The sequence below is a fragment of the Bacillus sp. TH22 genome (assembly GCF_016651015.1).
Taxonomy (GTDB): domain Bacteria; phylum Bacillota; class Bacilli; order Bacillales; family Bacillaceae_G; genus Bacillus_A; species Bacillus_A mycoides.
Genome location: NZ_JAEKER010000001.1, coordinates 288,357 through 519,042, shown reverse-complemented (window position 1 = coordinate 519,042; position 230,686 = coordinate 288,357). Strand labels below are relative to the sequence as shown.

The following is a 230,686-nucleotide window of genomic DNA, read 5'->3' as shown; positions in this document are numbered from 1 at the left end:
AGTTGATATACAATCCCGGAAATAATTAATAATCCCAAAGCCAAAAGGGATTTTGAATCAATTTTCTTCTCTGTTTCTATAATCTTTGTTTCCACAACAGCCCCTTCTTTCTTATTATTTCATTGATTACGAATATATAATAGCACATTGTTCTCCAAAATAATGGTAATTGAGACGATCATAATAATTTTATTTTTCCAAATCAGTAAGTCCAAGATTAGGAGATTCCTTGCAAGAATTATTTAGACCAAAACTTATTATTAATGTCGTGATTGAAATAAAGCATATTGCAAATGGTGTGAAATAAAGCAATTATTAAACAAAAATAATAATCGCCCATCAAATTTATGAGTAGGCGATTAATGTATTTCTAAGAACAAAATTAAACAACTTTATTATCTTTACACATATATCGCATAAAACATTTTTTAACTTCATTAAATATATAGGGAATCATTACCAAAAAAATGATATCCTTAAAAGTATAGTCTATATTTTGTATAGGAGGGTGATGGAGTCTATGGCGGTACGTATAGTCGATGATTTACAACAATTCTCTTTATTACTTATGTTTTTGAGTACATTAATATTTTACAGATACTTAAAGAAGATTAAACGAGAGAGAAAACTGACTTCTTTCGAATGGACAATGTATTTTGTCACTCAATTCGCGACTTCCATTTGGGCAATTACTTATTTTATTAAATTCTTGTCTGAATCGTAAGTTACATTAAACCATTTTAGTTTACTGGGTTATTGTTATCTATTAGGGATATAAATATAGTCCGTATCTAAGTCAATGACGACATCGCTCTTAATGTCCTCTTGTAATGACTTTGGAATGTTTTCAAAATGATAACGTACACAAAATAAATTTATAAGCTCCTCATTAGATAACTCTTCATTTTTTACGTTAAAATACATTTTTTTAACTTACTGATAGAACAGTTATGACCAATAACATACTCATTAATTCCATATCCATCAAATTCAATTATCATGTTATCACTATTGGTTGCTAGCCAACATTATAGCTTTAATTTTGGATGAATCTTTCATATTGATTATTATACATAGCTTATATATGTCTCGTCTCAATTATGATATTCAAAATAAGAAGAAACACATTTGGAAATTTTTTTAGCAGGTGCAACAGCACGTTCTTTAATACCAATGCCAATAAAAGAAGGTCATACTGTGTACGCAATGATTCGTAACGAATCACAAGTAGAAGCAATGAAGAAAGTTGATGCTTTACCAGTACTAGCTGGGAGAGAGGTGCTTCAAAGAATAAGGCACGTAAAGAGAATGGATACTTTAAAATGTAATAAAAATCCTTTAATGGGAATACTAGTAACATTCACTATTAAAGGATTGGGCTGTAATGAATATACTTTTTGAAAGCATTATTTTAATCCTCACTGGAATTATTGTTTTAAAATTGACAGGTAGTAAATCTGTTAGCCAAATGACGAGAGCTGAAATTATTATTGTGGTTTCTATAGGACGTATTATTGTAGAACCTATATTAAGTAGGAAAGTAGGCCCATCTATTTTTGCTGCGTTTATTTTTGCGGGTGTTTTACTTATTATTCATTTTTTTGAATTGAAATCACGAAAAGTAGAAAAGTTTCTAAATGGAAATAGCATTATTGTTATAGAAAACGGAGAAATCTTAAAAAAGAATTTATTACGCGCGAAAATGTCAGAACAACAATTATTTATGCATCTGAGAGAAAAAGGTATACATGAAATCAAGAATTTACAACAAGCAACTGTAGAAACGAATGGACGGATTGGGTATCAACTAACTACCAAGGCACAACCAGTTACTTTGGAAATGCTAGAAAAGCTTCTAGAGCAATGTAATCTGAAAAAATAGTTTTAGACTGAAAAGCGCTTCTTGTACATAAAGGCACTTTTCGCAAACGTGTAAGAGTCCCTTCAGTAATCCTGAAGGGACTCTAATTTACCGAGGGTGATAACAATCAATATTACGATTAACAACAACATTAAAGTTCATAAAAATAAACAGAATGAATAATTGACAAAAAATGAGAATAGTAGTAATCTAACGTAAAACATACGCTACCGTATTTTATTGGGGAGATAATATGCAATTAACGAGAGAAGACTGGATAAAAGTAGGATTACAACAATTAGCTAATGAAGGTATACATAAAGTTCGCATTGAAGCACTTGCTCGATTGCTAAAAATAAGCAAAGGAAGCTTCTATCACTATTTTCGTGACCATCAAGAGCTTTTAGATTCTATGCTCGACTTTTGGGAAGTACATGCAACAAAGCTGATTGTTCAAAATATGGAGCAACAGGACGCCTCTTTAGAACAGCTATTACAGATTAGTTTTAATCGAGATAAAAAAATTGAGAATGGTATTTATGCTTGGGCTAAATATGATCCTGTTGTGGCAACACGTTTAGTAGATATAGAAGAACAAAGAATTTCTTGTGTTGCAAAATTGTATCAAAAAATGGGCGTAGACGAAACTGAATCAATTGATCGAGCGAGACTTGCCTATTTAACGTATGTAGGATGGATGACAAGGTTTGAAGCAAATCCTAATTTTGATATTGATAAAATGGTTGAGCTTTTAACTTCTTTCAGCGGGTGTCCAAACATCCACTGAAAAAAGTAAAGCCTCCGGACGCAATTATGCTGAGGCATAATTGATTATTCGATAATAAATGTCCCTAATATGGTTATAAAACCTGAAGGGACAAAATTTTCACTATAACATACGGTAGTGTATGTTATCTTTGAAGTTACGAAATTGGGGGCGAATAAATGAAATTACTATTAATAGTAGTAGCTGTGGGGCTTCTGTGGTTTATCAGTTTTTTGCATATTTATTGGGCTTTTGGAGGTCGATGGGGTTCTGCTGCTGTTATCCCAGTAAAAGAGGGAGAACATAAGCCTGCTTTTACTCCGAGAATATGGGGAACATTATTCGTAGCCATTCTTATTCTATTAGCTAGTGTCATTATTGTTGTTCAATTAGGTTATTTGCAGGGGTTCGAAGCAAATAGTTTATCTAAAATCGGAAGTATTGTCTGTGCTTTAGTTTTCATTGTTAGGGCAATTGGTGATTTTAAGTTTGTTGGATTTTTCAAAAAAATTAAACATTCTCAGTTTGCTAGATATGACACTTGGTTCTATAGTCCATTATGTTTATTCTTTGGTTTTGTCTATATCATGTTGTTGTTTTAATAAGTATAATGAATTCCCTATAAAATAAATTTCATGCAGGAAGAAAACACCTCTTATTGAACAAGTAGCAATAAAAAGAAGTTTGAGCATAGCAATAGAGCAATACAGGTTCTGTTGACAGCGAAGTCCACTATGATTAGTCATTTGTGTTTAAAAAGAGGATAGATAGGGCGAATTTATTCAAGCTCTTCTATCCTTTTAATTTTTATACATATAATGTATGACATTAGATAAGAATTCACTATTAATAATAGGTTCAGCTTATATCTTGACTTTTAATAAAATTTTAAAGTGTTGGTTTTTTATTGTGTGAATAGGAGGTTAGTTGTTGTTTTGGAGTTTACATGAATGATTTAAACTTGGCAATTGTATCATGTAATCTTTCTAATCCAATCAACATATCTTTTTCATTTAACATTGAATAACTAATTCGCAAATGATTATATTGAGTTTCATGGCTTAACAGACAAGCTGTGCCGGGTAAAAAAGAAACATCAACTTCATTCGCTTTTTGTAATAATGTAAAAGGATCGATTGACTGAGGGAGTGTAACCCATAAGTTAAATCCTCCATTAGGTATTTCAAATTCTAATTCTTTTAATGGAGATAATATATCAATTGTTAAATCGCGTCTAATTTGTAAAGCAGTCCGTAATTTTTCTAAATGATTTTTCATTCGTTCCGCTCGTAAAAAAGGAAGTAGTGCTTTTTGTGTCAATAAGGGACTACCAATATCCATCGAAGCCTTCACGGCGTATAACCATTCAAAGATATGTCCTTCAGCTGCAAGTGCCGCGATGCGAAGACCTGGTGCCAACGTTTTACTAAATCCTTTTAAATATATAACATGACCATTTGTATCAAAGCTTTTTATTGGAGGAGGAATTTTAAAATCCTCAAAATATATCTCTCCGAAAGAATCATCCTCTAAAATGAAAAATTGATAAAGCTCTGCTAGTTCTACAAGTTCCATTCTCCTTTCTTTACTCATTACTGTGCCCGTTGGATTCTGAAAAGTAGGATTCACATATAACAAAACAGGATTCTTTCTTTGACAAATATCATCGATTAAATCTGAGCGAATGCCGTTGTTATCAAGACTAACAGGGATAATTTGAACTCCTTTATTAACAAATACATCAAGCGCCGCTCCATAACACGGACTTTCTACTAACACTATGTCTCCAGGCTTTAATAATGTTTGGGCGATTAAATCGATTCCTTGCTGGGCACCACTTGTAATTAATAATTGAGATGGATCTGTAACTAATTGTTGGTGTTCTTTTAAGTAGTTTGTTATTTCCACTCTAAGTTCTTTATCGCCTTGAACAGGTCCGTAAGTTGCTAGTATCATTTGATCTTTATTAAGTAATTTGTGCATTTCATCTGAAAGAAACGGATTTGGTAATAAACGCGGATAAAGGACCGCCTGTGAAAAATCGAAATATTTACGGTGTTGGTTCATCACATATTGAGAACGCATAACATTAATGGATTTCGTTTGTTGCCATTGATATGGAATTGGTTTGAAATCTTTATTCACACGTTTATGTATATAGGCACCTTTTCCTTGTTCAATTCGTATATAACCTTTCGTTTCTAACTGTTTATAAGCTTTACGAACAGTTAATAAACTAATTTGCAAATCATCGGCCATAGAACGTAAAGAAGGGAGGTAATCGCCATGTGAAAGCATCCCGCTTTGAATTCTCTCAACAATTTGCATATATATTTGTTGGTAATATGGTATGTTGGATTCTTTACGTAGTACTATCTTCATAGAATCACCTGTTTTTCTTTTTAATTTAATTAAAGCGAAAAACATCCTGACAATCAACTATATTTTTATTCAACTGTTATATGCGTGGATACACTGTTATACACCATATCCTCTATACTCATTTCAAGAGTAAAAAGGAGGAAGGAAAATGGTCATTTTAAATTATATTTTAGTATGTATTATTTTTGGAACGACATTTTTAACGATAAAAATTGGAATAGAAGCGGGGGCACCACCATTATTTTCAGCTGGAATTCGTTTCTTTTTGGCGGGCCTTATTCTCATTGTTATTTTTAAATTAAAGCGAAAGGATATTATGCCTTACTTATTATCGAAACGTATTATATATGCTGGTTTTTGTTTAACATTTATGACATTCGCGACCCTTTACTGGGCTGAACAATATATTTCTTCTGGATTAGCTGCAGTTCTATCTGCTACGGGTCCAATGATGATCTTGCTATTACAATCAAAGAGAAATAAAACAAAATTGCAAAAAGAACAACTTGTCGCTTTAGTTATAGCACTCCTTGGTGTTTTTTGCATTTCTGTACCTGGAATGCATCAAGAACTTACATTCATATGGAGTATCGCTTGCCTTGTTATATTAGTAGGAGAGTTGTTTTATGGAATAGGTTCTATTCGTTCTAAAGAGATACTTTCAGATTTACCTAACGTATCACCATTTCTCATTAACGGCATTCAAATGTTTTATGGAGGAGTTTTGTTGTTAATTGTATCTATCGTAATGGAACAGCCTAATCTAATAATCTTAACATCTTGGAATGTACAATGGCCAATTTTATATCTCATATTTGTAGGATCTATCGGTGGACACGGTTTATATTACTGGCTTTTATCAAAAACAAATCCTGTATTTCCATCAACGTGGTTATATGTATCTCCGTTAATTGCTGTTATTGTAGGTTATTTTGTATTAGGAGAACCATTAAATCCTGCAATGGGAATTGGAGCTTGTTTAATCTTGATTGGTGTATTTTTAGCGAATCGTTCTACACTTGGAGTTTATTTTAAGCAAGGAAGGTTGTTAAAAAAAGAGATGTAGTTAAAGTTTAATGATGTGGAAAACTGAGGGAAACGTATTCGAAATTTAGAAGGAAAAATAGTTAATTTGAAGAAAATGATTAACAGATTAGAGATAGTAAAATCAAAAACACAGTTGGAGAAATAACCAACTGTGTTTTTATATAGGGTGTATTTTATTTTACACTTAACTAAATCGGTCGCATATTGTTTGGTGGATGAGTGTTATTTTTTTATTACGGTATTGCCCATCGCGATAGAAATTCGATTCCAACTGTTTATTTGATTAATGATTAACACAAGGTCAACATATTGTTTTTCGTCAAAGTGCTCACGTACTCGGCTGTATAGATTTTCAGGAACTCCTTTAGTAGGAATGAGAGTAATATGCTCCGATAGTTCCAAAACAACTTTTTCTTCAGGAGTATAAAAATCACAATCATCCCAAGCATTTAAGCAATAAATTCTTTGCTCGGTTTCACCCAATTTTCGGGCGTCAGAAGTATGCATATCGATACAATAAGCACAGCCGTTAATTTGAGAGACTCTAATTTTTATAAGCTCTCTAACAGCTCGATTAATTGAAGATTTCTTCGTGTATTTCTCCATATCCATCATAATTTTCATACCATCAGGCGAAATATCATAATAAGACATTCTTTGACTCATAAGACAAAACCTCCGTTATTATAAGTTTTTATAATAAAAACACACTAGGTCGCTATTGTGACTTCTAGTGTGTTTTTGTAATTAATTCACTTTTTTTATAAAACCTTTATAATGACGCTTCACAAGTTGACTTTCTAACGTCTTCATCGTTTCTAATGCAACACCTACGATGATTAGTAAACTTGTACCACCGATTTGAGCAGATGGTGGTAATGTAGCGATTTTTGTAAATACAAGTGGTAATATTGAAATTGCTCCTAAGAAAATCGCACCGATAAATGTTAAACGGTATAAAATTTTTGTTACATACTGTTCTGTAGATTTACCTGGGCGAATACCCGGGACATATCCGTTTTGCTTTTTCAAATTCTCAGCCATTTGTTCAGGATTTACTTGAATAAACGCGTAGAAATATGTGAAGGCAACGATAAGACCCACATAAAGCGCCATTCCAAACGGATGTGCAAAATCAAGATTCGCAATTATCCATTTAGATACGCTTGAATCAGGGAAGAGCTGCGCAATTGTACGCGGCGTCATTAAAAAGGCTGAAGCAAAGATAACAGGAATTACACCTGCACTATTTACTTTAAGAGGTAAATGAGTATTTTTTGCTCCTTGATATTGATTGTTTCCTGAAACAGCTTTTGCATATTGAATCGGTATTTTTCGAACAGCTTGTTGAATGTAAATAACACCAACAACTATCGCTAAAATTACGAGTCCAATTAAAACCATTTTTATTATGTGCATAAATAACTGATCGCCTGCGTTTTGGAATTGTTGCAAATAAATTTGATTAGCGACATTTGGAATCGCCGCAACAAGTCCTGCGAAGATAATCATTGAGATTCCATTACCAACGCCATTAGCGGTAATTTGTTCACCTAACCAAAGTAAAAATGCAGTACCAGCAGTTAAAACTGTCGCAATAAATAAGTATGTAGTCCAGCTTTGATCTGTAATTAATTGTCCACCTGCTATATTATTAAAACCATAAGACATCCCAATGGATTGTATAAATGCGAGAATGATTGTAAAGTATCGAGTAAATTGAGCTGATTTCTTACGGCCCATTTCTCCTTGCTTTGCCCATTCTGTAAATTTAGGTACAACGTCCATTTGTAGTAATTGTACAATGATAGAAGCTGTAATATATGGTGTGATACCTACAGCAAAGATTGAGAAGTGTTGCAGTGCTCCTCCGCCAAATACGTTTAGCATACCTAAAACGTTTGCTTGATCTTGTACTTTTAAAACCTCTGCGTTAGTATGAGGAACTGGAATAAACGTGCCAATGCGAAAAACAATTAGCATCGCTAGTGTAAAAAGAATTTTGTTTCTTATCTCAGCTACTCTCATGAAATTTGAAATTGTACGAAACATTATGTCGCCTCCTATATTTTTATCAGTTCAAAACTGATTATTATATCCCGATGAAGTAACCACAAACCTCCTTCCGCATTAAATTCATTTGACAAATGGAATTTTATACATTTTGTAGTTTTCACGGATATAAAAATATAAGGTGTTATACAAGCGATTTATTGACTTTTCGTAATCATTCAATACCCATAATATAACTAATAAATTAACAAATGTACATACATAAGCATTAAAAATGAATGAATAGAGTGATTTTTTACATATATTTAATGCTAGATTGATAATTAGGAACGTTTTATGTGGTTATGTTGAAGGGATTCTGTGGAAAGTATTATGATGTAGCTGTAGCGCATAATAACCTCAAGGAAATCTTCAAGGATGTTGAGAGAACTCGTACGTTTCAGCATGAATTAGAGAACCTACTAAAGAAAGAAAAGATTGGATTGGAATAATAGTGAAGGAAAATCTTTTTTCCATAGAGAATATTTCTAGCGTAGGAATCTAAGTATGTAGGTTCTAATGAAAGGAGAATTCACATGAATACATTTGTAAATGACAAGTTTTATGAAACTAGAAATCAATTATTTGAGGAAATTACTTTGTTAAGTGATGCTCAATTTAATAGGAAACCAGATAAGGATAAATGGAGTATAGCACAAGTTTGTCATCACTTAGTTTTATTAGATGAGAGAGTTATAACAGTTATTTCATCGGGATTAAAAAAGGTGGATAGTATCTTAAATGAGCGTAAAGAAATTCACACTATTTTGTTAGATAGATCGATAAAATTTATAGCACCAGAAATGATTGAACCAAGTATAGAACCATTTGAAGTGCTGCAAATGGTTGATTTGTTAAACGACTCTAGAAAAGAATTGATGCGTTTTCTGAGTACAATAGAAGATGAATCTAAATTGGTAAAAAAATCAGTGATGCATCCAGCTCTTGGAGAATTATTTCTTGATCAGTGGATAGAATTAATCTATTTGCATGAACAGCGTCATATAGAACAAATCAAAGAGGTCAAATTGCTTTGTGAAGTTGAAAAGTAAAAATTATTATCTATTTATTGAGCGATTTAGGATAGCATCAAGGGTTTGAGTGATAAAATACAAGTCTTGATTAAAATTATGATGAATTTAGTTGAAAGCAACCAATAAGCAGAAGAAAATACGAAACTAGCAGATCTTTCTCTTGAATAGGAAACGAACATTCAAAAAAACTGAATCCGATTTGCTGTATAAGTGTAACCCCGTCTTAAATGAAGAGCGGGGTTATTATTTTTGGAAGTGATCTCAGCGTTTTCATTTAGAAGGAAATAAATTGGCAATGAAATCCGAAAATGAGTTATATGTCCAAAATTTTGAAAGTACATATACATCTACCGTTGGTTTAGTGCTCTTCACACGTTGGAGGAAGAAGTATTTTATTAGAAAACGATAAAATACTATTCTGTTAGGGGATATATGCATTTTATTCTCTATATTTTCACAGCAAAACCACCTCCAAAATTATCTTTTGTAGTTGAATTTCTCTGAATAATAAGTTACATTTTTAAAGTTCAAGCAACTTTATGACAGTACAAAAAGGGGAGAAATATTGTTATTATGCAAAAAATGAAATGGAAGAACTATGTATGCAATTTTATTATTCTTATGCTTCTTGTAACAGCAGTAACAGTCAAACCAGCTATTTCTAAGGCTGAGGAATCTAATGTTAATATTACATTGTTAGGTACTGCAGATATTCATGGTAGATTTATGCCTTGGGATTATGCGCTTGATGGAGCAAATATGAGTGGAAGTTTGACGCAGCTTTATACGGTTATAAAGAAGGTACGTCAAGAAAATCCAAATACCATATTAGTAGATGCCGGGGATACAATTCAAGGAAACTCAGTAGAATTATTCAACGATAAGCCACAATCGCCAATGATGGTAGCAATGAATACAATGGGATATGACGCCTGGGCATTTGGAAATCATGAATTCAACTTTGGATTAGATACATTGAAAAAAGTTAGTGAGCAATACAAGGGAAAGACGTTAGCAGGAAATATTTATAAGGAAAATGGAGAGCGTTTTCTTCCTGCATATACGATTGTTGAAAAAGGTGGAATTAAAGTCGGGATTATTGGTATGAATACACCAATGATTAGTGATTTTGAAAAAGGGACAGATCATTTGGATGGTTTAGTAGTGAAAAATCCAGTAGAAGAGACAAAAAAGGCTATTAAAGAATTAGAAGATAAAGTAGATGTAATGGTAGGGGTTATGCATATGGGACTAGAAAATGAGAATGGAATCCCAGGTTCTGGTGTTCAAGATATTGCGAATGCTTGTCCGGAACTAAGCGCTATTTTTGCGGCTCATATGCATAAACTTGTAAAAAAAGAAGTTGTAAATGGCGTAATTATTACAGAACCAGATAAATACGGAACGCATATTTCACGTATTGACCTTACTTTTACAAAGCAAGATGGGAAGCTTGTTTTAAAAGATAAAACAGCTACCGCTATACCTGTAAAAAATGCTGATGGAACTACAGTATTATCTGATTCTACACTTGAAGAAACACTAACACCTTTTCATGAGTATGCGAGAGGAGATGCAAATGTTGTAGTCGCCCAATTAAAGGGTAGAAACCTTGTTCCTGAAAATGAAATAAAGGGTATTCCAAGTGTGCAGATTCAAGAGACACCTTTATCAGATTTCTTTCATGAAGTCATGCTCCATTACAGTAAAGCGGATGTAGTAGCCCATCAAATTGATAATGATTATGCCCGCTTGGATATAGGGCCTATAAAGAAGAAAGATATTGCTTATAATTATCAATATGCTTTGGGAGAAATTACAGTATATAAGATAACTGGAAGAGATTTAAAAGACTATATGGAATGGGCAGCAGGATATTTTAACTCATCTCGTGCCGGAGATGTAACAGTTAGCTTTGATAAAAACCGTCGTGCGTCTAAATACAGTACGAACGATTTCTTCGGAGGCGTAAAATACGAAATTGACTTAACAAAACCATATGGTAGTAGAATTACAAATTTACGCTCTATTCGTACAAATAAACCAATCAAAATGAGCGATGTTATGACGCTAGGAATGAATGCGTATAGAATGGAGGCTCTTCAGGCAAAAGGGGGAGCTTTAGAGGGACGTAAATTTGAACAAACTTGGTCATCTAAACAAGAGAATGCATTCGGAGAAACAGGTGGAACCATTCGTAACCTTGCTATTACATATTTAAAAGAGGTAAAGAACGGTGTATACACGCCAAAAGTTATGCATAATTGGAAAATTACTGGTGTAGATACACATTCTTCAGAGCATAAGGCTGTAGTTGATCTTGTAAATAAAGGGATTTTAGAAATCCCAAAAACAGAAGATGGAAAATATACAAATATAGCATCTATAAATACTAAAGATTCAATTACAAAAGAAGAGATTGTAGCACTCTCACAAAAAGCTAATATTAATCCAAATCAGTTTAATCATGTAAAAAGAAAAGGTGAATTTTACAAAAAACTTAGTAGGATAATTAAATAAATATAAAAAAGATGGCTCTCGTGCAAAAAACCATTAAACTTGGACATACCATTATCCTAAAAAAGTTTGTGATCGGTATGGAAATATAGAGAATCATCGGTAAAAAATCCCCTGAATCGCTTTAAAAATTTAGGGGATTTTTCATTTGAATAATTATTGTTTCATTTCTCACTATGTATATTTATAATATGCTTTAAAAGAACATACCTTAAGTTAATAACATGCAATAGATATGTCCTTTTCTATATTTAAATGGGGAGACAAATTTATCTTTGAAAGATATTTTTGACAAGATAAAAAAGCCTGAAACTCATATAAGACTTCAGCAGTCTCAAAACGTTACAATCCATGCAGCTATAGAAATAAATAACAAAATTATATTGAAAAATCTAACTTGTATATGCGTTGCCTCACTAAAGTATTTATCTACTATTCTTAAAATAGTAAAGAGTGGTTTTTTATGTTGTTAATAAGATATAAGTGTACTTTGATTAGAATGAATATAGATAATTAACGACTAACCAATTGGATGAGCACCTAAAAGGGCTCATTTTTTATTTTATCGACCACATATATGTAATTTTGCATAATATTACATGAATTTTGTATTTTCTCTTTTTTTCGACATAAATAGACAGTATACTTTGTACAAGCTTTCTATTTCAAAAATTATACGAGGTGAAAAAATGAAAAACACAAAGACATTAACTAAAGTAGCATTAACAACAGGATTAGCTTTAACAGCTGTGGCACCATACGGAATAGGTCATGCAGAGGAAACAGATCAACTTCAAGTTCAAATTCAGGAGGACTCATTCCGTTCAGGTGAACTTACACAACCGTCACAAAAAACACCAGAGAATGTAGTAAAAGATGCTCTTAAGGAGAAAGCTGAACAAGCTCTTTCTCCAAATCAAGTCAATGGAGAAACAGGAGTAGATTATAAAGTTCTTCAAAAACGTGATTCATATGATGGGACTACACTCGTACGTATACAGCAAACATACGAAGGAAAAGAAGTATATGGCCATCAATTAACTGCACACGTAGATAATAAGGGTGTTATTAAAAGTGTTTCAGGCGATAGCGCGCAAAATTTAAAACAAGAAGAATTGAAAAAGCCTATTAATCTATCAAAAGATGAAGCGAAACAATATATTTATACGAAATACGGGAACGATATCAAGTTTATTTCTGAGCCAGAAGTTAAGGAAGTTATTTTTGTTGATGAAAATAATGGACAAGCTTCAAATGCATATCAAGTTACATTTGAAGCGGCAACACCAAACTATATTTCTGGAACTTATTTAGTAAATGCACAAAATGGTGATATGTTAAAAAATATGGTACAAGAATCTAACTTAAAAGCAAGTGAAAAACTAGTTGGAGCTTTAAAGGAAAGTAAAAAAAGTAGTCTTACATCATTAACTGGAACAGGAAAAGATGATTTAGGTATATCTCGTTCATTTGGTATTTCTAAACAAAGTAATGGCAAATATGCACTTGCTGATTATACAAGAGGGCAAGGAATTGAAACATATGATGTGAATTACAGAGATATTACTAAAGAAGAAAGCTATTATCCTGGTACACTAGCAACCAGCACTTCAACAACATTTAACGATCCAAAAGCAGTAAGTGCTCATTACTTAGCAACAAAGGTATTTGATTTTTATAAAGATAAATACAAGCGTAATAGTTTTGATAATAAGGGACAAAAGGTAGTTTCAGTTGTACATGCTTGGGATTCTGAAGATACGAACGATCCGAAAAATTGGCAAAATGCATTAAGTGCTAATAATGGAAGTATGCTTGTATATGGTGATCCTATTGTCAAGGCATATGACGTAGCTGGACATGAATTTACACATGCTGTTACTTCTAGCGAATCTAATCTTGAATATTACGGTGAATCTGGTGCAATTAATGAGGCGCTATCTGATATTATGGGAACATCTATTGAGAAATACGTAAATAATGGAAGCTTTAACTGGACAATGGGCGAACAAACTGGATCTGTTTTCCGTGATATGGAAAACCCAGCTTCTGTTCCATCTTCACTTGGAGTACCGTATCCAGATGATTACAGTGAATTTAACGATTTTAATGGATGGGATCAAGGTGGCGTTCATTTTAATTCAAGTATTATTAATAAAGTTGCGTATCTCATTGCAAAAGGCGGAACTCATAACGGAGTAACTGTTAAAGGAATTGGTGAAGATAAAATGTTTGATATTTTCTATTATGCAAATACAGATGAGTTAAACATGACATCTAATTTCAAAGAATTGAAATCAGCATGTATTCGAGTGGCAACTAATAAATATGGGGCGAATACAGCTGAAGTTCAAGCAGTGCAAAAAGCATTTGATGCAGCAAAAATTAAGTAAGTTAGAAATATAGTTTTCATTCATATATTAATACATTATGAAAATCAGCTAATGTCATTTTAAGGATATTAGCTGATTTTTTACGTAGCAATGTATTAGTGAAAATAAAATTACTAAGCAATAATCAGGCATCTATCTTCAATAAGTTACGACAAATATATAAGATTTCAAGGATATAAAAACAGAAAATTAATAATATATTGACCTTTTAATAGTAAGTGCTATAAAATGAAAGCGATAACAAACGATTGCTTTAAAATGATTTCCCTGATCTTTTAGTATTTACAGCTATATGAAGGAAAAAAATCTATTTTTTTAAGCATTAATGCAAACGTTTTCGTATTAAAAGATCATTGAAATACATACGTGAAAATAGTCAATATGGGGGTGAAGTAAAAGAGATTTCTACATTAATTTAAGCAGTGTAATTTAGTATGAGCATAATAAATAGCTCGTACTATTTAAAGAAAGGGTGTATGTGGTGCAAATGACAAAAATATTAATTAACAAATCATTTTTATTACTTGCCATAATCGTTATGTTATCATCTGTTTTCTCTTTTCAGAGTGTGAAGGCAGTTTCAAATTCGAAAACAACTGAAGTTATCATTCATTACAAAGAGAAATCTGGAAATACAAAAGACTGGAATCTTTGGGGATGGGGAGAAAATGCAAACGGTAAATCTTATGAATTTACTGGTGAAGATGAATTTGGAAAATACGCTAAGATAAAAATAGATGGTGACTATAATCGTGTAGGATTTATAGTTCGTACCAATGAATGGGAAAAAGATGGAGGTGATCACTGGGTTGAAAATATAAGGGATGGTCGTGCTGAAGTATGGATCCTTTCGGGTGATGAAAAAGTATATAACTCTAAGCCTTCTTCGGATCTCTCAATTCAAAAAGCTACTATTGATAGTTTTAATGAAATTACTGTAACGACTAATGTTCCGTTTAATAGTAAGGAGCAGAAAATTGAAATTGAAGGCGTTAAAATTAAGGGAATTAGTCCTTATGATAAAAATAGTGGAGATATTACTAATAAGGTTAAAATAATTACGGAACAGAAAATTGATTTAAAACAGACATACAAAGTTAAAATAGAAAACTTAGCTGATGCGAATACTGAAATCGGTAAAGTCATTCGTAGCGAGGAATTTGATAATTTATTTTATTATGGTGGTAATGATTTAGGGAATATATATACTCCGCAACATACAAAGTTCCGTTTATGGGCTCCTACTGCGAGTGAAGCGAAGTTAGTTACATATAAAAAATGGAGCGATAAAATAGGTACTGAAATAAACATGCAACAAGGTGAAAAGGGAACTTGGAAAACAGAACTTAAAGGGAACCAAAAAGGTCTTTTTTATACGTATAAGGTGAAAATTGGGGATAAGTGGACTGAAGCGGTTGATCCGTATGTGCGTGCTGCTTCTGTAAATGGAGATAAAGGTGCAGTTGTTGATTTAGAAGAAACAAATCCGAAAAAATGGAAAGCAAACAAAAAGCCAAAATTTAAAAATCCGGAAGATGCTATTATTTATGAATTGCATGTACGCGATCTTTCCATTCAACCTGAAAGTGGTATTAAGCAAAAAGGAAAATATTTAGGTGTAACAGAAAAAGGAACAAAAGGGCCTGAAGGTGTAAAAACAGGACTTGATCATATGAAAGATCTTGGTGTTACTCACGTTCAGTTTTTACCGATATTTGATTATGCTTCAGTAAATGAAGAGGCTTTAAATGAACCACAATATAACTGGGGATATGACCCGAAAAATTTCAACGTCCCAGAGGGCTCCTATTCTACAAATCCTTATGAGCCAACTGTTCGAATAACTGAATTAAAGCAAATGATTCAAACATTGCATGATAATAATCTTCGTGTTGTGATGGATGTAGTATATAACCATATGTATAATGCCGCTGAATCTAATTTTCATAAGTTAGTTCCTGGTTATTATTATCGTTACAATGAAGATGGAACATTTGCAAATGGAACTGGAGTAGGGAATGATACCGCTTCAGAACGAAAGATGATGAGAAAATTTATGGTAGATTCCGTCACATACTGGGCAAAAGAATACAATTTAGATGGGTTCCGTTTTGATTTAATGGGTATTCATGATTATGAAACGATGAATGAGATACGTAAAGCTGTTAATCAAATTGATCCTTCTATTATTCTGCATGGAGAAGGCTGGGATTTAAATACACCTCTTGCAGCTGAATTGAAAGCAAATCAAAAAAATGCGGAGAAAATGAAAGGGATTGCTCATTTTAACGATAATATTCGTGATGGATTGAAAGGTAGTGTATTTGAGGAGAAAGAAAATGGTTTTGTAAACGGAAAGCAAAACATGGAAGACCGTATTAAAAAAGGCATTATGGCAGGTATTGACTATGATACAAATTCGTCTACTTATCAAGATCCAGAGCAGGTGCTAACTTATGTGGAAGCACATGACAATCATACATTATGGGATAAACTTGAGTTGAGTAATCCAGGTGAAAGCGAAGAAGTGCGAAAACAAATGCACAAATTGTCTTCTTCGATTTTATTAACATCACAAGGTATTCCATTCTTACATGCAGGACAAGAGTTTATGCGCACAAAATATGGTGATCATAATAGTTACAAATCTCCTGATTCTATTAACCAGATGGATTGGTTACGCCGTGCAGCATTTAATAATGAAGTAGAGTATATGAAGGGCTTAATAGATTTACGCAAAAAATACCCAGCTTTTCGTATGACTTCTGCAGAGCAAATTAAAAAGTATGTAGCTTTTATCGATGTTCCCAAAAATGTTGTAGCTTATACAATAGATGGAAAGGGAAGTGGGAATAAAAGAGAATACTTTATGGTGGCTCACAATGCAAATAGGGAAGCCGTTGACATAACACTTCCATCGAAAGGTCCATGGAAAGTGCTAGTAAACGAGAATCAGGCGGGAAGTAAAACACTTTACGTTGTCCATGACAATAAAATTAAAGTTCCTGCATTAAGTTCACTAGTTTTAAAAACAGAGAAACCGATTAAATAAAAGCAAATAATGTGAAAGTATATACTGAATTAAGCAAATTGAATAGGGATTGCAAATGAAAAAAGCGAAGTGAAGGTTGCTTTCACTTCGCTTTTAAAGTTAAAGTAATATAATTTCACATACTGTAATTATATTACAATTTAATAACGAAAATAGACAAGAGATTATTGCTATTGTAACAGTAGGAGGAGAAGATATCTTTGTATTTATTTATAAAATTATCTGAAGCACATTCTTAATTTATATAATTTTTATTATATATTCGAACATCTAACGGGCTAGATGTTCGAGTTGTATTAATTCCTACAAATCGTTTAAAAAATAGCAAAGATGCAAAAGTATATGGAATTAAAATAGAGAAAAGACACCTTAAATGGTGTCTTTTCTCTATTTTAAATACGATATGTTAGTAACTCACTTGTATGTAATAGTATGTGCATTTTCACACTAACTTCTAAAGAAAAATTTCAAATTCTTTTCTTAATCTATTTGTAATAAATCTCATTAGAAAATTTTATCGCTATAACAAATAAAACTTTCTCAATATTATTTTGTTTAATAACTATTTCCATCTGCTTTCCAATCCATTACAATAATTTCACATTGGAAATACATGAAAATTCTCAATGTTCTAAATGGTTTATACCTTATAGGATTACTATGGGAAAGGATCTGAAATGTCTAATAAAAAATCATTTTTTATGATGAAATAAAAAAATTTAATGAAGAAAAAGTTATTTTATTATTCTCAAGCTTCGTTGAAGTACATGTATTTATAATCACTATGAGGCAAGGGGCAGAATCTAAAGATTATTTTTGTAGATTAGAAAATTGTATTTTGAAAATAAGTAAAACATTTATGGAGGGTTATATGAGCGAGCAAATTTATTACTGGTCTCCTATTAAGCATTGGGAGAAGTTGCATAATGAAATTTTGATAGGAGAAACAAGATTTGCAGGCGTTCTGTCTGAATGGTTTCCTGAGTTTTATTTTTTGACTCAAAAAGGTGTGAAAATTAGTGAACTAGTGGAGCACTTTTCGTTAGGAAATGTAGAAGAGACACAAAAAACAGTAGAGCTTATGATAAAAAATCGTGTGTTAGTAAGTAACATATTACCCCCAAGAGAAGTATTTTCCACACAAGAAAAGATTTTTCCGAATCCATATAGCAACCAGATTCGCTTTTCTAAAGAAGATTTAGATAAGTATATGAGTGAACAATTGAATCGAACACACCATGCTGTGCGGTCAACCGAAATTCAACTTGAAACAACAAATGAGTTACCAACTATAATCAAGGAACGTAGGTCTTGTCGCCAATTTGATATGAAAAAACATATTAGTTTTTTAGAATTTTCCCAATTCATATCAACTCTAAAACAGGTTAGGAAAGAAAATATATACTATCATTACGCAAGTGCAGGCGGACTCTACCCTATTGATATCTTTATTTATATAAAACCAAAACGTATAGAAGGTATGAAAGTCTGGGTTTTATTATTATAACCCATCAAAAAACTGTCTTGTTATTGTAAATAATATTGATCAAGTAATCAAAAGTGATCATGAGTCAATTAACCAAGATTTATTTACTCAGTCTGCCTTTTCAGTTTATTTGGTTTATAATGCGAACGCTTCCATCCCGAAATACGGTTCAGATGGATATTTATTTGCTTGTATTGAGTCTGGTATTATCACTGCTACCTTAAATATGGTGGCTGAGACATTGAATTTAGGTGTTTGTTCAGTTGGTCATATGAAATTTGAAGAAATTCAGCAATTTTTATGTTTGGATAACCATCAAGTATTTCTCCATGGGCTTGAAGTTGGCTTGAAAATCAACGAATAGATGAAATGAATATTAGGGGGATAAAGATAAAAATGCACATTAAAGATCGAAGTTCGATTCATGAAAATAAAGGGGTAGAGGCGTTTTGGAAAGAGCAGTTATCTTCCGAGGTTCTCGATTTTTCTGTATTTAATAGCGGTTACCAACTAAATAAAGAAAATCCTTGCGAGCACGTTCAAGTCATAATGAATGTAGAGTTTAGTAAAAGTATACAAAAAGTAATTAAGTCTCAAGATTTATTATTATTTAGCCGGTTACAGGCCGCGTTAAGGATTTGTTTGGCACACTATACAGATCAAGAAAGGATTACTATTGGTATTCCTGTAATTGAAAAGAATATTGAACAAAGCGAGAATCTTAATAAGTTGATTCCTTTAGGAAGTGAAATCCATCCGCATCACAGCTTTAAACAAGTAGTAAATCAGATTGAACAAACGACTTTATTCGGGTATGACAATCAGAGTTATCCACTCTCTGAATTATTAGCGAAACACCATTTAACTCCTTTTCAAATTGTTATTGGGATGGAAGGATTACATAATAAAAATTTGATAGAAGAATATGCAGAGAATAATTTAGCCATCTGGATACAAAGAAAATGGAATGAAATACATAATGAATTTGAAATTCAAATTTCTTTCAAGTCTCATTCATTCTCTTCTTTGCAACAGTTTGCAAATTCATATCTTTATGTTTTAAAGCAAGTGTCAACAAATTCGAATTTGGCTGTGAAAGATATTTGTATCATTTCAGAAGAAGAGAAAGAGTTGCTAGAAGAATTGAATCAAGGTCAGGCGGACATAGAATTGTCTCAATCATTTCAAGATTTGTTTGAGGAACAAGTGTTAAAAACCCCAGATCAAATTGCTGTTGTTTGTAATGATCAATCTTTGACATATAGAGAATTGAATAAGAAAGCAAATCAATTGGCCTCTATTCTTCAAAGTAAAGGTGTTTCGAAAGAAAGTATTATTGGGGTTATGGTAGATCGGTCATTGGAAATGATCATTGGCATGGTGGGGATTTTAAAAGCAGGAGCAGCGTATTTACCAATCGATCCTAACTATCCAAATGAACGAATTGAATATATGTTACAAGATAGTCAAGCAAAATGTTTACTGAGCAAGCGAACAGAGGTAGAATTACCGCAATTTGCTGGTGAAGTGTTGTATCTTGATGAGGGACATCTCTTCCAAGGTGAAGAAAGTAATTTAGTTCGAGAAAGTGATCCTAATGATTTGGCTTATGTTATTTACACATCAGGATCGACAGGAAATCCAAAAGGGGTAATGGTGGAACAGAAATCTCTTGTCCATTTTTTAAGTGTAATGAGAGAAAAAGTAAAAGATAATCAGTCATTCTTGTTTCTTGCTAGTGTATCTTTTGATATTTCCTTGTTAGAAATATGTCTTCCTTTAACGCAAGGTTCGAAAGTAGTCATTGCTACAGAGGACCAGTTTGCAACAAAAGAATTGGCTCATTTGGTCAAAGAACATAAGGTGGATTTATGGGAATCAACGCCATCGCGAATGGAAGTGATTTTGAGTGATCCAGAAGGGGCAAATTTTCTAAAAGATTTGAAATCTATTTTGTTAGCAGGAGAAGCATTTTCCATTGATTTGGTTGAAAAAATTCGATGCATCAGTGAAGCGACAATTTTAAATATTTATGGTCCTACAGAAACAACCATTTGTGCAACAGTAAAGGATTTGAGCTCTGCCAAAGAAGTTACGATTGGAAGTCCCAACCCGAATTATCATTCCTATATATTGAATAAGTATGGTCAATTAAAACCATTTGGAATTCCGGGTGAACTCTGCATTGGTGGCGTGGCGGTAGCACGAGGGTATCTTGGGAAATCTAAACTGACAGATGAAAAGTTTGTACCGAGTCCTTTTACGGCAGGAGAAATGATGTATCATACGGGTGATCTCGTTCGTTGGTTGCCTAATGGAGAACTTGAATATCTAGGTCGAATGGATCATCAAGTAAAAATTCGGGGATATCGGATTGAATTAAGAGAAATCGAAAGCCAGTTAAGGGAATATCCAGAAATAAACCAAGCTATCGTTGTTGATCAAGTATATGGAAATAGGAAATTATTAGCTGCCTACTATGTATCGGATAATAAGGTCTCTTTTGATGAAATCAGAAAATATTTAAGTGATAAATTACCTGAGTTTATGATTCCTGAAAAAATGATTCAGGTGGAAGAGATTCCGTTGAATCCAAATGGGAAAGTAGATAGGAAAAGGTTATTAGATATAACACAAACAGATTATGTATCAATTCCATACGTTGCCCCGCGCAATGAAATTGAACAAAAATTGGTGCATGCATGGGAAAAAGTTATGGAGATTGAGGGAATCGGTATTCATGATAATTTTTTTGCTTTAAAAGGAGAATCGATTAAAGCACTTCAGGTAATTAATTTATTAAGAAAAGACTGCTTAAAAATAAGTACAACAGATTTTTTTAAGCATCCCACGATTGCTCAACTTAGTACTTGTGTAAAGTTAGAGCATAAAACGGAAAACTTTGAAAATAGACCAACCCATGTTAAAGATTTGTCTAAGCCATTTCCCTTAACAGAGGTTCAGACAGCGTACATGTTAGGACGGAATTCACAGTTTGAATTAAGTGGTATTTCACCTCAAACTTATTTTGAATATGAAACAGAATTGAATATCAATCGTCTTTCAAAAAGTTTTCAAAAGGTAATTCAACGTCATCCGATGTTACGAGCTGTAATTTTACCAGAGGGAGAACAGCAAATATTACAAAGCGTTCCTGATTACGAGATTGAAATAGAGAGTCTTATAGATTTAGATGATGGGAAACAAAATGCTCGCTTGCAAGAAGAACGTTCTCGAATGACTAATCATGTGTTTCCTTTGGGGCAATGGCCTTTGTTTGAATTAAAAGCCTTTCTTTTAAAAGAAGATACGTATTTATTATGTTTTCGATACGATGCTTTATTAATGGACGGAGCAAGCATGAACATCGTTGGACATGATTTGTTTCATTATTATTATAAACCAGAGCAAAGATTAGAACCTCTATCTTTTGATTTTCAAGATTACATGTTTATCTATGATGAAATGGAACAAAGCTCCGAATATAAAACAGCAAAAGATTATTGGACAAGTAAGCTTCCTGACTTTCCGTTTGCGCCTTCTTTGCTGTTAAAAAAGGATCCGGTAGAGATTGCTACTCCTAAATTCCAATCACTTACTAAGATCCTGGACAATGAAAAATGGACAAAGCTACGAAAGTTAGCACAAGAGAAAGAAGTAACTCCTTCGGCTCTACTTTGTACAATATATGGTGATGTGTTGGCATATTGGAGTAATCAGCGTCGATTGGCAATTAATTTGACTGTATTTAACCGTAATCCTGTTCATGAAGAAGTAGAGCAAATTGTAGGAGATTTCACTTCACTCATCTTGTTGGATGTTGATGTGAATCCAGATCAATCTTTCTTTACTAGAGTAAAAGAAACGCAATCTACTTTATTAGATGGCCTTGAACATCGTCATTACGATGGAGTTAATTTTATTCGAGATTTTACTCGATATCATCAAATGACGCCAAAAGCAGTTATGCCAATTGTTTTCACCTCGATGCTAGCAGGTGCGGGGGCTTTTGCTTGGGAACAGCTTGGTTCACTTCGCCATATTCATGCTCGGACGCCACAAGTGTATTTGGATAATGTGGTAATTGAAAAAAATGGAGAGTTATTAATTAGCTGGAACTATGTTGAAGAATTGTTTGATGTTGATGTGATAGAAGCAATGTTTTCCCAATTTGTTGACTTATTGGAACAACTGGTGAAAAAAAGCGACGTAACCTCTTTGCAGATGAAAGAATCGGATCAAACTTTAATTGAGCTATACAATGAGACAACAGAAAAAATACTTTCAACTACTCTGTATCAATTATTTACAGACCAAGTAAAACGTACACGGGATGAAGTAGCAGTGGTTTTTGAAAAAGATTGGTTAACATACTCAGAGCTTCATAAACGCTCCAATCAAGTTGCGCACTTCTTAAAAGAACAAGGAATCGGTCTAGGTGACAAAGTTGGCCTTTTAGCACAAAGACGAGTTGAGACCATTGCTAATATGATAGGTATTTTAAAAGCAGGTGCCGCATATGTTCCGATTGATCCCGATCATCCTTTAGATCGCCAAACATATATTTTAAAAAATAGCTCATGCAAACTTTTATTAGAACCTAGTCTTTATGAAGAAAACCATTTGTCATTATATACAACAGAAGATATGCCTGCTATTGCTGGTCCGGAAGATCTTGCCTATATTATCTACACTTCAGGAAGTACAGGAAAACCGAAAGGAGTAATTATTACTCACCAAGCGGTTACAAATACTATTCAAGATATTAATCAAAAATATCAGGTAAATGAAGATGATCGTATTATTGGTATTTCTTCCATGTGTTTTGACTTATCTGTATACGATATTTTCGGAACGTTAAGCACAGGTGCAATGTTGGTAATGATTCGTGACCCAAGAGACATGCAAGAATTAATCCGTACCGTCGAACGTAGAGGAATTACAATTTGGAATACAGTGCCTGCAATCATGGATTTGGCATTGGAGCAAGTAGGTTCTCATTTTGAACATTCTTCCTTGCGTTTAGTTTTACATAGTGGAGATTGGATTCCACTTTCTTTACCAGAAAAAATAAAACGACATTTCCCGATGGCAGAAGTAGTTTCACTAGGAGGAGCAACAGAAGCATCGATTTGGTCAATTTATTATCCGGTCAAACAGGTGGAATCACATTGGAAGAGTATTCCATACGGGATACCTTTGGCAAACCAAACGTATTATGTGTTGAACTATGAAAAGAAAATGTGCCCTGTTGGTGTAATTGGAGATTTATATATCGGGGGAGTGGGCCTTGCTAAAGGATATTTAAATGATGAACAGAAAACGAATGAAGCGTTTGTGTCACATCCGGACTTTGGCCTTATTTACAAGACAGGAGACTGTGGCAAAATGCATCCTGAGGGATATATTGAATTTTTAGGCCGCCAAGATTATCAAGTCAAAATTCAAGGATATCGAGTAGAGTTAGAAGAAATCTCCCATTGTCTTCTCACTTACAAACAAGTCGAACACGCTGTTGTGATTGATCAGACAGATGAGAATGGTATAAGATTTTTAGTCGCATATGTGGTAACTGAGCAAAATATTAGTACAACAGAACTACGAAAGCATTTGCGAGACCACTTGCCAGATTACATGATTCCTTCTTATTTTGTTTATTTGGAACAATTGCCTTTGACTCCAAACGGGAAATTAGATAGAAAAGCGCTCCCTGCTCCAGAGAAACAAAAAAATGAAATATTTATTGCTCCAAAAACTGAAATGGAAAAAATATTAACTAGTGTTTGGCAAGAAGTACTCAAAGTAGATCGGGTTGGAGTAAATGATCATTTCTTTGCCTTAGGTGGAGATTCGATAAAAGCGATTCAAGTTTCCGTCAGACTGTATAGACAAGGATTTGAGCTAGAGCCAAAAAATCTATTTTCATTTCCTATATTAGGAGACATGGTTCAATTTGTTAAAAAGCTACACCATTTTTCAAATTCGCAAACAAGTGATGTAAACAAAATGAACGATAATAAAGTTACAGTACTAAATGTTAAAGATAAACAACTTAATCAACATACACTTACCAAAATACAAGAAAAAATGCCGGATATAAAAATAGAACGTATTTACCCATTGGCACCTTTCCAGGAAGTTATTTATGAACATGCTGCGACTGAACCTGATACAAATGCATATTTTGAACAAATAATTTGGGCACTTGAGGGGGAGCTGGATATTAATCTCTTTATTCAGTGTTTCCAACAATTAGTTGATCGCCATGATTCTTTAAGAACGATAATAGTGCAAGATGAACAAGCAAAACCTTGGCAAGCTGTTATACATGATGTTCAAATGATTTCAGAGATAAAAAACTTGATTGAGATGACGAAACAAGAACAGCAAAAATTCCTAGACCAATGGATGAATGAAAATTTAAGTCAAGGATTCAAAAATGATGAACTTATGAACCGCCTCTGTATATTCCAACTAGGTAATAATGAGCATAAGGTGGTTTGGAGTTCCCATCATCTATTATGTGATGGTTGGAGCGTCAGCATTTTGATAGACGAATTATTCCAGCTCTATGAAACAATAAATGCGGGAACTACGGCAGAGTTACCTATGGTGAAACCTTTTGAGACATTCATAGATTGGACTGTAGCACGAGATCATGAGAAAGCACGTCATTTTTGGCGGGATTATTTATCAGGATACAATCGGAAAATTAGTATTCCTAAAAAGAAAGTACCAACTCAAAGTGAAGGGTTAAATTTCACATTTATGGATTTAACATTAGATAAGGATTTGACTAATCAGTTACAGACATTTGTAACTAAAAACAATATAACTATGAATTCGGCATTACTAGCTGTATGGGGAATATTGCTTGGCAAATACAACGGAATAAGAGAAGTAGTATTACCTAATCTAGTATCAGTCAGACCTCCCGAAGTAGAAGGGATTGAAAATATGTTCGGTCTGTTCACAAATGTTTTGCCTATCCGACTAGCATGGACAGAAACGCAATCTTTTGTGGACTTCCTGCAAAAAGTACAACTAGAAACATTGAAATGTAATGAGTATGCATACTATTCATTTGTTGATATACAAAAACAAAGTGAATTAAAAACTGAGTTGACTGACCATCTTTGGGTTTTTGAAAACTATCCGACTAACTCAGCTATCTTTTCTTCAAATGAAAACAGAACTTTTGCCATCACAGATTACGAAGTTGTGGATGAGCCTCATGTAAAGTATGGAATTATGTGCTTCCCTGAAGAGAAACTTACAATAAAGTTTGGATATGATCAAACCGTATATGAAGCGGAGAAAATACAGGAAATATTGAGTCACATCCATCAGTTAATCAACATGATTCTTCAAAATCCAATACAGGCAATCGGTGATTACAAATTATAAAAAATGAAAAGGCGAGCAAGAACTCGCCTTTTTAAATAGAATAGGAGTAAACCAAATGACAAAAAACTTGCAGTTATCAGCCGAAGAGATGCGTCAGTTAGGATATCAAGCGGTGGACTTGATTGTTGATCATATGAATCATTTAAAAAGTAAACCAGTTTCGGAAACGATTGATAGTAATATTTTTAGAGACAAGCTAATTGAAACGATTCCAGAAAACGGATCTAATCCAAAAGAGTTACTTCATTTTCTTAATAACAATGTGTTTAATCAAATTACTCATGTGGATCATCCTCATTTTATGGCTTTTGTGCCAGGTCCTAATAATTATGTTGGTGTAATAGCAGATTTTTTAGCAAGTGGGTTTAATGTATTTCCTACAGCTTGGATAGTAGGTGCAGGTGCTGAACAAATTGAATTAACGACAATCAACTGGTTAAAATCAATGCTAGGATTCCCTGATTCAGCTGAAGGGCTATTTGTCAGTGGCGGTTCCATGGCTAATTTGACTGCACTTACTGTAGCGAGACAGGTCAAGCTGAATAATGACATAGAAAATGCGGTTGTGTATTTTTCTAACCAAACTCATTTTTCTGTAGATCGAGCACTTAAAGTATTAGGTTTTAAACATCATCAAATTTGCCGAATTGAAACAGATGAAGATTTAAGAATTTCAGTTAGTACTTTAAGAAAGCAAATAAAAGAAGATCGATTAAAAGGGAAAAAACCATTTTGTGTTATTGCTAATGCAGGGACAACGAATTGCGGAGCGGTGGACTCCCTCGATGAATTGGCTGATCTATGTGGTGATGAAGATGTATGGCTACACGCGGATGGTGCTTATGGGGCTGCAGCAATTCTCAGTGAAAAAGGAAGGGAGGTGTTAAGAGGAATTCATCGTGCTGATTCTTTGACGTTAGACCCGCATAAATGGCTTTTTCAGCCTTATGATGTTGGTTGTGTACTCATTCGCAATAGCCAATATTTAAGTAAAACGTTCCGTATGATCCCAGAGTATATTAAGGATACGGAAACTAATATAGAAGAAAAAGTGAATTTTGGGGAGCGTGGAATTGAACTTTCTCGTAGATTTAGGGCATTAAAGGTATGGCTTTCTTTTAAAGCATTTGGAGTCACAGCTTTTCGTGAGGCAATAGATCATGGCATTATGTTGGCTGAACAAGTTGAAGAGTTTTTAAGGAAAGAAAAAGATTGGGAAGTAGTAACACCTGCCCAATTAGGAATTGTTACTTTTCGTTATATTCCTTGTAAGCGAACGTCTACAGAAACAATTCATGAAATAAATAAAAAACTGGTGGAAGAAATTAATCAAAGAGGATTTGCTATGCTAAGTACGACTAAATTAAAAGAAAAAGTAGTAATTCGACTTTGCTCTATCAACCCGAGGACAACATTAGAAGAAATACTTCAAATCATGATGAGCATTAAGGTGTTGGCAGAGGAAATAAACACATCGCCTAAACATCTTATATCTGTTTCTCAACCTTGATATATTAGGTGAATTTTACATGTTAATAGCCGATTCTAAATGAGAATCGGCTATTATACTATTTACGAGTGTTTTTCTGGTAAAGGGATTAAGCCTCAACCTTAGAGACTCTTTTGAAACCAGTCTTTACTGCTTGTACCATTTCGTTTACAGCGTAAATAGATACATCGGCATTTGGATTTAACCCTTCAAACCAGTGATAGGCATTTGGATATAAATGAAACTCAACATCCACACCAGCTTGCGCTAGTTTGCTTACATAGGTTAATGTTTCACTGCGGAATGGATCTAATTGACCAACAAATGTGTAAGTATATGGTAAATCACTATAATCCTCTGCTCGAGAAGGCGCTGCATAGACAGGGATTTGATCTGTTCCATACATTTCTCCTAAATACATTTTCCAACCAGCTTCATTTGCCTTTTGATTCCAAACAAATCCTTCTTTAATTTCATTCGCTGAAGGTGTATTATTTCGGTCATCAATCATTGGATAGAGTGGCATCTGTAAACAAATTGAAGGATATTTTCGATCTCGGGCTAATAATGATAATGCTGCTGTTAGTCCACCTCCAGCGCTTACTCCTGCAACCCCAATTCGATTCGAATCAATGTTTAATGACTTCGCATTATCAGCAATCCATTTTAAAGCTGAATAACAATCCTCAATTGGCGCTGGGTAAGGGTGTTCAGGTGCTAAGCGGTAGTCTACAGATACGACCACACAGCCAGCTTCTTTTGCGAATCTCATACAAGTATCATCGTTATCATCTATAGACCCTAAAATATAACCACCACCATGTATCCATAATAAGACAGGTAAAGCTTCATTATTTGATTTTGGACGATAAATTCTTAATGGTAACGGATTAGCATCTGGTCCAACAATGACTTCATCTGTTAACGAAAGGGATTCATCAACAACTGTAGGTGGTCTCATTTGAGCTATTCCTTCTCTGATTGCTTGCAAGTTTTCCGGGCGTAAATCGAGATCTGGAAACATCTCTAACCCTTGTAATAACTCTGGATTTACTCTTGTTTTCATTTTAGCACCTCTATTTGTAATTGTTTTCGAATAAATGAAGTGTATTCTAAGTAGTTTAATTGTGAAAAAACATCACAATTAAATTGTAAATTGGATATGTCTTAGTAGTCAACAGAATATTCGGAAATTAAAACCTTTCTCAAGAAGGAGTTTTTTGCAACTAGTAATACAAGTACGTAATTTAGGAGAAAAGTGTATTCATATCATTGGGGAAGTGTGAGGAGTTCAATCGATTCTGAATAAAATTGATAGTATCAGTTGCAATTTTTTTACGTTTAAGAACAATCCCGGCATGTCCACATGTATAAATATATCTTGTAGGTCTTTCCCAGGATTCCCACAAATAGTCCGTATCCTCAGAGTGCACATATAGATCGTGCTTACCTGAAATTAATAAAATATTTTCTTTTTTTACTTTTGGTAACGCTTGACTCGGTTCAGTGATTTTCCAATAAGCTATTAAATCATCATACGTAACACCATGATGTTCCAAGTCTTCTCTAATAAATTTACCTGGATTTGTCTTCCAAATTGAATAAGAGAGTCGATTCGCGTAGAAAATGGATGCTAACACATCAATTTCTGGTTCAACAAGAGATGTTAAGTTAGTGATAACTCCACCTAAACTGATTCCTATTAAAATCAAGGGACCATTTTTATTTTCTTTAATCCATTTGATCAAAGTTCGTAAATCAGCTACCGCTTGTCTAGTTGCTTCTACAGTTCGTTCAACATTGGCACTTACCATGTACTCTCCACTGTATAGGGATTGGTTCGGTTTTCTGTCAAAATGATATGGTAAAGTGAAATAATACATATTCCACTTCAAGTTGGTCATATGGTCGTGGAATATTTTTTTTACACGTTCGTTAGAATCCATTCTCCAACCGTGAACAAAGATGACATGAGGTGCATCTTCATTTTTATGTAAAAATAATTCCCCAGTGACAGAATCGTTGCGTGAATCACCAGATTGAACCGAGCTTTTATATTTGAATTGTCCAACCATGTATTCCTTTTCTTGTTTTAAATGCTTAATGTTAAAATGAATATGAGATGGTTTTACTTTATAAAAAAATTCTATGTCCTTTATATATAGTGAGGTGTTAGAAAGAGAAGTATACTGAAACTTTACACTTCTTTTTTTGTGCAAATCATACAAGGCGTATCGATCAATGAGTTTTGAAAAAATCAAATTAACCCCTCCAAAATCCATATCGTCTAAAATATGGACAAAATTTATGCTGTAAATTAATTGTAAAATATTCTCTTTTCCTAATAGTAGATGCTTGAATTATAAAACAGGTGGGGAATTTGTATATTATATTATAAAGCTATCAATAAAATAAAACTATAAATATCTTTTACAAAAACCTAAAAAGCAAGTTAATGTTCTCATTCATAAAAGAGAACATTAACTTGCTTATTTTCGTATCAAAAGGTGCACCTTTTGAAGTGACGTAATTTATATGAAAGACAATGTGTATATTTAATACAGTGATAGTTACCATAATTTTCGAAGCCTATAGTTAATTAACCTTACAATATACGTCTTTTTGGTATATAAATAGCTATATTCATTAGAGAAAGAGTTTTAATCCTTCATGAGAATCTTTAAAACCTAATTTCTTATAAAATTGTAAAGCCTCTTGTCGTTCTTTATCTGTTGTTAACTGTACTAAATGACATCCCCGTAATTTAGCACGTTGAATAGCCCATTTAATAAGTTTACTTCCTATACCTTTACCACGTTTTGATGAGGCTGTCCGTACACCCTCAATTGTAGCTCTCCAACCCCCTTGACGTACAATGTAAGGCGTAAATGTAATTTGTTGAATACCGACAATCTCCGTCCCATCACACGCTACAATCAACTCGTTATTTGGATCACAATCAATAGCATGAAATGCTCTTATATAACTATCAGGGAGTGGTGTTTCATAGCGCTCTCTTTTATTTCCTAAAACATCATCAGCAAGCATTTTTACAATTACATCTAAATCATCTGCCGTTGCAATCCTAAATGTTATAGTTTCTGTCACTATCAAAAAACCTCCTTAATGTATGCACTTGTTACTTTTATTTTACTTGTTTAAATACAAAAGGTTAAATTATAAAATATTATGAGTCTCTATAACTTTTTCTTATAGATAGCATAAAAGCCTAACTTATAAAATTATACTTTAGGCTTTTTAACACAATATTATTATTAGAAAATCCGACCAACTTCAAAAAACCTCCATATTCTTTAATGAATTTCATATTTAACAAGCACACATATAACCATCCAAATAGGGTGGTTTTTATTTTTTGTATAGAAATTACGTAATAAGCATGGATTTGTATGCTCTCATTCAATACTATCTAAAGCCATATACCTCTTTGCACATATTCAAAAACGATTACGTTTTTGAATATGTGTTCCGGTCTTTCTTGACCAGGTCAATGAATAACTACACATAAACTCCTTATATCTCTAGATAAACTACCGATTAGCTCCATATAGACTCTAGATAACCTATATAGAATACAAGTTATCAAGGAGGTAAGAAAAAATGAACTTTATGAAACGAGCAATTCTCAGTATGAAAAAAAGAGTAGGAACATCATTAATTTTGATGGCAGTTTTCCTAATTGTTACAAATTTAGTGTTGGCAGGATTCACAATCCAAAATGCATCAAAAAAAGCTGCTGATGCAGCAAGAAAAAAACTCGGTGCAGATGTTACTTTAAGTCTTGATTTTGACAAATTAGGTCAACAAGCTAGGGAAACTGGAGAGATGCCTAATCCACCGAAGCTTAATACAAAAGAAGCAGATCAATTAGCGAAGTCAAAGTATGTAAAAGACTATAATTACATAACTAGCACTCTCGGAATTTCTGACGGACTTAAACTAGTAGGAGCTTCAGAAGGAGAAGAAGAAGGAAAAGGTAAGGTGGGAATGGCGGCTGTACGAGGCGGTTCAGGCTCCGGTACAAAAATAGATATGAATTCTTCTTTTATGATTGAGGGAGTTCGCAAAACTGCATTACAAGAAAGCTTTAAGAATGGAAAAAGTAAAATCATTGATGGGAAACCAATTACAGAACAGATGAAAGATCAGAATGTAGCTTTAATGGAAAAACGATTAGCGGAATTAAACAACTTGAAAGTAGGAGACAAAGTTAAAGTGCAATCAGGGGATAAGAAGGAAACCCTCGAGGTTGAAATTATCGGCATTTACGAAACGAATGAGCAAGCAATGGGTCAACAGGCCCCTCCTATAATGGATCCAGCTAATAAACTTTATATGCCGCATTCAACTATGAAAAAATTAGAAATAGATCAAGGTATAAGTAGCATTCAAGTCGTGTATTTCTTGAAAGATCCACAAAACATTGAAGCATTTAAAGAAGAAGCAAAAAAATCTGATATTGATTTTAATTATTATAAATTAGATGCACATGATTCGTTGTACAAACAAATGATTGGGCCTATCGAAAATATCTCATCAACTTCTCAAATGATTATTTATATTGTATCAATTGCAGGTGCGATTATTTTAGGGTTAATCATTATGTTATCGATTAAAGCACGTCGTAAGGAAATGGGGATTCTATTGTCCATTGGAGAGAAAAAGTGGAAACTGATGGCGCAGTTCGTAGTAGAAGTAGTATGTATCGCTCTTTTAGCATTTGGATTATCCATAACAACAGGAGCAAAAATTTCTCAATTCATAGGGAATAATTTACTTTCGAGTGAAATTGCTACAGCAGGAGAAGAAACAAACACCCCACAAAATGGAACTGTAATGGTAGCTGGACCTGGTGGAACTGTACAAAATCAAAAAGAGGATCCAATTGATAAAATTAATGTAAGTGTAACAGGAGAAGATGTAGGGAAAATGGGAGGGATTGGACTAGCTATTGCTATATTAGCAACGCTTCTTCCAGAGCATTATCTATTCTACGCCTGAATCCAAAACAAATTCTTTTAAAAGATGAATAAGGAGGCTCGATATGGAGACGATTTTACAATTTAAAAACTTAGATTATTATTATGAAAGTAACGGAAAAAAAGTAGCGATACTAGAAAATGTTAACTTTTCTTTTCAAAAAGGACATTTCTACACGATTCTAGGACCATCCGGATCTGGTAAAACCACTACGCTTAGCTTAGGTTGTGGGCTAGATATACCTAAAAATGGTTATGTACTATTTAATGGAAAGGATATTCGGAAAATTGGTTTGGATCGGTACCGTAATCAAAATGTATCGGTAATTTTCCAATCTTATAATTTGATTACCTATATGACTGCTCTTCAAAATGTCTTAACAGCAATGGAAATTACAGGTGTTAAAGTGCAAAATAAAACGGCAAGGGCGTTAGAATTATTAGAGAAAGTAGGACTTACAGAAGTAGAAGCGAAACGAAATGTTCTGCAACTAAGTGGCGGGCAACAGCAGCGTGTAGCAATCGCTCGAGCGTTATCTTGTAATGTTGATTTACTGATTGCGGATGAGCCGACAGGAAACCTCGACGAAGAAACGGCAATGGATATAATAGAACTATTTCAAGAACTTGCACATAAAGAAAATAAATGTATTATTGTTGTGACGCACTCACAGGAAGTTGCTAAAAAATCAGATCGTGCAGTCTATTTAAGTAAGAAGAAGTTGGTAGTAAACGAAATTTAATATAAACACCCTAGTTTTTTAATTCACATAATTTTCGAAATTAGTTTCTTCAAATATTTATATTTGATATACAATATAACCAAGCCATAATCAAAATGGTCTCCCTGTATTGAATGTTAAGATAGTTTGTTATTCCCTTTTTAACAATTTTTGAAAAAGAACTTGTAGTATATTCTACAGGTTCTTTTTTGTACTCTTTCAATATCAACGGTCTTCAAATGAAATATGAATTTTAACTAAGTCATTCTTTGGAGTAATTATTTATTCGTTACTTTTAAATCGTCTAACACTATTTTAGTTGCATCTGCAATAAGTTTATCATCGTATTTCGCATCTTCTTTCGCATGATTAGAAAGTATCGCAAGCATAATTGGCTTTTTATTTGGTGGCCAAATGATTGCAATATCATTCCTTGTTCCATAAGACCCAGAGCCGGTCTTATCGGCTACTTCCCATTCTCCTGGAACTCCAGCACGAATTAAGTTGTCCCCCGTAGTATTTCTTTTCATCAAATCTATTAAAAAGTTCCGTTTCTCAACTGAAAGTATATCGCCTAGCGCGTATGCTTGAAGACTAGTAGCTAATGCCTTTGGGGTACTAGTATCACGAGTGTCTCCTGGCTGCACTTCGTTTAATTCTGGTTCAAAACGTTCAGGATTTGTGACAGTATCTCCTATTTCTCTCAGTGATTTTTTGAATTCACTTGGCCCACCTAATTGCTTAAGAATAAGATTTTGTGCAGTATTATCGCTATATCGAAGGGAAGCATCCGCAAGCTCTTTCAGAGTCATACCTGTATCTACATATTTTTCAGTAATTGGATTGTAATTCACAAGATCTTTGCTAGTATACTTAATTCTTTGATCTAAATCTTCTATTGATTTCTTTTGTAACAGTGCTCCAACAGCAAGGGCTTTGTGGGTAGATGCGTATGCAAACCGTTCATCTGAACGATAAGTAACGGTTTGATTCGTACCTGTGTCTAATGCATAAATACCAAGTTTAGCATCATATTCTTTTTCCAGCTTTACAAAAGAATGATTACTTGTATTTTCTTGTTTGGTTTGTTTCGGTGGTGCGGATTGAATATTACTATTGGAACAGCCTATAAGCGTTGCACATGAAAGTAATACTACAGGGAGCATCTTTTTATAATGTGCAATGTGAAAAAACTTCTTTGAAACTATCATACATTTTCAACCTCTTTCAAGAATATATGGATTTTGTATAGGTATTTTAAATACCTATACAATTAACAAATGCACAGGATAGCACTCATCTTGTGTTTCTTGCATTACAAAATGAGAGAACTACCAAAAGCACCTTTTTTATACGTAATAGACAATCTAAGTAACACATTTGTTCCATTTATGATTAAGGTTTTGAATATATCCATTAATTTTATTTATAAGAATCACAAAATCCACCTTTTTTGCACGCCACTTAATTTGATGTGGATTTAGATTGAGTTTACCTCGTAATGGGAATTTCAATTGGATTGCGCATATATAACAACCTCGTTCCGGACAGAATAAGTAATAACAACTACTGATTTCATTTTAAGTGAGGTGTTATACGATACATACGACAAAGCAAAAAAGACTTGTGGTGCAAAGTATAACTACATTTAGTCTACTAATAACGACTATCTTTACACCCATGCTTATTTACATTGTTTATGGATTACAAATTTCGAAAGGCTTTGAGGGATACTGGCCATCAATCCTGTTTTATACAACTTATATGACGGGTGTGTTTATCTGGATACCTATTGTGAATAAGGCTGGGATTCACCGCTCCTTATATTGGACTGTTTCTATTCTGATAGTATCATTACTTAGTGTTACTTTCTTTGGATGGAGTTCAAGATGGCTAGAAATAAGTGCGTTAGTTTCTGGTTTTGCAGTTAGTACAATTTCTACCATGACGAGTACTTTATTGTTTCTACATGTGGAAGGCGGGGGAAAGGTTTATAATAAAAATCAACAAGCGATTATTATTGGTATCGTTTTTCTTTTACTAATAATCGTTTTGTTAGCGATTAGTTTTTTATCGCCGCCGCTGATAACATGCATATATGGGATTTGTTTAATCAGTATCCTTTTTGCTATAAAAAAAATGCCGAGAACAGAGTTAGCCAAAGGGCTTTTACCTATCTCCATCGTATCGGTTGTAGGAAAGTTTCTTTTTGTCTCAATGCTTATTCTTTTGATTCGAACAAGTCGTAACATAAATAATGAACAATATATTTTTTGTTTTTTTCTACTTTCTATAGCGCTTATTTGTTTCATGTATTTGAGTTTGTTGAAAGGAAAGTTCTTTCATAAACTTTCATCTTCTTTACCAATTCGCTTAAAGGCAGAATCATTTTTACTTGGATTAGGAAATGGATATTTATTTTTGATGGGTATTTTTTATAGTTTTACTTTCTATAACATGTTAACCTGTATTTTCATTGTAGTTGGACCATACCTATTAGGGATTTTGATGTCCATATTTTTAGATATCAAAGCTGCTAAGAAAGTTAATCCAATCCATTTGTTTTTAGTAAGTACTTTAATCATGATATTCGGGTTTTATTCTCCAATATTTATAGTCCTTAGCGTTACATTTGGGAGCTATGCCATTAATAGTATTTCTTCTCAAAATAATATGAAAGTATATATGGTGAATGCTACACATAGAGAGCTTTCTTTACTCATTTACACAACATGGAGAAATATGGGGAATATATTTTTACAATTTTTTATATTGATTGTGATTGTGGGAGTAGGGGTGTTTTACGATGTCGAATGGTCGCAACTTTTCCAAACAATTGTTGGGAAGGGTCAAATGCAGATTGAAGGGTTATCCGTACAACGATTGATGTTTATGTTAGCAATTTGCTGTTGGCTTGGCATGGTGGGCTTAGGTATGTGGATTGGTAAAAAAGCTAATCCCAATATTGCTTAAAAAGTAACTCGAAAAATATCAATACTAAAACTACAAAAAACAAACAAACTCGTCCTACTAAGAGGGGAGTTTGTTTGTTTTTTGTTTAGATAATGGAATGTTCATGCTAAATTGTACACTACGTTCCATATTCTTTATAGAATACTTTATATCTAACGTTTCAAGAATTTGTTTAACAATATATAACCCCAAACCACTTCCTCCAGTATTTCGATTCCTTGATTTTTCAATTCGATAAAATGGTTTGAAAATTTGTTGTATATTCTCTTCTTTAATATTGACACCTGTATTCATAATTTGCATTTTGATTTGACCTTGTTTAGAATCCTCACTTAACTTTATATAGACTTTTTCATTATGTGGTGAATACATAACTGCATTATGGATAATATTTTTACATGCTTTTTCAAAAAGAACACGATCTGTATAAACAGAAAGATCAGAATCAATTTCTTTTATTATTTGGATGCTTTTTTGAGAAGCAAAAAATTCGAGATCTTTTGTGATTGTATCTATTAACTTCGAAAGATTAACTTCTTCTACTTTTAGTTTAAAGGTGTGTTGTTCTAATTTCGACATGCTTAAAATTTCACGAACTAATTGTTCCATACTTTCAATAATTTGATGATTTTTCTTTAAATATTGATCACGATTTTGATAAGGGCCAATATTGTATATCATCCCTTCTAAGTATCCTTTCATTACAGTAAGAGGGGTCTTTAATTCATGTGCTACAATCGCAAAAAACTCTCTGCGTTTTGTTTCTATTTCTCGTTCTTTTTCAATATCATTTTTTAATTGTTGATTTGCTTTTTTTAAATCAAACATAGCTTGTTGTAAGTTAATAGACATGTCATTCAAACTATTAGATAATTCTCCTAACTCATCTGTAGAGCGAACCTCAATTTTTTCGGAGAAATCTAAATTTGCCATCTTTTGTGCACCCTCATTAATATAAATAAGTGGTTTTGTAATAAACCTGGAATAGAAATAAGCACTCCCTACACCAATTATGAGTACAATGATACTAATATAGGGGAGAAAGCGTACTAAAACCTGTGAAGCTTCATCAATTGGTTGAAATGTAGCAAAGACTATAAGCGTTAAACTACCATCTTGGAATTGAATTGGTTTCGTAACGTTATATGAATTGCTAAGGGTACCTGCATTCTCGAACCGTGTGGCTCTAGTAACTACTGTTGTTTGCGAACCATTTTGAGTAAAAGAAAATGAAGGAGAGTATTTAATTATTCCCTCATTATTTTGAAGATAAAGCATCGCATTATTTTTTTTTGCATATTCATCAAAAAGTGGTATCGCATCTTGAAACGTAAGATCTTTAGATTTATCAATGATTTCTTTTATCCCTGTTTGAAGTTGATCTGTTTTGTATTGCTCATAAAACGTAGGGAGAAAGAAGTATAAAGTTAAATAAATCAATACTGCAAAGGATAACAAGATGAGAGAGGTAGTCATAAAGAGTTTATAAGTAATTTGCTTCATCTTCATGATTTTCACAATACTATTCATCAATTTTATAACCAATACCCTTTATTGTTTTAATATAAGGGATAGCTAACTTTTTACGTAGGTTTTTAATATGTGTATCAATTATTCGTGTTTCTCCAAAATAATCGTACCCCCAAACTTTTTCTACGATATTTTCTCTTGTGAGTACTTTTCTCTCATTTTGAAATAGTAGTTGTAGAATTTCAAACTCTTTTGTCGTTAATAAAATTTCAACGTCATTTACATATACTCTATATGCATCAACATCGATACGCACTTCTTTAAACACCAAATGATTATTTACATTTTTATCATAACTTCTTCTAAGTACAGCTTCGACTCGTCTAATCAAAACATGAAACGAAAAGGGTTTTGTTATATAATCATCGATTCCAAGATCGAACCCTTTCATTTGATCTTCCTCTTCTTCCAATGCAGTTAGCATAATAATTGGTACGTTTGACTGACTTCGAATCATCTTGGATACTTCAAATCCATTAAGATTGGGCATCATTACATCTAGAAGAATTAAATCAAAGGATTGCTTATTAAATTGTGTCATACCCTCTAATCCATCTGATGCAACTACAACTGTATACTGTTGTGTCATTAAAAATTGTTTAATTAATTCTTGAATTTCTTGATCGTCTTCTACCACGAGAATATGATAGTTTTTCATAATATCACCTCTGGTAGTCATTATAGCCGTACTATCTGGAGTTTATGTGGAGATACAGTAGGAAACTTCATAGGACGTTTAACGTATTAACTCCATTTTCAAGATTGTGTATTCTCCGTAAAAAAGGATTATTACCCATATTCCTTTTTTATGGAGAAATATTTGTGTGCTTGAAAAAACTTATCATATAAAAAGCTGAACGATTAATATTTACAAAAAACTAATGTATAATAATGTAAATTGTATGTAGTTTTTTTAACTGTTTGAAAATATACTTTCGATACTTTACTAGAAGGGGAAAGGGAGATGAATTTAAATATAAAAGAAGCCGGCGAAATGATATGATCCCCTTATAGTAGACAGGAAAAAGAAAGCACATTAACCTGTTTACTATGGAGGGGATTTTTTTATGGGAAAAATTAGAGTCACTTACGATGTAGAATTTAAGAAAAAAGCTATAGATTTATACTTAAAAGAAGGCATGAGCTATAAAACCATTGCGAAAGAATTGGGTATTCATCACTCGGTTGTAAGTCGTTGGGTGAAATACTTTGAAGCTGAAGGAATCAAAGGACTAGAAGAAAAACGCGGTAAAGCGAAAGGACCAGGTTTAGGTAGACCAAGGGTTAGACCCGAAGATCCTGAAGCTAAGATCCGACGATTAGAAGCGGAAAATGAAATGTTAAAAAAGCTCTTAGGAATGTAAAAGGAGGAATGAAAGTCGTATCCAAAACGAAAAAATTCGAAGTCATCCATGAAATGACAAAAACAGGTTATACAGTGACCATTCTATGCGATATTGCTGGTGTAACCAGAAGTGGGTACTACAAATGGATAAAACGGCATACGACGCCTTCAAAAAAACAATCAGAGGATATCGAAATTAAGAAAAAGATATTGGAGTGTCATAAAAAATTAAGAGGAATTTATGGATATAGAAGAATACAAGTGTGGCTGAAAGCCACATATAACCTTCATTTGAATCATAAACGCATCCAAAGATTGATGAGTGAACTAGGTATCAAAGCCGTAATTAGGAAAAAACGACCTTATTACGGAAAAAAAGAAGCTTATGTGATTTCAGAGAACCATCTAAATAGGGAGTTTCAAGCTTCAAAACCGAATGAGAAATGGGTAACCGATATTACCTATTTGATTTTCAATGGACAGCGCTTGTACTTATCCGCTATTAAGGATTTATACAATAATGAGATTGTTGCCTATGAAACCAGTCGTAGAAACGACTTAAAACTTGTGTTAGATACACTTAAAAGGGCAAAGAAAAAACGAAATATGAAGGGAATCCTCTTACATAGTGATCAAGGGTCCCAGTATACATCTCGTCAATATAATCAATTACTTAAAAAATATCAGATGAAGGCAAGTATGTCTCGAAGAGGCAACTGTTGGGATAATGCTTGTATGGAAAACTTCTTCAGTCACTTTAAGGCAGAGTGTTTTCATTTACACTCCTTCCATAAAGCGAATGAGGTCAAACTTGCCGTGCGTAAATATATGCACTTTTATAATCATCAAAGATTTCAAAAGAAATTAAATAACCTGAGTCCATATAAATATAGAACTCAGGTTGCTTAGTTGCGCTTTTTTAATACTGTCTACTTGACAGGGGTCACTGCAAAATTCTAGAGCGTACGCCACAAACTTTGTAGTTTTTTTGCTAATTTAGTAAAGGCCTAAGGTGCGAACAAGGGGTTATTTAAATCATGTGAGAAAGGTTGTGAAATTATTTGAGGAGTTATAAAGCTATGCTGTTTGATTTAGATGATACGTTACTCGATAGGGATAAGGCAGTAGATAACTTGTTTTTATTAGTTTTAGAGAAGTGCTATGAGGATGTTAGTGATACAGTCAAAAACAATATGTTACAGAAATTCAAAGAATATGATAAAAGAGAATATGGCATTAGTGATAAAACAATAGTTTTAGAATCATTATTTGATGAATTCGCGCCGAAATATAGATTGCCACGCAATTATATCCAAGATTTTTGGAATGAAAACTTTCCTAAATGTTTTTCAATTGACCAAAATACTATTCTTTTCTTAAATCATATAAAGAGGCACTTTAAAGTTGGAATTATTACAAATGGCTCAACTCAGAGGCAAAAAGCTAAAATAATGAATACGGGTTTAAATGAGTATTTTGATACGATTATTATTTCTGAAGAAGTGGGATTTAGTAAACCTGATAAACGTATATTCGAACTAGCATTAAATAAGCTAAATGTACAATCAGAAGATGTACTATTTGTTGGAGATGACTTAGAAAAGGATATTGCTGGTTGTCAAAATGCAAATATAAAGGGCATATGGTTCAATCCTAATATGATTAAGAATAATACCGACACTAAACCATATGCCGAGATTACTTCTTTTGATAATTTATTAAGTTATTGTGGAGAGATAAATTTTCAAAAATAGTAAAAAGATAGATTACCCTTAATTTCATTGACCGTATGAGAAGTTTTAAAACAATATTTATTTACGATGAAATAGAGGTTATTGAGCCAGGGGCAAATCATTTATGTGTGTTAATGAAGATCTACACAGCGTGTTTAATATATACTTTATAAATTATAGAGGGGTGAGACTATGGAAATAAAGAAAGTAGTAATTGGCGGAATAAATATTGCCGTCGTCAGAAACGATACAGTATTAATATCCGACGTTCAATCTGCATTAGATCTCATGGCAACAGTTCAATATGAAGTGGATTCAAAGCGGATTGCTATCAATAAATCATTAATAAGTGAAAGCTTCTTTGACTTAAAAACACGGCTTGCGGGTGATATTCTTCAAAAGTTTATAAACTACAGAGTAAAGATTGCTATTATTGGAGATTTCTCTATGTATACGAGTAAAAGCTTAAAGGATTTTATTTATGAATGTAATAAAGGTAAGGATATTTTTTTATTAGCAACTGAGCAACAAGCAATTGAAAAATTAAGCTCATTGAAATAAAGATATAAAATGTAATTCGAAAGAGGCATCCGTGAAGGTGCCTCTTATTTGTATTATTATATAAATATGTTTTTCAAATTTAAATTTTGTATCGGTACAGTAACTGCAAATGTACATTGTTACTATATCCCTTCAAATTTACAATCAGCATATATTATTTTAATTTATAACTTATTAAGGGGTGCTGAATATGACAAAGTTACAAGATCAACTTTTCACAAGATTAAACCTTGAAAAACGTACTGAAATAAAATTTGAAGAATTAAGTACAATACTCTTTGCATTTGCCCACACAATCCCGTTTGAGAATTTAAATGTAATAGCAAGTAATGCGAATACAATTTCTATGAAAAACTTACAAGAGAAAATTTTAACTAGTTCTCGAGGTGGGCTTTGTTATGAATTAAATACTCTTTTTTACTATTTTTTAAAAGATAGTGGTTATGATGTACAACTCGCACTAGGTACCGTATATAAAAATGATATAAACGCTTGGGCACTTGAAGATGGGCATATAACAATTATTTTAAATTACGAAAACGTAAGGTACTTAATTGATGTAGGTATTGCTTCATTAGTACCTCTTGTGCCAGTACCGTTTACTGGCGAACTTGTTTCTTCTAAAAACGGTTCGTATCGAGTAAGACAAAAAGATACGAGTAAAGGAAACTATGTTCTAGAAAGAATAGATGTTGATGGAGAATGGAAAGTTAGTCATGCTTTTTATAAACATATTATTGATGAGACAGTAGTAAACGATGTTCAAAGAAGAGTGATAGAAGATGAGAAATCTATTTTCAATAAAGGACCCATTGCAGTAAAATTGACGAACTTTGGCCATGTCTCATTAACGAATACTATTTTAACTGAAATTATTTATGGAGAAAAAACGAAGCGTGAAATTACAGAAAATCAATATAAAGAGCTTTTATATACTTTATTTGCTATTGAGTTGTGAATATAAAAATAGCCGGTTCTTATTCAGAATCGGCTATTTTTATTATTTTTGGTTTAAATGGTTTTCGTCTAATATGTTTCGGAAACTGCGGTATAGTTAACGTTTTTAACGTTTCCTCAGCTTCTTCATATGTATGAAAGACTGGATCTTTTCCATTATCTCCTTGCAAAACTAGCCCTTCATCTCGGATTACATACGGCTTTAATTTTCTTAATAGATATAATACACTAGAACAGTATAAAGAAGTATATAAAATGAATATTGGATGCAAAGGAAGATTATAATGTCAGTTATTGATAAATTGAAACTAAATAAGTATACAAATATGGTCGTAATTAACGAACCAAGTGATTATGACATTTTCACAGGTAAAGAAACCTCATTTTCAAAAGAACATGATGCTATTTTTATTTTTGTTGAAACACTTGATGAAATGGTGAAACAAACGAATTTTATTATTAGTAATGAAGAATTACTAATTGAAAAAGGTTACGTGTTTTTCGCATATCCGAAAAAAGATAATGCTCGTTACAGTACGTTTATTCACCGTGATGAGATGTTTCCGGCATTAAACGTTGGAGATGATGGATATGTGGGGGAAAGCGAAATTAAATTTGCGCGAATGGTAAGTATGGATGATGTCTTTACAGTTGTAGGTTTAAAACATGAAAAGAAAAAAGCGAAGAAAACACCTGCAGCGAGTCAATGTGTTGCTGATTATGCAGACCGTATTCAAGATGTTGAAGCATTATTGGCTAATCATCCAGCTGAACTTAAGTTTTATCAAAGTTTAACTCCTGGTTATCAAAAAGATTGGGCACGTAATTTATTTTCTGTGAAACAAGAAAAAACACGCGATAAACGTCTTGAGAAAATGATTGAAATCCTTTCACAAGGCTATAAAACAATTGAATTATTCCGTAAGAAGAAAAAATAATGATTAGGAACGTCACAATGATGCAACAATTAATTACGTTGAGCACATTGAAAAAAGGATTCCTTTCAGTATACTAAAGTATGTTCTTATATTTAAATAATTAGCAAAAGAGAAAAGGAGTTTGAAATGAAATCGTATATTGTAGTTGGATCTGGAATTTTAGGGGCATCTACTGCCTATCATCTTGCTAAGGCTGGTGCGAAGGTTACTATTGTAGATCGTCAAGATTTAGGTCAAGCCACTGACGCAGCAGCAGGTATTGTCTGTCCGTGGCTGTCGCAACGTCGTAATAAAGCATGGTATAAAATCGTTAAAGGCGGTGCACGTTACTATTCTTCGTTAATTCAGCAATTAGAAGAAGACGGTGAAACGGATACAGGTTACAACCGTGTAGGTGCAATTAGTTTACATACTGATGAGAAAAAACTAGATCAAATGGAAGAGCGAGCGTATAAACGCCGTGAAGATGCACCGGAGATTGGTGAAATCACTCGCTTATCAGCTGAAGAAACGAAAAAATTATTCCCAGCATTATCGGAAGAATATAGTTCTGTTCATATTAGTGGCGCTGCACGAGTAAATGGAAGATTATTACGAAACGCATTAATAAGCGCTGCGAAAAAACATGGTGCAACTTTCATAAAAGGTGATGCAGTATTAGTCCGTGAAGGGAATCATATTACGGGAGTTAAAGTAAATGACGAAACAATTGTAGCGGAAAAGGTAATGGTAACTGCAGGCGCATGGGCGAACGAAATCTTGAATCCATTAGGAATTAATTTCTTAGTTACGTTCCAAAAAGGACAAATTGTTCATTTGCAAATGGAAAATACAGCAACAGAAAATATGCCAGTTGTTATGCCGCCGAACGATCAATATATTTTAACATTTGACAATGGCCATGTCGTAATTGGTGCAACGCATGAGAATGATACTGGTTTCGATTACCGTGTAACAGCTGGTGGTTTACATGAAGTATTCCATAAAGCGTTAACAGTAGCGCCTGGTTTAGAAGATGGTACAATGCTTGAAACTAGAGTTGGCTTCAGACCATTTACGCCAGGATTCTTACCTGTTATTGGCCCACTCCCTAATTTTGAAGGCATACTCATTGCAAACGGATTAGGTGCTTCAGGATTAACAGCAGGTCCATACTTAGGATCAGAACTTGCGAAACTTGCGTTAGGGCAACCGATTGAATTAGATTTAAATGATTATGATGTTGCTGGGGCAATGGAATAGTAATAAACAAAAAGATTAGGAGTGATTTCCTAATCTTTTTGTTATGTTATTTGGGCGTAACTAAGTATTTTGAGAGGTAGGAGTTCTTTTAAACAAGTGGGATCACCACATCGCTATCAAGCTAAAAAAATAAATAATATCCACAAAACGAAAATTCTTTGCCCTTTATAGCAACGAAGTCCATTTTTATCGTTTGAGGTATTAGAGAAGAAAGATTGATTCGTTCAACATAGAGGCGAAAATACATATCAGAAATATAAACAATAGCCTCAAAAACTGGAGGCTATTCAATTTCACAATCTATTATGATTAATTACAATAGATAAGCTCTTTAAAGTCTGTCCCATCGCTGCATTCGTAAAATGATGAATAACATCAAAACCCTCAACTTGATGGATATTAGCGAACCGTTTCACAAATGAAATTAAAGCGATAGACGGGATCCCAATTAAAGTTTTTTAAACCTAATTGGACTTACCATTAAGAGAGCGAGGATTAATGTAATCCATGCATTGCTATATGAAAACAATCCCATACCGGCCAATGGTAATCCAGCAGCTGGAATAGGTAATCCCTTAAAATATCCAATGGTTGGTTTTACACTAAATTTAGCTAATCTTAAAGCACCCATCGTTGGGAAAAGGATAAATGCCAAAGAAGTTAAAATAGAAGGTGTTGCTATCGAATGAAATAAAAGTGCAGGAGCAACTCCGAAACTAACAATATCAGCTAAGGAATCCAATTGTACACCAAACTCACTGTTCACTTTTAATTTTCTCGCAATTCTTCCATCAAGGAGATCTAAAACAGCTGAAAAGAAAATGAAAATGGAGGCTACTTCCAAATAGTCACTCATATTCATGGTAATTGAAAAAACACCGCACAATAAATTTCCAATCGTAAATAAATTGGGTACAGCTTTTACTATTTGATTGAACAAGGTTGTCCCCCCTAAGTTGATCAAACTTCACGTTTATGTAGCATTTTCTATATATTCTTCCGTTATTCTTGAAAAAATATGACCACTGTATGCTAAGTAAATTTCGGCAAGAGAAAAGCCGATTTCCTGTACGTTATGTTGGTTTATAAACATGTTTGATCAAAGGTAAGTCTATTACTGCTAATTTACCGAATATAAAAAACGTTTTTGAAAAAAAGAGCCTATTTTCGGTGCATCATATCTTCATATAGTCATAAAATTAATTTGTAGTCGAAAATACGTAAAGAGCTGCTAGAATGAATTACTTAGAATACGAAGAATAAAGGAGAGAAGCGGAGTAAAAACTAAAAAAATTAGACAAAGAAAATGGAGAGATGAACTAAATGTTAAAGATCATCAAACATTTAAAACCATTTATTGCTTCCATCATTGCAGTTGTATGTCTTTTAACTGTACAGGCAGTATGCGATCTATCACTGCCAGACTACATGTCTAACATTGTCAATGTAGGGATTCAACAAAAAGGTGTAGAAAATGCAGTACCTGAGGTTATTCGTAAAAGTGAAATGGATAAACTTACGCTCTTTATGAATGAAAATGAGAAGAAAAAAGTTGCTGATAACTATGTGCTTTTAGATAAGAACAACCTCTCTCAAAGTGAACTGAAAAATGACTTAAAAGATTATCAGCAGCTTGATAAAGAGCCACTTTATAAGTTACATACAGAAGATAAAAAAATAATTAACGAACTTAACGATATCTTTGGGAAACCAATGTTAATTACACAAGGAATTGAAAAAGGTGGCTCATCTGCTTTCTCTCCTGCTGCGACAGGTGACAACAACACACCAGCGAAACTTCCGCCAAATACAGATCCTTTTGCAGTCATTGCGAAACTTCCTCAAGATCAAATCAATGCAATGAAAGAAAAGGCAGATGAAAAGTTTAAGAATATGCCAGGCAGCATGGTAACACAATCAGCTGTTTCATACATTGAGAATGAGTATAAGAAAATCGGTATCAATACTGATAAACTTCAATCTAATTTTATCCTTACTTCCGGCGGGAAAATGCTGCTTTTATCCTTAGTAAGTATGGCAGCTACCGTTATCGTGAGTTTACTTGCTGCAAAAGTAGCTGCAGGACTCGGCAGAGACCTTAGAAAGAAAGTATTCCGGAAAGTTACAAACTTCTCGAATGCGGAGTTTGATAAGTTTTCCACTGCATCTCTAATCACAAGAAGTACAAATGATATCCAACAAGTTCAAACACTTATGGTTATGATGCTTCGCATTGTATTCTATGCACCAATTTTAGGTATCGGCGGCATTATTAAAGTACTTACTACAGACCTTTCAATGGGATGGATTATCGCAGTTGCGGTAATTGCGATTTTAAGCCTAGTCATTGGTTTATTTAGCATCGCGATTCCTAAGTTTAAGCGTATCCAAAAGTTAGTAGATAAAATTAACTTAATCACTCGTGAATCTTTAACCGGTATGCTCGTTATTCGTGCTTTTAATACTCAAAAACATGAAGAAAAGAAATTTGAAAAAGGAAATCAAGATTTAACAAAAACAAATTTATTTGTAAGCCGTTTAATGTCATTTATGATGCCAATGATGATGTTTATCATGAATGCCGTTACTGTACTTATTATTTGGGTTGGATCACACCAAGTGGATATGGGACATATGCAAGTTGGTGATTTGATGGCATTTATGCAATATACAATGCAAATCATCATGGCCTTCTTAATGATTTCAATGGTATCTATTATGGTTCCACGTGCTTCAGTTTCCGCACAACGTATCGCAGAAGTTTTAGATACTGACATTACCATTAGTGATGTAAAAGAGCCGAAAACATTTGCTTCAGACAAGAAAGGTTACGTTGAATTTAAAAATGTTGGCTTTAGATACCCAGGTGCAGAAGAAGATGTGCTTTCCAATATCACCTTTACTGCAAAACCTGGTGAAACGACAGCTTTCATCGGAAGTACAGGTAGTGGTAAATCAACATTAATCAACTTAATTCCACGCTTTTACGATGTCACAAGCGGCCAAATATTAATAGATGGCACGGATATTAGAGAAGTATCTCAGAAGGAATTAAGAGAGAAAATTGGTTATGTACCGCAAAAAGGAGTTCTCTTCTCAGGTACAATCGAGAGTAATTTGAAATACGGTAAAAAAGAAGCAACTGAAGAAGAACTCGAAAAAGCGGCGGAAATCGCGCAAGCTATGGAGTTTATTAACGCGAAGCCTGAAAGCTTCCGCACAGAAATATCACAAGGTGGTACGAACGTTTCCGGTGGTCAAAAACAAAGACTTTCTATTGCGCGTGCTCTTACGAAAAAATCGGAAATCTTCATATTCGATGATAGTTTCTCAGCTCTTGACTTTAAGACAGACGCAGCATTGCGCAGAGCTTTAAACAATGAGATTACAGGAAGTACTATTTTACTTATTGCCCAAAGAATCAGTACAATCATGAATGCCGATAAGATTATTGTACTTGACGAAGGAAAAATAATTGGAACTGGTACTCATGAAGAGCTTATGGAAAACTGTGAAGTTTATAAGCAAATTGCTTTATCACAACTTTCAAGAGAGGAGTTGTCATCATGAGTGATAGAAAACAAAGCGGCCCTGGTCCTGGCGGTGGCGGTCCTATGGGCGGCGGCATGAGAAAGATTGAGAAAGCAAAAAACTTCAAAGGAACGATGAATAAACTCCTTCAATACTTGAAGCCCTATAAATTATCAATCTTAATCGTTATCCTTTTCGCAATCGGCAGTGCAGCCTTTACAATCGTTGGTCCAAAAATTTTAGGAAACGCGACAACAAAACTTTTCGAAGGACTCGTAAGCAAAGTATCAGGAGCACCCGGTGCGGCCATTGACTTTACCTATATCGGAAACATTGTCATTTTACTCCTTGGATTATATATACTGAGCACTGTGTTTGGTATTATCCAGGGGTACATTATTTCTGGAGTAGCTCAAAAAGTATCTTATAACTTCAGAAAAGAAATCGATGAAAAAATTAACCGTATGCCGCTGAAATACTTTGATAAAACAACGCACGGCGAAGTATTATCGAGAATTACAAATGACGTAGATACGGTGAGCCAAACTTTAAACCAAAGTATGTCGCAAATCATCACATCCGTTATTACAATCATCGGTGTACTTATCATGATGTTATCAATCAGCTGGCAAATGACATTAGTGGCGCTTTTAATATTGCCAGTATCCATGATTCTCATCATGGCAGTCGTAAAACGATCACAAAAATACTTCAAATCCCAGCAAGAATATTTAGGACACGTAAACGGTCAGGTCGAAGAAATTTATAGTGGTCACAATATCGTAAAAGCCTTCAACAAAGAAGAAGAAGAAGTGAAAAAATTCGAAAAGGTAAATGATACCCTTTACCATTCCGCATGGAAATCTCAATTTTTATCTGGAATGATGATGCCGATTATGACATTTATCGGTAATATCGGTTACGTCGCTGTATCTATTTTAGGTGGATGGCTTGCGGTAAAGAGAACCATCGCAGTTGGAGACATTTTAGCCTTTGTGCAATATGTTAGAAGCTTTACGCAACCAATCGCTCAAGTAGCACAAATCGCGAACGTACTTCAATCTACTGCAGCTGCTGCAGAAAGAGTCTTCGAATTTTTAGAAGAAGAAGAGGAAGTGCCAGAAGCAGAAAATCCAGTGAAGCTGCAAAAAGTTCAAGGAGAAGTTACCTTCCAAGATGTTCAATTTGGATACAATCCAGATAAGATCATCATCAATAATTTCTCATCTAACATTAAACCTGGACAAAAGGTAGCAATCGTCGGACCAACCGGAGCTGGTAAAACAACGATTGTAAAACTGTTAATGCGTTTCTATGACATAAACAGCGGTGCAATATGTATCGATGGTCACGATATAAAAGACTTCACGCGAGAAGACCTGCGCAACATGTTTGGTATGGTACTTCAAGACACTTGGCTATTTAACGGCTCCATCATGGAAAATATACGTTACGGTAGACTCGATGCTACAGACGAAGAAGTAATTGAAGCAGCGAAAGCAGCTCACGTTCACAACTTCGTAAAAACATTACCAAATAAATATCAAATGGAACTAAACGAAGAAGCAAGCAACGTATCCCAAGGACAAAAGCAACTACTAACAATTGCACGTGCCCTTATAGCGGATCCGAAAATATTAATACTCGATGAAGCAACAAGCTCCATTGACACTCGTACAGAAGTATTGATTCAAAAAGCGATGGAAAACCTTATGGAAGGTAGAACAAGCTTCATTATCGCTCATAGATTATCAACAATACGTGATGCAGATTTAATCCTTGTCATGAAAGACGGAGATATTGTAGAACAAGGTAATCATGAAGAGTTATTGAAAGCTGATGGTTTCTATGCTTCGCTTTATAATAGTCAGTTTGAAGGTGCGGATGCTTCTTGAGTTAGGTGAAAGTCCATTTAAATAACTAAACCCACGAAGAAAATGCATTTTCTTCGTGGGTTTTTATTATTTTTAAGGTTCTGTTACAAAATTTTTAAAAGTAGGCTAGACTTTTGCAAAACAGAGTGAGGAGCATGATAAATGGGATGTTTTAAAGGGAAACAATTTAAAAAGAACATTAGAAGATTAATTAATACATTCTTGTAATGTTTTAGTGTTTCTCCTCCTTCTCTTGTTTTATGAATATCTCCAAAGATAAGGAGCATTTCTTCCCGATTAATTGTTGCACAACGGATAACCGGTTTAATTAAAGGGAATTATCAAAAAGGGTACTATAAAATAGAACAAGCCAAAGAAATAGATAAGGAGCGAGCAAGCGATGGATAAAATGATTAATTCGGGCAACTTTGGTTTACAAAGGGGACCTGCTCAAAAAACGGTTGTCCAGTATTTGTTCGATTGCCTGAAACTCGAGGGCATTACCGAAATTTTTGGTGTCGCAGGGGACTATAATTTTACACTTCTTGATACTTTGGAGTGTTATAACGGCATCCGTTTTATAGAAGGACGAAATGAACTAAACTCGGGCTACGCTGCAGATGGCTATGCAAGAATCAAAGGAATATCGGCTCTTATTACGACATTTGGGGTCGGGGAGCTCAGCGCATGCAATGCGATAGCGGGAGCCAACAGCGAGTATGTGCCAATAATACACATTGTGGGTGCCCCTCCTGAGAAGGATCAAAAAGAGCATAAGCTGATGCACCACACCTTAATGGATGGGAATTTTGACGTTTTTCGCAAGGTGTATGAGCAGATAACGGCTTATACTGCCGTGCTTACACCAGAAAATGCCAAGATTGAGATTCAGACTGCGATTCGCATTGCTAAGGAAAAGAAAAAGCCGGTATACCTGGTTGTGGCTAATGATTTAGTGACCAAGCCGATTAAAGTCTGGACAGAACCGGCACCACCACGTCCAACATCCAACCCGAATACCCTTCAGGCTGCAGTGAATCATGTCCGTCTGCTTTTGGAACGTTCCCACCGACCAGTTATCTTGGTGGATGTGAAAACGATGCGATTCGACCTTCAGACAGCGACTCGGCAGCTAGCCGATGCAATGAATGTGCCTGTTGTAACGATGATTTACGGGAAGGGCGGATTCGACGAGAACCATCCAAATTATATCGGAATGTATCAAGGCTCTTTCGGGAGGACTGAAGTCCAAAGTACAGTGGAGAATGCAGATTGTATCATTGCGATTGGTATGGTATGGGCGGATACAAACACCGCAAGTTTTACCGCAAAGCTGAACCCACTGATAACTGTCAATATTCAACCAGATATAGTTAAAATCGCTGAGGCGGAATATCCGAATATTCTTGCAGCCGACATGCTACTTGCCGTTCAAAAGATGGGTTATACGGGTAAAGGTTTGACAAAAAAATTGTCATTCCCTTATGAACAATTCACAACTATTGCCAACGGACCTCTAATGGCGGACGGCTATTATCCGCGTTTTCAGCGCATGCTGAAAGAGGGGGATATTGTAATCGCCGAGACCGGAACGTTCTATTATGGAATGGGAGAGGTAAGACTGCCGGGCAATGTAACATATATTGGACAAGGTGGATGGCAGTCCATCGGTTACGCAATCCCTTCGGCGTTTGGTGCTATTATGGCCGCGCCGGAACGCCGAGTATTGGTGTTTACAGGTGACGGTGCCTTGCAGCTAACGGCACAGGAAATCAGTTCTATGCTCTATTACGGCTGCAAGCCTATAATCTTTGTATTGAACAACGATGGTTATACAATCGAGAGATATTTAAATGTCAAAACAGAGGATCAAAAGTACAACGAAATCCCTCAATGGTCTTACACCAAGCTGGCCGAAGCTTTTGGAGGTAACGCGTTTACCGTTACGGTCCGGACCTATGGAGAGCTTGATCAGGCTATAACCCATGCTGAAAAGGAAAGCGCCAAAAGGCTCTGTATTATTGAAATGATCGCAGGGAATCGAATGGACGCACCTGAATATATGCGACGGATGCGTAGTTATATGGAGAAGCAGGAAAAGCAGCGCAGCCAGAAATAATATCCAATTCCCTAGTCCCTAATTGAATACTAATCGAACAGTTTTAATCATACTCTTTTAATAAAACGCAATTAAAGGGGTGTAAAGTGAGTTGACAAAAGTTAAGGTTAGTTTACGGCCCATTGCAAGTAAGTTTAATTTACCTACTGTTTTGAAAACAACTATACTACCAGGTGACTCAATTGAAAGGTTATTTATTGCAACCCAGATAGGAGAAATCTTTTACATAGGAGACGGAGTTATAAGGACTTTTTTAGATATTCGCCCGCGAATTATCAAATTAGGCACGTTTGAAGAAGGTGTCTCTAGTAGCGGTTATGATGAACGCGGATTACTAGGACTAGCGTTTCATCCACAATTTTATCAAAACGGTTTATTTTACCTTCATTATTCAGTAGCTGGCACTCAAGGTCCGGGTGCCCTGTCTGAACCTTTTAAACCTAATCCGTGTGATCCGAAAACTTTAAACTTAAAGTGGGTAAATAGAGATACTCAATATGATCATATTGATACGGTTGAGGAATGGATTTTACAATCACATAGTCAACCTCAAAAACGACGGACATTACTTAACATAAGAAGGCCCTTTTTTAATCATAACGGAGTCAATAGTTTAAACTTTTCACCTGAGAGTGGAAAACTTGTTTTTACAAATGGAGATGGTGGATCGGGTTATGATCCATTTAATTTAAGCCAGGATGATTTAGAAATAGCGGGTAAAATAATTGAAATTGATGTAAGTAAAAATACATTCATAAATAACCCTCCAGTAGTTACACGCTTTAATGAGTTTCCTTTATCTATACAAGAAACACTTACAGTAATTGCGAAAGGAGTTCGGAATATAACAGGTATTTCATTTCAAAGGTTTTATAATCAGTATATCAAATATGCTGGAAATGTCGGGCAGGATATTGTAGAGTCTGTTTTTTCGTTTGTTCATTATAAACCCATACCGGTTACCGAACTTGTTCAAACGCATTTAATGAGATCCACTCCCAATCAAGATGGATTTATTAATTTTGGTTGGCGAGGATGGGAAGGAGAATTTCCTACTTCTTTTATAAGGCACTGTTCTGAGAACCCTACTTTGGATGAGAGAACAATGGCTTATTATAATGAAACAATAGAAACATCAGTGAGGCGCATACAGCCCCTAATTAGTTATTTTCATAAAGATTCCAGAGTAGATAAGTTTGGAGGAACCTCACTTACAGGAGTACAACCATATATGGGAACTACAATTCCTAGTTTAACTGGTAGTATCGTGTTTACTGATCTTGCTAAGAAAGAAGAATTTCAATCTCCAGTAAAGGGAGTGTTAGCTTTTACTAGAGCAGCTCTAGACGGGAAACGTAATGATTTTCATGTTATTGAAACCACTTATGATTTTGGTGCTCAAGCAGCTTATTATATGAGCTTGGGAACAAACGGAGATCAAACTAGATTATATTTAGGGGTTTATGGATCTATGAAAGTAACGGATTTTAACAAAGGTACTATTTTTGAAATTGTTCCATGATACGGTATAAACTCTTAGTCTAAAAATATATGGAATTCATACTTTTTCAAACGCACGACTTAGTGCCTCTTAAAAAACCTTCTATGGATAAACATCTATTGTATAGTGATTCCTAACAAGCAGAAAGTAAAACATAACCAATAAGTATTTGAATAAAAATAGAAAGTGGTGAATTAGGTCTCTTTAGGGGGGAATTTGATGAATCGCTTTAGAAGCTATTGGTATCAATGGATGATAGAGCAGGATGCGAATTTTGTTCATAAAAGAAAGGTGACGCCTGCAAGTAGGTTAGTCATTACAGCATTACTCGGTTCATTTGCTGCTATTTTTCAATCTGCGGGGAACTTAATCCCTGGAATTGGGTTATTTATTAGTCCTTTCGCGACGCTACCGATTTTTCTAGCTATTTGTTATTCTATTCGTGAGGGAGTACTTTCTTATATTCTTACTATTTTCCTATTATTCATTATTGAGCCAAGTGAACTAATTGTCTTTCCCTTTACTACAGGCTTATTAGGTATAGCGTTAGGAGTATCCTTTTTACAATTCAAGAGGAGGATTTGGGTAATTTCCTTTTCAGCGATATGTCTACTTATAGGAATTATGATCATTCTCGATATCTTCCGTTTTCCTGTACTTGGTCCTACTATTCATACGACTATGGATATAAAAGTTATTACATTAATATTTATACTGAGTTTTTTATACTCTTTGGATCTATGCAGAGTTGTGTAGAATAATAATGAATAGAGTATATAAAGTATGGTCTTAATAATTGCATAAAATCTTTTTGAACAAATACACTTTCTCATATATTTTCAAAGGTTGGAGATGTAAGCCATGTATAACATTGAAATTAGAAGGCCGAATTCGAATGATTTAGATGAATTACATTTGTTTTTTCGTCTTGTTATTACTAATACATTTAAAAACGAAGGGTTATCACATCTATTAGATGACATAGAAAATGAAATTAACTCGAAAAAGAAATATTTAAAAAATGATTTTGATAGTAATGGAGAAAATCGTTACTTTTTATTAGCGATAGATACAAGTAACGATAAAATCATTGGAACGATTGAAATCGGTCCGAGCAAGTGCATTGATTAATAGTTGTACAGACGGTGTACTTAAGGATTTGTATGAAATAGGAACTGTATTTATACTTCCGGAGTATCAAAGAAAAGGTATAGGGAGTTTACTACTAAATACAATGTATCTTACATTACTTAGCAGAGGAATAACCGAATGCTGTTTAGATAGTGGATACAAAAAAGCACAAAGTATATGGACAAAAAAGTTTGGAAAACCTAGTTATGTGCTGAAGGATTATTGGGGCGAATCAAATGATCATATGATTTGGAAAAAAAGTTTACATGATATACCTATAATATTTGAATTATAAAATGAAATATCTCTCTTAACATAGCTTTTCTTACATACTTATGCTATTATTTATCTTTATAATAAAAGAGGACGTGAATGAACTTGATTAAAATTAATATTCCTGAAGCTGATGTTTCCATTACTGAACGTAACCAAGTTATTAAAGGAGACGAGCCATTAATTACTCCAATTAACGGTTTTATCGATTTCCACTTGTTCCCTAGAGATAAAGGCGGCATTTTTATGTTTTACAATATTAATGACGAACTTCTTTTCGTAGGTAAAGCTCGTAAAATTAGACAACGTATTAAAAAGCATTTTGAAGATAATGTTTCACCAATCAAAAATAATCGTGATGAAGTATACCGTATCGATGCATGTATCGTAGAAGATCCAACTGAAAGAGAAATTTACGAAACATACATCATTAATAAGTACAAAGCGAAATATAACGTTGATAAAGTGTTTTATAAATAAACAACATTAGCGAAATGAAACAATCCTAGTACATACACTAGGATTGTTTTTATTTATATAGCTTTGTAATTTTTGTCCGTAATGATTTTCCTCGCATTTGTTCCTCCTTATAAGGGAATAGATTATTTAATCGGCAGAATTTTTTCGTATTTTAAAGTAATGAGCGGCAATTAAACAAAGTACCCCTATAAATAACATAATAATTCCAAAAGTTTTATGCTTTCCTTCGAAGAAAGGTATGTCTGTAATTACATTTGTCATACATAAGCCTAAGAACACAAGAATTGGTCCAATCCAAAGTAATATGTTGCCTAATTTTGTGTGTTTCGCCATGTAAACCCTCCTTTTTTACATATATATCTATCTTTGTCGCAATCCATAACTTCTAAATAAAGGTTAAAGTAAATCCCCAAGAGAAATATATTTTCTTTCATAACAAAAATTAAAGAATCATATATTGGTACAAGCAAATGAGAAAGGAGATCATCATGAATTGGCTAGAAGCTTTTATTTTAGGAATTATTCAAGGGCTGACAGAGTTTTTACCTATAAGCAGTACAGGTCACCTATATTTAGGGCGACATATTTTTCAGTTAGATGAGGCAGGTTTGTTTTTAGATACGATGCTGCATATAGGGACGTTACTTGCGGTGTTTATTTATTATAGAAAAGAATTTATTTATTTAATAAAAAATCCATTTTCAAAGCTTATGCTATTACTTATTGTCGGGACGATACCTGCGGTTGTAATCGGCTTATTATTTAAAGACTTTTTTGAAGATATTTCAAAAACAGGTATAACAATAGGTTGGGAGTTTTTAGTGACGGGTTTATTTCTTTATATGGCCGATAAACAAAAGAACGGTCGTAAAAAAATGAATGATATTACATATAAAGATGCATTCATAATTGGTTCATTTCAAGCAGTAGCTATATTTCCAGCAATTTCCCGTTCTGGAATGACAATTGTCGCTGCATTATGGAGAAAGTTAGACCGCGAAACAGCGGCGTACTTTTCCTTTTTATTATCAACACCAGCTATTGTCGGAGCTATCATCTTGCAATTTGCAGATGTTTTTCAAGGGAAAGCTGAATCTATTTCTAGTACATCACTAATTGTCGGAACATTATCAGCAGCGTTCTTTGGTTACATAGCAGTTTCATGGATGATTCAATATTTAAAACGTCATTCTTTAAAAGTATTCGCGTATTACGTATGGGGATTAGGTATTTTAATTTTAATGTTGCAATTCACACAGGTGTTTTAAATATAATTATCAAGGAATTATTAGTTAAGATCCTGTTCCATTCATACACGACAGGATCTCTTTTCATTAAGGGGGAAAAAATGTTTACTAAGGCTATTGTTATTGGTGGAAGTATCGCAGGAAAACTCGCCGCAAAGGCTTTATCAAATACGTTTGAAGAAGTAATCATTGTAGAAGCTGGTGAAGAATGGGATGGAAATGGTCCGCGAAAAAGAGTTCCGCAAAGTAATCATCCGCATGTGTTATTAAAAGGCGGCGAAGAAGCACTTGAGGAGTTGTTTCCTAACATTACTAATGAATTAATTGAAGTAGGTAGCATCGTAAATAACTTTACTCGCGATTTAAAATGGCATCAGTTCGGCCTATGGAAGCAGCCTTTCAAAGGCGAAATAAATATGATTCAACAAAGTCGTCTTCTGTTAGAATCGCATATTCAAAAACGAATTGAACAAGTTTCAAATGTTACTTCGAAGTATGAAATGTTGGTTGAAGGATTACTAGTAGATAACAAACTTAATAAAGTCTATGGAATAACAGCTAAATGTTTGAAAACAGGAATGAAAGAAGAATTTCATGCAGATCTTGTTGTTGATGCAAGTGGATTTGGTTCGAAAAGTATAGATTGGTTACAAGAATACAATTTCGAAGTACAAGAAGAGAAAGTAAGAATTGATTTGTTTTACGCAACTAGAATGTTTAGGCTCAAAGAAAAAGAGAAATTAGACTGCTGTGATATGCTTATGTCTCCAAGTTTTCCTGAGAATCCTTATGGTGTTCTAATTCAAACGATTGAAGATGATCGTTATTTTGTTACTTTTAGTGGATATGCAAATGAAAAAGCACCGCAAACAGATGATGAATTTTATGATTTTGCTGAAAACCTATCAATCACTAATGTTACAGAGTTTCTAAACAAATCTGAGGCGATTACCGATATAAAAACGTACAAAATTCCATATCAAGTACGCAGGCGATTTGATCTAGTTAATAATTTGCCTGAAGGATTGTTAGTAGTTGGAGATGCGCATTGTCGTTTTGATCCAGTTTTCGGACAAGGTGTTTCAGTTGCAGCTATGGAAGCTCACCAATTGCAACTAATTCTTCAAGGGAGAAAAAGGCTTGATAAAACATTAACTCGAGAGTTTTATAGGAAGACTGCTATGATTATCAAAACACCTTGGGAAATGACCACAACGGAGATAGCACGTCATCCTAAGTTACAGAAAGAATTAACTACGAAACAAAAATTTCAGCAATGGTATACGAAACAAATATATCAACTTTCTGCAAGTGATTCTGATATTTATATTCGGTTAGTCAGAGTTATGAACTTAATTCGTAGTCCATTTCATCTTTTTCATCCTAGAGTATTACTTACTGTATTACTCAGACGAAAGAAATAGCAGGAAAATTATCGTTTAAAAAAGAATGTATAACAGTTAGTAAATCAAGAAGGGGTAAACGGGATGGAAATATACATAGAACAATTAAAGAATCAAGACGCTGAAGATTTATTTAATTTTGAACTCACGAACAAATCATTTTTTGAAACAATGGTACCAAGTCGTGGCTCTAATTATTACGTGTATGAATACTTTCAAAAGCAACTTGCCGAACTATTAAAAGAACAAACTGAGGGGATTTCTTATTTTCATCTCATACGTAATACAGAAAAAGAAATTGTAGGACGTATCAATTTAGTTGATGTAGATAAGGAAAAACGAATTGGGTCGTTAGGCTACCGAGTTGGAGAGGATTTTACAAAAAAAGGAGTTGCAGCAGCATCTGTAAAATTGATTTTGGCTCAAGCAAGAGTCTATGAAATTAATGAAATACATGCTATGACAACAACAAATAACATAGCTTCACAAATTGTATTAGAAAAGAGCGGATTTTCTCGTGAAAAGGAAGCGGAGACAACTACTGTAGATTTAAACGGGGAAAACGTAAATTTCGTACATTATATTTGGAGGGCTATTAAGGATTAAAAATAATAGGGGGGACATGTACATGAAGGATTTACGTTATCCAATAGGTCAATTTACTTATGTAGGCACTATTACAGAAGAAATAATTGATAAATGGATTCAAGAAATTGAGGATTTACCTAATGAACTAGCAAGAGCGATAAAAGATTTAGATCAGAAGCAGTTAGATACACCGTATCGCGTCGGTGGATGGACTGTTCGCCAAGTTGTTCATCATGTTGTTGATAGTCATATGAATAGCTACATACGCTTTAAATTAGCACTGACAGAAAAGAATCCAACTATTAAACCGTACAAAGAAGAAAAATGGGCAGAGCTACCTGACTCGAAATTACCAGTAGATGTTTCACTTGTAATGCTAGATTCATTACATAAAAGATGGGTTAATTTATTATATTCTTTAGAACCAGCAGATTTAGAAAAGACATTTAATCATCCTGAATCAGGAGAATCACAACTTGCTGCTGCAATTGGACTATATGCATGGCACGGTCGTCATCATACAGCTCACATTACTTCTTTAAGAGAGCGTTTAAATTGGTAACATTAGAGAAGGCGACAGAAATTGATGCAGCAGTTTTATTTCAAATGCAAATAGACTCATTTAGTCCTTTATTAAATAAATATAAAGACTATGAAACAAATCCAACAAATGAATCTATTGAAAAAACTATTTTAAGAATAAATAATCCGAGCAACAACTTTTATAAGATGATAATAGATTCGAACCTTGTTGGAGCGATATGTATATCCCAAAAAGAAAGACCTTATAAATTTTGGATCAGTCCAATGTTCATTCATCCAATCTATCAAGGGAAAGGAATCGCTAAGAAGGTACTTATTTTAATTGAAGAGATGTTTCCAGAAGCACGGAGTTTTGAACTTGCTACGATTTTAGAAGAAGAAAGAAATTGTTTTCTATACGAAAAAATGGGGTATAAAAGAACAGAAGTAATAAAGAAATTAAATGATAAAACTACACTTATTTATTACAAAAAAGAAAGGTAAAGCATTTGAAATACGCTTTACCTTTTTATGTTTTTTTAGATTAAATATACAAAAATAACGCATATTCTTCCAAAATACTCGGGTTAGTAATTCCGATAATGAATAAATATACGGAAAGGCGTTATTTCGTCGTATATGTTACTAACGCTTTTTGAATGCTTAAAATACTATCGTCACCTTTAAATTCTTTCGTAATTGGATCATCCATACTAGATACCCATATTTTAAGTTCTGCATCTAAATCAAAATGCCCAACTGTTTCAATGCTAAATTGTGTAATGCTTTTATAAGGAATAGAATGATACTCTGTTTTTTTACCTGATATCCCTTGTTTATCAACTAAAATAAGACGACGATTTGTAAATACGATTAAATCACGAATTAATTTATAAGCATGCTCAACTTTTTCATCATCTAGCATAATCTTTTCTAAATCACGTTCAACGCTTTCTGTACTCGCACTTGATGCATTTCCTAAAATACCACTAAATAAACCCATATGAAATTCCTCCTTTATAATATGTGGAATGAGTTTCTTATATTGTACCATGCGAATGGCTAATAGATTATGACATTGCTTCAATAGTTTTTTGTTATTATTGCAACTAATTTATATAACCTCATCCTAAAATCTTGTGCTAACATATAATTAAGAAAACAGAAGTAGAGGGATATAGCATGAAAAATATCGGTTTAGTATTAGAAGGCGGCGGAATGAAAGGATTATATACTGCAGGAGTACTCGAATATTTTATGGAAAGGGACTTATTCTTTCCGTATGTAGTCGGTGTATCCACCGGAGCGTGTATGGGCGCAACATATTTGTCACGTCAAAAAGGAAGAAATAAGAAAGTGAATACAGAGCTAGTAGCAGATCACAGGTATATATCTTATCGAAACTTAATTCAAAAACGTGAATTATTTGGAATGGATTTTTTATTTGATGAAGTACCAAACAAAATTGTACCGTTTGATTTTCAAACATTCCTAAATTCAAATGAACAGTTTGTAATCGGAACGACTGATTGTGAATCAGGACAGGCAGTTTATTTTAATAAAACAGAACATGGAAATGATATTTTAAAAATTATTCGTGCATCAAGCTCTGTGCCGTTTATAGCACCTGCTGTAGAATATGATAATCGAAAATTGTTAGATGGAGGGATTATAGATCCTATTCCAGTATTAAAAGCGCAAAATGATGGTTATTTAAAAAACGTTGTTATAATGACAAAGCCAGAAGGATACGAGAAGCAGCGTAATAAATTTTCTGGACTAGCTAAAATTTTATATAGAAGATATCCAAAAATCGCAGAGCATTTAGTAGAACATTATCGTTTTTATAATGAAACTGTATCTTATATGAATCACAACGAACAAAAAGATAATTTTTATGTAATTCAGCCAAGCGCACAGCTTCCTATAAGCGGAATAGAAAGAAATAAAGAGAAACTTGTTAACCTATATAATCTCGGCTATACAGATGCTCAACATCATTATGAAAAATTATTAAGTTGGGTAAGGAAATAAAGGGGTGGAAAATTCCTATTAGGTAAAAAGGTTATTTTTAATGAATTGCAGAAAATGCATAGTCCGCTGCTTAAACCGTTTCCGAATTGTGACCTTCGAAAAATACGAAAAGATTTTAATAATATGTTTACAGAAGATGATTGCATAAGCGCTGATTTAAATTATTATTGGATGCATACAGCAGGTACTTTAAGTTACATACTTAATAACAATGAAAAGGAGATTGTGTTTGATCAAATAAAGTGGCTAAAGAAATCGTTTTTTGAATGGTTTCCGCAATATCGTTTTATAGAAACAGAAATTGTGAAGTATCCCATTTTGTATAGAGATTTCATGAATTATGAGAAGGCCCGGAAACTATTACTGTATTATCTTACTGAATAAAAATAAAAACGTACAAGTTATGCTGCTTGTGCGTTTTTTTGTTCATAAAAAATACAATTTTAATACCTTGTTTATATAGGGATTCTAATACGAAGAAAGAAGTACATATAGAATGATGTAAAGGAGGGAGAGGCGTTTAGATACCATTTTCCTTTAATCCATTATCCAATTCGAATATAGTTAGTTATTTATGATAAAATATTTCGAGTGAAATCAAGTACTTATTATATTCAGTATTAAATAAGTTAAGCCAGGAGGAACAATAGTAACATGGAAAACGTGTCAAATATAGATAAATTGGAATCAATAAAATCTTTACAATCGACAATTCGTAAACTTGAAAATGCTTTTTCACAGATGACTCAAAAGGGAGCAAATACTACCTTAGTGAAAAAAAGGCTTAAAGCCGTTTGTATAGGGCTAGCAGTGTTAGAGAACGTGTGGAATCAAGAAAGTCATCGGTATAGCCAAGAAGAGTTAGCAGAAGCTCGTAATATCCTTGCTGGTTTGCTTCCATCAATTGAGAGAGCCTATGATAAGTCTAAGGCTGGTAGTCCTCAAAGAACACTTTTAGAAAGAAGAATAAAAGCGTTGGAACTTTCTATTCAGGCAATTGATAAACCTTCTAAATAAATAACTCATCTAAATATATAACATACTAATCCTAAATTTTATAAAAGCAATCTAGTGAAAAGAAAGAAATACAAAGGAGGCAGATAGGTGACTTCAATAATTAGTCCTAAGTTAGAGGAGCTTAATAATCAATAAAAAAAAGGAAACGAGAAAGCAATTTATACTTTTTTGCATGAAATAAAGTCAAATAATACGCCACTAATAGAACAATGTCCTGTAGAAAATCAGTATAAGCTTATAACGTATATATGGTTAGGGGATCAAAAAACTGAAAACGTTTATGTATTCGGTAGTTTTCCTGGTTGGGATCTGTCTGTAAATCAACTACAACGGTTGTTACAGACAGATATTTGGTATGTAACGTTTAGGACGGATGAGAGTTTTATTTCAACGTACTATTTTTCAGTAAACGATTTTTTCGAAAATGATTGGATAAAGCGCAGTGAAAAGTACCAACTAGATCGATTTAATAAAAATACATTTGGAGAAGATGCCAATAAAGCGTCTGTGTTAAACATAGGAATGGAAGTACAGTATAGCAGTCGTTTTCCTTCAGATCATTATCCATCTGGAAAAATTGAAACATATTCTTTTCATAGTACGATTTTAAATGACGCACGTAAAATTTATATTTATACGCCTCATGAATATTCTCACACTTCACATCTTCAAGAACTTCTCATTGTGTTTGATGGGAATTCATTCATTAATAACCTTTCAATCGCAAGAACACTCAATTATTTAATATACGAAAAAGAAATCCCATCTTGTATTGCTGTTGCAATAGAACCCGTTGATCGACTAGAAGAGCTAACTTATAACGATAAAATGAATACATTTTTAACGGAGGAACTACTTCCATGGATTCAAGCTAGGTATCACGTATATCAAGAAAAGAATCATACAACAATTGCTGGTTTCAGTCTTGGTGGCTTAGCAGCTTTTTATGCAGCGCTTCAAAATCCACATGTTTTCGGAAACGTGTTGTCAATGTCTGGATCGGTGCATTGGAAAAAGGATGGTTATGAAAATCAAATTCCTTGGATTGAAAATCAAATTTCATCTATAGATTCCAATACGAGTCAACCTCATTTTTATATAGCAGCAGGAGAACTTGAAAACAAACCTCTTTTAACGGCTAATAGACGCCTGTATAAAGTTTTAAAAGAAAAAGGATACCAAATTACTTATGAAGAGTTTCAAGGCGGTCATGACGGTGTTTGGTGGCGAGAAAAGTTATTTGATGGGTTGAAAGCATTAAAACATACAAAAACCACACTATAAAATAAAAAGGAGAGAGAATCTATGAATCAAGATGAGCTAGATAAAAAACTGAAAAAACAAGAAATTTTAGTTAAAGATGAAAAAGTTTGGTCGTTCACGTATGAGGATCATATTAGCTCTATCGTTAAACAGGCAGAAAAGACAGGAGCGTTTAATGATTTACCTGGGAAAGGGAAACCTCTTAATCTTGATAAAGATCTTTCGTATAATCCTGACAAGCAACTTTATAGAACTTTGAAAAATAATCATGTTTTGCCTAGGTGGATTGAACTTTCAAAGGAAATAGATCATCTAAAAGAAAATTTAAAAGAACTAACGGATAATGTAGAAGCAGCTATGTTAATTACAACTATTAATAAAAAGGTCTCAGAACATAATTTACTTTGTCCGCCAAGTGCGCAAAAAATGAGGGTTAAAACGGATATTTAACGATTTTCAATGAAGTTATCTGTTGCTATATAATTAAGTAGGGCATTTTCAATTCATTATTAAGGGGAGGCAAATGTAATGAAGAATACGTATCAACTTCAAATTCCGAAAGAACTAGAGCAGTATCGTAGTATTTTAGAAGAAAGTGTGAAACCTTATATTAAAGCGTCTGGAACATTAGCAGAGACAACGCTTTTTGAGAGTAAATTTGGTGGTTATCCGTATTTACCTATAGATCAAGAGCATCCTAAAGATTCAAATGGACAACCTATGATGTTACTTGCGCAGTTAAACTTTGAAGAAATGCCGCATGTTGAATATATGCCTCAAAAGGGTATGCTACAGTTTTTCGTAAGTGCTGAAGATGAGCTTTATGGAGCAGATTTTGATCATCCAACAATCCAAAAAGACTTTCGAATTATTTATCATTCTACAATTATAGAAGATTTAAATAAGGTTATTACTGATTTTAGTTATTTAAACACTTCAGAATTAGAGGACTTTATCATACCTGAAGCAGCGAAATTAAAGTTTGAATTGGGTTATCAGCCCGTAACATCAAGGGATTATCGATTTGAAAAGATGTTTAGTGAGGAAATTGATTGGGAAGAAATTGTTGATGAAGAAAATAATACAGAATTAGGCGAACTGTATGATGATTTATGTAAAGATCAAGGGCATAAAATTGGTGGTTATCCATTTTTCACACAGACAGATCCAAGGGAATGGGAAGAAAAATACCAACGAATATGATATATTATTGCTGCAAATCGATACAGATGATTCATTAAATATTATGTGGGGAGATTCTGGTGTTGCTAATTTCTTTATAAAGAAAGACGATTTATTAAATCTAGATTTTTCCAATGTTATTTACAATTGGGATTGTTACTAAAAATAGATAAATGGATTACTAGCTAGCAAAAGAAATCTTCCTGAAGGTGAGGAGGATTTTTTTACGTTAAAAATAAACGTTATGTTAACTAAAATGAAGAATACAATGAAAGTCAAGCGTAAATAAAAGAAATAACAACAAAAATATAAAATAATAAAACATATGTAATTAGCAATAAATCTATAAAGCAAAACATAAAATGAAATTTATCATTTGTATAGAAAAATTTATTTCGCATAAAAAAATTCCGTGCGAATCAAAATTTTTTTGATTCGTTAAACGATAATTAATCGATTAAGATTTGCTGTGATTAATTTATAGCAAAATAAACGATAAAAACTGTAGAAATTCATTTAGATAAGATTTTATGTGAATCTCATTAAAAATCCCCGTTTCGTCTCATTAAGTATAGTTTACTTGGTTTTTGATACAGATAAACACTTACTCTATACAACTTCGTATAATATATATTATGTTAACTAGTAAAAAGTAATAAACTTAATATATGTTAGCTGAGGTTGTTACACTTCCCTTTTCTTTGGATTAATTCTGTGTGATGGATTGTGTGGTTATTTGTTTTTGTTGTTGCTTTATAAGTTGTTGATGATAATGTCTCCAGATATAAATTATATTTAAGACAATAAAAAATACAATTCGTTTTAAATGAACGCATTAAACGAATTGTATGGATATGATTAATAACAAGTTTTTTAAAATTAGTTTGCTACAGCAATTGCTTCGATTTCAATTAATAAGTTATCGTTAATTAACTTTCTAACTTCTACAGCTGAACTTGTTGGTGGATTCTTAGTATCAATGTATTGATCTCGAACACCTCTAACAATGGCCATTTGAGAAATATCTGTTAAGAAAAATGTTAATTTTACTACATCATTAAAATTTAATTCTGAAGCTTCTAATGCTACTTTAATATTTTCAAATACTTGGCGCGTTTGTGTACCTAAATCTCCATGCCCAACTATATGACCATCAACATTAATCGCTACTTGTCCTGATATGTAAATTGTCCGTGTAGCGTTACTAACCTCAACAATATGTGAGTATCCAAAAGTTGCTGGCATAGTTTCCGGGTTGATAAATTTATTTTGCAAGGTGCATCTCCCCTATTTATATCGTATTTTCTTCATGTTTGATTTTAGATGAATATCTATTTTACAAATGATTTTTCACATATCCTTCTGCTACATATGTGGAGTTATAATACGCTGCTTATATTTATAAAATTAGGTATTTAATAGATTATATATTTTGATTTTCTTGAGTGCTGATACTAATTATGCCTTGTTTTATTAATTCTTCAGTTATTTTTGTATAGAAAAAGTGATACCACCAAATAAAAAATTCTTCGTAAGTTATTTCTTTTGAGTATCTGCTGCTTGCAAAGTATTCTTTTAAAGGCTTTTCATTTTCTTTACATAATAAAATCAAATCTTCACTGATCGTGTTCGCGATTTCGTTAAGTATAGATAAATCTACGGCTGTAAATACTGGGATTTGATTAGAATATTTTTCAATTATGTTAAGTGTAGGTTTAATTAGAGGCTCACATAGGTTATACAGCTTTTCTCCTTCATTAGCTGTTATAACCATACATGTTGGATAGTAACTCCCTTCTGTCTTATTCAATAAACCTTCTAGTTCTAATGCGTGCATTTGTTTTTCGAATTCCTCGCTAGTCCAATTTAGCTTCGTTTTTATAGCATTTGATTCTATGCCCAGATGGAGCATTACAAGTAAATATTGAAGGTTTGTTCCGCTTATTTTTAGAGTTGGATAATTATCACCTGATGAAATCATTTTTGTCTCATAAGTTGTTTTAAGTATTTTCTCCGGAGAATAATTAGCAAGCATTTTAAAATCCCTTCTTTTTTAGTAATTTAATTGTAAAATCTATGTATTTACTATGTTCTATAAATAAAAATAAGTCTCCTTTAATGATTTCAAATAAAAAACCTTAGTATAGCTATGTTAATACCTATACTAAGGTTATCTAGAATTCTACATTTAGTTATTGCTATTTGATAGTTTACATTTTGACTTCTTTTTTCTCTCTTCCGAGCATTTATAGACTCTCCTTCCTGTGGATAATTAGTTACCTATCTGCTTCTATAACATATAAAGAAACATACGGTCTTTGTTGTTTATAAGAAAGAATGTACTTAAACAAAACAATTCACAAATACATAATATTAGTTTTAGCTGCTGCTAAATGAATTCTATTTTATATATCCAAATAATAAATTTGAAGAATTTATGAAATGTACTGCATTTAAGATGAAAGGTAAAATGATATATTTTAAACTACAATTAGCTACAATAACAACATACGTATATTGTTAAACGTAAAAAGGAGAACTAATGAAAAAGAAATATATGAATCAAATTCCGACTGATGTAAGTTTTAATCCGAAAGATATTATCGGTTTAATGACTGATTACTTTAAAATGAAAACAAAGCTACGTCCTGTAAAGAATTTACCTATTGTTTTATCGAATAAAAATAATGAATCTTTAGAGAGTGTGACATGGTTTGGGCACTCTGCTTCTCTTTTGAAAATAGAAGGTAAAAAATTGTTATTAGACCCTATGTTTGGAGATGCCTCTTCCCCATTTCCTGTGTTAAATAGTAAGCGGTATAGTGGTGCTTTTTCTTTAGAACATGATGAACTTCAAGAAATTGATGCGATTATCATTTCTCATAATCACTATGATCATTTAAATTACAAAAGTATTATGCGGTTAAAAGATCATGCGAAGCATTTTTATGTCCCGATTGGAGTTGCGCGTTATCTTATTAAATGGGGTGTTTCACCTAATAAAATTAGTGAACATAATTGGTGGGATGAAATTACGTTTGATAATATTAAGTTAGTTTGCGCTCCTGCAAGGCATTTCTCTGGACGAAGTATGACAGATAAAGATCGTTCGTTATGGTGTTCATGGCTTATTCTTGGTCAAGAAACTAAAGTCTTCTTTAGTGGTGATAGTGGTTATGCTCCTCACTTTAAGGAAATTGGTGAGAATTATGGTCCATTCGATCTTACTTTAATGGAATGCGGGCAGTACGATACGAGATGGTCTGCTATTCATATGTTGCCAGAAGAAACAGTACAAGCTCATATTGACGTTAAAGGAGAATTGCTCGTTCCTATTCATTGGGGTGCTTTTACGTTAGCATTACATGAATGGAGTGATCCTATTGAACGTGTTACGAAAGAAGCAAATCGTTTAGGGGTTAATATTGCAACGCCACAAATCGGTGAAGCTATTGCGTTACAATCTAAAGATTATCCTACGGCTGCTTGGTGGCGAAAAGTGTAAGTATAATAAAAAGCGAACCAATTTAATATTGATGGTTCGCTTTTTATTCATTTATGACTCATCTATTAAAATACTAGTTATATATATCCAAAATAATTGATTTCCTTTTTTCATGAGCTCCTCCTTCTATTACATACTAATCTCCCCTAATTACTACTTTACTATATTTGCTTTCCTGCTATTTAAAATACTCTCCCTCACGTTAAATTTTATCTTTAGTTTCACTTCGACTACATTAGCTATTTCCTGTTACTGCTTACACTAATTTCTATTGGGTTGGTCTGCTTAGCTAATTCTTTATTCTTATACTCTACTAATTTATGATTTGATAAAACGCAAGAGTGCTCTAATATTAATTCATTATAAAGTACTTCAGTTAAAAATTTAGGTATCATCTCTCCTACGCCGTAATTATAGTCACTTAGAATCCAAGATACCTCTTTCCAATCTAGAATTCCTTCTGAGACTTTTTTTGGAGTGTGATATGTAAATTCATTAAGTAGCTTTACTAAATAGACATACATGCCACCAGAATATGAGGAATCCTCCCATTTAATAATGCCTTTAAATTGAATTTGATTTTGTTCAACATCTATATTTGTTTCTTCTTTTATTTCACGAAGTGCATTTTCTAACGGTGTTTCTCCTTTTTCTATCTTCCCTCCTACACCATTCCATAATCCTTTTACAGGATCATATTCTCTATTTAGCATAAGTATTTCTTCATTTCTTTTTATAAAACATAAAGTGTGCTTGTACATAATTTAATTCCTTCCTTTGTTCTCAATAAGTTCTAACAGGTGATATTAAATATACTGCTGCAGATTGTTCACCTGCTTCAATTAATATCGGTCTCATGGAACCGCCAAAACTTAAAGTAACTCTATCTTCTTTTATTGCTTTTAAAGTATCGACCATATATCGTCCGTCGAAAGATATATTTAATTGCTTTTCACCGTGAATCGCATCTATTTGTTGTGTCTCGGATATTTTACCAATCTGAGAAGCGTTAGAAGAGATTTGTATTGTGCATTCGTCGATGATTTCTAAGTTAACGTTGTTGTTTGCCCATTCACTAGCCAATAAACTTGACCGATCTACACCTTGTAAAATCTTTTTTCTATCTATATTAATAACCGTTTGGGATTCATTTGGAATTAGGCCGGATATATTAGGATATTTTCCTTCAATAAGCCTTGAATACAACGTAATTGTACCGAATTTAAAAATAATGTGACTCTCTGAAAGATATATGTATACTAAATTTGAATTATTGTTCATTAATTTTAGTAGTTCACTAATAGTGGAACTTGGTACAATGCAATTTGCTTTCGCATGAGATGAAATTAATATTTCACGTAAAGCCAGTCTATGTGAATCAGTCGCAGCGCAAATTAATTTATTATGCTCAAAAACGATATGTACGCCAGTAAGAACTGGTCTAGATTCATTTTTAGCAGCTGCAAAGACAGTTTGTTTGAATACTTCAATCAACTGTTCCGTTTCTACTTGTATTTCTGCATGTTCGTCTATAAATGGTACATTTGGAAAGTCGTTCGCCGAGAATCCATTTAAGTTTAAAGTAATTTCATCAGATTGAATTGTAATCAACTGCTCATTCATGCTTTTTATTAAAATATCACTTGGCATTTTCTTAATAATTTCAATGAAATACTTTGCTGGTACAACAATACTCCCTGCTTTTAAAATAGTTGTAATTTGTTCGTCTTCAATTGAAATGGGTATAAATTTTTCAATGAAAATATTCGAATTACTTGCGATTAAAGTAATTCCAGATTGATCTGCTGTTATCTTTATTCCGGATAATATAGGAATTAAAGTTTTTGTTGAGATAGCTTTACTTACTTCTGAAAGAGCTTGTGTAAATTGTTTGTGATTAACGATAAACTCCATTTTTCCCCCGCCTTAAATGAAATACTATCTTTATGAAGATTGATGAATAATAGTTCCATTAAAAATATAAGGAACTGTTTCTTTCTTTTGTAAAAGGCTTTTTAAGTGTTCTGGTATACGTAAATAAGGTTCTGCTGAATCTAATTCCATCCAGGTAATCTCCTCAATCTCTTTTGGCCGTGATATACAGATTTCCCCTCCGGTTATTTCTCCTAAAAAATTAAAGAAGATTGCATGATGTCCTCTCTCCTCAAAAAAGGCTTCACTAATGGAACAAACCCCTTTTACGGATATGTCTAGCCCTGTTTCTTCTTTCACTTCACGAATTGCTGCCTCTTCTAACGTTTCCCCGAATTTAACTGCTCCACCTGGTAAAGTGTAATAAGAACCATTTTTCCCTTTGTTTTTAACCATTAATAGCTTTTCATGAGTTTCATCATATAGAAGTGCGTATGTAACATTTACTTTTTTCATATGTAACCCCCCCTTGAATGGTAAAAATTTTCTGTCTTTATTTCATTCTATCATTAAATTGTTTGGATTCATAAAAGGTAATTTGAGTAAATAACTAATACGAAACGAATTAGATTTTTTGAATGTCATCCATTGTTTATACATTTTTTTGTAAAGCAAAAGAGCCCTATTATAAGGACTCTTTCTTAGCATTAAGCTATTTTTCGATTTAAAGATTTGATTTCCTTCTTCTTTTCTGCATTTGGAGGGCGGATTACTATAGAGATAACGAAAGATATAACACATAGAACACCGATTGTAATGAAGGTTGGCTGAAATCCGCCAAGTAGTGCTCCAATGAATGATCCTGCAAGTGCACCGAATCCGAAACCTTGGTAAACAATCCCGTAGTTTGTACTATGGTTTTTTAATCCGAAGAAATCCCCGACAATGGCTGGGAATATGGTGATATTACCACCAAAGCAAAAGGCGACACTTGCTACACAAGCAAAATAAATTCCGTAATTTAGTGGAATAAAACTTAAAGTGAAGACGGATAATCCAATAATAATAAATGTAGCCGAGACGATTTTTAATCGGCCTATTTTATCTGATAACGTTCCAAGAATAATTCTACCTATTGTATTAAAGATTGCGATCATTGCGACGGCATTTGCGGCAGTCGCTGCACTAAGACCAACGAGCTGCACACCGATGTCTTTTACCATACCGATTAAATACAGTCCGCCCATACATGATGTGAATAACATGAAAAATAAGAGATATACTTGTTTCGTTTTCATCATTTCACGCGGCGTATAATCATTGTGTAATGTTTCAGTTGTAGTGTTACTTACAATTGCTTCACGTAAGAAGAATGATCCTATCAACACTAATAGTAAGACGATAATACCCCAGTATAAAAATGCTTGTGATACTCCAAGACTGTTGATAAGATTTCCGTTTATATATCTAAAGATTAAGCTTCCCATTCCATATGCCGAAACAGATATACCAGAAATAAGTCCTTTACGGTTTGGAAACCATTTAATTAAATTAGATAGTGATGTAATATATGCTGTTCCATCAGCGTATCCAACGACAACACCGGCTAATAAATAAAGTAATGGTAATGAGGAAACTTGTGAACTAAGTATTAAACCGAGTCCTAAAACAATTCCTGCAGTAGCGATAAGTTTACGAAGTCCAAATTTTTGTTGTAGCTTTCCTGCAAATAGAGTTGAGAATGATAAAGAAAAACTCGTAATTGAGAACGTGATCGCGACTGAATTGAGGTTCCATCCAAACTTACTTACAAGGGGTTGATTAAATAAACTCCATGTGTAAATTGTTCCTAGGCCAATTTGAACAATGATTGTACCTAGAACAATTAGCAATGGATTTATAGATGTTTGTTTCATGCTAACTGTCCCCTTCTTTTATCATGACATGAATTTTCACAGTTAGTATATCCATGATAAGTTGCAAGATACTGTACGGAAAATGGAAATTGAGTTAGCTTACACAAAAAGACACTTCATCAAGAAGTGCCTTTTTGTAGGTTATATACAGCATTTAAAGAAAGCTTTGTTAAGATAAGACATTTTCGAATGCTTATGTATATATGTTATCAAATAATTTGCTGAAAGTGATGAGACTTAAGACGTATTTTTCTTTCATAAATAAGTCGGAGAGAAAATTAATATTCAATTTCCTCAAAGTCTTTCGGCTGCGGTACAGTTTGCATATTAGCTGCATCTTTCGGATCGCTATAAATCGCGTTTTGTTCTGTGTTTACATCCTTTATATTTTGCTTTTTATTTTTATTCACTTCATTTTTCATTAAAGTTCACTCCTTTTTATTATAGGAGTAGTTATACCCTAACCATAGTATTTTTACTGCTACTAAATGTATCAGCGACTAAATTGCTAAATTCACGTAAATAATATAAATAATTATCCCCACCATAGTTGTATCTTTTATTGTACATTTTAGCAACGACGACATTATATTCTGGAATGACTAATATCGTTGGTCCTGTAATTCCTAATATTTGATAGGAACCTTTAGGAACTCGCTCACCAAGTTCGCTAAATAAAGCAGGTTCATTTTGAACGAACCAAAACAACCCGTTTTGAGGTAGTTCTTTATTTGTGTACTCTGGACTTTGTAAGCTCGTAGCAAGTGCTATAACTTCTTTTGGCACAATTTGTTTACCATTTAAAAACCCTTTATTTAAATGAAGGTTACCCCAGTATGCAAATTCTCTCGCAGAGACAAAAAGATTTTTTTCGGAGCCGTCATCTACTGCACCAACACTACTTATTGCATCTTCATCTGGGTTTACAACAACCTTAACTAAATTATCATCTTGTTTTATTCTCCATCCAGTTTCTTTGAAATCAGCAGGTATGAATACACGCTCCTTTAAGAGTTCAGGAAAACTCTTATTATACAGCTGATAAATAAGCTGCGTCACCATTCTTACATTAATATCTCTGTACGCCCAGGCTTGTCCCGGTTCAAATTCACGAAAAACTGTCCCCTCATCGGTTTCATTTAAACCGTGTGAATGAGTTACTAAATGTCTTATCGTTGTCTTACCGAGTAATGAAGGATCATGTTTTTCAAAATAATTTACTGCCTCGTCATCAAGTGATTTTATTATCCCCTCATAAACTGCATAAGCTACCATTAATCCTAAATAGCTTTTTCTTGCGGAAGCGACATTGAACTGTGAAGATATGGTTACCTTTTTACTAGTAGGAGTATTTGAATGCGTTCCACTATAATGCTCTAGTACAATCTTATTATCTTTAATAATACAAAGTGCTGCCGCAGAACTTTGATTGGTCTCTTTAATGCTTTCTACCCATGAAATTAATTTTTCATATTTGTACAAATAAATATCCCCCTAAAACATATAAAAATGACAGCATGAAAGAAAAGTTTCAATACATTATAACTTTGCATCTGCACTTTTCTTTCATGTGAAATATTATAGATCTATAATACTTAAATAAACCACCAGTTCCAGCAATTAGAACAGCTGAAACAACCAACACAGCCTACACAACCGCCGCAACGTCCGCCGCCACAACCACCACAGCGACCACCACAACCGCCACCGCCACAACGTCCGCCGCCACCGCATCCGCCACAACGACGTGCATCGTCTTGAATGTAGTAATATGGATATTGATTTTGTTGCTGATCCCAATACACAACATTACCAGGTTGATAAGCATTAAGGTTTAACGCTTGTAGTTCTTGTTGAAACTCATTCATTATGAAACCCTCCATTTACAAATATAAATTCCGTCCAAATTTTCGAGTTTATTTACTTTTAAAAATAAAGTAGAAATAAGGCTATAGACTAAATGCGTACATCAACAAAATATGAATTTACACTAGGTGATGTACCTTGTTTATGAGCCTATTTTCTTTATATTCTTTTAGTGGACGGAATTAATATAAATAGAGACAATTAAAAGTTACTAATCCAACAAGTTAATAGTTCATCACTTAATTTTCTTTCTAGTAATTCTTTTACTGAAGGTGTCGGCATTATTGTATAGGAATTTATATTTTCTTTATTAAAATCAATCCAGTGAAATGCTAAATGGGACTCTTTAGATATTGGAGTGAAATCGGATTTTAACTCATTTGAATCTATTTCAAAAATGTGGTTAATTTCATGGTGGAGGGTTTCTTTGACTTGCCATTGATTTTCTATGACGCCTAAAAATTGTTTTATACTGCAAGTTACTCCAAGTTCTTCTCGTAACTCTCTTATTAGTGCATTCTCTGCTGATTCCCCAATTTCAACATGGCCACCGGGTAAAAAATAGTGATTTCCTATGTATTCAGCAACTAGTAATTTTTCATCTTGTATCATGATAGCTCGTACAATATGATGGAATTTACTTTTCATTTTGTATTCCTCCTAATCATTCACTTTATACTTGCTCGAAAATTTTCATTTAAAAGCGGGATAATATAAATCATAGGTGTTTCATATGGGTGAATTTCATTGATAATTGCAAGAGTACCTTTTACAAGTTCTCGTTTATACGTTAATTAAAACTAATAATTTTGATAAATCATTCTAAAAAAGAGTATGTTTATGAAGAAAATTATCAAAACATACTCTTAATATTTTTAGTTGATTCATTCTTTTACAATAAGGTTTGATTAGCCCTATTCTTTGCGGCCTCAAAATCGAAGCCGTAGCTAAAGTATGCAATCACTACTATTCCCTAAGCAAATCTATTCTCTACTTCAAATTTACCTGCCTGTACAAATTTTAGACTCTTAACGAACCACGAAAGCCTCTTGCGGCATAGTAAGATTCTGCCCCATTGTGATACACAAAGACGTGTCCAAAGCGATAATCGCAAAAAAGGGCACCGCCAAGTTCTCTAATATCAGAAGGTGTTTGCACCCAACTCGACGTCTTCAAATCGAAATTCCCAAGATTTTGAAACTCACGATATTCTTCTTCCGTTAATAGTTCAATACCCATGGCAGTTGCCATATCAATAGCGTTATTTTCTGGTTTATGTTTCTTTCTTGATTCTAGCGCTTCAAGATCGTAACAAACACTTCTACGACCTTTAGGACTTTCTGCTGAACAATCATAAAAAATATATTCGCCTTTTTCTTTATCAAAATCAACAACATCAGGTTCGCCACCAGTTCGTTCCATTTCGTTGAGCGACCACAACTTTTCAGTATTAGCATCCAGCCGTTCTTGAACATTAGCCCATTCTAAACCTTTATGACGGTTCATATTATTCTCAAAACGATCTTTCAATGTTTGTAGTAATTCTTCACGTTGCTCTAGTGACAACTCTTTTTTATTGCTTTCTTTCATGTTAGTTCCTCCATTGATGTTTTTATTAATGATAGTTTAAGTATATATAAATACTGTTTTATAATAAAATGTTTAAATAATTGCGTGAATTGAGTTTGCGATAATTTATATGAATTAGTACAACCAATTCTCCGCAATATGACCCTTTAACGGAACAATTTATTGTTTCAAAACAGTTTCTTAATCGATCTTTCAATTCTAGATGTTCTTTTCCTTTTCACTATACATACACGATATAACTTTATTCAAAACAGTACATCTTTATTTCAACAACAATAAGCGATATACTTCCTCACCGTCATATACATTTCCTAATGGTTTAAAATCATAACATTCATATAGTTTCTTTGCAGAAATATTATCTTTATGGACAGTTAATCTAATTTCCTCACACTCTTTAAAGTTATTTTTTATTAAGTTAATGATTTCCTGTAATGCTGCTTTTCCATATCCTTTTCCTTGCTCTTTTTCATCAATGATAAATCCGTTAATCCAATACATATCTGTTGACTCTCGTACAAAAGCATGCATAATAAAACCAACTATAAGATCACCATTATATATAGCGAATGGAATATATTCGACATTTTCACCATCTGGTTTTATGTATACTTTAGCAAGTGATACTGCCACTGCGGGAACAAGATGGATTTGATTTTCTTTAACTCGTAACTTTAATGCGTCTTCCCAATTTTCTCTCGTAACAATTTTTAATTGGACATTCACTATTTTAAGCTCCTTTAAAAAGAGAATTTATCTTTTATATTCAACGGAGTGAAATGATTCCCTTTTTCGACATCAACTTATAACATGATTTTCATAAAATCCTGAATAAATTTTTCCTCATCTAATTGTAACGCTATACGCGCCCCTTCAGATTTAGAGTGTGGGCGAAAATCAGCAAAAGTTTGTCCCTTCGTTTCGCCACATATATCCACAGTCACTTTTCGGGATGTATAATTTAAAAATGTAGGATTCACTAAACCGCTTATAGCAAGTACATCGTGTAATAATGGCCCTTCAATAGATGGATTGAGTTTTTGGTATGCTGATAAATAATAATCGTACATGGGTTTCATAATCGACTTAAATGGATTTTGTGTATTAACTAAAATATAAGTAAATACACTTGGGGTTAAAACCGTTTTATTTGTTACATTTAAAGGGAATAACGTTATATTTTTCGCTTGCTGAAATACAATTTGACTTGCTATAGGATCTCCATACACGTTTGCCTCTGCTAATGGAGTAACATTCCCTGCTTCTAAAAAGACACCACCCATAAAATAAATTCCTTTTATATTTAACATCAATTCGTTCCATAAATTAAAAGCAATCGCTAACGAGGTAGATCTTCCTACATCGACAATTGTTAAATCTTCTCCATACTTTACAAGAATCGCAGCAATACTACCAAAATTGTATATAGGAATAGATAACACACTTTCCGGTACATGGATGGGCCCTAATCCTTCTGGTCCATGGATTTCAGGGTAATACGTTGTAATTTCATTTGTAAGTGGGCCTGTTGCACCGCTAATTACAGGAATATCTTGTCTGTTTGCTAACTGTAAAATATATGCGGCATTATGAGCGGCATGTATATGTTCAACATTTCCATATCCAGTTACGATACCAACAATTTCAATTTCAGGATGCAGTAAGCCATACATAATTGCAAACGAATCATCAATACCTGGGTCTCCAAAAAATAAAACCTTCTCCAAGAAATGCACTCCTTTCATAGGTAAGATAATTATGTATATGTGGAAAAAAATTAAATCTATACAGTTCTAAGCAAATATTAATGGTGAGTAATGTATTGATAAAAAAGAACTAGCATTATGCTAGTTCTTTTGCAGATAAATAATCTACCAGTTTAATTAAATCTCGTACAAATATTGGACTAACTGATTTTAATATAGATTTTTCCCACTATTTTTATAGAATTGAAAACCTGTTATTAATCCGAAATTTTGCATTCAAATTGCAAATACTCGTAGGGATGTCTTACCATACCTTTCCACTCTCAATTTGCTTATAATCATCTTTATTAAATGTTAAATGAGCAATCACAACTCCAAGTATAGTAATTCCCCCTCCAATTATCGAAACAAAGGTTGGCACCTCACCTAACCATATCCAAGCGATAATACATGCAGTTACTGGTGTTAAATATAGAGAACTTGTTGCCTCAGAAGCACTGGCATGGGATGTAATATATGCTAATGCAATATACGGCAGTACTGTCGGGAACACACCTAAATATATAACACTCAAAGTAATTTCTATAGGAGCTGTTACGATTTCTTGATAAATCCCTGGCAAAAAAATAAGCATAAATACAGTACCAGACCAAATTGTATATATTGTAAATGGCAAGAAACCGTACTTTTTTAAGTATGGCCTTTGAAAAACGAAAAATAGACTTTCTGAAATTGCCGCCAATAATATTAGTAATCCCCCACTATTCAATTGAATGGAATCTCCTTGACTTAACGATAAAAAAGCAATTCCTACAAAACTAATTACACCACCGATCCAACCATTTAATTTCATTTTTTCATTCAAAAAAACAGAAGCAAGAATTGCCGTTAATATAGGTGTTACTGATACAATTAAACTAGCAGGTCCAGCATTTACACTCTTTTCACCGTAGTTCAGTGCAATATGATAAATTGTAAATCCAAGAGCACCAAATATAAAAATGACTGGAATATCTTTCAAGTCAGGTAAACGTAATTTGTATATAAGTGAAAACAAAAGAAGAATCAAAGAAGCGATTAGTAATCGTAGCAAAGTAAGGTGTTCAGGGGTGTAAGCTTCAAGCCCCATCCGAATTCCTGGAAAAGCTGTTCCCCATATAAGAATCGTAAAAGCGTGAGCACATACAATACGAAAACCCCATTTTTTATTATGCATATTTTCTCTCCCTCTCCAATAAACCAGCCATTTTCTAATTACCAATTATTTCTTTTCATCATATTTAATAGTTGATACAATGTCTTCAACCAGTTAATCCTTGAAAAAACCAACCACTTTGCATTTTTAAAATGAATGAGGGAGTTTTTAATATGTCTACTGATAAAAAACTGCCTAAATATCGGCAGATAATAGACTATATGAAAGAAAAAATTGAATACGGAGAATGGCCGATTGGAAGTAAGGTTCCTAGCCAGCGGCAGTTAGCGAAATTATTTCATGTAAATCGTAGTACTGTAATAATTGCACTAGAAGAACTTATGGCAGATGGCTTAATTCAAGGGAAAATCGGGTCAGGAACAATTGTAACGAATAATACATGGTCATTATTAGCCACCAATCCCCCGCCCGATTGGAGTGAATATGTAAAGGCTGGTATTCATAAACCAAGCAAGTTAATGGTACGGGAAATAAATGAAGCAGAAGCAAATAAAAAATTGATTCATCTTAGTAAAGGAGAACTTGCACCTCATCTTTTCCCGCTAGAAACTATGCAATTCATTATGCGTAACGTATGTGAGGAACTAGATTATTTCGGATATGAAGAACAAAAAGGATATCTCCCTTTACGTGAAGCAATAAGTAATTATGTAAAATCATTTGGAATAAATACATCACCAAGCTCTATATTAATAGTCTCTGGTGCATTACAGGCATTACAATTAATATCAATCGGTCTTTTACATAGAGAGTCAACTGTTTTACTTGAACGACCTTCTTACTTATATTCTCTTCACGTATTTCAATCGGCTAATATTCACCTTTCTGGAATACAGATGGATCAACATGGAATTATCCCTAATGATTTGTTAAGAAGAATTAATTATAGTCAAAAGAAAAATATTTTATATTCGATTCCTTGTTTTCAAAATCCGACGGGTGTATTAATGTCCAAGGATCGACGAAAAGAAATACTAAGAATATGCGAAAAAGAACAATTGCCTATCATTGAAGATGATATTTACCGTGAGTTATGGATGGATGAACTCCCGCCCCCTCCTTTAAAGTCGATGGATAAATATGGACATGTTTTATATATCGGTAGCCTATCTAAAACACTTAGCCCAGGACTTAGGATTGGTTGGATTATCGGACCAGAGCCTGTTATTGAGAGATTATCAGACATAAAAATGCAAACTGACTATGGGTCAAGTTCTTTATCTCAAAGAGTTGCTGCAGAATGGTTAAGTAAAGCTTTTTATGAGGAGCACGTAGCGAACGTAAGGATTCAACTAAAAAAACGAAGACAAATAATGATACAAGCATTAAATATGTACTGTGCTGACATTACTACATGGGATATTCCTAGTGGTGGATTTTTTATATGGCTAACGGTTGTACCTAACATTCCAATGAAAAAACTGTTTTCAGAAGCACTATCAAAGGGAGTTCTTTTAAACCCAGGACGTATTTATGAAGAAGAATCGGATCAGTGCATACGCTTATCGTATGGATATGCTTCCCCTGAACAAATTACTCAAGGTATTTATATATTAAGTAATTTGATTCGTAAGTTAATGGCATAATAAAAATCCTCTTTTATATAAAGAGGATTTTTATGTGTACCTTATTTACCACAATCTCATTTCCTGTCCTAATAAAATAAGTTCTTCATAAGGATCTCCGTCAATTTTTAATACTTGTGCAAAAGCTGGTTCTGTTTTTATGCCTTGTTCTTTTAATTGGATGATTTTTTTTCTAATATGGGGATGCTGTATTAATAGCATGTGCTCCACTATCATATGTTTATATGCATTTTGGTTACGCACTGGCCGCGGTTGACCAAATAATTCAAATTCAAAACCTTCAAATTGAAAAGTTGCCTTTATTGTTAAGATATTTCTAATGTTTTTCTTTTTCATTTCAAATCATTCATATGAACCATACAAAGATCTAATTTCCTGTTCAAAAACATCATAATCATGTACTTCCATTACAATATCCAAGTCAGAGTGAAGGGTATCAATTCTAATAGGGATTGTCCCGCAAAGTACAGGACTATACAAAGCTAAATCCGCCATTATGTTTAGTTTATTCATAACTTCGTAAACTTTTTGTTGTTTATCGTTCCCAGATTGTAAGTATGTGATAGATGTAAACATAGAAGTCTCTCCTTCATTTAACGTAATACTCATCTCACTAAATTTGAGAAAAAATTTAATCATTTCATTTTGTTCTAGGAATACCTTTATTTCAATATATTAAGGCGAACTAACTATATTTTTCAACTTTTCTCCTATACTGCAATACTATAAAAATAAAAAAGGAGGAACTTTTATGAGCATTTTCAACATTCTTTTGACCATACACATATTATTTGGAACCATATGTTTAATTACTGGTATTGTAGCGATGGTTGCTCAAAAAAAGAAAGGAAAACATACGGAATGGGGCGAAATATATCATGCATCTTATGTTGTCATAACCCTGACGGCAATTATATTGGCCATTATAAAGTGGGATGAAATCGCATATTTATTTTATGTAGCAATTTTCTCTTATTCATTTGCGATTTATGGCTACCTTGCAAGAAAAAAGCGTTGGAAAAATTGGATTCGCCACCATATTAGAGGTATGTTAGGCTCCTATATCGGTGCCGTAACCGCACTTTTAGTAAACGTCGGAATTCATATTCCAATTATTAATTTACTGCCGCCTATATGGTTTTGGTTTTTACCTACCTTAATTGGCATTCCTCTCGTAGCCAGTGTATCAAAAAAATATAAAAAACAGAGGAAAAATTAGTTGCATTTTGATTACTTTCTGAGTAATCTTATGAAAAATTATGCTTAACACAGCGAATAGTATGATTATTTAGATTTCATGTTTCCTATGATATAATGGGTTATATTGTTTTTTACCATCTAAATTAAATATAGGAGGATTTTAATGATACTATCACAAGATAAAAACATTAAACTAGTGATACATGCAATTACTTTATTATCTTTCTTGGCCTTTTTCCTCTTTGGTAATACACTTTTCTTTATACCGCTCATACTTTATTTCGTTTTCAAATCACAAAGTATAAAAGAGATGAATCTAGAATCAGCCCTTTTCCAATTTGGAGTATGGCTCGCTGTATTTCTTTGGAACTTCGTAGTAATCCGTACGATCATGCTTTCCTTATTACACATTGACTTGAGTACAAATTCCTTATTTGTTATTTTTGGAACAATTCCACTATATATAATACTTTTAGCCGCCGTAATTTTAGGACCACTTAAAGGGATTTTATATGAATTACAAAATAAAGAATTTCATTATCCTATTGTTTCACGATGGGTGCATAGAACTAAATAAAAAGAATCCAATATTTTTATTGGATTCTTTTTTGTTTTCTCTTTTGCATAGTTATTTAAACTTCAGCTCAATGTATTCAATTATGTTACCATCAGGAAAACAGCCGTACATCATTTCCTATCGGGTAATTCTTTTTATTTATGATTTTTCAAATCCAATATTGAATGTAAACGATCCGGATAATTAGTAAACATCCCGTCTACATCCCATATCAGTAACTTTTTCATATCCTTTTCATTATCTACTGTAAATGGATGCACTTCTAATCCATATTTCTTTATTTTTTTACATAGGCTGCATCAATATATTTAAAGTTCATCCCTAGGCCAATGCAGTATTTTTTATAATTCTCAATTTCTAGTTCTGTTAATTGAACTGCTTTTTTATATGATAATAATTGTACTAGAGATATATTGGTATTTAAACTATGAATCTTTTGCAGACTTTCTTCACTAAATGATTGAATAATAACTTTATCATTTATTTGGTAGTGATTAATAATTTCTAATAGTTTTTCTTCCATTCCAGGATATTCATCTGGCGATTTTGTTTCGATATAATAGTTAGCATTATGTCCAAACGTTTCAATAATTTCTTCTAGTGTTGGAACTGTAGCATCTTCAAATTCTTTCTTTGCTAAATTGGAATGCTTTTTATTGAAAAAAGATCCTGCATTTAGTTTCTTTATTTCTTCTAATGTATGCTCTTTTACTAAGCCCGCACCGTTTGTTGTACGGTTTAATGTTTCATCATGCATAGCTATTAAATGTCCATCTTTTGTCATTTGGAGATCTATTTCTATATAGTCACCTTTTAATTGTTGTCCTAATGTATAAGCCACTATTGTATGTTCTGGTGCATATGCAGAAGCACCTCTATGCGCAATGTTTTTTATATGATTTGATTGATTAGTAGCTTTTATATAATTATGTTCATTTACTTGTTGAAAAACAAAGATGCTTATTACTATGAAGAAACAAATGATTGTAATTATAGCTGTTTTTTTCATAACGGTATGTTAACTCCTATATTTAAAACAATTTGACTTGGATGATTTACTCAAATAAATGCCGATTTTCAAAAACAGTCATTTGTCCTACAACTTGAAAGCCGGATTTTTTATAAATATTTATTCCATCAGGTGAAGCTTGTAGTACGCAGTACATATTTTTTAATTGTTTTGCTTCTTGCAGCAGGAAATTAAACATAGTAGAGCCAAAACCTTTTCCTCTCATTTCTTCTTTAGTCGCTATATCATAAATACCGACACTATCTTTCGTACATACTAAAGAGCCAACAGATACTACATCACCTTTATAAAGACCTAAGTATAGTTGCATGTCATCGCTATTCCATAAATCTAAAGAAGAAATTTGATTATAGTAGGATTGAACATTAGAGCCTTCCGCTGATGTACCGAATAAAGCCGCTAACGTTTCGCCAAATTTTTGTATTTGTACCGGCGAAGTTGCTTTTTGTATTATAAAACCTGCTGGTATGTCTAATGTAGGATGAATTGTTTGTAAATCTGCAACCATTGCAATATTATTTTCTGCTTCTATTAATCTAAGTTTTAGTAACTCGTTCTTAAGTGTATTCTCTCTCTTTGCATCCCAACACCAAACACTCATGGGGAACCCTTTTTGATTAAAGTGTTCTATCTCCGCACATAATTCCTCGTTTCCTTCCGTTAAGTTGTTGTTTAATAAAGTAATAATATTAAATGTATCTGTAGGTAAACCACAGTTAACGGTAATATAATCCTTCGTTTTCTTTACACTCATCCCTTGCACATGACGAGCAACATATGAAGTTTTGTATATAAAATTATCTATAAGTAACTTTTGATAATTCATCAATTATGCTCCTTTTAAAAAATAGTAATTAAATAACACCTATATTAAATATAACATATAAGAAATTTCACTTAATCAATGATATTCCCCTTTTTAACCCCTTTATATCACACAATGTAGCATAATAAGAATTAAAAATGATATAACATTGTCGGAATGAAAAAAGTGGTATATAATAAATATTAACATTACTAGTAATTATTTTAGGTATTCCTAGAATAAAGGAGCGATACATATGAAAATTACTATTTATTTCGGAAGTCATGAAGATCAAGATGTTCGTACTATGGACTGTCATTTAGATGTAGAAGATACAGAAGAGATTGTATCTGTATCTTAATATAAATAATGGGATGAAACCTCTTCCCTGCAACGTTTAAGGCACCTTTTATAGGTGTCTTTTTTATTGTTTTTTCGTCAAAAACCCTTTACTTTAGTGCGTTTTAATAGTAAAATATAAATATACGAACAAACGTTCTTTTTTAATTTATTTGTACATGAAGGGATGATTTCAACAATGACTCAAGCAAAGCGCAGAGGAAGAAAAAAGCAAACACCTATTATTTCAAATACAGGCTTTATCGGCTCTGTCTTTATTGATACATTGGAGTTACAAAAGAAATCCTATTATTTCGCTCGTAAAAAACTTCAAATTGTGCATCACGTACTAGATGGTCTATCTGGGGCAACGAGTGCATTATTTAAAGAACATAATATATCCGCATACATGTCATGTGTGTATTTACATAAACAAAAGAAAATCGGCTTTGTTCTTTCAACAAAACCGTTTGAACAAAGTGATGGCGTTGCTTACTTTATAAATTATTTAATCGAAAAGAATTTTTACGGTAACGAAGAAGTAGAATATCAAGAAGTATTTAATACAGGTTTTATTGGTGTAGTATTCGCGGATTTATCTAGTATAGATCGCTTTAATTTTGAGTTTGAAATGGGTATGTTAACGAAATTAATGAAAGATATGATTATTCCGGTTAAAGAGCTCTTTTTGCGCCACAATGTACCGGCTTACATCTCCACTTCTCATTTAGAGGAGCAAAATAAATTAGGTTTCGTTTTATCTGTAAAGCCATATGATGAACGTGCAGAAGCAGATTTATACTTCGAAACATATTTAAAAGAGCGCGGATTATTTATTGGTGATGAAGAAGATGATATTGATAAAATAGTTATTAGAAAGACAGCTGAATTACGATAGTTTTCCAATACAACTTACATTAATAAATTGTTCAGTATTTAATGTGAACTTAATACCTTCCTATTGGTAATAGGAAGGTATTAAGAATTTATTAGTCCTTATGCTTTTCATACATCTCTATTTTTTTATTTAGCACATCTTTACCCCAGACTTGCATTGCTTCTAATACAGGTATAAATTTTCCCCCTGCTCTGTTAAAGAATATTCTACCTTTGGTGGAACAACTTTATAAACTTCTCTGTGTACTAACTCGTCCTCTTCAAGCTCTCTTAATTGTCTAGTTAAGATTCCTTTTGAGATACCAGGTAACATCCTCAATAATTCATTAAACCTAATAATTTCATTTTTGCTTAAATGCCACAAAATCACGATTTTCCATCTTCCTGCAATTGCATTTTGGGTAACTGTTAATGGACAAATTTCTTGCTGTGTTTCTTCAGAAACCGATTCATCTTGATAACTAAAACGTGCCATAATAAAATCTCCTTTTTCGCTAAGTACTATTTTTATGACTATGTTATTAAATTGTGCCTACTTACATAAATCCTTCTTAAGAAATAGTATATGTAATGTATACAAAAATCAAAAATAACGATGTATGTAACGGAGAGATTGTATGAAAGTTTTAGTAACAGGTGCAAGCGGAAATTTAGGTTCTAAAATTGTTGAGTATTTACTTACCAGATTATCAATTGAAGAAATAATTGTTGGTGTACGTGATGACAAGTCTGAAAAAGCACTTAGTTATAAGGAACAAGGCTTAGAAGTACGTGTAACGGATTTTGAAAATCAAGAAACTTTGTTTTCAGCATTCAAAGATGTTGATCGTTTATTCATCATGTCAACATTTGGTGACTTTGATACAGTTATACGTCAGCATACAAATGCAGTAGAAGCTGCCAAAGCAACAGGTGCAAAACAAATTATTTATCCAAGTGTTACAAGAGCAGAAGGAAATGACTTTTTCCTAGCGGGCATGCATAGAGCATGTGAAGTAGCAATTATTGAATCAGGTATTCCTTATGTGATTCTGCGTAACAACTGGTATGTAGAAAATGAACTTGGTACAATTCAAAGCTGTATGGCTGGTGCCCCTTGGGTGACTTCTGCAGGAGAAGGGAAAATCGGTTGGGTATATCGTCCGGATTTAGCTGAAGCAGCAGCGAATGTTTTGGTATCTGCTCGTCACAAAAATAAGATTTATGAACTTTCAGGTGAAAATTTAAAACAACAGCAATTTGTTGATATATTAAGTGAAGTATTAGGAAAAGAAATTCCTTTATTAGAAGTAGATGACTCTTCTTATGAAGAAATGTTAAAAGGTGCTGGAGTACCTGAAGCCTATCTTCCAATGTTAGTAATGATTCAAAAAGGGATTCGTGAAAGAGGATTAGAATCAACACATACCCATTTGAATTTCTTATTAGAACGTCAGGCTACACCATTAAAGCAAGCATTAACACATTTATTAGTAAATACAAAATAGATAAATCAAATTCCACAGCCGAAATCAAATAATAAATTTTGTATTTAAAAAAGTGCCTTTACTTCGACCACCTATCACTTTAGTTAAAGAAGGATTTTTAAACAACATTATTATTTTTTAAAGGACTTTATTGCAAAATAAACATCTTTTTGTTACTTAACAAATTTACTTAGCTACGCAAAACACTATAATCTTTTGAATGAATTTCTAAATTTAACTTATTTGAGTAAGCCTTATTCAAAATAAGAAATACTATCCCTCCTGTAATTGGAAGCGTGTAAGCAGGGATATAATTTAATAATAATCCTGATAATGCCAATGCTATTGGCTGCATCATTTTACCTATACTTAATCCAATACTGAGTACCCTCCCCCTATATTCATCAGGAATCTCTTTTTGCATGAAATAAATTAAAGGAATATCAATTAACGCTATTATTAGCCCTAAAAAGAACATAACAACACAATACGTAATAACGTATACAAAATCATTTACTTCAAAACTTTTGAATAGAACTGGAATTCCTGAAATAATCATAAAAACTGCCAACATTGAACTTAGCTTTTTCAAAAGATAAGAGTAAGAAAAACGATTAGTTATCTTTTTTACTAAAATTGCACCAATTATCATCCCTACTGGAAAAGTCCCTTGAATGATACCAAATTGCTTAGAACTAAGATTGAGAACTGTGTTAATAATGTATGGCAATGGAACAGTTACAGCAAACCCTAAGAAGAAATTAAGTAAAATTAAAATTCGAAACGTATTCTTTAAGCTTTCCTTTTCAATTAAGTATGAAAACCCCTCTTTTATATCTTTAATAAAATTAATTCTCCTTTTTGGGCATTCCTCATTTATGTTGAACTCGAACAGTTTAAAATGAATAAATAATATGGATATACCCGAAAGAATAAATGAAATACCGTTGATAATTATAAAAATTTTAATATCAAAGACTGCAAAAACGATGCCACCTAACATAGGACCGAGAATTAAAGATACAGAATCGATAATTTTACTTATAGAGTTAATACTCATAAGCCGCTCTTTAGAGACGATATTTGGTTTTGCGGCTTCTAATCCTATTCCAAAAAATGTTGTAAATACCGTCATAAGAAAGGTAGTAGTATAAACGATGAATAAGTTTAATCCATAATAGCTGCTTAATATATAAACAGTTATTAATAAGCATCCACTTAGTAAATCCATACAAATAACCAGTTTCTTTTTATCAACCTTATCAGCAATTACACCGGCAAATGGATTCATAACAATCATTGGAATCGTTCCTAAAATGAGCGTAATCGCAAAATTTAACGCAGATCCGGTTATTTGTAAAACATATAATCCTAATGCGAAACTATATATAGAGCTACCGAATATTGATACTGTTTTTGCAATTGAATATAAACAAATATTTCTTAGTTCTTGGTTTCTTTTTTTATTTTCTATATGTAATCGTAAACTTCCCATAATATTTCCCTCCCGCTGAACTTTGTATTACGTACAGTGTAAGTTCTCGGGTCAACCCAATATCAATATGCTAGTATTAAAAACTTTTAAAAGAAAAATTTAAAAAGATGGGGTTAACCCCATCTTTTTCCGAAAAATGAATATGTATAAATTTCTTCTCCTTGAACAAAGAAATCCTCGTATTTTCCTCCTCGTTCTATATATTCTGAAGTTCTTTCATCTATGGAATTAAACTGTAGCTTTTGGATTTCTCCCTTGACTTTTGAAGAAGTAAAATTATCTCTTAATCTAGTTGTAATTTGGCTATTTATGCTAAAATTTTTAAATACAATAAATGAACTTAATAAATAACAATCAGGTTTGAATAGATAGTTTAATTCGTGCAATAAAAAATTTTCATGCTCAAAACTGTAATTACTTGTACCAGACTGATCAATTACAATATCAACAGAATGATTCTGAATAGGTATACTTAAAAAATCAGCGCAAATAAAAAGAATGTTTCTTTTGGAATTTCTTTTTTCAATTACATCTTTTAAAAATAGAAGTTTATTCAAATCTCGATCAACAGCAATATATAAACAATCTTCTGGTAGTTCTTCATAAATATTTCGTAAAAAGAACCCAAGACCCGATCCTAAATCAAGTAACACCTTATTATTTAAATCTAGCTGCATTAGTTTCTTTTTCGCCCATTCTCCTCCTCTTTGTATATTCTCCAAAAAAGTAGTATCTGTTTCATTGATATAATCTGAAATATACCCCTCAAGTAAAGTCCTTTCATATGCTTCAAATGATTTTCCGACTGTTAAAATCCCTGAGGCAATCTCGTATTCTTCACCACAATTGCAAATTAGATTTCCCTCAACAATTTGGTTCTTATTGATAATGCCATCTTCCAGAATTAAATTTCCGTTACACTTAAAACATTTAAATAAATTAAGTACTGTTAAATCTATCCCTAAAATTGAATTCGAAATTTTAGTTGCTGTAGATAAATTATTTAACGCTGTCTTTAATTTATCTTTTCTTTCCTCTAATGTTTTTATTTCTTGTTCAACCTTTTCATATTTCAATTTAAATAAAGATTGATAAGAAGTATCTGTTTCGTAATTCATAGATTTCGCTAAATTTTTATAAAGAAAAAGTTCTTTAATTTCATTCAAACTAAATCCTAGCCATTTGTACTCTAATATAAGCTCTACATCTTTTTGACAATATTCATCAAAAAAATAGTGACTTCCCTTTTTTCAGGAATAACGAGTCCTAGGTCTATATAATGCCTAATCGTATCTACACTTACACTATTTACTTCTGCAAACTTACTGATTTTCATATTATCACTACCATTTATGTATTTGTTTATATATACTTCTTTTTTATTTTTTAAAATCCTTTTATCTCCCTATGCAAGATTATTTATAGTATGAATTAGGATTGCCAATTCTGCATCAGGTTCATAAATAATAACTCAATCTTTAAGATTACCTGTGCCACTAGTGTACGCCACACTTAAAACCTTATTAATATACATGGGGGCACCAACGTTTTACAGATTTCGTACGTTTAGATGAACCACCCTCTTTTCTCTAACTTTTGCTCTAGAAGTCTTACTCTGCCTGCTAAAGAGAGCTACACAAGGCCTCCCAGCTCCCACTTTCATTGTCTAACCTACATATCGATCTCCTGCCTTGTCAAAGAGTACTATACTTATAATTTCATTCCACATCCACATATTGACATTGATAATCATTCTCGATAAAATATCTAATGTAGAATATTCAAAATATATCAATTGGATTTATATAAGGACCTCAAAACAGAAAGGAGTTTCATTATGGTGACAAAAAATAAATTAACTGTACAAGGTTTTATGAATACTGGGCTTTATACAAGCATTTTACGCATATAAAAAAACAGCTATTTATTATTACTCATGACCCTGAACTGATTGCTCTTTCTTGTGATGAAACACTTGAAATTGCAAACGGTCGTATAAAAGAAATTAAAACATTTACACTATAAAGGACGTGAAAATATGGAACATTATACACACCCTGCTCAAAAGAAACATTGGATTCACTCGATTTTACAATTTGCAGCTTCCTTTAGACACCTAATGATTATTTCTACTTTCTTAGCTATTATTAGCGTTATTGGTGGACTCGTTCCTTATGTAGCCATCTATTATATTCTTAAACTATTAATAGACGGTACCCAAACTATAAGTAGCATTAGCTATTGGATTTTCATTGCTACCTGTGGCTATTTCGTACAAACAGTATTTCATGCACTCTCAAGTTATTACTCACATCAAGTTGCTTACAGTATTTTAGAGAATATTCGTTTGCAATTAGCTGAGCGTCTCATGCGTGCGCCACTTGGACACATTATCAATCAACCTGTTGGTAAGATGAAAAATGTCATCGTTGATCGTGTTGAAACATTAGAACTTCCACTTGCCCATATTATCCCTGAAGGGCTATCCAATATTTTATTACCAATTGGTGTTTTTATTTACTTGTTAACAATCGATTATCGAATGGCATTAGCTACACTCATTACCGTACCAATCGCGTTCATGATTTATATGATCATGATGCGCAACTTTAATTCACAATACAAAAATTACATGGAGGCTAGCAACCACGTTAACAGTGTGATTGTTGAGTATGTAGAAGGAATTGAAGTCATTAAAACATTTAATCAAACAAACAAATCTTATAAAAAATTCTCTCATGCTATTACATCATTTAAGGATTACACATTAAATTGGTTCCGTAGCACATGGCCTTTAATGACTCTCGGGAATGCGCTCCTCCCCTCAACGCTTGTTGGAACACTTCCAGTCGGATTGCTTCTTTACAAAAATGGTACTATTGAACCAGCAGAACTTATTATCTCATTAACTTTATCGATGGGATTAATTCATCCGCTCATACAATTGACAACTTTCGTTAATGATTTTAAATCTATCGAATATGCAGTGAATGACACAAAGGACTACTTACATCTAGAAGCATTATCGGTTGCCCCTACTTACAATCTAGTACCAACTCACTTTCAAATAGAGATGAATCATGTTGCATTTGGTTACAACGAAGAACATACAGTTATCCGCGATCTATCGTTAATTATTCCTGAGCGTAACTATACCGCACTTGTAGGTCCGTCTGGTAGTGGTAAATCCACTATCGCTCGGCTCATAACACGCTTTTGGGATGTATCTAATGGAAGTATCAACATTGGTGGCATCAATATTAAAGATATTCATCCAAACGATTTCAGTAAGATGATTAGCTATGTTGCACAAGATAATTTCCTTTTCCGTACAAGTATATTAGAGAATATTCGCATGGGGAATCCCAATGCTTCAGACGATGAAGTTTTCCATGCAGCTCGCCTTGCTCGTTGCGATGAATTTATTAAATCATTACCAAATGGCTATCAAACGGACTCTGGTGAAGCTGGAAAAAAACTATCTGGCGGTGAAAAGCAGCGTCTTGCGATTGCACGTGCTATTTTAAAGGATGCACCAATTATTATTTTAGATGAAGCAACAGCGTTCACAGATCCTGAAAATGAAGCTGAAATTCAAAAAGCATTTAATGAGTTAGCTTCAAATAAAACACTAATTGTTATTGCTCATCGATTATCAACGATTAAACACGCTGATCAAATTGTCGTCTTACAAAGTGGCAATGTTCATACTATGGGTACCCATGACCAGCTCTTACAAAGTAATAATTTGTATCAAAAACTATGGCGAGCACATATTGGTGCAAGTAAAAAAGATATTCAATCAGACTATGTAACTAAGGAGGGACATTCCAATGTTTAAGATTATAAAACGAATTCTGAATTGGACCGGTCCTTATAAAAAGCGCGTATATCTTGGGTTCGTCTTCTCATTTTTCCAAGCTATTTGTATTACTTTACCCATTGTCATCTCTGCTAAGGGACTGCAATATATGCTCGATGACTATCATGGTACAAAAGAATTAACTTCACAAACAATTTGGTTACTCCTTTTATTTATGGTGATAGCAATTTTAGGACGATTCCTCTTTTCTTATTTAAAAGCTGTTTATCAAGAGAGTGTCGGTTATGAACTCGCTGCATCACATCGCATTCAGCTTGGGAACACATTAAAAGGAGTTTCACTCGGTTTTTTCAATAAGTACCGTACAGGTGATATTAATGGTATTGTAACTACCGATTTATCATTTGTGGAAATGATGGCAATGAAAATGATTGATATTGTTGTAAACGGTTATATCATGACATTTACAATGATTTTATTCTTATTGTTCTACAATCCCATTATGGCACTTATTGCAATTGCTGGCGTTATACTATCTATGATCTTTTTACAATTACTACAAAAACATAGCCGGAAAAAGGCCCCCGTACATCAACAAAGTCAACATGAACTCGTTAACAATACACTTGAATACTTACGTGGTATGTCGGTTGTAAAAAGCTTCAACCAAGAAGGTATAGCATCACGAAATATTAACAAGGCCTTTAAAAATAGTAAAAATGTTAACATTGAAATTCAAAAGTCATTCGGTTTTTATAATGTCGGTCACCGTATGGGGCTGAAGCTTGCATCAGTTTTACTTGTTCTCGTTGCTTCGTCACTTGTTTTATCCGGTGATATGGAGTTTTCTGACCTGATCTTAATCACACTATTTTCTTTCGTTATGTTTGATAGTATTGAACCAATTAGTGATGCCACACACGTTCTTGAAACAGTTGACAATATGCTAGATAAGCTGGATGCTATTGAACAAACAGAATTTGTCGATACAAAAGGTAAAGATATACATTTAAAACATTTTGATATCACGTTCGATCATGTTTCATTTAGCTATAGTGATCGCCCAATTATCCAAGATGTATCACTTCATATAAAAGAAGGAACAACAACTGCAATTGTCGGTCCGTCTGGTTCTGGTAAAACGACACTATGTAACTTAATCGCTCGTTTTTATGATGTAGATAAGGGGGCTATTACAATTAATGGTATGAATATTAATGAATTAAGTCTTCATACATTAATGTCATCGATTAGCATGGTATTCCAAAATGTTTATTTATTCAATGATTCTATTTATAACAATATACATTTCGGTAATCCTAAGGCGACGAAAGACCAAGTCATTGAGGCGGCAAAAAAAGCGCAATGTCACGACTTTATCATGTCACTTAAAGATGGGTATAGTTCGGTGCTAACAGATGGTGGATCTTCTCTATCTGGAGGTGAGAAACAACGTATTTCCATCGCCCGTGCTATCTTAAAAAACGCACCAATTATTATTTTAGATGAAGCAACCGCAAGCCTTGATCCTGAAAATGAATCGCTCATTCAATGTGCACTTGATGAGCTGACAAAACGAAAAACCACACTCATTATTGCCCATCGACTTGCAACAATTCAAAACGCCCATCAAATCGTTGTACTTGAAAACGGAAAAATTGTTCAAAAAGGAACACACGAAGAACTAATCCAACGTGAAGGTACATATCGTCGTTTCATTCGTATTCGTCATGAAGCAGAAAACTGGGTTTTAAAATAATTTCTCCTATTTGAAAGAAAAACGAGTATAAACCTAGATTCGGTTATACTTGTTTTTTTTCCTATTAAGCATGCCCTATTGCTTGTAACACAGCTTCATGAATTAATTCTGATAACGCAATAAAATCTCTCATGGCTTGTTTTGGAGAACCATCGATTTCTAAGCTTGATGGAGGTGTGTCGGGACCTCATTTTTGATTTAATTAAATAAAAATAAAAAACCCGCGAATTATTCACGGGTTTTCCTCTTAATAACTAATTGCTATTGTTCCTTCACCTGCATGAACAGCAAATGAAATCGGCAATGGATAAAGCTTGAAATCCATTTCAGGGAATGCTTGTTTAATATCTAAAATCCATTCTTCAGCTCCATCTTTATCGTTAGCATAGAACATATGAAGTACTTTTGGTAATTCTTTTTCAAGCTCATTTTTAATGTATTCTCTACATTTTTGGATTTTACGCACTTTCTTTTCAAGTAAAAGTTCCCCGCCTTTTACTTCTAAGATTAAGTTGACACTTAATAAACTTCCAAGTAAAAATTGAACTCCCTTTACTCGACCACTTGCATATAAACCTTTTAAGCTTTTTGGAAATACATAAAAAGGCCTTCTTTTTTCATCTACTAATGTTTTATGTATATCTTGTAAAGTCATACCATCATTGTATAACGTTTTAGCTTTTCTCAAAAGTTCATCCATTGGATAACTTGTCGTTTCACTATCTAATACAGTTAAAGGGAAACCTGCCATATCAGCAGCTAACTTCATATTTTGATAGGTCCCACTTACTTTTCCGCTAATAGCAACTGCAAAGCCTTCTTCATATTCTTCTTTGCATTTAGTAAATAATTCTACCATTTCCCCTATGTTAGGTTGCGAAGTAGTAACTGTTCTTCCATCATTTAACGCTTCATAAAGACGTTTATGAACTCCTTCTTCACAATCCTTATAAGACACTCCATCAATAATAACTTCAATTGGGATAACAAAGTTATCACCATCTGTTGTAAAACTCGCAGTTGTACTATCAGTAAACCAAGCAACACGCTTCATGTTGTTCCTCCCTTATTCTGTTCCTCTTTTCTGACTTTTCTATATATTTATCTTACGAAAAGAGAATATCCCCTGTAATAGTAACAGGACTTTATTATTTTGGCTATAGTAGATGTATAATAAATGTGAATGTTTTTTGTCTATTTATCAAAAAAAAGAAAACCACAAAATTCCCCGGCCTTCTTTTAACATTACTTAAATGTTTCGTTATCTAAAATTACAACATAATCATTCGTCAATCGGCCAGCTTCTTTCGTATAATTAACAAGCCTTTGTATGTTATCACAGCTAAGTTTTGCTCCCCATACGAGTAATGGTACGCCGATAAAGTCGATGTGGAACCTTCTAGAAAACAGACCACCGAAAGTCATTGGTAAAGGAACTGTTGGTGATGTATTAGAAAAAATAATCTTTTCATGGCTGTGATAATGTTTTTGCAGAATCTCTCCTAAATGCTTCATCGCAGGTACAACGACTTTGGATGCCCCGCAGCCAATTGTATATACAGGATTCCCATATTCATCTTGTCCATGAAAAATAATCTTTCCCATATCCTCTGTTTTCAATTTATTAAAGTAATCAACATTTAATATTTCTTCTTTCGTTAACTTACGATCTATTGGTAATTTATTTAAATGATAAGCTGCAGCGAGTGCAGTTGAATGCGTTCCACCGAAATCTGTGTAAATGAATATCATAGTATCATCCCTTGTTGTAAAAGTTCAATATTATTTAGTATTACCGTTCACAGCGTTGTTAAACAAGGGACGAATGTATTTACGCTTTTTGTGTTAATTCATTATATTTTTTCCAAATATAATAGCGTCTACTAATTACGGTACCTAATGTGATACATAAAAAGGCATTCGTTACAACCATTAATGTGTGGTGAGTACTGCCAGGAAACATACTTTGCTTAATCAAAACCTTTGCACCTAAAATAACAAGGAGAATAATTGTACTTAACCAATTTCCTTTTCGTAATACATGACCTGTTTCACTATCTAATCGAAATGTTAAAGCTTTTCCCCTAATAACTCCTAGACCCAATCCCATTCCGAGCATTGCAACGAATAGTAGTACGTGCAATATATTTAATTGTCCCATATGAATAATGGACTGGATTGTTACAAAGCACAGCAAAGCCGGAATGAGCCAAATACGATTAATATTCACTTTGTATTCCTTACCTTGAATTAATACAATTATAAGAATAACAAGTAGAATAACAAATAGAATATCCATTTAGAGTCCTCCTATATACTTGTTTACCTTTGAAAATTATATTCGTCTCTGTTTGAAATACGATAGCTACTTTAATTTGTATAATATGGAATGTGATTTCCCATCAGCCTTAAGCATTATTTATAAAAGTAAAAAGACGTACTTTTTACTCGTACGTCTCCTACTACTTGTTCTTCATGTATAGCAACTAGTTCAATTACGGGATTTTCATATTTTTCTTTCCCTCTAAGTACATTGTCATAATATGCTGTATCTAAAAAAGATAACACACGGCAACGTACCTAGCCTATTTCGTCTTCTTTTTTATATGCTCTAATTTTTATATCCATGTAATTAAAAAGCTCCTTCTATTTCCACCATTAGTTTTTCAGGTCCTGCCCCTTTATTTGATGGAATAACTAATGTAATTCCTAATTCCGGGTATACGGCCGAGCGAAAACTCACGCCTGGATCATATCCCATTACATGATATTTAAAAATATTTTCTTGTTTTTTCTCAATCCATATTCCATAGCCGTAAGACTGGCTATTATTCACCAAAATATGAGGAGTTAAAAGTAACTTCGTATATTCGCGGCTTAATATTTCGTTGTTAAATAGAGCTTCCCAAAATTTCACCATATCTGGTGCAGTAATGTAAGCACCGCCATCAGAACCTCCTTTTATGGGTATAGAGTATGCATTTGTTCTCCATTTTTGACTATTTACATCCTTAATATATCCGAGAGCAGTATGTTTTGGTAAATTATCTAAAGAGAAATAGCCTGAATCATTCATACCAACTGGAACAAATATGTTTCTTTCTATATATTCCGTAAATTCAAGTCCTGTCTGCTGTTCTATAATTAATCCAAGTATAATAAAACCTGCATTATTATAGTAAAACTTACTTCCTGGTGTAAACATCATATTACTGTTTTGGAATAATGGTAAAAAGTCTTTTAAACTTTTTAATAGATACATAGGAGTTTGTTTCCAAAGGTCTTCAAAGTTATCCATGATACTTTCATCAAAATAATCTGGAATACCCGAACTATGCGTTAAAAGTTGATGTACTGTAATATCTTCATTAAAGTTTGGGAATTTAATATGTAGACAATCTTTTAACTTTGTATGAAAAGTAATTACACCTCTTTCAACAAGTTGACAGATACTGATAGCAGTAAATAATTTGCATCCTGAGGCAATTCCAAATCTTGTTTGTAGTGTATTGTTTATACATTCACTTCGGTTAGCATATCCAAATGAATTTTCATAAATAATATCATCATCTTTTTTTATTAAGACTACCCCAGAAAAATCTATATTCCGATGTATTTCTTTTACAATTTTCTCTATTTGATCTTTTGTTTTTATCATAATAACCACCCTTATTTATTGGTATTGTTCTTTCCTCTTATTATTTTTCCATATATAGGGGAAAGAAACCTCCTATTCAACCCCTAATTTTCAAATAAAAACCAAGGGAACTATTTTGAATTTATTGATTCAGCGGAATATACCTTAGACCGCGATGGTAATAAAGTAAACACGCACAATATGATAGTAATAAGTAGCATTACCAATACTCCTACAATGACTACAAGTTGTATAGAAGTGAATTGAGTTGCAACGCCGAACAGAATCGTTATAAAAATTGTAAAAACAGCTATAACGAGCCCGTATATACTCCCGATTCGTCCCATCATATGAACCGGAACGTTATTTTGATAAAATGTGTAAAATCCCGTATTTGCATATGCCATAGAGAAAGATAAAACAAAGAATCCGATAGCAGCTATTAAAAACTCACTTGAAAAAGCATAAATCAAATATCCGATTGTAATGAATAATGATCCTATCCCCATTAGAAATGAAGGTGCTAATTTTTTTGATAAAATTGTATTTGTTATGGCTCCTAAAATAAAACCCGCTCCAGCGATACTAACTAAAAAGCCATATTCACTATCTGTTAACAATAAAACTTCTTTCGCAAACGATAGTTCAAGTGAATCTATAGCGGTAGCTAAAACCATCATTCCTTGGAATAGGAAATAAACACATACTATATACACAGATTTTTTGCTGAAATTTAAAACTATGTTCCAATCTTTTTTTAGTACAGTTAGAGATAACTTATCACTTGATGTATTAGAATCGTATTTTTTATCAAGATCAGGTAAAAGTAATGTAATTAACCCTGATAACAGAAATGCTATAGCATTCATATATATAGCAAACTCTGGTGTACCAGTTATTAATAATATCCCCGCTACTGCTGGACCAATTAAAAATGCACCAGATCCTATTAAACTACGTAGTGAGTTGAAACGTTGTCTTTGCTCTACTGGAATTAATTTCGTCATATATGTCATAGCAGTTGGTTCATAAATCGCACTGGCCATGCTTATAAAAAATACTAAGAGATAGACAATCCAAAGGGATGGAACCAAGGGTAAAATAGCGATAAATACTGCTCGATATATATCGAGGTGAATCATTAACTTTCGTTTATTTAAACGATCTATCATACTTCCTGACCAAGCGTTTGTAAATAAAGTGGCTAATGGTTTTATCACATATAAAGTAGCGACAGCTAAGGCTGAGCCACCCATATTATAGACAAGTACATTCAGTGCGATTAAATAAATCCATGCACCTAAATTCGCAATACCAACTCCGGACAATAGTAATAAAGGATATTTCCAATCTTCAAGTAATTTTTTCACTTTAGGCACCCGCTTTCTAAATTGTTTTAAAACAATAAAAAAATCCCACCCCCAAGACTTTTAGTCTTAGGGACGAGATTTATCATCGCGGTGCCACCCTAGTTTGTTAATATGTCGCCATATTAACCTTATCAGGTACTGCACTATTTTCATGCTTATACCTTATCTCTATAACGGGAGCTCCCATCACACCATCCACTTTTAAAAGGTTCCGATGTGCTGCTCAGAGGCTTGGTTCAATAAAGAATTTTTGCTCCTTTTCAGCTAAATAGAGCTCTCTGTGAAAAATTCATTTTATTTACTCTTCTCTTCACTGCATTTGGTTTTTTCCATATTATCACATAGGTTTTATATTGTAAATAATTAAAAAGAATAATCAGTTTTTTTAAAAGTGAGCATCCTTTATAATTTTGTAACTTGATTTTTTATTTATTAAAAAATACGGTGCGTGAAATTGCTTGTAACTCTAAAAAAAGAGCCTATTATACTATAGACTCTTACAAAATTCGATATTAATTTGTACTCGCTTCTGCTAATGGTTCTAGAGGCGGTTCCAAATCTAGTTTTAAAGTATCACCTTCTTGTATATATTCTCCCTTTTCAATGCTTTGACTCGTTACATACCCTGTACCTGTTGTTTTTAAATCTAATTTCAACAACTTAGAGAAATACATAACATCACGCATTGACCAACCTTTTAGGTTAGGCATTTTCACATTACTTCCTACTAGAAATATGCGATCTCCTTCACTCATTACCTCGCTAGTCTGTGGATATTGTTTTATTATCTTTCCTTCTCCTAATAATACCGGCTGAAGTTTCTCTTTTTCTGCAATATTTTTTACAGTATCCATTGTTTGATTTACATAACTTTGTACTTTTATTTCAGATTGCTTTGTTGCATCTGCCATTTGCTTTTCTGTATATGGTTTCACTTTTAAATATTCTAGACTATTTTTCATAACTGGTTTAAAAATTTCAGCAAGAGGCTGAGCACCGTATTCATTCCCCTTTAATTTAGGTTGCTTAATGGCTAAATATACGACTAATTGTGGATCATCAATTGGAGCCATTCCTAAGAATGAAAAAATATAATTATCTTTCCCTTCCATATATCGTCCATTTTCAGGATTCGGAATTTGCGCTGTCCCTGTTTTACCACCAATCGGATAGCCATCAATTTTATACATCGTTCCCGTTCCTTTTGATGAAGTAATAACTCGCTCCATTAAGTTCCTTACCTCTTCTGCAGTTTCTTTTTTAATCGGATTCCCTATTTCTTTAGGTTGATTTTCCATAATAACTTGTTTATTTGTTGGATTTACAACCTTATCAACAATATAAGGTTGCATCATTTTGCCGTCATTTGCTATAGCTGTGGCCGCTTGTACGATTTGAATAGGAGTTACAGTTGAGCCTTGGCCGAAAGAAGTAGTAACTTGTTGAATTTGAGTATTTAACAATAATGTATTTTTACTTTCTCCAGGTAAATCTATCCCTGTTTTTTGATTGAAACCAAATTTATTCATATATTGCTTGAATTTATTTGGTTTCAGTAACTGGTCTTCTAAAATAGAAAAAGCAACGTTCGATGACCGTTCAAACCCTTCATCAAATGTAATTGAGCCCCATCCATAGCCGCCATTATGATCTTTAATCTCTGCTGAACCAACTGCGTATTTTCCTGATTGGAAATATTCTTTCCCGTTATATACACCTTCATTAATTGCAGAAGCTAATGTAAAAACTTTCATTGTAGACCCTGGTTCGAATGCATTCGCAATTGGATCGTTTAAAAAATATTCAATGTCTCCCTTGTTAGGATTATAACTAGGCTTACTAGACATTGCTAAAATCTTACCTGTTTTTGGATCTGCAATAATTCCTACTAACATAGAAGGGTCATAGTGTTGCGCCGCTTTATTCATCGCGTCTTCTAAAAAACTATTAATTTGTTTATCAAGCGTAAGGTATACGTTATTTCCATTTTTAGCAGGTTCTATTTTTCCTATATCATTTGTAAGTGGGATACCATTTCGTGAACCTACATATTTTACATTTCCGTTTGTAGAGCGTAAATATTTATCCAAACTTTCTTCAAGCCCAAACTTGCCCTCCGCATTACCTTTATCATCTGGTCTTGCAAAACCAAGTATATACGAGGCGAAGTCTTCATTTGGGTATACTCTGGCTTTTTCTGTTGTAAACGATACACCTGGTATTTTCAAATTTTTAAGTTCTTCCTTCGCTTCTCTAGATAAGTTACGTCCAATTTTACCAATTTCAACTTGCGTACGTCCTTCATGAAAATTTTTCATGATATCCTCTTTATCAACTTCAAGCGCATCTGCTAAACGTTGTGCAGTATCTTCTTTATCTTTTAATTTATCTTTTCCTTTTAAGTTTACAACGATGCGATATGTCGTTGAGTCTTGGACTAATACTTTACCGTTTTGATCATAAATTGTCCCGCGATTTGCCTCTAAAACTCCATTTTTGTTTTGTTGTTCCTTCGCAAGATCCTTTACATTAACATTATGCACGACTCCTACCGCTTGAATATAAAACATGCGTAAAAGCATAGTAAGAAACAAAATAATAAAAGCAATCATCATATATCGAGCGCCTTTATTCGTTTGAAGTTTATGCATATTTATCTCCTTTCTTTTCCAATGTATTAATGCAAAGATGTGTTACTAAATATGTTCTTTATTATATTAGATACTATATTTTTCGAAGTTTTTTTAGTAATTCCTCTATAACAATAAGAAAACCAGACTATGTTGCTATTTGTTTTTTATTAATCTTGTATTTTTTATATAAAATACGGTAAGTGAAATTTTAGAATTTTCAAATAAAAAGAACCTACTTTTGTAGGTTCTTACGATTAAGCTATATGGTTATATTTCGCTAAAAAAGGAACTCGTTTTGATACTAGTGCATACATTTTGAAAATAAATTTTGCTAACGGCTCAAATATACGTGCACTTTGCATTACTAAGCCGCTTGTAATAAATGTTAAGAACGCAGCACCAAGTATATCTAGAGGATAATGAACGCCTACGTACATGCGTGATACACCGACTAATATTGCCCATATTAACGCGATATATTTAAGTTTTTCTCCTCTTAGAATAAATACGAAAGCAATCGAAAATACGAGTACAGAATGATCACTTACAAATGATGAATCTGCTGCATGCGGTACTAATTGATTTACATGCTGTGTTATAAAAGGACGCGGATGGTAATATACCGCATGTATAAGAACATTTACTAATAATGCAATACTAACTGAAAGTGTCGTATATAACACTGTATATTGTTTTCTAATTGCATTCTCTTTCTTTCCGTTATTGAACCATAGGATAAGCATAAATAGAATAGCTACATATGCAGCACTATTTGTAATAGCGATCATTAGCGTATCTAATAGCTTGGATGATCCAGCAAAGTTATTAATCCATTGAAATACTGTGTAATTCATATTACTCTCTCCTTATTATTACTCATTGTACTTTAAATAAAGATACAAGTGTTCTTGATTTACACAGTATACAACATCAATATGAAAATGGGCTTAAACTTTTCTCATCAAATTCTCATTTTGCTACTATTCATTTGACAATGGTGTAACTATTTACACGAGCTAAATATGTATAAAGGTTGTAAACCATTTTAAATAGTATGGTGAACACTCTATGCATGGATATAATACATAACATATTCATTTAAATATATTAGTTACGAAATCATATTCTTATTCCATACGAAGGGCAATATTACCGAATTGTTCTCCTTGCTGCATTCGATTTAAAGATTGGATTGCTTCTTCTAATGGATATACTTTATCAATAATTGGTTTAATATTATGTTTCTCTATAAAATGAACCATCTCATTAAATTCTTCACGGCTTCCCATTGATGTTCCCATAATATCAATTTGATTATAAAATAATGCTCGTAACGGTAATTCGATTTTATCTCCTGAACTTGCACCAAAGTTAACGATTCTTCCATTTGGTTTTAATATATCAAAATATTTTAAGAAAGTCGCCGGACCTATACTATCTATAATTAAATCCACTTTTTCTCCATGTAGGCACTCGTCCCAATTACCAGAACTATTAAAAGAAAAGTCTGCTCCATATTTTTCAGCAGCCTTTCTTTTGTCCTCTATCCTTGAAGTAACACTCACCTTTGCTCCAATTGCTTTAGCAAATAACATAGCATAAGTAGCTACACCACCGCCGATTCCCGGAATTAGGACATGTTCTTCAGGTTTTAATCTACCTTTTGTAAAAAGCGCTCTATATGCAGTTAATGCCGATAAAGATAAAACGCCAGATTCTTCCCACGTAAGATATGATGGCTTTTCCACTACATTTTCTGCTGGTACAATAACATATTCAGCAAATGTTCCATCTGCTGGTCCACCTAGTACTTCAGGTAACTCTGGTATTTCATGAGTATTATTCCATCCAATACTAGGGTTAATAATAACCTCGGTATGTAGTGAAATATTTGAAACTCCTTCTCCTAGTTCTATAACAATACCTGCACCATCTGACCCTAAAACTAATGGTAGTTCCATTTCTTTTCTATTATTCATTATAAATAAATCACGATGATTTAAACCTGCTGCTTTTAATTTCACTTTAACCTCTCCAATGTTAGGAGTTATCTCAGGCGATAATTTATATTCTAAACCTTCTAATCCTTTTTTATGTTGATGTACAATAGCTTTCATTAATAATCCCCCTTAATAATTTTAATGTACTAAAAATATCGAAATAAATAAAATAATCTGATTGTAACAACTGGAAAATAATAAAAATCATTATGATGAAAAAAATCCTCCCCACACTTTTTTGTAGGAAGGACTTTAATTGATACTATTTATACTTTGTTAATACTCTTTTTGGCCACTGTTAATATATTTTGAATAAACGGTGCTTTTGCATTTGTATATGAAACACGATCAAAAGGATAGGTAGCAGCAAGCATCTCTTTTAATTTTCTATATTCTTCACGTGCCCACTCATGATTTATTAGAAAGTCTCGAAATAAAAGGTTGTTCCTCCATTCCTCGCTATTATAAATATAAACATGTAAATGGTGGGTACCAGCTCTCCATTTACCCTTCCTAAAAAAACGCCAATTAGGTGTTTCTTTTGGAACATATTCATATCCAATTTCCGTAAGTTTTTCAGTCCAATTTTCGGTGATTTGTAAATTTGTGACGCCGATCATCATATCAATAAGAGGTTTAGCCCCTAATCCTTCTACGGCCGTGCTTCCTATATGTTCAATAGCAATAATTTCTTCATGGAGTAAAGGCACAATTTTATTTTTTTCATTTAAAAACTCTGTATGCCAATATTGTTGGTACGGTTTAATTATGATTTTTCCATCCATTTGCTTTCCTCCTTATAACTATATATTATTATATTTATAAAATTTAAGTTTATAAATATAGGGATTTCACAAAATATGTCGAATACTGTAATGGACAACTTAATTATATTAAATTTGAGGTGAATTATGAAAGATATTCCAGTTAAAATTCAGTTAGATACTATAACATTCCAACTAAAAAAACATCATAATTTTGATTGGCTTACAAAACTAGGTACAGTATTTGCGGTTTTTGACCAACAAGATTCCGGTAATATAAGTTTTGGTGTTGAAAAGAATGGGAAAAAGAACTTTATAAAATATGCAGGGGCACAAACACTCGCATATAATGCTTCTACAAATGAAGCTATACAAAGATTAAAAAGCTCAGTTACTATATACAATGAATTAAAACACGTTTCTCTTATAAGTTTAATTGATCACTACCCTGTACAACATGGATATGTTTTAATTTTTGATTGGTTTGACGGTGAATGTCTCCACCCGCACTGGAGTTTCCCACCCCCAGCAAAATATAATGATCCTAACTCACCATTTTATAAATATAAAAAATTATCCGTTAAAAATAGGCTAGTTTCATTAAATTCTATTTTTAATTTCCATACTTACGTTGAACACAAAAACTATGTAGCTATTGATTTTTATGACGGTAGTATTTTGTACAACTTTAAAACTAATGAAACAAAAATTTGTGATATTGATTTATACAGTAACAAACCGTATGTAAATAAGATGGGCCGAATGTGGGGGTCATCTCGTTTTATGTCACCTGAAGAGTTTCAACTTAACTCTATAATAGACGGACAAACAAACGTATTTAATATGGGGGCTATAGCTTTTGCACTACTAGGTGGCGGGCAAGATCGTTCCTTTATGAAATGGGAAGCTAGTGAAGGCTTATATGAAGTAGCATACCGTGCTGTAAATGAAAATCGTAGTGGGCGCTATGCGTCAATGGAAGAGTTTAATAATGCATGGTTAAAAGCCTATAACACTGAAAATCTATAAAAACTACATACGTTGTAAAAGTACATGTAAAACTTGTACTTTTATAATGTATAATACATATGGGATTGAAATTCAGGATAACGGGGCATGTATTATGAACTTTGTTTACATTAATCAAAATGTTTTAAATAATCTTCTTTATATTTTAAGCAGTATATTTGTTTTTTATTTTATTTATGATAGTGGGTACTTCGGGAAGAAATATAAGAAACTACTTATCATTCTTTGTACGAGTATCCCACTAATTTTATGTATGCGGTATCCCATCTATATGGATGAAAATTATATTCACGATTTAAGACAAATCCCCTTTTTAATTGGTACACTTTATGGTGGATTTCCAGTCGGTATTGCATTACTCATGATTTTATTAATAATACGTTTTATGTTTTATGGTTTTAGCCTGTTAACAATCATTGTTTATGGAACGATGTTAATAATTACAGCATTCGCATCCTCAAAATTTAATACATACAATAGGAAAATAAAAGTAACTTCATCTATGTTTTTAACTTTTTTCCTTGCAATATTTACAACAGTAATTGTTTTAACTCTATCAGATTTTGAAGTGAATAATTTATACATTATTTATTTCATTCTATTACCAACTATTTTAATATTATTTATGGTCTATTTTAATGAGGTTTTAAAAGATGCAATATTTATGCGATCAAAATTAATAAAAGTTGAAAAAATGGAGATTGTCAGCCAACTCGCTGCAAGTATTTCACATGAAGTAAGGAATCCATTGACTGTTGTAAAAGGATTTACACAACTTTTAAAAACACCCAATATAACTCAACAATCCAAAGATGAGTATATTGAGCATATTCTTGAAGAGTTAAATCGTGCACAAGCAATTATTGATGATTACTTAACTTTTGCCAAACCGGCTTCAGAAAAACTAGATCATATTTCAGTGGAGCACGAATTAAATCGAGTTATTAATATGATGTTGCCTTTTTGTAACATGAATACTATTAATATTACAAAAGAGTTCTCAGAGGGAACAATTATTGGTAATACACAGCACTTCCATCAATGTTTTTTAAATTTAATAAAAAACAGTATAGAAGCAATGCCATGTGGCGGTAATCTAATTATTTCTGCAACTGTTAGCAATAATAAGGTCATAATAAGGATTCAAGATAGTGGCGTTGGAATGTCGCAAGAGCAAATTAATCGATTTGGCGAACCATATTTTAGTACAAAAACGAAAGGTACTGGTTTAGGTACGATGGTTGCTGTTAAAATTATTGAAACGATGCGAGGCAGTTTAAAAATCCGAAGTATCGTTAATAAAGGAACTACTTTAACTATTACATTCCCAAAATATAATAATGAGAGCACGTTGCATAATAAATAAAAAAGGAGCATAATGGCTCCTTTTTTATTTCGATACAAAAAGTATCTGCTATGTTTTTTTAATTTACATTTAGAAGAGACTAATTAGAAATTAGTACCCTTAGCTCCAACAGCTACATCCAACAATAATTAATAAAATAAATAACACAACTAATAAAGCGAAACCTCCACCAAAACCACAAGAACCGCCGAAACTCATATTTTTTCCTCCTTTTGGTTTGAAAACTAATAGGTAGTTGATCATTTTAACTGGTTCGTATTATACAGTATGTATATCTCCCTTTTTTGAGCATGTCTTCATAAAAATTAGTAAAAGCACTCTATTGAGAGTGCTTTAAAATGGGTACCAGAAGCTTTGGAATACATTCAACTTTAAGTAAACTGCAATAATCAAAATGATAATACCAACAAAAAGTGTGATGTAATCCTCCTTTTGTGCGTCTTTTGCATAGTACCACGTTCGTTTATCCTTTTTTCCAAAACCTCTTAAATCCATTGCATTTGAAACAGTATCAATCCTTTCTAATGAATGAATAATAAGTGGCCAAAAAATTAAAACACGGTTTTTCATACGAATCCACAAGCTCGCTTCTCCTTTTTCAAAAGGTACGCCTCTTGCTTCCTGCGCGTGTCTAATGATTATATATTCAGATTGAATACTTGGTATATAACGCAGTGCAATATTTATTGCATATGTAATTTTATAAGGAACAGCAAATTTATTTAAGCTGCTTACAAATTCACTTGGATTAGTTGTATAAATAAAAAGAAGTGTAAATGGTAATAACGTAAAATATTTCAATGAAAGTGTAGCTGCATAAAATAAAGTTTCATATGTAATTGTTGCATAACCTATATAAAAAAGAGGTATACGATCCCGTTAATTCCGATCCATGGGTGGGCGTAATGAAAAGAATCATAACGGAATTTAATAAACTAAATGTAAATATAACGCTGAAAATAACTATAATTTTACGCAATTGAATTTTTGCAATTAAGAGGCCGATACATCCAATAATAAATAAAATTAGCAATATACGAAAATCAAAAAATAAAAAAGTAAGTGTCATACAAAATATAAATAAAGATAATTTAATTGCACCATCCATACGATACAAATACGTATTATGCATATTCCTCCCTCCTATTAGCTTCAATATAAAGTTTCACAAATGTTTCTGGAGTTGGAATTCCGCTTAATTTAGCTAGTTTTATTAATGAAATCTCCCGTAGATTAGCTCTTTGTAACGTTCCTTTATCCCCTAAAACAGCAGATACAGTATTGTCCGCAATAATTTTCCCTTCATGCAGAACTACCGCTCGATCTGCATATTCTAAAGCAAGATTCATATCGTGTGTGATAATAATAAAGGATATGCCCCTTTCAGCCAGTTTTCTAATAAACGACATAAACTGTTTGTAATGGTAATAATCTTGTCCAGCTGTCGGCTCATCTAATACAATAAGTTTTGGGTTTGTTATAAGTACAGATGCAATAGTAAGCCTCTTTTTTTGTCCATAGCTTAATGCCTGAATTGGCCAGTTACGAAATGGATATAATCCACAAATTTTTAAAGATTTTTCGACTCTTTTCTCAATCTCATCTTTAGAAACCTTTTTTAATTTTAATGAATATGAAACCTCTTCTAAAACAGTAGGCTGTGTAATCATTTGATTTGGGTTTTGCATAACGTAAGAAATAACTTCCCCGCGTTTACGAATAGACCAACAATTTATATTTTCTCCATCGAATGTTATTCTCCCATTCTTCGTTTTATTTATTCCTATAAGAGTATGAGCTAATGTCGATTTCCCTGCTCCATTATGACCCAATAACGCTACTATTTCTCCCTCTCCTATTGAAAGGTTGATATCTTCTAAGGCTGTATGTTTGTTATTGTACGTAAATGATAAATTTTCTATCTTGCATAAAGCTTTTTTAATATATTTGTTTTTTGATGAAACTTGCTTATGCATCCAGTTCTTTAATAGGCTATGAATGCCTGCATTACGAAGATTTTCAATTGGAAATACCCTAACATTATTACTATCAAAATTTAATTTCTTTAGCGCCTCTATATAAATAGGTTCTCTTAGTCCGATATTTGGTAATATATTAGAATTTAAAATACTATCCGGTGAACCAACGGCAATAACTTCTCCCTCATCTATTAAAATAATTTTATCTAAATCAAGGTTTAAAATTTCTTCTATTCGATGTTCAATAATTACAATTGCTTTATTATATTTCTCATGTATATTTTTAATGAGTTCTATTGTATTCAAACTACATGCAGGATCCAAATTAGCTAACGGTTCATCAAATAATAATATATCGGCATTTGTCGTTAGCAGACCTGCAAGAGAGACTGTCTGTTTTTGACCTCCTGATAATTCATGCGGACTTTGTATATGAAAGTCCTGCATGCTTACCTTTTTTAAAGAATCTGTAACAATCTTTTTCATTTCTATTTGATTTACACAATCGTTTTCTAATGCAAATGCTACATCCTCTTCGACAGTAAGGCCTATAAATTGTGAATCTTGATCTTGTAATATTGTCCCTACGTGTTTACTCTGTTCAAAAACACTACCTTTTCTCGGATCCTTTCCAGCTATTAAAATGTTACCGGTACTTATCCCTTCGTAAGAAAATGGGATTAGCCCATTTATACAATGAGCTAATGTTGACTTACCTGAACCACTTCGTCCAGCGATAAGTACCTTTTCCCCAGGATATATTTGAAATGTAATATCTTTTAAAGTAGGCTGTGTGGTATGCCTATATTGAAAGGTAAATTGTTCAAAAGAAATAATTGGTTGCATGTATTCATCCCTACTTTTCAATTTTTAAATGTGTATGTTTCTTATTTGATTTCGCTAGACCGATCGTGATTGGTAAGCCAAGAACTAAAAATACGATAACGTCTGCAATTGTTGCGCCTAGTACTTGTATAACTATTTTGTCAAACGGTTCTCCCATCACAATAATATCGAATGCTCCAGCAAATATAATTGCTATGACAATACCAATTAACCCTGCAATTGCAAAATAAGAAATATCACGGTTATTATACGTTCCATGTTTTACACTAAAACCAACTCTTTTTTGTATGAGTCCCATTGCTAAACCAATAATACCTGAACTAATAACCCATCCCCACCAAATACCCCAACCAGCGATCGTATCTGTAACGGTATGACCGATGAGTCCTATTAAAAGTCCTGCTACCGGGCCAAATAACGCTCCAAAAACTGTTAAAATAGCCAATGCGGGTTTAATAAATGTATTCGGTGCGATAGAAAATCCCCAAAGCCCTAATACCCCGTATAGAGCTGCTCCAATTCCAATAGCTACTACTAGCTTTGTCGTTAATTTGTTCATTACAATTCCCCTCTCGTATTATTCAACTTTTAATACTCTATATTTATTTTGAAAATGAATTATGCATCGACACTTCCTTTCTATACAACAAAAAATGACCTCTTAAATAAGAGGTCATTTTCTTTCACGTACAAGAATCCCCTTATCTTTCAAAAGACACATAGTGTCCTCTGCGGAATTAGCACCTTCCTATGTAATTACATAGGGGTTGCTGAGGCTTCAAAGGGCCGTTCCCTCTACCTCTCTGGATAAGTATGTATTTGTAATCTGTATTATGGCACTAACAATAAATAATTTCAATACTTTTCTTACTATTTTTATTTTTCGATAAATAGTTCATTTAAATCATTGTATTCTTATCGGAATTATGAAATAATAAATTCAAAATTGTTACGGGAGGAATGCATGATGAAAGTAATTGGCTTAATTGGCGGACTAAGTTGGGAATCAACATCGTTATATTATAAACATATTAATACACTAACTCTCTCTCAATATGATCAAAATGCGAAGCTTGTTTTATATAGTATGGACTTTGGTGAAGTAACTACATTATTACAAAATCATCAATATGAAGAAGTGAAAAATGAATTAGTCGCAGTAGCAAAAAAAGTAGAACACTCTGGAGCTGAATGTTTACTAATGTGTTCTAATACTGTACATCTATTTGCTGAGGAAGTAGAACAAGCAATATCAATCCCACTTCTTCATATCGGTGATGTAAGTGCTAAAGAAATGGTAGAACAGAATATAAAACGGATCGGATTATTAGGAACGAAACAAACAATGGAAGAAGATTTTTATACATCACGACTAGCAAAATATAACATTGAGACAATCATCCCAAATGACGAAGAAAGAACTTTTATCCATCACGTCATATTAAATGAATTAAGTAGAGGAATTATTTCAGAAACATCAAAAGAAAAACTAATACAAATTACCAATTCATTAATTAATAATGGGGCTGAAGGAATTCTACTTGGCTGTACGGAAATTCCTTTGCTCATTTCCCAAAATGATCTATCTGTTCCTGTTTTTGATACTGCTTATTTACATGCGAATACTGCTGTACAATTTGCTGGATAATAATATAAAAGCATACAGGTAGAGCCTCTATGCTTTTATATTATCCGAACTATTTATTTAAAAGAGCATCAATAACTGCAATGGCTCTTTTGGAACCACCACACTCTAAAAAACTTTCATTCAGTTTTTGAATGCCATGTTTATACTTTTTATTTGAAAGAACGTCTGTTACCGCCTTTTTTAAAGTTTGCACATTAACATGCTCTTTCAATAATCTATGTGCTGCCTCAAGCTCAGTTAATCTTTGCGCTATCATAGGTTGATCTTTATCATGCGGTATTATCACAAATGGGACATTATAATGGATTGCATCGTGCACACTATTCATTCCACCATGTGTAATAAAAACATCTGCTTCACTTAATATTTCTGATTGAGGTACGTAAGGGGTTATAATAAAGTTGTCTGGCGCTTGCTTAATTTTTGAAATATCATTTCTATCACCAATCGCCATTACTACAATCCCTTCGAAATTTGAAAAAGCATCAATACAAGTATTAAAAAATGGTTCGATCCCTTCGAGAAGTGTTCCCATTGAAATATAAATAACTTTCTTTTTTGAAAGCAATTCAAGTGGAAACTTTACATTTGTTTTGCGCTTTATAATACTCGGTCCAATAAAAACATTGTTTTCTCCGAACGAATCGCTATTAGGTTGAAAATAACGACTTGTATACACGAGACTAATATCTCCCTTATTATGCATAAATTGAAGATTATTTTTGGGCTTTACTCCAAATTCATGTTCCATTTGATACAGTAACTTTTCAGAGAGTTCATCGGGTTGGAATTGTATTTCTGCATTTGGATGAAAAGGCAAGGTTTCCAATAATACTGGTGGAATTAAAAATATAGGAGAGGAAACTATGCCTGGAACTTGTAAATATTCCTTTACTAACTCTCCAAGACCAAATATATCATAAACTATGAAATCAAAATTAATGCTTTTACATAATCGTTTCGTAATTTCTAATATGTATAAAGAAGTTTGAACATGTACATGAAAGAAAGTTTTTAATCCATATGAAGTTTCATTATCAATAGAAATCTCCTTTAATAAATCCGGATGAGTATGTACAATGGCTCCCAAAACTTCAAGCCTTTCCTTAAAGCTTTCCGTTGTAATATAGTGTACGTTATCACCTCTTTGAGTAAAGGCCTTTACTAAATTTAATGTAGGATTTACATGTCCCTCTGCAGGGAAATTAACTATTAAAATATTCATCACTTATTTCTCACTCCTACAATTCAATGTTCTTATTAATCGTACTGTTATTATTACAAGCAATCTTCCCTTAATAGTCCCAATATACTTACTACTTTAGGTTGATAAATAATTATCAGACATTGAAAAAGGCATCTACATAAAATGTAGATGCCTAACTGTGATAAGGAGTGTTCTGTGAGGTTAGGATAAGCTTTTCTGCTTGTCCTATGCTATCAATATATGATTTATTTTATAAAACGTGCATATCTAATAGAATTATTTTAACCATTTTATTTGATCAAATGGATAATATACCATTTTCACTTTACCTATTATATTTGACTCATCAATTAGTCCAAGCGTATTCCTACTATCTTTACTATGATTTCAATTATCACCTAACACACATAATTTATGCGTGGGAACTTTCATTTCTCTACAGTTTGAAAAACGATTTGATACTTGTGACATATCTAACTGTATATACGACTCATCACGCTTTTTACCGTTAATATATACCTCATCGTCTCTTAATTGTATGTTATTCCCCGGTAATCCAATAATTCGTTTCACGTAGTATGTAGGCGAGTCTTCTTTTTTTATTATTACAACATCACCATGATGAAAAGAAGAAAAATAGATGCTAGCCTTATTAACTAGTATGCGATTATTCTCATTCAAAGTAGGTTGCATCGAAATTCCTTCTACCATACAAAATAAAAATAACTTATTAATAAAAATAATTCCTATTATAATTAAAATATAGCTACATATTTTTCTCCAATCTTTTAGAATCAATTGCTTCATATATACCTCATTTCTAATCTATTCGTATATTTTAATTCTCTTTAGAGTCATCTATTTTTGGTGCTTCGCCAGTTAATCGCTTATTTTTCAAATCAAAATAAGCATCTAAAACATCTTTTCCAATATCAGAGTTAATACCTGATTTATCATTTATAACCCATGGCACAACAACAGAAAATGCTACTTCTGGATCATCATATGGCGCATATCCTGCTAATGTTAAATTATAGCATTCTCTACGATCGCCTTTCTCATTTCTCCCAATATTACTTTCTCCACCGTATACAGTCTGTGCAGTTCCTGTTTTGCCAGCTGGTTTATATGGTGCTTTTTGGAACGCTCTTACTCCCGTTCCATCCCCTTCTTGGAATACTCTTCTAAATCCTTCTTTTACTTGATTGATATATTCTTCTTTCATATCAATTCTATTTAAAACAACGGGTTCTATTGCATGCACCACTTTACCGATTTCATCCTTTTGAACGGTTTGTTCTCTAATCTCTTGAACAATTTGTGGTTTCATTCGATAACCGCCGTTTGCGATAGTCGAAATATACTGTACAAGCTGAAGTGGTGTATACGTATCATACTGACCAATCGAATAGTCTAGTAAGAAACCAGGTTGATTATCTTTTTTACCAATTTGTCCGACTGTTTCATTCGGTAAATCGATGCCTGTTGGAACACCTAATCCAAATTGCCTGAAATAATATCTCATTTTATCAAAGTATTCTTGTTTAATATTTAATGAACTATTTTTCACATAATCCACACCTGCAATTTTTAATGCTGTATTAAACATATAAACGTTTGAAGAAACTTGTAAAGCTCTTAGATCATCAATATTCCCGAAATCTTTCCAAGATTTTTTCTCCTTAGTACCTTTAAACTTCATAGGTGCATCATAAAAATAAGTACCTGGTGTTATAGATTTCGTCTCGAAACCAGTCAATATTGTTGCACCTTTAACAGTTGATCCAAGCTCATATGAACTTGTCATCGTACCTAAAGCATAATCTTCAATCTCTGTTTTCCCGTCTTTTTCTACTAATTTTTTCCCTACCATTGATAATACTTGACCATTTTTCGGATTCATCATTACAACGAAAGCACGGTCCAACATCGATTCTGAACCTTTATAGGCCTTTAATATTTTTTCTATGCTCTCTTCTACTTTTCTCTGTAATTCCATATCAATTGTTAACGTTAAATTCTTGCCGCTTTTCCCTTCAGAAACTGTTTCTGTTCTAATTGTATTACCTTGTTTATCAGCAACGCTTCTTACTTCTTTTTTCGTACCATGAAGCACATCTTCGTATTGCTGTTCGATGTAACTTTTCCCAACCCGATCATTCCTGCTATAATCACGCACTAAATAATAATCTAATCGTTCACGTGGTAAACCTTCATCAGCATTCGAAACATTTCCAAGGACTGAACGGAATAAGCCATCATTTACATAGAGTCTCTCCCAATCAACTGAAGCGTCTACACCTGGGAGATTTGCTAAATTTTCACTAATCACAGTATATTCCTTTTCACTAACATCTTTTTTTATAATTTGAGGTGCCATTTGATAACCTGAAGTCATTTTACTTTTAATAGCTAACACTTCTATGTCTTTTGCTGTTAATTCTTGAAGATTTTTTTCTGTAACTCGCTTTCTTTTTAACTCTTCTATTTTTTTGTCTAACTCTTTTCCGTTAATATCCTTTTCTCTAAACTTATCTATTTCCTTTTTAGATACTAAATCTTGAGTAAGTTTTGGATTTAACTGCATCCAAAAATCTTTCTTATCTGTCTCATTTAACTTATCTATATCTTCTTGCGGCATTTCAATTATGTCTACAAGTTGTCTTGCAGTTTTTAATATATCTTCTGATTTTACACCTTTCATCTTTGTGTACGTGATCGTGCGTAAAGATGTATTATCAACAACTGGATTCCCTTCTCGATCAAATATTTTCCCACGTGGGACAGATAGGCTCACGGTTGCATTTTCTCTCTTTTCTACTTCATTTTTATAAGTCTCTCCATCGAAAATTTGCACTTTACCTAACTGTATAATCATTGCAGAAAATAATAAAAATACACATAGAAATAAAATATTTAACCGCATCGGTATTGCTCTACCACTTTTTTTCACTTGCTTTTTCACCTTGTCATAATCTCCTCCTTACAGTATTTCTAATAATAATTGAATCTATATATTAAAAGTAGTGCACATTTTCTATACAGTACTTTGTACAAATATTAATATACTGATAAAAACTTAATAGAAATTAAAACAAAGGTTAAGAAAAGGTAAAGTTTACTAAATTAAATATAAAAATACCCAATGAAAAAGTTTAGCTTTTTTCATTGGGTATTTAATCATTTATTTAAGAGTTAATACTAGAACGTATCGATATACATTTATCATCACAATTTGATAGAGATTGTTTACTCTGAATTTTCGGCAAGTAAATAGTTACAGTTGTCCCGACGCCAACCTCACTCATTATACTTATTGTTCCTTGATGACCTTCAATTATTTTATAACTTAACATCAATCCAATACCGGTACCTTTTTCTTTCGTACTATAGAAAGGTTCACCTAATCTTTTAATTCTTTCTTCAGGTATTCCTATTCCTTCATCTATTACACTAATAATGACACCTTTTTTATGTATTTCTTTTATATAGATTGAAATTTTCCCGCCATCTAGCATTGCTTCAATTGAATTTTGCAAAATATTAATAAATACTTGTTTCAATTGATTTTCTGAGCATTCAATGATTATCTCTTTGGAATCTGTAAATAGTTCAACTTGAATATTTGTCATGATTGCTTTTGTGTTCATTAAAGAAACAACATTTTTAAATACTTGATAAATGTTTTTCTTTTCAGTTGGGATTTCATCTGTTTTAGCAATCGATAAAAACTCTTGGAGGATTGCTTCTATTCTTTCTATTTCGGAAAGCATAAGGTCAAAATATTTTTCTTGATCTTCTTTATTAATTTGGAATAACTGTATAAATCCTTTAATTACAGTTAATGGGTTTCTCACTTCATGAGCTACACCGGCTGCTAATTGACCAATTGCCGCAAGTGTATCTGATTTATTTAGCAATTCTTCTGCCTTTTTCCGCTCTGTAATATCGCGGACAATGATCATAATTTTATCTTGTAATAACGGTAAACATCTAGCTTCAAAGAAATCGATACTTCCATTAATTGTTAGAGGATATTCTACAATTACATTCTTTCCTTCTTCTTTCAATTGGCGAATTGCTTCTTGAAATTGCTGTGCTACTGAAGACGGTAAAATTTCGTAAAACTTTTTTCCCATAAAAGCTTCTGCGGGCACGTAAAATTTTGTAGGAGATCCTGCTTTATAATCTATAATTGTCCCATCGTCCTCTGTTAAAAAACATAAATCTGGTAAAGCTTTGAAAATTAATTCTAATTCAGAGGTTTGTTGTTTTAATTGCCCTTCTATCGCTTTTAAATGTGTAATATCTACCCCAACAGCCCAGTAACTAAATCCTGTTACAGGAAACTGCTTTGATATATTGGACCACATTATCGTTTTAATTTCTCCATTTTTACATGTTAAACTCATTTCCCAATCTCTAAAATTTTTTCCACGAGTCAAAAATTTATTTTGTATTTGATGGCGATAATTATGGTCAGGATACAGTAATTGAAGAGCGTTTGGATTCCCAATTATTTCTTCAGCAGTATAACCTGTTACAATCTCGCATTCTCGATTCCACAAAACAAAATCTCCATTATAGTCAAGCGCATCAACCATAACAGGCATGTTTTGTAAAATCGTATGTAGTTCTTCCTCTTTTCGAGAAAGTAACGATGTATTTTTACTTTGAACTGCTTTTTTCACCCCAGTTATAATGAGGTTAGAAAGCATTTCAAAATATTTTTGGCAATTGAAAATTTCGCTTCGTTTGGACCATACAACAAAAGATCCTAAATATTGATTGTATAAGAAAAGGGGGATTTCAATTTTTGGAAGTTTACATACTTTCATTTCATTAATTCCAAATGAAAATATACATTCGTTTTCAGCATCAAGAAGTTGATGTGATATGTTGGTTAATTTATAAAATTGTTCTGCCATGGTTTCTATTGTACTCACATCAATAAGTTCCATTAGCCGCGCATTCATTCCTTTTTCACCTCGATATGTAAAATTTATACAAATTCAAAATTCATACTTCTTCATTATACGAAGAAAGTGCCCCTAGGTATATAGCTGTAGAATAATTATTCAAACAAATTCTATTTTTCAATTAAAAACAGAAAATAATATGGGATTGTTACGCGCTGCTAGTAGCAGTATAAAAATACAATAACCGTAAAATTCACAAAAGTTTCACAACTCTCATGAAAAATATAAACATTTATTCCAATATATTCTATATAATGAGTTGTAATAAGGCTTCTATGAATCTCATAGAATACCTTACTCCTAATAAAAAGAAAAAAAGAATCTATTTGGATTCTTTTTTCTTTTTTTATTACATTACATATTTATATAAAGCATGTGCGACACCATGTTCTTCATTTGTTAACGTTTCGTATTGACACATCACTTTTATTTCTTCAACTGCATTTCCCATTGCAATTGATATATTTGCTTTCTCCATCATAGAAACATCGTTTAAGCCATCGCCTATTGCTACAGTGTTTTCAACTGGAATATTAAGATGTTTTGCTAAAGTATATAATCCATTTCCTTTTTGAGCATCTCGATGATTAATCTCTAAATTATGCCAATAGGAAGATGTAATAGCTAAATCCGTATTATGCAGAAATGTTTCTTTTAATTTTTTTAATTTCTCTATGTCATAAGAAAACGGTAAAAGTTTATGCACATGTATATCCATTTCTACAATTGGTTTACAACTTTCTGTACTATGAAATGCTGTATGCTCAAGATATAATGCAGCAATCGTTTCTAACTCTTTCAAGTTGAAATTTTCTTTTGAATTCTTTACATACTCGATTTCATTTCGTACACTCTCTACTCCATAATCTGGTACATACACACCTTTATTAGTATAAAGTTGATAATACAAATCATTCTCTTCAAGATATTCTATAATCTCTAGTGCTTGCGTATTTTGAATTGGGTATCTCTTCATCATCTTTTTATCTGTATAAATAAGTGCACCATTTTCAGCAATAATCGGACATTCTAAATTCACTTCTAACAATAGTCGTTCAATATCCACAATAGAACGTCCTGTACAAATTGCTACAACATGGCCGACTTCTTGACATTTTCGAATTGCTTCTGCATTCTCTTTACTAATCATTTTATTCCCTGAAAGAAGAGTTCCATCTAAATCAATTGCTATTAATTTCATTATTTCTTCACCACTTTCTATAAATACACGAGATCTATTTAACAAAAAGGTATCGTTTTCATATTGAGCTCGTTAAGTACTTCTTATTTATAATTTATGAAAAGCGTTTCAGGTCAAGAAATATTTAAAAATAAAATCAAAAGCTTTTCTTTAAAGAGAAAAGCTTTTGATTTTAAACTATGAACTATAACTAATATATTTTGTCTCACACATATACACATTCTTTTCTTCAGTTGGGACATATACTTTAAACTTTTCTAAACATTTTCCGTAAATATGAATCGTGACAACGCTTTCACGTTCAGCTATTTCAAGAATATGACAATCAGTTGGTGGAATGACTTTATCTGTTTCTCCTTCTCCCAAATAAAGATTTCTTGTATGGGTTAAATAAACAAGTGAATTTTCAAGCTGCTTAGTTTGTATAAAGTTCTGCACCATTATCCTTCCTGAAAAAACACCTTCTACTCCCCATGTACCATCATGATCATGTAAAGGTGTAGATTGTCCATCTTTCCATACGAGAGCTAATACTTCAAATCGCTTTAAAGGATCTTCATATAACAAGTGTCGTGCATATTGAGCCGAATTCGCCTTCTGTTTTTCTAGCGGAAGCCATGTTTTTTTTCTAAAAGTTCTTCTAGTAATTTTTCAATCGCACAAACAATTTGATCTTCTAATAAATTACTATCAATTAAATCCGTTACAGCTTTAATAAATGTTTGAAACGTTTTACTTCCATTACACGTTAACATAAGCATCCTCCTCCACTCTTCTTTCACACACTTCCATACTAAATAGACCACTAAAAATTTACAATTGAGAAATAAAAAACAAGGTACAGTAATTTTGTACCTTGCTGAACGTTTTACCTAGTTTTCAAAAGAATAGGTAAGTATTTTAATGTTTGTTCATTTTCTAATATACATTTTTCTAAATTGAACGATGGAGATAACTCTATTCTTTCAAAGGCATTTATAAAGGTAGTTAATGCAATCTCAGCTTCTAAACGTGCAAGTGGCGCCCCTAAGCAAAAATGAGGACCTTTACCAAAGGTTAAATGCTTTTCATTTCCTATTCTGTGTAAATTAAATTTAGAAGCTTGTAAGAACTTTTTCTCATCTAAATTTGCTGCACTAACCCACGCAACAATCATTTGATCCTTTTTCATAAAAGGTCCAAATATATTTGTGTCCGCAGTAATCCTCCTAGCTAATGTAATGGGAAAGCGATAGCGTAAAACTTCCTCAATCGCTTTTGAAATTAACGTAGGTTCTTTTCTTAACTCTTCATATATTCCAGGTGAATCTACTAAAAAGAAATAAAAGCTGTTAATAATTAAATTTGTAGTTGTTTCATTACCTGCCGCTAATAAACCTAAAGAAAAAGTAACTATTTCTTCATCGGTTAATCTTTCGCCTTCATATTCAGCTCGTATTAAATCTGAAATAATATCGTCGGTTAAATGATATCTTTTCTCTTGAACAATTGGAAGCAGGTACGTTTTAAATTCATTTAACGCAATTCCTTTTTCTACATCCAAATCGTCAAATTTTTCTTTACTATATGGCATAAATAAAATATCAGACCATTCTTTAATCTTTTTACGATCCGTTGTTGGCACTCCTAATAAATCGGATATGACGGTAACAGGTAAAGGTGCAGCAAACTCTTCAACGATATTAATCTCACTATATTTTCCGATATTTTGTACAAGTTCATTTGCGATAGACTGATATGTAAATATAATAAAAAACGAATGATTAATAGAAATATTCTACGCCACTCGTTTTTTATCGGACTTCTTTTTACTGTACTTTTATTTTCTTTATGAGTTATTAGAAAAATAATTGTCTATATAAGTCTTTATTTTTTCAAAATCCTTTTCCATAAATAAGATTGCTCGGTACTTCAATTATTGGAAGATTATTTTCATTATCAAAAGGTGGACACGGTTTGGGAACTACCAAATAGTCAACTGAGTTTTTATCCCTAATATAATTAATTGAAACATCATAATACTTAGAAAAATATCCCTTCAAATCATCCTGATTCCTTAAAAATGGTAGAGAAAATATTGAACCATAATTTATACCAGCGTCGACAATTAATACAAAGCATATTTTTTTCATGATACACCCTCCTCGTATAATAAGTTTTAAGTTAATAACTGTTCCTTGAAAATTAAATAGTTTTTATCTTCAAGAGCTACATCAAAAAAATGATGTATGGGTAAAATTTAGTCTTGGATAAGGTAACACTGATAAAAACAGGTTTCCTTTTTCTTTATATTCAATTAAATTATATCATTATTTTACATGAATTTTCAGACTTTGTTTTTTTATTTTATTGGTAAACTTATGCTTAGCATGAATTGGAGGGATATATATGATAGATTATAGAATAATTTCAAAAGAAAACTATTCAAATAAGATTGGAGAGCTTGTAACAATGCTTGAACATACAAGAGATGTTACATTGAGCGAAATCTCCAATTTAAACCAAAGTGATTTAGATTTCTTACCAAACGGTAGTTCAAACACTATTGGTTCTCTCTTATCACATATTGCAGCGATGGAGTTTGTTCATCAAGTTATCTCGTTTGAAAAAAGAGATTTAACTGAAAGTGAATATCTAAAGTGGCGAATTTCTTTAGAACTTGGAGACAAAGCAAGGGAAGGAATAAAAAAGCAATCTTTAGATTATTATTTGAATGAATTATCACAAGTTAGAGAAAATACACTAACATATCTGAAATCAAAACAAGATAGCTGGTTATTCGAGGAAAACAAGTGGGATAATGGTGTGCCTTATAATAATTACTACTTGTGGTTTCACGTTATGGAAGACGAAATTAATCATCGTGGACAAATAAGAACAATTAAGCGATTGATGGGAATGAATAAATAAATCTTATTCAACCAAAGGGTGCTTTACTTGAGAAAGTCACTAGAAGAGTCAAATGATAACTATGAACTGCCCCCAATTGCTAGGTTTTGTTTAACAATTGGGGGCAGTTCATTTATAGCGCATAGGTAATCAGCTTTTTGTTAATCATGAGGTAGATATTTTTAACTAAAAAACCAATAATGGAAATATATTACAGCTTATGACCCGTTTTTACACGTATCTCGGCTGAACCCCATAATACACTGTATCCCGCTCTTCGGCGCTTCGAAAATATGGGGGCTATAATTAAACAAATACATAAACAAGTCGGAAAGCCGAATCGAAATATGTACGACATAACTGAAACAGGAGAAGAAATTTTTTATGAAATGTTAAGAGAGTTTCCCGAAAAGATTGCGACAAATAACGCTGAATTCCTTGTGCGTATCGCGCTATTTGAAAAACTTGATTACGAAGCTAGAAAAGAAATTTTAACAATACGCCAAGACGTACTACATAAACAGCTTACTGCTATTCAATCTTTACGTGTTAGCTCATCTTTTATTACAGAAGTCATTGAATTTAGTAAATCACGTATTGAACATGAATTGCTCTGGATTGCATCACTTATGAAGAAAATATGAAAAAATAAAAAGAAAAGTTAAAAACAATGAATGAAAATGAGATTTATTATCAATACTATAATTAATAAAAGGGCAACCACGATTTGGCTACCCTTCAAAAATTTATACTTCTGGATCAAAAGTTTTGCAATCTGTTTCTTCAGTTGTAGATGCATGTTTACCTTTATGACTTACTACATAAATTGCATCTGCACTACATTTATTGCCGTTAGCCCAAAATTTACAGTTGTTTACTTCACATAAAACGTCTTGTGCCATAGTATCACACCTCCTTGTTCTATTATCATTAACAAAATTCGGAGGTATGATACTCTTTGACATGCATTTTTTATTCCCTTTTTAGTTTTCTTAATGGTTCAATGTCTCCTTGTACAATACCATCTATATTTTCAGTTATTTTTTCAATGTCAAAATGCCACCATTGAATTTGCAATAACTCTTCTACTATTGTATTTGTAAATCGTTCCTTTATTTTATTTGCAGGGTTTCCGCCAACAATTGTATATGGTGCGACGTCTCTAGTCACAACAGATTTTGCTGCAATGATTGCACCATCCCCTATTTTTATTCCAGGCATAATCGTTGTATCCATACCGATCCATACGTCATTTCCTATAACTGTATCCCCTTTGTAAGGTAAATCAGACAAATTAGGTGTATACTTCTCCCACCCATTCCCAAATATATTAAATGGATATGCCGAAAATCCATCCATCCGGTGATTCGCTCCGTTCATAATAAAGGTAACTCCATTTGCAATACAACAAAACTTTCCAATGGTAAGCCTATCTCCAATAAATTCATAATGATATAATACTCGATCTTCAAATGTTTCTCCATCTTTCGCATCATAATAAGAATAGTCACCAACAAATATATTAGATTTCGTTATTGTATTTTTTATAAAATGAACGTTTTGATTTCCTTCAATAGGGTATTTAACATTTGGATTAGGATTCATGTTGCACAGCACTTCCTTTACCATTCATTTCACTTTCTACTGCTATTACTGGCTTTAAATTGTATATAGGCAAAATAAACAATAATCCAATAACAAATAGTAGAGCCGTCCCCTCATACATCGTACCTAATGAAAGCATCTCCTTTAATGAACCAGCTATACTCATCGTTACTACCATTGAACCGGTGAATAGTGGACTTAAAATGCCGTTCACGCGACCAATAAAATCGGTATCGCTATTTTGAATAATGAGCGTATTAATACCAATTTGGATACATGGAAGAGCTAAACCACTAAAAAGTTGTGCCGTAAGTGTCACCCATAAATTTGTGGAGTAGCCTATAATACCAATTCCAATTGCCTGACCGAGCATCCCTACAATTAACATCTTTTGGGGAGCAATGTTTTTCGCAAATACCATCGCTAAAGCTCCGCCAACAATCATTCCCGCACCATTTACTGTTAGTAACCATTGTAAACTCTCTTTTGATAACCCTAACTGCTCAGTCACAATAAAGATGCCTAGTGGCTGAATTAAACCTATACCTAGTCCAGCTGCCATAAAACAAAACCCTAGCAAAGTTAATGCTTTTTTCTTTTTTACATATTTAATACCATCCAGCATTTCCTGTAACAGCGTAATTTCTTTCTTCTCATTATCATTCTCAAGATCTTTCGGAAGAAATAACAACACAGCTGCTGCAAGTAAAAATGCGATACCAGTAATTATTATTGAAATATAGATTCCAAAACTGTGAAAGATAAATGTTCCAATAATCGGTCCTAACACCATAAATATTGCAAATATCGTTTGATATAATGACATCGCTAATTGAATTTGTTCCGTCGATAAGTGTTGTTTAAACAACTTCATTCCAGATGGTTGAGAAAACTGCGAAAGGATCGCAGAGATGAGCGTCACAAAAAACACGATTTTCCACGTTCCAAACATAAGTGTAATTAATACAGCGAATACGGAAATAGAACTTAACGTTTCACACCATATCATTGTCCTCTTCGGCTTCCACCTATCAGCAAAAGTTCCTCCAATAAAGGAAAAAATGAAAATTGGAGCAAATTCAGCAACCGAAATCATTGAAATAGCAAAAGCATCACCTTTCGTCATTTCCATAACATAAAGTAATATCGCAAAGTTACGAACCCAAATTCCAACTTGTAAAAATAATGCTGATGCTAGAATCCCTTGCACAAATCGATTTTTTAATACTTGTGATACCCCATGATTTTGTTTCGTTTCTGCAGTCGTCGACATAAAAAAGCCTCCTATTTCGTGTTCTGAACAGGAGGCAGCACAAATCATATGAAAAGACTATATATTCGCAGTGCGAAACACATCCCTTTTCTATACATGCACATACTAATCCTATTCAGAAGAATATTTCGTTTTTTAACGAAGATCTCTTACAAATAGAATTAGTTGATCATTGGGATGTTTTCACCCTTCCGTTTCGAATTTAAATAACACATACATACTCTATGTTAATCATTTGTCGTGTATGCATGTCTCAATATAACTATTCTAAAAAGACAATGGTAATTCCTCTAAAGAACGCATTAAATAATTACCTTGCCAATTAATTTTTTCACGCTCACCTTTTATTTGTAACGATGGCATTCTTTTAAACAGAGCAGTAATAGCAATCTTTGCTTCCAACCTAGCAAGTGGTGCTCCTAGGCAGAAATGACTACCATGCCCAAAGGCAATATGACGGTTATTTTCTCGTGTAATATCAAATACTTCTGGGTTTTCAAATACTGTTTCATCACGGTTTGCTGAAGCTAATGCGATAATAACCATATCTCCTTTTTGGATTGTTTGGTCATGAATTTGAAACGGCTCAGCCGCCCATCTTGCAGTTGTCACCTCAACTGGAGAATAATAACGCAATCCTTCCTCAATAGCTGAATCAATTAATTCCGGATTTTCTTTTAATAACTGTAATTGCTTCGGATTTTCAAGAAGTGCTAATACCGTATTTGTTATTAAATTCACTGTCGTCTCGTGTCCGGCTACAATTAATAACATGATCATTGAATATAGCTCTCGAGCACTAAGTTTATGCCCTTCATTTTCTGCAAGTATTAACGCACTAACCAAATCTTCTTTTGGATCTTTTCGTTTTACATCAACTATATATTGGAGATATGTAATAAACTCAGATAGTTGTTTTTCGGTTTCTTTTATTTTTTCAGGTGTTTCTGGCGATGCAATGACAGCATGAGACCAAATTCTAAATTTCGCTTGATCCTCTTTTGGAATTCCAAGCATCTCACTTATTACAATAATCGGTAATGGGAATGAATAATCATCCACAAGATTTAATGTACCTTTTCGCTCTATTTCACTTATTAAATCATCCGCTATTCTCTGAATTCTTCCGTCTAATTGTGAAATCATCTTCGGTGTAAAAGCTTTTTGAACTAAAGATCGCAAACGACTGTGGTTAGGTGGGTCCGAATTTAACATGTGCGTTGTTAAATGATCACTATTGTCAACGGAAAGATGCATGTTCTTTGTATCTTGAGGAAACACATTTGCCTGATCTTTTTTTAAGCGATTATCTTTTAAAAGCGGCAGAGCATCTTCATATCTTGTAATGAGCCATTCTTTACCAATTTCAATTTGATTTACAAATAATATAGGCTGCACTTTTCTCGATTCTTTATAAATTTCATAAGCATCTTCTTTAAACTGAGCAGAAGCTAAATTAATGCCATCCTCTATTTTTCGGCCAACCTTATTTTTTATTGACATTACATTCCCTCACTCTCAATTATTTGTGTAAATCAACCTAACATTTGAATTATACTTCAATAAAAACTAGAAAATTGTAAATTTTTAATTAAAATCTTACTTCGTATATTGAAAAATAAAAAAATGAGAGAGTAAAATTATTCTACTCTCTCTCACTTCCTATTATGCGAAGCACATAAAATTACTAATTTGTTGATATCGATAACTTACTTTACGACGACGACCACCTTGCCAAGTGTAACCTGAAACCCCGCTTCTTCTTACCTCGGTTGGAAAGAACCATAAATCTCTTCCGAAAGGACCAGGTCGATGTAAACGTAAATAGCCCCATCTTCCTAGACAGTTACACATCCAAGATTTCATATTGCCTGCTTGTGCTGGAGAAGCAAATGTGGACGGTAACGACGGAGCTTGTGACGGTGGTGGTGACGTTGGAGCATCTTCCGCATCATCTGGTCTATAGTCTTCTTGTTCAATATCTCTCACTTCATTTGTAGATTCATAACCGTAGTTTTGTGGATTATAATACATCTCTTGATCATATGGATAGTTTTGTTGGTTATACATAATAACCCATCACCTTCTTTTCATTTGTTTCTTTTAACATTCATATGTGATACGCCATTCATAGGAAGCTTATGTATAGCCTAAATTCATCTAAAAAAAGCTCGTATTTTAAAAATACGAGCTTTTTTTATAAACAAAATATATTTTTTATTTTATTAACTTCACACTATAAAAACGCATTTGATCTAACGAACCTTCATATTCAAAGACTTCTTGCTTAATTAATTCTTTCAAGCGATATTCCAAAAACGTATCCCCAACCAATTGATCCGAAAGTCCAAGTGCTTCACCTATTACTCTCGGAGCTTTATGAAATTCTTTATCTGCTCCTACATTTTTCGCACACTCAATAATGAATTGATCAAAATAATCTTCTTGTACAGAATGCACTTCATCGTCTTTCCAAACTCTTAAAAACTCCGTGCTTTGCGATAATCTATCCCACTCATGTGCAAACTTCATTCGCTTCTCTTCAGGTAAATACGGAAATTCCACAAAACTTTTTTTGAATAGTGCTAAACTTTCAGGAGATAATTCTCCAGTTCCACGAATATCATAATCTTGTTTTAATATTTCTCTACTCGCTTCAGAAGTATTCAGAACACGAATATCTTTCTTATCTTTTAATTGCGCAATTGCAAAACAAAGCCCTACATGCTCATGAGCATTATCCGCCTTCCAAATGGTAATCGGTGTTTCATTCGAAATTGAATGTAGATCTTCTAAAGTAGCCTTAAATCTTGGTAAATACTCTTCTTCAAAATAACAATCATAAGAAGTTAAGTTATTTAATAACCACTGTGCCCTTGCTAATTGACCTTCATTCGTATGTAATTGATATATGGGACCAATTGAAAAGAATTCAGAGTATGAAACAACACTCTCCTCGTGTAATCCTTCTTGTTTCAACATATATTTTAAACATCCGGCAGTTGAATCATCAAAGGCAATATGAATGTGTGTGCTTTCTTCTAAATTCTTTTCCTGAGTTGTATGACTCGTCAATTGCTTAGGGATACTCGTTAAATTTTTTATCATATCTTCGCTATAATTCCCGTCTAATACATCTAACTGTATTAGAATACTTTGAAGTAAATGTTTTGCTTCATCTTCATACATATCCTCTACAACATTTTTAATTTTATCTATCATATAAATCCCTCTATTCATTTCTAAAATAACGTAGATTATAGTGTATCATTTTAGCCCAGATGTTTAAAAGTCTTTTTAAAATCAAATCGTTTATTACACAGATTGCTGCAGCCATCTAAGTTTTTAACAAAAGCCTTCTCTATATTCCTCTCAATCTATAGATCTATAATATTTTTTCTTCCTCCTTATTTATCTCCCAAAATCACATTAGTTGCTAAATAATTTTTAAACACTTTGTAAATCTTTTTATTTAAATGTATAATTATATAGAAAATAAAAAATACAGGAGCAATATTAATGGCGAAAGTACTTACTAATTATAAACATTATTTAAAAAATTGGAGATTTATATTTATTTGTATATTACCTGCTGTCGCTTTATTGTATACATTCGATGTCATCTTTGAACTACTGTGTCACCAAAATTTCTATTTGTCTAATTTAATTATTGCTATCATATTAATCTTAATATTTATTAACGTTAAAGAAAACTATAATTGAAACGAAACCGTTTGAAGCTACATTTTTCATAAAAAATTAGAGGTTTTTTCTGAGTATTTAGTAGGACACGAAGATCTTGTCCTATTACATACTATATGCTTGTACTTATTACATTGTGCATTAGAAAGCACAATGTCTAGATGCCAAATAGATACATACACATTGGAGTAACTAACACGCTAGAAAAGACTTTCCTATATTCATTCTTAATAGCCTACATTATTACTAATAAAATTTTCTCATACTTTCATTGTACAATTGCTTTATTTATAAACAAAAAACATCCCCATGGATGTTTTTTATCTAATTACCTTTAAACTTCCATAAATTTAGCAGGTACACCAATTTTTTCAACTACAGAAGATATATTAGTAGGGTTAATCATTACATTTTCAATACAAACTAATTTATTTTCTAATAATCCATTCTCTGTAGTAATAAACTCTTCAAATCGTTCTAAAGTCATTGAGAATTTGTGCTCACTTCCACCATTCATACTGACTTTTACATACTTCATAGTGTCACCGCCTCTCTTAATTATCTATAATTCGCTAAAAATACGCTTACATCCTTTTATTAAAACGTGGATTTATCACTTTTATCACTTCCCACTACACGTTTGAAATGATTTTGAGAAAAAAGCTACTAAACACCACCTGTTCTTTTCATTAAAATTTCAATAGAATGTTTCTAGAATTATATATCTTTGGAAAAGATTATATAATAGTACTGATTAAATATTAGGAGTGTTATTAATGGTTGATACAATCCGACTCTTAATCATCATACTTATCGCAATTTTTTTATTTTCATCAATTATTATGGGGTTTAAAAAACCTCACAAAAGTATGTTTTGGTTCTCAATTGAAGTCTTGTTTCTGCTAGGAATCGTACTTTTAATGAAAGAATTTTTCATCAAGCTTTCCGCATAAGCCCTTACCTTAAGTAAAACATAATATCCCATCAATAACGCAGGATAAATTATGATTGTTATTTTTTTCACTGAAGTTAATAATTTAACTTCCGATAGTTATTTTTTATTTATAACTACTTTATAAGCTTCTGCTAATTACTCTTTTTCGTATATTATCATGAAGACTAGAGCAAGCATGCCTTGTCATATATTAGATAAGGGATGTGATAACATTGGGTAACGATAACAATCAATTTATTTTTCATGTAGTACAAAGTTCGGCAATTAAAAGATTTATAATTATCGATATAATTACTGGAACAGGAATTTATTGGACCGTAAATTTCATTTCTTCTAATGCATTACTCGCAATTATTAGTTGTTTTTTGGGGACAAAAAAAATGAAAAAAATGCATCATTCATAGAAGCAATAACTAAATCCCAATTCATTTCTTTCAAATCTGTTGCCTTTACTCTTCTTGAAGTGGGAAAGCAATTTTTCACAGTTGGCTAATTCATCCGACTTTCTGGCAGACAATACTTTTGATTGTCTGCTTTTTGTATGAGATTTTTTGTTTGACATATACTACTTTTGAACCTGTATACCAATACAAGCCATTTTGGTGTTTGGGATTTCCCTTCCTGGGATAAGTATTTTTGAACTTATCCCTTTTTTGTATAGGCATGTATATTTGGGATAAAACTAATTACAAGCAGATTTTCTGTTTATTCGTAGTTCTTAACCAAAAGACTTTTCTCCTTTAAAGGACAGTAGGTACGACTGCTTGTCCTTTTTTATTAATATTTCACACACCATTTTTTGCCCCCTTCTAAGCATTCTATTACAGCTCCCAAATAGCCAATGTTTATAGTCATAATAAGCAGTTGCTGATACTTTCCTTTTTGAGTTACACAACACAATAAAAATGTGTAACTATAGATTTGAATCCATGTCCCTCCTATCTCAAAAGCTCTCCTAAGTAACTAAAAAAACACCTTAAGTGGGTGTCCTTTTTTCTTTATGTAAGAGAACATACAGATAACATTAATTCTCCAAATGTCACTGTTCCTAGTAACCCTAATACAACTCCTATTAAACAAACACAATCAGCAAGACAAATTGAAGATTGCGATAATGGAACAAATGACCTACTTGTGCTCGATCCATAATGTCTTATTTTTTCATAATTTATATCCAACATTAAATGTAGACATGATACACAACCCTCAATAGTTTGAAGAGATTCATTTTCTAACCGCTCCAATAACTTGTTATTTAAAGCAAATGGTAGAGGGTACTGCTTATCTAATCATCTCTGTTGCCGTATAAATCCCTAGTTTAGTTTGTAATAAAGTATTAAAATAATGCTTGGTTATATGTTCACGTTATTATTGCTAATAAGAAGGATAAAGATAAAAATGCACAAAGTGGTACATATAAAACAGTATCCATTCTAGCAAACTGCGTATCTTTTTTTCGTTTAAAGATACCAAAATAATGAAACTCACCAATTACTCTTATGAAAAAAACAACCATACAAACCCAGGATCCCATTTGAACAAAAACATTGGGAAGTGCGGAATGAACAATATTTGCTTGTTGTAATAAAATCATTGCTGCCATACTTAATAATAACGCAATGAACAATGTCATTCCTGTACCTGGTGTAAACGCCTTTTCTCCAGCTTTAGTTGGAATGACACTATTTGTCGCCCACTTACCTCGGAAAGCCCAATAAACATGTAAAAAACTAACTAAGAATAATATGCAAACAGAAATATATGTAATAATAAGCATTTTGTCCTCCCATTATTTTATTTAAATCCTTACCTTTAAAATATGCTATGAATCCTTCATACGCAGCCTATATTTAATTACATAAAAAAACCCCTTAATGATTTATCAATTTTACGATAAATCATTAAGGGGTTAATGGAATTTATTATGCATTATACCTATTTTTTCGACGTTCCATCCTAGTTTGTCCTTGAACAGTACTTTCTTTATATTGATCTATTTGCTCTGCCATTTCATATGTTACAACTGGTTCTTCGTTATTACGCTCATGCATTGTTTCTGGCCTTTTACGTTTAGAACCTTTGCCACCAAACTTAAATAATTTCATCTTAAATTTCGGTAATCTTGGAAAGCGGATCTTAAATGATAGCCTTTTACGCTTCTTTTTTTGTTTAAATAAATTAGTATTTTCTTCATTAGTGTCTTTCTCTTTACGGTGTAATAACATCGCAAGTAATCCACCTAATATAAGTCCTCCAACTAAAAGGAGAATATATAAGTAATGGCTTGTCATTAAATTCATCATACGCTCAAGTATGACTAACGACTGCACTTCTTTTATATCCCATAGTAACGCGGCCCATAATGAGAATAAGCCCAAAGTAAGCCCGTATGTACGAAACCGGAATAAACACGGAATTAACGCAATGCAAGCGGCGATTTTCGCGTTCGCTATTATTGAACTTATTGAAATATCCTGATTCCAAATGACTAACAGTAATGTTATAAATGGTGCATACGCTATCCAGCTACATATACGTGAATATATCTTTTTCGCAAAGTAACTACCGAAACTAGTAAAAAATAAAAGTCCTCCAATATATAAAGATTGTTCAAGAGGGATTTGCTTTAACATTCCTGCAATTGGAAAGAGGCCGCTCAGTAGCATTAATAATACATCTAATTTCTTCACAATTCCCCATTCCTTTCAAATTTTCTTTTCAATTAATAAAAATCGCTTTTCCATATGATGTAGTTTTTGTATTTCTAAAAAACATCTTAATCCTGTATGTAAATAAAGTAAATACGTAAAAGAAAAGATACATGACAAAGGATAGCCTTATTTACATGAAAAAATGACAAATCCTGCTCATTATTACTAGCAGGATTTGTACACTATTATTTATATTAATATCAATGTATCTTCTTTTTCTAAAATTATTACATCTTCATCTAATTCGTCATTGAATTCTTTAAACTCCCTTGAATCAATATCGGTAGTATAATTTTTAATTAATTTAGCCATATGCATTACATACGTATTATGAATATTTTGTTCTGAGAGCAAGGTTGATTTACAGCACATGTAATGTATCATTTTGGCGATTTCTTCTCTCTCTTCAGATTTTACACCAAGCGGGATAACTTCGAGTATGTACTGCTGTACTATCTCATTACAATCTAATTCGTATGCAGCCGTGCTATAGTAAATTCCCATTTGATCTACAAATAATCTCGTTTCATTCATAACATGTTCTTGGTCTCTAACAATATAGTTCGGTACATCTGAGTTAGTATTAATTCTAATTATGTTTATATCCTCTTTTAAATTTGGGATTATTTCAGGTGAAGCCCCAATATTAACGCTTTTATTTTGCAATTCCTCTATCCAATATTTCCTCATATTGGCATCTACAATAAAATAAACTTCTTTATTTTGTTTATGTGCATCTTGTGAAATTTCAACTAATGTTTCTGACATAAATTGTTTAAAACTGACTCCTATATCATTCCTTTTTGATGGTTGTGGTAAAAACACTTTATTATTACCTATATTTAATAAAGTATGATCAATTGTGCCCCATTCTTCTTGACCATATAATTTATATAATATTTCTCTCCCATTTATTTTTGAAAAAATAGGTAAGAAATCATATTTAGACATTTTCTCAATTGATAAATTTACAATTATCCCCGGTAATTTTATCTTATTCCAACTACACTTTAAGAATCCCTTTTGTTCTAACAAACTAAGAATGGCATTAATAATTTCTTTTTTAGATACACTTTGTCCGATAAATAAATTAATAAATGCTGAAATACGTTCCGTTTGAGCGAATCCTTCCCGAATAATTTGCTTTGGATTAATTTTTTCGCGACCATCACAATTTTTTATTGCAATTAATGCTAATTTCATTTCATTTTGCTCACCTGCCGTAGCATGTACAGCTTTTACGACATCGTCTACTAGTTTCTTTTTGTTTTTATGACTATATTGCATTCTATATGGATTTTGTAACAATTTCCTAATGTTATATCTTACTATTTTTAACAACACCGGATTGTCTGCATTTAATACATAGGAGGAATCTCCGTTTTGAGCTAAAACTATTTTGCTATCTAATAACGCTTGTTCTATCTCTATTACTATATCATCTGACCATACTTCTAACGTAATTGATTCTAATCCCTTTGGGGCAAATAAAGGTAATAACTCATTCTCATTATTAGTTAATACATTTTCACATTCTGGAAGTAATGTGAAATATGGGCATATTCGCTGGAATTCATTAAAAAGTTCCTCTTTTTCTCTTACTTTTATACCAAATTTTATTTTTGTTCCTTGAACTTTATATATATTTTCGTTATATGGAAGAAGCACTCTTACCTTTGTTCCTCTAATATACTCTTTCGGACATTGGAGAATGTTCTCTAATTTAACTTCTCCCCTATCCTATAATCATCTTTTAAATTTCTAAAACGTTTAATCCACTTTATTCCTTTTACAGCTTGTTGTACTTTTAACTTTACAAATCTTTGCTTTTTATTATTTGATTCAAATTCAGGAGTTGAAATCAGTATTTGGCTCCGCTTTCGCCCTAAAAGTATAGGGATATCTTTATGATTATATTGTTGATATTAAGAATATTTTTATGATTCCTTGGTATTAGTGTGTTTTAATTGATTATGTCTATTATTGAGGAAGACATATCAGCGATAATTTATGTCTATTTTGTATGAGTGTTAGCAAGTTCGTTTGCAAACTTGTTAGCACTTTTTTATTTAGATAAAACATTACTCCTTATGTACCAAATATCGCCTTATTTAGATATTTTTTCGCGGGATATATCCTATATGAACAGGTTTTTAGATTATATCTAAAGCGTTGATTTACTAGAACTTCAAAAAAAGTGATGTTTCATAATGATTCATCACTTTTTTTGTTTTTGTGTGGCAAAGAAATACTTATCAAAATAAAATCTAAAAAATCTAGTTTTTATTGTTCAAAAAATCTTCTGTACTTATTTTAATGAAAATATGGTCCATTACCTAATTGAGATTTTATTTTCTTTTTTATTTCTCCGATAGCAATTCCCTCATTGTTTACTTTTCCATTTCCATCAGATATTGCTGCATGATGTAAAGCTACTACCTCCCAACTATCATTAAAAACCGGAGAACCAGAAGATCCTCCTAAGGTATCAGTTATATATTGTATTTTATATCCAGATACTGCTGTAACCATATTTTCACTTAAACTCACCATTTTTTCAGCCCCGCCTGGATGTTGAATTATAAAAACATCTTCCCCTTCACTTATTTCAGTTTCATTAGGCAACCCAATAAAACCCCATTTTGCCCCAGGATTATTATTTAATTTAACTACTGTATAATCTAACTCTGGATCAGTAATGAACAAGACATCTGATTCACAACTGTATTCATCTACTGGTAGAAAGTTATTTGCTAGGTCTTTTTGATAATTAAATTGAATTTTCGCTCCAATTGTTGACTCTTTTGTTGGGAAAACATGATTATTTGTTAAAAGCAAATCCTTATCAATTAAAAAGCCAGTCCCAACTACGGTATCTCCATTTGGTAAAGGAGCTAAAAGAATTCGCGCTACTGCCCCCGCTAAATGCACAGCTCTTTGCAATGTAGCAATTTGTCTTAAATTATTACGTAAAATCATTTGCTCACGTTGTAGCTTTAGATGTTGAACCTTTAATATTTCAAATTTTGGTCCTTCTCTATAAAACATCTTTTTCCCTCCAAAATACTTTTTTTACATTTTGAACCAAAATAACCATTTTCATACCAGTTGATAAACGTATATATTTTTTTTATTAGCTCACTCTATTCTTGTGTGACAAAAACATTTTTGGAGGTAATTTTTATGTTTAGCCCATTAGAAAAGCAACTATTAACCGAACTTTTAAAAGCACGTATTCCCGGTATAACTCAGGCTCAGATTGAATCTTCGTTTCAAAAAGGGGAATCTGCCGTTTTACAAGCTGAATCTACAGTTCATCAATCAAATAATCAAAGTTCAGACGAGCTTTATTATCTTCCTGTAGTTAAAGGGGAAAAGTTTAAATTTAAAGCTGGACATTCTTTTGGTCTTCCTTTTGTCTCTTCTAATACTGGAATTGATATTGAAGTAGAATCAGGTAATCAACAAAATCAGACTCAAGAATATTATTATCTTCCTATAGTTAAAGATGAAAAGTTTAAATTTAAAGTCTGGACATTCTTTTGGTCTTCCTTTTGTCTCTTCTAATACTGGAATTGATATTGAAGTAGAATCAGGTAATCAACAAAATCAGACTCAAGAATGTTATTATCTTCCTATAGCTAAAGGAGAAAAGCTTAGAATTAATACTGGAACTTTTACATCAACACCTTTTGGTTCTTCTAATACTGAAATTGATATTGATCTTGAAGACAATATCTTAAAATCAGCATGTAAAACTTTAGCAAAAACCATTTATACTGCAGCTGTTATCGCAGCTCGTGCTCTTGATCCTGCTAGTCAAATAATTGCCTTAGCTGCAGCTGAAGCTGTTTATGCTAAAGCCAAGAAACAATGTTAAATTATCCTCTTAACTAATTAAAAATTAATTATACAAATATTTTTTGTTCAATAGCTCTAAATAAAGTTAGTATACTAACTTTATTTAGAGCTCATTAATATATACAAAAAACTCTGTGAACACGATTCTATATACATTTTCTTTGTTCTTAATTGCCTTGTATAGGTAAACCACACCTCTATTTTTTCTTAAATTATTAATTCCACTACTTTATTTATATTAATAGTAATAACTTTTTGTTTTAAAAAGTATTACCTAAGTATAAATTAGTTACTTTTGATATCACGAATAGTTTTATGAGTATTTTGTTTTAATGCTTTTTTATTAATTAAGTCTATTTTTAAATGTGTTGGCAAACTTGTTGGCACTTTTTTGTTTAGACCATTCACACTTTCCTTCTTAGTATAATGATTATGTTTCCAATTGTGTACTAACGTGTGAATTTGTCTCCCCTATTATAGACAAAATGGACGTTACAGGGTGATGACAATATAAATATTACATAGAAATAAAAAAAAGTCGCCCAATAGGACGGCTCTTGTTTTTACTTCACATACACATAGGCTTCATTTGTAGTTACATAGTATGTTTTGCCATTGCTATTGTGTACTTTATATTGTGTTGATCCATTAACAGTTACTTTTGCATCGATTGTGAATCCTAATCCTGCATCTACAGAACCGGCAACATCTTTATCTTGCCAAGATGGAGCATCATAGAAACGTAGATTGTTAACTTTTGAAACAACACGCTTCCCTACAATAGAGGAATCCACTGTGCTTTTCTTATTAAACTTCACATAAGATGGATCATTTTTAATCCACTGTTCACCGCCAAGATTTAACCAGCCATCCTTTTCAGCCCATACAACATAAGCTTCTGGTTTATTTAGTTGGCGAATTTTAAAGTAGCTTGTATCTGGTCCTTTACGTAAGTTAACGTTGTAACCTTCAATATAAGCAATTCCGTCTGTCACTGCTGTTGGAACTTCAGCTGGTTTAGATGGCTTCTTAGGAACAGAAACATCCACATCAGAATTATTGTATGCACGTTGTACGTCAGCGCGGAATTGAGCTTCAGATACACCGTGGCTGCGTAAGTAATCAAGTGGGTCTTCATGGTCTGTGCCGCCAAGATACTTCGTCACATCATAGTGAGTCCATAATCCTTTTTCTACAGACAACTTGTTATCTTTTAAGATTTTTGCTAACAACTTTACATATTTTCCATATGAACGCTTGAACTTTGTATAGTCTGCTGTTTCACATAACTCTACATGTACAAATCGTTTATTCGCTCCTGGTCCTGCGCCATAAGCGATGTAGTTCGTATCAGCAATTTGAATTGTTTCATCCCAATCGACTGCATAGTGTACGAACGCTGAACGCCATGTACGAGACTCATACTTTTGAATATTAATAGCTAGCGCTTCAGGAGTTGCTGTAGAATGTGCTACAACACCTTCATAAGCACCTACACCATTACGATATGGTTGTTTCGGCAAGTCAGGAATAATAAGTGTTCTATCAGCAAAAGCCCCTGTAGTAAAACTTAACAGGAGCAATAGAGTCATAAATACATAGGAAACTAGTTTGATTGATTTTTTCATTAAGCATCTTCTCCTTTTTCTTCGTGATCAGACCAAATACCAAGTGCAATGCCAACAGTTAATACATAAGGCGCCAATTCATCTAAAAAGCTTTTAGCCTCCGGTACACCAAACTTCGTGAACAAAAATCCAAGCAAAGAAAAAACCGCAACCCATGTTTTCCAGTTGCGGAATCGTTTTTTTATATTCTCTTTTGATTGATTCATAGTTAATTTGTCTCCTTTTCTACATTATCTAGGCGCTTATGTGCTTGTTTGGCACTTTCCTCGACCCTTGTAATACGTTCACCAAATGAAACCATCTGTCTTTCACTTGCCTTTTGATCTATACGAATATCGTCAACACCTTTGCTGATGTATTCTAACTTCGCCTTCATTTCTGCTCCTTGCTGACCATCTGACTTAATTTCTTTTGATCGATTCAGTGCGTAAGAGAAGTATCCAATTACTGCTGATGCGATTGCTATAAGTACTCCAATTTCAATTGTCATAACTTCACTCCTTTTATGCTACAAAGCAACTTGGATCCATTCCAAATATTTCTGCAATATCTTCTTCACTTCTATCTTTTAAATATGATTCAGTTGTTGAAATATCAGAATGGTTAGCAAGCGATTTTAACTTTTCTAGTGGTACACCTTGTACTTTTAAATTATCTAATCTACTATGACGGAAACAGTGAGGATTGATTTTAAACTCCTTACTTTCTTTTTCGCACAGCATCTTAGCGAATATCTTGCACCAATAATTAAATACACTTTTGTTTAAAAGTTTTCGCCCGCCATTCTTATACACTCTTACAAATAAATCTGGAATAGTATCTTTACCTCGATGATCTATATATAAACGAATACATTTTTGTACTCGTGGATTGTAATATAACCTAAACTTCTTACCGCGCTTACCGCGGACCACATTTGTATAATATTGTTCTGTCAAACCTTCCTTTTGAACCTGATAAACCTCATTCTTTCTAGCTGCACTGTAATAAGAAAGGGCCAAATAAGTTGCTAACATATATTTTTCTTGTTTAAGTAATTCATCGATTAACCAATTAATTTGGTCATCAGTAATAAATGTAATTTTTCTAATTGGATTCTTAGGTAAGCCACGTACCCTTGAACCTACATTGAATTCATAATTGTAGTCATCATCGTCTGCGCAAAATTCAAGCGCTGAACGTAAAGCGCTCATCAATCCATTTACACGTGCATTAGACATTTCCATTTCTTGAAAAATAATAGATAAATTTCGGATGTCTTTTCGTGTTAAATCAATAAGGTTTTTATTTTCGAAGTGTTCATGTATTAGAAACAAAATGATTCGTAAATCCCAATTGTATTGCTGTAAAGTGCTTGCCGCTTTCCCTTGTGCTTTCTTTTCGATTAGAAAATCTTTGACTAGGTTTTTATTTTCTTGGCTAACATGCTTTTCATAGATTGCTTGGTCTACTATTCGTTTCACACTGATCATCTCCTCAAAATAAAAAGAGAAGCGAAGTCGCTCCTCTTGATCTATGAATTGAATTTACTAAAAGCCGTATTTTGTTCAAAATAAAAACAGCTTATAGCTGCTCTGGTTTCTCATTTATTAATTTTTTGACTAACTCTTCTAATGTTGCTATTTTGTTGTTCATTAATGTAATTTCTTCATTATGCTTTCTCTCCATTTCTTGTATTTTCTCATTTTGATTTTCTTCATGCTCTTGTAAAGCTTTTATCGTTAATGATACGTATGAATACAAGTGAATTCCTTTCCCACTTTCATCCACAAATGCTTCATCAGATTCATCTACAATTGCCCCGTAATACGTTTTGATAGCTTCCTTTGTCAATGGAGGATCATTAGGATCTTTTTCTTCTCTCATACGGTAAAGCTCGTTTACCGCATTCTTGTAGTTAAATTGTCTGATTCTAAGGTTTCTAATTTTTTCTAAAGCGGAAAATGCTACGTCACGAATATTAGATTTATATTCACGTAGTGAAGGACTCATAAAGTTACCTTGAACAGCACCCCATCCGTTTTGAGTAACAGACGACTTAACTTGGAGAACTCCGGTATATCCTGCTACACGGCTATTACGTAATGTGATATTAGGTAATCTTAAATCTGCATCTGAGCTATTATCTTCGATTGCTAATGTAGATTGATATAGACCACTTTTTCCTCGTCTGAAATGCCAGTTTCCATTTCCGGCATAAAGAGCATGATAGTCATTTGCGTGTAGAACACTAATTCCGTTTCTGTTAAGCTCCCAAAACACAGATTTTCTTATCTCACTATCAACTATGTCATCAGTAATACCAATGTTCGCACTAGCTTGAGGCCATCCGGTACCCATTTGAGATATAAATAAAGTACCTTCAGGAGCGCTAGTTTTTTCATCTGATCCTAAGATGAAAGTGGGTTGTACTGCACCGTCTCGTCTTCGGTAATATCCAAGGAACGCTCTAGGGACACCACTTTCATATAGACGTAAAAATTGGTCGTCTAAGCTTACATAGTTATTGGTATTCGATGTTCTAATCTGGCAACCACTTAACAAACCTGCCATTAACCACTCTGCTTTTACTTTTCCGACTAAATCTATTCTTGCCGCATTTAGCTTAATATTTTCTTTACTCATATTGAATGCTGCGATAACATCGTTTTCTTTTACAGAGATACTAACGCCTTTTTCAGTTAGCTGAAGGCGACTTTCCATATCTCTTACATATCCTGAGGTAGCAAATTGCCCATTCGCTTGTTCTTTTGTATATACTTCTGTTGTTTTAGCTGATGCATTTATACCTTGTTCATTGATGGTAAAACGGTTATCGATCAGAGTCATTTTTTGATTAAATTGTTCTGTCGCAAGCTTGTTCGCTAACTCGCCAAGTAAATCTTTTTTATTCTGATCAACAGTTTGCTTCAACTCAGGGATCTTAAATCCAGCGACATAATTCTCTACTTGTTTAAGCTCAACTTTTGCCCCAATTGCTGTTGCCTGTTGTTCTAGTTTGGTATTTGCTTCAGTAAGCTTCTTCCCTTGAGAATCTACTACATTGTTTAAATTACTAACTGTGGAAGATAAACCGCTTGCTGTTTGCTCTACTGTAGTCATCCGTTTTTCAAATCCAGCTTGGCTGTTTTGAACGTTTGTTACAGTGGTTTTAACGCCATCCACACTTTTTTCAATATCTGTTGTTTTCTTGGTGAATTCATCAGTTGTTACTTGATCTTCTGAAGGGGTGCGATAACTTGTTGGTATATTTCCTTCTTCTAATTGCATGTTTCTAATCTTTATGTTTGTAATTTTCGTAGGAGTCCATCCACCACCTACACCAAAAACTGAATTGTCATAGAAATCTTGCGTGATATTGTCGGGCATTATAAACGTAGCGGACACCTTAACCCATTGACCCGCTATTGTTTTAGGCGTACGCATGATTCGTTTTGCTACAACGTCATTGTCGTTTGTTCCCGTAACGGTAGTAACACCAAAGTTGTTAATATCCATCGCGGTTGGGATAACATCGTCAGCGTAAATTTCATAGCTGATTGTGTATGTCCTACCCACAAGTAACGTGGCATTTTTAGTATTGTATAAAATACCTTTCCAACTACCGCTAGCCCCAGCAGGAATTGTTATGTTCCACCATTTATTATTATCGTCATACGTTATGCTTGTTCCCCCAGCTGCACCAAAGGATTTTTGCTTATAAAAGTTCTGACCGCCAATTTTAATATCATCAAACTTCTTCTCAACGCTCTCTAACTTCTCACTAATCTTCCCAGCTTTTTCTGTAATTTCAGTTGTTGTTTTCTTAAGCTCATTTGTTGTTTGCTGCACATCAGTAATCGTCTTTTTTGTACCTTCTACAGTTAACTCGACTGCATTAACTTTATTACTAATTTCAGTATCTTTTTTCGTTAACGATTCAATAGAAGTTTTAAATCCATCAGCGGTTTGCTCTGATTTGGTAACACGTTCTGTAAGCTTTCCCTGTTCGTTTTGAACATTAGAAACAGAAGTATTTATACCTTTAATAGTAGTATCAATTTCTACTGTTTTTTTAGTGAAATCAGAAATAGTAACTTGGTCTTCTGGTGCTGGTGTCCATGCAGTCGGTACTGTGCCAATTTCTAATTTAGGCTTTTCAATTAATGTGTCCCCAGTGAAATCACGTGCTAAAGCGTAAACTGAAATTTCTTTAATAGTCTTATCCATAACTACAGAAGTAGCTGTGAATCTTTCTTGATTATATTGTTTACCTAGTATTAGACGGTTTTCTACGCGGCAACTCGGATAATGAAATGTATTGTCTGTGAAAGTAATCTTCACTTCAAAACCAGCCCATTTATTTGTTGTACCCCATGCAGTAACTTTACCTGTAAACAGAAAACTCATAGCAAGATTCTTCCCCTGCATTAAAGTAGCTGCATCCTTCGCTACATCAAAATAGGTATGTGGCTTGTTTTCCCCAGTCTTAACCGAATGCGATTTAATAGCTGTATCTAGTAATAGATTTCGGACACCAATTTCCGTATTTTCAACTGTCGATTTAAGCTCTGTAATCGTTTGTTGTGTGCCCTCGGCAGTTTGCTTTGCTTCATTAGCAGTCTTTGATACTTGAGATAGGTTATTTCCTAAATCCGTTACACTTTGTTTTTCAGCTTTTGATTTAATTGCTTCATTTGTTTGCTCAAAAGATGTACCGATTTCTTGAAACTTTTTAACGTTTCCTTGTTTGTCAGTTTCATAAATTTGTTTACCTATAAATCCATTATTAATCTCATCTTTTGTGAAAACACCGGATTTATCAGCCTTATCTTTTAATTGGGCATTAATCCATGTCTGATCTACTTTGCCATTAACCTGCTTTTGAACATCAACTATTTGCCCAGCTATTTCTTTCGCTTTATTTTCTACAGTTTGAACCTTTTGATTTAACTCTGTTTTTGTGGACTCAATATCTTTGTTGACCTGCTCTAATGTTTCTTTCTTCACCTTTTCAACATCAGGAACTACCGGGTCCCAAATACCATCTTTCCAGAGTTTTAAAATACCAGGCTTACCGTTAGAAATATCTAACCATAATGTCTTTCTATCTTTAAGACCTGTTGTCGGTGGATTCTTTGATTCAATGATTTCTACAGTGTTATTTTTAATATCCTCTTGTACTTTTTCAGCTAATGTCTTTGCTGCTTCTGATTCCTTCTTAGCATTACTAGCTGTTTCATTAGCTTCTTTCACTAATTTATCTAGCTGATCTAACATTTCTTGTTTATTACCTAAGGAACTAAGGATTCGATTGTAAATCTTTCTTAATTCCTCATTTGGATCAACAATCTCACGGTAATCTCCAAAGACATATTTATCTTGTGTAGGATTAGTAAATGATTCATCGCCAGCAATAACGCGAGCTTCTAAATACAATTCAGGTGTAAAACCTGTATCTTTAATCTTGATTGTGTCGCCTTCATTAATTAACTCATGAGCTAATCCGAATACACGACCAATTGACTGTGCTTCAACTTCATAAGAAACGGATGTGTTTACACGCTTTTTAAACTCGGTTTTCATCAAAGTCATTAATCGTTGCGGTGTCATATTTTGTTCTTCTGTTTCTGGAGTATAGAAACCAAATTTATGTTTTCCATGTTCATTCCAACGTTGGAATGCATCGCTATCTGTGATATAAGGAAGGCCGTTATTTATACTCTCAACGGTAATGACTTTCTCCTCTTCACCACGTACAAAACCAACAAGAGCTGTGCAAATTTCACGAGAATGTTCGATACGTTTTACTCCAACTAAATCTTTCCCAAACTCTATTTCTTTTCCGGTTTCTTGACCGCGCTTTTTTACCATATCTACATACCAACCAGTGATTTGAGAACCAACCACTTCTACACGATATTGAATTTCTAAATCGAATAACGAAGCGATTTTCTTTAAAAACGTAAGCGGATCTATAAATTCATCAATGGTCATGGTATGGAATCCAGCGTATTCAGTATTTCCACGTTTCCACTTTATTCCCAAGAGTGCCATATCAATGAATTCATTAACCGTTTTGCTCTCTATCCGTTGTGGATTTATAATTCCGGACTTAGCAATTTGAACCCAAGCGCCTGAAGCATATGTGGTAATGGATCGTTTATCAGGATCCTTCTCGGCCTCTGTAATAACATATGGAACGACACGTCCATCACGGACTTCTTTTAAAACTAAGTTTTGTTGCTGCAATGTAATTGCGTGTTTTGTTCCGTCAAAAGTTGTGAAATCTAGCATATCAATATTGTTTTTGATTTCCCAATGGCGCTTATCGCCCCAATAGTCCTGTGGTTGAATAGCCGAGACAATTTGATCAGTTTTGAAATCCACAACATGCAATATTCCACTTGGTGTTCTCATCTGTATCTCTCCCGATAACTAACTGTTGCTTTTACGTCTGGTGGCATAATATCAATTCGATTGTCGCCGCGTATTATGGTTGGAAAGTTACTGAAAATATCTTTTATATTTATTGCGTTCTTCCCATTGATTGTGACAAGGCTTCTTTCTGTATCGATAATAACTTTGTCTCCTGTATCGAAAATAAAAGGCTTTGTATTGGAAGGAACTTTGTTTACCTTCCAAATCTTTAAATCATCAATTTGCATGGTATAAACAGGTGTATTTCTATCCCATCGACAAATAGCAATCATGACTTGTGCAATTTTTCGTTCTGTCATTGGATTTCCACTTTCATCAATCCAACGTTCAACAAGAGAAGCATCGTCTATTTCTGTACCATCTTTAAAACGGGCTACATAAACAGACCATTCTTTTCCGCGTCTTGCTATGCGTAATCTTCCGTAAAAATTGTTGAAAGTATTAGGATGCGCTCCACTTGTATCAACTAATTTCCGATTACTGTTTGGGGTTCCACTATTACCAACTCGCATATGTGCTTTAGTGATTTCGGCATCCCAATACAAATCATTCATGTTTATACGAGCGACAATATTACTTGTATCATCCAAAAGGAGTATTTCCACACGGCCCATTTGATCTATATTTTTAGACTGTAAATGCACTCTGGCTTCTATTTCAAAATCCTGTAATGGTCCTCCAGGGATATTCTTCTTCGCAATACCACCATGAAATCCTTTCGTACCTTCCGCACCATAGTAAGGGCAATATATAGCTGTACTATCTTTCGTCTTCAGCTCTCCAGTACCACGCATTTCTTCCACTTGGCCAGTAACAGGAGTCCAACCCACACTTGTGGACATATCATCCCACATTACTCTTTCTCGCTCTTGTACTGTTGTTTCTTCCACAGTGAGAGGATAACCAATGCGGAAATAGTTTCGTTCTGTAGGGTATTTTCCAAACCATACATCTAAAAAAGTGCTTGGTTTTGTTACATCTATTTCAATTAATGCTGGTGTTTCTACACTACCTTTATTCGTGAAATTAGACGTGATTTCTGTGGACCAATTTTGCGTGAATGTTTGAGTCTGTACTTTTCCTAATTTATAAGGCATGGGGCAAACGAAAGTAATAACACCTTTCCCCCTATTAACTAGTTCATCCAAATCTAGTGAACCATCAATAAAAGCAAGATATGTTCGATCTAACTCATCATCAAAAATAAGTTCAGCTGGTTGCTCTGTGTATAGCCAATCCGCTAAATCCTCTTTTATCTTTTGTAAATCAGCCATATCTTTTTTAGCTTTAATAACAAGAGGAACGTCAATACGACGCTCCTCGGTTTCTGTATGAATAAAAAAAGCCCCTGGACGATGAGGAACTCTAACAAGATTTCTTTTAATTGGAGCCCATGAAGGACGTTTCCTCCCTACAAGCATTTGAATATAATCTTTGCGAATATTATTAAATGTAAAGCTTAATTTACCCAAAAATATCACCGTCCTTAAAATTGCTCTTTTCGTTGTCGATCACGATCTTGAAGTTCTGTGGTATACCTATAAGTTCCACCTGCTAACTCTTTCCCATCTAAAACGTTTGTCATATTCAATGTAAGATTTAGTTCTTTTTCTTCAGGTCGTCTATTTGGGAATACCTTTTTACTAGTAGCCGAGTTATTAGGAATATTAGGCTGCATATAATTCGTTAAACCACTTACCGCATCATTCGGAACACTATAATGAGAAGTTTGAAATCCAAAATCAAAAACAGATGGCATATTTCCCATTTGCTTCTTAACGGTTCCAACAACATTTTTTGCTGCATCCACAACAAAACGTTTCCCTTTATCCATCCCCACGCCAACACCTTCTGGAACTGCGCTACCAATAGGAATCATTACTTTTGATGGACTGTTTATTTCAAGCGCCCCAGAAATAGTCTTTTTAATATCGTTTGCTATTCCTGCTGCTTTACTAAAAAGACCATCAGACGCATCATCTATACCTTTTCCTAGACCTTCAAGAATACTTTTACCGACAGAATAAAGATTGATTGTGCTGAAGAATTTTTCAACTGTGTTCCACTTCTCTTCGATATCACTTTTTATCTCGTTCATTTTATCTGTAACGGCTTTTTTCTGTTCATCAAATTTTCTTGAAACAGTATTTTTTATTTCTTCTACTTTATCGCTAGCTGATTTTTTCATATCCTCATATTTGTTGGAAACATCTGATCCCATTTCTTTCATTTTTCGAACAACGTCATCTTTCATTACTTCATACTTAGATTTTACTTGTCCAGTTTCCCAATCAACTTGATTTGCATGTTCACCTGCTTGCGCTTTAGCTTCACTTATAATTTCTTGATGTTTATCTTTTGCTGTGGAAACTGTGCTATCATACTGGCGTTTTGCTTCAGAAATGATTGCATTAGCCTCTTCAGCATTAATCGTTTTATTTTCATCTCGTTGTCGAATAGCCTCTGCAATTTTATCATCACGAGTTTTTTTCGCATCTGCGATGACCTTATCTCTAGTTTCAGCACTATGTTGAACAACTTCAGCTGCTTGTCTAGCTGAAATCTCACTAGCTTGCACTCGCATATTTTCCAGGATAACCTTTTGTTCCATTTGGTTTTTAGACATATGTTCAACAGCAACTCTGTCCATTTCATCTTGTAAAGCCTGTAAGGAAATTCGTTCTGATGTTGTTAACTCTCTATTTTCTCTAGCTGCTGTTTGTAGGATTTCTTTGATTTTATTTTCTTTTTCTTGTGTTTTTAGTTTTTCTTGCTCATAACGTTGATTCAGTTGTTCCATCCTCTTGTTTTCTTCTTCAGAAGTTAAAACATATGAATCAGCAAAGAACTTTTTAAGTCCTTCAATTTCTTTTTGTTGTCTTACGTTTGTTTTTTCTATAATCGTGTTAGCCAATTTGTCATACTGTCCAATGAGCTTTTGCGACTGTTCTTCTGTTATTACTTCATGGTTTAGTCTAATTTCAGTTAACTTTTGTCTAATACCATCAGATAGCTTGAAATATTCACCCATAACCTTTTTAGTAGATGAACTCACTTTCCCCTCTGTATTCGTAGCAAAGCGATCTACTGAAGCAATACTGTCTTCTGTTGCTTTTTGGTATGCTTTATATGCAACAACGCCAGTTCCAATCAGCGCTGCTGCTATCAATCCTACTGGGCCAAGTAATAAACTTATTGCACCACCTAAGAATCCAACTGCAGCACTAGCAAGACCTGCAGCACCACCAACAATTCCTAATGATGTTGCTAATGCTCCAATCCCTGACATGATCATTCCAATCGCTGCTAAAACTACACCTATTGCTGTAGCCACCGCTGTTAATGCAAGAACAATACCTGCTGTAATTGCAATAGCTTTTTGTACAGGACCTGGCAATGCATTAAATCCATCCACAAGTTTCTGTAATCCAGCAACAAAAGCACTAACCACAGGGGCAAGCGCATCACCAATTGTTTTTTTCATTGTGTCGAATGCTCCACTTAACTGTTCAATACGACCTTTCAAAGTGTTCATTTTCGTGTTAGCTGTCTCTAAAGCGGTGACTTTAGACATCTCGGTATACATTTTATTTACACCTTGTGAGCCTTCATTAAACAAAATCGTTGCACCACGAACTGCATCTGAACCAAATAACGTCTCTAAAGCCATACTTCGTTGTTGGTCTGTTAAATCTTTCATGGATTCATGAAGAATTCCAGATATGTTTTCTAAACTTTGAATATGACCCTCTTGATCATAGAATTTCGATGATAAGAAAGCGGAGCTAGTTGCTAACTCACGGAATGTAGTATCACACTTATCATTCCATTTCTTTACACCTTCAGTTTTCATTACATATTTTTCTAATGCAACTTCAATATCTCCCACACTTCTAGATGCTGGTGTGATTCCGTTTTTAACCAAGAAATCAAATCCAGCCTGCGCATTATAAGTGATAAGACCCAAATCTGCCATCTTGTTATACGCTTCTTTAGTTGAAGGATTCAACCTCATAAGCATTGTTTTTAGTGAAGTACCTGCATCAGAACCTTTTAATCCATTCTGTGCAAATACCGCTAAAGCTGTTGCTGTATCTTTAAATGTCATACCAGCTCCTGCTGCAACTGCTGCGGTTGCTGATAAACCATATTTCAGTTCATGTACATCAGTAGCTGAAGCATTAGCGGCTCCTGCAAGTAAGTTGGCGGCATCTGTAACACTTAAACCATCTCTTTTAAATGCATTCAAAGCGGTTGAAGCGATTTCTGCCGCTTCTCCTAGTTCTAGTTCACCAGCGGCCGCTAGGTTTAGAGCTCCTTCTAATCCACCATTGATGATGTCTGTTAAACCAACACCGGCTTTTATTAATTCTTCAATCCCTTTTCCAGCTTCTACAGAAGAATATTTCGTGTCTTCCCCATATTTAACAGCTAATTCGGAGAGTTTACTCATTTCTTGTCCTGTCGCACCAGATACTGCTTTTATGTTAGCCATCTGTTGTTCAAAATTCATTGATTCTTCCACAGCTGATTTTAAACCTCGACCTATCGCATAAGTCATGCCACCAAATACCATCCCAATTTGCATGCCAGCATTTTGTAAGTGGTTACCCAGTTCCTCCATACGATTCCCGAAATTCAGAAGTCGATTCCCCTGCTGATCCAATTCCCGATTTGCTTGTTGTAATTGTGATTCAAATCGATTTAGTTCACCTGTAGCCCGATGAATTTGTTCAGCATATCGTTGTGCTGACTGACTCGCTTCACCTTCTTCTGTTTTTGCACGATTATAGGATTGTTGAAGTTCCCTAATTTTTTCTTTTTGCTTATCTACCGTACGAGATAAAACATCAACTTTAGCTCTTGTTTGTTCAGTCGCATTAGAAAAACCGCCCATGCCTGTTGTAATAGACTGAAATTCAGCCTGTAGGGATTTTAAAGAATTATTTAATTTATCCATCCCTTTTTGTTCAGCTTGCTTATTTACTTGCTTTAATTCATTCTCAAATCTATTTAAATCAGCAACAGCTTTATTAACTTGTGAAGCGTATCGCTGAGTTGCTGCATCATTCTCACCCAATTTAGCCTTATTTTGATCATATGCTTGCCGTAACGCTTTAACTTTCTCTTTTTGTGCGTCAATGAGCCTGCTTAGAGTATCCATTTTCGCTTGTGTTTGTTGGCTAGCACTAGCGAAACCGCCCATCCCTGTACTTACAGATTTCAATTCGCTCTGTAGTGTCCTTACCGCACGTCCTGAATTTGCTATACCTTGACGGAAATTCACATTATCAAGGGAAAGCTTAACTACTAAATTATTCATTTCATTTGCCAATGTCTCACCCCCTCGTTAGATAATGTTTTCAGCTGGAACTTCTATTTCATTTGAATTTTGATTTTCACTATTTGAATTACCTTGTTCACGATACTTTCGATTTAGCCTTAAATAATGCCAAATATCCATTTCGTTATCGATATGATGATGTTTATATCCTTGACGTAATAAAGAGAGGTAGAGCTCGTCCATAAACTCACTGAACGTTATCCCTCCCCCCTCTACGCGTTTGGGTTTTCTTCTTCTCCAGTTCCAGGTGTACCACTAGCTGCTTCCACAGTTTCATTGATAACAGTGTTAATTACCTCTGAAGTTGTCGATAAAAACTTACGAGCATCCACACCATCCCAATATTGATCTAATGTAAATTGTTCATCGAAAACATTCACTACAAATTGAACCATTTTATCCATATCCTCTGGACCAGGATTATTTGGAATATCAGCAAGCTCAGGTGCTTGACGGATTAAACGAGCTGGAATGAACCCCGGTAAATTAAAAGTTTTCTTTTCCTTATTGATTCGTAATGTTAGTTTCATAGTTTATTCCTCCTTAGTTAATAAAAAAAGAGAGAGCTTTTGCTCCCTCTTATTGACCTGATGGTGGTTGATTAACTGCTTTTTCGTATACCTTTTTAAACCAATTATCTCCGATAGCTTTTGTAAATGTAGGTTCATCAGCATCAGCCGTGAATTTTGGTCTATCATCAAAATCACGCTCAATGAATGATCCTTTAAGTTTTGTTGTTTGGAAGTTAGGCTTGTCTTTTTTCGTTTCAGCTTCTTCTTCCTCTTGTGAAAGTTTTCCTTTAAGTAACCAAACATAACGATACTTACCGTTAGCCTTTAAAAAACGGTATCCAATCGCTAAATATGGTTTTTCCCCCTCTCGTTTCTCGTCTAATACACCATCCTTAACTTCTGGATATCCTTCAATATCTGCTTTCGTGGATAGTGAAAGTCCTCGAACTTCAATTTCAACCTCGACTTCACCGTCAGACTCAGCGATTTCTGATTTCTTGTTATCGCTCCACATAATCTCAGAAGCTACCTTTTTAGATGTTTTAACCTTTACGGCACCTTCCATTTTCTTCACGTCTGAATACGAAACTCCTGTCGCATCATCTTTTAATATTTTTGAATATACAAGACTATCTACACCGACAGTCGAACTAATTGTAACAATCTCTCCAGCCATCTATAACTCCACTCCTTTCGCGAATCGCATCGCGTAATGATAAATTTGTGTATCATCTTCATATAGATCAGCAACCGCATAACGTGAGAAACCAATACTTTTCATGACTTCATTCACTTTTTTATGGATTGCTGTTGTACTACCTTTTGACCAAATATCGATTTGGAATAAGATTTCACTTTCAATTTCTTCATTATCCGCAAAGCCATCTGGCCTATTGTCTAATTCAAAAAATGTAATCCGTGGAAACTCTTCTGCATTTTTGGCTTTACGATAATAAACACGCTTGCCACCCAATAAAGAAACAAGCTCCTGATTATTCTCAAGAACTTGTAAAATATCCGGGCGTAAATTTATCACAGGTTTAGCCTCATTTCATTTTTTAAAATATCTGTCATAGCACGAACTGCGGCTTCCTTTGAAGAATTGAAGCCAGGTTCTATAAATGGTTCAGCTGGCATTTTTGACGTTCCCCATTCATGAAACTTTAAATAGAACCATGGGGAACGATCTGCTTTATCGATTCCGATTTTAACTGTTTTAATACCACCTTCAAGTTTAGCTTTCGTAACTTTTATATGATCAGCACCATGTTGGCCAGTACGCCACGGTTCACTTTTAGACGGTTTCTTAGGACTATCACTTCTTGGTGCTCGTTCGGCAATCGCTTTTCGAATAGGTTCGCCACCTGCTGCAAGAGCTTTATCTTCAATCTTTTCTCCACGTAATCCCATTTGTTCTAATTCGGAGACTAAACGGTCAAATCCTAAGAAATCAACACCATTAGCCATTCATTCCACCACGCTTCCACATGATTGATAACGTGTGTTTTTCAGTTGAAATAACTGAAACAATGTCATAAATCGTGTTCTTATATTTGATTTTCATATCTGCATTCATACCGTCACGGTATCGAATTTCTGTTTCACCTTGCACTTCACTGTTGGCTGCGGCTGCTTCAAAGTACTTTCTTCCCTTTAAAAAAATGAAGGAGCCCCATACAGTGAAAGAGTCTTTATAACCATCTATTGGTTCACCATCCGGGCCCTTCGCATCCTCATCTTTTATTTGAAATACAAGATGTTTATCTAATTTACCTGGATTCATGTGGAATCACCTACGCAATATTGCAATTGAACTAATATTGACTGCAAACTAAATGCTAGTTGTTCCGCTTTTCCAACTGCTTCACGGTTTTCATACCAATGAGAAATTAAAATGCGAGCCGCTAGTTTAGCAAGCTCGCTCTTTAAATCTACATTTTTACTTGTTGCATTCTTAATATATATTTCAGCTGCTGTTATAAAGGATGAAATGAGGGAGTCCTCCTCATCGCCATCCACACGAAGATACTCTTTAGCTTCCTCTAATTTCAGTACCAAGAAGGACACCTCCTATATCATTAAGCTCCAGGTTTCGCCACAACTGTAATTTGTCCATACACAACCGCCTCTGAATCCCAAAGCGTAACGTCTTCACGTTCGATTGCTCGGAACTCAGAAGTATTTGATCTCCATGCGTTTCCACCTTCTTTAGTCATATCGATAGATAATTGTTTTCTATCCCAAAGAACAATCGCTTCTTTCAAATCCCCAACAATGAATGGTGCTTTTCCGTCTTTATCTGTAGCAATTGTCTTATTGGATAAAACAATAACTGGTTTTCCTGACAATAACTTACGAGTTGGATTTGTTGGGTCTGGTTGAAGTAGCGGACGGCCATCCTTATCTTCTATTTGATCTAAGTAATTGAATCCATCTTGGTTTGTAACAATGTTTGCTACAGCCGAGAAGGCTGGATCTAATGTGACATTTAATGCAGTTTTAATGCCTTTATAATCCTTAAAATCAACCTTTGTTAACTTGTTAACTTCTTGCAAAATTAAATAGTTACGAGTTGCAATAGATTTTTTCGCGATCCATTGACGTAAATAACTTTCTAAAGCTTGATCTGTATCATCTAACAAGTCATTTGGTACTGGTAAGAATCCAGCGTAATCTTCAATAGCATAAGATAAACGATCAAATTGTGGTGAAGCGATTTCCTGCATCGCATTTGGATTTCCATACTCAGATAGTGGAGCAAAAGGTGTAGATGCTGCACGTTTTTCTAATGTACGAGACCCTTTATTTGTTGAAACGGGTTGTACACTTACATATTGCTCTAAGCTATCAACCGTTTGTTTTAGCTGATTAATTGTTGTAGTAATATCCTCAGGGACGATATAACCGCCATCCTTGCCCGTATTCTCTGATAAGGATGCTTTATATTCCTGCATAACACTTATTTCATCATGGCTTAATGCTTGGCCACGTAAAGCTTTCATAAATACTTCTTTATACGATGTATCTTCATTTTGAACTGATGCTGGAGGTAACACTCCAGTTTGTGCATTCACAGGATCAGGCACTTGGATTTGCTTCATTGCTAGATAATTATCTAGTTCATTTTTTGCGTTTTTCGCTTCCTCAATTTTCGCTTTTGCATCTTCATATTTACCGCTATTGTTAAACTCTTCTGCTTTTGCTTTTAAATCAGCGACTTTCTGACGTAATTCTTGTTCATGTTTATCCATTCGGTATTTCCTCCTTATTTTTGGCACAAAAAATAGACCTATAGTTCTAACAGGTCTAGTGCATTTTGAATTTTTAATTGTTCATTTAGTTCATTCTTCGGAAAAGAAGGCGCTTTTGCTACTATTTTACTTGGTGTTTTTTGATATTTATCAAAGTAATCACTCATACATGCTGCGACTTCTTTTGCTTCCACAACTTCGATGTTGAAGTATTTTTCAGCTTGTTCACCACTTAACCAGGTCTCTGCATCTACTAATTGCTGTATTTCTTCAATTTCAATACCTTCTTTTAAGTTTTCCTTATATACATTCATAATTCCAGACTCAATGTTATCCAAGTCTTCTGCTGCTTTTCGGAAATCTATTGCATTTCCAGCTGCATATGTCCAAGGCTTATGAATCATTAAGAAAGCATTAGAAGGGACAACAACACGATCACCTGCTAGGGCAATTACGGAAGCGATGGAAGCTGCAACACCATCCACATAAACAGTTTTTTGAGCCTTATTTCGCTTTAACATATTATAAATTGCTAAACCAGCGAATACAGAGCCACCACCACTATTCACATAGATATTAAGGTTACTTTTATCATCCAATTGCCCCAAAATGTTTTTTACATCATCAGGCATAATATCAGAATCATCCCATTTCCAACCTGTATTATTTATGATGTCACCATAGATAAATAGATCCGCTGAAGATTCCGTTTGATTTTTAATAGTAAACACGTCTTTAATTGTCCTCACCTCCTTTCGGCGACAAACCTCCACTAGCTTTCGCTAATTGGTATTCATCAGCAATTTCAATAGATACATGGTTTAGATCGACACGATGTTTATCACCGGATTCTCCAATTCCATCTATATCTTCAAGCTCTAATATTTTATTGATCGAGAAAGCACCAGCATCTAACATAATCTTATAAAATTCCGCTCTAGATTTAGAATCGGCGCGAAGTAAACTTGTTAGATTAAATTTCAAATAGTAGCGCTTTTGTTCATTAAATGAAAATGTTTTATAAGAAAATTCTTCTTCATACTGGATAAGAATTGGACTCAATGTATTTTGAATAAAATCCAATGCCTGTTGCTCAATGTTTGAGAATGTAGCACGATCTAGCTCATTAATCATGTGTAATGGTATATTAAAAATGTTTGCAATCTCAGCCTTATCGAACTTCATCCCTTCAATAAATTGAGCATCCTTTAATGGCATCCCGACTTTCTCAAATTCTAAACCAGCATCCAAAATTGCTATCCTTTGAGCATTATTCAAACCTGTATTTGCTTCTTCCCAAGCATCACGAAGTACATCTTTTGCTTCTTTTCCAAGGGCTTGTTGAGTTTTCAATATCCCACTATGGGCTGCACCATTTGTAAAGAATTTACCTTTAAATTTTTGTGCTGCTTGTGAACTACCTATAGACTCTCTTGCAATCTGAATAGGTGGTTTACCCTTCAACCCATCAGTAGACAACGTAGTTAGATGAATAATGTCATCATCAGTTATTTTAATAGGTGTGCCATCTGGTAAATTCGTAAAATACCATAACTTATTTGTCTTCAGGTCCACGATTGGAGTTGTAACAGCCGGATTTAGTGCCCATAATTCTTTCGGTCTGCCATCCACTCCCCAATGAATATTGATGTAAGCATTTCCCCATGTATTGCGGTGCGTTTCGATTAAATGTTTGAATTTAAATGGGCTTTGGTAAGGGTTTGGTCGTCTTTCCAAAACAAACGACACTTGATGCATCTTATCTCGTTCTCTTCCTTTTGATGTCTTTCTAAAAACTTGAAAAGGAAGCATTGCAACACTGTTTGCAAGGATATTAATGCATCGATACACTGTCGGGACCCCTAAAGATGATTCAACAGTAACCTTTTCACCACTTGCGGCTTGATAACCAAATAGACTTTTAAACCAAGGAGACGGATTTTTCAAATCGGTCGTATCTTGATTCTTAAATAAATGCCGAAAAATCAAAACTTTCACCTCCTTTCTACCTTCTTATCATTACCACCCCCAACATTGTGAGAATAAGTCCTAACAGATACCATCCGTAAATTGGATTAATAAAAAAAGTCGTCCCAACAATAATGGACAACCCCAAAATAAGTAAAATATCTTCTAAAATACTGATAAAGAACATTAAAAACCGCATGTAATTCCTCCTAGAATGAGAAATCTTGACTTAAGATATGTGAGTTTAAGTCCATTTCCCCAAAATTGAGCATACATCGGACATGCGAGTTAATCACAGCCGCAATTGGATCAATTCTTTCTGTTGCTTTTGACTTGTCCAACATGATATTTTCATTGGCATCTTGCTTAGTAACAGCATTTCCGATTGCCCAATTAAGAACTGGATTGTTATTATGGATAATTTTCTTTTGATACACTTGCTCACGAAAGTCTTTTGTTGGTCCTGATAAAGTAGCCATACCTTGTCGGATTTCTACAACAACATACCCTTCCGCTTCCATGTCTTGCATAAATTGAGTTGCATTCCAAGGATCCGCACATATTTCTTTTATTTTAAACTCATTATCTGATTCCATAGTTTTTATATATTCTTTAACGAAATTATAGTCTACTACTGAACCAGGCGTTACAGTAATCCAACCTTGCTGCGCCCAAATGTCATATGGTACTTTATCTGTTTTCATTTTCTCGACTAAAGTATCCTCTGGTATAAAGCTATGACTAATTACGATATATTTTTCATCTTTCTTGAATTCGAAATCCACACTAGTTAAATCGATTTTTGCTGATAAATCGGCTCCTACTGTACATTCCATACCACTCAGTTCAGATAACTCAATTACTTCATCACATTTATTCCATCTGGACATATCCATATAACCATTCTCTTTTCGGTTAACCCAAATATTCATACGTTTTGTAAGAAAAGAGCGCATTTTTTCAGGATTATCCAAAGCAACTTTCAAATCACTTCGAAGCTTCTTCATTCCAGCTTCATAAGTTGCTACAATCGGATTGGCTTTAATCCAATTTGTTTCATCTTTGATATCATCGTCTTTATCAAGTTCACAAATAACAACAAAATACTCATCATTCTCCACACCTAAATCATTTGGATCTACTATCCTAGAACAGTATTTATATTCCTTGTAACAAGGTCCATTAATGTTAAATCCCGCTGTAGTAATAATGAACATTAATGTATTCTCACGTGCACCCATTCCAGAATCAATTACATCATAAATCTCGCTAGTATCATGAGCATGATATTCATCAACAATCCCTAGCGATGGATTTGTACCATCACCGGTCTTCTTTGCCTCTTTAGAAAGTGGCGTTATTGTTGATCCACTTTTTATATGAGTGATCTTCCCATACGAATCCTTATATTTTTTAGATAACATATCACATGCGCCTAGTTGTTTTAAAATATCATTGTAAACAAGGCTTGATTGCTGTCTATCCCAACCTGCTATATAGCACTCTTCCTGTTGATCAGATAAAAACGTTATATAAGAAGCGATAAGAGCCAAAAATTGTGATTTTGCATTTTTTCTTGCAAGTTCAATAAATACACGTAAGAACCGTCTATTATTTGTAATTTTAATAAGAAAGCAAAATATATTAGCCGCTACGAATAATTGAAAATCGGTTAATTCAATATATTGACCTGCTAATACACCTTTAAAATGTTTAAATTGCTTGCACCATTCATAAAAATCATACAGTTGTTCAATATCAAAATAGAATGGACACTCATCATCTTGTGTACGTTCTAAGTCTCTTAAAAAACGCTCACAAGCCCATTTATGTTTTTTACAAGCCAATATGTTACCGTCCGAAATATCATAAACATATTGCATTAGTCTTTCTTCTAATTTCATACCCTATCACCAAACCGCTTTTCTGCATTGGTTTTTGGTTTATCATCGCCCTTAGGCTTTGCCAAAGATGCTCTAGAACTTGGCGTTAATCCAAATTCAATCGCTAACGACTTCATTTGTTCATGTAATTGTTTCTTTTTAGTTAATAAGGGATGTGGCACTTTATTAGTTTCAGCTGCTTTATTTGTATACTCTACCATTAACCCTTCTTCACCAATAATCTTTGTACATTCAACATAATCAGAGTAGGCATCACAATAAGCTGCCAAAGCATTAATATCTACATTTGTAATAAGATCTAATTCCATTAACTCTTTAGAAATTCGATTAAATTCTTTTTTTGCTACTGTATTTAACCAAGTTGGGGCTTTTATTCTATTCGTTTTTGGTTGAATATGTTGTTCGGCCCTCACTCTTTGTTCTATTTCCTGTTTAGTTAATCGGTTTTTATTCCCTTCAAGTATTTGCAAATGAATTGGCTTCGCTTTTCGTCCCATGTGAACCACCTCCTTTAGTTGAACCCCCTTTTATGAAATAAAACGAATTTTTTGTACGGAAAGCTAAGCGGCGGTCTCCAGGGATTCGCCTTTTGCTTTTTCATGGCGGGGGGTTGTTTATGAATTTTTTCTTTCGAATGATTTTTTATTTTTCTTCTCATCGTCTTTTGTTTTCTTATTGTGGCAAGCATGACAGAGCGTTTGTAAATTAGTTGGTTCTAATCGTTTTGACCAGTCTACACGAATAGGGATGATGTGATCGACTACATCACCTATCTTAATGATATCGTTGCTTCTACATTGAACACATAGACCATGATCTCTATGATAAATAAACTCACGCATAACTCTCCATGGCTTGGAGTTATAGAATGAACGTGAGCTTTTGTTTCGAATATGTTTGTCGTAATATCTTACGGTTTCGTTTTCCTTTTCTAAATGTTTAGCACAATACTTATCCCTTGTTAGTTCATTGCACCCTAACGACTTACAAGGCTTGAATGGTTTACTTGGCATGTGTATCACCTGTAGGTTTAGGTATTGTTATACCATTACATTGTGAGCAACGTTTACTAGACTCAGTTACTATATCTATAGTAGATTCATAACCGCAAATAAAGCATTCGCACTTCATTCGGTTTCTGTTCTTCCATTTATAAAACATCATTGCTACATCGAACCCAGCAAGAATAATCCAGAAAGGAGAGAAGACAATTATTAGTACAATTGAAATGACAAAGGTGCTTACTAGATATACATTGTCATGCTTCTTCCTGTGTGCAACATCTCTTGCAACTGGATACATTGTAATGGAACTATAAAGTAAACCAATAATAAGATAGGCTAATATCGTCATCATTTACTTCCCTCCATTCTCTTCCTTAACCGTTTCATTTCATCCTCGATAGCAAGATTCTTTTTATTAATACGCTCATGGCACTTAGCGATGTCCGCTTGATGCTTACGAATCTTATCGTTCACATATGCAGCAACATGCTCATGATTACAATGAGGACAAATAAAGAAACACTTCTCAATACGATTAGGAATCTGTGCTATTTGCGGTTGCATATCGTAATCTTTATTACAACTAGAACAATAGACTTGCATCTATCCTCACTCCTTTTGAAAGAACATTCCGATTATCTTTTTACAAATAAATACAAGTTGTTATAATGAAGTGACATTGCCATCGGATGAGACTTGAAAGCCAACAAGTTTCGTCCGTTTTTTATGTCTAAGCCTTCAGAAATTCATCCATTGTTTTATCGAGCAAACTAACCATCGCTTCTCTTCTTTGCTTTGGTGTGGTGTCATCTTCCATTGCATTAAAGATTGGGATTGCACTTTCTAATTTTTGTTTATCGATACGTTCGTTTACAAGATCCTGTCCAAGTAACGGAACTAATGTATAAATCACAACCGCTTGTTCTTGTTTAGTTAGTTCAGTTAGTTTCATTTGTTTTCACTCCATTGATATTAGTCGCTGACATCTTATACCCATCCGTTGTTTGTTTAGCTTCAGATTGATCTATTAATTTACCTCCACAATACCATTCAACCGTTTCACTTTGATTCGTAAATTTACTCATAACCTTTCCCAACTTATCAAATGCTTCCACACATTCATTAACCGCAGCAGTTAATTCTTTAATATTTTCGTTCGCTTCTTTTGTATCAACATCTACCTTTACTGATAATGCACTCTTCTGTTCACTCATCCTTCATCCTCCTCCATAATAAAAAGCACCCGAATGGATGCTTTTATATAAATTATTGATTTGTATTTTAATTACGGTAAATGAAGTTTTAATCTTCTTTGAGCTAACAACCACGACAGACGCTCTTGGCAAACTTATCAGGTTTCCCTCATTCTATCTACCTAGGATGTTATTAGCTCAAAGAAGAGCAAAAGCTCTCCTTAATAACGGTATCATTCAATCAGTACCATCTGCTGGTTTCGGATTTTATGTGCCGTCATTATGAAACCGTTTAGATAACATACAGATTATAAAGGAATTTTATGAGCTGTGTTTTCCGCCACTTCTCACAATACAAATATATCACGTTGATTCCAAAACAACCGGCACATTTACTGCCAAAAAGCGGTCACGACTCTGCCACGTCTTTAACCTTCATTGACTCCCAATAACTTTCTAAATTCTCCTTCCAGATTCCTTTTCAATTTCGGAACATCCTTTTCAATACGTCCCCAATTCTCAAGCCATATTTCCGTCTGTTCCGGACTAACATTACTTCCTGGTCCCGATTCAATTAAATGTAATTCGTACACTCCAGTACTAATTAATATCCCTCTAATCTCTTTTTCTATTTTATCAATCAACTCACAAACATCTTCATTAAAATAAATCCTGTTCACGCTATAAAAACTTAAAAAATCCCAATAGCTAATTGATGCTTCATCCGCTTTTTCTTTCATGCTTTTTTCCCCTACCGCTCGAAAAAGCTTTGTTAAATTAATCATTTTATTTTCTAAATCGACAAATTTAGAATATAAAACTTTTATTGTCTCTGCTCGATTCTCATGCAACTTATTAAATATAATCTGATGTTTATTTTCTAATTTTTGCAACTCAGATTTATGTTCATCTATCTGTCTCGTTAAAGCCGTTTTATGATCTTCTAATTGTTTATTTACTGCCAACTGATTTTCATATATCTGTTTATTTAAAGCCGTTTTATGATCTTCTAATTGTTTATTTAAAACATGAGCAAATAATGTTTTAAATAAGTAACCGATCATCCCTGTTATCGCTGCGGTACCTACAGTAAAAATCCCTAAACTTTGAATCCATTTTAATCCCTCTTCTATTGCTACAGGCCAATTCATTTCTCTCACTCCATTACTCTAAGGAATATATAACTAATAATATATTACATTTTTTACAATCATATATCTAGTTACCCATATCTTATATTGTGTGTAACTGACCCCTTTGCTGAATCCATTGCTATCATTGACTTTATAATACTTTCCCTTTTGAGTTACACAGTACGAAATTTATGAGTAACTGTATAGATTTAAAAAGAAAAAAGCAATGATTAGATTTTAAACCTAGTCATTGCTTTATCCATTGCATCTTGGTTTACACCTATATAACGTAACGTCACCTTCTCTGACGAGTGATTGAATATCTCCATGAGTAATGCTATGTTTTTGGTTTGCATGTACATGTGATACCCGTACGTCTTTCTCAACGTATGTGTTCCTATTTCATCTAATCCAAACTCTGCTGCGGCTATACTTAATATCTTATATGCCATGCTACGACCTATAGGGCGATTCTTACCTTGTCTACTTTGCAATAGATACTCACTGTCTTCTCTTTCTTCAATAAACCATTTAAGTTCTCTTTTCAGTGCTGCAGTAATTTGTATTCGTTTCTGTTTCCCTGTTTTCTTTTCCCTCATAGATATATGACTACCTTTGACGTCCCCCACCTTCAATTTCAAAATATCCGAGATTCTCAAGCCTGTATTTATTCCCATAATGAAGAGAATGTAATTACGTAAGCTCTTCTCCTTAAAATAATCTTTTAGCTGCTGTATCTCTTCTGGATTACGTATAGGCTGAACAAAATTCATTATTCACCCCCTCCAATTTCTTCTGTCTCATAAACTTCTAATCTAAGAGCAAAAGCAAGTTTATAAAACACTCTAGCCTTAACGCGTCGATAAGTACGCTCACTCATGCCAATCTCGTTATAAACCATATAATCACATACATCTTCATCTTCTAAATAACGCTTAATGATGATGTTTCTTTGATCCTTTCCTGCACGCCCATTGCCCAAGCGACTAAGGAACTGATCAATACGAAATGACGTTTTCTTAATCCACTCTTCTCGTTCACTTTGTTGTATATTAGCCATCGCTACATCTTCTAATGGATTTCCTACATCATTTGTAGGTCCGTGATATCTAATTTCATAAGAAGGAGTGACTTTCATTTCTTCACGCATCATTCCAAACTGTCTATATAAACGTACATTTTCGAGAACACCTTCTAATTTTTTCTGCGTTGCTGTTCTATCGATTTTTGGTAAGAAAGATAATTGCTTAGTCATGTAAGACCACTCCTTTTTATTTTTTATTACTTTTGTCTTAATGCTCCACGTCTACGTTCATAACGTGGCCCATGAATCCCCATTAAACCTTCAATATCACGAGTACTTAACTTCTCTTTTCGTTTTTTCTTAGTTTTCTTTTTTGCTTGATTTGATTGCTTTTTCCATTCACGTAATTGATCCTTTAACACCTTCATTTCCCCATCTCCCTTTTCAAAATAAAAAGGACACCATTTCTTAAAACAGCTTTAATTGCTGCTCTAATGAATTGGTGTCCTCTAGTTTTCTAGCCGGACTGTATTGGGTTTTCATTTATTTGATAATACCTGCTTGTACAAAGAGATTTCTCCAAGCTTTATTAACCTGGTATTTCTCAACGGATTTCGCACGACGAGCAATAGCCTTTCTTACTTTCCTTTTCTTTAAATTAGCCATTCTCCTAGCCTCACTTTCTATTCCATTTGTCCTTTGCATTCTTCAAGAAAATCAATAACTTCCTGAACATGCTCCTTTGTTGTCATACTCTCCATCACGTATCCTTCATCGTTATAAACATTAACCTTATCCCCTGTAAACTCCATTCCACACATTCCATCTGCACCTAATAGCTTTACGTTACCTTCCATTCTTTTAACCTCGCTTTCTATTCAAAGGATTATTTTATTAAGTTTTGATTTTCGTAGATATTCCCCATTACTTCACCAACACTTATGTCAATCATCCTTAAATGATCATCTTCAAAGTTATTTTTATCATGCATATAGAACCCTGTTTCTTCCTTGTCCCATTTAATGATGTAGAACCAACCATCATACTCTACAATATCCCCTTCAAAAATCTCCTTGCCGTTCTTATCTTTTAAACCTGTGTATTGCAATGACTTTAATTGAACGTACTCACCTTCATCAATCCGATATATCGCTAACCCTCCATAAGATAACCACGCATTTAAATTGCTGTAATCTTCAATTTCATCACCTGTATACATCTTTTTAAGTTCTTCATCCCACGCGCGAAACTTTATTTCTCTCATTTCCCTCTTCCTCTCTGAATAAAACTCAATATTCCGTCAATACTGTAGACAACCCATTTCTTACCTGAGCAGTTAGCTTTTGCTAGCTGCTCTTTTAATTAGTTCGAAATCTCTGAAGAAAATATCCTCTGATATAGGTCTTATAACGCCATCTGAACATATAACCCAGCAATACCAATTGTTAGCGTTAATTTCTAATAATTGAACAACCGTTCCATCTTCTTTATGTTGGTATGATTTAGGTGGATCTATAATCATATCCATTCCCCTTTTCTACAAAATGAAATTTTTATAATAAACCTTCAATCTTTGCTATTCCTTCAAATATCGGGTAGATCTGCTGAGGTACAACAGCATTTCCCAAAAATCTCAATCTATCTTCGTCCAATCTTGTGGCAGTCCCATCATCCATTCCACAAACTGCGGGTTGATTTTCTTCCCAATATGTTCTGGAAAGTGTTCCCCGATTGATCCCGGTAGTGTTTTTCCATGCTTCCCGTTTGCTTCTGAAGGGCACAACTCTCGGATCGGCTTGTAATTTTGACTTGTCGTTGGAGTGGCCAATAATAAATGTCCGGTATCTTTGATGTGGCGCGCCGACACTGACAGCCGGTAATACGAATGTCCTTGTCGAGTAGTTTTCTTCTTCCAAGTCGGAGAGCACGGTGTCCAAGCCCATTGTGACGTGTCCAGCAACATTTTCTCCAACGAACCAAGTGGGTCTAAGTTCTCTAATGAGTCGGAAGACTTCTGGCCATAACCATCTTTCGTCTTCTGCACCTCTTCTCTTACCAACAAGACTTTCTCCCTGACAGGGATATCCTGCTGAAATAACTCCAATTGCATCAACATCAACGCCTCCATCTATTAATGATTGTTTCGTAAGTTTATATAAATCCGGGAAAATAGGAATGTTAGGATAGTTCTTTCTAAGTACCTTCTGATTGAACTCTTCTATTTCGCAAAAGGCTGCTGTTTCAATTCCAGCCCAATCCGCTGCCATGCTTATTCCTGCAATTCCCGAACATAGATCTAACATTTTCATTTCCTATTCCCCTTTGTTTTAAAATAGCGTTTTTGTTCAAATACTTCACGCCCATGAAAAAATTACATATGATATCATGTACTCTTTTACATTAAGAGTTTTGGTCCGAAGAGCACTTATATATGGTGCTCTTTTGGGTATGGAATTTAAAATAGAGGCTTGCTCTTAAAACCTATTATGTAATTTTTATAGGTTTTTTCCTTACACCCGTGTGTCTGTTTACTCATAAGTTGTTAAAGTATAAATATAAATTGATAGTTAATTTATAAGGGAGGTGTAAAAATGAGTAAATTTAAAAAGAATTGTTGTCACATACCCTTTCCATGCGCCTTTCCTTTACCTCAAATAGGGCCTACTGGAATAACTGGACCTCCTGGACCTTCTGGCCCAACCGGAATAACCGGAGCGACAGGACCTTCTGGTGGACCTCCTGGACCTACGGGACCGACCGGAATAACCGGAGCGACAGGACCTTCTGGTGGACCTCCTGGACCTACGGGACCGACCGGAATAACCGGGGCGACAGGACCTTCTGGTGGACCTCCTGGACCTACGGGACCGACCGGAATAACCGGGGCGACAGGACCTTCTGGTGGACCTCCTGGACCTACGGGACCGACCGGAATAACCGGGGCGACAGGACCTTCTGGTGGACCTCCTGGACCTACGGGACCGACCGGAATAACCGGGGCGACAGGACCTTCTGGTGGTCCTCCTGGACCTACGGGACCGACCGGAATAACCGGGGCGACAGGACCTTCTGGTGGACCTCCTGGACCTACGGGACCGACCGGAATAACCGGGGCGACAGGACCTTCTGGTGGACCTCCTGGACCTACGGGACCGACCGGAATAACCGGGGCGACAGGACCTTCTGGTGGTCCTCCTGGACCTACGGGACCGACCGGAATAACCGGGGCAACAGGACCTTCTGGTGGACCTCCTGGACCTACGGGACCGACCGGAATAACCGGGGCAACAGGACCTTCTGGTGGACCTCCTGGACCTACGGGACCGACCGGAATAACCGGGGCGACAGGACCTTCTGGTGGACCTCCTGGACCTACGGGACCGACCGGAATAACCGGGGCGACAGGACCTTCTGGTGGTCCTCCTGGACCTACGGGACCGACCGGAATAACCGGGGCGACAGGACCTTCTGGTGGACCTCCTGGACCTACGGGACCGACCGGAATAACCGGGGCGACAGGACCTTCTGGACTTACAACATCTGGTTTATCTCAGTATGCTTATGTTTTCAATACAGCAGCTCAAGTTGTTGCCTTAGAAGCACCTATTCTTTTTAATTCACACGGTACAATCACATCCGGTTTTACCCATACTCTTGGAACTTCTCAGATGACAGTTATTAATGCTGGAGATTATAAAATTTCTTTTTCTATATCAGGAGTTGAGCCTAATCAATTTGCACTTTTTTTAAACGGGGCTCCCGTTACTAACTCCGTTTATGGATCAGGTGCAGGAACTCAACAAAACAATGGGCAAACCGTTCTCACTTTAGCCGCAAATGATATTCTTACCCTTAATAATCATACTTCCGCTGCTGCAGTTACTTTGCAGACATTAGCAGGTGGAACACAAACAAATATAAATGCTTCGATTGTAATTGAAAAGTTAAATTAATTTAATCATTTATTTCTTGAAACTCTGGCAGTAAATAACCTAGAGTGGATTCTTTTTTTAACAAGCAGTTAGCTTTTGCTAGCTGCTCTTTTAATTAAAATAACGATTTTGTTTTAAAACTACACAAAGCAAAAGAAATACGCATACAATGTCGTGTATTCTTTTGCTTTGTAAGTTTGGGTAGAAGAGCGCCTTGGAAAGCGCTCTTTAGTTTTCAAATGAAAATTCTGGTCAAATGATTCACTTTCTTAAAAAAGTCACATATATTATCATGTACTCTTTTACAATAAAAGTCTTGGTCCTAAGAGCACTGTCAAAAGTGCTCTTTTAATTTATTGCAACGTGTCACGTTTTACATACAGTAAACATTCAATGTAGTGAGCAGACAAAACATAGTTTCTATATAATCGTGTACATTTTTTGTATGCGATTTTTTTTATTAAATAAGAATTTTGTTTAATTTCCATTAACCGTTTTATCCACTTTACATATAGTAATATCACATGGAATTTCATAGGTTTCTCTGGACCAGTTACCTTGTATTCCTTGTGAACCTTGTGGAAAGAATCCGTTTATGACTAACGGGTTCTTTTATTTATTTTTCATACAATAACTATTTTGTTAAATCTACAATAGTGAGATTAATAGCTCCGGCTTGATCTAAACCTACTAATAAATTCTCTGCTACTGCCTTTGCCATATGAGTAGCACAAGCGATTTCCTTACCATCCACAATAATTTTTAATTCTTCTCCGAAATCTTCAATTTTTACATCCTTCATATTTCTCATCCCCCTTTTCGAATAATCTTTTTTATATTGCACATACTACCTCTAAGCCGATTTCTCCCCGGCTGCACTCTTTCAAAACGGAGAACGCTCCTTCGTGCCGTGCAAGAACGTAGCAGGTAACTTAATTGGTTCCTGCCGTTTTTGCGTATAATATTAAAAATTTTTGTGCAAAATAACGCTTTTAATAAAAATTAGTCGAAACAACAACTGTCGGCTCTACAGATACTTTTATTAACTTTCTATAGTATCTTTCTCCGTCGATTTCAATCGATGTTTTTCTTGCTCCCTTATATAGCGTATCTAAACGCTTAAAATCACTTTCAGAAATTAACTTCCAAACAAACACATCATCCATCGAATCTTCGACATTCCTAGTATCATAACGCTCCCATTGCCAAAACATTTCCGAAAGCCAATCATCTAAGTCAGAATGCGTTGTAAAAATGTATGCTTCATCACCGCAGTCGTCCTCTCTGAATACAAAATAGTAATCCGTTAATATGCTAGTGCCTTTCCCTTCTCTTTGAACGAACTCTTTAAAAGCTTCCCAATTACTTTTCAGTCCGCCCCAATCTAAATTTCTCACCATTCTATTCCCCTCCGTTTTTCTACAAAATTCAAATTTGGTCTTACTTCACATCAACACGCTTTTGACTAGCTTCCCTGCTAAATCCATCTGGATATCTTTTTGCTAGTTTAGAAATGTTCATTTGTGCAATATCTTCTAAGGTATATCCCATTTCGTGAGACATGATTGAAATGTAATACAAGATGTCTCCCAACTCTAAAGCTAATTTATGAGTATTCCCGTTCTCTTCTCCTGGACAATGAGCTGGATCAAATCCATGGCCATGAAAGATAGCTTTTTTTACGATATCAGCAACCTCACCAGCTTCTCCCGTAATCCCTAATGCTGCATTTAAAACACGTCCACCAAAATCATTATTTGCATTCCATGTACGTAATGTTGCTTCCTGATATTGATCTAATTCACAGATTTGATTGATATTCATTACAGCTTGTCCTCCCTTTGATTCACTAACTAATTTAGTTGTTACATATACACCGTTTTCCATTGCTTTCATTTTGATTTCCCCTCTCTTCAACAAATTCCTAATCCTATTGGACGATTTTCAATCATATACTTATCAGCCTGATCTATTACGAGAAGTGCCACCTCTGATTGGTGCCTCCTTAATGCTTTTGCCATTTCTGGTAAACTCATATCTCGTTTCCACATTTCACGAAAACGTATAATGTCTCTTTTATCCCAAATGAAGTTAGCTTCTTCTAAAGCGATATATATTTTCAAACGCGATTCCTTCATCGCTTCATGATTTCTTGCTACGCTCATAAGCGAACCTACCTTCTAAAAATGATTATTTTATCTTTTCAGTAAACTTAGTATCCACACGATCAACTTTCCCATTAACCCAAACCGCAACTTGTTCGCCAAATCCGCTCACTGGTGGATTAACTGCTATCACATTTCCGTCCTTAACTACATAGAGCTTATTGCTTGTTACATCGATTTCTATTTTCATATGTCCATCTCCCTTTTCTTATCTCATGTACTCGACAACATCAGGTTTGAAGCCACTTCCTAAATAAACCCTTACCGGAATAGTTTCTTTTTTATCCCTTGCTGCCTTACATAATTCTTCAGCTGTATCCCAATTAAAAAACTTATCTACAGCACGCTGGAATCTCCATATTGCCATTACATATTGTTCAAAGATATCATAACGATCATCTTGTTTAGTATTACGAGGTAATTCATCCGTCCCCTTTGCACTCTTTGGAACCTGGACACGTACATCAGCATATGTAACGCGTCCAGTTCCTTTCTTCACATTGGCTTTCATTACATCAAACTCACAAATGGCTGGCTCTACATCGAAAATATTTAATTGTTTAGGCATGTGCCATCCCACTTTTCTGAAGAAGGTCCAGTAACTCACTTGCCCCATCCTTACTCAAATACATCCGACCGCCCAACAATTCCAAGTTGGATTCAGATACTTCACCCGTTACAAAGCATGACTTGTCTTGTTTTCTTAAAACGATGTTTTCCCCATCAACATGAAAGCCTAATGCTGTTCCTTCAGCAATTCCCAAAGTTCTGCGTAACTCTACAGGAATTACTACACGCCCTAACTCATCAACTTTTCTTGCAACACCTATGTTTTTCATCATTACTCCCCCTTGTTAGCTTGCTTTTTGTTGTCTTTTCCGTTCTACTTCTTGTTTCATTGACTCAAAACGTACTAGCCATGCTTCCCAACGCTTTTGATTTTCTTCTTGCTGTTGTTTTGCCACTTCACAATTACAACCGTTCGTTTCAATTACACCTGGATAAGTTTCTTTACGAATAATTCCTGTACCATTACATAATGCACACATTGTTATTCCCCCTTTTTAAAATTGCGTAATCTATAATTATCGCCATGCATTTCTAACATTTCAGCATTTTCCATCATCCGACTAAAATCACGTTCTCCATACATTCCTGCTAATTCACCGATATTAAAGTTGGTAGTAAATAAAGTACTTTTACCTATACGACTATCAACGATCTCATTCGTTTTTGTTTGTTTCCAAGTGACGCCTTCTTTATCTTTCTCCGTAAATTCCGCTCCGAAGTCATCGATAATTAAGACATCAACTTTTGCTAAAAGGGACATAAGCTTGTCCTCTGTCATTTCACTGTTTTTATTCCAAGTAGATTTGATTTTAGTAAATAGCTTATTCATTTGAATAAACATTGCACTGTGACCCTTTTTCATAAGTTCTTTAATGGCCGCCACACACAAATGACTTTTTCCTACTCCGTAATCACCTGTAATAATCACGCTCGTTGGTTCTTCCTTATTGAATGAAGCAACAAAGTTCATGATCATTTCTTTCGCATCGTTCAATTCCTTTTTAGGTGGTACATAATTTTCAAATGTAGCTTTTTTGAGTTTGTCATTTATTAAGCTGGTATCAGCAAACGAGTCATACAAATGAATGATTTCATTTTTCTTTTTAATAGCTAGTGTCTCTATAGCTAATTTCTGATCTTCTTTTTCTACCGATCTACATTGAGGACAAAATTCCTCATTTGTTTCTATATCTATCAACATGCGTTTACTGCAAACATCTTTATATTTTTCTTGACCTACTAAAAAGACATTCGTGCATCTATTAGGAGACAATACATATCTTTGACTAGCGTTTCTTGAAGTCGTATTTGTCGATGAAGCTACTATCTTTTTGATTACTTGCATTGTTTTTCTCTCCTTTTTTCCCTTTATTTTTAAACTCAGCTTCTGAAGCTCGTACATCTGCTAATGTACGAATGTTTTTATTAGCCCACTGTTTTAAAATCCCCTCAGCGTAGTTCCATTTTTTCTGTTGTTTCAATGCACGTTCCATGGCTGCTTGTACAAGTTCTTCGCTTGTATCGTTTGCCCATTGGGTAATACTATCGGCTACGAATGGATTTAAAATCCCGAAATTATTTTCATAGAATGAGAAGACGTTACTACTACCTACATTCTCTGTAGTATTCTTTGTAGTAATCTCTGTATTTGTCCTTACTTTAAAGTTAGGAGCTCCCTTACTTTGAAGTGAAGAGGTTCCTGACTTGGAAGTGACGACCCTCTTTACTTCCAAGTCAATAGGGTCTTCTTCTACTTGTTGATACATACTAGAAATACTTTTTATTTCATTTACTTTTGGCTCAACAAACATTACGTTGTTTAGCGTTATTTCATTTACAATAATTGTTCTAAATTCAATTTCAATTAAGCTCATTTCCACCAATAAGTCACAAGCTCGTTTTACTTGGATTTTCGAAAAACCAAATGTCTCTGCTAATTGCTGGTAACTCTTTTGAAGCTTATCCGATTTGAATTTTTTCTTATAAGTAACCCTTCCAGTAACTTCATCTCTAATAACTGTTGGTCGATACCAGTAAACAATTTCGCTCAGTACCATAATTGCTACAATATGAGGCTTATCATTACTAAAAGTGATGTAATTAAACCATTCATGGTCTACCACATTACCTTTGAAATTTAACCCTCCAATTTCAGTTACGATATTCGTCATATGCATTTATCTCCTTATACAGATAGCTATGTGTGATGTACCAATTTTGATAATTTGTTGAATATCATAATGCAGATAACCATCACTGAAGTATTGATTAATCATCAGTTTTAACTCTTCTTTTCTTTTTGCTAATTCCCAGAATTTATTAGGTAACAGCACTTGATAATGAACTAAGTGCATGTACTATTTCCCTACTTTCGTGATATACTAATAACAAGTGTTTTTTCTAAAGAGACCCATTGCCGTGGGTCTTTTCCTTTTGTTCTACATCACTCCAAGCCCATTTTTTAATTGGTTCGTACGTGATATTAGCAATCCATGTACTACATGCAATTAGCATTCCGAATATTGCTAACGATGCTGGATTTTCCACTAAATCACCTCCTTTTGTGCTTCAAGCCAAGCTTCTAAGTCCTTTTGCAGGAAAAGTAGTTTGCGACCTTCCCTAATCACTGGAAAGTGTGGATGATTGGCTAATTCATACATTCTACAAACTGCGATATTAAGATAAGTAGCCGCTTCCTTCACCCTCATTACCTTATTAGGTTGCGAGTGTTGTTGGAATGTAGCTAGTGCTGCTTGTATTTCTTCGCGAACAACTTCACGGATGGATTCTTTAATGATTTGATCTATACCCATTTTCTTTCCTCCTTTTTCTCTCAACTTAACTTTCTAACTTAACAAAAGGTTAAGTTAAGGGTAAAAATTTTAATATTATCTAATTTAACGTCAAAGAAATTTGCGATTTTTACAACCAAATCATAATAAGGACGTCTTTTTCCATTTTCTATGTACCAATAATAAGGTTCAGTGATACCAACAGCTTCTGCTACATCCTTACAAGTATAACCACGTTCTTCTCTTAGCTGTTTTAGAGTTTTCATAAGCAACTCCTTTCTTCTATAATAGCTGTTAATCAAATAATAACTTAACCTATGGTTAAGTGCAAGTCTTTTTCAATAAAAAAACATATAAATTTCCCTCTTTCAACTTAACTGTTAGTTAATATATAATAAAAACAAAAGAAAATATAAAAACATATATATTTATATCCTTTTATAAAAAAACTAATGAAAATATAAAAGAAGACTAATAGGGGTGTTTTTAATGTTCAATTACGAAAGATTGAAGGAATTGATTAATAGTAGAGGAATAACTCAGCAACAATTAGCTGACGCAATAGGTCTTAGTCACGTGTCTATATATTATTATGTAGAGGGAAAAAAATCTCCAGGTACAAAAACACTACAAAAAATAGCCAATTATTTTAATGTAACAACGGATTATTTACTTAATAGAAGTGACGAGCCAGAATTAGATGAAATACTTGATAAAAAATTCAAACAGATGAAAGAAAGAATGGATGGACTTTCTGAAGATCAACAAGCGATTGTGTTAAAACAAATGGAAAGTATGATGGAAAGCTTCGAACAACTTAATAATAAATCGATAAAATAGCCAAACCCATTATGAGGCGTGGCTATTCTTTTCTTGTTCAAACGCTATTTCGATACATTCATCAATCTTATCTTCTTTATTGTTTGAAGTAATAGCCACACCTTGTAGAAAAGCTTTTAATACTTCGTCTCTTGTCATCTCCAATTCCCCCGTATCCTATTTTGTATATTTTTGGAATTAATTACTTTTTTATCATTTTTCCCAAAAGGGAAATTTCTCCGTAAAATACGAATGACATCGTCAATTAAGACGATGTCATTTTTAATTTATATTTAATTAAAAGCAGTCACGAAACTAGGATTTACTACCGACCTCCGCCTGGATCAGTCATCATACGCTGAACGACAGGTTTAGACGCTTCTTGTTTATTATCTGTTTGTTGGCTATCAGTAGAAAAAGTGAACAATCCTGCTACTAATAAAATTGGTAATAATGCTAATATTCTTTTCAATATTTTCACCTCTTCTTTCGGAGATAATTATAACATTTTTTCAAATTAAACCCAAGTATATTTTAGGTAATTGCGAATAATGAATATTACCAGACTTTTGGCACATCAATAAGGACTTTCGTAGTATTTCTTCCTTCTTTTTACCTTCACATGTAAGAGCGTAATACGCTGTTTGAACATCTGTCAGTTCTCCATTTTTCTCTTTTAAGTCTAATAGTATTTTTCTGGCTTCTAATGAATCTCCTTGTAATATCATTAGATATGCCTTTTCACTAGAATGTACAAAGTCTAAAGTATCTAAATCTCTTTGGTGATGAATCTTTAAAAATGATAAAGTTTGTTGTACAAGTTCCCATTTATTTTCTAACCCTTTGCAAGTAGGATTCCCTAATAACTCTAGGGTTTTCTCCAAATAAAACTTGGCGTTTTCATAATTTTCAGGTTCGAATATTAATGACTCACCCATTTTCAAATATGCATTAAGTTTTGGTAGCGAAAAAAAATCATCCCATTCTAATTCATCTAATATATCTCGACATGTTAAACGTGACTTGTCTATTTCTCCACCTTGTAAAGAAGTAACAGCAATCGCTTCTTTATATCTCAAAAACAGACACTCTTTTATAAACTTATTAGTTATATCATTGATTTTATCGTTAACTGTTTTTAATCTCTTGTACAAACTTTTGTAATTCCCAGACTGATATTGAGCTTGGCATAATAAAATTTCTATCAGTATTTCCATTTCAGTTGTTTTAACACTTTTGCTTTTTTTGCGTAATAATTCAAAGTATGCAGAAGCTCTCAACCCTTCATGATATCTTTTATAAAGAATCTCATATACTTCAGCGAACTCTTTATTTTCATTTACTTCAGAAATAATTTCTTGATCTATAATTCCTTTCAACAAGTCGAACTTTCCTCTAAGAGCAAAATCTTCCATAGCCTCTCTTATATTTTCAGGTTTAGGATCTGTCTCTGATATATATTGGGAAACAATTTTTGATTGTGAAATTAAATTTTTCTTTAATAAAATAAGCGTCTTTGAAAGATAGCCAAAGCTTATATCATTAGTCCCTTTAAAAACTTTGGTTACAGTAGTCGGCTTAACACCCCAATAATCAGCTAACTGTTTTTTCCTAAATCCAGCTACATACAATTCTCCTTCAATTACATTTAAAACTTTCCACACTTCTTGTTCCTCCCTTTGGAACAAAGACGCTTCGCTCTTTTCCTCAAATTCTAAACAGGAAATTCATACCATAGTAATGATTTAGTAATATCGGCATGTTATAATGTAAATGTTACTCATGAAGTGACCGGAAATAGACTTATGGCAGATGTTCCCCTGGTGAGTCGGGCGAACGGTACAAGAGTGTTGCGAGCACTACTTGTACACGCTGTGAGTCTTTTTTTCGTTCCAGTTATTTCGTTTATAATAACATAAATTCCCCAAAATTCGGTCATGGAGTTACCTGACAATTGTTGAGAAAGTTTAAAAAACGCTATATAGCAACGTTCCTCGTGCTCGATGGAATAAAATATGTAATTATGCATTTTTTGTTTTGAGATCTTATATCCAATCATAACCGTAAAAATTAACATATTTTTGCTAACAAAAAAAGAGAGCACAATGCTCTCTTTTTTTATATCCCTGTTCCTGGGTCTTTCGTGTAGCCTGCACCTAGATCATACATACCCATTTCCCCGCCTGGCCCAAGGTCTTGTGATTTTTTTGAGTAAAATAACATAATTACCATCCTCCTGGATCAGTCGAATTTTTCAAACCTCCACCACCAGGTTCAATCATCTTATGTCCACCTGGTTCCTTTTCATAGCCAGCGCCGCCACCACCTGGGTCATATGATAACGGACTTCCACCTGCACCGCCTGGATCAGAAACTACTTTCGAACCGCCTGGGTCTTTTATGTAACTGTTCATTCCGCTATTCCCCCTTTGTTATACACCTGTACCTGGACCTAAAATCGATTTCCATCCTGTTCCAGGTTCTTCGTTGCATTTCCAACCACCACCGCCTGGTTCGTTATGCCAACCTACACCAGGATCAGTTACTCTGTGCCCACCAGGGTCCTTTGAAAATTCTCCCATATTCTCCCCTCCTCTCTTCATCTGAATCTACTAATATTCTACTATTATTTAACATCAACTGACAATCATATCCTATAACTGAATTTGTTCATATATGGTAAAATGTATCCATCGCTGATATGTCCAAACATGTAATTTTCATAGCAGCAAAATTACAACTAGACTTATACAACATGATTCAAAACAAATGAAGGAGTGTTTTAAGTGAAAGGACATATTCGAAAAAGAGGAAATAAGTATTGTATTGTTATTGATATCGGTCCTGATCCGGAGACAGGAAAAAGAAGACAGAAGTGGTTTTCTGGATATAATACAAAAAAAGAAGCACAGGCTGATGTCGCGAAAAAGATTACAGAGTTGAATGAAGGGACATTTATAGAGCCATCTAAAGTTACTTTAAAGGACTACCTAAATCATTGGCTAGAAATTAAAAGTATGAGCATAGAAGAGAGTACCTTTGCTTGCTATAGGGCATTTATCAACCAACATGTTATACCTAGTATAGGAATGATTTCGCTCCATAAATTAAATGTTATGCACATTCAAAAATGTTATAAATCCTCTATAGATAAAGGTATTACAAACAATTCCATTCTGCTTATGCATAGAATTTTAAAGAGTTCTTTAAATCTAGCTGTAAAACAAAATGTTATTTCTCGAAATCCAGTTGCTTTTGCTGAGATACCAAAAAAAGAAAAAACCTCTATCCAGACTTGGACAGAGGAAGAAGTAAAAAAGTTTCTATTGCATTCACAAGAATCACCATATCACATTGGATATTTACTTGCAATAACTACGGGTATGCGTCTGGGAGAAGTTCTAGGCTTAAGATGGCAGGACGTGGATTTTGAAAAACATACTGTTACAATAAATCAAACATCTGGTCATAACAATAAAATCAAAAAAACGGCAAAAACAAATTCGTCAAAACGCACAATTCCTGTGCCTAAAGAAACAATAGAATCCTTAAAAAAGCATAAGATTACAATTAATAAAGAGAAATTAAGATTTGGTTCTGCTTATCAAGATTTGGATTTAATTAATTGTAATGAGTTTGGAATGGTTATAAAAAGAGCAACTTTCAGAAATCATTTCATTAGAACGACACACAATGCAGGCATAAAAGAAATTAAATTCCATGACTTAAGACACACACACGCAACCATACTATTAAAACAAGGAGTTAATGCTAAAATTATCAGTGAAAGATTAGGTCATACAGATATTTCAATGACATTAAATGTTTATTCTCATGTTTTACCGAACATGCAAGAAGAAGCTGTTAAAAACTTTGGTAAAAGCATCTTTGGATAACTTATGTTTGCAAAATGTTTGCATTTCATAAAAATAAGTCAAACAAACGTTGTTATATCAAGGTTTATTTGACTTATTATCTTATATTGTTGATAAAACCTCCTAATCCCTACAGATACTTTTAATAGAGGAATATTCTCACCTCCACGAGTTACGTATTCAAACCGATATACATAAGAGAAATAATCATGTGTTTCTTCATCTTTAATTGGCTCAGACATCGCTTCAGAAACATGTTGTGATCGCAGTGGTGAAAAATATATTTCTTCCTCATTTTTATTTTCCATATGTAAAGGCTGTTCGCAAAAAATATGAGTAATTAGAGCTGGTACCCATTTAGAAAACGTTTTTTTATCATGTAATGCTGGTAAATTACTAATTAAATCATACTGCCATTCTAAATGTGGTGGATCTATTAATTTATTAGGTTTCCAATCATGAATAACCTCATACCAGCTTTGGAAAATATAGTCTAACTGTTCTTGTTTCATTGGTTCTTTTGCTACAATCCAGGGCGTATCTTCCTTTAATATATATGGATTATGCTGAATGAATAATATATCAGAAAACATTTCATACAATCTTTCATTTACAAGTTTTAATTTGCTCGTTAATAAAAATGTTCTATAATGTATCTCTACAATCTCAAGCCATTCAATAGGAAAATAAATATACGATACTTTCTCATTATAGAGGGGTTCTACTATATTTTTAAATGCTAATAACTGTAATTTTTCCATATTATTAATACTTCCTCTCTTAATTTATATTGATCATGAATAATACTAGAAAAGATACCAATTTTTTAAGCATTAACGAATCAAATTTTAACCAAGCACATTAAAGGAAATAGCTAAATTACATTTAGTTATATAAATAAAGCGTTGTTAAAATCAAATTAATATAAAGTAACTATTAACATATAACTACCTCCTTATGGAACTTTATATTATGAAATCATTATAATGAATTATTATATTTTTTATCTATGATTTACAAAAAAATTACAGAAACTAAATATAATAAAAGGTATCGCCTCTTTATATAGCGATACCTTTTATATACTCTTAATTAAATAACACCTTTAACTTCTTCATTCACCGGCCATTTTTCTAATGTATATGCCATTTCCCAAAATGAATATTCATATTGACTACTAAAAATAAAATGTTGTCTCATACGATTACGGTCTGCCTCTGTTACTTTTTCAGCGATCGTATCTAATCGTGTGATTTGCTCTTCAACTAATGTACGGAACCAATCAGATCCATATGCAGAAATCCATTCTTGATAAATTGGCTCTTCTGGTTGACATTCTTTTAATCGTTCACCGATTTCATAATATAACCAATAACAAGGTAAAATAGCCGCAATAATATCTCCTAAATGCCCTTCATAAGCTGCACGATACATATGAGATGTATATGCATATGCAGTTGGCGCAGGAATAAAATTATCTTTTTCTTCTTTTGTAATCCCTAATTTCTTTGCGAAATTCTCATGTAATGATAACTCAGCTTCATACGTATTTTGTGCATGGTGTGCCATACGAGCTGTCGTTTCTAATTCAAGAGCCTTTGCAGCACCTAACGTTTGTACTCTAGCAAAATGACTCAAATAATAAGAATCTTGAAGCACATAATATCGAAAACTAGCTAAATCTAATGTTCCTTCGCCTAGTTTTTTTACAAAAGGATGGTTAAAACTTGCTTCCCAAATTGAATCTACTTCTTTACGTAATGATTGTGAAAAAGTCATTTAAATCCCTCCAAATAATGTAAAAAATATACGTATTTATCCACAATTATTAAAGCTGTAAAATAAAAAAACTTTCTTTACAGACGTAAAGAAAGTGAAATTGACAGTATTTATTCGTTAAATAGCAACGTCTTTCCCACTTCCCTACGCTGGCATTAACCAGATCAGGTACTAAGAGTCTCAAAATTTCATCTGATCTCAGCCTATAAAAGGCCCCCTAGTGGATAAATATTTAGTTGTCGTATTGTAATTATCATAGCATAATTCGTGGAACTGTCAAAAGAATTAATTATATAACTACCTTAAAAACCTTCTTCTTTCCTTACTTTTAATGAAGTTTCAATTATCATATCTAATAGTTTGCTATAATTAATTCCCGCTGCTTCCGCACTTTTTGGCAGTAAACTTGATTGTGTCATCCCTGGTAATGTATTAACTTCCATTACATATGGAATTCCTTCCTTCACCATCATATCAACCCTTGCATAAACACTACATTTTAATGCTTTATAACAAGCCAGTGATGCTTTATTTACACGTTCCTTTATTTCAGCTGGAAGTTCGATAACTTCTTCAACTGTACTAGTATCATCATATTTTGCATTGTAGTCAAAGAACACAGCAGCATGTCGAATCGAAATGATAGGTAACTGTTGCCCATCAAAAATTGAACATGTAATCTCGTCACCTTTTATATACTTCTCAATTACTACTTCAGAATCCCATTCGAATACAGTTTCCAGCATAGAGATTAATTCATTTTTATCATAGACAATCTTAACTCCAACACTTGAGCCGCCAGAGTTTGGTTTTACCACTAACGGAAATCCTAATTTATCTAACTCCTCAAGCTTTAGATCCTCCATTTTTGTAAGTTCAATCCAATCTGGTGTCTCTACTCCTTCATAACGCAAAATCTTTTTCGAAATATTTTTGTCCATACATATACCGCTAGATAACATATTGCTACCGCTATAAGGAATACCTAAACTCTCTAGCGTCCCTTGAACTGTACCATCTTCTCCGTACTTTCCGTGTAATGCTAGCAATGCAAAATCAATGTCTTTCGCTTTTTCAATTAAATCCATTTTTTCATTTAACGTAATTGGAACGATTTCATATTTACTCTTATCTAAATGTGCAATCATTTCATTCCCAGTCATAATTGATACTTGTTTTTCAGAGGATACTCCTCCCATAATAACGCCAATTCTCATTTTCTCAACTCCAAGTTTCATTTTTTAAAGTTTCACCAATTATTTGAATCCCGCTAACAATTTCCTGTTCTTTCAAACGTGAAAATCCTAATCGGAATGTGTTCGCTCCTCCTCCATCAGAGTAAAAAACATCTCCAGGAGAAAAAGTAACTCCTTTCTCATAACACTTTTGTAAAAGTGTGCGGGCTTGAATTTTTTCTTCCAACTCTATAAACAAATGAAGTCCACCGTCTCCAGTCATTCTTTTAAACGGAATGTACTGATTACACGCCCCAACAGCTAACTCATATTTTTTCTTATAAACAGATCTTGCTTTTTTTAAATATTTTTCAAAATATCCTTCATGTAAATATTGAAACAGAACAGCTTGATCTAACGTAGAAGTGTGAATGGTTCTGGCTCTTTTAACACTTTCTAAATAATGTATCAGTTCTTTATCTGCAATGATCCAACCTACACGTAAACCAGGGAAAAGTACCTTTGAAAAGCTACTAATATAAATCACATTATTACCAGCCCCTGCAAAAGTTAATAATGGCGATAAATGTGAACCCGAATAACGTAATTCTTCATTAAACCCATCCTCTATAATAGGGATCTTGTATTTTGAAAATAACCTGATCAATTCCGTTCTTTTCTCCGAACTCGTAACAATACCAGTTGGATTATGATAAGAAGGGATTAAATACGCGAAATCAAAATCCTTTTCACGCAAACTTTTTTCTACTTCATTCGTATCAATACCATCATCATTCATATTAATTCCATGAACTTCAAGTCCATGTAAACGAAAAAGCTTCAATGCAGCATGGTGAGTTGGGTTCTCACAAATAACACGCCCTGATTTCTTCGATAAAGAAGATAACACAATATCTAATCCTTCTGTAAATCCATTTGTAATTAGAATATCTTTGTTCGAAATATCTACACCTTTCATTTCCATGTAATGAAGTAAATAATTTATTAACGGTCTATAACCTTTTGCATATCCGTAGTTCAATACGATATCCCCTTCAATGGACATACGAGTAAGAAAAGCTCTTTTGAAATTTTCAACATCAAATAGCTTTTCGTCCGGGGCTATACTATTAAAAACAATCATTCCTTTTTCCCAGCGAACTCCATGCTTCATTAAGTCTAATTCATCCGCTAATGTGGTAACTGTATTAAGTTTATTTTTCCAATCTATTTCAACAGACGAGGTGTTACTTATATCCACCTTCGCAACGAAATTTCCTTTTCCTTTAACTGCATAAATGAGTCCTTCTTGTTCTAAATCCGCATATGCAGAGAGTACTGTATTTCTGCTCACTGATAATAATTCACTCAGTTCCCTTGTTGATGGGATTTTTTGGTCCCCCAACAAATGCCCTTTCATAATCATCTTTTTTAAATAATCCTTTAATTGAATATAAACGGGACGATCTTTTACAACTTTAAAATCTTTAAACAATTTCTTACCCCCTGCAATTATTTTTGCATATTTATTTCATTCTCAAAAGGTCCACTACATATGTATTTTTTATTAATAGCGGTATGGTTATAAAGCCTATAAATCATTTCGATATAAATTGATTACATCTTTTAAAGCAGCTGCTGCAGCTCCGCGTGGATTAGAAGCTCCACCAATTGTAGTGACTTGTCCCATTGTATCTGTAAAGAACGTAATTCCTTTTTCCGTGCCATTTATATTTGCTAACGGATGATCTTTATCTATTTCGCACGGTTCAACATTTAGATTTACATTGCCTTCCTCATCTTTATGCGCCGATGCTATTAATTTAATAATTTTATGTTGTTCCTTAGCATTTCGAATTTGTTGTTTTGTAACGTGCTCGATTCCTTTTATATGTATATCTGTAAGTGTATACTCTACTCCCATTAAACTGTTTGTTAAAAGTAACAATTTACATGCACTATCTGAACCACTTACATCTAACGCTGGGTTCGTCTCAGCAATTCCTTTATGTTGTGCTTCTTTCAGTGCTTCTTCAAACGTAATATCTTCCCCATACATTTTCGAAAGAATATAATTTGTTGTTCCGTTTAATATTCCCTCTATTTTCTCAATATTGCAACCAGCTAAACTAAATTGTCCAATATCTAAAGTTGGTAGTGCCGCAGCAGTTGCACCACTATATCGAATTCGTACATTGCCCATTCTTGCTGCTGCATTTATTTCTCTCCAGTTTGTAACGAGTGCACCTTTAGAAATTGCAACTATATCCATTTGTTTCTCAATCGCTTGTTTTATATATTTCTTTCCCGGATTTCCATCTTTAAGATTTGTAACTGTTGATTCTACTAATACATTACCACTTATGCTATTTGTTACACGTTCTTTCGGATGATGTTCTATATATTTTTCAATTGCAGCAGTACCGCCACCATACGATAATAGATGATGAATAGTTAAACCTTCCTCATTATGTATTGCAATATTTCTACCTAATACGCCACTTACCACTAAATCTATTCCATATGTTTCATTTATATATAAATATTTTTCATTTAATAATTTTATAAACTCTCTTCCTACTGTCCCGTATCCTGATAATACAATTTGAATTTTCATAATATCCCCCCATATTTTTATACCAAATCCCTCTTTCAATATAATATAAAGCGCCCTCGAATTCCATCGAGAGCGCTTTATATTACCTATTTCGGTAGACGTGATAATTTTCCAACAATTGTTCTATAAAACTCTTGAATGTTAGAAAAACCTAACGTGTCTGAAACACTAAGCCCTACCATATCAAGATGGTCCCAATTTGCTTTCGTTTCGATATGATTCCATTTTCCAACCTGTAATGACTCATTATTATTTACAGCAGCATTAGAAGATGGTGCAATCATAGAATTTGTATTTACTACACCGTCATTTTGCCACCAAGAAGTATCTATTAATGTTCGATTCTCTTCATATCTTGCATAGGAACCTAAGAAAAATGCATTACCCATTAACACTTTATTCATCGTTATATGAGGTAAATGTAAACCTGTTATTGGTGCTGCTTGCGATGCATGTCCACTATAAGATAAGTAATATACATCCGATTGCGTCTTTACCCAATTATTTAACTCTTTTGCCCCATCAGTACTTAAATCCCATTGACTTATATCTTTTGTATTTTCCCAAATTGAACTATTTAAAATACGATCAGTATATTGGAAAAAGGACTCTCCAAGATTCTTTTTTATATCCCATTGATCCAATTTAAAATCATATAATGATAAATTATTGTTTCCACCTAAACTTGCAGCTGTAATGAGTAAATCTTTAACGAACGGCAACAGGAGACTTCCGTCCGCGAGTGTTGTACCGTTGTGAGGAGTTGCTAATGTTGTAACACTATGAACATACGATTTACCACCTTCAAATAGTGGTGATATATTTGTGTTCGGATGTTTTTTTTCATAATTTTTTTCTTCATAACTTCCTTCTTTTAATAGCTGCACTAATGTTCTTGTCGTTTGTCCACCCATGCTATGCCCAACTAAATGAACTTTATTTGTTTCACTCCAGTCCGGTGCAAAACCACTATAAGTTCTACCAAAACGATTATGTCCATGTTTCTCAGCATGCGCCGCACCATAATCTACTATTCCACCGTTAATTTGCGCATATAATTCACATGCCCGGTCCCAGTTACTAGAAACTGGTCCAACAGCTGCAGTATGTACTATATAACCATTTCTTTTTAAATCTTCCTGTATATCATGAACACCACCCCAATATTTTACCCCTAGCATTTCCTCTCTACCCCATCCAGCAAATCCATTCACTAAAATGATAGGATAATTGTTTTCTTGTCGCTCTTCAGCGTAAGTTGTTTTCGCTGCGAATGAACAAACAGTTACTAGTGCGAAAAAACATACTTTTAAAAATAATTTCCCCATACTTTCTCCCCCTCAATAAAACGTTTACATTTATCTTTGAAAAAAATACAAAATTAGTTTGCAACTTAAACATAATGTAAAGTATTTTATATACGTTGTATATATAGAAAACATATACAAATGTTGATAAATATTAATTCAAGTAAACATTTGCTTTTTACAATACAACTTGCAAATCTGATTATTTGAATTTATAATTGAATATAGTTTCCTCATGTTAAATGGATTTAATACTCATAAGAAAACTTATTTCATTGCTTGAAAAGGAGGAAAAAGCATGCAAATCGAATCAAACATTCATACATTATCTCAACCTACTAAAATAACTCCATCTAATCTTGAGCATAATACTATCTCTTCTACTAAACTTGAAGGTAAGAAAGCGGATGATCCTATCAAGTTCGATATTCGTTCCTCTGAAAAAGAAATGAAACAGCCTGAGCATAAATTTAACGAATTAGATTTATGGAAGATGTTAAAGGATAAAGGTGTTCCTTTATGGATCATCCTTGAAATGCTACAAAAGTCTCGTAAAGAAAAAGAAGCTCAAAATAATTCAGTTCAAAATTCAAATGCGATTGAAGAAACGAGTGAGGCTCGATTAGATGAAGTAATGTAAAGCATAATATTTGATTGGTCTATAAACTAAAAAGAGTTCAAGATTGATAAAGTTTTTATCAACCTTGAACTCTTTTTTAAGATTTTTCTCCAATCGTTACAAACTGAAAAGATACTTCTCCTTCCAAACCTTTAATTAGCCTTGTTACTTTGACATTTTCATTAACCAATGTATTATCTGTCGACATTTTAGGTTTTTCATCTCCTAAAGATTTTTTCAGATGAAGAAGGTGCATTTTCGTTTCATTTACCTTTATTTCTTTATACACACTATTTTGTGCTACAATCACATACCATTGCGTTGGATATTTACGAGTGTTACCTATCCAAGCGTCACTATCGTATGAAACTGGAATCTCTTTTCCTTCTAATTCAATACTTTTCATATTCTTTTCGTCTTCATGTGTAAACAACAGCGAACCTTCTTTTGGGAATTTCGGTAACGTATCTATAATATAATTGGAGCCATTATCTCGTTTACGGAAAACTTTAGCTTTAATCAATGCTTGTGCTGTAGACTCATTTAAAATTAATACCTGTCCGTTTCCATAAGTACCTGTTTTCACAGAAAACACTTCATTTGCTTTCGTAATTTCCTGATAACGATTAATAATTGGCGAGATTTTATTTTCATTTCCAATGATTAATAAACCGTTTGCAGGAAATGGATTCTCCTTTTTAGAACATGCACTAAAACTTATTAATAGTAGTATCGTTAACATAAAAATAGTTAAAGTTCTTTTCATCGCGTTTCCTTTCATCATACAGTTCATTTTTTCCACATACTTTAATGTAGTCTTACAAGCTAATAAACTCTATTGCTCCATAACCTTATAAAGCTTTTGGAGGTAACGCCAACGGGTTATAAAGAAATATAATACTTGTATACATATAAATGAAATTAAAATAACGATAGAGCTATTAATTATAGAAAAATCGACTAATTGCTGTAATGCCATATAAGCGACTACAGTATGAATCACTGCAACGACAATCGGTAAGAAGAACATTAATAATAACTGTCTCGTTACAACTTTTTTTAACTCTCGTTTACTTAATCCCATTTTCGAAATCATTTTATATTGCTGTTGATCGCGGTTCAAATCAGTATATAATCGAAAATAAATAAAACTAGCAGCAAATGTGAAGAAGACGATTCCGACTAAAACACTTGCCATAAGTAATAATCCATTCGTTTGCTTTGCACTTAACAAATCTAATGTTAAAGCTTGAAAGTAGAAATTATCTTTGCTAACATCTTTTTCAAATATACTATTTAATTGGTTTGAAATCTCTTTCGTTTTCATCCAATCATCTACAACAAATCCGTAAGTACGATTTTGATCATCTATATCATCTTGGTCAGGAGAAAAAGGAATTCCATCATACACATGATCTTGAACAGCAATATAAATACTTCTAGTATCATGCGGTAAAACTAAATTTTCTACAGCTTTTTTCACACGAAATGTCTTTGTCCAATCTCCTTGAATGACTTCAACATTCTTTTTATAGTCACCATTTTTAAATTCTTGTTTTTGGGATACGATTCCAGGAATTAGTAAAATTTCATCTTCTTTTCCAATCGTTTCTTGCTGATACCCGAGTGCTCTCGCAAGTTCGTTATATTCACTTAACTTCATTACATATACGTTACTTTCTGTATATTTATTTGAAGACGAAGCCATTCGATAAGGAATATTAGCATCAGCAAGATGTTTTTTTATAGTAGAGAGATTTTTATCTACCTCTTTGTCTTTTTCAAAACTTACATACAGAAATGTATACGGATTTGTCATTCTTACCAAATCCCTATTACCGAGAGCAGCTGTCGTACCAATTGCTGTAAATGCAACTGCTGAAATAATAGATACTATAAAAAACATCGTTGCATTATCTTTCATACGGTAAATCAATTCTGAAAATGTTAATATATTTGTTCTCTTTAAAAAGAAAGATTCACTCCTTTTCGCAAGATGCAATATATAAACGCTACATTGTGTATATAAAAAGTACGTTCCTATAATTACAAGGAGTACACCCATTCCAAGCATAATAAAACTGTGATTTGAGATAAATCGAAATACTGAAATATATCCACACCCTATACTAATTAAAGAAAGTAGCGATAATAAAATTGAAGATTTCGGTTCAGGTTTTGGTTTTTCTTCTGCTTGAATGAGTTCTACAAGTTCTGTTACTTTTACCATTTTAAAAGTAACAAGCGAAACAATTAAAAATAAGAAAAGAAACGTGATGACTGTTAATAGTACCGCTTGTATCGGTATATAGAAGGGCAAACCATTATTGATCATTAATACACTTGCACTTATCAATAAAACTAATTTAGAAAATATGAGACCAATGATAATTCCAATACAAATTGATCCAATTCCAATTAACATATTTTCAATCAACAATAATTTCTTAAGTTGCCTCATTGACATACCTTGCATCATTAAAATGCCAAATTCTTTCTTACGTGTTTTTAAAAACGAACTAACTGAATATAGAATAAAGAAAAATGAAAATACAAAAATCAAACCTTGCGAAATTCTAAATCCCATTGTACCGAATGCACTTATAGTTGCACTTGTCGATTTTAACTCACCTTGTAAATCAGGATGAAATAATAAAAGAGCATACGTAAAGAAAATCATAATAGAAAATGCACTACTTAAAAAATGAGCAGCATATGTACGCTTATTACGAAAAATATTATTAAATGCGAACTGACGAAAATTCATGCCTTTTCCCTCCTAACAAAGAAAGGACATCCATAATCTTTTGATAAAATGCTTGCCTGCTTTCACCACAATAAATTTCGTTATATAGTTGACCATCTTTAATAAATATGACTCTGCTGCAAAAACTCGCTGCATACGGATCATGTGTAACTAACATCATCGTAGCTTTTTCTTCTTTATTTAAAGTATCTAGCATCTCCATTACATCATTTGAAGATTTAGAGTCTAAATTCCCTGTTGGTTCATCTGCAAGTAATAATTGCGGCTTATGAACAATTGCACGAGCAATTGCTGTTCTTTGAGCTTGCCCCCTGAAATTTCAAAAGTTCTTTTACTCAATATATCTGTAATATTTAATTTCTCTGCAATTTCTTCAACTCGTTTGTTCATTTCTTGTACAGAAACACCATCTAATGTCATCGGCAATACGATATTTTCCTTTACTGTAAGTGTGCTAAGTAAATTAAATGATTGAAAAACAAATCCTAATTGTTTCCTACGGAATAAAGCCAAATTATCTGATGTCAACTGGAAAGGATTTGTACCATTTATTAATATTTCTCCCGATGTTGGAGAGTCGATAGTAGATACCATATTTAATAACGTTGTTTTCCCGCTCCCTGATGGCCCCATAATCCCTATAAATTCACCTTCTTGAATTGATAAATCAATATCTACCAATGCTTTAAAAGGTACTTTCCCTTTATATACTTTACTAATACTTTTTGCATGTAAAATTTCCATTTATATTCTCCCTTCATTTGCACTTCTCACAATATAGTGTAAATGAATTGTCTTATAGCACATATTGATTCATCTTTCATTTATCTTACACGCTTGTAAGATTTCTAAAAAAACTGATAACAAACCTGTTTTCAAACTATAATTAACGATTATTCATCTTATAATATCTATATAGTAGTATAAAATACAATACTACTTATTTCTGGTTGCCAGGACACCTTGTAAGCCTATTAAATATATAAATAAAAGTGGGTTTAAGAAACGATTATCATCATTAAAAGTTGCTGTATTCCTTGTATTCTTTATTAGCAACATAAAATATATTATAAAGAATAACTATAGAACTTCAAAACGATGAATAATAACTTATAATTCATAAGTATAATCCAAAAGTAAATAGTACATAAAAAAGCTCAGAGTTTTAGCTCTAAGCTTTTTTAAAATCATTTCATTCCATTATAACTCCTTTTAAAGAGCAATATTTTTTATCCACTCTGATTTGCTTAATAAATAATGATTATATAGTTGGTTTTCTATCGTCTGTTGGCTCAAATAAGTAAATCCACATTTTTCAATAACTTTATTTGATGGTACGTTGTTAATTAAAGCAATTGCGTTGAGGACATCTACATTTGTATTTTTAAACAAATAATCAATTAACCCTTTAGTCGCTTTCGTAGCGTAACCATTGTTTTGATACTCGCTTGAAATAGCATACATTATTTCTCTATTTGGTGAAGGGAGTTCTTCTTTAATACTTGTGCAGCACCATCCAATAAATTCATTTGTATCTTTATTAAATATTCCTAGCTTTAATATATGATCATCTATGTTACATGTATTTTTCACTGCATTAAGAAATGCTTTATTTGTTGGTATTTCATCATTGATAATCCAATGAGCCCTTTGTTTTTTCGTTGATTTCCAGTCTGGTAAAAACTGTTCTATTTCCCGTTGATTCGATATTTTATAAATACTCTCCGCATCTTTGATAGTAAACTCTTGCAAGTATATATCTCCACAGTCTATTCTAAATAAATTAGTCGAACTCTCTTCTCCCATGTTAATCCCCCTTAATTACATTAAAGCGCCTTAATCTGCTTCGTAAGTTCTATAAATCGTTCATCAAGTTCTTTATATTCTTTATCGTTAGAAGTTAAAAAGCTTAATTTACCTAATACTTCTTGTCGCTCTGTTTCTAACGTTAAACGTAGCTCTTCAATATCATCTCTTGTTTTAATAGGTTCCTCTAGCTGCTTTTGTATCGTATTATTTGAAAACACGAGTTTCGTGTTAGTTGTTTTCTCTAGAAAATATCGATCGTGAGAAACTATAACGAGTGTTCCATTATACTCAGCTAATGTATTTTCAAGCTGTTCACGTGAAGGGAGGTCAAGGTGATTCGTCGGTTCATCTAAAATAAGTACATCTTTTTCATCTAAAATATAAGCCATTAACTTGCATTTTACTCGTTCCCCCATACTCATATGCTCAATCGGCTCTTTCCATTGAGAAGCTTGGAATCCTAAATGTTTCATTAAATTTTGGACTTTTCCTCTTTCTTCAAATGTCTCTTTAAAAAATAAATCTTCTGGTGTTTTATCCAGTGGTAAATCAAATACTTCTTGTGTTAAATAACCGATGTTTGCAGATGGTGAAATCCATACTTCTCCTTGTACAGTTTCCGTTCCCATAATCATCTTCAGTAATGTTGTTTTCCCGCTACCGTTTGGTCCAACAATCGCAACCTTCTCACCGTGTTGGATTGTAAAATTAACGTTTTCAAATAATGTCTTTCCATGAAAGTCTTTTTTTAATTTCTTTACTTCTAAAAAGCGTTTTCCTACTTTTTTATTCGCTTGAATAGAGAACTCCACTGAATACTCTTCTTTCACACGTTCTACTTTCGTTTTCTCCAGCTCTTTTTCGAGACGTTTTCGTTTTGACTTCACTTGCGCATCCATTCGCTTCGCTTTTACACGATAAAACTCTTTAACTCCTTCTTGTTTTGTAGACTGTGCGTGTGCCTTTTGTGACCATGAACTTAATTCTTTTATATGTGTTTCTACTTGTTCTATCTTTTTTTGTTGTTTTTCATATTCACGTTGCTGCGTCATTCTTTTATGCTCACGTGCTTTCATATAACTCGTATAATTACCGATATGGTCAATTAATTTCTTTTCCTCAATTGACCATATTTTCGTTGCGACAACATCTAAAAAATATCGATCATGCGATACAACGATAACTGTACCCTTCATATTTTTTATTTGCTTAATGAGAAATTCCGTACTCATCTCATCTAAATGATTTGTCGGTTCGTCTAATATTAATAAATTAGGATTTTCGGCAAATCCTTTTGCTAGTCGAACTTTCAGCTTTTCACCACCACTTAATGTAAGAAAATCGTTCGTTGGCACGCCCCATTTCGCAAGAAGTTCTGCTTCTTTTGCAATCATATCATTACTAATAAAAGATTCTATTTCTTGTTCAACATATGCCGTTGTCATATTCATTTGCTGCCATTCAACAATCCCTTTTGATGGCTCAATCTTCCCATTTATTAATTGAAGTAACGTTGATTTACCGGCACCGTTTTTACCAATTAATCCGATAACATCCCCTTGTTTTACTGTAACATTCATTTTCTCTAACAAAGTATTTTCCTTTATTTCAACATAAACATCATTTAATTTTAAAATTTCTTTCATATTACCGATCCCTTTCATTAAGGGAGAACAAAAAAATCCTCCCAAATTAATTTGGCAGGATTAGTCGTTAACATATTTATACCCAAATAAGCTATTACGCATAATAAATAGCAATACCGTTGTAAGGAAATTGGGCAGACTAATCCTATTTTTTATAAATTGAAATTTATTGAATTTCAACATTTAAAAATAAGATTAGTTAATCATCGTCCACCCATCATTCCTTTCCGTCGTTAGTAACCATATTGTACCATAGTAGTACTGTATGAGTAAATGCGATTATACGTGCTGTGAAAATGATTGCTTTCTTTTAGTTCTATTTATCTTCACTTCATATCGATCAAATACAAACAACATCTGTAATACTACTGGCTTTAGATTTCCTTAGTAGTAAACTTCTAAGCACTCCCTCTTATATAATTTTTATATAAGTTTATCATTAATTATATATTATACATATTACATTTCAGTTCTTATAATGAAGATATCATTTTAAAAGGAGGATACTACAATGGAGTTTAGCAAACTAGGAAACAGTGGATTAACAGTAAGCAAGATTGCATATGGGAACTGGATAAACCATGGCGGGAAAGTAAATGAAGATATTGCAAATGATTGTGTGAAAGCCGCACTGGATGTTGGAATTACAACGTTCGATACTGCTGATGTTTATTCGGACACGATAGCCGAGGAAGTACTTGGCCGGTCTTTGAAAGGTATACGACGAGAAAGCATAGAACTATGTACAAAAGTATGCCATCCGACCGGACCTGGAAAAAATGATCGTGGATTATCGAGAAAACATATTATAGAAAATTGCAATGCATCGTTACAGCGGTTGCAGACAGACTACATTGATGTCTATTATGCACATAGATTTGACTCAACAACTCCCCTTGAGGAAACGATGTTAGCTTTTGCTGATCTTGTAAGACAAGGTAAAGTCCTTTACTTAGGCGTAAGTGAATGGACATCGGAACAAATTACCCGCGGTGCAGCACTTGCTCGAGAATTGAATATTCCACTTATCGCTAGCCAACCTCAATACTCGATGTTGTGGCGAGTTATTGAAACTGATGTGATACCAACATGTCAACGTGAGGGACTTGGTCAAATTGTTTGGTCTCCCCTTGCACAAGGTATTCTCTCAGGAAAATATCAACCTGGTAAACCAATACCGACTCAATCACGTGCTAATTCAGATGCTGGTAAACCATTTTTCCACAAACTCGTGCAACGTTGGATGAGTGATGATGTACTTACTGCCATTCAGAAACTCAATCCCATCGCGCAAGAAACTAATCTTACCCTACCACAACTCGCAGTTGCTTGGGTACTACAAAATCCAGCTGTTTCCTCTGCAATTATTGGCGCTTCAAATCCGGAGCAAATAAGAGAAAACGTAATTGCTTCTAGTGTTAAATTGCAACCTGAAATTATGGATCAGATTGATAATATACTAAAAGGTTTCGCTGAGTACGATCCGAGTAAAACAGGTTGAATCATCAGTGACTTTAAAATAAAAATAGAAGTTTCCCTTTCCAAATTTCCACTGCCCATCCTATCAAGATGGGCTTTTACTTTTCAAATTCAAATTGTGAAGTCGCATAAACCTCTCTAACAACTGTTAAGAAGTTCTCTAACACGACAGACTTTTCATCTTGTCTCCATCCAACATATAAATTTATTTTCGGTGTATTTTCTTGAATGTCTTTATACATGACACCCGATTTTTTATAACTTTCCACCGATGATGGAACGACAGAAATCCCCATTCCTGCTGCAACTAAATTCACAATCGTTTGCATTTGGATCGCCTCTTGAACAATATTTAAACTTACTCCATGTTCCCAAAAGTAACTAATAATTAAATCATAAAAGTTAGTACCGAAATGACGAGGAAATAAAATAAATGGTTCATCAACTAATGATTTGATTGAAATGTTACGTAATGAAACTAAAGGATGCTCTTCATGCAAAACTAATTTTAAACATTCCTCAGAACAAACTTCGGAAACTAATATTTCATTATTTTGCTTGGAACGAATAAATCCAATATGAATTTGTTTTTCATATAGCGCTTTTATTTGCTGGTCTGTTGTCATCTCGCGTAATATAAGCTGTATTCTAGGAAAACGTTCTCGAAATTTTTTTAATATGTCTATTACGGTTTCTGTAGAATCGACAAAACCGATTATTAAATGTCCTATCTTCCCTTCATCCGCAAGCTGTGTTTCTTTAATAGTTCTATCTACTTGAAGCAATGTTTGCCGCGCACCTTCTAAAAATATTTTTCCAGCATCCGTAAGTTCAACCATTCTTTTTGTTCGATGAAAAAGTTGAACTCCTAATTCTTCTTCTAATTTACGAATTTCTTGACTTAAAGGAGGTTGTGCCATCATAAGGCGTTCTGCTGCACGACTAAAGTTTAATTCTTCTGCCACCATTATGAAATATCTCATTTTCCGAATATCCATTTCAATCCCCCTTATCAGTTACAACTAATAAAGTTTCTATTTTATTATTAAAAAGTGTTTATGTATCTAGCATTTCATTTATTCTTATCAGGTTCGTTTTGCTTCTCTTAGGTATATATTATTTCATTCTCTAATTTTATCAAGGGTACAAAACAAGGCTAAAAAACTTATCTCAAAAGTTCTTTAGCCTGAATCACTTTTTACATATTACAAAATTTAATTCGTACAACAGTACCTTTACCAACTTCTGAATGGATCTCTACAATATATCCCAATTGTTTTGTAATTTCATATACAAGATATAGCCCCATTCCCGTTGATTCTTTAAAATCTCTACCATTTTCTCCTGTAAAGAAAGGTTTAAATACTCTTGGTAAATCTTGCTTCGGTATCCCTACGCCACTATCGGTAATTTCAAGTACAACTGTATTACCTTCCTTACATGCTTTCACTTTAATCTTTTCTCTACTACCTGATGAATATTTAATCGCATTCGATATTATTTGTCCAATTAAAAATTGTAACCACTTCGCATCACTTTCTACAGTAATACTCTTATCAATTTCAAGCTCTGGGTATACAAAATTCCGAATAAAAAAGCGTTTATGTTCATGCACGGAATCATTCACTATTTTATGTAGTTGTACTCTTTCTACATAAAAATCTTGTGTAAATGCTTCTAAACGTGCGACATACAGTGCCATCTCTAACCCCTTTTTTAACCTATCTGTTTCCTCATTAATACTTTCAAAACGTGAATCCACTTCATCTTGTGTAATTAATTCTATTACAGATAAAGGTGTTTTCATTTGATGAATCCACTGATTCATAAAGGTTAAATGATCATTATTTTTCCTCTCTTGTAACTGGAGCTGATTTTGATAATGTCGATACTGTACTTCGAGCAAATCTTGGAGAGCAGTAGATAAAACTGCAAAATCAGATTTTTGAACAGATTCATCCAAAGATTGCAACGGATTTGCTAAACGTTCATAAAAAGAACGATGTGTAAAATAACGAAATACTAAATAACTTACCATAAAAAAAGCACCTAAAAACATTGCATATAATGCCGTTGAAATATGATTATGCCCATCAAACCAATAAACTAAGAATATGGCTAGTAGTTGGATCGCAGTAAAACAAATAAGTGGTATATGATCACGTATAAATAACCTTATCATTTTTCCATACCATTATCCCAAGTAATATGTAATCTATATCCAACACTACGAATTGTTTCAATTGCTCCTTCAATTTGTAACGTTTTTAACTTTTTACGCACACGTGTTGTATTTACACTTAATGTATTATCATCAACATAAGATTCACTATCCCATAATTTATTTAATAATACTTCCCTACTCACAACACGCGGATAGTTTTTCATTAACATCTCTAATAAAATGGCTTCGTTTCTCGTTATATCAATCTCTTGGTTCCTAAGTTTTAATACAAGTCTTTCGGGATATAAACTAAGACCTTGTTGCTCAATCATTCGTTCTTCTAGTTTCGGTGCATAGTCTCCATAAGCACGTCTTAAATGACTACGAATTTTCGCCATTACAACTTCATAATGAAACGGCTTCGGAATAAAATCATCGCCACCATTTTCTAACGCCATAACTTGATCCATCGTACCTTCACGGGCCGAAATAAATAAAATCGGACATGTGGAAACCCCGCGAATTTGACGACACCAATAGTAACCATCAAAACTTGGTAAATTAATATCTAATAAAACTAACTCCGGTTGTTCTTCTAAAAATATGTCTAACACATTTTGAAAATCCGTTACAATAATTCCTTGGTAACCGTATTTCGCAACATATGTTGATAATAACTCCGCAATTTTCATATCATCTTCAACAATCATAATTTTAACCATCTCTGAACTCCTTTTTGATCCACAATCTCAAATATACTTATATAAATAAATACTACCTCTTTTCACAAAATCCGTAAAATAGAAAAAGGATACTTTTATACAAAAGTATCCTTTTTCTATTTTTCTTATTTAATATGAAATTCATTTAGAGAAAATCCTAACTTCTCCACATATTCCCTTCCTAGTTCCATCCGCGCCGTTTTTAGTGGATCCACAACTTGGCAAATTTTTAAATTACCTGCTGCTGATAATAAAAGAGTTGCATCAGCTTTAGACATTTCTAATTCTTCATGTAAAAATGTCACCATATTATGTACAGCACGATTCGCTGCATCATCTAACAATTTCTCGGAAGCAATAGTCATCATTTTTTCTTTTTGGATAGCCATTGGTAATGGCCATTGCTTCCCTTTTATAATTTGAACTGTTACAGTTACTTCCCCAGCGACTTCTACTCCACTTACACCAATTTCACCGTCACCCATCGCAGCGTGTAAATCACCTAATGCTAAAAGAGCACCAGGAACATTTACAGGTAATAATAATGCTGTTCCTTCTTTAATCTCTTTACAATCCATATTCCCGCCATGATCATGCGGTGTACCACATGAAATACTCTCTTCTTTCGGTGCAGTACCAATCACACCAATCATTGGATTAATTGGAATTTGCAGTTCATTTGAAAATGAAACATGTCCATTATGTATTGGGACAATTTTTACTGTATTTTCATTTAACTTATCACCCATTACACCAAGGTTCGCACCTGTCGTTAAAACGCCTTGCCCTGCAATTTTAATTTTTTCAATCATTACGACTAAAATATCGCCAGGTTCTGCGCCTTTAATATATACAGGTCCAGTCGCTGGATTAATTCGATTCCAATCTAACTCTTGAAACACAACATCTTCAGAATCAATTTGATTTTCAAAGCAATCATATGTTTCAAATACAAGACGGCTCCCAATTTCTACTTCAATACATGGATTATTTTCTGGTGACATTGCGTAAATGATATGTTCTTTATGTATACGATGCATAGTACCTCTCCTTTTTCGTTTTTATCTTCCATATAATAATTAGCTTTTTTCCGTATAAGCTCCTTTTTAAAATTAGTAGTTATTTTCAAGAAAAATGCACTTAGCTCATTTTGAAACATACACTCTTTACTATAACAGGTAAAGAAAGGTGGTATTACAATGCCCCTTATTCCATACAACGAAAGTGACGTTGATTTACTAGCTCGTTTAATTCGAGCTGAAGCTGAAGGTGAAGGACGACAAGGTGAACAACTTGTTGGCTGTGTTGTCGTAAATCGTGTGTTTTGTGATTGTTTAGATTTTAAACAACTTCGATCTGTGCGTGATGCAGTATATCAAAGCCCTGGCGGATTCGAAGCAGTGCAATTCGGATATTTTTACCAACGCGCCCGTGAATCAGAAAAAGAAATCGCAAGAAAAGTTTTACAAGGTGAATGGCGCTGGCCAGCACGATGGGCTCTTTGGTATTTTCGTCCAGTTGGAGCTTGTCCACCCGAATGGTATAATCAGCCGTTTGCAGGGCAATTTAAAAGCCATTGCTTTTACGAACCAAGTGGTGATGAATGTCCAAAAATGTATTCAAGATAGTAAAAATTAAGCAACGCAAGTACTTATTCTATTGAGTACTTGCGTTGCTTTTAACTATATTTTAGAAATCTAATAATGTGACGAATTTTCTAGCGCCTACCACATGTATTAATAATGGTATACGTGGACCACTTGATTGATTCATAATGAGCCTATATAAAATGGTAAATAATTGTTTTTGATTTTCTTTCATTATTTTTTTATTTTCATGATGACAAATCGTATACAATTGCTCCATTAGTTTAGAATGATCGTTATTAGAACGAATTATTTTACAAACTTCTACTAGCCATTTTTTCTGCCGTTCATCTAATGTGTTATAAAACTCCGTATTTTTCTCTTTATTTACCGCAATTAATTTTTTAGATTGAAAGTTTCTTATCCAATACTCAGCACGATTACTTATCGCTATCATTTCAGGTAATGCATAGCTCCTATCTATTTGCTCTAATATATCTTGTAAAATAGATGAATCAAAATTTAATAACGGTAAAGTTCCTGCTACTTGATTAAACTTTGGATACTCTTTAAATTGGCTATCAAGTCTAGAAAGTTTAATTGCATCAAATAAATCTTCATTTTTGAGTGTTTTATTTTCATAACTATCCTTCAATCTCTCATACTCTGTATAATTGCGAATCACATCTTCATCAAGTCCAATATGAAAAGCTGCGCCGGGCCTATATTTTGCAAACATAAAAAGAATCACTTCTGGTACATACACTTTTAATAAGTCGCTAGGTGTAATACTATTCCCTGAAGAACTGGACATTTTTTCATGATGCCCTTTAATTCCAATGAAATCATAAGCAACATATTGAGGGGCTTCACAATTGAATATTTTCCTTGCAATTTCTTTTGATACATTATAACTACCGGTTTCCGATGAATGATCTCTTCCGCCCGGTTCGAAAATAACATCCTCTATCATCCATCTCATCGGCCAATCGATTTTCCAATTCAGTTTCATTTGACTTGTATTTAATACGGATAATTTATTTTGATTTCCACATTCACAGTCATACCGAACTGTTTTTAATACTTCATCAAAATGTGTAATAGTTGTTGCATCTTTCCCACAGCTCTCACAATATAACGTAACGGGATAAAAGTTTTCTCTATCTTCTTCTCGGTGTATTCCTGTTTTAAAACCCATTAAAATATCATATATTTCTTTTCTTTTATACAAAGACTCTAATATGTTTTCGTTATACCTTCCGCTTCTATATTCAGCATGTTGATATATGAATTCCACTTCAATCCCAAATGCTTGGAGCGATTTCTCAAACTCTTTTTCAAAATGCTCTGCGTACGAGTTATGACACCCATACGGATCAGGAATATCACAGTATGGCATACCAATATATTTTGCAAAAGATGGATCAATATTTTTAGGAACTTTTCTAAACCTGTCATAATCATCCCATGAAAAGATAAAACGAGTCTTTTTCCCTAAATCTTGCAGAGCCCTTACAACGAAATAAGTCGTTACTATTTCACGGAAGTTCCCAATATGAACAGAACCAGATGGACTAATTCCAGCTGCACAAACAAAAGTTTCTTTGTTTGGATTTTTTCTAATCAATTCATGTGCTACTTCATACGCCCAATGCATATGTTACTCACCTCAATTGTATTTTTGTTTTCACATTTTCAGTTTTATGCAATAAAAAAACTCCCACCCCCAAGATTATTCATCTTGAGGACGAGAGTTATTAACTTCGCGGTACCACCTCAGTTTGTTAATACGTCACCATATTAACCTCTTCAGGTACGGCAAAACATGCTTATACCCTATCTCTATAACGGGAGAACCCGTCGCACCATCCCTAAATGAATTAGTTCCTTGCGCAGCTCCAAGTCTTTTTTCATTAAGATTTTTACCTCTCCTTCTCAGCTACCGGAGCTCTCTGTATGTATTCATTCTTAACTACTCTTCTCTTCAATGCCATTTTGAATATTAGTTTTTACATATGATAATTTATAACGTATATATTGTCAAATTTTTCTGAATGAAAATTAATAACACATATTTTCTCTATCTAAAAATGCATTATTCCTTCAAGTTGAATGTTGTGACTACATCATCACACCATTATGTCACTTTCGGTTTCTCTTTAAATCGCTTATACTTTTCACTCCCTTCATATACTCGCAATATATTTTCACATAAAACATCATATACTTCTTCCTCCTCATAGTTATATGCTATTTTCGAGCAATGTGAGAAGGCTTTCGTTTTTTCACAGTACATCTTTTTTATGCCAATCCAACAAAAGGTTTACCTATATTTTTATCGAACTTTATATGTATCTTTAATGAATTGAGGTCAATCACTATGAACAGAATCGATTACATAAGACAAGAAGAGAAAAAGTATCACGCTCTTTGCTATGAACAATATAAATTATTCGAAGCAGGATCTTGGCTTTATAAACCTGTTAAAACAGTTATGGACATGCTGAACTATCTTGAAGAACAGAAAGACCTACAAATACTTGACCTTGGCTTTGGTGTCGGTAGAAACAGTATTCCGATTGCACAAAAAATTATGAATAGTGGCGGCACTGTTACTTGTGTTGATCTACTTAATTCGGCTTTAATGAAGTTACAAGTTTATAGCAAAGAATATGGTGTATTTGAATACATAAAAACGGAACAAGCAGCAATTGAAGACTACTATATTGCTCCTAATACTTATGACTACATCATTGCAGTATCAAGTTTAGAACATGTTAGATCAATAGACGATTTTAAAAAAGTGCTTCACACTATGAAAAAGGGGACAAAGAGTGGCGGTATCAATTGTTTAATCGTTAACTCTAACATTCAAGAAATAGATTTAGAAACAGGAGAAGAATTAGATGCTTTAATTGAAATTAACCTTTCTACGGAAGAAATGATACGTACACTAAAAAGCGTTTATAACGAATGGAAAGAAGTAAAAGTTGAAATAAAAAATTTAGCGTATGATATTGTACGAAACGGTAAACACATTCAATTAAATACGAATGCGATTACTTTTGTCATGCAAAAATTATAGTATATACGAGTGGTGACTATTTTCATTTCATATAGTCACCACTCGTATATTTATGTAAATATCATTCCATCGTAATTACAATTTTCCCTCTAACATGCTGACTTTCACTTAAAATATGAGCTCCTCTAATTCCTTCTTCATTAAACGGAACAACCTTACTGATGATAGGTTTAATTTTTCCATGCTCAATCAAAACAGATAATTCGTCCAATTGCTTCCCGCTTGGTTTCAACCATAAAAACCCTGATTTTATGCCCTTTACTTCATGACGTGGTTCATGAACGATAGAAACTAGAACACCACCAGATTTAATAATTTGAAAACTTTTTTCTTGTACTTCTCCGCCGATTGTATCTAACACAATATCATAATCTGATAGTAGCTCTTCAAATTTATCTTTTTTATAATCAATAACAAGGTCAGCACCTAAAGACTTTAAAAACTCTTCATTTTTACTACTTGCAGTTGTTGCGACAAAGGCCCCAAATGATTTTGCGATTTGAATTGCAAAACTCCCTACTCCGCCCGCTCCAGCATGAATTAATACTCGGTCATTTTCTTTTATTTGTGCGTAATCAACAAGACTTTGCCAAGCTGTTAGTCCTGCAAGAGGTATAGATGCTGCTTCTTCAAAATTAAGATTATTAGGCATTTGCGCTACTAAATTTGATTTCACTGTAATGTATTCAGAATAAGAACCTTTCCCTATATTTTCAGGTTTCGTAAACACTTTATCTCCTATTTTAAAATGATTCACATCTTCTCCAACTTCTTCAACTATTCCAGCAACATCTAATCCTAATGTAATTGGAAATGAAAATCGCAACTTTTCTTGTAAGTCTCCCTTTCTTATTTTCCAATCAACAGGATTGACAGATGTTGCGTGTATACGTATTAATACTTCATTACATTTAACAACTGGTTTAGGAACTTGTCTTTCTTGTAATTCTTCAACACTACCATATTGATCAATAACAATTGATTTCATTTCCTCTCCCCCTTGCTGTTTATTTTAATAACAAACAATTATTTTTCAAAATTTTTCGCCTTGAATGAAAATAAATATGTTTGGAGGTGATATTTATGCTACTCTACTAATTAAGCATCATGAGTGCAAAAAACATTTATTTCACTTAAATACAATCTAATTTACGCCTAAGAAACACCCAAAGTTATATTTCTCTTTATTTATTAATGACCTTTAAATGAAACGGAGAGTGTGCTATGAGTGAACAAGTTTTCAAAGTAAACGGTATTGATATATGTACAGAAAGCTTTGGAAATCCTAATAACCCAGCAATATTATTAATTATGGGAGCTACGTGTTCAATGGTTTATTGGGATGAAGAATTTTGTGAAAGGTTGGCTAGCACAGGAAGGTTTGTCATTCGCTATGATAACCGTGATGTTGGGCGTTCTGTTACATATGAGCCTGGGACTTCCAATTACACTGTAGCAGATATGGCTGAAGATGCAATCGGAGTACTCGATGCGTATCATATTGACAAGGCACACCTTTTTGGCATGTCATTAGGCGGTATGATTGCTCAAATTGCTGCAGTAAAACACCCAGAAAGAATTTTGACCTTAACATTACTAGCAACAAGCGTTATTGGATCTGATAACAATACTCGTGATTTGCCTCCAATGGATGAAAGAATTTTGACACATCATGCTAATGGTGCAAATTTAGATTGGACAAATAAAGATGTTATAGCGAAATATTTAATTACAGGATCACGTCTACTATGTGGATCAAAGCGTATATTTGATGAAGCAAGAACTTTAAAACAAGTAGAGCAAGAAATAGAACGTGCTAACAATCTATTAAGTATGTTTAATCACGCCCTCCTTACAGGTGATGATTCTTATGAAGGTATACTAAAGTCGTTACTAGTACCTACTTTAGTAATTCATGGTACGCACGATACAGCTCTTCCACTTGAACATGGACTCGCCCTTATTGATGAAATTCCGAACTCAAAGCTATTATCCCTTGAAGGTACAGGGCACGAGATTCATCCCGATGACTGGGATAAAATTATTAAAACAGTTTCAGAACATATATCCCGTATAAGATAAGAACAACTATTAGAAGGGGCACAAATTGTTTTGCCCCTTCTATTTATCCCGCATTTGTGGGCAGTAAAACTCCCACCTCAAAATTCAGCTGAAGCAAAGAAATTAGGTGGGAGATAAACTGCCCGTAAACGCCCGATTGGTGAAGGCTAATAATCAGTGGGGGATGAACAAAACCCCCACTGATTATAGTTTCACTTTATAAAGATTACGATACAATAACAAAAACCCATCACTGCATTCGTATGTATAGTGATGGGCTCTACCTATATTTTTTTATGCTTAAAAAAATGGACAATCTAACTGGTCAACAGATTCCCACGATTTTTTTTTAAAATTTTCTGTGGATTTACTATTTTCTAGTGGTACGTGTTTAAATGGATTCATTTCAACTTTTAATAGAGATGATGGTTCTATATATAAAGAAAAAACATGGCTACTTGGCAAGGTTTTTGATACATCAATATCTCCTACTTGTTTAAATAATTGTTGGGCCGCAAAGAAAAAGAAATTAGTTGGATTAGATTGTTTATTAAGCCAAGCAATCATTTCAGGCGATACTGATTTATTAATATTAATTTTCACTCGATCACCACGTTTATATCGCCTAGATCGCATACTTCCACCAACTAACTTATCGTTAAGTTTGTAAACCCTAACTCTTTTTGCTTATGCTCTCTATATTTTGGCGAGCATGTATATACTAATAACCCGCGAGCATTGGTGAATAACGGGTTATCTACAAAAATCACATTTTTCAAGCGTCCTTTTTGTTTCAAAATCATTTTTAAGCTATTTTTAATAATAACTGCGCCCCCACCATAAATAAATACATATGGATCGTCTTTCATATCATCAATTTTGTTAATAATATCCGTTGCGACACGTGCTGCTAAACCTAAAAATGCTGGCTGCGATTCCTCAACTAACAATGCATTTCTTGGGTGCTTTTCATTTAAATAAATTTGGTTAAATTCTGTAATGCTATCAATTGTTTTCGTAGGATATTTCCGATTCCATCTCGTAATAATTTGTAGTAACGTTTCTTTTACACCATATGATAATCCTTTACTTAATTGCGGACGGAAATTTACCCCTAATGAAACAACTTCTTCCGTTGTCCCCGCGCCAATATCAAAAGACAATAAAGTTTTATCTACAAAATCAATTTCTGAAACTTGATTTTGTTCACATTCTATTTTATGTTTCACAACATTTCCTTCCTCATCATATACAATCCCCCACGTCCCAGAAGCGCCTTCAGGTAGACATTTACAAAACTCAATAGAAACATTAATCGTAACATCGCGTCCATTTGGATAATGGAATATGACCTTGTGATTACCCATATACCGTTTCGCATTTTCAGCAGCAATTTCCTGTGTAATAAGTTGCATTGGAAGAGCAACAGATAAATCATAACGAATATTAATATGACTTGAAGTTGGACTTTGACGCATAGCACTTATCGCTAAACCTGAAAGGATTGTAATGACCATTAATTCATCAGTCGATTTATTTGATTTTTTCTCCACTTCAGTACCTTTTAATTGATCTTGAATCACTTTTTCTCCAACGATGTATCGTACATTATTTAACATTAGCGATGGAGAACTAATGGTCACATCAATGTGATTCTCTAATTCTGACGATGAAACTTCACCCTCATCTAACAACCCCGTAGACTCACCTATATATAAGGAATAAATACTCGGAATAAAAATAGGTTCCTGCCCTTTCACCATTAACTTCAAACCATTATTTCCTGCATCTGCACCAGCTTTTAAAAGAATAGACATAACTACCCCCTAAATTAATCTGACATCCCTTCCAAATATATGCGAGCCCATTCTTTTACATTCAAATGTAATTTAATTTTTTATTTATCCCAAAAATAAAAAATTATAAACACTCACTTCATATGTAAAAAATATTTGACATAAGACTTTTCCAATTTTATACTATGGATGTAAAGAGTTTTTTACAAAAGTGGAGGTGCAATTATATATTGAATACTAAAAAAATTATTTTTGTAATCATAACTTTATCTTTAATCGCTATACTTGTACATGGCACATACAAATACATAACTGAAGGTTCAATTTTGGGCGGGACTATTTTCGCTGCCTCTTTAATACTTAGTAATTTAATAAATCATATTACATGGGGAGATCCAAACGGAGTATCGGAAGAAAGTCAAGATGAGATGGGACAACAAATTACCTATAAAAGCTTTAAAATCGCGTATTTCGTGCTTGTAGGTGTTATGTTCCTTATATTACTCTGCTCGGAAGGATTTTCTATGGGTTCCAATTTGGATGGTGTAAAAAACCTTCCACTCTTTATTGCACTCTGTTCATCCTTTCTTATTTTCCCAATTGTTGAACTCATTGTCGCCAAACAATATAAATAAAAAAAGTGGTTTTCTAAATGCAGAAAACCACTTTTTTATGTTTAAATACCTTCTGCTATTGCTTTCAGCTTATTCACAGTCCGCCAGTTCCTTACTGTAGCTGGCGTATGTAATTTTTGAAACTGGTTCATTAGTTTAGAATTCCGAATGCTTTTTTTGAAAAATAAATACACTACTCTTCCTTCGATATGGCAATCTTCTATGTCACTTTTGTACATAAGTAACCGCTTACTGTCTTCTTCAGAAAGTGGATTAGCTAAAAAGGCCACATGTACACTTTCTCCTTCTAATAACGAATTGGTCTCGTAAGGACACTTTTTAATAATATTAATAAATTCATCATTTGCTCGTAACATGACTGGAACATTGAAATCAAAAACGTTCTTAATTTCACATTCAATTCGTTCCTTTAAAAAACTTATCTCTTCTTCTGACTCAAACACTACATTTCCACTTTGAATATATGTTTTCACTCTTTTTAACCCTATTGATTCAAACATTATTTTCAAATCTGCCATTTTGATTACTTTATGTCCACCTACATTAATTCCCCGTAGTAGTGCAATATAAATTGTCATATGATTACCCCTCACGTATTTAAATGCTTAACAATCGAATTGTTTTGCACCTTCATGCTTCTCGAATACTTACTTTAATACATCTAACATATCATGTACGGAAAATATCTCAAATTAAAAAACTTACTACATGATTTTTTTCAAGAGTAAGCTTTTTTATCTCATTATCTCGTTATAGGTAAATGTAATATGAATTGTTGTCCAATTGGTCCCATTCTTCTAAACCCTTTATATTGAAATCCAACTTTCTCATATAACTTTTGTGCCGGAATATTTTTTTCATTTACAGCAAGAATCACTTCATTTTTTACTGGATAATAATATTTTACAAAGTCTTGTAATAACGCCAATGATTTTTTAGCATATCCTTTATTTTGTTTATTGTGATTAATAGAAAAAGAAGTTAAAAGTATAGCATCCTTATTTTCTGTAAACTCCTGTACCCTATCACCTGTTTGTAATATAAATACACCGACAGGTACTCCGTTATAGTCTAAAATAACAACTACATTTTTCGTTCGATCATTTTTCGCTTTCTCCAGTAATTCACCTGGATTCGCCGTAAATTGAACTTGTTCACTTGGTAAAGTAAATGATTGTATTATCTCTTTATACTGCTCCTTATATGGAACTAATTGTATTTCCCCTGTATGTATGTTCATGCTTAACTCTCCCACTCCTTCAAGTTATTAACTTAAACCTTGCTGTGTTTTAGAATGCACTTTTCCATCCAAAAATGTTATTTTAGCAAATGATTTTGGATCGTTTCCTTTCCAAGCAAAAATTTGCTTAATTCGTGTAGAATGTTCTTCCCCTTCTTCTATGAGTAAATCCCCTTCAAAACCGATTAAATCTTTCACTTCTAAATAAGTCATTCCTTCATTAATATTTGAGAAATGATTTATATTAATGGTCTCTTGCTTTTTATTTTCCGTTATAGTAGAAGACATAGCTGTTTTCTTCTTCACTTCTTTCTTCTGGTCACACGCTGTCATACTAAAACCTATGCATAAACTACCTAATATGAGTGCGCTTTTTTTCATCATAACGGCTGTCCCTCCCCTCATTATTAAACCATATATTCCCTTAAAAATAAACTGAATATTTAATCTTAAAGAAAAACCCCGTACAATTTAGTACGGGGTTTTCACTATTTTTTCAAATGGTTATTTGACTGATCTTCTTGTTCTTTTCGTAGTTCTTGTTCTTCATCTTTTGGTAATTGTTTATCATTATCTTTAATCGGATTCGTTTCTCTATTTTCAATCATATCATTTGGAACTTGCGGCATTACTCGGCCAACAATTGCTGCTAATTCATCAAGTATACCTTCACCAGTTTTACCTTTTTTAATTTGCTTCCCTATTTGTTTTAGTCGTTCATACGTATCGACATCTGCAACAACGACTGCATTTGCACCGTTTGGGTCATTCTTCAAACTCTCTGCAACAGAATACTTAATTGACTCAACGCGAGTTCGATCAAGTTTCGCTTTCACATCAATACCTACAACAGCATACTTGCCAACTACTACTGCTGTCGCATCGTTTACACCAGGTATACTTGCAGCTAAAGATGCCAGATGATCAGCTGCTTTTTCATTTGGCTTATTTGAATTATTTGTATACGTAACATTTTTCATCGAGACATTTTTTTGTTCTGGCTTTTCATTAGGATTGTCTTTTTTTCCAATGCTACATCCAGTAATAACGAAACAAAGCATTAACATATATATAATGATTTTCATTATTTTCACCACTTTATCATTGATGTTTAATCATAAATTTTCTCAACAGCTTGCATCTTCTTCACTTTTTCTTCTGCACCGCTATTTGCGTTAATGAAAATTTGGTACGTATCTTTCCCTAAAGTACCAATATATTCATAACAAAGTACTTCATTATGCAAGTCATTTACTACTACAGCTTTACGTTCTTCCATAACTTTTACATCGGGGTTAATTTTCTTTCTCGCCTCAGCAGCGGTTAGCTTCGCACTCGGAATCGTTCGTTTTTGATGTGATGCTAAATATTCCTTTGCGGAAAAACCAACAATCGCTCCATCATCTAAAGCAATTTTCATTTGGATTGCTTCTGGATAAATACGCACTCCATTTTCATTTACAACGTACGTAAACACACCGATATTATCATATTGAGAACTATCAAACAGCTCCATATTTGTAAACTTGTGATCCTTTAAAAATGTTAATCCTTTACTTCCTGCATCATTTAAACTGATTTTTTGCTCTTTAATTTCTCGGTTGTTCATTACCCAAATTGGATATCCACCTTTTCCGGTAATATCCATATAATACTCATTGTTCGTTGCTGGATCTTGAATTTTCACACTGTAGAATGATTCTTTTGCACCTTTTCCACTTTTCTCAACTTCTACTTTTTCATTCCCTTTTAAGTTTAAAAATGATTTCGCGATTTTTTCCGCTTCCGCTTTCGAAATCGCCTTTCCTTTTGCTTCAAATCCGCCTTTTTTATTCTTTTGTGCACTTGTAAAAGTCGGTCCAAAGTTTGTGGACGAGTATGATGTTACATTCTTTTCTACCGTCTTTAATCCATCGATAATTGTGTTATCTGCTGGATCTTGGTTTGACGCAAGAGCCATTTCTACATCCATCCAACGAAGATTATTTTTCAATACAAGATGCTGCACTTTTCTCAGTTCATCTTGTATATTTCCTGCATTTGAATATAAACCTTGTAACGTTTTATATTCTTGATCATTTAACGGATCTTTTTCTAAATCACGAACCGCTGCACGATAACTAAAATCACCGATTTTCGCAAGGAACTCTTCCGTTTTATTAAATGGCATTAATGTTAAAGGTAATTGTCCTACATCAGAACGAGCCTCTGATGTTAAACGCCATACATCTACTAAAGCTGGCGATAATGAGGAACGTGAATTCATCGCCAGTGTTGTTCCAATTTTATCGTGTAATAAATCAACTTCATATGCTAAATCATGAAACGCACGCTGATAACTATTTTCTGCTCGAATTAATACTGCATTTTTCTCTTGATGCTCTTTATAGCCCCAATAGCCTGTTCCGACTACACCTACTGTTAACAATACGATGATAATACCTCGTAACATGTTTCCACCTCCGCTCTATTTACAGAAAATATGCTTACCAATTTTTTTAATTTGTGGACGAGTCCAAATCCATTTACTTGTCGCAGTATCTGGGTTGAAATAATATAATGCATTCCCAGTTGGGTCCCATCCATTGATCGCATCTAATACGGCTTTTTTCGCATTTTCATTTGGCGTTAAATATATTTGTCCATCTGCTACTGCTGTAAATGCTCTCGGCTCAAAGATTACTCCTGAAACAGTATTTGGAAATGATGCACTTGTGACACGGTTTAAAATAACCGCAGCTACTGCAACTTGTCCTAAATACGGCTCACCACGGGATTCTCCGTATACAGCGTTTGCCATTAACTGAATGTCATTTTGAGAATAACCGTTTGGAACATTTGTCCCTGTACTTTTTGGCGGCTTATTTTCCTGTGTACCTCCACCACTGTTCCCTTTATTAGCGGTCGACTTATCATACTTCGTTGCCTTTACAAGCATTTGCTTCGTTTTAGCACCCGCTAAACCATCAACTGGCAATCCGAATTTTTGCTGAAAGTTTCGAAGCGCCCAATATGTACCCCATCCAAAAACACCATCAACTTTCCCCGTATAAAATCCGTTATATTTCAAACGAGTTTGCAGTTCAATGACATCTTCTCCAGATGCCCCTCTTTGAATCACTTGATTAGAAAAGGCTTCTACATTTTTGGTTTGTATACTACTTACCATTAACGATAGCCCGATAAAGACAAGCAAGATCGCTATTTTAAAAACAGCTTTTTGACGCATGTATTTCCCTCCTTAATTACGGAAATGATTTCATGGTTATGTTTTGTAAAACCCTCGCTTTTATGTAAAGAAGACAAAAAAATCCAAACTTATATGCTTGAAGAAATATGTAAACAATATACAAAAAGAATAAAAGGAGCTTATTATGAAGCGATTCTTCGTACGTACAGCATTTATATTTTTTTTAATAACAACATGTTCAAATATATATACCGACCCATCTATTGTTCACGCACAGCCGCCATATGCAAAATGGGGTAAACTAGCCGTTGAAAAAACGAAAGAACAATATCCGAAAGCTGAGATTATCGATTACCTTCATATAGGTAGACAACCAAAAACTGTTCAAATAACAGTTGAAAAGTTTAAATTATGGCTACGTGAGGGTGGAAAAGAGTATGGTGTTTTTGTGGATGTAGAGTTTGATACGAAAACAGAGGAATTTTTAAAGATGTCCTTTCAGAAGACAAGTCGGTAAAACAAAAAACCTCCGTCTTTACATACAGACAGAGGTTTCTTTATGTACTTCTTCCTTAATAAGGAGGATTATTTTTTATATGCAAAGATCGATTCCCTAACATTTTTACTAATCCGCAAATAGCTCCAATAACAACGGATATCCCTATACTATATAACAATACTCTCCCATATCCACCTATTCTCGGATCTAAAAACGGATATGGGTACCAATTCACGAATGGCCCGCGTATTAAGCTATAGACAACATATAAAAGCGGGAAAACAAGCCAACTAGCAGCCTGTTTCAATGTAATGGTCTTCGTAGGTGGATTTATAACCCAATCTAAAATCATCGCTAACGGCATGATGTAATGAAGCACAGTATTTACCCACGGTATCGGTGTTTGAAGTGACTCTTCTAATCCCCTTAATAACAAAAAATAAATAAGTCCTGTTGTCAGTATGTATACTGTAGCTGCGCCGCGAAGAACTCCAAACTGCTCGGAACGTCCAAATAGGGCTGTCCCCAAGCTACTAAATAGTAGAATTACCGCCACTAAAATATTACTTTCAATTGTGAAGAAACTAAAAAAGTTAACTGGATTGAACGGTTTCACTTGTGCCCTTGTAACAAATTGAGTAATAAGTGCACTAAACGCTAGAAGACTTAATAACAGTCTATAAATCGCTATCATCTTTGCACTCCTCATAAAACACCTCATTTCTCTTCTTACTTATAATCGGAATTCTCTTTTATGTGCTCTATAAATAACTTTAATGGTACGAGGCCACGTTTTGGCATGTGGCTACTAATTACAGCTACGAGCTCTAACTGCGGAATGATAATAATGTATTGCCCTCCGTATCCCATAGCAAAATATATACAATACGGTATGTGAAATCTTTCGTTATTTAATACCCACCAGTGATATCCATATGCTCCGACATGTTCATACGTTTCGAATAGAGCTGTATTTAATTCTTCTAACCATTTCGATGATACAATATCATTTCCCTTCCAATATCCATTGTTCAAACATACTTTTCCTAACTTTAATAAATCTATAGATTTCATTTTCATACCGAATCCGCCAACATATATACCTTGCGGGTCTTGTTGCCACTCATACTCCGTAATGTTTAACGGCTCAAATAAATACTTTTTCGCGAACTGCTCCGTCGACATTCCAGTTGCTTCTTGAATGATGTAACTAAGTAAATGAGAAGAGCCTGAATTATAATTCATTTTCGTACCCATTTCTTCAATGAGCGGCTTTTCTAAAATGTATTGCACCCAATTGTCTGATTCCACAAAATCATTCGGGAAGACAACCCCATTTCCGAACTCTTTCCAATCTTCTCCTGTTGTCATCGTTAATAAATGATACAGCGTTAGTTCCCTCTTTTCCTCCGGCACATTGGGAATCCATGTTGTGATTTGTGCATGTATATTATTTATAAATCCTTTATCAATTGCGATACCAATTAATATTGATACGATACTTTTTGTAATCGAATTAATTTTAAATAAGTCATTTGCACAGTCTATCGTTTTATAGTACTCAGTCGTTAATTCCCCCTTTTGATAAACAAGAAATGTATTAACCTTTTTCTTTTCAAATTTATTTTGTAATTGCTCGAAATTCAAGAAATCTTCCTCCATCTAAATGGTTATGTAATATTTGTAGTTCATCTCGTTCTCTCTATTAAATCATATTTGTTATTAAAACAAAAAAATAAACTTGCCGACATTTAATAGCTGACAAGTTTATTTTTATAATTTCGTTCGAACGTTCCAAAGCTCTGGGAAGAAGCATTGATCAAGCACTCGCTTTAAATAAGATACGCCAGAAGAGCCACCTGTTCCCATTTTATGACCAATAATTCGTTCTACCGTTTTCATATGACGGAAACGCCATTGTTGTAGCCAGTCTTCAATATCGATTAATTTCTCTGCAAGCTGATATAAATCCCAATATTTCTGCACGTCCGCATATACTTCTATCCAAGCCGCTTCTACAGTTGCATCCTCTTCGTAAGGCTGCGTAATATCACGATTTAACACATCTTTATGAATTGGGAATCCTTCTTTAACAAGCGCTTGTATCGCCACATCATACAAACTTGGTGCATGAAGTGCTTTATGAAGACGAGCATGTAATTCTGGGTCCTTTTCATAAATCTTTAATGCATGTGGTGTTTTATAACCAAGTGCATATTCAATCATTCGATATTGATACGATTGAAAACCTGAAGCCTGACCAAGTGAATCACGAAACTCAATATATTCTGATGGCGTTAATGTCGCAAGAATATCCCAAGATTGAATAATTTGCGACTGAATTTTTGATACACGTGCTAACATTTTAAAAGCTGGTGGTAATTTATCTTGTTTAATAGATTCAATTGCAGCATTCAATTCATGTAAAATTAGTTTCATCCAAAGCTCACTCGCTTGGTGGATAACGATAAATAACATTTCATCATGATGATCTGATAATCTTTGCTGACTAGATAATAAGCTATCTAGCTGTAAATACTCTCCGTACGTCATATTCTCCTTAAAATCCGTATGAATCCCTTTTTCCATAATTACCTTTTCATTTTCTTTCATATTAGCCAAACGCCCCTTTGTGTTCATTTCTACTTATATTGGTCTAATAACAGCTCGAACTGGACTCCCATCCGCATCTGTTAATGCAAGTGGTAATGCAATAAGTTCGTAATCGCCGTCTACTACGTGATCGAGTACGATATTTTCTAAAATGTGAATTCCATGTTTAAATAATTGATGATGTGCTGCTAGTTCTTTATCATCTAAAGGATCAACAGAGGGTACATCTACCCCAATTAAACGAATCCCCTTACTTGATAGAAAAGGTGCAATATCAGCACGTAAATACGGGGTTTTTTCTGGGAATTCTTGTGCTTTACCATGTGAAGATGTACGTAATAATAATCGCTCTACACCTTCTAATTTAAAACGTTCTAATTCCTTTTTACCGATACTCTCCAGCCCTGACACATCGATAATTCGTGCTGCGCCTACATATACGTGTATATCTAAATCTAACACCTTATTACCGTCATTATCGAAATGAAATGGTGCATCAATATGAGTACCTGTATGGATACTCATCGTTAACTTTCCGACATTTACTGAACCACTGTCTTCTTTTGACCATGAAACTTCATACGAGAACGGTGTATCCCCTGGCCACGTCGCGATATCATTATTTAACGGTTGCGAAATATCAATCCACTGCGATGTTTTCATGCTTACGCCACAACCTCTCGCTTATTTTCAAAGTTTTTATATTCTTCATTTTTCATAATTTTCTTTAAGATTTGTACAGAGTTCCATACTTCCTCATACGTATTGTATAAAGCAACAGGCGCAAGTCTAACTCCATTTGGAGCTCTAAAGTCTGGAATAACCCCATTTGCTTTTAACGCTTTACAAATACGCGCCGCCTCAGCATGTTCTAAATAAATATGCCCGCCTCGTTTTTCATCCTCTAATGGATTTCCAATTGTAAATTCAAAGCCTTTTAATTCATGTTCAATTAAATCAAGCATATATCTCGTAATATGTAATGATTTTTCACGTAACTTTTCAATACCAGCTTCTTTAAAAATTTCAAGAGAACCGATTAATGGTGCAGTACTTAATACGTGAGGTGTCCCTATTTGATAAGCTCCAGCATGGTCAGCCGCAGTTAATGAATGCTCCATATCAAATTGCTTATCTTTTCTAGAACTAAACCAACCAGATAATCCTGGGAGTCTATTAAAGTGTTTATTATTTACATAAAGGCCTGCAACACCACCAGGACCTGCATTTAAATATTTATAATTACACCATACAGCGAAATCTACATCCCACTCTTTAAAATGATGCGGAATGGAGCCGATTGAATGACATAAATCAAAACCTATATGAATACCACGTTTATGAGCTTCAGCTGTTAATCGCTTCATATCAAGAATTTGTCCACTTCTATATAGTACAGAAGGCAATAATATTAAAGCGATATCATCGGTCATCGCATGAATAATATCATCTTCAGAAAGTGTTCTTCCATCTCGGCTTTTCACTCGTACTAAATGTTCATCTGGATCTAAGCCTTTTAAACGAATTTGACTCTGAAGTGCATAAATATCTGACGGAAAAGTTAATTCATCCGCAAGAATTTTTGTTCGTATTCCTTTTGGCTCATAAAACGTCGCAATAACTTGATGTATATTCGCAGTCGTGGAACCGGTTACAATCGTTTCTTCCGGTAAAGATCCAATAAGAGGTGCTGTCAATTCACCCAATTTCTCCGAAAGGAAAAACCATGGATGCTCACCTTCAGTCCATCCATCAATCCCAAACTCTTTCCATGAATCTAGCAAGGTAAGTAACGATTTCTCTGCTCTTTTTGAAAGCAACCCTAAAGAGTTACCATCTAAATATATTGTTCCTTCTTTTTTATAAAATTCAGATTGAAAATCTTTCAGTTCATCATGTTTATCACATTCAAGCGCATATTCATAAGTTGGTTGAAATGGTTCTTTATACATGGTGTCACCTTCTTTTAATTTTCTTTTTATTCTAACTAATTGAAATATATCACTTAAATTGATATAACGTCAATGATATTATGTCAGTTGACTTTATATACGAACTTCTTTTACAATACAATTATATTTTCAGATATTTCAGTATAAAGAGGTGATTCCTTGAAAAATTCTACTCTTTCAACAAGAAAACACCGCTCCTTAGAAACAAAAAAGAAACTATTACATTCCGGTTATACTATGTTTATAAAAAACGGATTTCAGAAAACTACAATCACGCAAATTATTAAACATGCAGAAACTGGTTATGGAACAGCATATGTATATTTTAAAAACAAAGATGCTCTCCTCGTCGTTTTGATGGAAGATGTTATGAATCGCTTTTATGATATTGCTGATCGCTCTTTTTCCCCTCAAACAAAGGCCGAAGCACGAGATATGATTCAGAATCAAGTGCGCGCTTTTTTACAGTTAGCACAAGAAGAAAGAGCTATATTACAAGTTGTTGAAGAAGCAATAAGAACCTCAAAAGAAATACGTCAAAAATGGGATGAGATTCGCGAACGCTTTGTAACACGGATTATACAAGACATTACTCATTCCCAGGAAAATGAATTAGTACGAACTGAGTTAAATAAAGAGATTGTCGCATGCGGCTGGTTCTCTATGAATGAAACGTTTCTTTGGACAATCGTGCAAAATGATAAAGAACTAGAATTAGAAGAAATTGTACATACTTTAACGGTAATGTATACGACGGGGTTATATAAATAGCACATTATAACCTCAATAAACCGTTACTCAATATGCTTAGTAACGGTTTATTTAAAATATTTTATTAACGATACAATAATACAAAAAAGTGATGTAAGTAATAGCAAAAGCCCCATATTCTTATTCTCTTTTTCATCCTTCTTAACGTTTTGTATCCCCATACCGGCAAGCATACAACCTAAAAGTAATTGTAAAATGAGCATACTTTGCTTCGAATCATCATTCCAACTGTAAATAGAATAGCCCATTATAATAAAAGCGAGTATGAATGTGATAATTCTAATCATAAAAACACCCCCTGTGTGATTCTATTGTTTTAATCTACTCACCATTCCAACAATAAGCTTATACTCAGCTCTACTTTTTCTTACTTTCTTAAAGCCCTCTTTCGTATCAAAAATAAAACACGTTTTCCGAAACCAAATCCGTACATATAAAGACTCAAAATAAATAGGTTTAATAATTCCTCGTTCCTCGAATTCAGTTCCATCTTTATTTTCGGTTTCCGTTCGAATGAACCACCTATTCCCGATTCCAATTTCAATATACTTCACATGCTAACCCCCTTCAGGAAATCTTCTTTCTAATTATTCTATTATTTCCCTGGCAAGCGCACATTCCGACAGAACGTGAGCCCATAAAGAAAAAGTAGATTACAAAAATCTACTTTTATAGCCTGAATTTTTGCATACGTTTATAAAATGTACTGCGTGGCACATCTAATAGTTTTGCAGCTAACGAAACATTTCCATTCGTCTTTTCTAGCGCTTCAATCATGCTATCACGCTGTATTTTTTCACGGAAATTTAATGTATGCTCTGTTTTATTTTCTGCTTGCAATTCAAGTTGATGTTGATTTCCCATCATTGTTTGTAATAAAAAAGAGATTTGTTTTTCGCATATTTCCCGTCCTTGCAACAAAATGTATATGCGTTCTAATACATTTAATAATTCTCGAATATTTCCGGGCCATGTATGCTGTGAAAATTGATTACAAATACTCTTTGGAAATACAACATTCCAATCCTTTCGTTCACAAAAATGTTGTATGAAGTACGGAATATCCTCTTTTCTTTCTATTAACGACGGAACATATAGCGGATAAACATGTAAACGATAATATAAATCTTGACGGAATTTCCCTTCTTCTACTAACCGTAGTAAATCTTTATGTGTCGCAGTAATAATACGAATATTTACTGGTACCTCTTTTGAACTACCAATTGGGGTTACTGTTCGTTCTTGCAAAACACGCAATAATGCCACTTGCATCTCTGGCGGCACTTCACCAATTTCATCTAAAAATATTGTTCCTCCGTCTGCTTGTTCGAATTTCCCTTTATATCCTTGGCGCCGCGCACCTGTAAACGCACCTTCAGCATAACCGAATAATTCACTTTCCATTAATTCTTTCGGTAATGAACCGCAGTTAACAGCTATAAAAGGACCATTTTTTCTTGGACTATTTTCATGAATCGCTCTCGCTACATATTCTTTCCCTACACCTGTTTCACCACATACATATACACTAGCGTCAGTTGGTGAAACAAGCTTAATTTCTTCTAAAGTATGTTGAAATACGCTGCTTGTCCCAATAACTCCAGGGAAAGTAATTCCGTTTATAAACGGGTAAGTAGAAAATAAATTTTCTTGTTTATTTTCCTTTAAGTAAATACATTTCCCAATCATTCTATCATTACTATATACCGGTACCTCTAATTTAGGTTTCAATCCATTGTACATTAAATCTTCAAGTTTCATTCGTGACCAATTACATACTCGTTCACGAACCCTCTTGCTCGCAGAAACGATAACATCACGATGGTTACAAATAACAACTTGTTCATCACTGTCAATTACATCTAAAAAACGATGGATTAAATGCAGTTCATTTTGATGTACTCGAATACTACATTCACGTTCAATCGCATGCGCGATCGAAGTTACCATTCCAAGCATATATGGATGTGAAAACTCAATTGGACAGGAGAAATCTAGAACACCAATTAATTTCCCATCATCATTATGAATCGGAGAGGCCGCACAACTCCAGCTATGAGATGCGACAGAATAATGCTCTGTACCACTTATCATAATAGCCTCTTCAATCTGTAACGCTGTTCCTATCGCATTTGTACCAACAGCTGCTTCCGTCCATTTCACACCTTCAATAAAATTAATATGCTTCGCTCGTTTCAACGTTTGCTGATTCCCACTTAATGATAGAACATAACCATCTGGATCAATTAATAATGCCATCATTTGCAGTTCATCAATGGTTTTTCTCATATTTTGTATTTGAGGTATTGCTATATCAAGGAAGATTTCACTCTTTTTCTTTTGATCCTGAAAAATATTAGAAGTCAAAATTTTCCGACCTTTATTCATGTGAGGATTCACATTTGCTTGTTTACATCGATGCCATGACTCTGAAATTCTTTCGTTTATACGGTTCGAATCAAGGACTCCTTCATCAACAAACTTTTTCCATGTATGTAAGTAAAACGGTGAAGCTAACATTGTATCATCTCCCCTATTAATTGTTTTGGAGATTTATAAAACATACTTTTATTATAAAACTGAATAAAAGCGTTTTCAATAAAACTAGAAAGATGACACAAATACGTTAATAATTTGAATATCTTAATGAACTTCTTTATTCTTTTTTAGTAGAACTATATTTTGTATAATGGACGCAAAGAAAATACATAACCAAAACCACTTTTGTGGATTGCCGTTTATAAAGAAAACTATCACCGCTATTGCAAATAAAATGGTGGATGCTAAACTAAAATATAATTTTGTTTTAATTCCCATTATTCCTCACCCCTCTATCACTTTACAGTACATACTAACTCTTCATTTTTTAACTCTAATATGTACTCCTGTAAAACATATTCTTTCCCGCCATGTTTTTCATACCAATCATGTATTCTTTTAACATGTATCTTGTCGCTTCTAATTTTTGATTCAATTTCTTTATACTGTTCATAACTATCATATTCCCATATTGCAAATACTTCAGTCGTACCATCATTATTATCTTTCATCCAACGTCCTATTAGACGAGAACCATATTTTATTTGATTAGGTAAATTAGTATCATTGAAATGATCATTAAATATTTCTATGAATTCATTTTTTACTACATAGTATTTCCTTCTGTAAAACATACTTCTTCACCTCTTTTATGAAAAGTATCAGTAAACCTTCCCATTACTACCGTATTATAATACTTACCATCCGACAGTTTTTTATCATTTTTTAGAATACCTTCTACCTCCAAACCTAATTTTTTATAAAGTTGGATGGCTTTTTCATTTGTCTCTAACACTTGCAATGATATCTTTTTCACTTCATTTTCATCAGCCCACTGAATAGATTGTTGCAATAGACTCTTACCCATTCCATATCCCCAAAACTCTCTTAAAATACAAACACCAAACTCTACTTTATGGGATAATCTCTTCAAATTTGATCCTTCACATCTCGAAAATCCTACGATTCGGTTGTGCACTTCTGCAACTAAAAAAAGATTCTTCATCTCTTCAATATCTGTTTTTACTATTTTTTGAAACCCTATCTTATCAATAAACCCCTCTCCAGCTTCTCTATCCATATTTTCAGTTTCGCCATCGATCTGAACTCTAATTTCTGATAACTGCTCAGCATCCGCTTCAGCTGCAGAACGAATTGTATAAGTTAATCCATTTATATGAAACTCTTGTCCTTTTATAATCATTTCAAACTCCTTTTAGATGCAGTCTATTGATGCTATTACAATTTCTTTACCTTGTTTCTCAAATTGTTGAATCGTTTCTTTACTAGCCTCTTCATCAGTTATTATAAGGTCAATTTCTATCAGTGACTCTCCTTTTATAAAGCAGTCTATTCCGAGTTTATTATGAGGAGCTAAACAAATATTTCTTCTAGCAATTTTACTTACTGTTTTTCCAAAATAAGCAACTTCCGGTGTCGCAGTACTTATACCATCCAATGAAATACCGCCACCTGTAGAGAAATAAAGATCAATAGAGAATCTACTTATAAATTCAGAGGCCAGTGTATCTGTCATATTTCCTGATGGTTTCACTTTTCCACCAATTAAGTACGTATCAATGTTCTTATATTCCCGTAACTTACTAGCAATTTCTAAAGCATTCGTAATAACTGTAAATGATGTTTCAGGTAAATACTTTAACATGGCATAATGAATGGAAGCCCCGCCAATAAAAACGGAATCTCCTTCTTGTATGTAGGATACAGCAACTTTCGCAATCGCATCTTCATCTATTGAACTATCACGATAACGTTTCGATGGTTCGGCAGCTAAGTTTCTCACTCGCGTAAGTTCAACTGCACCTCCGTGCGTTCTTTTTAATAAACCATCCTTCTCCATAATAGACAAATCTCTTCTTATAGAATCAATAGACATATCAAAACTTTCCGCAAGATCCTTTGCGATTACTCTTCCATCTTTCTTAAGTAACTCTAAAATTTTCTCTCTACGCTCTTCAGTGAACATGTTATCACCACCATTATTGAAGATTCAGAAATTTAATCTTTATTTTAATTATATGCATGCTTTTTCTGTATTACAATATTTTCAATTCTTATTTATTCAGCTTTATACAGTTTTTCTCCCTCTTTCTATCCCATTAACTTGAAAACGAAATAAATGTATATTTGCATATTCCACAAACATACTTCCATTTACCTTCCTGTTGATGTAAAATTATTCCTATGTTTTACTTTTTAATACAGAAAGGGATTACTATGAAATCTATAATTAAAGTAACTTGTACAGCATTATTATTTACAGGAATAATGGCAGGATGTAGTGGAAATACTGCACCAAAACAAGAAAAGAGCGCTTTTGAAAAGAATGCAATGCACTATGGGGAAATATTTAAAAACGAATACTATAGAGCAACTGTTGAAAATGCAAAATTCGATAAAATAGACAAAGAGTGGCGTCTCACAGCTCGCGTTACTATAAATAATGCTCGTGCTGACGGACAAACGATAGATCTTTCAGAAATAAAATATTTCATAAAAGATGAAAAAACGGGTGAAAAATACGAAGGTGAATTTATACAAAATGAAAATGCTAAAAAGGTTCCATCTGAGTTTTCTTTAACTACCGACATTGTATTTAATATGAAAACTTCTCCAAAAGATTTAAATAATATGTATTTATACATAGATAGCAAAGCTGCGCCGTTAACAGATACATATTGGAAACTTGATAATTTAGCATCTAAATAAAAAACAGTCATATAAGACTGTTTTTTTGTTTGTAAAGTTATAAAGTTTACTAGTTACCTTTCTCAAGCAATATATCTTTTGCACAAATCGTCACTTCTTCAAATGGGCCATCAAATAAAACACCCAATTCGAAACCTTCATTAGTAAGATCTATTTCATGACATAACCACCAAGCACCTTCAAAATTTTCCGGAATAGAACATTTCGTTACGCCTGTAAAAGTTACTTCCAGTTTGTCAAATTCACTGAAAGTACCACTGCAATCTAAAGTAATAATTAGCGTATCTTTTGATCTTCTCTCTACTGATTTGACTACACTGTCATGTAGTGAGTATTCATGTAGTTGAACGACATTCTGCGCGAGCTTTTCTTTTATAGCATTATAATTATCTATATAAGCTTGTTCTAAATCATTCATTCTTTTCTCATAATCTTCTGTCCAATCAAGCATAAATTTCTTTAACTTTTCTGATGGGTATTCTGACTTAATTGTATTGTCATAAATGTATGGATGTAGTGACTTAGGTAGAAACTTTAATAAATCTTCTTTCTTTTCTTCCACGTCTTCTCTCAAACTTTTCTTATAATCCATTCCTACCTTTTCGCTCTCTCGCAAAATCTCTTCCCATTCTTCTAATGTTTCTGAGAAAATTAAAAATCCAGATACTTGCATTTCTTTATACCAATCTTTATTGAAATATTTCAATGGCTTTCCTCCTAAAACATTTTAACATCCAACAAAAGCAATATATCTATTTATTATATCATTCCAATAACTATTTTTTCTAAAGAATAAATGCAAAACTGTAAATATTCCGCCTATTATTTCTAAAACTTCAGAATATTTACAAAAATGCGAAATTAGAATACATTTTACATGTACAAGTTTTACCTGTACAAAAATCTAAACAAAAAGGGATGGTTATATGTTGAAGAAATTAGTAGCAGGGACATTAGTAGCAGGTTTTGCATTAACTGGAGGATTAGGAGTAGTAAGTGCTGCAGAAAAAGATAATACAATTAAATCATTTGATTATTTAAAAGTTGATGAAAAGAATGTTAATTCATTCACAAAATTAAGCAATCAATCAAAAAAAGACATCCAAATTACTATGGTACTACCTAAGCAAAATGAAAATGGAGATTGGTTAGCTTATGGCTTTACTAGCAGAGAAACATTGAATGCTTTTATTGAAAAGGATAAAAAGGCACTTAAAAATCAAATTAACCCTTTAGGTAGTGGTGCTGGTAGTACCGATTTTTATGAGCATCAAAATAAAGGTGGACAGTATATTTATTGGAGCAGTGGCTTTAAAAACCTATCTTCTAGCTGGAACGACAGAATTTCTTCTGTAAGTACAGCTTCACCTTCTGCAAGTTATTCAACAACGCTATGGGAACATTCTTCAACTCAAGGATATGGAAAAGGTGTCTCCTTTAGACACTCTGATTGGTATGGTCAAACTGCTAATTTAGCTGCAGATTGGAACGATATAACTTCAGCTATTGAAATTAAATAGTAACAGCGCATTTCAATTAAATAAGTGAAGAAGTTTCAAAATCACTATACTCTCATCGATTAAAAAAACATGAGAGTATAGTGATTTTTCTAGTATCTTTTTATACATATTGCTACTTAAATATTATTTACTAAAAAGACCAGTCCTATTAGACTGGTCTTTTTACCTTCAAGCATGTACAGCATGTCCTACCGCCTGCAATAATGCTTCATGGATTGCTTCAGATAAAGTTGGATGTGCTGCAATATAATCTCTCATTATATCAGCGGTTACTTCTGTATGAATCATCACCGTTCCTTGTCCGATTAGTTCGGTTGCACGAGCACCGATAATAGAAATCCCTACAATTTCTTGATATTTAGGTTCCACAATAACTTTTACTTTCCCCGTTTGTTCTCCAATAATAAGCGCTTTTCCGTTCGCTGTAAATGCGAATTCTCCGATGAGGATGTCACCGTATTGCTCTCTTGCTCCTTTTTCTGTTAAACCGACACTAGCAATTTCTGGAGCTGTATAAATACAGCGAGGTACAGCATGATAGTTTACTTTTACATCTTCTCCGCTCGCGTGTAATGCCGCTGTCGTTCCTTCATGGAAGGCAACGTGAGCAAGCTGTATTCCACCAATCACATCACCCGCTGCGTAAATATGTGATCTGTTTGTTTGCATATGTTCATTCACAGAAATTCCTTTATTTGAAAATTCAATGCCTGCTTTTTCTAAATCTAATTCTTGTACACGTGGTTTTCGACCGACAGAAACGAGAACAAATTCCGGATTGGCTTCTTGGATACTTCCTTCATATTCAAATGAAGCCTGCTTCTTATAATTATTTAATCCTTTTAAAGCAGCTCCTGTAAATATTTTCACGTCACCTTTTTCTAGTTTCTCTCTTAAAATATTTGCGATATCTTCATCTTCACCAGGTAATAATTGCGGTGCCATTTCAACAATCGTAACTTTTGTTCCAAGACGACTATAAATACTTGCAAACTCGCAACCTATTACACCACCACCAACGATTAATAATGATTTTGGTATATTTTCTAGGGACATTGCATGACTACTATTTAAAATCCACTTCCCATCAAATGGAGCAAAAGGTAATTCAGTTGATTCTGATCCTGCCGCTATAATAAACTGGTCTCCAACTACTACATCTTCTTTATCACCATGTGTAACTCGCACACGGTGATCCGTTTCAAATTTCGCTTTACCTTGTATAACTTTTATTTTATTTTTCTTCATTAAATATTGTATACCTTGTACGAGTTGCGTAACAATTTGTAATTTTCTCGTCTGTATTTGTTTCCAATCAATTGATATATTCTGCTTATCTACTAATACTCCAAAACGATTCGCATGATTAACAATATCGTATACTTCCGCACTTTCTAACAATGATTTCGTAGGCATACAACCGACATTTAAACAAGTCCCGCCAAGATCAGCTTCATCAATAAGAGTGACATCTTTTCCATTTTGAGCCGCGGTAATTGCCGCTACATAACCAGCAGGTCCGCCCCCAATAACAACTAAATTACTCATTTTCTCACCTTCTCTTTATAAAAGAATTGTTACAGGTTCTTCTAAATAACGTTTAATTGTGCGTAAAAATGCAGCTGCTGGTGCACCGTCTAGTACACGATGATCGAATGTTAAACTTAAAGGTAACATACTTCCTTTTCTTAATTTTTTCCCTTTATATACAGGAACATGTTCAATTGCACCTACACCTAAAATACCAGTTTCAGGTGTATTTAATACTGGCGTAAAATATTCAATACCGAAGCTACCTAAATTACTAATTGTAAATGTTGTCCCTTGCATATCATCACTACTTAAACTGCCTGCTCGTGCCTTTTGTGCCACATTTTTAATCTCTTTAGATAACTCTACTAAAGATAGATTATTAGCAAAGCGAATAGCTGGAACGACTAATCCTTTTTCTAACGCGACCGCCATACCTAAATGAACATGTTCAAATTGATGAATGGCATCATTTATATACGCGCTGTTCATTTCTTTATGCTCACGAAGTGCTAATACAACAGCGCGTGCGATGAAATCTGTAATTGTTAATTTATTTTCATAGCGTTTTTGCACAAATTCAGCCATATTTTTATGTAAAGCAACTAAATCTGTAACATCTACTTTCATCGTTAATGTTAATTGCGCACTATTTTGTAAGCTTGCATGCATGCGAGTTGCGATCTCTTTACGCATACCAGTAACAGGAATTTCTTTACTTTCTTCTTGTTCAAGTACTTCTGGAATTGCTACTCTTTCTTCAAGCGCCTTTAATACATCTACCTTTGTAATTCTTCCGCCAGGTCCTGTACCAATTAATGATCTAATATCGAGATTTTCAGTTTTTGCAATTTTCTTTGCAACTGGAGATATTTTAATTCTTTGCTTCGTCACATCTATCGCATATGGTTCTGGATGTTGTACCTTTTTAGGTTCTGGATTAGATGCTTTTTCTTCTACAACATGTATGTTTTCATGAACTTCTACTTTTTCGTTTGGTTTACCGATGTAGCAAATTACAGTACCCGGCGGCACTCCCTCATCTTCACTTACAGCTATATCAAGAACAGTTCCGTCAGCTGGTGCTTCTATTTCAGTTTCGATTTTTTCCGAGTTAATACTAGCAATTAGTTCACCTTTTTCTACATTATCACCTGCTTTAATATTCCAGCTCGTAATAATACCTTCTTTCATCGCCATACCTAACTTCGGCATTACAACTTCTACGGCCATGTTTCTCTCTCCCTTCTCATCGTTTCATTACACATGTAATAAAGATTGGTCTCCGATCATTTCTGATACAGTTTCAATTACTTTCTCCGGCGTTGGTAAATATAACTTTTCAAGTGGTGGCGAAAACGGAACTGGTGTATGTGGTGCTGTAATTCGTTTAATAGGTGCATCTAACAAATCGAATCCTTTATCCGCTACAATCGCAGCAATATCAGTTGCAATACTACATCTTGGATTTGCTTCGTCAATTATGATAAGACGATTTGTTTTTTCAACAGATGCTAAAATCGTATCTTCATCAAGTGGTGATAAAGAACGCGGATCAATTATTTCTACTTCGAGTCCTTTTTTCGCTAATTGCTCAGCAGCTGCAAGTGCTGTATGAACTTGTTTTCCAATTGCAACGATTGTTACATCAGAACCTTCACGTTTAATATCTGCTTTTCCTAAAGGAATTGTATAGTACCCTTCTGGTACTTCGCCTTTCATATTGTAAAGTGTTTTATCTTCAAAGAAGATTACTGGGTCGTCATCTTCAATTGCCGCTAATAATAAGCCTTTTGCGTCATAAGGAGTGGAAGGAACGACAACTTTTATACCTGGAATGCTCGTAAATAACGCATATAAACTTTGTGAATGCTGTGCCGCTGCGCTAAATCCAGCACCGTGCATCGTACGTACTGTAACTGGCACTTTCGCTTTACCACCGAACATATAGCGGAACTTTGCACCTTGGTTTAATATTTGATCAAGACAACTTCCGATAAAATCATTAAACATTAATTCAGCTATCGGACGTAAACCTGTTGCCGCAGCTGCCATCGCCGCTCCCATATAACCCGCTTCTGAAATTGGAGTATCTAAAATACGATTTCGGCCAAATTCTTGTACAAGTCCTTTCGTAACACCGAGTACACCGCCCCATGCTTCATCATCTTGCAAGTGATCCACTTGTGCACCGCCTGCAACATCTTCTCCGATTAAAATTACATTTTCATCACGACGCATTGATATTTTCATCGCTTCATTAATTGCCGTTGACATACTTACTGTTCTAGTCATTATTTTTCACCCTCCTCTTATTTGTAAGAAACGTATACATCTTTTAATAATTCTTCATCTTCCGGATATGGACTATTTTCACTAAATTCAATTGATTGTTGCACTGCTTCATCTACTGCCTTTTCCATATCCACAAGTTCAGATTCTGTTAATAAAGCTTCATAAATTAAATGCTTACGGAAATTCACAATCGCATCTTTTTCATTTAAATGTTCTTCTTTTTCTTCTGAAGTTTTATACGTTTGCGCTTCACCTTCGAAATGACCGTAATTACGATATGTCATACATTCAATTATTGTTGGACCACCGCCATTGCGCGCACGTTCTACTGCTTCTTCCGCCGCTTTATACACTGCAAGTAAATCTTTTCCATCTACTTGAACACCTGGAATATTGTAAGCTTTCGCTCGATCTGCAATGGAATCACAACTTGACGCATATTCAAATGTTGTTGCTTCACCGTAACCGTTATTTTCTGCGATAAAAATAACTGGTAACTTCCAAATCGCTGCTAAATTAACCCCTTCATGGAATGTTCCTTCATTATTTGCTCCGTCACCGAAGAAGCAAACACTTACATCTTTCGTTCCTTTATATTTAGCTGTTAATGCTGAACCGCAAGCAAGTGGAAAACCTCCGCCTACAATCCCATTTGCACCAAGCATTCCTTTATCTAAATCGGCAATATGCATTGAACCACCTTTACCTTTACATAACCCTGTCGCTTTCCCAAAAAGTTCGGCCATCATGCCATTTAAATCACAACCTTTTGCGATACAATGGCCGTGACCTCTATGCGTACTTGTAATACTGTCACTATCTGTTAAGTGGGCACATACACCAACTGCTACTGATTCTTCACCAGCGTATAAATGAACGAAACCTGGCAGAACGCCTTGCGCGAACAATTCATGCACCTTGTCTTCAAACTTACGAATCTCTAACATTTTTTCATACATCCAACGAGCTTGTTCTTTCGTAATTTCATTCCCTTTACTTTCAGTTGTTTTTAACATGTCCAGCCCTCCTATTTTCTTGTTCATCTTTTATATTGCAAGTACTGTGCCAAATTCTAATCCCTGATTTAATAGGTTTTCTCTTTTCTTTCATAATAAAAAAGTGGACAAAATGAGACATCTGTCTCGTTTTGTCCACTTTTGTTCACCTAATTTGAGAATTATTATCTTATTCATTATCAAAACTCTTCTGTAATTTCCGAATGTAAATAATTTGACCAATGTGATACGCGTTATGAGTCGTTACATTAGCTAATACTTCCCACCACTTCGCAGATACAGGAAATCCAATTACATCACTTTCAACCTTGTCTTCATTTATGAGACTTTGCCATTGTAACAGTTTCTCTAATAGTTTTTCTCTTAACTCTTCAAATGTTTGATTATCTGATAGCATAAAACTTTTGTTATTATCACCTATAGCGGGCACAGCATTAACATTTGATTCTTTGTACCTAGTTTGCCACGTCGTATTCCAATACAGTAAATGTTGTACAATTTCAGCTATACTATTACACTCTTCATTCGGTTTCCAGAAAGCTTCTCTCTCAGATAAATCCTTAACTGCATCTGAAAATGGAATATACCAACTGGGATCATTCGCATTTGCTAATAACTGATCTGCTAATACGTCTTTAACATGGAACACTTTGCTTCCCCCCGTTAAAAAGATTCATTTCAAGACAATACTCACTTCTCTATATACGCTGAATTTGCCAGATCCCCTCTTTTTAGAATTAATCCCAAACATATGCACATAAAGAAACCGAAAGCACCTAATCCATAAGCTGTTGTATATCCACTTTCCCCGATAATCCATCCTGCAAGTCCCGGTCCAATCATTTGACCAACTGCATAGAAAACGGATATAAAACTAATTGCCATTGAGACATATTTCGGAGATACTTGCTTTGAAGCAGCAACTTGAATTAATAAAAGGATACCTCCGAGGCTGGAACCCCAAATAATTGCCGACATTATAAAGCCAATGATATGTCCAAATATAATTGGAATCATATCACCTATTACAGCTAATAAAAGTGCAATACATAACGTCTTCTTTATACCAATCCGATCCGAAATCAATCCCCAGACAGGAGCTCCTACGATTGAAAACATTCCTGCAATCGCATAAACAGTTCCCGAAATTGATGCCGAAATACCATTATTAATCATAAAACTAGTTTGATATAAATTTGGAATTAAATAAACAACGCCCACAATAAAATACATCCATGCAATGATGTATAACTCTTTCGTTTTCCATAAAAACGACTTATTATTCCTTTCCCCCTCATCTTCAGTAACTTCTGGATTTTTCAAAACAATTGAGGAAACGAATACAACAATACATGTCATAACGCCAAACAAAAGCCATGAACCACGCCAACTATACTCTGGAAATGTACGTACTATATAAGGAACAATTATTCCACTAAATAGCATGCCTATGCCAGCACCGCTTAATAATAGCCCCATTGCAGTTCCTCTTTTTTCTGGAAACCATCCTACTGTTATTGACATGAGTGGTGTATATACAAGGGCACTACCAGCTCCAGCACATAACATACAAATAGAGGCTATCCAAAATGAGGAGACAAATGCTAATCCTATTAAACTTATAACGACGAGCCAACTCCCTATTAATAAAACTGATTTTGCTCCAAAACGGATAGTAAGTATTCCAGATGTTCCGACTGTTAATAAATACCCTAAAAAGAGTATGGTTCCTAACATACCTGCTTGAGCTGTAGATAAATGGAGTCCTTCTTGCATAAACGGCAATATAATTCCATATGCCATACGTGCAAAACCCGTCGTTGTTATAATAAGAAACATTCCTGTTAATACAAATATCCAAAAATGACTTTCATTCCGTTCTTTCATTTAAATTCCTCCATAAAAAGTTATTTCCAATTGGATGTTGTTTGTAATTATAATGACCATTTTAATTAACAACTACCAAATGACGGAGGAGTTTACGGTATAGCGGATTATTCCTGTTTTACGTTAATAAATACGTAAAAATTCTGATGGATTCATTCCATACTTTTTACGAAATAACTCTGAAAAATGACTGACATTATTGTATCCAACTGCAAATGCCGTTTCGGTCACATTACTATTTCCCGAACGCAGTAACTCTATCGCATGTTCCATACGCTTTTCTCGTAAATATGCAAATGTGGACATCCCAAATAATTCTTTAAACCCAATTTTTAATTTATAATCATTTAACTCTACTATTTTAGCTAATTCTAATAATGATGGGGGTGATTCCATTCGTTGAAGTAAAATTTCTTCAGCCTGTTTTATTTTATTCAAATCTTTTTTTGATAATTGACTCCTTTTATTTGCGTCACAATCATTAAGCAACACTCTCCCAAAATGTATAGAAAGCAATTCGAGCGCTTTACTTTCTAATTCTAGTTGACTAATACGATCCTTTTGGGGATGCTCTATCATTCTTTTAATAAGATTAGATGTTATATAATCAATTGGATTTTGAAACTTTTTAAAAGATTGATTTCCTAATATAGAATGAAAATCAAGACTTTTTTCAATAGCATTATTCAGCATAAAATGATTAAACAATTGTACAGGAATCCCAATCGCTAATGAATATAGAGGTGTTTCTTTTTCATATTCAAATACTACATCAAAATCATTCATAAAATATAAATAACTATTTCCAGTCATTAATTCATACGAGGAATGACCAACTTGCACTCCTCCGAACCCTTGTAAACAAAAATTAAGCTCCACCATTGCTGCATCAGATGCAAACTGGATGCGATGGTTATTATGAAATTGATAATTTGATAACACAATTTCCATTCCTGAAAACGAAGTCCATCTTCGTATTTCACCCATACCTATTGTTTTTGGAACATTCATATGTCTTTCCTCTACAACTTGTAAACCATAAAAATATTTATGAAAAATATCATGAAAACCGTTAGTCTCCATGAAACCCACACTCCTTTTATGTAAAAATCAAAATTTAATTGATAATTATTTTCAATTATATCAAATATCTTTATACAATAAATAGATTTTCTCTTTATAACTCGTTATGATAAAAGAAAAAGAAAGCGAGCGAACAATGAATACAAAAATCGCGATTATTACAGGGGCATCAAGTGGATTCGGACTTTTAACGACACTTGAACTTGCAAAAAAAGACTATTTTGTCATTGCTACAATGCGAAATCTTGAAAAACAAGTAGACTTAATATCTCAAGCTACTAAACTCCACTTACAACAAAATATAAAAGTTCAACAATTAGATGTAACAGATCAAGGTTCTATACATAACTTCCAATTATTTTTAAAAGAAATAAACAGAGTAGACCTTCTCATTAATAATGCAGGATATGCAACTGGGGGCTTTGTAGAAGAAATTCCAGTAGAGGAATACCGTAAACAATTTGAAACGAACCTTTTTGGAGCTATATCAATCACTCAGCTTGCCTTACCATATATGAGAGAACAGAAAAGCGGAAAAATCATTAATATTAGCAGCATTAGTGGCCAAGTCGGATTCCCTGGTTTATCCCCTTACGTTTCTTCAAAATATGCATTAGAAGGCTGGAGTGAATCCCTTCGCTTAGAAGTAAAACCTTTCGGAATAGACGTTGCCTTACTTGAACCAGGTTCTTATAACACGAACATATGGGAAGTTGGTAAACAATTAGCTGAAAACCAATCTGATACAACCTCTCCTTACAAAGAATATATGGATAAAATACAAAAGCACATAAACAATGGCAACGATACACTTGGTAATCCGATGGATGTTGCAAATAAAATCGTAGAAATTGCTGAAGCAAGGCGTACTACATTACGATACCCAATTGGGAAAGGTATAAAATTTATGATCTTTGCGAAGAAGGTTCTTCCTTGGAGATTGTGGGAGTTTCTTGTATTGAGGAGCTTTAAGAAAATGTAAGTGACTTTATTGGAAAAATATGTAAGGGGCGCTAATTAAATGCTAGGTTTACCCTATGGTAAAGTGTTTTTAGTTCCGTGGTCCGAAGAGTGGGAATTTGAGTTTTCAAAAGAAAAACAATTAATTGAGGAACAAATTGGAACATATATTTTAGCGATACACCATATTGGAAGTACTTCCATCCCGCATTTAAGCGCAAAACCTATTATTGATATTGCGATTGAATTAAGAGATTTCAAAAGTGGTCTAAAATGTATTACAAACCTAGAACAATTAAATTATAAATATAGAAAAAATGTATTACCCGAAAGGTATTATTTCAATAAAGGTGAGCCAAGAACTCATCAAATTCATATGTATGAACAAGGGAATCCATATTTAATAGAACAATTAAAATTCAGAGATTACTTAATAGACAATAAAACTTCTCGTATGCAGTATGAACAGTTAAAGATTCAACTTTCAAAAGCTAATCCTAATGATAAACATAAGTATGCAGAAGATAAGACAAGTTTCGTTAAATCCATATTAGCCAAAATAAATGATTAAATTAAGAAGACCGAATTTCATATACATAATAAGAAACCATTTAGCGGTAAATGGTTTCTTATTAATTAGTTATCCTATTATTTGTAACATAAATAATTATTTTATTATGCAGCAGGTGGAACAAAATATACTAGTATCGAAATCATAAATATATATGCGACCAATCCAATAATTACTCATTATATGACATTGCTATAGGGCTGTAATTAATACGTATTAAATAAGAAAATATAGAATCAGCCCTGTTATCATTAACGATACAGCCCCACCTAAGGACATCAAGAACTCCCTCGATTCCCTGTCATATTTCCATTCCATATATGCATCAAAACTATATAACGTAATTAAAAACAGAAAAGGTAGAAAGCCCATGTATAGGGGGGGTGAAAGAGAAGAACATATAATAATAACCACTATATAAGAAAAAATAATAATTCTGTTTCCCCATTTATGAGACTTGTTCACATATTTATTATTCCATCCTTTTTGTTTCGGTATATTCAGCTTTTTTCTCACTATATTTTCTAAAACAACTAAGAATAAGATCCATAAAACTAATACAATGACTTTCACATGAAACAGAGAGGTATCCTCCTTTACTTAATCGTTTGGACTTTCTCCGGCTGATCACTCGGATACGTAGCATTTGTTTTGTTTTCTAGGTCCCAACTAATAATGGTCGCACTATCTCGTCCTAATTGATGATGAACGTGTTCTAAAATATTGTGAACATTTTCTTTAAGCTCTATATCATTTCTATTCATATCACTGTATAGGTTTAATGGCGTTTCATAACGGCGTTCCCCGCATTCTAATACCCCATCTGTCACCATTACAATTCGATTCTTTCCAGTACGTAGTTCACGAATTCCTGAAGAATAGCAAGGAACGGGTAAATCAAATGTGTTTACATTTCCAATCCATTCGTAAAAGTGGCGTTGATTCAATGTATATTGTCCTAATTTATGTAATTCATCATGAAATACATAAACTAAGCAATCACCTATGGAAAGCCACCATATGTAATTTTCTTTTCTTACGCATATTAAGCAAGCAGTTTCACCTTTTACCCTTTCGCACTTTTCTTTAAATGAGCGGGATTGAAATATCGTAAGTATATAATTTTCAACAGATCGAAATACTGTTTTAATTGATTCTTTCATAATCGCCTTTATATTTTCATATTCTTTTTGGATTGTATTTACTACTAAATCAACGCTTTCTGCACTATTATGTCCGTCTAATATAACGGTGAATTCCCAATCACCATTCGACCAAACTAATGCACCGTCTTCATTCTTTTTTGCTCCGGCACTTATACTCCCGCCGTATCTACCAAGTACGATATCACCATATTGCTTGACTGAAACTTCTTCTAAACACATTTCTCTACTTCCAATCCATGAATATTGTGTATTATTTGTTGTATGCATACTCATTCACCATATACTTTCGTATTCTTTCGCATAGTTTTTTTATTTTCTCTGAATCTCCATAGGGTGCACCAGTCCAATTTGCTACTTCAGTCGGTGACCAAAACTCTTTTGGTGTATTTGGATAACGCGGAATAATGTGCATATGCAAATGTGGTACACCATTCCCTGAAACAAAGGTGTAAATATGTTCTGCTCCTTCGCTTTCTTTAAGCGCTTTACTTACTCTACTTGTTATCAGTCCGAATGCCTTTGCCTCATCCTCAGTTAATTCAGCGAGACCAGGTACATGTCTCTTTATATCAATCATTACATAACCAAGATATGTTTCTTCTGCATCCCAATGGACATGTCCAACGTAAATGAGTTCATCTTCGTAAATAGCTCCACCTGGAACTGTAATGTTCCCTTTATGTTTTTCACAAATGAAGCAGTTTTGTTCTGCTTGATTGTTTATTGGCATATCCATCACCATCCTTTCCATATATAATATCATAAAAAAAGGAAAAATAGGTTTTATATTCCGAAAATTCAATCTCTTAAAATGAGAATTTTCATATTAAAATAATTTACAACTACTCATTATTTCTTCAAAAGCGTAATCCCCATTCCAACTGCAATCCCAATCGCTATTCCGATTGCTATATTATCAGTAAATACACCAGGAACTACGCCGATTACAACACCTATAGCGACACCAATTGTCATTGCATCATTTCTTTTTTTATGTTTAGACAAAATTGCATCTCCTCTCATCATTTCTCCCTATATAATATCTATTTACATGAACGTTGCTGTCTCTTAATATATTTACTATTCCGCTTGAAAATTTCCAAAAAATGTACTTTATTACTTTTCCATTCCCCCTACATAATCCTCTTCGTTTGAAAGAATTTTCAAGTCACCATTACATATACATAGGCATTTACTATAAGAAAGATCAGTAATTTATTGAAGGAGGAACGATTCAAATGTATCCTTATTGGAATCCAAATATAAATCAACAATATGCTTACTCCCCCCATCCAGTAAGGAATACACTGCATTATGATTCGCAATACATGATGCAGCGCATCGCAAGCCTTGAAAGCCAATTAGCTAAATTAATCTCATTAATCGAAG

At 33.6% G+C, this 230,686-nt stretch carries 223 protein-coding genes, 21 pseudogenes, 2 riboswitches and 2 other annotated features (2 of these 248 only partly in view); of the genes and pseudogenes, 76 read left to right on the top strand and 168 right to left on the bottom strand.

The window, feature by feature from the left end:
* Nucleotides 1-95 carry the 5' portion of a CPBP family intramembrane glutamic endopeptidase gene (locus tag JFU18_RS02795; protein ID WP_085311295.1) on the bottom strand. 559 nt of this gene lie to the left of the window's left edge, so only the first 95 of its 654 coding nucleotides appear in the window; it begins with the start codon at nucleotides 93-95; the stop codon falls past the left edge of the window.
* Nucleotides 96-520: 425 nt separating this feature from the next.
* On the opposite strand from JFU18_RS02795, the gene JFU18_RS02790 reads away from it, so the two are divergent.
* Nucleotides 521-724, top strand: a complete 204-nt coding sequence (locus JFU18_RS02790; protein ID WP_000290880.1) for a hypothetical protein — start codon at nucleotides 521-523, stop codon at nucleotides 722-724.
* 35 nt (nucleotides 725-759) lie between these two features.
* Here JFU18_RS02790 and JFU18_RS29715 read toward each other — a convergent pair.
* Nucleotides 760-1,001 (bottom strand): annotated as a pseudogene (locus JFU18_RS29715) (hypothetical protein).
* Nucleotides 1,002-1,128: 127 nt separating this feature from the next.
* Between JFU18_RS29715 and JFU18_RS02785 the strand changes: the two are divergent.
* From JFU18_RS02785 to JFU18_RS02770, 4 genes are all read left to right on the top strand, one after another.
* The gene (locus JFU18_RS02785) at nucleotides 1,129-1,401 is read left to right on the top strand and encodes a Rossmann-fold NAD(P)-binding domain-containing protein (RefSeq protein WP_201033821.1); all 273 of its coding nucleotides are present in this window, start codon (nucleotides 1,129-1,131) and stop codon (nucleotides 1,399-1,401) included.
* A complete protein-coding gene (locus tag JFU18_RS02780; protein ID WP_002085380.1) occupies nucleotides 1,385-1,882 on the top strand; it encodes a DUF421 domain-containing protein in 498 nt (165 codons plus the stop codon). Before JFU18_RS02785 ends, JFU18_RS02780 begins: the two co-directional genes overlap by 17 nt.
* A 232-nt stretch (nucleotides 1,883-2,114) precedes the next feature.
* A complete protein-coding gene (locus JFU18_RS02775; protein ID WP_201033822.1) occupies nucleotides 2,115-2,648 on the top strand; it encodes a TetR/AcrR family transcriptional regulator in 534 nt (177 codons plus the stop codon).
* A 158-nt stretch (nucleotides 2,649-2,806) separates the two neighbouring features.
* A complete protein-coding gene (locus JFU18_RS02770) occupies nucleotides 2,807-3,229 on the top strand; it encodes a DUF3995 domain-containing protein (protein ID WP_201031061.1) in 423 nt (140 codons plus the stop codon).
* A gap of 340 nt (nucleotides 3,230-3,569) precedes the next feature.
* On the opposite strand, the gene pdxR (JFU18_RS02765) is transcribed toward JFU18_RS02770, so the two are convergent.
* Entirely contained in the window at nucleotides 3,570-5,009 is a 1,440-nt protein-coding gene (gene pdxR / locus JFU18_RS02765; protein ID WP_201050230.1) for a MocR-like pyridoxine biosynthesis transcription factor PdxR, read from the bottom strand.
* A 148-nt stretch (nucleotides 5,010-5,157) separates the two neighbouring features.
* Between pdxR (JFU18_RS02765) and JFU18_RS02760 the strand changes: the two genes are divergently transcribed.
* Nucleotides 5,158-6,075, top strand: a complete 918-nt coding sequence (locus JFU18_RS02760; protein ID WP_201033823.1) for a DMT family transporter — start codon at nucleotides 5,158-5,160, stop codon at nucleotides 6,073-6,075.
* Nucleotides 6,076-6,278: 203 nt separating this feature from the next.
* Here JFU18_RS02760 and JFU18_RS02755 read toward each other — a convergent pair whose 3' ends face one another.
* Together JFU18_RS02755 and secY are read right to left on the bottom strand one after the other, a co-directional pair.
* Complete coding sequence (locus JFU18_RS02755) at nucleotides 6,279-6,722, bottom strand: carboxymuconolactone decarboxylase family protein (RefSeq protein ID WP_201031064.1); 444 nt, start codon at nucleotides 6,720-6,722, stop codon at nucleotides 6,279-6,281.
* Between the two features lie 81 nt (nucleotides 6,723-6,803).
* Nucleotides 6,804-8,108: a preprotein translocase subunit SecY gene (gene secY, locus JFU18_RS02750; RefSeq protein WP_201031065.1), complete on the bottom strand. Its 1,305-nt coding sequence runs from the start codon at nucleotides 8,106-8,108 to the stop codon at nucleotides 6,804-6,806.
* Nucleotides 8,109-8,407: 299 nt separating this feature from the next.
* On the opposite strand from secY, the gene JFU18_RS02745 reads away from it, so the two are divergent.
* The 9 genes and pseudogenes from JFU18_RS02745 to JFU18_RS02710 all read left to right on the top strand — a co-directional run bounded on the left by JFU18_RS02745 (nucleotide 8,408) and on the right by JFU18_RS02710 (nucleotide 27,507).
* A complete protein-coding gene (locus tag JFU18_RS02745) occupies nucleotides 8,408-8,560 on the top strand; it encodes a hypothetical protein (protein ID WP_201033824.1) in 153 nt (50 codons plus the stop codon).
* 84 nt (nucleotides 8,561-8,644) lie between these two features.
* Entirely contained in the window at nucleotides 8,645-9,160 is a 516-nt protein-coding gene (locus tag JFU18_RS02740; RefSeq protein ID WP_201033825.1) for a DinB family protein, read from the top strand.
* 555 nt (nucleotides 9,161-9,715) lie between these two features.
* Complete coding sequence (locus tag JFU18_RS02735; protein ID WP_201033826.1) at nucleotides 9,716-11,662, top strand: bifunctional metallophosphatase/5'-nucleotidase; 1,947 nt, start codon at nucleotides 9,716-9,718, stop codon at nucleotides 11,660-11,662.
* 686 nt (nucleotides 11,663-12,348) lie between these two features.
* A complete protein-coding gene (locus JFU18_RS02730) occupies nucleotides 12,349-14,052 on the top strand; it encodes a M4 family metallopeptidase (protein WP_137058248.1) in 1,704 nt (567 codons plus the stop codon).
* 481 nt (nucleotides 14,053-14,533) lie between these two features.
* Entirely contained in the window at nucleotides 14,534-17,104 is a 2,571-nt protein-coding gene (pulA, locus tag JFU18_RS02725; RefSeq protein ID WP_201033827.1) for a type I pullulanase, read from the top strand.
* Nucleotides 17,105-17,370: 266 nt separating this feature from the next.
* Nucleotides 17,371-17,448, top strand: a pseudogene (locus JFU18_RS30625) (DM13 domain-containing protein); the annotation flags it as partial.
* A 527-nt stretch (nucleotides 17,449-17,975) separates the two neighbouring features.
* Nucleotides 17,976-18,954: pseudogene (locus JFU18_RS02720) on the top strand (SagB/ThcOx family dehydrogenase).
* A gap of 32 nt (nucleotides 18,955-18,986) precedes the next feature.
* Nucleotides 18,987-25,997 (top strand): non-ribosomal peptide synthetase, encoded by a 7,011-nt coding sequence (locus JFU18_RS02715; RefSeq protein WP_201050229.1) that lies wholly within the window; start codon nucleotides 18,987-18,989, stop codon nucleotides 25,995-25,997.
* 55 nt (nucleotides 25,998-26,052) lie between these two features.
* Nucleotides 26,053-27,507, top strand: coding sequence for a pyridoxal phosphate-dependent decarboxylase family protein (locus tag JFU18_RS02710; protein WP_201031072.1), 1,455 nt, complete (start codon nucleotides 26,053-26,055; stop codon nucleotides 27,505-27,507).
* 88 nt (nucleotides 27,508-27,595) lie between these two features.
* On the opposite strand, the gene JFU18_RS02705 is transcribed toward JFU18_RS02710, so the two are convergent.
* The 3 genes from JFU18_RS02705 to JFU18_RS02695 all read right to left on the bottom strand — a co-directional run bounded on the left by JFU18_RS02705 (nucleotide 27,596) and on the right by JFU18_RS02695 (nucleotide 30,594).
* Nucleotides 27,596-28,552, bottom strand: a complete 957-nt coding sequence (locus JFU18_RS02705; protein WP_201031073.1) for an alpha/beta hydrolase — start codon at nucleotides 28,550-28,552, stop codon at nucleotides 27,596-27,598.
* 181 nt (nucleotides 28,553-28,733) lie between these two features.
* Nucleotides 28,734-29,747: an alpha/beta hydrolase gene (locus JFU18_RS02700; RefSeq protein WP_201031074.1), complete on the bottom strand. Its 1,014-nt coding sequence runs from the start codon at nucleotides 29,745-29,747 to the stop codon at nucleotides 28,734-28,736.
* 385 nt (nucleotides 29,748-30,132) lie between these two features.
* Nucleotides 30,133-30,594 carry a GNAT family N-acetyltransferase gene (locus JFU18_RS02695; RefSeq protein WP_201031075.1) on the bottom strand — a complete coding sequence of 154 codons (462 nt, stop codon included), beginning with the start codon at nucleotides 30,592-30,594 and terminating at the stop codon, nucleotides 30,133-30,135.
* 513 nt (nucleotides 30,595-31,107) lie between these two features.
* Between JFU18_RS02695 and JFU18_RS02690 the strand changes: the two are divergent.
* A pseudogene (locus tag JFU18_RS02690) lies at nucleotides 31,108-32,540 on the top strand (ABC transporter permease).
* An 11-nt stretch (nucleotides 32,541-32,551) separates the two neighbouring features.
* Entirely contained in the window at nucleotides 32,552-33,229 is a 678-nt protein-coding gene (locus tag JFU18_RS02685; RefSeq protein ID WP_000447830.1) for an ABC transporter ATP-binding protein, read from the top strand.
* Between the two features lie 257 nt (nucleotides 33,230-33,486).
* On the opposite strand, the gene bla is transcribed toward JFU18_RS02685, so the two are convergent.
* The gene (gene bla, locus JFU18_RS02680) at nucleotides 33,487-34,419 is read right to left on the bottom strand and encodes a class A beta-lactamase (protein WP_201031077.1); all 933 of its coding nucleotides are present in this window, start codon (nucleotides 34,417-34,419) and stop codon (nucleotides 33,487-33,489) included.
* A gap of 469 nt (nucleotides 34,420-34,888) precedes the next feature.
* On the opposite strand from bla, the gene JFU18_RS02675 reads away from it, so the two are divergent.
* The gene (locus tag JFU18_RS02675; RefSeq protein ID WP_201034596.1) at nucleotides 34,889-36,181 is read left to right on the top strand and encodes a hypothetical protein; all 1,293 of its coding nucleotides are present in this window, start codon (nucleotides 34,889-34,891) and stop codon (nucleotides 36,179-36,181) included.
* Nucleotides 36,182-36,238: 57 nt separating this feature from the next.
* Here the strand turns inward: JFU18_RS02675 and JFU18_RS02670 are convergent, their stop codons facing one another.
* Nucleotides 36,239-37,711, bottom strand: coding sequence for a sensor histidine kinase (locus tag JFU18_RS02670; protein WP_033709149.1), 1,473 nt, complete (start codon nucleotides 37,709-37,711; stop codon nucleotides 36,239-36,241).
* Nucleotides 37,704-38,369, bottom strand: a complete 666-nt coding sequence (locus tag JFU18_RS02665; protein ID WP_000800741.1) for a response regulator transcription factor — start codon at nucleotides 38,367-38,369, stop codon at nucleotides 37,704-37,706. The genes JFU18_RS02670 and JFU18_RS02665 overlap by 8 nt, the downstream gene beginning before the upstream one ends.
* Nucleotides 38,370-38,778: 409 nt before the next feature.
* Between JFU18_RS02665 and JFU18_RS02660 the strand changes: the two genes are divergently transcribed.
* The 5 genes from JFU18_RS02660 to JFU18_RS02640 all read left to right on the top strand — a co-directional run bounded on the left by JFU18_RS02660 (nucleotide 38,779) and on the right by JFU18_RS02640 (nucleotide 42,308).
* Nucleotides 38,779-39,075: a transposase gene (locus tag JFU18_RS02660; protein ID WP_002170592.1), complete on the top strand. Its 297-nt coding sequence runs from the start codon at nucleotides 38,779-38,781 to the stop codon at nucleotides 39,073-39,075.
* Between the two features lie 8 nt (nucleotides 39,076-39,083).
* Nucleotides 39,084-39,965 (top strand): IS3 family transposase, encoded by an 882-nt coding sequence (locus tag JFU18_RS02655; RefSeq protein WP_201050228.1) that lies wholly within the window; start codon nucleotides 39,084-39,086, stop codon nucleotides 39,963-39,965.
* 170 nt (nucleotides 39,966-40,135) lie between these two features.
* The gene (locus tag JFU18_RS02650) at nucleotides 40,136-40,810 is read left to right on the top strand and encodes an HAD family hydrolase (protein WP_060751157.1); all 675 of its coding nucleotides are present in this window, start codon (nucleotides 40,136-40,138) and stop codon (nucleotides 40,808-40,810) included.
* Nucleotides 40,811-40,981: 171 nt separating this feature from the next.
* Nucleotides 40,982-41,350, top strand: coding sequence for a DUF4180 domain-containing protein (locus JFU18_RS02645; protein WP_002141909.1), 369 nt, complete (start codon nucleotides 40,982-40,984; stop codon nucleotides 41,348-41,350).
* Nucleotides 41,351-41,540: 190 nt separating this feature from the next.
* Nucleotides 41,541-42,308, top strand: coding sequence for an arylamine N-acetyltransferase family protein (locus JFU18_RS02640; protein WP_201033830.1), 768 nt, complete (start codon nucleotides 41,541-41,543; stop codon nucleotides 42,306-42,308).
* Nucleotides 42,309-42,327: 19 nt separating this feature from the next.
* Here JFU18_RS02640 and JFU18_RS29625 read toward each other — a convergent pair whose 3' ends face one another.
* A complete protein-coding gene (locus tag JFU18_RS29625) occupies nucleotides 42,328-42,477 on the bottom strand; it encodes a hypothetical protein (protein ID WP_201032294.1) in 150 nt (49 codons plus the stop codon).
* Nucleotides 42,478-42,591: 114 nt separating this feature from the next.
* On the opposite strand from JFU18_RS29625, the gene JFU18_RS02630 reads away from it, so the two are divergent.
* Both JFU18_RS02630 and JFU18_RS02625 read left to right on the top strand, forming a co-directional pair.
* Entirely contained in the window at nucleotides 42,592-43,245 is a 654-nt protein-coding gene (locus JFU18_RS02630; protein ID WP_201033831.1) for a YdeI/OmpD-associated family protein, read from the top strand.
* A gap of 126 nt (nucleotides 43,246-43,371) precedes the next feature.
* A complete protein-coding gene (locus JFU18_RS02625) occupies nucleotides 43,372-44,487 on the top strand; it encodes an NAD(P)/FAD-dependent oxidoreductase (RefSeq protein WP_044441673.1) in 1,116 nt (371 codons plus the stop codon).
* Between the two features lie 448 nt (nucleotides 44,488-44,935).
* On the opposite strand, the gene pssA is transcribed toward JFU18_RS02625, so the two are convergent.
* Nucleotides 44,936-45,427, bottom strand: coding sequence for a CDP-diacylglycerol--serine O-phosphatidyltransferase (gene pssA / locus JFU18_RS02620; protein WP_002085344.1), 492 nt, complete (start codon nucleotides 45,425-45,427; stop codon nucleotides 44,936-44,938).
* A 383-nt stretch (nucleotides 45,428-45,810) separates the two neighbouring features.
* Between pssA and JFU18_RS02615 the strand changes: the two genes are divergently transcribed.
* The 7 genes and pseudogenes from JFU18_RS02615 (at nucleotide 45,811) to JFU18_RS02585 (ending at nucleotide 55,396) form a co-directional block, all read left to right on the top strand.
* The gene (locus tag JFU18_RS02615) at nucleotides 45,811-48,057 is read left to right on the top strand and encodes an ABC transporter ATP-binding protein (RefSeq protein ID WP_113769492.1); all 2,247 of its coding nucleotides are present in this window, start codon (nucleotides 45,811-45,813) and stop codon (nucleotides 48,055-48,057) included.
* Entirely contained in the window at nucleotides 48,054-49,913 is a 1,860-nt protein-coding gene (locus JFU18_RS02610) for an ABC transporter ATP-binding protein (protein ID WP_201033832.1), read from the top strand. Before JFU18_RS02615 ends, JFU18_RS02610 begins: the two co-directional genes overlap by 4 nt.
* A 379-nt stretch (nucleotides 49,914-50,292) precedes the next feature.
* Complete coding sequence (locus JFU18_RS02605) at nucleotides 50,293-52,011, top strand: alpha-keto acid decarboxylase family protein (protein WP_201033833.1); 1,719 nt, start codon at nucleotides 50,293-50,295, stop codon at nucleotides 52,009-52,011.
* A gap of 91 nt (nucleotides 52,012-52,102) precedes the next feature.
* Nucleotides 52,103-53,533: a PQQ-dependent sugar dehydrogenase gene (locus tag JFU18_RS02600; protein ID WP_201033834.1), complete on the top strand. Its 1,431-nt coding sequence runs from the start codon at nucleotides 52,103-52,105 to the stop codon at nucleotides 53,531-53,533.
* A 198-nt stretch (nucleotides 53,534-53,731) separates the two neighbouring features.
* Nucleotides 53,732-54,305 (top strand): annotated as a pseudogene (locus tag JFU18_RS02595) (hypothetical protein).
* 68 nt (nucleotides 54,306-54,373) lie between these two features.
* Nucleotides 54,374-54,938, top strand: a pseudogene (locus JFU18_RS02590) (GNAT family N-acetyltransferase).
* A gap of 77 nt (nucleotides 54,939-55,015) precedes the next feature.
* Complete coding sequence (locus JFU18_RS02585) at nucleotides 55,016-55,396, top strand: nucleotide excision repair endonuclease (RefSeq protein WP_002013261.1); 381 nt, start codon at nucleotides 55,016-55,018, stop codon at nucleotides 55,394-55,396.
* Nucleotides 55,397-55,522: 126 nt separating this feature from the next.
* On the opposite strand, the gene JFU18_RS02580 is transcribed toward JFU18_RS02585, so the two are convergent.
* Nucleotides 55,523-55,729, bottom strand: coding sequence for a hypothetical protein (locus tag JFU18_RS02580; protein ID WP_063219028.1), 207 nt, complete (start codon nucleotides 55,727-55,729; stop codon nucleotides 55,523-55,525).
* A gap of 155 nt (nucleotides 55,730-55,884) precedes the next feature.
* Between JFU18_RS02580 and JFU18_RS02575 the strand changes: the two genes are divergently transcribed.
* The 5 genes from JFU18_RS02575 (at nucleotide 55,885) to JFU18_RS02555 (ending at nucleotide 59,660) form a co-directional block, all read left to right on the top strand.
* Nucleotides 55,885-56,664 carry an undecaprenyl-diphosphate phosphatase gene (locus JFU18_RS02575; protein ID WP_002013258.1) on the top strand — a complete coding sequence of 260 codons (780 nt, stop codon included), beginning with the start codon at nucleotides 55,885-55,887 and terminating at the stop codon, nucleotides 56,662-56,664.
* A gap of 80 nt (nucleotides 56,665-56,744) precedes the next feature.
* Nucleotides 56,745-58,067 (top strand): FAD-dependent monooxygenase family protein, encoded by a 1,323-nt coding sequence (locus tag JFU18_RS02570; protein ID WP_201031087.1) that lies wholly within the window; start codon nucleotides 56,745-56,747, stop codon nucleotides 58,065-58,067.
* Between the two features lie 63 nt (nucleotides 58,068-58,130).
* Entirely contained in the window at nucleotides 58,131-58,652 is a 522-nt protein-coding gene (locus JFU18_RS02565; RefSeq protein WP_201033836.1) for a GNAT family N-acetyltransferase, read from the top strand.
* A gap of 22 nt (nucleotides 58,653-58,674) precedes the next feature.
* Nucleotides 58,675-59,196: a YfiT family bacillithiol transferase gene (locus tag JFU18_RS02560; protein ID WP_098778349.1), complete on the top strand. Its 522-nt coding sequence runs from the start codon at nucleotides 58,675-58,677 to the stop codon at nucleotides 59,194-59,196.
* On the top strand, nucleotides 59,136-59,660 hold the full coding sequence (locus JFU18_RS02555; protein ID WP_201050227.1) for a GNAT family N-acetyltransferase: 525 nt from the start codon (nucleotides 59,136-59,138) through the stop codon (nucleotides 59,658-59,660). The genes JFU18_RS02560 and JFU18_RS02555 overlap by 61 nt, the downstream gene beginning before the upstream one ends.
* Before the next feature lie 121 nt (nucleotides 59,661-59,781).
* On the opposite strand, the gene JFU18_RS02550 is transcribed toward JFU18_RS02555, so the two are convergent.
* On the bottom strand, nucleotides 59,782-60,159 hold the full coding sequence (locus JFU18_RS02550; protein WP_201050225.1) for a PH domain-containing protein: 378 nt from the start codon (nucleotides 60,157-60,159) through the stop codon (nucleotides 59,782-59,784).
* A 179-nt stretch (nucleotides 60,160-60,338) separates the two neighbouring features.
* Between JFU18_RS02550 and JFU18_RS02545 the strand changes: the two genes are divergently transcribed.
* From JFU18_RS02545 to JFU18_RS02520, 6 genes and pseudogenes are all read left to right on the top strand, one after another.
* Nucleotides 60,339-61,190 carry a patatin-like phospholipase family protein gene (locus tag JFU18_RS02545; RefSeq protein WP_201033837.1) on the top strand — a complete coding sequence of 284 codons (852 nt, stop codon included), beginning with the start codon at nucleotides 60,339-60,341 and terminating at the stop codon, nucleotides 61,188-61,190.
* A 45-nt stretch (nucleotides 61,191-61,235) separates the two neighbouring features.
* Nucleotides 61,236-61,574: a YxiJ-like family protein gene (locus JFU18_RS02540; protein ID WP_274606766.1), complete on the top strand. Its 339-nt coding sequence runs from the start codon at nucleotides 61,236-61,238 to the stop codon at nucleotides 61,572-61,574.
* A 270-nt stretch (nucleotides 61,575-61,844) separates the two neighbouring features.
* Nucleotides 61,845-62,207: a hypothetical protein gene (locus JFU18_RS02535; protein ID WP_002127600.1), complete on the top strand. Its 363-nt coding sequence runs from the start codon at nucleotides 61,845-61,847 to the stop codon at nucleotides 62,205-62,207.
* An 87-nt stretch (nucleotides 62,208-62,294) separates the two neighbouring features.
* Nucleotides 62,295-63,491 (top strand): annotated as a pseudogene (locus JFU18_RS02530) (alpha/beta hydrolase-fold protein).
* A gap of 21 nt (nucleotides 63,492-63,512) precedes the next feature.
* Nucleotides 63,513-63,920 (top strand): DnaJ family domain-containing protein, encoded by a 408-nt coding sequence (locus JFU18_RS02525; protein ID WP_002136558.1) that lies wholly within the window; start codon nucleotides 63,513-63,515, stop codon nucleotides 63,918-63,920.
* A 78-nt stretch (nucleotides 63,921-63,998) separates the two neighbouring features.
* Nucleotides 63,999-64,815 (top strand): annotated as a pseudogene (locus JFU18_RS02520) (YwqG family protein).
* Nucleotides 64,816-65,531: 716 nt separating this feature from the next.
* Here the strand turns inward: JFU18_RS02520 and JFU18_RS02515 are convergent.
* A complete protein-coding gene (locus tag JFU18_RS02515) occupies nucleotides 65,532-65,927 on the bottom strand; it encodes a RidA family protein (protein WP_201050223.1) in 396 nt (131 codons plus the stop codon).
* Nucleotides 65,928-66,075: 148 nt separating this feature from the next.
* Nucleotides 66,076-66,687 (bottom strand): hypothetical protein, encoded by a 612-nt coding sequence (locus tag JFU18_RS02510; protein WP_201033839.1) that lies wholly within the window; start codon nucleotides 66,685-66,687, stop codon nucleotides 66,076-66,078.
* 507 nt (nucleotides 66,688-67,194) lie between these two features.
* On the opposite strand from JFU18_RS02510, the gene JFU18_RS02505 reads away from it, so the two are divergent.
* Nucleotides 67,195-68,157 (top strand): MBL fold metallo-hydrolase, encoded by a 963-nt coding sequence (locus JFU18_RS02505; protein ID WP_201033840.1) that lies wholly within the window; start codon nucleotides 67,195-67,197, stop codon nucleotides 68,155-68,157.
* 239 nt (nucleotides 68,158-68,396) lie between these two features.
* Here the strand turns inward: JFU18_RS02505 and JFU18_RS02500 are convergent, their stop codons facing one another.
* From JFU18_RS02500 to JFU18_RS02445, 12 genes are all read right to left on the bottom strand, one after another.
* Nucleotides 68,397-68,918, bottom strand: a complete 522-nt coding sequence (locus tag JFU18_RS02500) for an NUDIX hydrolase (RefSeq protein WP_201033841.1) — start codon at nucleotides 68,916-68,918, stop codon at nucleotides 68,397-68,399.
* A 22-nt stretch (nucleotides 68,919-68,940) separates the two neighbouring features.
* Nucleotides 68,941-70,071, bottom strand: coding sequence for a DNA polymerase III subunit beta (gene dnaN, locus JFU18_RS02495; RefSeq protein WP_085311372.1), 1,131 nt, complete (start codon nucleotides 70,069-70,071; stop codon nucleotides 68,941-68,943).
* 30 nt (nucleotides 70,072-70,101) lie between these two features.
* Entirely contained in the window at nucleotides 70,102-70,545 is a 444-nt protein-coding gene (locus JFU18_RS02490) for an NUDIX hydrolase (protein WP_002065700.1), read from the bottom strand.
* 191 nt (nucleotides 70,546-70,736) lie between these two features.
* Nucleotides 70,737-71,945 carry an L-lactate MFS transporter gene (locus JFU18_RS02485; RefSeq protein WP_201033842.1) on the bottom strand — a complete coding sequence of 403 codons (1,209 nt, stop codon included), beginning with the start codon at nucleotides 71,943-71,945 and terminating at the stop codon, nucleotides 70,737-70,739.
* Between the two features lie 278 nt (nucleotides 71,946-72,223).
* Nucleotides 72,224-72,367, bottom strand: a complete 144-nt coding sequence (locus JFU18_RS02480) for a hypothetical protein (protein WP_002013225.1) — start codon at nucleotides 72,365-72,367, stop codon at nucleotides 72,224-72,226.
* A gap of 31 nt (nucleotides 72,368-72,398) precedes the next feature.
* A complete protein-coding gene (locus tag JFU18_RS02475) occupies nucleotides 72,399-73,427 on the bottom strand; it encodes a serine hydrolase domain-containing protein (protein ID WP_201033843.1) in 1,029 nt (342 codons plus the stop codon).
* A 113-nt stretch (nucleotides 73,428-73,540) separates the two neighbouring features.
* Complete coding sequence (locus JFU18_RS02470; RefSeq protein ID WP_002013220.1) at nucleotides 73,541-73,813, bottom strand: heterocycloanthracin/sonorensin family bacteriocin; 273 nt, start codon at nucleotides 73,811-73,813, stop codon at nucleotides 73,541-73,543.
* Nucleotides 73,814-74,012: 199 nt separating this feature from the next.
* Nucleotides 74,013-74,459 (bottom strand): NUDIX domain-containing protein, encoded by a 447-nt coding sequence (locus tag JFU18_RS02465; protein ID WP_201033844.1) that lies wholly within the window; start codon nucleotides 74,457-74,459, stop codon nucleotides 74,013-74,015.
* A gap of 372 nt (nucleotides 74,460-74,831) precedes the next feature.
* A complete protein-coding gene (locus tag JFU18_RS02460) occupies nucleotides 74,832-75,401 on the bottom strand; it encodes a DUF4256 domain-containing protein (protein WP_201033845.1) in 570 nt (189 codons plus the stop codon).
* Between the two features lie 261 nt (nucleotides 75,402-75,662).
* Nucleotides 75,663-76,127 (bottom strand): GNAT family N-acetyltransferase, encoded by a 465-nt coding sequence (locus tag JFU18_RS02455; RefSeq protein ID WP_085311380.1) that lies wholly within the window; start codon nucleotides 76,125-76,127, stop codon nucleotides 75,663-75,665.
* Nucleotides 76,128-76,204: 77 nt separating this feature from the next.
* Nucleotides 76,205-77,128 carry a nucleoside hydrolase gene (locus JFU18_RS02450; protein ID WP_002127616.1) on the bottom strand — a complete coding sequence of 308 codons (924 nt, stop codon included), beginning with the start codon at nucleotides 77,126-77,128 and terminating at the stop codon, nucleotides 76,205-76,207.
* A 283-nt stretch (nucleotides 77,129-77,411) separates the two neighbouring features.
* Entirely contained in the window at nucleotides 77,412-78,323 is a 912-nt protein-coding gene (locus JFU18_RS02445) for a DMT family transporter (protein ID WP_201033846.1), read from the bottom strand.
* A gap of 152 nt (nucleotides 78,324-78,475) precedes the next feature.
* Between JFU18_RS02445 and pdxR (JFU18_RS02440) the strand changes: the two genes are divergently transcribed.
* Nucleotides 78,476-79,909 (top strand): MocR-like pyridoxine biosynthesis transcription factor PdxR, encoded by a 1,434-nt coding sequence (gene pdxR / locus JFU18_RS02440; protein WP_201033847.1) that lies wholly within the window; start codon nucleotides 78,476-78,478, stop codon nucleotides 79,907-79,909.
* 45 nt (nucleotides 79,910-79,954) lie between these two features.
* On the opposite strand, the pseudogene JFU18_RS02435 reads toward pdxR (JFU18_RS02440), so the two are convergent.
* Nucleotides 79,955-80,485: pseudogene (locus JFU18_RS02435) on the bottom strand (DUF4269 domain-containing protein).
* 175 nt (nucleotides 80,486-80,660) lie between these two features.
* On the opposite strand from JFU18_RS02435, the gene JFU18_RS02430 reads away from it, so the two are divergent.
* Nucleotides 80,661-81,128, top strand: a complete 468-nt coding sequence (locus tag JFU18_RS02430) for a DUF2306 domain-containing protein (RefSeq protein ID WP_002136583.1) — start codon at nucleotides 80,661-80,663, stop codon at nucleotides 81,126-81,128.
* 144 nt (nucleotides 81,129-81,272) lie between these two features.
* Nucleotides 81,273-81,686 carry a magnetosome magnetite crystal formation protein family gene (locus tag JFU18_RS02425; protein WP_002141962.1) on the top strand — a complete coding sequence of 138 codons (414 nt, stop codon included), beginning with the start codon at nucleotides 81,273-81,275 and terminating at the stop codon, nucleotides 81,684-81,686.
* 134 nt (nucleotides 81,687-81,820) lie between these two features.
* Here the strand turns inward: JFU18_RS02425 and JFU18_RS02420 are convergent.
* Nucleotides 81,821-82,695, bottom strand: a pseudogene (locus JFU18_RS02420) (glycerophosphodiester phosphodiesterase).
* 46 nt (nucleotides 82,696-82,741) lie between these two features.
* A complete protein-coding gene (locus JFU18_RS02415; RefSeq protein ID WP_085311392.1) occupies nucleotides 82,742-83,542 on the bottom strand; it encodes a GNAT family N-acetyltransferase in 801 nt (266 codons plus the stop codon).
* Between the two features lie 517 nt (nucleotides 83,543-84,059).
* On the opposite strand from JFU18_RS02415, the gene JFU18_RS02410 reads away from it, so the two are divergent.
* On the top strand, nucleotides 84,060-84,758 hold the full coding sequence (locus tag JFU18_RS02410) for a hypothetical protein (RefSeq protein ID WP_088291854.1): 699 nt from the start codon (nucleotides 84,060-84,062) through the stop codon (nucleotides 84,756-84,758).
* Between the two features lie 91 nt (nucleotides 84,759-84,849).
* Here JFU18_RS02410 and JFU18_RS02405 read toward each other — a convergent pair.
* Nucleotides 84,850-85,232, bottom strand: a pseudogene (locus tag JFU18_RS02405) (winged helix-turn-helix transcriptional regulator).
* 142 nt (nucleotides 85,233-85,374) lie between these two features.
* Between JFU18_RS02405 and JFU18_RS02400 the strand changes: the two are divergent.
* On the top strand, nucleotides 85,375-86,244 hold the full coding sequence (locus JFU18_RS02400) for an SDR family oxidoreductase (RefSeq protein WP_201033849.1): 870 nt from the start codon (nucleotides 85,375-85,377) through the stop codon (nucleotides 86,242-86,244).
* Between the two features lie 169 nt (nucleotides 86,245-86,413).
* On the opposite strand, the gene JFU18_RS02395 is transcribed toward JFU18_RS02400, so the two are convergent.
* Both JFU18_RS02395 and JFU18_RS02390 read right to left on the bottom strand, forming a co-directional pair.
* On the bottom strand, nucleotides 86,414-87,718 hold the full coding sequence (locus JFU18_RS02395) for an MFS transporter (RefSeq protein ID WP_201033850.1): 1,305 nt from the start codon (nucleotides 87,716-87,718) through the stop codon (nucleotides 86,414-86,416).
* Nucleotides 87,719-87,831: 113 nt separating this feature from the next.
* Nucleotides 87,832-89,054: pseudogene (locus JFU18_RS02390) on the bottom strand (methyltransferase domain-containing protein).
* 702 nt (nucleotides 89,055-89,756) lie between these two features.
* Between JFU18_RS02390 and JFU18_RS02385 the strand changes: the two are divergent.
* Together JFU18_RS02385 and JFU18_RS02380 are read left to right on the top strand one after the other, a co-directional pair.
* Nucleotides 89,757-91,559: an ABC transporter ATP-binding protein gene (locus tag JFU18_RS02385; protein ID WP_201033851.1), complete on the top strand. Its 1,803-nt coding sequence runs from the start codon at nucleotides 89,757-89,759 to the stop codon at nucleotides 91,557-91,559.
* Entirely contained in the window at nucleotides 91,552-93,300 is a 1,749-nt protein-coding gene (locus JFU18_RS02380; protein ID WP_201033852.1) for an ABC transporter ATP-binding protein, read from the top strand. Before JFU18_RS02385 ends, JFU18_RS02380 begins: the two co-directional genes overlap by 8 nt.
* Nucleotides 93,301-93,547: 247 nt before the next feature.
* Here JFU18_RS02380 and JFU18_RS02375 read toward each other — a convergent pair whose 3' ends face one another.
* The 10 genes and pseudogenes from JFU18_RS02375 to JFU18_RS02330 form a co-directional block, all read right to left on the bottom strand.
* Nucleotides 93,548-94,354, bottom strand: a complete 807-nt coding sequence (locus JFU18_RS02375) for a DegV family protein (RefSeq protein WP_002141971.1) — start codon at nucleotides 94,352-94,354, stop codon at nucleotides 93,548-93,550.
* Nucleotides 94,355-94,545: 191 nt separating this feature from the next.
* A complete protein-coding gene (locus tag JFU18_RS02370; protein WP_201033853.1) occupies nucleotides 94,546-95,052 on the bottom strand; it encodes a DUF3189 family protein in 507 nt (168 codons plus the stop codon).
* Nucleotides 95,053-95,131: 79 nt separating this feature from the next.
* Nucleotides 95,132-95,599: a DUF1453 family protein gene (locus JFU18_RS02365; protein ID WP_002168280.1), complete on the bottom strand. Its 468-nt coding sequence runs from the start codon at nucleotides 95,597-95,599 to the stop codon at nucleotides 95,132-95,134.
* 143 nt (nucleotides 95,600-95,742) lie between these two features.
* Nucleotides 95,743-95,868 (bottom strand): annotated as a pseudogene (locus tag JFU18_RS02360) (GNAT family acetyltransferase); the annotation flags it as partial.
* 64 nt (nucleotides 95,869-95,932) lie between these two features.
* A complete protein-coding gene (locus JFU18_RS02355) occupies nucleotides 95,933-96,958 on the bottom strand; it encodes a serine hydrolase domain-containing protein (protein WP_201033855.1) in 1,026 nt (341 codons plus the stop codon).
* Nucleotides 96,959-97,068: 110 nt separating this feature from the next.
* Nucleotides 97,069-98,307: an MFS transporter gene (locus JFU18_RS02350; protein WP_201050222.1), complete on the bottom strand. Its 1,239-nt coding sequence runs from the start codon at nucleotides 98,305-98,307 to the stop codon at nucleotides 97,069-97,071.
* A gap of 65 nt (nucleotides 98,308-98,372) precedes the next feature.
* Nucleotides 98,373-98,630 (bottom strand) — a binding site (T-box leader).
* Between the two features lie 189 nt (nucleotides 98,631-98,819).
* Complete coding sequence (locus JFU18_RS02345) at nucleotides 98,820-100,958, bottom strand: penicillin-binding protein (RefSeq protein WP_201033856.1); 2,139 nt, start codon at nucleotides 100,956-100,958, stop codon at nucleotides 98,820-98,822.
* 236 nt (nucleotides 100,959-101,194) lie between these two features.
* Nucleotides 101,195-101,794 carry an undecaprenyl-diphosphatase gene (locus tag JFU18_RS02340; protein ID WP_201031110.1) on the bottom strand — a complete coding sequence of 200 codons (600 nt, stop codon included), beginning with the start codon at nucleotides 101,792-101,794 and terminating at the stop codon, nucleotides 101,195-101,197.
* 273 nt (nucleotides 101,795-102,067) lie between these two features.
* Complete coding sequence (locus tag JFU18_RS02335; RefSeq protein ID WP_201031111.1) at nucleotides 102,068-103,057, bottom strand: zinc-binding dehydrogenase; 990 nt, start codon at nucleotides 103,055-103,057, stop codon at nucleotides 102,068-102,070.
* 149 nt (nucleotides 103,058-103,206) lie between these two features.
* Nucleotides 103,207-103,725, bottom strand: coding sequence for a GrpB family protein (locus JFU18_RS02330; protein WP_201031112.1), 519 nt, complete (start codon nucleotides 103,723-103,725; stop codon nucleotides 103,207-103,209).
* 126 nt (nucleotides 103,726-103,851) lie between these two features.
* On the opposite strand from JFU18_RS02330, the gene JFU18_RS02325 reads away from it, so the two are divergent.
* Together JFU18_RS02325 and JFU18_RS02320 are read left to right on the top strand one after the other, a co-directional pair.
* Nucleotides 103,852-104,733 (top strand): serine/threonine protein kinase, encoded by an 882-nt coding sequence (locus JFU18_RS02325; RefSeq protein WP_201033857.1) that lies wholly within the window; start codon nucleotides 103,852-103,854, stop codon nucleotides 104,731-104,733.
* A gap of 46 nt (nucleotides 104,734-104,779) precedes the next feature.
* Nucleotides 104,780-106,099, top strand: a complete 1,320-nt coding sequence (locus tag JFU18_RS02320) for a sensor histidine kinase (protein ID WP_002141985.1) — start codon at nucleotides 104,780-104,782, stop codon at nucleotides 106,097-106,099.
* 99 nt (nucleotides 106,100-106,198) lie between these two features.
* Here JFU18_RS02320 and JFU18_RS02315 read toward each other — a convergent pair whose 3' ends face one another.
* The 4 genes and pseudogenes from JFU18_RS02315 to JFU18_RS02300 all read right to left on the bottom strand — a co-directional run bounded on the left by JFU18_RS02315 (nucleotide 106,199) and on the right by JFU18_RS02300 (nucleotide 109,483).
* Nucleotides 106,199-106,297: a YjcZ family sporulation protein gene (locus JFU18_RS02315; RefSeq protein WP_000007808.1), complete on the bottom strand. Its 99-nt coding sequence runs from the start codon at nucleotides 106,295-106,297 to the stop codon at nucleotides 106,199-106,201.
* A gap of 135 nt (nucleotides 106,298-106,432) precedes the next feature.
* Nucleotides 106,433-107,231 (bottom strand): annotated as a pseudogene (locus JFU18_RS02310) (energy-coupling factor transporter transmembrane component T family protein).
* Nucleotides 107,224-108,924 carry an ABC transporter ATP-binding protein gene (locus JFU18_RS02305; protein WP_201033858.1) on the bottom strand — a complete coding sequence of 567 codons (1,701 nt, stop codon included), beginning with the start codon at nucleotides 108,922-108,924 and terminating at the stop codon, nucleotides 107,224-107,226. The pseudogene JFU18_RS02310 and the gene JFU18_RS02305 overlap by 8 nt, the downstream one beginning before the upstream one ends.
* 10 nt (nucleotides 108,925-108,934) lie before the next feature.
* Nucleotides 108,935-109,483, bottom strand: coding sequence for an ECF-type riboflavin transporter substrate-binding protein (locus JFU18_RS02300; protein WP_002127640.1), 549 nt, complete (start codon nucleotides 109,481-109,483; stop codon nucleotides 108,935-108,937).
* 139 nt (nucleotides 109,484-109,622) lie between these two features.
* Nucleotides 109,623-109,738: riboswitch (SAM riboswitch) on the bottom strand.
* 150 nt (nucleotides 109,739-109,888) lie between these two features.
* Between JFU18_RS02300 and JFU18_RS02295 the strand changes: the two genes are divergently transcribed.
* Nucleotides 109,889-110,572: an aspartate/glutamate racemase family protein gene (locus JFU18_RS02295; protein ID WP_002127641.1), complete on the top strand. Its 684-nt coding sequence runs from the start codon at nucleotides 109,889-109,891 to the stop codon at nucleotides 110,570-110,572.
* 49 nt (nucleotides 110,573-110,621) lie between these two features.
* On the opposite strand, the gene JFU18_RS02290 is transcribed toward JFU18_RS02295, so the two are convergent.
* The 8 genes and pseudogenes from JFU18_RS02290 to JFU18_RS02255 form a co-directional block, all read right to left on the bottom strand.
* Nucleotides 110,622-111,800, bottom strand: a complete 1,179-nt coding sequence (locus JFU18_RS02290) for a macrolide family glycosyltransferase (RefSeq protein ID WP_201050221.1) — start codon at nucleotides 111,798-111,800, stop codon at nucleotides 110,622-110,624.
* Between the two features lie 255 nt (nucleotides 111,801-112,055).
* Nucleotides 112,056-112,586: pseudogene (gene lepB, locus JFU18_RS02285) on the bottom strand (signal peptidase I).
* A 31-nt stretch (nucleotides 112,587-112,617) separates the two neighbouring features.
* The gene (locus JFU18_RS02280; protein ID WP_201050220.1) at nucleotides 112,618-114,744 is read right to left on the bottom strand and encodes a peptidoglycan D,D-transpeptidase FtsI family protein; all 2,127 of its coding nucleotides are present in this window, start codon (nucleotides 114,742-114,744) and stop codon (nucleotides 112,618-112,620) included.
* 223 nt (nucleotides 114,745-114,967) lie between these two features.
* Nucleotides 114,968-116,755, bottom strand: coding sequence for an ATP-binding protein (locus tag JFU18_RS02275; RefSeq protein WP_201031116.1), 1,788 nt, complete (start codon nucleotides 116,753-116,755; stop codon nucleotides 114,968-114,970).
* Nucleotides 116,756-117,107: 352 nt separating this feature from the next.
* Entirely contained in the window at nucleotides 117,108-117,959 is an 852-nt protein-coding gene (locus tag JFU18_RS02270) for a Cof-type HAD-IIB family hydrolase (RefSeq protein WP_201050219.1), read from the bottom strand.
* Nucleotides 117,960-118,136: 177 nt separating this feature from the next.
* Nucleotides 118,137-118,714 (bottom strand): annotated as a pseudogene (locus tag JFU18_RS02265) (cysteine dioxygenase family protein).
* A 113-nt stretch (nucleotides 118,715-118,827) separates the two neighbouring features.
* Nucleotides 118,828-119,694: pseudogene (locus tag JFU18_RS02260) on the bottom strand (cytochrome P450); the annotation flags it as partial.
* A 93-nt stretch (nucleotides 119,695-119,787) separates the two neighbouring features.
* Nucleotides 119,788-120,091 (bottom strand): annotated as a pseudogene (locus JFU18_RS02255) (hypothetical protein).
* 256 nt (nucleotides 120,092-120,347) lie between these two features.
* Here JFU18_RS02255 and JFU18_RS02250 point away from each other — a divergent pair.
* Both JFU18_RS02250 and JFU18_RS02245 read left to right on the top strand, forming a co-directional pair.
* Complete coding sequence (locus JFU18_RS02250; protein WP_002168266.1) at nucleotides 120,348-120,869, top strand: DinB family protein; 522 nt, start codon at nucleotides 120,348-120,350, stop codon at nucleotides 120,867-120,869.
* A 218-nt stretch (nucleotides 120,870-121,087) separates the two neighbouring features.
* Nucleotides 121,088-121,492: a PadR family transcriptional regulator gene (locus JFU18_RS02245; protein WP_307838359.1), complete on the top strand. Its 405-nt coding sequence runs from the start codon at nucleotides 121,088-121,090 to the stop codon at nucleotides 121,490-121,492.
* A gap of 102 nt (nucleotides 121,493-121,594) precedes the next feature.
* On the opposite strand, the gene JFU18_RS02240 is transcribed toward JFU18_RS02245, so the two are convergent.
* The 6 genes from JFU18_RS02240 to JFU18_RS02215 all read right to left on the bottom strand — a co-directional run bounded on the left by JFU18_RS02240 (nucleotide 121,595) and on the right by JFU18_RS02215 (nucleotide 126,948).
* Nucleotides 121,595-121,750, bottom strand: a complete 156-nt coding sequence (locus tag JFU18_RS02240; RefSeq protein WP_000046089.1) for a DUF1540 domain-containing protein — start codon at nucleotides 121,748-121,750, stop codon at nucleotides 121,595-121,597.
* Nucleotides 121,751-121,820: 70 nt separating this feature from the next.
* Nucleotides 121,821-122,453 (bottom strand): Vat family streptogramin A O-acetyltransferase, encoded by a 633-nt coding sequence (locus JFU18_RS02235; protein ID WP_201031120.1) that lies wholly within the window; start codon nucleotides 122,451-122,453, stop codon nucleotides 121,821-121,823.
* Nucleotides 122,443-123,726 carry an MFS transporter gene (locus tag JFU18_RS02230; protein WP_201031121.1) on the bottom strand — a complete coding sequence of 428 codons (1,284 nt, stop codon included), beginning with the start codon at nucleotides 123,724-123,726 and terminating at the stop codon, nucleotides 122,443-122,445. Before JFU18_RS02230 ends, JFU18_RS02235 begins: the two co-directional genes overlap by 11 nt.
* Before the next feature lie 267 nt (nucleotides 123,727-123,993).
* Nucleotides 123,994-125,229 carry a cytochrome P450 family protein gene (locus JFU18_RS02225; RefSeq protein WP_201031122.1) on the bottom strand — a complete coding sequence of 412 codons (1,236 nt, stop codon included), beginning with the start codon at nucleotides 125,227-125,229 and terminating at the stop codon, nucleotides 123,994-123,996.
* A 162-nt stretch (nucleotides 125,230-125,391) separates the two neighbouring features.
* The gene (locus JFU18_RS02220; protein ID WP_002032464.1) at nucleotides 125,392-125,796 is read right to left on the bottom strand and encodes a hypothetical protein; all 405 of its coding nucleotides are present in this window, start codon (nucleotides 125,794-125,796) and stop codon (nucleotides 125,392-125,394) included.
* Nucleotides 125,797-125,943: 147 nt separating this feature from the next.
* Complete coding sequence (locus JFU18_RS02215) at nucleotides 125,944-126,948, bottom strand: DUF1835 domain-containing protein (protein WP_201033863.1); 1,005 nt, start codon at nucleotides 126,946-126,948, stop codon at nucleotides 125,944-125,946.
* A 297-nt stretch (nucleotides 126,949-127,245) separates the two neighbouring features.
* Here JFU18_RS02215 and JFU18_RS02210 point away from each other — a divergent pair, with 297 nt between their 5' ends.
* The gene (locus JFU18_RS02210; RefSeq protein ID WP_002085221.1) at nucleotides 127,246-127,449 is read left to right on the top strand and encodes a hypothetical protein; all 204 of its coding nucleotides are present in this window, start codon (nucleotides 127,246-127,248) and stop codon (nucleotides 127,447-127,449) included.
* 313 nt (nucleotides 127,450-127,762) lie between these two features.
* On the opposite strand, the gene JFU18_RS02205 is transcribed toward JFU18_RS02210, so the two are convergent.
* Entirely contained in the window at nucleotides 127,763-127,966 is a 204-nt protein-coding gene (locus JFU18_RS02205; protein WP_002085220.1) for a hypothetical protein, read from the bottom strand.
* A gap of 629 nt (nucleotides 127,967-128,595) precedes the next feature.
* On the opposite strand from JFU18_RS02205, the gene JFU18_RS29710 reads away from it, so the two are divergent.
* Nucleotides 128,596-128,787 (top strand): hypothetical protein, encoded by a 192-nt coding sequence (locus JFU18_RS29710; RefSeq protein WP_242486445.1) that lies wholly within the window; start codon nucleotides 128,596-128,598, stop codon nucleotides 128,785-128,787.
* 594 nt (nucleotides 128,788-129,381) lie between these two features.
* Here the strand turns inward: JFU18_RS29710 and JFU18_RS02200 are convergent.
* The 5 genes and pseudogenes from JFU18_RS02200 to JFU18_RS02180 all read right to left on the bottom strand — a co-directional run.
* Nucleotides 129,382-129,672, bottom strand: a pseudogene (locus JFU18_RS02200) (homoserine dehydrogenase); the annotation flags it as partial.
* Nucleotides 129,673-129,743: 71 nt separating this feature from the next.
* Complete coding sequence (locus tag JFU18_RS02195) at nucleotides 129,744-130,160, bottom strand: DUF3995 domain-containing protein (RefSeq protein ID WP_201031125.1); 417 nt, start codon at nucleotides 130,158-130,160, stop codon at nucleotides 129,744-129,746.
* A gap of 145 nt (nucleotides 130,161-130,305) precedes the next feature.
* Nucleotides 130,306-131,073, bottom strand: coding sequence for a DUF3959 family protein (locus JFU18_RS02190; RefSeq protein WP_201033864.1), 768 nt, complete (start codon nucleotides 131,071-131,073; stop codon nucleotides 130,306-130,308).
* A gap of 210 nt (nucleotides 131,074-131,283) precedes the next feature.
* Nucleotides 131,284-133,019, bottom strand: a pseudogene (locus JFU18_RS02185) (RNaseH domain-containing protein); the annotation flags it as partial.
* Nucleotides 133,020-133,407: 388 nt separating this feature from the next.
* On the bottom strand, nucleotides 133,408-134,142 hold the full coding sequence (locus JFU18_RS02180) for a trypsin-like serine peptidase (protein ID WP_201033865.1): 735 nt from the start codon (nucleotides 134,140-134,142) through the stop codon (nucleotides 133,408-133,410).
* Between the two features lie 135 nt (nucleotides 134,143-134,277).
* Here JFU18_RS02180 and JFU18_RS02175 point away from each other — a divergent pair, with 135 nt between their 5' ends.
* A complete protein-coding gene (locus tag JFU18_RS02175) occupies nucleotides 134,278-134,661 on the top strand; it encodes a hypothetical protein (protein WP_201050218.1) in 384 nt (127 codons plus the stop codon).
* Complete coding sequence (locus JFU18_RS02170; protein ID WP_201050217.1) at nucleotides 134,603-134,974, top strand: hypothetical protein; 372 nt, start codon at nucleotides 134,603-134,605, stop codon at nucleotides 134,972-134,974. Before JFU18_RS02175 ends, JFU18_RS02170 begins: the two co-directional genes overlap by 59 nt.
* A 544-nt stretch (nucleotides 134,975-135,518) precedes the next feature.
* Here JFU18_RS02170 and JFU18_RS02165 read toward each other — a convergent pair.
* The 33 genes from JFU18_RS02165 to JFU18_RS02005 form a co-directional block, all read right to left on the bottom strand.
* On the bottom strand, nucleotides 135,519-136,583 hold the full coding sequence (locus tag JFU18_RS02165; RefSeq protein WP_201033868.1) for an N-acetylmuramoyl-L-alanine amidase: 1,065 nt from the start codon (nucleotides 136,581-136,583) through the stop codon (nucleotides 135,519-135,521).
* Nucleotides 136,583-136,789: a hypothetical protein gene (locus JFU18_RS02160; protein ID WP_201033869.1), complete on the bottom strand. Its 207-nt coding sequence runs from the start codon at nucleotides 136,787-136,789 to the stop codon at nucleotides 136,583-136,585. Before JFU18_RS02160 ends, JFU18_RS02165 begins: the two co-directional genes overlap by 1 nt.
* 2 nt (nucleotides 136,790-136,791) lie before the next feature.
* Complete coding sequence (locus JFU18_RS02155; protein ID WP_050000442.1) at nucleotides 136,792-137,073, bottom strand: hypothetical protein; 282 nt, start codon at nucleotides 137,071-137,073, stop codon at nucleotides 136,792-136,794.
* A gap of 13 nt (nucleotides 137,074-137,086) precedes the next feature.
* Nucleotides 137,087-138,046: a tyrosine-type recombinase/integrase gene (locus tag JFU18_RS02150; protein WP_201033870.1), complete on the bottom strand. Its 960-nt coding sequence runs from the start codon at nucleotides 138,044-138,046 to the stop codon at nucleotides 137,087-137,089.
* Nucleotides 138,047-138,146: 100 nt separating this feature from the next.
* Nucleotides 138,147-142,982 (bottom strand): phage tail spike protein, encoded by a 4,836-nt coding sequence (locus JFU18_RS02145; protein WP_201050215.1) that lies wholly within the window; start codon nucleotides 142,980-142,982, stop codon nucleotides 138,147-138,149.
* Nucleotides 142,979-144,475, bottom strand: coding sequence for a distal tail protein Dit (locus JFU18_RS02140; protein WP_201033871.1), 1,497 nt, complete (start codon nucleotides 144,473-144,475; stop codon nucleotides 142,979-142,981). Before JFU18_RS02140 ends, JFU18_RS02145 begins: the two co-directional genes overlap by 4 nt.
* A 14-nt stretch (nucleotides 144,476-144,489) precedes the next feature.
* The gene (locus JFU18_RS02135; RefSeq protein ID WP_201033872.1) at nucleotides 144,490-148,338 is read right to left on the bottom strand and encodes a phage tail tape measure protein; all 3,849 of its coding nucleotides are present in this window, start codon (nucleotides 148,336-148,338) and stop codon (nucleotides 144,490-144,492) included.
* Between the two features lie 15 nt (nucleotides 148,339-148,353).
* Nucleotides 148,354-148,530 (bottom strand): hypothetical protein, encoded by a 177-nt coding sequence (locus tag JFU18_RS02130; protein WP_160328822.1) that lies wholly within the window; start codon nucleotides 148,528-148,530, stop codon nucleotides 148,354-148,356.
* A gap of 29 nt (nucleotides 148,531-148,559) precedes the next feature.
* Entirely contained in the window at nucleotides 148,560-148,877 is a 318-nt protein-coding gene (gene gpG, locus JFU18_RS02125) for a phage tail assembly chaperone G (protein WP_078206881.1), read from the bottom strand.
* Between the two features lie 49 nt (nucleotides 148,878-148,926).
* Nucleotides 148,927-149,535: a major tail protein gene (locus JFU18_RS02120; protein ID WP_060749513.1), complete on the bottom strand. Its 609-nt coding sequence runs from the start codon at nucleotides 149,533-149,535 to the stop codon at nucleotides 148,927-148,929.
* Nucleotides 149,536-149,895 carry a tail completion protein gp17 gene (gp17, locus tag JFU18_RS02115; RefSeq protein WP_147740089.1) on the bottom strand — a complete coding sequence of 120 codons (360 nt, stop codon included), beginning with the start codon at nucleotides 149,893-149,895 and terminating at the stop codon, nucleotides 149,536-149,538. It lies immediately after the preceding gene.
* On the bottom strand, nucleotides 149,892-150,326 hold the full coding sequence (locus tag JFU18_RS02110) for an HK97-gp10 family putative phage morphogenesis protein (protein WP_078206878.1): 435 nt from the start codon (nucleotides 150,324-150,326) through the stop codon (nucleotides 149,892-149,894). The genes gp17 and JFU18_RS02110 overlap by 4 nt, the downstream gene beginning before the upstream one ends.
* A complete protein-coding gene (locus tag JFU18_RS02105; RefSeq protein ID WP_201033874.1) occupies nucleotides 150,319-150,642 on the bottom strand; it encodes a phage head closure protein in 324 nt (107 codons plus the stop codon). The genes JFU18_RS02110 and JFU18_RS02105 overlap by 8 nt, the downstream gene beginning before the upstream one ends.
* Nucleotides 150,639-150,917 (bottom strand): head-tail connector protein, encoded by a 279-nt coding sequence (locus JFU18_RS02100; RefSeq protein ID WP_088028621.1) that lies wholly within the window; start codon nucleotides 150,915-150,917, stop codon nucleotides 150,639-150,641. Before JFU18_RS02100 ends, JFU18_RS02105 begins: the two co-directional genes overlap by 4 nt.
* 20 nt (nucleotides 150,918-150,937) lie before the next feature.
* Nucleotides 150,938-152,110 (bottom strand): phage major capsid protein, encoded by a 1,173-nt coding sequence (locus JFU18_RS02095; protein ID WP_201033875.1) that lies wholly within the window; start codon nucleotides 152,108-152,110, stop codon nucleotides 150,938-150,940.
* Nucleotides 152,111-152,148: 38 nt separating this feature from the next.
* Nucleotides 152,149-152,859, bottom strand: a complete 711-nt coding sequence (locus tag JFU18_RS02090) for a head maturation protease, ClpP-related (protein ID WP_201033876.1) — start codon at nucleotides 152,857-152,859, stop codon at nucleotides 152,149-152,151.
* Nucleotides 152,846-154,099: a phage portal protein gene (locus tag JFU18_RS02085; protein WP_201050214.1), complete on the bottom strand. Its 1,254-nt coding sequence runs from the start codon at nucleotides 154,097-154,099 to the stop codon at nucleotides 152,846-152,848. Before JFU18_RS02085 ends, JFU18_RS02090 begins: the two co-directional genes overlap by 14 nt.
* 188 nt (nucleotides 154,100-154,287) lie before the next feature.
* Nucleotides 154,288-155,982, bottom strand: coding sequence for a terminase large subunit (locus JFU18_RS02080; RefSeq protein WP_201033877.1), 1,695 nt, complete (start codon nucleotides 155,980-155,982; stop codon nucleotides 154,288-154,290).
* Entirely contained in the window at nucleotides 155,979-156,488 is a 510-nt protein-coding gene (locus JFU18_RS02075) for a phage terminase small subunit P27 family (RefSeq protein ID WP_201033878.1), read from the bottom strand. The genes JFU18_RS02080 and JFU18_RS02075 overlap by 4 nt, the downstream gene beginning before the upstream one ends.
* A 108-nt stretch (nucleotides 156,489-156,596) precedes the next feature.
* Nucleotides 156,597-156,995, bottom strand: coding sequence for an HNH endonuclease (locus JFU18_RS02070; RefSeq protein ID WP_201033879.1), 399 nt, complete (start codon nucleotides 156,993-156,995; stop codon nucleotides 156,597-156,599).
* Nucleotides 156,985-157,335 (bottom strand): hypothetical protein, encoded by a 351-nt coding sequence (locus JFU18_RS02065; RefSeq protein WP_201033880.1) that lies wholly within the window; start codon nucleotides 157,333-157,335, stop codon nucleotides 156,985-156,987. Before JFU18_RS02065 ends, JFU18_RS02070 begins: the two co-directional genes overlap by 11 nt.
* Entirely contained in the window at nucleotides 157,335-157,589 is a 255-nt protein-coding gene (locus tag JFU18_RS02060) for a hypothetical protein (protein ID WP_201033881.1), read from the bottom strand. The genes JFU18_RS02065 and JFU18_RS02060 overlap by 1 nt, the downstream gene beginning before the upstream one ends.
* A 127-nt stretch (nucleotides 157,590-157,716) precedes the next feature.
* Nucleotides 157,717-157,938 (bottom strand): hypothetical protein, encoded by a 222-nt coding sequence (locus tag JFU18_RS02055; RefSeq protein ID WP_201033882.1) that lies wholly within the window; start codon nucleotides 157,936-157,938, stop codon nucleotides 157,717-157,719.
* Nucleotides 157,925-158,200: a hypothetical protein gene (locus JFU18_RS02050; RefSeq protein ID WP_201033883.1), complete on the bottom strand. Its 276-nt coding sequence runs from the start codon at nucleotides 158,198-158,200 to the stop codon at nucleotides 157,925-157,927. Before JFU18_RS02050 ends, JFU18_RS02055 begins: the two co-directional genes overlap by 14 nt.
* Nucleotides 158,201-158,607: 407 nt before the next feature.
* On the bottom strand, nucleotides 158,608-159,330 hold the full coding sequence (locus tag JFU18_RS02045; protein ID WP_201050212.1) for a hypothetical protein: 723 nt from the start codon (nucleotides 159,328-159,330) through the stop codon (nucleotides 158,608-158,610).
* Between the two features lie 212 nt (nucleotides 159,331-159,542).
* The gene (locus JFU18_RS02040; RefSeq protein WP_201033884.1) at nucleotides 159,543-160,085 is read right to left on the bottom strand and encodes a site-specific integrase; all 543 of its coding nucleotides are present in this window, start codon (nucleotides 160,083-160,085) and stop codon (nucleotides 159,543-159,545) included.
* On the bottom strand, nucleotides 160,085-160,567 hold the full coding sequence (locus JFU18_RS02035) for an ArpU family phage packaging/lysis transcriptional regulator (protein ID WP_201033885.1): 483 nt from the start codon (nucleotides 160,565-160,567) through the stop codon (nucleotides 160,085-160,087). Before JFU18_RS02035 ends, JFU18_RS02040 begins: the two co-directional genes overlap by 1 nt.
* Nucleotides 160,568-160,593: 26 nt before the next feature.
* The gene (locus JFU18_RS02030) at nucleotides 160,594-160,764 is read right to left on the bottom strand and encodes a hypothetical protein (protein ID WP_016095513.1); all 171 of its coding nucleotides are present in this window, start codon (nucleotides 160,762-160,764) and stop codon (nucleotides 160,594-160,596) included.
* A 115-nt stretch (nucleotides 160,765-160,879) separates the two neighbouring features.
* Nucleotides 160,880-161,002, bottom strand: a complete 123-nt coding sequence (locus JFU18_RS02025; protein WP_016095514.1) for a DUF3983 domain-containing protein — start codon at nucleotides 161,000-161,002, stop codon at nucleotides 160,880-160,882.
* A 17-nt stretch (nucleotides 161,003-161,019) separates the two neighbouring features.
* Nucleotides 161,020-161,193, bottom strand: a complete 174-nt coding sequence (locus tag JFU18_RS02020; protein WP_016095515.1) for a hypothetical protein — start codon at nucleotides 161,191-161,193, stop codon at nucleotides 161,020-161,022.
* Between the two features lie 29 nt (nucleotides 161,194-161,222).
* A complete protein-coding gene (locus JFU18_RS02015) occupies nucleotides 161,223-161,600 on the bottom strand; it encodes a YopX family protein (RefSeq protein ID WP_201033886.1) in 378 nt (125 codons plus the stop codon).
* Nucleotides 161,601-161,672: 72 nt separating this feature from the next.
* Complete coding sequence (locus JFU18_RS02010) at nucleotides 161,673-161,858, bottom strand: hypothetical protein (RefSeq protein ID WP_201033887.1); 186 nt, start codon at nucleotides 161,856-161,858, stop codon at nucleotides 161,673-161,675.
* 31 nt (nucleotides 161,859-161,889) lie between these two features.
* Nucleotides 161,890-162,645, bottom strand: a complete 756-nt coding sequence (locus JFU18_RS02005; protein ID WP_201033888.1) for a DNA cytosine methyltransferase — start codon at nucleotides 162,643-162,645, stop codon at nucleotides 161,890-161,892.
* Nucleotides 162,646-162,927: 282 nt separating this feature from the next.
* Between JFU18_RS02005 and JFU18_RS02000 the strand changes: the two genes are divergently transcribed.
* Nucleotides 162,928-164,289 (top strand): BclA C-terminal domain-containing protein, encoded by a 1,362-nt coding sequence (locus tag JFU18_RS02000; RefSeq protein WP_201033889.1) that lies wholly within the window; start codon nucleotides 162,928-162,930, stop codon nucleotides 164,287-164,289.
* 613 nt (nucleotides 164,290-164,902) lie between these two features.
* Here the strand turns inward: JFU18_RS02000 and JFU18_RS01995 are convergent.
* From JFU18_RS01995 to JFU18_RS01935, 13 genes are all read right to left on the bottom strand, one after another.
* A complete protein-coding gene (locus JFU18_RS01995) occupies nucleotides 164,903-165,079 on the bottom strand; it encodes a hypothetical protein (RefSeq protein ID WP_201034628.1) in 177 nt (58 codons plus the stop codon).
* A 181-nt stretch (nucleotides 165,080-165,260) separates the two neighbouring features.
* Nucleotides 165,261-165,668: a hypothetical protein gene (locus JFU18_RS01990; RefSeq protein WP_201033890.1), complete on the bottom strand. Its 408-nt coding sequence runs from the start codon at nucleotides 165,666-165,668 to the stop codon at nucleotides 165,261-165,263.
* 40 nt (nucleotides 165,669-165,708) lie between these two features.
* Nucleotides 165,709-166,164, bottom strand: a complete 456-nt coding sequence (locus tag JFU18_RS01985) for a nucleoside triphosphate pyrophosphohydrolase family protein (RefSeq protein ID WP_201033891.1) — start codon at nucleotides 166,162-166,164, stop codon at nucleotides 165,709-165,711.
* A gap of 17 nt (nucleotides 166,165-166,181) precedes the next feature.
* The gene (locus JFU18_RS01980; RefSeq protein ID WP_201033892.1) at nucleotides 166,182-166,433 is read right to left on the bottom strand and encodes a helix-turn-helix domain containing protein; all 252 of its coding nucleotides are present in this window, start codon (nucleotides 166,431-166,433) and stop codon (nucleotides 166,182-166,184) included.
* 25 nt (nucleotides 166,434-166,458) lie between these two features.
* The gene (locus tag JFU18_RS01975) at nucleotides 166,459-166,623 is read right to left on the bottom strand and encodes a DUF3954 domain-containing protein (protein WP_081085896.1); all 165 of its coding nucleotides are present in this window, start codon (nucleotides 166,621-166,623) and stop codon (nucleotides 166,459-166,461) included.
* Between the two features lie 18 nt (nucleotides 166,624-166,641).
* Nucleotides 166,642-167,001: a cell division protein SepF gene (locus JFU18_RS01970; protein WP_088074280.1), complete on the bottom strand. Its 360-nt coding sequence runs from the start codon at nucleotides 166,999-167,001 to the stop codon at nucleotides 166,642-166,644.
* A complete protein-coding gene (locus JFU18_RS01965) occupies nucleotides 166,994-167,272 on the bottom strand; it encodes an AbrB/MazE/SpoVT family DNA-binding domain-containing protein (protein WP_088074282.1) in 279 nt (92 codons plus the stop codon). Before JFU18_RS01965 ends, JFU18_RS01970 begins: the two co-directional genes overlap by 8 nt.
* Before the next feature lie 15 nt (nucleotides 167,273-167,287).
* Nucleotides 167,288-167,482: a hypothetical protein gene (locus JFU18_RS01960; protein WP_199626730.1), complete on the bottom strand. Its 195-nt coding sequence runs from the start codon at nucleotides 167,480-167,482 to the stop codon at nucleotides 167,288-167,290.
* A gap of 2 nt (nucleotides 167,483-167,484) precedes the next feature.
* Entirely contained in the window at nucleotides 167,485-168,348 is an 864-nt protein-coding gene (locus JFU18_RS01955; protein WP_201033893.1) for an ATP-binding protein, read from the bottom strand.
* Complete coding sequence (locus JFU18_RS01950; protein ID WP_201033894.1) at nucleotides 168,290-169,174, bottom strand: DnaD domain-containing protein; 885 nt, start codon at nucleotides 169,172-169,174, stop codon at nucleotides 168,290-168,292. Before JFU18_RS01950 ends, JFU18_RS01955 begins: the two co-directional genes overlap by 59 nt.
* A 229-nt stretch (nucleotides 169,175-169,403) precedes the next feature.
* Complete coding sequence (locus JFU18_RS01945) at nucleotides 169,404-169,550, bottom strand: hypothetical protein (RefSeq protein WP_165763982.1); 147 nt, start codon at nucleotides 169,548-169,550, stop codon at nucleotides 169,404-169,406.
* Complete coding sequence (locus JFU18_RS01940) at nucleotides 169,550-169,816, bottom strand: helix-turn-helix domain-containing protein (protein WP_088074293.1); 267 nt, start codon at nucleotides 169,814-169,816, stop codon at nucleotides 169,550-169,552. Before JFU18_RS01940 ends, JFU18_RS01945 begins: the two co-directional genes overlap by 1 nt.
* 38 nt (nucleotides 169,817-169,854) lie before the next feature.
* Entirely contained in the window at nucleotides 169,855-170,061 is a 207-nt protein-coding gene (locus JFU18_RS01935; RefSeq protein WP_201050210.1) for a helix-turn-helix domain-containing protein, read from the bottom strand.
* Nucleotides 170,062-170,284: 223 nt separating this feature from the next.
* Here JFU18_RS01935 and JFU18_RS01930 point away from each other — a divergent pair, with 223 nt between their 5' ends.
* Nucleotides 170,285-170,635 (top strand): helix-turn-helix domain-containing protein, encoded by a 351-nt coding sequence (locus JFU18_RS01930; RefSeq protein WP_088074295.1) that lies wholly within the window; start codon nucleotides 170,285-170,287, stop codon nucleotides 170,633-170,635.
* A 9-nt stretch (nucleotides 170,636-170,644) separates the two neighbouring features.
* Here JFU18_RS01930 and JFU18_RS30170 read toward each other — a convergent pair whose 3' ends face one another.
* The 5 genes from JFU18_RS30170 to JFU18_RS01910 all read right to left on the bottom strand — a co-directional run bounded on the left by JFU18_RS30170 (nucleotide 170,645) and on the right by JFU18_RS01910 (nucleotide 173,196).
* Nucleotides 170,645-170,773, bottom strand: a complete 129-nt coding sequence (locus JFU18_RS30170; RefSeq protein ID WP_272938034.1) for a hypothetical protein — start codon at nucleotides 170,771-170,773, stop codon at nucleotides 170,645-170,647.
* Between the two features lie 166 nt (nucleotides 170,774-170,939).
* Complete coding sequence (locus JFU18_RS01925; RefSeq protein WP_201033895.1) at nucleotides 170,940-171,086, bottom strand: complement C1q protein; 147 nt, start codon at nucleotides 171,084-171,086, stop codon at nucleotides 170,940-170,942.
* 40 nt (nucleotides 171,087-171,126) lie between these two features.
* Complete coding sequence (locus JFU18_RS01920; protein ID WP_201050209.1) at nucleotides 171,127-172,278, bottom strand: AimR family lysis-lysogeny pheromone receptor; 1,152 nt, start codon at nucleotides 172,276-172,278, stop codon at nucleotides 171,127-171,129.
* Nucleotides 172,279-172,839: 561 nt separating this feature from the next.
* Nucleotides 172,840-173,028 carry a hypothetical protein gene (locus JFU18_RS01915; RefSeq protein WP_088074299.1) on the bottom strand — a complete coding sequence of 63 codons (189 nt, stop codon included), beginning with the start codon at nucleotides 173,026-173,028 and terminating at the stop codon, nucleotides 172,840-172,842.
* Nucleotides 173,029-173,046: 18 nt separating this feature from the next.
* Nucleotides 173,047-173,196, bottom strand: coding sequence for a hypothetical protein (locus JFU18_RS01910; protein ID WP_201033897.1), 150 nt, complete (start codon nucleotides 173,194-173,196; stop codon nucleotides 173,047-173,049).
* A gap of 204 nt (nucleotides 173,197-173,400) precedes the next feature.
* Between JFU18_RS01910 and JFU18_RS01905 the strand changes: the two genes are divergently transcribed.
* Entirely contained in the window at nucleotides 173,401-174,510 is a 1,110-nt protein-coding gene (locus JFU18_RS01905) for a site-specific integrase (RefSeq protein ID WP_201033898.1), read from the top strand.
* A 38-nt stretch (nucleotides 174,511-174,548) separates the two neighbouring features.
* Here JFU18_RS01905 and JFU18_RS01900 read toward each other — a convergent pair whose 3' ends face one another.
* From JFU18_RS01900 to JFU18_RS01875, 6 genes are all read right to left on the bottom strand, one after another.
* The gene (locus tag JFU18_RS01900; protein ID WP_002065619.1) at nucleotides 174,549-175,250 is read right to left on the bottom strand and encodes a pPIWI_RE module domain-containing protein; all 702 of its coding nucleotides are present in this window, start codon (nucleotides 175,248-175,250) and stop codon (nucleotides 174,549-174,551) included.
* Nucleotides 175,251-175,581: 331 nt separating this feature from the next.
* On the bottom strand, nucleotides 175,582-176,268 hold the full coding sequence (tenA, locus tag JFU18_RS01895) for a thiaminase II (RefSeq protein ID WP_002032475.1): 687 nt from the start codon (nucleotides 176,266-176,268) through the stop codon (nucleotides 175,582-175,584).
* Nucleotides 176,269-176,392: 124 nt separating this feature from the next.
* Nucleotides 176,393-176,497: riboswitch (TPP riboswitch) on the bottom strand.
* 73 nt (nucleotides 176,498-176,570) lie between these two features.
* On the bottom strand, nucleotides 176,571-177,485 hold the full coding sequence (ddlB, locus tag JFU18_RS01890; RefSeq protein WP_002013134.1) for a D-alanine--D-alanine ligase: 915 nt from the start codon (nucleotides 177,483-177,485) through the stop codon (nucleotides 176,571-176,573).
* 4 nt (nucleotides 177,486-177,489) lie between these two features.
* Nucleotides 177,490-178,938, bottom strand: a complete 1,449-nt coding sequence (pdxR, locus tag JFU18_RS01885) for a MocR-like pyridoxine biosynthesis transcription factor PdxR (protein ID WP_201033899.1) — start codon at nucleotides 178,936-178,938, stop codon at nucleotides 177,490-177,492.
* Between the two features lie 96 nt (nucleotides 178,939-179,034).
* Complete coding sequence (locus JFU18_RS01880; RefSeq protein ID WP_201033900.1) at nucleotides 179,035-180,060, bottom strand: homoserine dehydrogenase; 1,026 nt, start codon at nucleotides 180,058-180,060, stop codon at nucleotides 179,035-179,037.
* 86 nt (nucleotides 180,061-180,146) lie between these two features.
* The gene (locus tag JFU18_RS01875; RefSeq protein ID WP_201050208.1) at nucleotides 180,147-181,388 is read right to left on the bottom strand and encodes an esterase/lipase family protein; all 1,242 of its coding nucleotides are present in this window, start codon (nucleotides 181,386-181,388) and stop codon (nucleotides 180,147-180,149) included.
* Nucleotides 181,389-181,665: 277 nt separating this feature from the next.
* Between JFU18_RS01875 and JFU18_RS01870 the strand changes: the two genes are divergently transcribed.
* Nucleotides 181,666-182,007, top strand: a complete 342-nt coding sequence (locus JFU18_RS01870; RefSeq protein ID WP_088291878.1) for a DUF3914 domain-containing protein — start codon at nucleotides 181,666-181,668, stop codon at nucleotides 182,005-182,007.
* Between the two features lie 76 nt (nucleotides 182,008-182,083).
* Here the strand turns inward: JFU18_RS01870 and JFU18_RS01865 are convergent, their stop codons facing one another.
* From JFU18_RS01865 to abc-f, 5 genes and pseudogenes are all read right to left on the bottom strand, one after another.
* Nucleotides 182,084-182,752 carry a lipoprotein BA_5634 family protein gene (locus tag JFU18_RS01865; RefSeq protein WP_242483504.1) on the bottom strand — a complete coding sequence of 223 codons (669 nt, stop codon included), beginning with the start codon at nucleotides 182,750-182,752 and terminating at the stop codon, nucleotides 182,084-182,086.
* Nucleotides 182,753-182,821: 69 nt separating this feature from the next.
* Nucleotides 182,822-184,753, bottom strand: coding sequence for an ABC transporter permease (locus tag JFU18_RS01860; RefSeq protein WP_201031151.1), 1,932 nt, complete (start codon nucleotides 184,751-184,753; stop codon nucleotides 182,822-182,824).
* Nucleotides 184,728-185,497: pseudogene (locus JFU18_RS01855) on the bottom strand (ABC transporter ATP-binding protein). Before JFU18_RS01855 ends, JFU18_RS01860 begins: the two are co-directional and overlap by 26 nt.
* A gap of 468 nt (nucleotides 185,498-185,965) precedes the next feature.
* Nucleotides 185,966-186,559: a GNAT family N-acetyltransferase gene (locus tag JFU18_RS01850; protein WP_201031152.1), complete on the bottom strand. Its 594-nt coding sequence runs from the start codon at nucleotides 186,557-186,559 to the stop codon at nucleotides 185,966-185,968.
* 20 nt (nucleotides 186,560-186,579) lie between these two features.
* A complete protein-coding gene (gene abc-f / locus JFU18_RS01845) occupies nucleotides 186,580-188,208 on the bottom strand; it encodes a ribosomal protection-like ABC-F family protein (protein ID WP_201031153.1) in 1,629 nt (542 codons plus the stop codon).
* Nucleotides 188,209-188,719: 511 nt separating this feature from the next.
* Between abc-f and JFU18_RS01840 the strand changes: the two genes are divergently transcribed.
* Entirely contained in the window at nucleotides 188,720-189,709 is a 990-nt protein-coding gene (locus JFU18_RS01840) for an aldo/keto reductase family protein (protein ID WP_201033901.1), read from the top strand.
* Nucleotides 189,710-189,785: 76 nt separating this feature from the next.
* On the opposite strand, the gene JFU18_RS01835 is transcribed toward JFU18_RS01840, so the two are convergent.
* The 4 genes from JFU18_RS01835 to JFU18_RS01820 form a co-directional block, all read right to left on the bottom strand.
* The gene (locus tag JFU18_RS01835; RefSeq protein ID WP_201033902.1) at nucleotides 189,786-190,685 is read right to left on the bottom strand and encodes a LysR substrate-binding domain-containing protein; all 900 of its coding nucleotides are present in this window, start codon (nucleotides 190,683-190,685) and stop codon (nucleotides 189,786-189,788) included.
* Nucleotides 190,686-190,885: 200 nt separating this feature from the next.
* Nucleotides 190,886-191,869 (bottom strand): sensor histidine kinase, encoded by a 984-nt coding sequence (locus JFU18_RS01830; protein WP_201033903.1) that lies wholly within the window; start codon nucleotides 191,867-191,869, stop codon nucleotides 190,886-190,888.
* Nucleotides 191,866-192,573, bottom strand: a complete 708-nt coding sequence (locus tag JFU18_RS01825) for a response regulator transcription factor (RefSeq protein WP_002127681.1) — start codon at nucleotides 192,571-192,573, stop codon at nucleotides 191,866-191,868. Before JFU18_RS01825 ends, JFU18_RS01830 begins: the two co-directional genes overlap by 4 nt.
* A 125-nt stretch (nucleotides 192,574-192,698) precedes the next feature.
* The gene (locus tag JFU18_RS01820) at nucleotides 192,699-193,613 is read right to left on the bottom strand and encodes an acetamidase/formamidase family protein (RefSeq protein WP_085311460.1); all 915 of its coding nucleotides are present in this window, start codon (nucleotides 193,611-193,613) and stop codon (nucleotides 192,699-192,701) included.
* Nucleotides 193,614-193,772: 159 nt separating this feature from the next.
* Between JFU18_RS01820 and JFU18_RS01815 the strand changes: the two genes are divergently transcribed.
* The gene (locus tag JFU18_RS01815; RefSeq protein WP_002085180.1) at nucleotides 193,773-194,201 is read left to right on the top strand and encodes a cell wall hydrolase; all 429 of its coding nucleotides are present in this window, start codon (nucleotides 193,773-193,775) and stop codon (nucleotides 194,199-194,201) included.
* A gap of 61 nt (nucleotides 194,202-194,262) precedes the next feature.
* Here JFU18_RS01815 and lysS read toward each other — a convergent pair whose 3' ends face one another.
* Nucleotides 194,263-195,816 carry a lysine--tRNA ligase gene (gene lysS, locus JFU18_RS01810; RefSeq protein WP_085311463.1) on the bottom strand — a complete coding sequence of 518 codons (1,554 nt, stop codon included), beginning with the start codon at nucleotides 195,814-195,816 and terminating at the stop codon, nucleotides 194,263-194,265.
* Nucleotides 195,817-195,899: 83 nt separating this feature from the next.
* Nucleotides 195,900-196,156 (bottom strand) — a binding site (T-box leader).
* Between the two features lie 383 nt (nucleotides 196,157-196,539).
* On the opposite strand from lysS, the gene JFU18_RS01805 reads away from it, so the two are divergent.
* Nucleotides 196,540-197,244: a class I SAM-dependent methyltransferase gene (locus JFU18_RS01805; RefSeq protein WP_137058584.1), complete on the top strand. Its 705-nt coding sequence runs from the start codon at nucleotides 196,540-196,542 to the stop codon at nucleotides 197,242-197,244.
* Between the two features lie 61 nt (nucleotides 197,245-197,305).
* Here JFU18_RS01805 and JFU18_RS01800 read toward each other — a convergent pair whose 3' ends face one another.
* Entirely contained in the window at nucleotides 197,306-198,232 is a 927-nt protein-coding gene (locus tag JFU18_RS01800; RefSeq protein ID WP_201031157.1) for an NADP-dependent oxidoreductase, read from the bottom strand.
* A 236-nt stretch (nucleotides 198,233-198,468) separates the two neighbouring features.
* On the opposite strand from JFU18_RS01800, the gene mleBCA reads away from it, so the two are divergent.
* Nucleotides 198,469-199,326, top strand: a complete 858-nt coding sequence (gene mleBCA / locus JFU18_RS01795) for a BCA family alpha/beta fold macrolide esterase (RefSeq protein WP_201031158.1) — start codon at nucleotides 198,469-198,471, stop codon at nucleotides 199,324-199,326.
* A 279-nt stretch (nucleotides 199,327-199,605) separates the two neighbouring features.
* Here mleBCA and JFU18_RS01790 read toward each other — a convergent pair whose 3' ends face one another.
* A complete protein-coding gene (locus tag JFU18_RS01790; protein ID WP_098635764.1) occupies nucleotides 199,606-199,941 on the bottom strand; it encodes a hypothetical protein in 336 nt (111 codons plus the stop codon).
* An 11-nt stretch (nucleotides 199,942-199,952) separates the two neighbouring features.
* On the bottom strand, nucleotides 199,953-201,122 hold the full coding sequence (locus tag JFU18_RS01785; RefSeq protein WP_002013097.1) for a ParM/StbA family protein: 1,170 nt from the start codon (nucleotides 201,120-201,122) through the stop codon (nucleotides 199,953-199,955).
* A 209-nt stretch (nucleotides 201,123-201,331) separates the two neighbouring features.
* On the opposite strand from JFU18_RS01785, the gene JFU18_RS01780 reads away from it, so the two are divergent.
* Nucleotides 201,332-201,736: a hypothetical protein gene (locus JFU18_RS01780; protein WP_012261049.1), complete on the top strand. Its 405-nt coding sequence runs from the start codon at nucleotides 201,332-201,334 to the stop codon at nucleotides 201,734-201,736.
* A gap of 41 nt (nucleotides 201,737-201,777) precedes the next feature.
* Here the strand turns inward: JFU18_RS01780 and JFU18_RS01775 are convergent, their stop codons facing one another.
* From JFU18_RS01775 to sleB, 6 genes are all read right to left on the bottom strand, one after another.
* Nucleotides 201,778-202,314 (bottom strand): DUF1697 domain-containing protein, encoded by a 537-nt coding sequence (locus JFU18_RS01775; RefSeq protein WP_201031159.1) that lies wholly within the window; start codon nucleotides 202,312-202,314, stop codon nucleotides 201,778-201,780.
* 164 nt (nucleotides 202,315-202,478) lie between these two features.
* Nucleotides 202,479-202,976 (bottom strand): GNAT family N-acetyltransferase, encoded by a 498-nt coding sequence (locus JFU18_RS01770; RefSeq protein WP_201031160.1) that lies wholly within the window; start codon nucleotides 202,974-202,976, stop codon nucleotides 202,479-202,481.
* Between the two features lie 27 nt (nucleotides 202,977-203,003).
* Nucleotides 203,004-203,360 carry a hypothetical protein gene (locus JFU18_RS01765; protein WP_002127693.1) on the bottom strand — a complete coding sequence of 119 codons (357 nt, stop codon included), beginning with the start codon at nucleotides 203,358-203,360 and terminating at the stop codon, nucleotides 203,004-203,006.
* Nucleotides 203,361-203,464: 104 nt separating this feature from the next.
* Nucleotides 203,465-204,061: a YhcN/YlaJ family sporulation lipoprotein gene (locus JFU18_RS01760; RefSeq protein WP_201031162.1), complete on the bottom strand. Its 597-nt coding sequence runs from the start codon at nucleotides 204,059-204,061 to the stop codon at nucleotides 203,465-203,467.
* A 26-nt stretch (nucleotides 204,062-204,087) separates the two neighbouring features.
* Nucleotides 204,088-205,428 carry a germination protein YpeB gene (gene ypeB / locus JFU18_RS01755; RefSeq protein ID WP_201031163.1) on the bottom strand — a complete coding sequence of 447 codons (1,341 nt, stop codon included), beginning with the start codon at nucleotides 205,426-205,428 and terminating at the stop codon, nucleotides 204,088-204,090.
* Nucleotides 205,429-205,443: 15 nt separating this feature from the next.
* A complete protein-coding gene (gene sleB / locus JFU18_RS01750) occupies nucleotides 205,444-206,205 on the bottom strand; it encodes a spore cortex-lytic enzyme (protein ID WP_085311475.1) in 762 nt (253 codons plus the stop codon).
* 145 nt (nucleotides 206,206-206,350) lie between these two features.
* Here sleB and JFU18_RS01745 point away from each other — a divergent pair, with 145 nt between their 5' ends.
* Nucleotides 206,351-206,683 carry a DUF3889 domain-containing protein gene (locus JFU18_RS01745; protein ID WP_002032720.1) on the top strand — a complete coding sequence of 111 codons (333 nt, stop codon included), beginning with the start codon at nucleotides 206,351-206,353 and terminating at the stop codon, nucleotides 206,681-206,683.
* Nucleotides 206,684-206,738: 55 nt separating this feature from the next.
* Here the strand turns inward: JFU18_RS01745 and JFU18_RS01740 are convergent, their stop codons facing one another.
* The 5 genes from JFU18_RS01740 to kynU all read right to left on the bottom strand — a co-directional run bounded on the left by JFU18_RS01740 (nucleotide 206,739) and on the right by kynU (nucleotide 211,230).
* Nucleotides 206,739-207,374: a Pr6Pr family membrane protein gene (locus JFU18_RS01740; RefSeq protein WP_085311477.1), complete on the bottom strand. Its 636-nt coding sequence runs from the start codon at nucleotides 207,372-207,374 to the stop codon at nucleotides 206,739-206,741.
* A gap of 20 nt (nucleotides 207,375-207,394) precedes the next feature.
* Nucleotides 207,395-208,312 (bottom strand): serine hydrolase domain-containing protein, encoded by a 918-nt coding sequence (locus JFU18_RS01735; protein WP_201031164.1) that lies wholly within the window; start codon nucleotides 208,310-208,312, stop codon nucleotides 207,395-207,397.
* A 126-nt stretch (nucleotides 208,313-208,438) separates the two neighbouring features.
* Nucleotides 208,439-209,278, bottom strand: a complete 840-nt coding sequence (gene kynA, locus JFU18_RS01730) for a tryptophan 2,3-dioxygenase (RefSeq protein ID WP_044444363.1) — start codon at nucleotides 209,276-209,278, stop codon at nucleotides 208,439-208,441.
* Between the two features lie 33 nt (nucleotides 209,279-209,311).
* Nucleotides 209,312-209,941: an arylformamidase gene (gene kynB, locus JFU18_RS01725; protein WP_201031165.1), complete on the bottom strand. Its 630-nt coding sequence runs from the start codon at nucleotides 209,939-209,941 to the stop codon at nucleotides 209,312-209,314.
* Between the two features lie 2 nt (nucleotides 209,942-209,943).
* Complete coding sequence (gene kynU / locus JFU18_RS01720; RefSeq protein ID WP_002168240.1) at nucleotides 209,944-211,230, bottom strand: kynureninase; 1,287 nt, start codon at nucleotides 211,228-211,230, stop codon at nucleotides 209,944-209,946.
* Between the two features lie 159 nt (nucleotides 211,231-211,389).
* On the opposite strand from kynU, the gene JFU18_RS01715 reads away from it, so the two are divergent.
* A complete protein-coding gene (locus tag JFU18_RS01715) occupies nucleotides 211,390-212,001 on the top strand; it encodes a TetR/AcrR family transcriptional regulator (protein ID WP_002136674.1) in 612 nt (203 codons plus the stop codon).
* Nucleotides 212,002-212,048: 47 nt separating this feature from the next.
* On the opposite strand, the gene JFU18_RS01710 is transcribed toward JFU18_RS01715, so the two are convergent.
* The 6 genes from JFU18_RS01710 to JFU18_RS01685 form a co-directional block, all read right to left on the bottom strand.
* Entirely contained in the window at nucleotides 212,049-212,288 is a 240-nt protein-coding gene (locus JFU18_RS01710) for a DUF3953 domain-containing protein (protein WP_201033905.1), read from the bottom strand.
* 21 nt (nucleotides 212,289-212,309) lie between these two features.
* Nucleotides 212,310-212,555: a DUF3977 family protein gene (locus tag JFU18_RS01705; RefSeq protein ID WP_078185616.1), complete on the bottom strand. Its 246-nt coding sequence runs from the start codon at nucleotides 212,553-212,555 to the stop codon at nucleotides 212,310-212,312.
* Nucleotides 212,556-212,670: 115 nt separating this feature from the next.
* Complete coding sequence (locus tag JFU18_RS01700; protein ID WP_201033906.1) at nucleotides 212,671-214,521, bottom strand: sigma-54-dependent Fis family transcriptional regulator; 1,851 nt, start codon at nucleotides 214,519-214,521, stop codon at nucleotides 212,671-212,673.
* A 314-nt stretch (nucleotides 214,522-214,835) separates the two neighbouring features.
* Nucleotides 214,836-215,174: an NIPSNAP family protein gene (locus tag JFU18_RS01695; RefSeq protein ID WP_002127705.1), complete on the bottom strand. Its 339-nt coding sequence runs from the start codon at nucleotides 215,172-215,174 to the stop codon at nucleotides 214,836-214,838.
* A complete protein-coding gene (locus tag JFU18_RS01690) occupies nucleotides 215,147-215,743 on the bottom strand; it encodes a GNAT family N-acetyltransferase (protein WP_085311489.1) in 597 nt (198 codons plus the stop codon). The genes JFU18_RS01695 and JFU18_RS01690 overlap by 28 nt, the downstream gene beginning before the upstream one ends.
* A 12-nt stretch (nucleotides 215,744-215,755) precedes the next feature.
* Entirely contained in the window at nucleotides 215,756-216,526 is a 771-nt protein-coding gene (locus JFU18_RS01685) for a DeoR/GlpR family DNA-binding transcription regulator (protein ID WP_201031168.1), read from the bottom strand.
* Nucleotides 216,527-216,777: 251 nt separating this feature from the next.
* Here JFU18_RS01685 and JFU18_RS01680 point away from each other — a divergent pair, with 251 nt between their 5' ends.
* Nucleotides 216,778-217,269 (top strand): hypothetical protein, encoded by a 492-nt coding sequence (locus JFU18_RS01680; protein ID WP_060751402.1) that lies wholly within the window; start codon nucleotides 216,778-216,780, stop codon nucleotides 217,267-217,269.
* A gap of 49 nt (nucleotides 217,270-217,318) precedes the next feature.
* On the opposite strand, the gene JFU18_RS01675 is transcribed toward JFU18_RS01680, so the two are convergent.
* Nucleotides 217,319-217,975 carry a DUF4085 family protein gene (locus JFU18_RS01675; protein WP_201031169.1) on the bottom strand — a complete coding sequence of 219 codons (657 nt, stop codon included), beginning with the start codon at nucleotides 217,973-217,975 and terminating at the stop codon, nucleotides 217,319-217,321.
* A 220-nt stretch (nucleotides 217,976-218,195) separates the two neighbouring features.
* Here JFU18_RS01675 and JFU18_RS01670 point away from each other — a divergent pair, with 220 nt between their 5' ends.
* A complete protein-coding gene (locus JFU18_RS01670; protein ID WP_201050207.1) occupies nucleotides 218,196-218,789 on the top strand; it encodes a hypothetical protein in 594 nt (197 codons plus the stop codon).
* A 168-nt stretch (nucleotides 218,790-218,957) separates the two neighbouring features.
* On the opposite strand, the gene lpdA is transcribed toward JFU18_RS01670, so the two are convergent.
* The 7 genes from lpdA to JFU18_RS01635 form a co-directional block, all read right to left on the bottom strand.
* On the bottom strand, nucleotides 218,958-220,337 hold the full coding sequence (gene lpdA, locus JFU18_RS01665) for a dihydrolipoyl dehydrogenase (RefSeq protein ID WP_201031170.1): 1,380 nt from the start codon (nucleotides 220,335-220,337) through the stop codon (nucleotides 218,958-218,960).
* 15 nt (nucleotides 220,338-220,352) lie between these two features.
* Nucleotides 220,353-221,552: a dihydrolipoamide acetyltransferase family protein gene (locus JFU18_RS01660; protein ID WP_201050206.1), complete on the bottom strand. Its 1,200-nt coding sequence runs from the start codon at nucleotides 221,550-221,552 to the stop codon at nucleotides 220,353-220,355.
* 27 nt (nucleotides 221,553-221,579) lie between these two features.
* Nucleotides 221,580-222,614, bottom strand: a complete 1,035-nt coding sequence (gene acoB, locus JFU18_RS01655; protein ID WP_201031172.1) for an acetoin:2,6-dichlorophenolindophenol oxidoreductase subunit beta — start codon at nucleotides 222,612-222,614, stop codon at nucleotides 221,580-221,582.
* 17 nt (nucleotides 222,615-222,631) lie between these two features.
* A complete protein-coding gene (gene acoA, locus JFU18_RS01650) occupies nucleotides 222,632-223,630 on the bottom strand; it encodes an acetoin:2,6-dichlorophenolindophenol oxidoreductase subunit alpha (protein WP_201031173.1) in 999 nt (332 codons plus the stop codon).
* 169 nt (nucleotides 223,631-223,799) lie between these two features.
* Nucleotides 223,800-224,279, bottom strand: coding sequence for a DinB family protein (locus JFU18_RS01645; protein ID WP_002085139.1), 480 nt, complete (start codon nucleotides 224,277-224,279; stop codon nucleotides 223,800-223,802).
* A gap of 41 nt (nucleotides 224,280-224,320) precedes the next feature.
* On the bottom strand, nucleotides 224,321-225,517 hold the full coding sequence (locus JFU18_RS01640) for an MFS transporter (protein ID WP_201031174.1): 1,197 nt from the start codon (nucleotides 225,515-225,517) through the stop codon (nucleotides 224,321-224,323).
* A gap of 123 nt (nucleotides 225,518-225,640) precedes the next feature.
* Nucleotides 225,641-226,600, bottom strand: a complete 960-nt coding sequence (locus JFU18_RS01635; RefSeq protein ID WP_201033908.1) for a helix-turn-helix domain-containing protein — start codon at nucleotides 226,598-226,600, stop codon at nucleotides 225,641-225,643.
* A 136-nt stretch (nucleotides 226,601-226,736) separates the two neighbouring features.
* Here JFU18_RS01635 and JFU18_RS01630 point away from each other — a divergent pair, with 136 nt between their 5' ends.
* Nucleotides 226,737-227,582, top strand: coding sequence for an oxidoreductase (locus tag JFU18_RS01630; RefSeq protein WP_207192104.1), 846 nt, complete (start codon nucleotides 226,737-226,739; stop codon nucleotides 227,580-227,582).
* 39 nt (nucleotides 227,583-227,621) lie between these two features.
* A complete protein-coding gene (locus tag JFU18_RS01625; protein WP_201033910.1) occupies nucleotides 227,622-228,131 on the top strand; it encodes a GrpB family protein in 510 nt (169 codons plus the stop codon).
* Between the two features lie 216 nt (nucleotides 228,132-228,347).
* Here the strand turns inward: JFU18_RS01625 and JFU18_RS01620 are convergent, their stop codons facing one another.
* The 4 genes from JFU18_RS01620 to JFU18_RS01605 form a co-directional block, all read right to left on the bottom strand.
* On the bottom strand, nucleotides 228,348-228,704 hold the full coding sequence (locus JFU18_RS01620; RefSeq protein WP_201050205.1) for a DUF4181 domain-containing protein: 357 nt from the start codon (nucleotides 228,702-228,704) through the stop codon (nucleotides 228,348-228,350).
* Nucleotides 228,705-228,727: 23 nt separating this feature from the next.
* Entirely contained in the window at nucleotides 228,728-229,564 is an 837-nt protein-coding gene (locus tag JFU18_RS01615) for a PP2C family serine/threonine-protein phosphatase (RefSeq protein ID WP_201031179.1), read from the bottom strand.
* On the bottom strand, nucleotides 229,548-230,039 hold the full coding sequence (locus JFU18_RS01610; RefSeq protein WP_080220990.1) for an HIT family protein: 492 nt from the start codon (nucleotides 230,037-230,039) through the stop codon (nucleotides 229,548-229,550). The genes JFU18_RS01615 and JFU18_RS01610 overlap by 17 nt, the downstream gene beginning before the upstream one ends.
* 107 nt (nucleotides 230,040-230,146) lie before the next feature.
* The gene (locus tag JFU18_RS01605) at nucleotides 230,147-230,320 is read right to left on the bottom strand and encodes a glycine zipper domain-containing protein (RefSeq protein ID WP_002136708.1); all 174 of its coding nucleotides are present in this window, start codon (nucleotides 230,318-230,320) and stop codon (nucleotides 230,147-230,149) included.
* Between the two features lie 215 nt (nucleotides 230,321-230,535).
* On the opposite strand from JFU18_RS01605, the gene JFU18_RS01600 reads away from it, so the two are divergent.
* A protein-coding gene (locus JFU18_RS01600) for a hypothetical protein (protein WP_085311517.1) crosses the window boundary here: on the top strand, nucleotides 230,536-230,686 show its 5' portion. It continues 86 nt past the right edge of the window; the window shows 151 of its 237 coding nt (coding positions 1-151); the start codon lies at nucleotides 230,536-230,538; the stop codon falls past the right edge of the window.

Bases quoted from the DNA above. Each gene is read 5' to 3' on its own strand.
- JFU18_RS02790 (WP_000290880.1), top strand. From the start codon at position 521: ATGGCGGTACGTATAGTCGATGATTTACAACAATTCTCTTTATTACTT.
- JFU18_RS02780 (WP_002085380.1), top strand. From the start codon at position 1,385: ATGAATATACTTTTTGAAAGCATTATTTTAATCCTCACTGGAATTATT.
- JFU18_RS02775 (WP_201033822.1), top strand. From the start codon at position 2,115: ATGCAATTAACGAGAGAAGACTGGATAAAAGTAGGATTACAACAATTA.
- JFU18_RS02770 (WP_201031061.1), top strand. From the start codon at position 2,807: ATGAAATTACTATTAATAGTAGTAGCTGTGGGGCTTCTGTGGTTTATC.
- pdxR (WP_201050230.1), bottom strand. From the start codon at position 5,009: ATGAAGATAGTACTACGTAAAGAATCCAACATACCATATTACCAACAA.
- JFU18_RS02760 (WP_201033823.1), top strand. From the start codon at position 5,158: ATGGTCATTTTAAATTATATTTTAGTATGTATTATTTTTGGAACGACA.
- JFU18_RS02755 (WP_201031064.1), bottom strand. From the start codon at position 6,722: ATGAGTCAAAGAATGTCTTATTATGATATTTCGCCTGATGGTATGAAA.
- secY (WP_201031065.1), bottom strand. From the start codon at position 8,108: ATGTTTCGTACAATTTCAAATTTCATGAGAGTAGCTGAGATAAGAAAC.
- JFU18_RS02740 (WP_201033825.1), top strand. From the start codon at position 8,645: ATGAATACATTTGTAAATGACAAGTTTTATGAAACTAGAAATCAATTA.
- JFU18_RS02735 (WP_201033826.1), top strand. From the start codon at position 9,716: ATGCAAAAAATGAAATGGAAGAACTATGTATGCAATTTTATTATTCTT.
- JFU18_RS02730 (WP_137058248.1), top strand. From the start codon at position 12,349: ATGAAAAACACAAAGACATTAACTAAAGTAGCATTAACAACAGGATTA.
- JFU18_RS02715 (WP_201050229.1), top strand. From the start codon at position 18,987: ATGCACATTAAAGATCGAAGTTCGATTCATGAAAATAAAGGGGTAGAG.
- JFU18_RS02710 (WP_201031072.1), top strand. From the start codon at position 26,053: ATGACAAAAAACTTGCAGTTATCAGCCGAAGAGATGCGTCAGTTAGGA.
- JFU18_RS02705 (WP_201031073.1), bottom strand. From the start codon at position 28,552: ATGAAAACAAGAGTAAATCCAGAGTTATTACAAGGGTTAGAGATGTTT.
- JFU18_RS02685 (WP_000447830.1), top strand. From the start codon at position 32,552: ATGGAGACGATTTTACAATTTAAAAACTTAGATTATTATTATGAAAGT.
- bla (WP_201031077.1), bottom strand. From the start codon at position 34,419: ATGATAGTTTCAAAGAAGTTTTTTCACATTGCACATTATAAAAAGATG.
- JFU18_RS02675 (WP_201034596.1), top strand. From the start codon at position 34,889: ATGCTTATTTACATTGTTTATGGATTACAAATTTCGAAAGGCTTTGAG.
- JFU18_RS02670 (WP_033709149.1), bottom strand. From the start codon at position 37,711: ATGAATAGTATTGTGAAAATCATGAAGATGAAGCAAATTACTTATAAA.
- JFU18_RS02665 (WP_000800741.1), bottom strand. From the start codon at position 38,369: ATGAAAAACTATCATATTCTCGTGGTAGAAGACGATCAAGAAATTCAA.
- JFU18_RS02660 (WP_002170592.1), top strand. From the start codon at position 38,779: ATGGGAAAAATTAGAGTCACTTACGATGTAGAATTTAAGAAAAAAGCT.
- JFU18_RS02655 (WP_201050228.1), top strand. From the start codon at position 39,084: ATGAAAGTCGTATCCAAAACGAAAAAATTCGAAGTCATCCATGAAATG.
- JFU18_RS02650 (WP_060751157.1), top strand. From the start codon at position 40,136: ATGCTGTTTGATTTAGATGATACGTTACTCGATAGGGATAAGGCAGTA.
- JFU18_RS02645 (WP_002141909.1), top strand. From the start codon at position 40,982: ATGGAAATAAAGAAAGTAGTAATTGGCGGAATAAATATTGCCGTCGTC.
- JFU18_RS02640 (WP_201033830.1), top strand. From the start codon at position 41,541: ATGACAAAGTTACAAGATCAACTTTTCACAAGATTAAACCTTGAAAAA.
- JFU18_RS02630 (WP_201033831.1), top strand. From the start codon at position 42,592: ATGTCAGTTATTGATAAATTGAAACTAAATAAGTATACAAATATGGTC.
- JFU18_RS02625 (WP_044441673.1), top strand. From the start codon at position 43,372: ATGAAATCGTATATTGTAGTTGGATCTGGAATTTTAGGGGCATCTACT.
- JFU18_RS02615 (WP_113769492.1), top strand. From the start codon at position 45,811: ATGTTAAAGATCATCAAACATTTAAAACCATTTATTGCTTCCATCATT.
- JFU18_RS02610 (WP_201033832.1), top strand. From the start codon at position 48,054: ATGAGTGATAGAAAACAAAGCGGCCCTGGTCCTGGCGGTGGCGGTCCT.
- JFU18_RS02605 (WP_201033833.1), top strand. From the start codon at position 50,293: ATGGATAAAATGATTAATTCGGGCAACTTTGGTTTACAAAGGGGACCT.
- JFU18_RS02585 (WP_002013261.1), top strand. From the start codon at position 55,016: ATGAACTTGATTAAAATTAATATTCCTGAAGCTGATGTTTCCATTACT.
- JFU18_RS02580 (WP_063219028.1), bottom strand. From the start codon at position 55,729: ATGGCGAAACACACAAAATTAGGCAACATATTACTTTGGATTGGACCA.
- JFU18_RS02575 (WP_002013258.1), top strand. From the start codon at position 55,885: ATGAATTGGCTAGAAGCTTTTATTTTAGGAATTATTCAAGGGCTGACA.
- JFU18_RS02570 (WP_201031087.1), top strand. From the start codon at position 56,745: ATGTTTACTAAGGCTATTGTTATTGGTGGAAGTATCGCAGGAAAACTC.
- JFU18_RS02565 (WP_201033836.1), top strand. From the start codon at position 58,131: ATGGAAATATACATAGAACAATTAAAGAATCAAGACGCTGAAGATTTA.
- JFU18_RS02560 (WP_098778349.1), top strand. From the start codon at position 58,675: ATGAAGGATTTACGTTATCCAATAGGTCAATTTACTTATGTAGGCACT.
- JFU18_RS02555 (WP_201050227.1), top strand. From the start codon at position 59,136: ATGGCACGGTCGTCATCATACAGCTCACATTACTTCTTTAAGAGAGCG.
- JFU18_RS02550 (WP_201050225.1), bottom strand. From the start codon at position 60,159: ATGGGTTTATTTAGTGGTATTTTAGGAAATGCATCAAGTGCGAGTACA.
- JFU18_RS02545 (WP_201033837.1), top strand. From the start codon at position 60,339: ATGAAAAATATCGGTTTAGTATTAGAAGGCGGCGGAATGAAAGGATTA.
- JFU18_RS02535 (WP_002127600.1), top strand. From the start codon at position 61,845: ATGGAAAACGTGTCAAATATAGATAAATTGGAATCAATAAAATCTTTA.
- JFU18_RS02525 (WP_002136558.1), top strand. From the start codon at position 63,513: ATGAATCAAGATGAGCTAGATAAAAAACTGAAAAAACAAGAAATTTTA.
- JFU18_RS02510 (WP_201033839.1), bottom strand. From the start codon at position 66,687: ATGCTTGCTAATTATTCTCCGGAGAAAATACTTAAAACAACTTATGAG.
- JFU18_RS02505 (WP_201033840.1), top strand. From the start codon at position 67,195: ATGAAAAAGAAATATATGAATCAAATTCCGACTGATGTAAGTTTTAAT.
- JFU18_RS02500 (WP_201033841.1), bottom strand. From the start codon at position 68,918: ATGTACAAGCACACTTTATGTTTTATAAAAAGAAATGAAGAAATACTT.
- dnaN (WP_085311372.1), bottom strand. From the start codon at position 70,071: ATGGAGTTTATCGTTAATCACAAACAATTTACACAAGCTCTTTCAGAA.
- JFU18_RS02490 (WP_002065700.1), bottom strand. From the start codon at position 70,545: ATGAAAAAAGTAAATGTTACATACGCACTTCTATATGATGAAACTCAT.
- JFU18_RS02485 (WP_201033842.1), bottom strand. From the start codon at position 71,945: ATGAAACAAACATCTATAAATCCATTGCTAATTGTTCTAGGTACAATC.
- JFU18_RS02480 (WP_002013225.1), bottom strand. From the start codon at position 72,367: ATGAAAAATGAAGTGAATAAAAATAAAAAGCAAAATATAAAGGATGTA.
- JFU18_RS02470 (WP_002013220.1), bottom strand. From the start codon at position 73,813: ATGAATGAGTTTCAACAAGAACTACAAGCGTTAAACCTTAATGCTTAT.
- JFU18_RS02465 (WP_201033844.1), bottom strand. From the start codon at position 74,459: ATGAAAAGTAAATTCCATCATATTGTACGAGCTATCATGATACAAGAT.
- JFU18_RS02460 (WP_201033845.1), bottom strand. From the start codon at position 75,401: ATGAAAGAAAGCAATAAAAAAGAGTTGTCACTAGAGCAACGTGAAGAA.
- JFU18_RS02445 (WP_201033846.1), bottom strand. From the start codon at position 78,323: ATGCATAATAAAAAATGGGGTTTTCGTATTGTATGTGCTCACGCTTTT.
- pdxR (WP_201033847.1), top strand. From the start codon at position 78,476: ATGTCTACTGATAAAAAACTGCCTAAATATCGGCAGATAATAGACTAT.
- JFU18_RS02430 (WP_002136583.1), top strand. From the start codon at position 80,661: ATGAGCATTTTCAACATTCTTTTGACCATACACATATTATTTGGAACC.
- JFU18_RS02425 (WP_002141962.1), top strand. From the start codon at position 81,273: ATGATACTATCACAAGATAAAAACATTAAACTAGTGATACATGCAATT.
- JFU18_RS02415 (WP_085311392.1), bottom strand. From the start codon at position 83,542: ATGAATTATCAAAAGTTACTTATAGATAATTTTATATACAAAACTTCA.
- JFU18_RS02410 (WP_088291854.1), top strand. From the start codon at position 84,060: ATGACTCAAGCAAAGCGCAGAGGAAGAAAAAAGCAAACACCTATTATT.
- JFU18_RS02400 (WP_201033849.1), top strand. From the start codon at position 85,375: ATGAAAGTTTTAGTAACAGGTGCAAGCGGAAATTTAGGTTCTAAAATT.
- JFU18_RS02395 (WP_201033850.1), bottom strand. From the start codon at position 87,718: ATGGGAAGTTTACGATTACATATAGAAAATAAAAAAAGAAACCAAGAA.
- JFU18_RS02385 (WP_201033851.1), top strand. From the start codon at position 89,757: ATGGAACATTATACACACCCTGCTCAAAAGAAACATTGGATTCACTCG.
- JFU18_RS02380 (WP_201033852.1), top strand. From the start codon at position 91,552: ATGTTTAAGATTATAAAACGAATTCTGAATTGGACCGGTCCTTATAAA.
- JFU18_RS02375 (WP_002141971.1), bottom strand. From the start codon at position 94,354: ATGAAGCGTGTTGCTTGGTTTACTGATAGTACAACTGCGAGTTTTACA.
- JFU18_RS02370 (WP_201033853.1), bottom strand. From the start codon at position 95,052: ATGATATTCATTTACACAGATTTCGGTGGAACGCATTCAACTGCACTC.
- JFU18_RS02365 (WP_002168280.1), bottom strand. From the start codon at position 95,599: ATGGATATTCTATTTGTTATTCTACTTGTTATTCTTATAATTGTATTA.
- JFU18_RS02355 (WP_201033855.1), bottom strand. From the start codon at position 96,958: ATGATAAAAACAAAAGATCAAATAGAGAAAATTGTAAAAGAAATACAT.
- JFU18_RS02345 (WP_201033856.1), bottom strand. From the start codon at position 100,958: ATGCATAAACTTCAAACGAATAAAGGCGCTCGATATATGATGATTGCT.
- JFU18_RS02340 (WP_201031110.1), bottom strand. From the start codon at position 101,794: ATGAATTACACAGTATTTCAATGGATTAATAACTTTGCTGGATCATCC.
- JFU18_RS02335 (WP_201031111.1), bottom strand. From the start codon at position 103,057: ATGAAAGCTATTGTACATCAACATAAAAAAGGATTAGAAGGTTTAGAA.
- JFU18_RS02330 (WP_201031112.1), bottom strand. From the start codon at position 103,725: ATGGATGGAAAAATCATAATTAAACCGTACCAACAATATTGGCATACA.
- JFU18_RS02325 (WP_201033857.1), top strand. From the start codon at position 103,852: ATGAAAGATATTCCAGTTAAAATTCAGTTAGATACTATAACATTCCAA.
- JFU18_RS02320 (WP_002141985.1), top strand. From the start codon at position 104,780: ATGTATAATACATATGGGATTGAAATTCAGGATAACGGGGCATGTATT.
- JFU18_RS02315 (WP_000007808.1), bottom strand. From the start codon at position 106,297: ATGAGTTTCGGCGGTTCTTGTGGTTTTGGTGGAGGTTTCGCTTTATTA.
- JFU18_RS02305 (WP_201033858.1), bottom strand. From the start codon at position 108,924: ATGCAACCAATTATTTCTTTTGAACAATTTACCTTTCAATATAGGCAT.
- JFU18_RS02300 (WP_002127640.1), bottom strand. From the start codon at position 109,483: ATGAACAAATTAACGACAAAGCTAGTAGTAGCTATTGGAATTGGAGCA.
- JFU18_RS02295 (WP_002127641.1), top strand. From the start codon at position 109,889: ATGATGAAAGTAATTGGCTTAATTGGCGGACTAAGTTGGGAATCAACA.
- JFU18_RS02275 (WP_201031116.1), bottom strand. From the start codon at position 116,755: ATGAATGCGCGGCTAATGGAACTTATTGATGTGAGTACAATAGAAACC.
- JFU18_RS02270 (WP_201050219.1), bottom strand. From the start codon at position 117,959: ATGAAATTAATAGCAATTGATTTAGATGGAACTCTTCTTTCAGGGAAT.
- JFU18_RS02250 (WP_002168266.1), top strand. From the start codon at position 120,348: ATGATAGATTATAGAATAATTTCAAAAGAAAACTATTCAAATAAGATT.
- JFU18_RS02240 (WP_000046089.1), bottom strand. From the start codon at position 121,750: ATGGCACAAGACGTTTTATGTGAAGTAAACAACTGTAAATTTTGGGCT.
- JFU18_RS02235 (WP_201031120.1), bottom strand. From the start codon at position 122,453: ATGAATCCTAATCCAAATGTTAAATACCCTATTGAAGGAAATCAAAAC.
- JFU18_RS02230 (WP_201031121.1), bottom strand. From the start codon at position 123,726: ATGTCGACGACTGCAGAAACGAAACAAAATCATGGGGTATCACAAGTA.
- JFU18_RS02225 (WP_201031122.1), bottom strand. From the start codon at position 125,229: ATGTCAATAAAAAATAAGGTTGGCCGAAAAATAGAGGATGGCATTAAT.
- JFU18_RS02220 (WP_002032464.1), bottom strand. From the start codon at position 125,796: ATGTATAACCAACAAAACTATCCATATGATCAAGAGATGTATTATAAT.
- JFU18_RS02215 (WP_201033863.1), bottom strand. From the start codon at position 126,948: ATGATAGATAAAATTAAAAATGTTGTAGAGGATATGTATGAAGATGAA.
- JFU18_RS02210 (WP_002085221.1), top strand. From the start codon at position 127,246: ATGGCGAAAGTACTTACTAATTATAAACATTATTTAAAAAATTGGAGA.
- JFU18_RS02205 (WP_002085220.1), bottom strand. From the start codon at position 127,966: ATGAAGTATGTAAAAGTCAGTATGAATGGTGGAAGTGAGCACAAATTC.
- JFU18_RS02195 (WP_201031125.1), bottom strand. From the start codon at position 130,160: ATGCTTATTATTACATATATTTCTGTTTGCATATTATTCTTAGTTAGT.
- JFU18_RS02180 (WP_201033865.1), bottom strand. From the start codon at position 134,142: ATGTTTTATAGAGAAGGACCAAAATTTGAAATATTAAAGGTTCAACAT.
- JFU18_RS02175 (WP_201050218.1), top strand. From the start codon at position 134,278: ATGTTTAGCCCATTAGAAAAGCAACTATTAACCGAACTTTTAAAAGCA.
- JFU18_RS02170 (WP_201050217.1), top strand. From the start codon at position 134,603: ATGAAAAGTTTAAATTTAAAGTCTGGACATTCTTTTGGTCTTCCTTTT.
- JFU18_RS02165 (WP_201033868.1), bottom strand. From the start codon at position 136,583: ATGAAAAAATCAATCAAACTAGTTTCCTATGTATTTATGACTCTATTG.
- JFU18_RS02160 (WP_201033869.1), bottom strand. From the start codon at position 136,789: ATGAATCAATCAAAAGAGAATATAAAAAAACGATTCCGCAACTGGAAA.
- JFU18_RS02155 (WP_050000442.1), bottom strand. From the start codon at position 137,073: ATGACAATTGAAATTGGAGTACTTATAGCAATCGCATCAGCAGTAATT.
- JFU18_RS02145 (WP_201050215.1), bottom strand. From the start codon at position 142,982: ATGAGAACACCAAGTGGAATATTGCATGTTGTGGATTTCAAAACTGAT.
- JFU18_RS02130 (WP_160328822.1), bottom strand. From the start codon at position 148,530: ATGGACGAGCTCTACCTCTCTTTATTACGTCAAGGATATAAACATCAT.
- gpG (WP_078206881.1), bottom strand. From the start codon at position 148,877: ATGAAACTAACATTACGAATCAATAAGGAAAAGAAAACTTTTAATTTA.
- JFU18_RS02120 (WP_060749513.1), bottom strand. From the start codon at position 149,535: ATGGCTGGAGAGATTGTTACAATTAGTTCGACTGTCGGTGTAGATAGT.
- JFU18_RS02110 (WP_078206878.1), bottom strand. From the start codon at position 150,326: ATGGCTAATGGTGTTGATTTCTTAGGATTTGACCGTTTAGTCTCCGAA.
- JFU18_RS02105 (WP_201033874.1), bottom strand. From the start codon at position 150,642: ATGAATCCAGGTAAATTAGATAAACATCTTGTATTTCAAATAAAAGAT.
- JFU18_RS02095 (WP_201033875.1), bottom strand. From the start codon at position 152,110: ATGGATAAACATGAACAAGAATTACGTCAGAAAGTCGCTGATTTAAAA.
- JFU18_RS02080 (WP_201033877.1), bottom strand. From the start codon at position 155,982: ATGAAATTAGAAGAAAGACTAATGCAATATGTTTATGATATTTCGGAC.
- JFU18_RS02070 (WP_201033879.1), bottom strand. From the start codon at position 156,995: ATGCCAAGTAAACCATTCAAGCCTTGTAAGTCGTTAGGGTGCAATGAA.
- JFU18_RS02065 (WP_201033880.1), bottom strand. From the start codon at position 157,335: ATGACGATATTAGCCTATCTTATTATTGGTTTACTTTATAGTTCCATT.
- JFU18_RS02060 (WP_201033881.1), bottom strand. From the start codon at position 157,589: ATGCAAGTCTATTGTTCTAGTTGTAATAAAGATTACGATATGCAACCG.
- JFU18_RS02055 (WP_201033882.1), bottom strand. From the start codon at position 157,938: ATGAAACTAACTGAACTAACTAAACAAGAACAAGCGGTTGTGATTTAT.
- JFU18_RS02050 (WP_201033883.1), bottom strand. From the start codon at position 158,200: ATGAGTGAACAGAAGAGTGCATTATCAGTAAAGGTAGATGTTGATACA.
- JFU18_RS02045 (WP_201050212.1), bottom strand. From the start codon at position 159,330: ATGAATTGGCCTGTAGCAATAGAAGAGGGATTAAAATGGATTCAAAGT.
- JFU18_RS02040 (WP_201033884.1), bottom strand. From the start codon at position 160,085: ATGAATTTTGTTCAGCCTATACGTAATCCAGAAGAGATACAGCAGCTA.
- JFU18_RS02035 (WP_201033885.1), bottom strand. From the start codon at position 160,567: ATGACTAAGCAATTATCTTTCTTACCAAAAATCGATAGAACAGCAACG.
- JFU18_RS02030 (WP_016095513.1), bottom strand. From the start codon at position 160,764: ATGAAGGTGTTAAAGGATCAATTACGTGAATGGAAAAAGCAATCAAAT.
- JFU18_RS02025 (WP_016095514.1), bottom strand. From the start codon at position 161,002: ATGGCTAATTTAAAGAAAAGGAAAGTAAGAAAGGCTATTGCTCGTCGT.
- JFU18_RS02020 (WP_016095515.1), bottom strand. From the start codon at position 161,193: ATGGAAGGTAACGTAAAGCTATTAGGTGCAGATGGAATGTGTGGAATG.
- JFU18_RS02015 (WP_201033886.1), bottom strand. From the start codon at position 161,600: ATGAGAGAAATAAAGTTTCGCGCGTGGGATGAAGAACTTAAAAAGATG.
- JFU18_RS02010 (WP_201033887.1), bottom strand. From the start codon at position 161,858: ATGATTATAGATCCACCTAAATCATACCAACATAAAGAAGATGGAACG.
- JFU18_RS02005 (WP_201033888.1), bottom strand. From the start codon at position 162,645: ATGAAAATGTTAGATCTATGTTCGGGAATTGCAGGAATAAGCATGGCA.
- JFU18_RS02000 (WP_201033889.1), top strand. From the start codon at position 162,928: ATGAGTAAATTTAAAAAGAATTGTTGTCACATACCCTTTCCATGCGCC.
- JFU18_RS01995 (WP_201034628.1), bottom strand. From the start codon at position 165,079: ATGAGAAATATGAAGGATGTAAAAATTGAAGATTTCGGAGAAGAATTA.
- JFU18_RS01990 (WP_201033890.1), bottom strand. From the start codon at position 165,668: ATGGTGAGAAATTTAGATTGGGGCGGACTGAAAAGTAATTGGGAAGCT.
- JFU18_RS01985 (WP_201033891.1), bottom strand. From the start codon at position 166,164: ATGAAAGCAATGGAAAACGGTGTATATGTAACAACTAAATTAGTTAGT.
- JFU18_RS01980 (WP_201033892.1), bottom strand. From the start codon at position 166,433: ATGAGCGTAGCAAGAAATCATGAAGCGATGAAGGAATCGCGTTTGAAA.
- JFU18_RS01975 (WP_081085896.1), bottom strand. From the start codon at position 166,623: ATGAAAATAGAAATCGATGTAACAAGCAATAAGCTCTATGTAGTTAAG.
- JFU18_RS01970 (WP_088074280.1), bottom strand. From the start codon at position 167,001: ATGCCTAAACAATTAAATATTTTCGATGTAGAGCCAGCCATTTGTGAG.
- JFU18_RS01965 (WP_088074282.1), bottom strand. From the start codon at position 167,272: ATGAAAAACATAGGTGTTGCAAGAAAAGTTGATGAGTTAGGGCGTGTA.
- JFU18_RS01960 (WP_199626730.1), bottom strand. From the start codon at position 167,482: ATGTGTGCATTATGTAATGGTACAGGAATTATTCGTAAAGAAACTTAT.
- JFU18_RS01955 (WP_201033893.1), bottom strand. From the start codon at position 168,348: ATGCAAGTAATCAAAAAGATAGTAGCTTCATCGACAAATACGACTTCA.
- JFU18_RS01950 (WP_201033894.1), bottom strand. From the start codon at position 169,174: ATGACGAATATCGTAACTGAAATTGGAGGGTTAAATTTCAAAGGTAAT.
- JFU18_RS01940 (WP_088074293.1), bottom strand. From the start codon at position 169,816: ATGGGTATAGATCAAATCATTAAAGAATCCATCCGTGAAGTTGTTCGC.
- JFU18_RS01935 (WP_201050210.1), bottom strand. From the start codon at position 170,061: ATGAAAACTCTAAAACAGCTAAGAGAAGAACGTGGTTATACTTGTAAG.
- JFU18_RS01930 (WP_088074295.1), top strand. From the start codon at position 170,285: ATGTTCAATTACGAAAGATTGAAGGAATTGATTAATAGTAGAGGAATA.
- JFU18_RS30170 (WP_272938034.1), bottom strand. From the start codon at position 170,773: ATGACAAGAGACGAAGTATTAAAAGCTTTTCTACAAGGTGTGGCTATT.
- JFU18_RS01915 (WP_088074299.1), bottom strand. From the start codon at position 173,028: ATGAACAGTTACATAAAAGACCCAGGCGGTTCGAAAGTAGTTTCTGAT.
- JFU18_RS01910 (WP_201033897.1), bottom strand. From the start codon at position 173,196: ATGGGAGAATTTTCAAAGGACCCTGGTGGGCACAGAGTAACTGATCCT.
- JFU18_RS01900 (WP_002065619.1), bottom strand. From the start codon at position 175,250: ATGGAAAAATTACAGTTATTAGCATTTAAAAATATAGTAGAACCCCTC.
- tenA (WP_002032475.1), bottom strand. From the start codon at position 176,268: ATGACTTTTTCACAATCATTACGTAAAGAAGTAGATTCAATTTGGGAA.
- ddlB (WP_002013134.1), bottom strand. From the start codon at position 177,485: ATGAGAATTGGCGTTATTATGGGAGGAGTATCCTCTGAAAAACAAGTA.
- JFU18_RS01880 (WP_201033900.1), bottom strand. From the start codon at position 180,060: ATGAAAATTCAAATTGTATTATCAGGATACGGGACAGTAGGAAGAGAG.
- JFU18_RS01875 (WP_201050208.1), bottom strand. From the start codon at position 181,388: ATGGGGAAATTATTTTTAAAAGTATGTTTTTTCGCACTAGTAACTGTT.
- JFU18_RS01870 (WP_088291878.1), top strand. From the start codon at position 181,666: ATGCAAATCGAATCAAACATTCATACATTATCTCAACCTACTAAAATA.
- JFU18_RS01865 (WP_242483504.1), bottom strand. From the start codon at position 182,752: ATGAAAAGAACTTTAACTATTTTTATGTTAACGATACTACTATTAATA.
- JFU18_RS01860 (WP_201031151.1), bottom strand. From the start codon at position 184,753: ATGAATTTTCGTCAGTTCGCATTTAATAATATTTTTCGTAATAAGCGT.
- JFU18_RS01850 (WP_201031152.1), bottom strand. From the start codon at position 186,559: ATGGGAGAAGAGAGTTCGACTAATTTATTTAGAATAGACTGTGGAGAT.
- abc-f (WP_201031153.1), bottom strand. From the start codon at position 188,208: ATGAAAGAAATTTTAAAATTAAATGATGTTTATGTTGAAATAAAGGAA.
- JFU18_RS01840 (WP_201033901.1), top strand. From the start codon at position 188,720: ATGGAGTTTAGCAAACTAGGAAACAGTGGATTAACAGTAAGCAAGATT.
- JFU18_RS01835 (WP_201033902.1), bottom strand. From the start codon at position 190,685: ATGGATATTCGGAAAATGAGATATTTCATAATGGTGGCAGAAGAATTA.
- JFU18_RS01830 (WP_201033903.1), bottom strand. From the start codon at position 191,869: ATGATAAGGTTATTTATACGTGATCATATACCACTTATTTGTTTTACT.
- JFU18_RS01825 (WP_002127681.1), bottom strand. From the start codon at position 192,573: ATGGTTAAAATTATGATTGTTGAAGATGATATGAAAATTGCGGAGTTA.
- JFU18_RS01820 (WP_085311460.1), bottom strand. From the start codon at position 193,613: ATGCATCGTATACATAAAGAACATATCATTTACGCAATGTCACCAGAA.
- JFU18_RS01815 (WP_002085180.1), top strand. From the start codon at position 193,773: ATGCCCCTTATTCCATACAACGAAAGTGACGTTGATTTACTAGCTCGT.
- lysS (WP_085311463.1), bottom strand. From the start codon at position 195,816: ATGCATTGGGCGTATGAAGTAGCACATGAATTGATTAGAAAAAATCCA.
- JFU18_RS01805 (WP_137058584.1), top strand. From the start codon at position 196,540: ATGAACAGAATCGATTACATAAGACAAGAAGAGAAAAAGTATCACGCT.
- JFU18_RS01800 (WP_201031157.1), bottom strand. From the start codon at position 198,232: ATGAAATCAATTGTTATTGATCAATATGGTAGTGTTGAAGAATTACAA.
- mleBCA (WP_201031158.1), top strand. From the start codon at position 198,469: ATGAGTGAACAAGTTTTCAAAGTAAACGGTATTGATATATGTACAGAA.
- JFU18_RS01790 (WP_098635764.1), bottom strand. From the start codon at position 199,941: ATGCGATCTAGGCGATATAAACGTGGTGATCGAGTGAAAATTAATATT.
- JFU18_RS01785 (WP_002013097.1), bottom strand. From the start codon at position 201,122: ATGTCTATTCTTTTAAAAGCTGGTGCAGATGCAGGAAATAATGGTTTG.
- JFU18_RS01775 (WP_201031159.1), bottom strand. From the start codon at position 202,314: ATGACAATTTATATTGCACTACTACGGGGAATTAATGTAGGTGGACAT.
- JFU18_RS01770 (WP_201031160.1), bottom strand. From the start codon at position 202,976: ATGAACATACATACAGGGGAAATACAATTAGTTCCATATAAGGAGCAG.
- JFU18_RS01765 (WP_002127693.1), bottom strand. From the start codon at position 203,360: ATGATGAAAAAAAGCGCACTCATATTAGGTAGTTTATGCATAGGTTTT.
- JFU18_RS01760 (WP_201031162.1), bottom strand. From the start codon at position 204,061: ATGAAAATCATTATATATATGTTAATGCTTTGTTTCGTTATTACTGGA.
- ypeB (WP_201031163.1), bottom strand. From the start codon at position 205,428: ATGTTACGAGGTATTATCATCGTATTGTTAACAGTAGGTGTAGTCGGA.
- sleB (WP_085311475.1), bottom strand. From the start codon at position 206,205: ATGCGTCAAAAAGCTGTTTTTAAAATAGCGATCTTGCTTGTCTTTATC.
- JFU18_RS01745 (WP_002032720.1), top strand. From the start codon at position 206,351: ATGAAGCGATTCTTCGTACGTACAGCATTTATATTTTTTTTAATAACA.
- JFU18_RS01740 (WP_085311477.1), bottom strand. From the start codon at position 207,374: ATGAGGAGTGCAAAGATGATAGCGATTTATAGACTGTTATTAAGTCTT.
- kynA (WP_044444363.1), bottom strand. From the start codon at position 209,278: ATGAAAGAAAATGAAAAGGTAATTATGGAAAAAGGGATTCATACGGAT.
- kynB (WP_201031165.1), bottom strand. From the start codon at position 209,941: ATGAAAACATCGCAGTGGATTGATATTTCGCAACCGTTAAATAATGAT.
- kynU (WP_002168240.1), bottom strand. From the start codon at position 211,230: ATGTATAAAGAACCATTTCAACCAACTTATGAATATGCGCTTGAATGT.
- JFU18_RS01710 (WP_201033905.1), bottom strand. From the start codon at position 212,288: ATGATTAGAATTATCACATTCATACTCGCTTTTATTATAATGGGCTAT.
- JFU18_RS01700 (WP_201033906.1), bottom strand. From the start codon at position 214,521: ATGTTAGCTTCACCGTTTTACTTACATACATGGAAAAAGTTTGTTGAT.
- JFU18_RS01695 (WP_002127705.1), bottom strand. From the start codon at position 215,174: ATGTTTTACAGAAGGAAATACTATGTAGTAAAAAATGAATTCATAGAA.
- JFU18_RS01690 (WP_085311489.1), bottom strand. From the start codon at position 215,743: ATGATTATAAAAGGACAAGAGTTTCATATAAATGGATTAACTTATACA.
- JFU18_RS01685 (WP_201031168.1), bottom strand. From the start codon at position 216,526: ATGTTCACTGAAGAGCGTAGAGAGAAAATTTTAGAGTTACTTAAGAAA.
- JFU18_RS01680 (WP_060751402.1), top strand. From the start codon at position 216,778: ATGAAATCTATAATTAAAGTAACTTGTACAGCATTATTATTTACAGGA.
- JFU18_RS01670 (WP_201050207.1), top strand. From the start codon at position 218,196: ATGTTGAAGAAATTAGTAGCAGGGACATTAGTAGCAGGTTTTGCATTA.
- lpdA (WP_201031170.1), bottom strand. From the start codon at position 220,337: ATGAGTAATTTAGTTGTTATTGGGGGCGGACCTGCTGGTTATGTAGCG.
- JFU18_RS01660 (WP_201050206.1), bottom strand. From the start codon at position 221,552: ATGGCCGTAGAAGTTGTAATGCCGAAGTTAGGTATGGCGATGAAAGAA.
- acoB (WP_201031172.1), bottom strand. From the start codon at position 222,614: ATGACTAGAACAGTAAGTATGTCAACGGCAATTAATGAAGCGATGAAA.
- acoA (WP_201031173.1), bottom strand. From the start codon at position 223,630: ATGTTAAAAACAACTGAAAGTAAAGGGAATGAAATTACGAAAGAACAA.
- JFU18_RS01640 (WP_201031174.1), bottom strand. From the start codon at position 225,517: ATGAAAGAACGGAATGAAAGTCATTTTTGGATATTTGTATTAACAGGA.
- JFU18_RS01635 (WP_201033908.1), bottom strand. From the start codon at position 226,600: ATGGAGACTAACGGTTTTCATGATATTTTTCATAAATATTTTTATGGT.
- JFU18_RS01630 (WP_207192104.1), top strand. From the start codon at position 226,737: ATGAATACAAAAATCGCGATTATTACAGGGGCATCAAGTGGATTCGGA.
- JFU18_RS01625 (WP_201033910.1), top strand. From the start codon at position 227,622: ATGCTAGGTTTACCCTATGGTAAAGTGTTTTTAGTTCCGTGGTCCGAA.
- JFU18_RS01615 (WP_201031179.1), bottom strand. From the start codon at position 229,564: ATGCATACAACAAATAATACACAATATTCATGGATTGGAAGTAGAGAA.
- JFU18_RS01610 (WP_080220990.1), bottom strand. From the start codon at position 230,039: ATGGTGATGGATATGCCAATAAACAATCAAGCAGAACAAAACTGCTTC.
- JFU18_RS01605 (WP_002136708.1), bottom strand. From the start codon at position 230,320: ATGAGAGGAGATGCAATTTTGTCTAAACATAAAAAAAGAAATGATGCA.